General features: G+C 70.8%; 182 protein-coding genes, 8 tRNA genes and 5 pseudogenes (1 of these 195 running past the window's edge). 81 read left to right on the forward strand and 114 right to left on the reverse strand.

Going from position 1 to position 230,686, the window contains the following annotated elements; translation table 11 throughout:
• The 5 genes from MMA15_RS12430 to MMA15_RS12450 form a co-directional block, all read right to left on the reverse strand.
• On the reverse strand, positions 1 to 30 hold the beginning of the coding sequence (locus MMA15_RS12430; RefSeq protein WP_241063164.1) for a D-alanyl-D-alanine carboxypeptidase family protein. It extends 882 nt beyond the left edge of the window; 30 of the gene's 912 nt are visible here — the first part of the coding sequence; it begins with the start codon at positions 28 to 30; its stop codon lies beyond the left edge, outside the window.
• 689 nt (positions 31 to 719) lie between these two features.
• A complete protein-coding gene (locus MMA15_RS12435) occupies positions 720 to 2,309 on the reverse strand; it encodes an APC family permease (protein ID WP_241059379.1) in 1,590 nt (529 codons plus the stop codon).
• The gene (locus MMA15_RS12440) at positions 2,306 to 4,063 is read right to left on the reverse strand and encodes a GMC family oxidoreductase (protein ID WP_241059387.1); all 1,758 of its coding nucleotides are present in this window, start codon (positions 4,061 to 4,063) and stop codon (positions 2,306 to 2,308) included. The genes MMA15_RS12435 and MMA15_RS12440 overlap by 4 nt, the downstream gene beginning before the upstream one ends.
• A gap of 183 nt (positions 4,064 to 4,246) precedes the next feature.
• Positions 4,247 to 5,713: an aldehyde dehydrogenase family protein gene (locus tag MMA15_RS12445; protein ID WP_241059389.1), complete on the reverse strand. Its 1,467-nt coding sequence runs from the start codon at positions 5,711 to 5,713 to the stop codon at positions 4,247 to 4,249.
• Positions 5,714 to 6,143: 430 nt separating this feature from the next.
• Entirely contained in the window at positions 6,144 to 6,902 is a 759-nt protein-coding gene (locus MMA15_RS12450; protein ID WP_241059391.1) for a MerR family transcriptional regulator, read from the reverse strand.
• Positions 6,903 to 7,160: 258 nt separating this feature from the next.
• On the opposite strand from MMA15_RS12450, the gene MMA15_RS12455 reads away from it, so the two are divergent.
• Complete coding sequence (locus tag MMA15_RS12455; protein WP_241059393.1) at positions 7,161 to 8,042, forward strand: FkbM family methyltransferase; 882 nt, start codon at positions 7,161 to 7,163, stop codon at positions 8,040 to 8,042.
• A 321-nt stretch (positions 8,043 to 8,363) separates the two neighbouring features.
• Positions 8,364 to 10,211: a glycosyltransferase family 2 protein gene (locus MMA15_RS12460; protein WP_241059395.1), complete on the forward strand. Its 1,848-nt coding sequence runs from the start codon at positions 8,364 to 8,366 to the stop codon at positions 10,209 to 10,211.
• 296 nt (positions 10,212 to 10,507) lie between these two features.
• Here the strand turns inward: MMA15_RS12460 and MMA15_RS12465 are convergent.
• From MMA15_RS12465 to MMA15_RS12490, 6 genes are all read right to left on the reverse strand, one after another.
• Positions 10,508 to 10,580: transfer RNA gene (locus MMA15_RS12465), tRNA-Lys, on the reverse strand.
• Positions 10,581 to 10,716: 136 nt separating this feature from the next.
• Positions 10,717 to 12,546 carry a DEAD/DEAH box helicase gene (locus MMA15_RS12470; protein ID WP_241059397.1) on the reverse strand — a complete coding sequence of 610 codons (1,830 nt, stop codon included), beginning with the start codon at positions 12,544 to 12,546 and terminating at the stop codon, positions 10,717 to 10,719.
• 221 nt (positions 12,547 to 12,767) lie between these two features.
• Positions 12,768 to 13,280: a hypothetical protein gene (locus MMA15_RS12475; protein WP_241059399.1), complete on the reverse strand. Its 513-nt coding sequence runs from the start codon at positions 13,278 to 13,280 to the stop codon at positions 12,768 to 12,770.
• 235 nt (positions 13,281 to 13,515) lie between these two features.
• Positions 13,516 to 13,890 carry a fluoride efflux transporter CrcB gene (crcB, locus tag MMA15_RS12480; RefSeq protein WP_241059409.1) on the reverse strand — a complete coding sequence of 125 codons (375 nt, stop codon included), beginning with the start codon at positions 13,888 to 13,890 and terminating at the stop codon, positions 13,516 to 13,518.
• Positions 13,887 to 14,375, reverse strand: a complete 489-nt coding sequence (locus MMA15_RS12485; RefSeq protein ID WP_241063165.1) for a fluoride efflux transporter FluC — start codon at positions 14,373 to 14,375, stop codon at positions 13,887 to 13,889. Before MMA15_RS12485 ends, crcB begins: the two co-directional genes overlap by 4 nt.
• A gap of 107 nt (positions 14,376 to 14,482) precedes the next feature.
• Positions 14,483 to 14,845 carry a metallopeptidase family protein gene (locus tag MMA15_RS12490; RefSeq protein ID WP_241059412.1) on the reverse strand — a complete coding sequence of 121 codons (363 nt, stop codon included), beginning with the start codon at positions 14,843 to 14,845 and terminating at the stop codon, positions 14,483 to 14,485.
• Positions 14,846 to 14,957: 112 nt separating this feature from the next.
• Between MMA15_RS12490 and MMA15_RS12495 the strand changes: the two genes are divergently transcribed.
• From MMA15_RS12495 to MMA15_RS12515, 5 genes are all read left to right on the forward strand, one after another.
• Positions 14,958 to 16,778, forward strand: coding sequence for a metallophosphoesterase family protein (locus MMA15_RS12495; protein ID WP_241059414.1), 1,821 nt, complete (start codon positions 14,958 to 14,960; stop codon positions 16,776 to 16,778).
• Positions 16,779 to 16,863: 85 nt separating this feature from the next.
• Positions 16,864 to 16,936 (forward strand) — tRNA-Glu (locus MMA15_RS12500).
• A 39-nt stretch (positions 16,937 to 16,975) separates the two neighbouring features.
• Positions 16,976 to 17,050 (forward strand) — tRNA-Asp (locus tag MMA15_RS12505).
• Positions 17,051 to 17,114: 64 nt separating this feature from the next.
• Positions 17,115 to 17,188: transfer RNA gene (locus MMA15_RS12510), tRNA-Phe, on the forward strand.
• Between the two features lie 680 nt (positions 17,189 to 17,868).
• Positions 17,869 to 19,470, forward strand: coding sequence for an ABC transporter substrate-binding protein (locus MMA15_RS12515; protein ID WP_241059416.1), 1,602 nt, complete (start codon positions 17,869 to 17,871; stop codon positions 19,468 to 19,470).
• A gap of 185 nt (positions 19,471 to 19,655) precedes the next feature.
• Here MMA15_RS12515 and MMA15_RS12520 read toward each other — a convergent pair whose 3' ends face one another.
• Positions 19,656 to 21,185, reverse strand: coding sequence for an FG-GAP and VCBS repeat-containing protein (locus tag MMA15_RS12520; RefSeq protein ID WP_241059418.1), 1,530 nt, complete (start codon positions 21,183 to 21,185; stop codon positions 19,656 to 19,658).
• Between the two features lie 405 nt (positions 21,186 to 21,590).
• Between MMA15_RS12520 and sph the strand changes: the two genes are divergently transcribed.
• A complete protein-coding gene (gene sph, locus MMA15_RS12525) occupies positions 21,591 to 22,583 on the forward strand; it encodes a sphingomyelin phosphodiesterase (RefSeq protein WP_241059420.1) in 993 nt (330 codons plus the stop codon).
• 172 nt (positions 22,584 to 22,755) lie between these two features.
• Here the strand turns inward: sph and MMA15_RS12530 are convergent, their stop codons facing one another.
• Together MMA15_RS12530 and MMA15_RS12535 are read right to left on the reverse strand one after the other, a co-directional pair.
• Positions 22,756 to 22,971 carry a hypothetical protein gene (locus MMA15_RS12530; RefSeq protein ID WP_241059422.1) on the reverse strand — a complete coding sequence of 72 codons (216 nt, stop codon included), beginning with the start codon at positions 22,969 to 22,971 and terminating at the stop codon, positions 22,756 to 22,758.
• Positions 22,972 to 23,098: 127 nt separating this feature from the next.
• Positions 23,099 to 24,298 carry an ABC-2 transporter permease gene (locus MMA15_RS12535; RefSeq protein ID WP_241059429.1) on the reverse strand — a complete coding sequence of 400 codons (1,200 nt, stop codon included), beginning with the start codon at positions 24,296 to 24,298 and terminating at the stop codon, positions 23,099 to 23,101.
• A gap of 104 nt (positions 24,299 to 24,402) precedes the next feature.
• On the opposite strand from MMA15_RS12535, the gene hrpA reads away from it, so the two are divergent.
• The 3 genes from hrpA to MMA15_RS12550 all read left to right on the forward strand — a co-directional run bounded on the left by hrpA (position 24,403) and on the right by MMA15_RS12550 (position 29,456).
• Complete coding sequence (gene hrpA / locus MMA15_RS12540; protein WP_241059431.1) at positions 24,403 to 28,665, forward strand: ATP-dependent RNA helicase HrpA; 4,263 nt, start codon at positions 24,403 to 24,405, stop codon at positions 28,663 to 28,665.
• An 88-nt stretch (positions 28,666 to 28,753) separates the two neighbouring features.
• Positions 28,754 to 28,828, forward strand: a tRNA-Asp gene (locus tag MMA15_RS12545).
• A 319-nt stretch (positions 28,829 to 29,147) separates the two neighbouring features.
• Positions 29,148 to 29,456, forward strand: a complete 309-nt coding sequence (locus tag MMA15_RS12550) for a DUF6274 family protein (protein ID WP_241059440.1) — start codon at positions 29,148 to 29,150, stop codon at positions 29,454 to 29,456.
• Between the two features lie 561 nt (positions 29,457 to 30,017).
• On the opposite strand, the gene bldC is transcribed toward MMA15_RS12550, so the two are convergent.
• Positions 30,018 to 30,224: a developmental transcriptional regulator BldC gene (gene bldC / locus MMA15_RS12555; RefSeq protein WP_027749187.1), complete on the reverse strand. Its 207-nt coding sequence runs from the start codon at positions 30,222 to 30,224 to the stop codon at positions 30,018 to 30,020.
• Between the two features lie 539 nt (positions 30,225 to 30,763).
• Positions 30,764 to 31,639 carry a DUF8083 family protein gene (locus MMA15_RS12560; RefSeq protein ID WP_241059442.1) on the reverse strand — a complete coding sequence of 292 codons (876 nt, stop codon included), beginning with the start codon at positions 31,637 to 31,639 and terminating at the stop codon, positions 30,764 to 30,766.
• 268 nt (positions 31,640 to 31,907) lie between these two features.
• Here MMA15_RS12560 and MMA15_RS12565 point away from each other — a divergent pair, with 268 nt between their 5' ends.
• On the forward strand, positions 31,908 to 33,047 hold the full coding sequence (locus tag MMA15_RS12565; protein WP_241063166.1) for a Leu/Phe/Val dehydrogenase: 1,140 nt from the start codon (positions 31,908 to 31,910) through the stop codon (positions 33,045 to 33,047).
• A gap of 336 nt (positions 33,048 to 33,383) precedes the next feature.
• Positions 33,384 to 33,635, forward strand: a complete 252-nt coding sequence (locus MMA15_RS12570; RefSeq protein ID WP_241059444.1) for a DUF3073 domain-containing protein — start codon at positions 33,384 to 33,386, stop codon at positions 33,633 to 33,635.
• Positions 33,636 to 33,743: 108 nt separating this feature from the next.
• On the opposite strand, the gene purM is transcribed toward MMA15_RS12570, so the two are convergent.
• Positions 33,744 to 34,829: a phosphoribosylformylglycinamidine cyclo-ligase gene (purM, locus tag MMA15_RS12575; RefSeq protein WP_241059446.1), complete on the reverse strand. Its 1,086-nt coding sequence runs from the start codon at positions 34,827 to 34,829 to the stop codon at positions 33,744 to 33,746.
• A 74-nt stretch (positions 34,830 to 34,903) separates the two neighbouring features.
• Positions 34,904 to 36,535 (reverse strand): amidophosphoribosyltransferase, encoded by a 1,632-nt coding sequence (gene purF / locus MMA15_RS12580; RefSeq protein WP_241059448.1) that lies wholly within the window; start codon positions 36,533 to 36,535, stop codon positions 34,904 to 34,906.
• Between the two features lie 162 nt (positions 36,536 to 36,697).
• Here purF and MMA15_RS12585 point away from each other — a divergent pair, with 162 nt between their 5' ends.
• Entirely contained in the window at positions 36,698 to 37,465 is a 768-nt protein-coding gene (locus tag MMA15_RS12585) for a TetR/AcrR family transcriptional regulator (protein WP_241059450.1), read from the forward strand.
• Positions 37,466 to 37,477: 12 nt separating this feature from the next.
• The gene (locus MMA15_RS12590; RefSeq protein WP_277400179.1) at positions 37,478 to 39,481 is read left to right on the forward strand and encodes an FAD-dependent monooxygenase; all 2,004 of its coding nucleotides are present in this window, start codon (positions 37,478 to 37,480) and stop codon (positions 39,479 to 39,481) included.
• Here the strand turns inward: MMA15_RS12590 and MMA15_RS12595 are convergent.
• Both MMA15_RS12595 and MMA15_RS12600 read right to left on the reverse strand, forming a co-directional pair.
• Complete coding sequence (locus tag MMA15_RS12595) at positions 39,453 to 40,268, reverse strand: maleylpyruvate isomerase family mycothiol-dependent enzyme (protein ID WP_241059452.1); 816 nt, start codon at positions 40,266 to 40,268, stop codon at positions 39,453 to 39,455. The two genes, MMA15_RS12590 and MMA15_RS12595, sit on opposite strands and share 29 nt — an antisense overlap.
• Positions 40,269 to 40,343: 75 nt before the next feature.
• Positions 40,344 to 41,384, reverse strand: a complete 1,041-nt coding sequence (locus tag MMA15_RS12600) for a LacI family DNA-binding transcriptional regulator (protein WP_241059454.1) — start codon at positions 41,382 to 41,384, stop codon at positions 40,344 to 40,346.
• A gap of 285 nt (positions 41,385 to 41,669) precedes the next feature.
• Here MMA15_RS12600 and MMA15_RS12605 point away from each other — a divergent pair, with 285 nt between their 5' ends.
• The 4 genes from MMA15_RS12605 to arfA all read left to right on the forward strand — a co-directional run bounded on the left by MMA15_RS12605 (position 41,670) and on the right by arfA (position 46,783).
• A complete protein-coding gene (locus MMA15_RS12605; RefSeq protein ID WP_241059456.1) occupies positions 41,670 to 43,031 on the forward strand; it encodes an ABC transporter substrate-binding protein in 1,362 nt (453 codons plus the stop codon).
• Positions 43,028 to 43,972 (forward strand): carbohydrate ABC transporter permease, encoded by a 945-nt coding sequence (locus MMA15_RS12610; protein WP_241059458.1) that lies wholly within the window; start codon positions 43,028 to 43,030, stop codon positions 43,970 to 43,972. Before MMA15_RS12605 ends, MMA15_RS12610 begins: the two co-directional genes overlap by 4 nt.
• A 5-nt stretch (positions 43,973 to 43,977) precedes the next feature.
• The gene (locus MMA15_RS12615; protein WP_241059460.1) at positions 43,978 to 44,877 is read left to right on the forward strand and encodes a carbohydrate ABC transporter permease; all 900 of its coding nucleotides are present in this window, start codon (positions 43,978 to 43,980) and stop codon (positions 44,875 to 44,877) included.
• Between the two features lie 376 nt (positions 44,878 to 45,253).
• Positions 45,254 to 46,783 (forward strand): arabinosylfuranosidase ArfA, encoded by a 1,530-nt coding sequence (gene arfA, locus MMA15_RS12620; RefSeq protein WP_241059462.1) that lies wholly within the window; start codon positions 45,254 to 45,256, stop codon positions 46,781 to 46,783.
• A gap of 227 nt (positions 46,784 to 47,010) precedes the next feature.
• Here the strand turns inward: arfA and purL are convergent, their stop codons facing one another.
• The 3 genes from purL to purS are packed head-to-tail and all read right to left on the reverse strand — an operon-like array spanning position 47,011 to position 50,332.
• Positions 47,011 to 49,377 carry a phosphoribosylformylglycinamidine synthase subunit PurL gene (gene purL / locus MMA15_RS12625; protein ID WP_241059470.1) on the reverse strand — a complete coding sequence of 789 codons (2,367 nt, stop codon included), beginning with the start codon at positions 49,375 to 49,377 and terminating at the stop codon, positions 47,011 to 47,013.
• Positions 49,374 to 50,060: a phosphoribosylformylglycinamidine synthase subunit PurQ gene (gene purQ, locus MMA15_RS12630; protein WP_241059472.1), complete on the reverse strand. Its 687-nt coding sequence runs from the start codon at positions 50,058 to 50,060 to the stop codon at positions 49,374 to 49,376. The genes purL and purQ overlap by 4 nt, the downstream gene beginning before the upstream one ends.
• Complete coding sequence (gene purS, locus MMA15_RS12635) at positions 50,057 to 50,332, reverse strand: phosphoribosylformylglycinamidine synthase subunit PurS (protein ID WP_241059481.1); 276 nt, start codon at positions 50,330 to 50,332, stop codon at positions 50,057 to 50,059. Before purS ends, purQ begins: the two co-directional genes overlap by 4 nt.
• A 384-nt stretch (positions 50,333 to 50,716) precedes the next feature.
• Between purS and MMA15_RS12640 the strand changes: the two genes are divergently transcribed.
• From MMA15_RS12640 to MMA15_RS12705, 14 genes are all read left to right on the forward strand, one after another.
• A complete protein-coding gene (locus MMA15_RS12640) occupies positions 50,717 to 51,034 on the forward strand; it encodes a histone-like nucleoid-structuring protein Lsr2 (RefSeq protein ID WP_074466846.1) in 318 nt (105 codons plus the stop codon).
• A gap of 140 nt (positions 51,035 to 51,174) precedes the next feature.
• Positions 51,175 to 51,246, forward strand: a tRNA-Gly gene (locus MMA15_RS12645).
• A gap of 79 nt (positions 51,247 to 51,325) precedes the next feature.
• Positions 51,326 to 51,401: transfer RNA gene (locus MMA15_RS12650), tRNA-Gly, on the forward strand.
• Positions 51,402 to 51,769: 368 nt separating this feature from the next.
• A complete protein-coding gene (locus MMA15_RS12655) occupies positions 51,770 to 52,762 on the forward strand; it encodes an ABC transporter ATP-binding protein (RefSeq protein ID WP_241059483.1) in 993 nt (330 codons plus the stop codon).
• A complete protein-coding gene (locus MMA15_RS12660; RefSeq protein WP_241059485.1) occupies positions 52,759 to 53,571 on the forward strand; it encodes an ABC transporter permease in 813 nt (270 codons plus the stop codon). The genes MMA15_RS12655 and MMA15_RS12660 overlap by 4 nt, the downstream gene beginning before the upstream one ends.
• A gap of 24 nt (positions 53,572 to 53,595) precedes the next feature.
• Complete coding sequence (locus MMA15_RS12665) at positions 53,596 to 55,014, forward strand: sensor histidine kinase (protein ID WP_241059491.1); 1,419 nt, start codon at positions 53,596 to 53,598, stop codon at positions 55,012 to 55,014.
• Positions 55,015 to 55,160: 146 nt separating this feature from the next.
• Positions 55,161 to 55,790, forward strand: coding sequence for a response regulator transcription factor (locus tag MMA15_RS12670; RefSeq protein ID WP_241063167.1), 630 nt, complete (start codon positions 55,161 to 55,163; stop codon positions 55,788 to 55,790).
• 639 nt (positions 55,791 to 56,429) lie between these two features.
• Entirely contained in the window at positions 56,430 to 56,603 is a 174-nt protein-coding gene (locus tag MMA15_RS12675; protein WP_169140039.1) for a hypothetical protein, read from the forward strand.
• Between the two features lie 104 nt (positions 56,604 to 56,707).
• On the forward strand, positions 56,708 to 56,887 hold the full coding sequence (locus tag MMA15_RS12680; protein ID WP_241059493.1) for a hypothetical protein: 180 nt from the start codon (positions 56,708 to 56,710) through the stop codon (positions 56,885 to 56,887).
• 300 nt (positions 56,888 to 57,187) lie between these two features.
• Entirely contained in the window at positions 57,188 to 59,122 is a 1,935-nt protein-coding gene (locus tag MMA15_RS12685) for an alpha/beta fold hydrolase (RefSeq protein ID WP_241059495.1), read from the forward strand.
• Positions 59,119 to 59,796, forward strand: a complete 678-nt coding sequence (locus MMA15_RS12690; protein ID WP_241059497.1) for a hypothetical protein — start codon at positions 59,119 to 59,121, stop codon at positions 59,794 to 59,796. The genes MMA15_RS12685 and MMA15_RS12690 overlap by 4 nt, the downstream gene beginning before the upstream one ends.
• A 348-nt stretch (positions 59,797 to 60,144) precedes the next feature.
• On the forward strand, positions 60,145 to 60,903 hold the full coding sequence (locus MMA15_RS12695) for a class I SAM-dependent methyltransferase (RefSeq protein WP_241059499.1): 759 nt from the start codon (positions 60,145 to 60,147) through the stop codon (positions 60,901 to 60,903).
• A 7-nt stretch (positions 60,904 to 60,910) separates the two neighbouring features.
• Complete coding sequence (locus MMA15_RS12700; RefSeq protein ID WP_241059501.1) at positions 60,911 to 63,004, forward strand: ABC transporter ATP-binding protein; 2,094 nt, start codon at positions 60,911 to 60,913, stop codon at positions 63,002 to 63,004.
• Positions 63,001 to 64,467 (forward strand): phytoene desaturase family protein, encoded by a 1,467-nt coding sequence (locus MMA15_RS12705; RefSeq protein WP_241059503.1) that lies wholly within the window; start codon positions 63,001 to 63,003, stop codon positions 64,465 to 64,467. The genes MMA15_RS12700 and MMA15_RS12705 overlap by 4 nt, the downstream gene beginning before the upstream one ends.
• 197 nt (positions 64,468 to 64,664) lie before the next feature.
• Here the strand turns inward: MMA15_RS12705 and MMA15_RS12710 are convergent, their stop codons facing one another.
• The 5 genes from MMA15_RS12710 to purD all read right to left on the reverse strand — a co-directional run bounded on the left by MMA15_RS12710 (position 64,665) and on the right by purD (position 71,956).
• Complete coding sequence (locus tag MMA15_RS12710; protein WP_241059505.1) at positions 64,665 to 65,657, reverse strand: helix-turn-helix domain-containing protein; 993 nt, start codon at positions 65,655 to 65,657, stop codon at positions 64,665 to 64,667.
• 249 nt (positions 65,658 to 65,906) lie between these two features.
• Positions 65,907 to 66,848, reverse strand: coding sequence for a phosphoribosylaminoimidazolesuccinocarboxamide synthase (locus MMA15_RS12715; protein WP_241059507.1), 942 nt, complete (start codon positions 66,846 to 66,848; stop codon positions 65,907 to 65,909).
• A gap of 172 nt (positions 66,849 to 67,020) precedes the next feature.
• On the reverse strand, positions 67,021 to 68,520 hold the full coding sequence (locus MMA15_RS12720) for a N,N-dimethylformamidase beta subunit family domain-containing protein (protein ID WP_241059509.1): 1,500 nt from the start codon (positions 68,518 to 68,520) through the stop codon (positions 67,021 to 67,023).
• A 111-nt stretch (positions 68,521 to 68,631) separates the two neighbouring features.
• Positions 68,632 to 70,308, reverse strand: coding sequence for a hypothetical protein (locus MMA15_RS12725; protein ID WP_241059511.1), 1,677 nt, complete (start codon positions 70,306 to 70,308; stop codon positions 68,632 to 68,634).
• Positions 70,309 to 70,690: 382 nt separating this feature from the next.
• Positions 70,691 to 71,956, reverse strand: a complete 1,266-nt coding sequence (gene purD, locus MMA15_RS12730; RefSeq protein ID WP_241059513.1) for a phosphoribosylamine--glycine ligase — start codon at positions 71,954 to 71,956, stop codon at positions 70,691 to 70,693.
• A gap of 213 nt (positions 71,957 to 72,169) precedes the next feature.
• Between purD and MMA15_RS12735 the strand changes: the two genes are divergently transcribed.
• Positions 72,170 to 72,862 (forward strand): SLATT domain-containing protein, encoded by a 693-nt coding sequence (locus MMA15_RS12735; protein WP_241063168.1) that lies wholly within the window; start codon positions 72,170 to 72,172, stop codon positions 72,860 to 72,862.
• 103 nt (positions 72,863 to 72,965) lie between these two features.
• Here the strand turns inward: MMA15_RS12735 and MMA15_RS12740 are convergent, their stop codons facing one another.
• The 4 genes from MMA15_RS12740 to MMA15_RS12755 all read right to left on the reverse strand — a co-directional run bounded on the left by MMA15_RS12740 (position 72,966) and on the right by MMA15_RS12755 (position 76,502).
• Positions 72,966 to 73,619 carry a putative DNA-mimic protein gene (locus MMA15_RS12740; RefSeq protein ID WP_241059515.1) on the reverse strand — a complete coding sequence of 218 codons (654 nt, stop codon included), beginning with the start codon at positions 73,617 to 73,619 and terminating at the stop codon, positions 72,966 to 72,968.
• Between the two features lie 55 nt (positions 73,620 to 73,674).
• Entirely contained in the window at positions 73,675 to 74,346 is a 672-nt protein-coding gene (locus MMA15_RS12745; RefSeq protein ID WP_241059517.1) for a GntR family transcriptional regulator, read from the reverse strand.
• Positions 74,343 to 75,749, reverse strand: coding sequence for an aspartate aminotransferase family protein (locus tag MMA15_RS12750; protein WP_241059518.1), 1,407 nt, complete (start codon positions 75,747 to 75,749; stop codon positions 74,343 to 74,345). The genes MMA15_RS12745 and MMA15_RS12750 overlap by 4 nt, the downstream gene beginning before the upstream one ends.
• Before the next feature lie 66 nt (positions 75,750 to 75,815).
• Positions 75,816 to 76,502 (reverse strand): DUF4956 domain-containing protein, encoded by a 687-nt coding sequence (locus tag MMA15_RS12755; protein ID WP_241059520.1) that lies wholly within the window; start codon positions 76,500 to 76,502, stop codon positions 75,816 to 75,818.
• Positions 76,503 to 76,766: 264 nt separating this feature from the next.
• Between MMA15_RS12755 and MMA15_RS12760 the strand changes: the two genes are divergently transcribed.
• On the forward strand, positions 76,767 to 78,734 hold the full coding sequence (locus MMA15_RS12760) for a protein kinase domain-containing protein (RefSeq protein ID WP_241059527.1): 1,968 nt from the start codon (positions 76,767 to 76,769) through the stop codon (positions 78,732 to 78,734).
• 223 nt (positions 78,735 to 78,957) lie between these two features.
• The gene (locus tag MMA15_RS12765; RefSeq protein ID WP_241059529.1) at positions 78,958 to 80,835 is read left to right on the forward strand and encodes a serine/threonine-protein kinase; all 1,878 of its coding nucleotides are present in this window, start codon (positions 78,958 to 78,960) and stop codon (positions 80,833 to 80,835) included.
• A 117-nt stretch (positions 80,836 to 80,952) separates the two neighbouring features.
• Here the strand turns inward: MMA15_RS12765 and MMA15_RS12770 are convergent, their stop codons facing one another.
• Both MMA15_RS12770 and MMA15_RS12775 read right to left on the reverse strand, forming a co-directional pair.
• A complete protein-coding gene (locus MMA15_RS12770; protein WP_241059530.1) occupies positions 80,953 to 82,650 on the reverse strand; it encodes an ABC transporter permease in 1,698 nt (565 codons plus the stop codon).
• A complete protein-coding gene (locus tag MMA15_RS12775; protein WP_241059532.1) occupies positions 82,650 to 83,588 on the reverse strand; it encodes an ABC transporter ATP-binding protein in 939 nt (312 codons plus the stop codon). Before MMA15_RS12775 ends, MMA15_RS12770 begins: the two co-directional genes overlap by 1 nt.
• Before the next feature lie 94 nt (positions 83,589 to 83,682).
• On the opposite strand from MMA15_RS12775, the gene MMA15_RS12780 reads away from it, so the two are divergent.
• Positions 83,683 to 84,315: a GbsR/MarR family transcriptional regulator gene (locus MMA15_RS12780; RefSeq protein ID WP_372498231.1), complete on the forward strand. Its 633-nt coding sequence runs from the start codon at positions 83,683 to 83,685 to the stop codon at positions 84,313 to 84,315.
• A gap of 4 nt (positions 84,316 to 84,319) precedes the next feature.
• Here MMA15_RS12780 and MMA15_RS12785 read toward each other — a convergent pair whose 3' ends face one another.
• Positions 84,320 to 85,165: a diacylglycerol kinase gene (locus MMA15_RS12785; protein ID WP_372498232.1), complete on the reverse strand. Its 846-nt coding sequence runs from the start codon at positions 85,163 to 85,165 to the stop codon at positions 84,320 to 84,322.
• A gap of 150 nt (positions 85,166 to 85,315) precedes the next feature.
• Here MMA15_RS12785 and MMA15_RS12790 point away from each other — a divergent pair, with 150 nt between their 5' ends.
• Both MMA15_RS12790 and MMA15_RS12795 read left to right on the forward strand, forming a co-directional pair.
• Positions 85,316 to 86,599: an adenylosuccinate synthase gene (locus MMA15_RS12790; protein WP_241059534.1), complete on the forward strand. Its 1,284-nt coding sequence runs from the start codon at positions 85,316 to 85,318 to the stop codon at positions 86,597 to 86,599.
• An 86-nt stretch (positions 86,600 to 86,685) separates the two neighbouring features.
• On the forward strand, positions 86,686 to 87,177 hold the full coding sequence (locus tag MMA15_RS12795) for a cupin domain-containing protein (protein WP_241059536.1): 492 nt from the start codon (positions 86,686 to 86,688) through the stop codon (positions 87,175 to 87,177).
• 44 nt (positions 87,178 to 87,221) lie between these two features.
• Here the strand turns inward: MMA15_RS12795 and MMA15_RS12800 are convergent, their stop codons facing one another.
• The 11 genes from MMA15_RS12800 to MMA15_RS12850 all read right to left on the reverse strand — a co-directional run bounded on the left by MMA15_RS12800 (position 87,222) and on the right by MMA15_RS12850 (position 98,653).
• A complete protein-coding gene (locus tag MMA15_RS12800) occupies positions 87,222 to 87,947 on the reverse strand; it encodes an alpha/beta hydrolase family protein (protein WP_241059537.1) in 726 nt (241 codons plus the stop codon).
• Between the two features lie 32 nt (positions 87,948 to 87,979).
• The gene (gene kynU, locus MMA15_RS12805; protein WP_241059539.1) at positions 87,980 to 89,278 is read right to left on the reverse strand and encodes a kynureninase; all 1,299 of its coding nucleotides are present in this window, start codon (positions 89,276 to 89,278) and stop codon (positions 87,980 to 87,982) included.
• Positions 89,271 to 90,140, reverse strand: coding sequence for a tryptophan 2,3-dioxygenase family protein (locus tag MMA15_RS12810; RefSeq protein ID WP_241059541.1), 870 nt, complete (start codon positions 90,138 to 90,140; stop codon positions 89,271 to 89,273). The genes kynU and MMA15_RS12810 overlap by 8 nt, the downstream gene beginning before the upstream one ends.
• A 249-nt stretch (positions 90,141 to 90,389) precedes the next feature.
• Positions 90,390 to 90,803 carry a DUF3151 domain-containing protein gene (locus MMA15_RS12815; RefSeq protein WP_241059543.1) on the reverse strand — a complete coding sequence of 138 codons (414 nt, stop codon included), beginning with the start codon at positions 90,801 to 90,803 and terminating at the stop codon, positions 90,390 to 90,392.
• A 217-nt stretch (positions 90,804 to 91,020) separates the two neighbouring features.
• Positions 91,021 to 92,043, reverse strand: coding sequence for a class II fructose-bisphosphate aldolase (fbaA, locus tag MMA15_RS12820; protein WP_241059545.1), 1,023 nt, complete (start codon positions 92,041 to 92,043; stop codon positions 91,021 to 91,023).
• Positions 92,044 to 92,379: 336 nt separating this feature from the next.
• Positions 92,380 to 92,916, reverse strand: a complete 537-nt coding sequence (gene pyrE / locus MMA15_RS12825) for an orotate phosphoribosyltransferase (protein ID WP_241059547.1) — start codon at positions 92,914 to 92,916, stop codon at positions 92,380 to 92,382.
• Between the two features lie 42 nt (positions 92,917 to 92,958).
• The gene (locus MMA15_RS12830) at positions 92,959 to 93,777 is read right to left on the reverse strand and encodes an aldose epimerase family protein (RefSeq protein ID WP_241059549.1); all 819 of its coding nucleotides are present in this window, start codon (positions 93,775 to 93,777) and stop codon (positions 92,959 to 92,961) included.
• Positions 93,778 to 93,997: 220 nt separating this feature from the next.
• Positions 93,998 to 95,113, reverse strand: a complete 1,116-nt coding sequence (locus MMA15_RS12835) for an SRPBCC family protein (RefSeq protein ID WP_241059551.1) — start codon at positions 95,111 to 95,113, stop codon at positions 93,998 to 94,000.
• A 108-nt stretch (positions 95,114 to 95,221) separates the two neighbouring features.
• Positions 95,222 to 96,943 carry a polyamine aminopropyltransferase gene (locus tag MMA15_RS12840; protein ID WP_241059553.1) on the reverse strand — a complete coding sequence of 574 codons (1,722 nt, stop codon included), beginning with the start codon at positions 96,941 to 96,943 and terminating at the stop codon, positions 95,222 to 95,224.
• A 103-nt stretch (positions 96,944 to 97,046) separates the two neighbouring features.
• Complete coding sequence (locus MMA15_RS12845) at positions 97,047 to 97,649, reverse strand: DUF2617 family protein (RefSeq protein WP_241059554.1); 603 nt, start codon at positions 97,647 to 97,649, stop codon at positions 97,047 to 97,049.
• Positions 97,650 to 98,338: 689 nt separating this feature from the next.
• Entirely contained in the window at positions 98,339 to 98,653 is a 315-nt protein-coding gene (locus MMA15_RS12850; protein WP_241059555.1) for a hypothetical protein, read from the reverse strand.
• A 313-nt stretch (positions 98,654 to 98,966) separates the two neighbouring features.
• Here MMA15_RS12850 and MMA15_RS12855 point away from each other — a divergent pair, with 313 nt between their 5' ends.
• From MMA15_RS12855 to MMA15_RS12875, 5 genes are all read left to right on the forward strand, one after another.
• Positions 98,967 to 99,479: a CHRD domain-containing protein gene (locus tag MMA15_RS12855; RefSeq protein WP_241059556.1), complete on the forward strand. Its 513-nt coding sequence runs from the start codon at positions 98,967 to 98,969 to the stop codon at positions 99,477 to 99,479.
• 105 nt (positions 99,480 to 99,584) lie between these two features.
• A complete protein-coding gene (locus MMA15_RS12860; RefSeq protein WP_372498233.1) occupies positions 99,585 to 100,829 on the forward strand; it encodes a pyridoxal phosphate-dependent aminotransferase in 1,245 nt (414 codons plus the stop codon).
• Between the two features lie 179 nt (positions 100,830 to 101,008).
• Entirely contained in the window at positions 101,009 to 103,507 is a 2,499-nt protein-coding gene (locus MMA15_RS12865; RefSeq protein WP_241059559.1) for a SpoIIE family protein phosphatase, read from the forward strand.
• Between the two features lie 173 nt (positions 103,508 to 103,680).
• Positions 103,681 to 109,275, forward strand: a complete 5,595-nt coding sequence (locus MMA15_RS12870; protein ID WP_241059561.1) for a non-ribosomal peptide synthetase — start codon at positions 103,681 to 103,683, stop codon at positions 109,273 to 109,275.
• On the forward strand, positions 109,272 to 113,264 hold the full coding sequence (locus MMA15_RS12875) for a type I polyketide synthase (RefSeq protein WP_241059562.1): 3,993 nt from the start codon (positions 109,272 to 109,274) through the stop codon (positions 113,262 to 113,264). Before MMA15_RS12870 ends, MMA15_RS12875 begins: the two co-directional genes overlap by 4 nt.
• Positions 113,265 to 113,403: 139 nt before the next feature.
• On the opposite strand, the gene MMA15_RS12880 is transcribed toward MMA15_RS12875, so the two are convergent.
• Positions 113,404 to 113,940 carry a type III secretion system chaperone family protein gene (locus tag MMA15_RS12880; RefSeq protein ID WP_241059564.1) on the reverse strand — a complete coding sequence of 179 codons (537 nt, stop codon included), beginning with the start codon at positions 113,938 to 113,940 and terminating at the stop codon, positions 113,404 to 113,406.
• A 196-nt stretch (positions 113,941 to 114,136) separates the two neighbouring features.
• Positions 114,137 to 116,797 carry an ATP-dependent chaperone ClpB gene (clpB, locus tag MMA15_RS12885; RefSeq protein ID WP_241059571.1) on the reverse strand — a complete coding sequence of 887 codons (2,661 nt, stop codon included), beginning with the start codon at positions 116,795 to 116,797 and terminating at the stop codon, positions 114,137 to 114,139.
• Positions 116,798 to 116,944: 147 nt separating this feature from the next.
• Here clpB and MMA15_RS12890 point away from each other — a divergent pair, with 147 nt between their 5' ends.
• A complete protein-coding gene (locus tag MMA15_RS12890; RefSeq protein ID WP_241059573.1) occupies positions 116,945 to 117,346 on the forward strand; it encodes a pyridoxamine 5'-phosphate oxidase family protein in 402 nt (133 codons plus the stop codon).
• Positions 117,347 to 117,462: 116 nt separating this feature from the next.
• Here the strand turns inward: MMA15_RS12890 and MMA15_RS12895 are convergent, their stop codons facing one another.
• From MMA15_RS12895 to dnaK, 5 genes are all read right to left on the reverse strand, one after another.
• Complete coding sequence (locus MMA15_RS12895; RefSeq protein ID WP_241059574.1) at positions 117,463 to 118,317, reverse strand: trypsin-like serine peptidase; 855 nt, start codon at positions 118,315 to 118,317, stop codon at positions 117,463 to 117,465.
• Positions 118,318 to 118,604: 287 nt separating this feature from the next.
• Positions 118,605 to 119,063 (reverse strand): heat shock protein transcriptional repressor HspR, encoded by a 459-nt coding sequence (locus tag MMA15_RS12900; RefSeq protein WP_241059575.1) that lies wholly within the window; start codon positions 119,061 to 119,063, stop codon positions 118,605 to 118,607.
• 1 nt (position 119,064) lies between these two features.
• On the reverse strand, positions 119,065 to 120,261 hold the full coding sequence (dnaJ, locus tag MMA15_RS12905; RefSeq protein WP_241059576.1) for a molecular chaperone DnaJ: 1,197 nt from the start codon (positions 120,259 to 120,261) through the stop codon (positions 119,065 to 119,067).
• Between the two features lie 147 nt (positions 120,262 to 120,408).
• Complete coding sequence (gene grpE / locus MMA15_RS12910) at positions 120,409 to 121,155, reverse strand: nucleotide exchange factor GrpE (RefSeq protein WP_241059578.1); 747 nt, start codon at positions 121,153 to 121,155, stop codon at positions 120,409 to 120,411.
• Positions 121,152 to 123,026: a molecular chaperone DnaK gene (gene dnaK / locus MMA15_RS12915; protein ID WP_241059583.1), complete on the reverse strand. Its 1,875-nt coding sequence runs from the start codon at positions 123,024 to 123,026 to the stop codon at positions 121,152 to 121,154. The genes grpE and dnaK overlap by 4 nt, the downstream gene beginning before the upstream one ends.
• A gap of 316 nt (positions 123,027 to 123,342) precedes the next feature.
• On the opposite strand from dnaK, the gene MMA15_RS12920 reads away from it, so the two are divergent.
• From MMA15_RS12920 to MMA15_RS12935, 4 genes are all read left to right on the forward strand, one after another.
• Positions 123,343 to 125,643, forward strand: coding sequence for a (Fe-S)-binding protein (locus MMA15_RS12920; RefSeq protein ID WP_241059585.1), 2,301 nt, complete (start codon positions 123,343 to 123,345; stop codon positions 125,641 to 125,643).
• A 569-nt stretch (positions 125,644 to 126,212) separates the two neighbouring features.
• Positions 126,213 to 126,620 carry an ATP-binding protein gene (locus tag MMA15_RS12925; protein WP_241059587.1) on the forward strand — a complete coding sequence of 136 codons (408 nt, stop codon included), beginning with the start codon at positions 126,213 to 126,215 and terminating at the stop codon, positions 126,618 to 126,620.
• Positions 126,621 to 126,990: 370 nt separating this feature from the next.
• On the forward strand, positions 126,991 to 128,490 hold the full coding sequence (locus MMA15_RS28220; RefSeq protein ID WP_241059589.1) for an FG-GAP-like repeat-containing protein: 1,500 nt from the start codon (positions 126,991 to 126,993) through the stop codon (positions 128,488 to 128,490).
• Positions 128,491 to 128,808: 318 nt separating this feature from the next.
• Complete coding sequence (locus MMA15_RS12935) at positions 128,809 to 129,813, forward strand: Yip1 family protein (RefSeq protein WP_241059604.1); 1,005 nt, start codon at positions 128,809 to 128,811, stop codon at positions 129,811 to 129,813.
• Between the two features lie 385 nt (positions 129,814 to 130,198).
• Here the strand turns inward: MMA15_RS12935 and MMA15_RS12940 are convergent, their stop codons facing one another.
• A complete protein-coding gene (locus MMA15_RS12940; RefSeq protein ID WP_241059606.1) occupies positions 130,199 to 130,429 on the reverse strand; it encodes a hypothetical protein in 231 nt (76 codons plus the stop codon).
• Between the two features lie 513 nt (positions 130,430 to 130,942).
• Here MMA15_RS12940 and MMA15_RS12945 point away from each other — a divergent pair.
• Together MMA15_RS12945 and MMA15_RS12950 are read left to right on the forward strand one after the other, a co-directional pair.
• Positions 130,943 to 131,488: a GNAT family N-acetyltransferase gene (locus MMA15_RS12945; RefSeq protein WP_241059608.1), complete on the forward strand. Its 546-nt coding sequence runs from the start codon at positions 130,943 to 130,945 to the stop codon at positions 131,486 to 131,488.
• A gap of 215 nt (positions 131,489 to 131,703) precedes the next feature.
• Entirely contained in the window at positions 131,704 to 132,336 is a 633-nt protein-coding gene (locus tag MMA15_RS12950) for a DUF5994 family protein (RefSeq protein WP_241059610.1), read from the forward strand.
• Between the two features lie 100 nt (positions 132,337 to 132,436).
• Here MMA15_RS12950 and MMA15_RS12955 read toward each other — a convergent pair whose 3' ends face one another.
• Both MMA15_RS12955 and dcd read right to left on the reverse strand, forming a co-directional pair.
• Positions 132,437 to 132,937 carry a phosphoribosyltransferase gene (locus MMA15_RS12955; RefSeq protein ID WP_241059611.1) on the reverse strand — a complete coding sequence of 167 codons (501 nt, stop codon included), beginning with the start codon at positions 132,935 to 132,937 and terminating at the stop codon, positions 132,437 to 132,439.
• Between the two features lie 116 nt (positions 132,938 to 133,053).
• The gene (gene dcd / locus MMA15_RS12960; RefSeq protein ID WP_241059612.1) at positions 133,054 to 133,629 is read right to left on the reverse strand and encodes a dCTP deaminase; all 576 of its coding nucleotides are present in this window, start codon (positions 133,627 to 133,629) and stop codon (positions 133,054 to 133,056) included.
• Positions 133,630 to 134,275: 646 nt separating this feature from the next.
• Here dcd and MMA15_RS12965 point away from each other — a divergent pair.
• From MMA15_RS12965 to MMA15_RS12985, 5 genes and pseudogenes are all read left to right on the forward strand, one after another.
• Positions 134,276 to 134,349: transfer RNA gene (locus MMA15_RS12965), tRNA-Gly, on the forward strand.
• A gap of 74 nt (positions 134,350 to 134,423) precedes the next feature.
• A complete protein-coding gene (locus MMA15_RS27895; protein WP_277400199.1) occupies positions 134,424 to 134,831 on the forward strand; it encodes a helix-turn-helix domain-containing protein in 408 nt (135 codons plus the stop codon).
• A gap of 45 nt (positions 134,832 to 134,876) precedes the next feature.
• Positions 134,877 to 135,170 (forward strand): annotated as a pseudogene (locus MMA15_RS12975) (VOC family protein); the annotation flags it as partial.
• 54 nt (positions 135,171 to 135,224) lie between these two features.
• The gene (locus tag MMA15_RS12980) at positions 135,225 to 135,545 is read left to right on the forward strand and encodes a hypothetical protein (protein WP_241059617.1); all 321 of its coding nucleotides are present in this window, start codon (positions 135,225 to 135,227) and stop codon (positions 135,543 to 135,545) included.
• 110 nt (positions 135,546 to 135,655) lie between these two features.
• The gene (locus MMA15_RS12985) at positions 135,656 to 136,156 is read left to right on the forward strand and encodes a hypothetical protein (RefSeq protein ID WP_241059619.1); all 501 of its coding nucleotides are present in this window, start codon (positions 135,656 to 135,658) and stop codon (positions 136,154 to 136,156) included.
• Positions 136,157 to 136,298: 142 nt separating this feature from the next.
• On the opposite strand, the pseudogene MMA15_RS12990 reads toward MMA15_RS12985, so the two are convergent.
• The 4 genes and pseudogenes from MMA15_RS12990 to MMA15_RS13005 all read right to left on the reverse strand — a co-directional run.
• Positions 136,299 to 136,439, reverse strand: a pseudogene (locus MMA15_RS12990) (IS630 family transposase); the annotation flags it as partial.
• Between the two features lie 798 nt (positions 136,440 to 137,237).
• Positions 137,238 to 138,026, reverse strand: a complete 789-nt coding sequence (locus tag MMA15_RS12995) for a class I SAM-dependent methyltransferase (protein WP_241059622.1) — start codon at positions 138,024 to 138,026, stop codon at positions 137,238 to 137,240.
• Positions 138,027 to 138,167: 141 nt separating this feature from the next.
• The gene (locus tag MMA15_RS13000) at positions 138,168 to 138,587 is read right to left on the reverse strand and encodes a GntR family transcriptional regulator (RefSeq protein WP_241059624.1); all 420 of its coding nucleotides are present in this window, start codon (positions 138,585 to 138,587) and stop codon (positions 138,168 to 138,170) included.
• Positions 138,588 to 138,591: 4 nt separating this feature from the next.
• Entirely contained in the window at positions 138,592 to 139,404 is an 813-nt protein-coding gene (locus MMA15_RS13005; RefSeq protein WP_241059626.1) for a hypothetical protein, read from the reverse strand.
• Positions 139,405 to 139,796: 392 nt separating this feature from the next.
• On the opposite strand from MMA15_RS13005, the gene MMA15_RS13010 reads away from it, so the two are divergent.
• Positions 139,797 to 140,216, forward strand: coding sequence for a hypothetical protein (locus MMA15_RS13010; RefSeq protein WP_241059628.1), 420 nt, complete (start codon positions 139,797 to 139,799; stop codon positions 140,214 to 140,216).
• Between the two features lie 62 nt (positions 140,217 to 140,278).
• Here the strand turns inward: MMA15_RS13010 and MMA15_RS13015 are convergent, their stop codons facing one another.
• Positions 140,279 to 141,874: a sodium:solute symporter family transporter gene (locus MMA15_RS13015; protein WP_241059629.1), complete on the reverse strand. Its 1,596-nt coding sequence runs from the start codon at positions 141,872 to 141,874 to the stop codon at positions 140,279 to 140,281.
• A gap of 462 nt (positions 141,875 to 142,336) precedes the next feature.
• A complete protein-coding gene (locus MMA15_RS13020; RefSeq protein WP_241059631.1) occupies positions 142,337 to 142,912 on the reverse strand; it encodes a M23 family metallopeptidase in 576 nt (191 codons plus the stop codon).
• Positions 142,913 to 143,541: 629 nt separating this feature from the next.
• On the opposite strand from MMA15_RS13020, the gene MMA15_RS13025 reads away from it, so the two are divergent.
• Positions 143,542 to 143,796, forward strand: coding sequence for a hypothetical protein (locus tag MMA15_RS13025; RefSeq protein ID WP_241059633.1), 255 nt, complete (start codon positions 143,542 to 143,544; stop codon positions 143,794 to 143,796).
• Between the two features lie 42 nt (positions 143,797 to 143,838).
• Here the strand turns inward: MMA15_RS13025 and MMA15_RS13030 are convergent, their stop codons facing one another.
• From MMA15_RS13030 to MMA15_RS13050, 5 genes are all read right to left on the reverse strand, one after another.
• Positions 143,839 to 144,306, reverse strand: a complete 468-nt coding sequence (locus MMA15_RS13030) for a hypothetical protein (RefSeq protein WP_241059635.1) — start codon at positions 144,304 to 144,306, stop codon at positions 143,839 to 143,841.
• A 15-nt stretch (positions 144,307 to 144,321) separates the two neighbouring features.
• Complete coding sequence (locus tag MMA15_RS13035) at positions 144,322 to 145,026, reverse strand: hypothetical protein (protein ID WP_241059637.1); 705 nt, start codon at positions 145,024 to 145,026, stop codon at positions 144,322 to 144,324.
• Between the two features lie 57 nt (positions 145,027 to 145,083).
• Positions 145,084 to 145,392: a hypothetical protein gene (locus MMA15_RS13040; RefSeq protein ID WP_241059639.1), complete on the reverse strand. Its 309-nt coding sequence runs from the start codon at positions 145,390 to 145,392 to the stop codon at positions 145,084 to 145,086.
• Between the two features lie 26 nt (positions 145,393 to 145,418).
• Complete coding sequence (locus tag MMA15_RS13045) at positions 145,419 to 146,189, reverse strand: YbaB/EbfC family nucleoid-associated protein (protein ID WP_241059640.1); 771 nt, start codon at positions 146,187 to 146,189, stop codon at positions 145,419 to 145,421.
• A gap of 320 nt (positions 146,190 to 146,509) precedes the next feature.
• Positions 146,510 to 147,979 (reverse strand): FG-GAP and VCBS repeat-containing protein, encoded by a 1,470-nt coding sequence (locus tag MMA15_RS13050; protein ID WP_241059642.1) that lies wholly within the window; start codon positions 147,977 to 147,979, stop codon positions 146,510 to 146,512.
• A gap of 607 nt (positions 147,980 to 148,586) precedes the next feature.
• On the opposite strand from MMA15_RS13050, the gene MMA15_RS13055 reads away from it, so the two are divergent.
• The 3 genes from MMA15_RS13055 to MMA15_RS13065 all read left to right on the forward strand — a co-directional run bounded on the left by MMA15_RS13055 (position 148,587) and on the right by MMA15_RS13065 (position 152,048).
• Complete coding sequence (locus tag MMA15_RS13055) at positions 148,587 to 150,113, forward strand: MDR family MFS transporter (protein WP_241059644.1); 1,527 nt, start codon at positions 148,587 to 148,589, stop codon at positions 150,111 to 150,113.
• Between the two features lie 241 nt (positions 150,114 to 150,354).
• Complete coding sequence (locus MMA15_RS13060) at positions 150,355 to 151,407, forward strand: right-handed parallel beta-helix repeat-containing protein (RefSeq protein ID WP_241059646.1); 1,053 nt, start codon at positions 150,355 to 150,357, stop codon at positions 151,405 to 151,407.
• A 431-nt stretch (positions 151,408 to 151,838) separates the two neighbouring features.
• Positions 151,839 to 152,048 carry a hypothetical protein gene (locus tag MMA15_RS13065; protein WP_241059648.1) on the forward strand — a complete coding sequence of 70 codons (210 nt, stop codon included), beginning with the start codon at positions 151,839 to 151,841 and terminating at the stop codon, positions 152,046 to 152,048.
• Between the two features lie 362 nt (positions 152,049 to 152,410).
• Here MMA15_RS13065 and MMA15_RS13070 read toward each other — a convergent pair whose 3' ends face one another.
• The 7 genes from MMA15_RS13070 to MMA15_RS13100 all read right to left on the reverse strand — a co-directional run bounded on the left by MMA15_RS13070 (position 152,411) and on the right by MMA15_RS13100 (position 158,842).
• Positions 152,411 to 153,676 (reverse strand): cytochrome P450, encoded by a 1,266-nt coding sequence (locus MMA15_RS13070; RefSeq protein WP_241059649.1) that lies wholly within the window; start codon positions 153,674 to 153,676, stop codon positions 152,411 to 152,413.
• The gene (locus tag MMA15_RS13075; RefSeq protein WP_241059651.1) at positions 153,676 to 154,428 is read right to left on the reverse strand and encodes an alpha/beta fold hydrolase; all 753 of its coding nucleotides are present in this window, start codon (positions 154,426 to 154,428) and stop codon (positions 153,676 to 153,678) included. The genes MMA15_RS13070 and MMA15_RS13075 overlap by 1 nt, the downstream gene beginning before the upstream one ends.
• A gap of 229 nt (positions 154,429 to 154,657) precedes the next feature.
• Entirely contained in the window at positions 154,658 to 154,993 is a 336-nt protein-coding gene (locus tag MMA15_RS13080) for a hypothetical protein (protein ID WP_241059652.1), read from the reverse strand.
• A 174-nt stretch (positions 154,994 to 155,167) separates the two neighbouring features.
• Positions 155,168 to 155,659, reverse strand: coding sequence for an MSMEG_6728 family protein (locus MMA15_RS13085; protein ID WP_241059653.1), 492 nt, complete (start codon positions 155,657 to 155,659; stop codon positions 155,168 to 155,170).
• Between the two features lie 381 nt (positions 155,660 to 156,040).
• A complete protein-coding gene (locus tag MMA15_RS13090; RefSeq protein ID WP_241059655.1) occupies positions 156,041 to 157,273 on the reverse strand; it encodes a PP2C family protein-serine/threonine phosphatase in 1,233 nt (410 codons plus the stop codon).
• Positions 157,274 to 157,608: 335 nt separating this feature from the next.
• The gene (locus MMA15_RS13095; RefSeq protein ID WP_241059657.1) at positions 157,609 to 158,334 is read right to left on the reverse strand and encodes a class I SAM-dependent methyltransferase; all 726 of its coding nucleotides are present in this window, start codon (positions 158,332 to 158,334) and stop codon (positions 157,609 to 157,611) included.
• Positions 158,335 to 158,434: 100 nt separating this feature from the next.
• Entirely contained in the window at positions 158,435 to 158,842 is a 408-nt protein-coding gene (locus MMA15_RS13100; RefSeq protein WP_241059659.1) for a VOC family protein, read from the reverse strand.
• A 222-nt stretch (positions 158,843 to 159,064) separates the two neighbouring features.
• On the opposite strand from MMA15_RS13100, the gene MMA15_RS13105 reads away from it, so the two are divergent.
• Positions 159,065 to 159,628 (forward strand): snapalysin family zinc-dependent metalloprotease, encoded by a 564-nt coding sequence (locus MMA15_RS13105; RefSeq protein WP_372498234.1) that lies wholly within the window; start codon positions 159,065 to 159,067, stop codon positions 159,626 to 159,628.
• A 112-nt stretch (positions 159,629 to 159,740) separates the two neighbouring features.
• Here MMA15_RS13105 and MMA15_RS13110 read toward each other — a convergent pair whose 3' ends face one another.
• Positions 159,741 to 160,223, reverse strand: a complete 483-nt coding sequence (locus tag MMA15_RS13110; RefSeq protein WP_372498235.1) for a nucleoside deaminase — start codon at positions 160,221 to 160,223, stop codon at positions 159,741 to 159,743.
• Between the two features lie 92 nt (positions 160,224 to 160,315).
• Entirely contained in the window at positions 160,316 to 161,629 is a 1,314-nt protein-coding gene (locus MMA15_RS13115) for an ABC transporter substrate-binding protein (RefSeq protein WP_241059663.1), read from the reverse strand.
• Positions 161,630 to 161,984: 355 nt separating this feature from the next.
• Here MMA15_RS13115 and MMA15_RS13120 point away from each other — a divergent pair, with 355 nt between their 5' ends.
• Positions 161,985 to 162,881 (forward strand): hypothetical protein, encoded by an 897-nt coding sequence (locus MMA15_RS13120; RefSeq protein ID WP_241059665.1) that lies wholly within the window; start codon positions 161,985 to 161,987, stop codon positions 162,879 to 162,881.
• Positions 162,878 to 163,687 carry a hypothetical protein gene (locus MMA15_RS13125; protein WP_241059667.1) on the forward strand — a complete coding sequence of 270 codons (810 nt, stop codon included), beginning with the start codon at positions 162,878 to 162,880 and terminating at the stop codon, positions 163,685 to 163,687. Before MMA15_RS13120 ends, MMA15_RS13125 begins: the two co-directional genes overlap by 4 nt.
• 222 nt (positions 163,688 to 163,909) lie before the next feature.
• On the opposite strand, the gene MMA15_RS13130 is transcribed toward MMA15_RS13125, so the two are convergent.
• Together MMA15_RS13130 and MMA15_RS13135 are read right to left on the reverse strand one after the other, a co-directional pair.
• The gene (locus tag MMA15_RS13130; protein WP_241059669.1) at positions 163,910 to 164,878 is read right to left on the reverse strand and encodes an AraC family transcriptional regulator; all 969 of its coding nucleotides are present in this window, start codon (positions 164,876 to 164,878) and stop codon (positions 163,910 to 163,912) included.
• Positions 164,879 to 165,020: 142 nt separating this feature from the next.
• Positions 165,021 to 166,664, reverse strand: coding sequence for a VanZ family protein (locus MMA15_RS13135; RefSeq protein WP_241059671.1), 1,644 nt, complete (start codon positions 166,662 to 166,664; stop codon positions 165,021 to 165,023).
• A gap of 186 nt (positions 166,665 to 166,850) precedes the next feature.
• Here MMA15_RS13135 and MMA15_RS13140 point away from each other — a divergent pair, with 186 nt between their 5' ends.
• From MMA15_RS13140 to MMA15_RS13150, 3 genes are all read left to right on the forward strand, one after another.
• Complete coding sequence (locus MMA15_RS13140) at positions 166,851 to 167,354, forward strand: hypothetical protein (RefSeq protein ID WP_241059673.1); 504 nt, start codon at positions 166,851 to 166,853, stop codon at positions 167,352 to 167,354.
• Positions 167,355 to 167,618: 264 nt separating this feature from the next.
• Positions 167,619 to 169,526 carry a TIGR03767 family metallophosphoesterase gene (locus MMA15_RS13145; protein ID WP_241059675.1) on the forward strand — a complete coding sequence of 636 codons (1,908 nt, stop codon included), beginning with the start codon at positions 167,619 to 167,621 and terminating at the stop codon, positions 169,524 to 169,526.
• Positions 169,527 to 169,556: 30 nt separating this feature from the next.
• Positions 169,557 to 172,430 carry a LuxR C-terminal-related transcriptional regulator gene (locus tag MMA15_RS13150; protein WP_241059677.1) on the forward strand — a complete coding sequence of 958 codons (2,874 nt, stop codon included), beginning with the start codon at positions 169,557 to 169,559 and terminating at the stop codon, positions 172,428 to 172,430.
• A 74-nt stretch (positions 172,431 to 172,504) separates the two neighbouring features.
• Here the strand turns inward: MMA15_RS13150 and MMA15_RS13155 are convergent, their stop codons facing one another.
• The 4 genes from MMA15_RS13155 to MMA15_RS13170 all read right to left on the reverse strand — a co-directional run bounded on the left by MMA15_RS13155 (position 172,505) and on the right by MMA15_RS13170 (position 179,391).
• A complete protein-coding gene (locus MMA15_RS13155; protein ID WP_241059679.1) occupies positions 172,505 to 175,210 on the reverse strand; it encodes a SpoIIE family protein phosphatase in 2,706 nt (901 codons plus the stop codon).
• 539 nt (positions 175,211 to 175,749) lie between these two features.
• Complete coding sequence (locus MMA15_RS13160; protein ID WP_241059681.1) at positions 175,750 to 177,090, reverse strand: MFS transporter; 1,341 nt, start codon at positions 177,088 to 177,090, stop codon at positions 175,750 to 175,752.
• 263 nt (positions 177,091 to 177,353) lie between these two features.
• On the reverse strand, positions 177,354 to 178,439 hold the full coding sequence (locus MMA15_RS13165) for an NAD/NADP-dependent octopine/nopaline dehydrogenase family protein (RefSeq protein ID WP_241059683.1): 1,086 nt from the start codon (positions 178,437 to 178,439) through the stop codon (positions 177,354 to 177,356).
• Positions 178,440 to 178,551: 112 nt separating this feature from the next.
• Entirely contained in the window at positions 178,552 to 179,391 is an 840-nt protein-coding gene (locus MMA15_RS13170) for a FadR/GntR family transcriptional regulator (protein WP_241059684.1), read from the reverse strand.
• A gap of 270 nt (positions 179,392 to 179,661) precedes the next feature.
• Here MMA15_RS13170 and MMA15_RS13175 point away from each other — a divergent pair, with 270 nt between their 5' ends.
• From MMA15_RS13175 to MMA15_RS13190, 4 genes are all read left to right on the forward strand, one after another.
• Positions 179,662 to 181,185: an MFS transporter gene (locus tag MMA15_RS13175; protein WP_241059686.1), complete on the forward strand. Its 1,524-nt coding sequence runs from the start codon at positions 179,662 to 179,664 to the stop codon at positions 181,183 to 181,185.
• Positions 181,182 to 182,198, forward strand: a complete 1,017-nt coding sequence (locus MMA15_RS13180; RefSeq protein ID WP_241059688.1) for a dihydrodipicolinate synthase family protein — start codon at positions 181,182 to 181,184, stop codon at positions 182,196 to 182,198. Before MMA15_RS13175 ends, MMA15_RS13180 begins: the two co-directional genes overlap by 4 nt.
• Before the next feature lie 157 nt (positions 182,199 to 182,355).
• Positions 182,356 to 183,321, forward strand: a complete 966-nt coding sequence (locus MMA15_RS13185; protein ID WP_241059690.1) for a hypothetical protein — start codon at positions 182,356 to 182,358, stop codon at positions 183,319 to 183,321.
• Positions 183,315 to 184,553 carry an alkaline phosphatase family protein gene (locus MMA15_RS13190; RefSeq protein ID WP_241059692.1) on the forward strand — a complete coding sequence of 413 codons (1,239 nt, stop codon included), beginning with the start codon at positions 183,315 to 183,317 and terminating at the stop codon, positions 184,551 to 184,553. The genes MMA15_RS13185 and MMA15_RS13190 overlap by 7 nt, the downstream gene beginning before the upstream one ends.
• A gap of 224 nt (positions 184,554 to 184,777) precedes the next feature.
• On the opposite strand, the gene MMA15_RS13195 is transcribed toward MMA15_RS13190, so the two are convergent.
• The 5 genes from MMA15_RS13195 to MMA15_RS13215 all read right to left on the reverse strand — a co-directional run bounded on the left by MMA15_RS13195 (position 184,778) and on the right by MMA15_RS13215 (position 191,383).
• A complete protein-coding gene (locus MMA15_RS13195; RefSeq protein ID WP_241059693.1) occupies positions 184,778 to 186,985 on the reverse strand; it encodes a DUF1996 domain-containing protein in 2,208 nt (735 codons plus the stop codon).
• Positions 186,986 to 187,795: 810 nt separating this feature from the next.
• Positions 187,796 to 188,770, reverse strand: a complete 975-nt coding sequence (locus MMA15_RS13200) for a DUF3048 domain-containing protein (protein ID WP_241059695.1) — start codon at positions 188,768 to 188,770, stop codon at positions 187,796 to 187,798.
• A gap of 178 nt (positions 188,771 to 188,948) precedes the next feature.
• Entirely contained in the window at positions 188,949 to 189,782 is an 834-nt protein-coding gene (locus MMA15_RS13205; protein WP_241059697.1) for an SDR family NAD(P)-dependent oxidoreductase, read from the reverse strand.
• A gap of 73 nt (positions 189,783 to 189,855) precedes the next feature.
• The gene (locus MMA15_RS13210) at positions 189,856 to 190,338 is read right to left on the reverse strand and encodes a VOC family protein (RefSeq protein WP_241059699.1); all 483 of its coding nucleotides are present in this window, start codon (positions 190,336 to 190,338) and stop codon (positions 189,856 to 189,858) included.
• A 241-nt stretch (positions 190,339 to 190,579) separates the two neighbouring features.
• Positions 190,580 to 191,383: a carbon-nitrogen hydrolase family protein gene (locus MMA15_RS13215; protein WP_241059701.1), complete on the reverse strand. Its 804-nt coding sequence runs from the start codon at positions 191,381 to 191,383 to the stop codon at positions 190,580 to 190,582.
• Positions 191,384 to 191,893: 510 nt separating this feature from the next.
• On the opposite strand from MMA15_RS13215, the gene MMA15_RS13220 reads away from it, so the two are divergent.
• The 3 genes from MMA15_RS13220 (at position 191,894) to MMA15_RS13230 (ending at position 194,810) form a co-directional block, all read left to right on the forward strand.
• Positions 191,894 to 193,216, forward strand: a complete 1,323-nt coding sequence (locus MMA15_RS13220) for an MFS transporter (protein ID WP_241059703.1) — start codon at positions 191,894 to 191,896, stop codon at positions 193,214 to 193,216.
• Between the two features lie 136 nt (positions 193,217 to 193,352).
• Positions 193,353 to 194,189: a putative hydro-lyase gene (locus MMA15_RS13225; RefSeq protein ID WP_241059705.1), complete on the forward strand. Its 837-nt coding sequence runs from the start codon at positions 193,353 to 193,355 to the stop codon at positions 194,187 to 194,189.
• A gap of 162 nt (positions 194,190 to 194,351) precedes the next feature.
• Positions 194,352 to 194,810, forward strand: coding sequence for a nuclear transport factor 2 family protein (locus MMA15_RS13230; protein WP_241059707.1), 459 nt, complete (start codon positions 194,352 to 194,354; stop codon positions 194,808 to 194,810).
• Positions 194,811 to 194,919: 109 nt separating this feature from the next.
• Here the strand turns inward: MMA15_RS13230 and MMA15_RS13235 are convergent, their stop codons facing one another.
• The 4 genes and pseudogenes from MMA15_RS13235 to MMA15_RS13250 all read right to left on the reverse strand — a co-directional run bounded on the left by MMA15_RS13235 (position 194,920) and on the right by MMA15_RS13250 (position 199,713).
• Positions 194,920 to 195,993 (reverse strand): DUF3048 domain-containing protein, encoded by a 1,074-nt coding sequence (locus MMA15_RS13235; protein ID WP_241059709.1) that lies wholly within the window; start codon positions 195,991 to 195,993, stop codon positions 194,920 to 194,922.
• A 166-nt stretch (positions 195,994 to 196,159) separates the two neighbouring features.
• Positions 196,160 to 196,966, reverse strand: coding sequence for a class I SAM-dependent methyltransferase (locus MMA15_RS13240; protein WP_241059711.1), 807 nt, complete (start codon positions 196,964 to 196,966; stop codon positions 196,160 to 196,162).
• A 412-nt stretch (positions 196,967 to 197,378) separates the two neighbouring features.
• Positions 197,379 to 198,047, reverse strand: a pseudogene (locus MMA15_RS13245) (response regulator transcription factor); the annotation flags it as partial.
• Positions 198,040 to 199,713 carry a sensor histidine kinase gene (locus MMA15_RS13250; protein ID WP_241059713.1) on the reverse strand — a complete coding sequence of 558 codons (1,674 nt, stop codon included), beginning with the start codon at positions 199,711 to 199,713 and terminating at the stop codon, positions 198,040 to 198,042. The gene MMA15_RS13250 and the pseudogene MMA15_RS13245, both read right to left, overlap by 8 nt.
• Positions 199,714 to 200,038: 325 nt before the next feature.
• Here MMA15_RS13250 and MMA15_RS13255 point away from each other — a divergent pair, with 325 nt between their 5' ends.
• Positions 200,039 to 200,983 carry a D-2-hydroxyacid dehydrogenase family protein gene (locus tag MMA15_RS13255; RefSeq protein WP_241059715.1) on the forward strand — a complete coding sequence of 315 codons (945 nt, stop codon included), beginning with the start codon at positions 200,039 to 200,041 and terminating at the stop codon, positions 200,981 to 200,983.
• Positions 200,984 to 201,043: 60 nt separating this feature from the next.
• Complete coding sequence (locus MMA15_RS13260; RefSeq protein WP_241059717.1) at positions 201,044 to 202,039, forward strand: quinone oxidoreductase family protein; 996 nt, start codon at positions 201,044 to 201,046, stop codon at positions 202,037 to 202,039.
• 145 nt (positions 202,040 to 202,184) lie between these two features.
• Here MMA15_RS13260 and MMA15_RS13265 read toward each other — a convergent pair whose 3' ends face one another.
• From MMA15_RS13265 to MMA15_RS13285, 5 genes are all read right to left on the reverse strand, one after another.
• Positions 202,185 to 202,886 (reverse strand): dienelactone hydrolase family protein, encoded by a 702-nt coding sequence (locus MMA15_RS13265; protein ID WP_241059719.1) that lies wholly within the window; start codon positions 202,884 to 202,886, stop codon positions 202,185 to 202,187.
• Positions 202,887 to 203,139: 253 nt separating this feature from the next.
• A complete protein-coding gene (locus MMA15_RS13270) occupies positions 203,140 to 203,460 on the reverse strand; it encodes a DMT family transporter (protein WP_241059721.1) in 321 nt (106 codons plus the stop codon).
• Between the two features lie 207 nt (positions 203,461 to 203,667).
• Positions 203,668 to 205,755: a PhoX family protein gene (locus tag MMA15_RS13275; protein WP_241059722.1), complete on the reverse strand. Its 2,088-nt coding sequence runs from the start codon at positions 205,753 to 205,755 to the stop codon at positions 203,668 to 203,670.
• Positions 205,756 to 205,972: 217 nt separating this feature from the next.
• Positions 205,973 to 206,374, reverse strand: a complete 402-nt coding sequence (locus MMA15_RS13280) for a hypothetical protein (protein WP_241059723.1) — start codon at positions 206,372 to 206,374, stop codon at positions 205,973 to 205,975.
• A gap of 118 nt (positions 206,375 to 206,492) precedes the next feature.
• Positions 206,493 to 207,188, reverse strand: a complete 696-nt coding sequence (locus MMA15_RS13285) for a class I SAM-dependent methyltransferase (protein WP_241059725.1) — start codon at positions 207,186 to 207,188, stop codon at positions 206,493 to 206,495.
• A gap of 349 nt (positions 207,189 to 207,537) precedes the next feature.
• On the opposite strand from MMA15_RS13285, the gene MMA15_RS13290 reads away from it, so the two are divergent.
• Positions 207,538 to 207,975: a VOC family protein gene (locus tag MMA15_RS13290; protein ID WP_241059726.1), complete on the forward strand. Its 438-nt coding sequence runs from the start codon at positions 207,538 to 207,540 to the stop codon at positions 207,973 to 207,975.
• Between the two features lie 334 nt (positions 207,976 to 208,309).
• On the opposite strand, the gene MMA15_RS13295 is transcribed toward MMA15_RS13290, so the two are convergent.
• The 3 genes from MMA15_RS13295 to MMA15_RS13305 form a co-directional block, all read right to left on the reverse strand.
• Positions 208,310 to 208,537, reverse strand: a complete 228-nt coding sequence (locus MMA15_RS13295) for a type A2 lantipeptide (protein ID WP_241059728.1) — start codon at positions 208,535 to 208,537, stop codon at positions 208,310 to 208,312.
• Positions 208,538 to 208,945: 408 nt separating this feature from the next.
• Positions 208,946 to 209,188: a type A2 lantipeptide gene (locus MMA15_RS13300; RefSeq protein WP_241059730.1), complete on the reverse strand. Its 243-nt coding sequence runs from the start codon at positions 209,186 to 209,188 to the stop codon at positions 208,946 to 208,948.
• Positions 209,189 to 209,738: 550 nt separating this feature from the next.
• Positions 209,739 to 210,686, reverse strand: coding sequence for an endonuclease/exonuclease/phosphatase family protein (locus MMA15_RS13305; protein ID WP_241059732.1), 948 nt, complete (start codon positions 210,684 to 210,686; stop codon positions 209,739 to 209,741).
• Positions 210,687 to 211,050: 364 nt separating this feature from the next.
• Here MMA15_RS13305 and metG point away from each other — a divergent pair, with 364 nt between their 5' ends.
• Positions 211,051 to 212,661: a methionine--tRNA ligase gene (gene metG, locus MMA15_RS13310; protein WP_241059734.1), complete on the forward strand. Its 1,611-nt coding sequence runs from the start codon at positions 211,051 to 211,053 to the stop codon at positions 212,659 to 212,661.
• A 239-nt stretch (positions 212,662 to 212,900) separates the two neighbouring features.
• On the opposite strand, the gene MMA15_RS13315 is transcribed toward metG, so the two are convergent.
• The 5 genes from MMA15_RS13315 to paaA are packed head-to-tail and all read right to left on the reverse strand — an operon-like array spanning position 212,901 to position 216,720.
• Positions 212,901 to 214,016: a 2Fe-2S iron-sulfur cluster-binding protein gene (locus MMA15_RS13315; RefSeq protein ID WP_241059736.1), complete on the reverse strand. Its 1,116-nt coding sequence runs from the start codon at positions 214,014 to 214,016 to the stop codon at positions 212,901 to 212,903.
• Positions 214,017 to 214,023: 7 nt separating this feature from the next.
• Complete coding sequence (gene paaD, locus MMA15_RS13320) at positions 214,024 to 214,587, reverse strand: 1,2-phenylacetyl-CoA epoxidase subunit PaaD (RefSeq protein ID WP_241059738.1); 564 nt, start codon at positions 214,585 to 214,587, stop codon at positions 214,024 to 214,026.
• A complete protein-coding gene (gene paaC, locus MMA15_RS13325; protein WP_241063172.1) occupies positions 214,581 to 215,375 on the reverse strand; it encodes a 1,2-phenylacetyl-CoA epoxidase subunit PaaC in 795 nt (264 codons plus the stop codon). The genes paaD and paaC overlap by 7 nt, the downstream gene beginning before the upstream one ends.
• A gap of 44 nt (positions 215,376 to 215,419) precedes the next feature.
• On the reverse strand, positions 215,420 to 215,704 hold the full coding sequence (gene paaB, locus MMA15_RS13330; protein WP_241059740.1) for a 1,2-phenylacetyl-CoA epoxidase subunit PaaB: 285 nt from the start codon (positions 215,702 to 215,704) through the stop codon (positions 215,420 to 215,422).
• Positions 215,704 to 216,720 (reverse strand): 1,2-phenylacetyl-CoA epoxidase subunit PaaA, encoded by a 1,017-nt coding sequence (paaA, locus tag MMA15_RS13335; RefSeq protein ID WP_241059742.1) that lies wholly within the window; start codon positions 216,718 to 216,720, stop codon positions 215,704 to 215,706. Before paaA ends, paaB begins: the two co-directional genes overlap by 1 nt.
• Positions 216,721 to 216,882: 162 nt before the next feature.
• Here paaA and MMA15_RS13340 point away from each other — a divergent pair, with 162 nt between their 5' ends.
• The 3 genes and pseudogenes from MMA15_RS13340 to MMA15_RS13350 all read left to right on the forward strand — a co-directional run bounded on the left by MMA15_RS13340 (position 216,883) and on the right by MMA15_RS13350 (position 219,970).
• Entirely contained in the window at positions 216,883 to 217,680 is a 798-nt protein-coding gene (locus MMA15_RS13340) for a DUF5819 family protein (protein ID WP_372498236.1), read from the forward strand.
• A pseudogene (locus tag MMA15_RS13345) lies at positions 217,677 to 219,054 on the forward strand (HTTM domain-containing protein). The gene MMA15_RS13340 and the pseudogene MMA15_RS13345 overlap by 4 nt, the downstream one beginning before the upstream one ends.
• A gap of 124 nt (positions 219,055 to 219,178) precedes the next feature.
• Positions 219,179 to 219,970 (forward strand): TrmH family RNA methyltransferase, encoded by a 792-nt coding sequence (locus MMA15_RS13350; protein WP_241059744.1) that lies wholly within the window; start codon positions 219,179 to 219,181, stop codon positions 219,968 to 219,970.
• A 124-nt stretch (positions 219,971 to 220,094) separates the two neighbouring features.
• On the opposite strand, the gene MMA15_RS13355 is transcribed toward MMA15_RS13350, so the two are convergent.
• The 10 genes and pseudogenes from MMA15_RS13355 to pdhA all read right to left on the reverse strand — a co-directional run bounded on the left by MMA15_RS13355 (position 220,095) and on the right by pdhA (position 230,509).
• Entirely contained in the window at positions 220,095 to 220,664 is a 570-nt protein-coding gene (locus tag MMA15_RS13355) for a bacterial proteasome activator family protein (RefSeq protein WP_241059746.1), read from the reverse strand.
• A 133-nt stretch (positions 220,665 to 220,797) separates the two neighbouring features.
• Positions 220,798 to 221,541 carry a hypothetical protein gene (locus MMA15_RS13360; protein WP_241059747.1) on the reverse strand — a complete coding sequence of 248 codons (744 nt, stop codon included), beginning with the start codon at positions 221,539 to 221,541 and terminating at the stop codon, positions 220,798 to 220,800.
• Between the two features lie 101 nt (positions 221,542 to 221,642).
• Positions 221,643 to 222,620: an NAD(P)H-quinone oxidoreductase gene (locus MMA15_RS13365; protein ID WP_241063174.1), complete on the reverse strand. Its 978-nt coding sequence runs from the start codon at positions 222,618 to 222,620 to the stop codon at positions 221,643 to 221,645.
• A 50-nt stretch (positions 222,621 to 222,670) separates the two neighbouring features.
• Positions 222,671 to 222,862, reverse strand: coding sequence for a hypothetical protein (locus tag MMA15_RS13370; RefSeq protein WP_241059749.1), 192 nt, complete (start codon positions 222,860 to 222,862; stop codon positions 222,671 to 222,673).
• Between the two features lie 332 nt (positions 222,863 to 223,194).
• Positions 223,195 to 224,213 (reverse strand): annotated as a pseudogene (locus MMA15_RS13375) (potassium channel family protein); the annotation flags it as partial.
• The gene (locus MMA15_RS13380) at positions 224,210 to 225,727 is read right to left on the reverse strand and encodes a molybdopterin molybdotransferase MoeA (RefSeq protein ID WP_241059751.1); all 1,518 of its coding nucleotides are present in this window, start codon (positions 225,725 to 225,727) and stop codon (positions 224,210 to 224,212) included. The gene MMA15_RS13380 and the pseudogene MMA15_RS13375, both read right to left, overlap by 4 nt.
• Positions 225,724 to 226,803: a DUF6457 domain-containing protein gene (locus tag MMA15_RS13385; protein WP_241059753.1), complete on the reverse strand. Its 1,080-nt coding sequence runs from the start codon at positions 226,801 to 226,803 to the stop codon at positions 225,724 to 225,726. The genes MMA15_RS13380 and MMA15_RS13385 overlap by 4 nt, the downstream gene beginning before the upstream one ends.
• Before the next feature lie 3 nt (positions 226,804 to 226,806).
• Positions 226,807 to 228,243, reverse strand: a complete 1,437-nt coding sequence (locus MMA15_RS13390; protein ID WP_241059755.1) for a dihydrolipoamide acetyltransferase family protein — start codon at positions 228,241 to 228,243, stop codon at positions 226,807 to 226,809.
• Complete coding sequence (locus tag MMA15_RS13395; protein WP_372498237.1) at positions 228,243 to 229,325, reverse strand: alpha-ketoacid dehydrogenase subunit beta; 1,083 nt, start codon at positions 229,323 to 229,325, stop codon at positions 228,243 to 228,245. Before MMA15_RS13395 ends, MMA15_RS13390 begins: the two co-directional genes overlap by 1 nt.
• Positions 229,322 to 230,509, reverse strand: coding sequence for a pyruvate dehydrogenase (acetyl-transferring) E1 component subunit alpha (gene pdhA, locus MMA15_RS13400; protein WP_241059757.1), 1,188 nt, complete (start codon positions 230,507 to 230,509; stop codon positions 229,322 to 229,324). Before pdhA ends, MMA15_RS13395 begins: the two co-directional genes overlap by 4 nt.
• Positions 230,510 to 230,686 lie beyond the last annotated feature (177 nt).

Raw genomic sequence — 230,686 nt, forward strand, 5'->3', positions numbered from 1 at the left:
TACTCGGCGCGCCCTCTTGGATACACGAATCAACTCGAAGCTCCATCGTCCGCGGGGCTGCCCGGCCTTCCACTGGAGTGCGGAGGGCCACCCCGGAAAAAGTCTGTTGTTCCAAGGACATCGCTGCGCCCCGTTCGGTTGCAGAGGACCGTCCCGTACGTCGGTGTTCACATGTTCACGCCGTCGCCCGCCGGCGTCCGCTGCCGCTCCCCCGGCCGGCGCCCGATGAGGGGAGCCCATGTGGAGGGGCGGAGAGAGCAGACGGACAGCGTGAACAGCACGGAAAACACGAACAGTCGGGCCGTCCCCGCGCTCCCGACTACAGCAGCGCTCCGGACGGGCCCACCCCTCACGGGGCGGAACGATCCTCGCGGGCGGCAGCACCCGGGGCATGGGACGCCGCCTCGCCCGCGAACTCACGGCGGACGGAGCCACGTTGCTGCCGCACGGACGGGACCGTACACGAAAGGGGCATGCCGCCGCAGATTTGCGCGACCGGCACACATATGCTCCGCGAACGCGGCCGGAAAGGCGGCGTCGCCCCGCACGCCCGGGGCCCAAGTCGCTTGCTCCGCCCGGCAGTTCGGCCCGGCAGTTCGGCCCGGCAGTTCGGCCCGGCGGCTCGGCCCGGCGGCTCGGCCCAGAAGTTCGGCTCCCGGCCCGGGGTCGTGCCGTGGGGCTGCGCCCGGTGGTTGCGCCCCGGCCGTTCAGCCGTCCGTTCAGACCCTGGAGCGCTGAGGGATCGCGTCGCCCGACGGTGCGTCGCCCCGTCCGTAGTGGCGCGTGGCGAACATGTACAGCAGTCCCGTGCCGACCACCACGGCGCCGCACAGCAGCACGATCCAGTTGTCGTACCAGGGCTGGTCGGGGTTGCGTGCCCAGGAGATGTTGATGATCGCGAAGATCCCGTAGGCGAGCGCCGCCGCGTTGACCAGCAGCCCCCAGCGGCCCAGCCGGAACTCGCCCGTCGGCCGCCAGCCCTTCAACCGTGCGCGCAGCGCCGCGAGTACGACCATCTGGAACGAGCCGTAGATGCCGAGGATGGCGAACGAGACGATCTTCGTGAGGGCGTCCTCCGAGATCAGCGAGCCGAAGGCGATCACAGCGGGGATGACGGCGGCCACCAGCAGCGCGTTGTGCGGCACGGCGCGCGCATAAGAGAACGAACGCAGCAGCCGGTGCCCGGCGACCATCTTGTCCCGGGCGTACGAGTAGATGAGGCGGCCCGCGGCGGCCTGGAGGCTGATCGTGCAGGACAGGAACGAGATCAGCACGACGCCCATTACCGTGCGGGCGCCGAACTCGCCCAGCGCGTCGAAGAGGACGCGCACCACGGGATCGGTGTCCTTGCCGTCGATCACCGCCCGGTAGTCCGCCACGGCGAGCAGCAGCGTCAGGCAGGTGAACGTGGCGGCGGCGCCGCCGACGTAGACGGTGCGGCGCATCGCCTTGGGAATGACGATGCCGGGATGCTCGACCTCCTCCGCGAGGTCGCCGCACGCCTCGAAGCCGTAGTACTGGTAGAAGCCGATGATGGCCGCGGCGAGGAAGACGGGGACGTACGAACCGCCGCCCCCCGTACCGAAGTTGTCGAAGACGACGCCGAGGCCGTGGAAGCGGTGCGTCGTCAGCAGCCAGATCCCTACGACGACGGCCCCGACCAGCTCCGCGGTGAAGCCGATCACCGCCGCCTTCGAAAGCGCCTTGGTGCCCGCGTAGTTGACGAGCGCCGCGACGACGATGAGCCCGACGGTGCACAACACGGTGGTGTGCACGGACGGTTCGAAGCCGAAGAGGATGGCGATGTACGGGCCCGCTCCGTAGGCGACGGCGGTGATGGTGACCAGCAGCGCCCACATGTAGACCCATCCGGTCATCCACGCCCACCGCATGCCCCACAGGCGGCGCGACCACGGGTATACGCCGCCCGCGATGGGGAATTGGGCGACGACCTCGCCGAAGACGAGCGCCACCAGGAACTGGCCCGCGCCCGCGAGCACGAACGCCCAGATCATCGGGGGCCCGCCGGTGGCCAGCGCGGTGGCGAAGAGGGTGTAGGTGCTCACGACGGGGGAGAGGTAGGTGAAGCCGAGGGCGAAGTTCGCCCACGGGCCCATCTCCTTGCGGAACTCGGAGCCGTGCCCGGCGTGTTCGCCACCGGGGCCGCCGCCTGCGCGGCCACCGCCCCCGCTGCCTCGGTCTCCGCTGCCTCGGTCTCCGCTTCCGCCGCGACCGCCGCCGCGGCCTGCGTATCCCGCGCCGCCTCCCACGTCTCCGCCCGGCGCGGCGGGGCTCCCGGCGTCCGTCATCGCTGCTCCTCTCCCGGCATGAGGCCAGGCGTGTGTCGTCCCGGCGTGTGTCCCGGCACGTCGGATTCGTAGCCGCGTGGCGGCGCCGGGCCCGTACGGCCTCTGATCAGATCCGCCGCGCGCTCGGCCACGAGCAGCACGGTGACCATGGGGTTGACGGTCGGCATGCTCGGAAACACGGATGCGTCGACCACGCGCACGCCCTCTTCGCCGCGCACTCGCAACAGCGGGTCGAGCACGGCCCCTTCGTCGTCTTCGCCGCCCATACGGCAGGTGCCCGCCGGGTGGTAGACGGTGTGCGCCGCACGCCGCCCGTACTCGGAGAGCTGCTCGTCGGTGACCGCGTCCGGGCCGGGGGCCGTCTCACGAAGCAGCCACTCCCGCAGCGGACCGGTGGCGGCGACCTCGCGGGCGATGCGCAGACCGTCGACGATGGTGCGCTCGTCGTAGCCCTCGGGGTCGCTGAAGTAGCGGAAGTCCAGGGCGGGTCGGTCCGCCGGGTCGGCGCTGTGCAGCCAGATGCGGCCCCGCGAACGGGACTTGGGCACATTGGGCGTCATGCACACCCCGTACTGGGGCGAAGGCAGCCCGAGACGTTCGGTGTTGACGGTGAACGGCACCTGGTAGAAGTGGAACATCAGGTCGGGCCCCGGTTCCCGGGCGTCCCGCCGGAGGAAGAGACCCGCGTCGGAGTCCATGGCCGAGTTCGGCGGTAGCGGGCACGGGGTCTCCCAGACGATCACCGACTCCGGGTGGTCGAGCAGGTTCTCCCCCACGCCCGGCAGATCGTTGAGCACTTCGACGCCCGCCCGGCGCAGTGCGTCCGCGGGGCCGATGCCGGAGAGCATCAGCAGCCGCGGCGTGTCCACCGCCCCCGCGCACAGCAGCAGTTCGCGCTCGGCGCGCACGGTGCCCTCGGCCCCGTCGGCGTAGCGCACCCGGACCCTGGTGAGGCGGCCCGCACCGTCCCGCAGCAGGCGATACGCCCAACTCTCCAGCTTTAGCGTCAGGTTGGGCCGGTCCATGACGGGGTGGACATATGCGACGGACGCCGACGAGCGGGTCCCGGAGGCCGGATGGTAGGCGAGGGAGAAGAAGCCGGCGCCCTCGGTGAAGGGCCGCTCGTTGAAGTCGTCGACGACGGGCACGTCGAGGGCGTTGACCGCGGCGTTGACGAAGTCGTGCGCTACGGGGTTGCGGTCCTGCTCGGCTACGGGACGGATGGTGTTCAGCAGCCGCCGCCGGTACGGAAGCAACGTGCCGGCGTCCCAGCCTTCGGCGCCCAGGCGCACCCACTCGTCCAGGTCGTGGGGGAACGGCAGAAAGCTGATCAGGGTGTTGTGCGAGGAGCAGCCGCCCAGTACGCGCGCCCTGCTGTGCACGATGTGCGAGTTGCCGCGGGGCTGTTCGACGATGGGATAGGCGTAGTCGTAGCCGGTGTCGAGGAGATTCGCCCAGTTCCGCAGCTTGAGCACGTCCTCGTCGCCGACGTCGCTGGGCCCGCCCTCGATGACGCAGACGCGGCACGCGGGGTCCTCGCTCAGCCGGGCGGCCAGTACGCAGCCGGCGGTGCCTCCGCCCACGACGACGTAGTCGTACGCCTCTTCCCGGACGCCGCCGGAACCGTCACCTGAGGCCCCGACTCCCCCGGCCCGGTGGCCGGTTGCCCCATGACCGCTTCCGTTCCCGTGGCTGACCCCGTGACCGCTTCCGGTCCCGTGGCCGCTTCTGCCGTTTCCGCTCGTGTCAGTCATGACCGCCGTCCACTCCGCGCTCCCGTCTCGCCGCCGTCCCGCGCTCCGCCGGCACCCGCGTGACCCGCCGTACTCGACCCCTCGGCCTTCGAACCGCCGGTCCTCACGGCCCGGGTACGCACACTCGGTCCTCGCGCCCTCGGCCGTTGCGCCCTCGGTTCTCGCGCCCCGGCCCCCGGGCACTCAGCCCTTGAACCAACCCGACGGCGTCGGCGAGAGGTTGTGGTAGATGTGCTTCGCCTCCTGGTACTCCCGCAGCCCGGTGGGTCCGAGTTCGCGTCCGACGCCCGACCTGCCGAAGCCGCCCCACTCGGCCTGCGGTACGTACGGATGGAAGTCGTTGATCCACACCGTGCCGTGGCGGAGCCGGTTCGCCACCCGCTGGGCGCGGCCGGCGTCGTTGGTCCATACGCCGCCGGCGAGCCCGTAACGGGTGTCGTTGGCCAACTCCATCGCCTCCTCCTCGGTGTAGAAGCGCTCCACCGTCACCACGGGCCCGAAGATCTCCTCCTGCACGATCCGCATGGTCGGCTTGCAGTCCGCGTACACGGTGGGCAACAGGAAGAAGCCGCGGGCGAGTTCGGGATCGTCGGGGCGCCGTCCGCCGGTGACGAGCCGTGCCCCGTCCATGCGTGCGATCTCCAGATAGCCCTCGACCTTCGCCCGGTGCTCGGCGGAGCTGAGGGGACCGGCCTCGGTGAGCGGTTCGAGGCCGTCGCCGAGGCGGATCGCCTCCGCCCTGGAGGCGAGTTCGGTCACGAAGCGGTCGTGCACGCCGTACTGGACGATGAGCCGCGAACCGGCGGAGCAGACCTGGCCGGAGTGGAGGAAGGCCGCGTCCAGTGCGTATTCGAGCGCGGCGTCGAAGTCGGCGTCGTCGAAGACGATGTTGGGGTTCTTGCCGCCCAGTTCGAGGGCGATGTTCTTCACGCCCGACGCGGCGCTCTCCATGATCTTCCGCCCGGTGGCCAGTCCCCCGGTGAAGGAGACGAGATCGACCTCGGGGTGCGAGGACATCGCGGCGCCGACGGTGGCGCCCGCGCCGAGCACCAGATTGGCCACTCCGGGCGGGGTGCCCGCCTCCTCCAGCAGCCTGATCAGGGCGATCGTCGTCAGCGGCGTCGTCTCGCTCGGCTTGAGTACGAAGGTGTTTCCCGCGGCGAGCGCCGGGGCGACCTTCCAGCTCGCCTGTAGCAGCGGGTAGTTCCACGGTGCGATCAGCGCGCAGACGCCGACGGGCTGGTACACGACCCTGCTCAGCACGTCGGGGCCGACGTCCACGACGCGGCCCGCATCCTTCCCGACGAGTTCCGAGAAGTAGCGGAAGGCGCCCGCGATGTCCTCGATGTCGAGACGCGACTCGGCGAGGGTCTTGCCGGTGTCGAGAGTCTCCATGCGGGCGAGCTGCTCCAGGTCGCGCAGCAGCAACTCGTGTACGCGGTAGAGGACGTCGGCACGGCGGCGGCTCGGCGCCCAGGCCCAGTCGGCGCGTTCGAAGGCCCGCTTGGCGGCACGTACCGCCAGATCCACGTCGGTCTCGTCCCCGTCGTCGACCGTCGTGACGACCGAGGCGTCGAACGGGTTGATCACGTCCCGCCGTCCGCCGGAGACGGCCCCGGTCCACTCACCGTCGATGTACAGCTCGGCCATTCGCGAAGCCCTCCGCTCGCCCCTGGTGTTCGCCGTCCCCCCGGTCGCCGGCATGACGGCTCCAACATCGTGCGGGGCGGGGCGGCGTCCTACGGGGCACACCGGACGGGGGTACTTGGGGCGGGGATGTTGACCCACGTGGTCTAAGAGCGGGGCGTGGGCCGGGGGCGGGCCGTAAGGGCGTGGATCGAGAACGGGTGAGCGGCTTACGGGAGTTGACCGAAGTCGCGCCGGAGAGCCGGACCGGAGTCGAGCGCGTCCGGCCGCGGGCGACGGCGAACGGAGCCGTGTGCGGAGGGTGCGCTGGGCACACGGCAACGGGTGCGCACCTGCCGGGCGGGGCCCCACCCGGCAGGTGCGTGAACGAAGGGTGCGTGAACGACAGTCGCGCGACCGGTGGGTGCGGCCGACGCGCTCGTCCTTGCGGCCTTCAGGACTTCCGCACGGCGTTCGCGAGGATCGCGTCCCGCAGATACTCGGCCATCCCCGTCTTGATCGCCTCGTAGTACGCGGTGAAGCGCTCGTCGGCGACGTACATCTCGCCGAGTCCCGTGTGGATCTCGTAAGGACACTCGTAGAAGTTGCGGCAGATCTGCTGCCGGTGCTCCTCCGCGAGGTCCATCGCCGCTTCGGACTCGGGGCCTTCGCCGCTGTCCATCACCGCCACGAAGGCCCGCGTCCACTCCTCGCCCTCCTCCTTGATCCGCAGCCAGTCCTCCTTGGTGTAGGAGGAGGTTCTGCGCTGCGACTCGCGGTAGGCGTCCGTGTCGCCCCAGCGGCGCTCGGTCTCCTCCGCGTACTGGTCGGGGTCGAAGTCCCCGAAGACCTCGAACTTCTCCTCGGGCGTGAGATCGATGCCCATCTTCCTTGCCTCCATCGCCTGTTCGACGGCGGCGGCCATCTTCTGCAACTTCGCGATCCGTGAACTCAGCAGCTCGTGCTGCCGCCGCAGATGCTCCCGCGGGTCCGCGTCGGGATCGTCGAGCAGGGCCGTCACCTCTTCGAGCGAAAAGCCGAGCTCCCTGTAGAACAGGATCTGCTGAAGCCGGTCCAGGTCCACGTCGCTGTAGCGGCGGTGACCCGCGTGGCTCCGCTCGCCGGGCACCAGCAGGCCGATCTCGTCGTAGTGATGCAGCGTGCGTACGGTGACGCCCGCGAACGCGGCGACCTGTCCCACGGAGTAGCTCATCTCCGCTCCTCTCTCGTACGCACTTCACGATGAGCCCTCACGTGACGTGAGGTGCAAGGGGCATTCTCCGCGGGCGGCGGGACGGCTCGGGGGACGGCGACGCGGTGCGCGCCGAGGGGCTCCGCAGCGACGGGGAGACCTGCCGCGACGTCGGGAGACGCCGGAAATGTTCTCCCCTAGCCGGAGTTCCCAGGCAGTGCAAGCAAACCGGACAGCCGAGTTTGACAGTGGCCGAATGCCGGCGGTTAGCCTCGCAAGATGACAACAGTGTTCAGAAAGGCGCTCGGCGCCCTGCCCCGGTTGGGTGTCCAGGTGCTCGACCTCGGACCGGGTGCCGCCGTTGTCTCACGGCGCGGCGGCTACACCGCCACGAAGATGAGCGGGGATTCGTGGATGGTGGGCGGCAAGAGGCCACGCACCCGTACGACCGCCGACGGCTGGGGCCTGCACAAGGCGGCGGCAGGCGATCTGTGCGCGCGCCACGTCGCCGATCTCCTCGCCAACTACGAAGTGAACTGCGTGTTCGACGTCGGCGCGAACAAGGGCCAGTACGGCCGACAGCTCCGCGAACTCGGCTACCGCGGCAGGATCGTCTCCTTCGAGCCCGTGCCGGACGCCCTGGCCCGGCTGCGCAAGTCCGCCGAGCGGGACCCGGAGTGGCGGGTCTACCCCTTCGCGCTGGGGCGGAGCGAGTCGTTCGAGGACATGCACCTCGGCTGGAAGACCATGAACTCCCTTCTCCAGCCCAGCGCTTACGGCCAGCGGCGCTACAAGCGGTTCACCGACACCCGTAAGGAACAGGTGCGGATACGGCGCCTGGACGAGGTGATGGACGAGGCCCTGGAGGGCATCGCCGAGCCGCGCCCCTATCTGAAGATGGACACGCAGGGCTTCGACATGGAGGTCTTCGCCGGCGCAGGCCGTCGTACGGCCGACTTCGTCGGGATGCAGTCGGAGGTGGCCGTGCTCCAGCTCTACGAGGGGAGCCCCCGCATGAACGAGGCCATAGCCGCCTACGAGGACGCGGGCTTCGCCATCACCGGCATGTATCCGGTCACGCGCGAGAAGACCACGGGGCGGGTCGTCGAGTTCGACTGCGTGATGGCACGGGCGGCGGCGGCCCCGTCGCGTCAGGGCTGAGCACTCGGCCCGGGGCACGGCGGCAGGGAAACGTCCGGCAACGGAGCGCTGCCCGGCGGGAGTTGAACGGCACGGTCCGGGGGCGCATGCCTGCCCGGGTTCTCGACTACCGCCGTGCAGCGGCTGATTGAGGCCCCGCCCGCTCAAGGCCCCGCCCGCTCAACTCCTCGGCCGCGGCTGCCCGTTACCGATCCGCGGCTACCGAGGGCGACCGACCGACCACGGAACGGGGTTCCAAAAGACGGATATGTCCCGTTCACCTTGGCTTTACAGCACGCGGGTAGACAGACAAACAAGACGTAATCCTCTCGAAAGGTTGCAGTGCGTACCACGTCGCCCACAGTCAGCCAGCCGCCGGTCAAGGTGAGCGTCGTCGTCCCGACTCACAACACAGGCAAGACAGTTCTCACCGGACTGCGTTCCTTCCTCACGCAGACCATGCCCCGCTCCGACTTCGAGGTCGTCTACGTCGACGACGGCTCCAGCGACGACACGGTCGCGATCCTGGAGGACGAACTCGCCCGCCGCGGCGCCGAGTCGACGGTCCGGATCATTCGCATCGCCAACTCCGGATGGCCGGGCAGGCCCCGCAACGTCGGCATGGACGCCGCCCGTGGCGAGTTCGTCCACTTCGTCGACGACGACGACTGGCTCGCCCCCGAGGCCCTTGAACGTACGTACGCACGCGCCCGGGAGACCGGCGCCGACATCGTCATAGGACGCATGGCCGGACATGGACGCCGTGCCCCGAGGGCCCTCTTCGAGAAGCCGCTCACGGCGGCCGACCTGCGCACCGACAACGCGCTGCTGACGTCGATGACCGTACACAAGCTCTTCCGCCGCTCCTTCCTCCAGGACCACGGGCTGCGCTTCGCCGAGGGACCGGTGCGGCTGGAGGACCACATGTTCACGCTGCGGGCCTATCTGCTCACCGACCGCGTCGCGACCGTGCACGACTACACCTGCTACCACTGGGTGCGGCACAGCGGCGACGCGCACAACAACATCAGCTACGGGACGATCGATCCCGGGCCCTATATCGACAGCGTCCGCAAGGTACTGGCGATCCTCGACGCACCGGACACCCGCGTCGGCTCCCCCAGCCGCCGCCACCGTCTGGGCGCCAACTGGTACGGCAAGAAGGCCCTCGCGCGCCTCAGCGGAGAGCGCTACCTCGCACAGTCCGAGGAGCGGAGGACCCAGTGGTTCGAGGCGGTCGGAGCGCTCGCCGCCGAACTGCCCCCGGAGGCCGACGCGGCGCTGCCCACGCGGCTGCGGATCGTCGCGGCCCTCGCCCGCCACCACGACCGCGCGCCGCTCGACGAGTACGCGAAGTTCGAGGCCGGAGTGGATCACCGGCCGCATGTCCGCACCGCCAAGTGGGACGACGGGCGGCTCACCGTCGACTGCGTCACCCGGCTCGTACGCAAGAGGGGAAAGGGCACCGGCTCCGCACCGCTGGTCTTCTCACGCGTCCGGGACCGCTATCGGCTGCGGCTCGCTCCCTACGCACCGGCCGTCGCCGCCGTGCCACAGGCCGTCGAGGCGGCCGACTTCACCGGCGCGATCCGGCGCAGCAACGTCCGCGTCCTGCTGCGCCACCGCGAAGGAGGGACGGTGCTGAGCGTGCCCCTCGACCACCGCGTGACAGAGGAGCCGCTCGGCGCCGGTACGAATGCGACCACCGCGCCGAAAGCGCCCACCGGGGAGGCCGACGCGGCAAAGACGACCGGGGCGGCAGGGGCGGCAGGGAGCGTTCCCGGGCTCTTCCGCTTGCGGCTGGGCCTGCCGTGGTGGCCCGCGGGATGGGGCCGCGCCGCCCGCGCCGCACGTACGGCCCGTACCTCACGATCGGCGTCCCGAGTGCCGGGCGCCCGCCCCGACATGGACGAGTGCGCCCTGCGCTTCGAGACGGAGTTCACCATCGACCCCGCCTCGGCCGACAACGGCCGCCCCCTCGCCCCGGGCACCTGGGACCTCCAGCTCCAACTGGGCTGCGGTGGCTGGCGCACGGCCCGCACCCTGCGCGGCTACTCCATCGACGTACCGGACCCCGAGATAGCGCGGTCCGGCAGGACCGCGGACCACCAGGCGACCGCCGGCAGCACGTCCCGGCACCCGGACCCGAAGCGCCGAAAGCGCCCCGCCCTCCAGCCGTCGGCCCGCTGACGGCGCCCGGCACGGCCCGCGACGGGGTTTCATGTGCCGACTCCGCGCTCCCTGACCGACGTCGCGAACTCCCGCCTGAGTTCCGGCACTTCGACCGCACATCGACCGCACTCCGACCGCACTTCGCCTCGCCGACGGTCCTCGTCCGACGACAATTCGAGCCTGTCCGCCGAAATACATCAACGCGCTCGCCGCCGGCCACATCGGACCGCTGAGCCGCCGCACGACAGGCGCCGTGCCGGCCGCCAGACGCCGAAAAACCCAGGCCGGCGAAAAGCTGACCTGGGCTTCGGAGGTAGGCCGTGAGGGACTCGAACCCTCAACCAATGGATTAAAAGTCCACTGCTCTGCCAATTGAGCTAACGGCCCGCCCCCGCAGCATAGCCCGGCGGGTCGCCGGGCTTCGAAGGCATTGGCCTTCGTGCTGGGGAGGTGTCAGCGGATTGTCAGCAGCGTGCGGATCACGGCCCCGGACGCGGGCGCGGGTCCCCGTGCGGACCCGGCGTCAGCCGTTGCGCTTCCAACGCGGCTTGTCCGTACGGCGGTCGAACGACCGGCCGCCGCCACGGTGATCGTCGCGGCGTCCGTATGGGCGGCGGTCGTCGTGCGTGCGGGCGTCCCGGCCGTATGAGGACGAGGGGCGGCGGTCGTCCCGGCGGAAGCCGCCACGGTCGCTGTCGCGGCGCTCGCGGTTGTACGACGGACGGCCCTCGCGGCGGTCGCCACGCGGGCGGTCGCGGTCCCGGCCGTATGCGGTACGGCCGCCGTCACGCCGGTCGCGGTCGCCGCCGCGGTCGTCGCGCTTGCCCTCGCGGCGCTGATCGCGCGGCTCACGCTGCTCGCGCGCCTCACGGTCGCGCTGCTCACGCTCCTCGCGGCGCTGTTCCCGGCGCAGTTCGCGCTGGACCTCCGCCTCGACCTCGGCGGTCAGGGCAGCGGACGCCTCGGCGACGGCGGCCTCCGGGTCGTCGCCGCGCTCCCGCGCCGCACGTGCCGTCAACCGCTCGGCCTCCTCGCGGAGTTCGGCCGCGCGGCGCTGTGCGCGCTCAAGCTGCCTGCTGAGCTTGGCGGCCTCGCGCTCGGCCTGCTTGGCGGCGTTGGCGGTCGCCTCGGCCTGCACCTCGGTCAGCGAACGCGCACCGGTGATCCGGGTCACTTCCTCGTCGAAGACGTCGCCCCTCCCGATGATGTGCCGCGAGGCGTCGACGCCCGCGTCCTCCATCAGCCGGAAGATCTGCCGCCGCTGGTGCGGCAGCGCCAGCGAGACGACCGTGCCGGACATACCGGCCCGCGCGGTGCGCCCGGAGCGGTGCAGATAGTCCTTGTGGTCGCCGGCGGGGTCGACGTTCAGCACGAGGTCGATGTTGTCGACGTGGATGCCGCGTGCCGCGACGTCCGTGGCGACCAGCACATTGACCTTGCCGTCCTTGAAGTCCGCCATCGTGCGGGTGCGTGCGCCCTGCGTCATGCCCCCGTGCAGCGCCTCCGCGCCGACGCCGCCCTCACGCAACTGCTCGGCGACGCGGTCGGCTCCGAGCTGCGTACGTACGAAGATGATCGTGCGGCCCTTGCGGGAGGCGATCGCGCTGGTGACAGGGGCCTTATCGCGCGGCTTCACCACCAGCACGTGGTGGCTCATCGTCGTGACCGCGCCCTGTGCGGCGTCGACCTCGTGCACGACCGGCGTGACGAGGTAGCGGCGTACGAGGGTGTCGATCTCCTTCTCCATCGTCGCGGAGAAGAGCATCCGCTGGCCGCCCTCGGGCAGTTGGTCCATCAGCTCGGTGACCTCGGGCATGAAGCCCAGGTCGGACATCTGGTCGGCCTCGTCGAGCACCGCGGTCTCCACGTCCTCCAGGGAGCAGGAGCCGCGCCCGATCAGGTCGCGCAGACGCCCGGGGGTGGCCACGAGGATGTCGACGCCGCGCTCCAGCGCGGTGATCTGGTTCTGCATGGACGTACCACCGCAGACGACCTTCAGCTTCAGGCCGAGTACGTCGCCGTACGGCTGGAGCGCGTCGGAGACCTGCATGGCCAGCTCACGCGTGGGCGTGAGGATGACGCCACGGGGACGCTTGCGCTCGGTGCGCGCGCCCGCGAGGCCCGTGAGCAGCGGAAGCCCGAACGAGAGCGTCTTGCCGGAGCCCGTACGGCCGCGCCCGAGGATGTCCTTGCCCTTCAGCGCGTCCGGGATGGTCGCGGCCTGGATGGGGAAGGGGATGGTGACGCCGTTCTGCGCGAGCTTGCGCACCACGGGCTCGGGAAGCCCGAGATCGGCGAACGTGACGGTGTCCTCGTCTTCAGGCAGGACAGCGTCGATTGAGGCAACAGACATGCGAAGTGCGAACCTTCCGGAGTTCAGCAGCACGCGCCCAGACTCCGTGAATTCGCAAAAGACCGCCTCTATGCGGTCAGCCACGGCTGAGAGAAACGCGCCACGCGGCGCGCTCTGCAAGGGCGCCGGGCAAATGGGATCAAACGATCAACCAGCATACGCACCCTGTGCTGCGCCGCGCAAATGAGATCACGAGACGTATCGGGGCCCCCTGCGCGGGGCTATCGCCTGGTGGGCGGCACGGGCATCGCCGTCGAGGTGCCGGACGCGCTGGGAGTGGGCTTCGGCACACTCGGCACGGGCGGTACGGATACGGAGGGTACCGGTGGACGGGGCCGCGGCGGGCGGTGAGGACGCGTGCCGGGAAGAGTGCCCTTGCCGTCGGGAAGCGCGGGAGTGCGAACCCCCGAACCGTCACGGCCGGAGCCCTGATCGGAGCCGCCGCGTCCCGAACTGCCGTGCCCCGTACGGGAGTCGGGGCCCTGCCCTCGGGTGCGGTCCGCCGTGCGGCCGTGCTTCTCGCGCGTCCCGGCCTGCCCTCGGCCGTGTCCGCCGTGCCGGTGCCCGTGTTCGCCGTGCCGCCGGACGCTGCTGCCGAGACCGCCTTCCGGCACCTCGGCGCCCGTTCCCGTGTAGGACGCGCCTCCGCCACGGGCGCGGCCGTCGTCGCCCGCGTCGTGGCCCCGTACCTTCATGCATCCGGGGAGCACCGCGAGCACCAGTGCGCCCGCCATCGCGCGGGCCGCCGCGCGTGCGACCGTACGGGCGGCGGGTGCCCCGACTCCCTTACGTACGGGCCGAGTCGGGCCGGAACGGTCCGCGGGGCCGGGTGGTTCCTCAGTGGCCGGTGAGCCCGGCGAGCCGGGGGAACGGGACGGACACACGTAGGACCTCCAGGGCGCGGAATCCTGCCGATCGGGCAAGGCCCCCTGCTCAACTGCCGCCCCACGGCGCAGGTCACGCGCCCCGTCAGCCCAACACGCCCCGCGCGAGGGCGAGTCCGGCGAAGGCCGCGCCCAGCCCGATCACCAACGACGCGGCGACGTTCGCCAACGCCAGTACCCCGCACCCGCGTTCGGCCAGCCGGAGCGTCTCGTAGGAGAACGTCGAATAAGTCGTCAGCGCCCCGCACAGCCCCGTACCCAGAAGCGACATCACCATCGGGCCTGCCGCTCCGGAATCCGCCGCGCCCGTCAGCACGCCCAGCATCAGGCAGCCCACGGCGTTGACCGTGAACGTCCCCCAGGGGAACAGCGATTCATGACGGGACTGCACCGCACGGTCCGTCAGATAGCGCAGCGGCGCACCGATCATGCCGCCCACCGCGATCAGCACCCACGTCACAGGCGGACCACCACCGCACGCGTGGCCGCCGCTCCCGCCCACACCGCCGCGAGCGCGCCCAGCAGCGTGGCCAGGACATACGCGGCGCCCGTGAGGGCCGCGCCGTCGCCCGCCCTCAGCAGCCGGGCCGCGTCGGCCGCGTATGTGGAGAAGGTCGTGAAGCCGCCCAGTACGCCGACGCCGAGGAACGGACGCAGCAGCGCGGGCGCACGCGCGTCCCGGCCGCCCTCGCCGATGAGCACCATCAGCACCCCGATCAGGGCGCAGCCCGAGACGTTGACGGCGAAGATCCCCCAGGGGAAGCCCGCCGCCCCACGGCCGGGAAGCCACAGCTCCAGCGCATGACGTGCGACGGCCCCCAGCGCGCCCCCGGCGGCGACGGCGCCGACCACCACCAAGCCGTGCCGCCCGGCGGTCTCCGCCCGCTGCCCCGGTACATGGAGATCGACGTCGGGGTCGACTGCCTCCTCGCCGGTCGAAGGCACGCCGTGGCCGGGCGGAACGCCGTGGCCGGGCGCCCCCGGGCCTCCCGACCGCTCCGTACGGCCCGGCCACCGGCCGCCCTCGCCGCGGCCCCAGCTCAAGCCCGCCCTCACGCGTACCCCAGCTCGTGCAGCCGGTCGTCGTCGATGCCGAAGTGGTGGGCGATCTCGTGCACCACGGTCACCTCGACCTCCGTGACGACGCCCTCACGGCCGCCGTCCTCCCCGTCCACCATGCGCAGCGTCGGACCCCGGTAGATCGTGATGCGGTCCGGGAGCACGCCCGCGTACCACTCGCCCCGCTCCGTCAGCGGCGTCCCCTCGTAGAGGCCGAGCAGCTCCGGGTCGTCGGCGGGCGGCTCGTCCTCGACGAAGACCGCGACGTTGTCCATCAGCCGCGTCAGCTCCGGCGGAATACGGTCGAGCGCCTCGGCCACCAGCTCCTCGAAGTCCTCGCGCGTCATCTCCAGCACCCGGCCATTGTCGGCCAACGGCCGCGGCCCGCGCACAGCCGGTCCCCAGCGTGACCCGCTCACTCCGTGCGGTCCCGCATACGTACCCGCCCGTACGGGCATAGGGGGCCCCATGGCCCGCGACGCCAGGAAGCCACGTAAACCGCTCGCACTACCGCATCGGGTACGCAAGACCGCGCACAATCTGCTCCGCCGCTTCCGTACGGCCGGGGGGACCGGCACCTCCCGGGCCTGGGAGCCGGAGGGAGCGCTCACGCCCGCGCCCCGCCCCTATGTACGCGCGCTCGCCCTCGCCGCCACCACGCTCGTAGGCGCCTGGCTGGGCCTGCTGGTCGTGGGCGGAATCGACGCCCCCGTGGGCCCGGTGGACACCAAGATGGCGCTGCGTCCCTCCCTCATCGGCGGCACCCGGGTAAACGTCTCGCCGCTCGGCGCCCTCGAACTGCGAAGCCACGCCGCGCCCCTGCGCCTCGACGTGGACGTCGACCAGCTCGACCAGCAGCGCGCCTCCGCTCTCGTCGACCATCCGGAACGGCTCGAAGGGCTCGAGGACGAGATCACCTCCGACGTCCAGGCCGGCACCGGCGATCTCGCGCTGCGCTCCGCCGTCGCCGTGGTCGTGGGCGCCGGCGCGCTCGGCCTGGCCGTCTACCGCCGCCCGCGCCGCGCGCTGACGGCGAGCGGTCTCGCGCTGGCGCTGCTGGCGGCCTCGGGTGCGACGGCGTACGCGACGTGGAACCCGAAGTCCGTACTCGAACCGAAGTTCTCCGGGCTGCTGGCCGGCGCGCCCTCCGTCGTGGGCAACGCACGCAGCATCGTCACCGACTTCGACATCTACCAGCGGGAGTTGGCCCGTCTCGTCACCAACGTCACCAAGCTCTACGAGGCGACGTCCACCCTGCCCGCGTACCAGCCGGACCCCTCCACGATCCGTGTGCTCCACGTCTCGGACATCCACCTCAACCCCGCCGCCTGGCAGATCGTCAAGTCGCTCGTCGAGCAGTACGACATCGACGCGATCATCGACACCGGCGACACGATGGACCACGGCACCGCCGCCGAGAACGGCTTCCTCGACCCCGTGACCGACCTGGGCGCCCCGTACGTATGGGTGCGCGGCAACCACGACTCCGACGAGACGCAGAAGGCGTTCGAGAAGATGAGCGAGAAGAAGGGCAGCGACGTACACGTACTCGACGACGGTGTGCCGCTGAACGTCGCGGGGCTGCGGCTCGCCGGGTGGGGCGACCCCCAGTTCACGCCGGACCGCTCCGTGAAGCCCGAGGGGGACCCGCGCGAACGCAAGGACGGGCGGCGGCTGGCCCTCGCCCTGCGCGCCCAGAAGGCGGCGCACACGCCGGTCGACATCGCCGTGGCCCACAACCCGGTACTGGTCAAGGAGACCGACGGCCTCGCACCGCTCGCCCTCGCCGGGCACACACATCAGCGCAGCGTCGAGACGCTGCCGCGGAAGACCCGGCTGATGGTCCAGGGGTCGACGGGCGGCGGCGGGCTGCGGGCGGTGGAGAAGGAGGAGCCGCAGAAGGTCGCCGCGTCCGTCCTCTACCTGGACCGGGACAAGGGGCGGCTCCAGGCGTGGGACGAGATCACGCTGGGCGGGCTGGGACTGACGACGGCGGAGGTCACCCGCCACCTCGCGGGAGACGAACGGGGCTCGTCCCCCTCCCGGTCCCCCTCCCCGCCGGCATCGGGGTCCCCGTCGGGCTCGCTGCCGGAATCGGGCTCTCCGTCGCCGTCGGGGTCCAGAACGGCCGGTGCGGGGCCTGCGGACACGGGCCGGTTCGGCCGGTTCGGTGCGGGAGCTTCGGTTACGGACTCGGCGCGGTCGCCGGTGCCGGGCACGGGCCCGGTCTTCGGGGGCTCCCCCGTGGCGGCGCCCGCTGCGGACCCCCGCCCGGCGAACGCCCCGTAACCGTTTTGGCGAACGCTCCGGTATCCCATATGCTTCTCACGTCCCCGACGCGCTGACGTTAGCGAAGCGCCCAGGTGGGCCATCAGCCCTCATCGTCTAGTGGCCCAGGACGCCGCCCTTTCAAGGCGGTAGCACGGGTTCGAATCCCGTTGGGGGCACGCACCACGCTGTGCGAGACTTGTGCTCGCACGATGCTTGGTCCTGTGGAGCAGTTTGGAGTGCTCGCCACCCTGTCAAGGTGGAGGCCGCGGGTTCAAATCCCGTCAGGACCGCTTCCCTCGGGTTGCTTCACCTCCTGAGGGGCACCCTGATCGGGGGCCTCGCCCCCGGATCTCCGGCTGGGTAGCTCAGTTGGTACGAGCGTCCGCCTGAAAAGCGGAAGGTCGCCGGTTCGACCCCGGCCCCAGCCACAGTCTTCGAGCAGTGTGAAAGCCCCCGTCGAGATCTCGGCGGGGGCTTCTTCATGCACGGAGCCTGATTGCACTGTGCACGTCGGCGCCGTATGGCACCGTGAGCGCAGCGGAATCATTCATTCCGAAGGCTCCGCTCGTCGATCCGCCTCCCGCACTTTCTCGGCGATCCCGGTGAATAACACTGAATCCCGGTGAATCTCTGATTTGTACGTCGACGCGTTTCGGACACTTTTCGAGATCCGCTCCGGAGCCGGCCCGCGACCCGCTCCGGGTCTGCAAAGTCCGGAAAACGCTGCAACGATGCGGAAATCGCAAACGAAACCTGTCCGAGGGAGCGTAGCGGCCATGGGCCCCGCGCGCTCGTCGAGAGGTCAACTCACCCTCACAGCAGGGGAGTTGGGCAGTGAGGTTTGTCACGTGGCCAGGCATCGACAACCTCCTCGCCCATGTGCTTGAAGTCGAGGCGGGCGGTGATCCGCGAACCAATGTGCCCACATTGGTTCGTTGACGTGCGGTACGTTCCCGCGTCCGTATTGCGGATCCGATGATCTTTACCTGGCCCGGGGGTGGCCATTACGCGCCTCCCTGCCTCAGATTGTCATTGCAGAAGTAACAACGTCTCTCCGCGCCATTCCCTTGTGCGACAACCTCTGCCCGGATGAAGGAGGGCGCCGACCATGAACCGCCGGACTCTTACGCCACCCGCTCTGGCGGGTCTGCTCGCCTCCGCACTCGTCGCGTGCAGTGGGGGAGTTGACGGGGCAGCAGGCGACGGGGAGGCCATCGTCGTGGGCACCACGGCGAAAATCGCGGTCACCAAGGACACCCCCGCGCCCTTCGACCCCGCCGCGTCCTACGACGAGAGCTCCTGGAACATCATGCGCAACACGTTCCAGACGCTGCTGCGGCCTCCACGCTCGGGTACCGACCCGGTGCCGGACGCCGCCGAGAAGTGCGGCTTCACCGACAACCGGAACGATACGTACAGCTGCACCCTGCGCCACGGGCTGACCTTCTCCAACGGGAACGAACTCGACGCCGAGGACGTGGAGTTCTCCACCGAGCGACTGCTCCGCCTCAACGTCCAGGGAGGCCCGGCCTCGCTGCTCAGCGACGTCGAGCGGGTCGACGCCGAGCGCGGCGACCGCGTCGTCTTCCACTTGAAGAAGCCGGACGCCACCTTCCCGTACAAGCTCGCCACCCCGGCGGCGTCCATCGTCGACAGCCAGACGTATCCCGCCGACCGTGTCGTGAAGAGCGCCAAGGTGACGGGCTCGGGGCCGTACATGCTCGGCGACTACGACAGCAAGGGGAACGAGCTGGTCCTCAGCAGGAACCCGGACTACCGCGGCGGCCTCAAGCCGAAGAACGAAGACATCGAACTGCGCTTCTTCAAGACCTCGCACGATCTCCAGAAGGCGCTCGACTCCGGCGAGGTCGACGTGATGAACAGCGGCATCACGTCCCGGTTCATCGAACGGCTGGAGGCGGACCGGGAAGACGGCATCGAACTCGTCGAACAGCCCGGACAGAGCGTCCGTTACCTCGTCTTCGACATGAAGGACAAGACGGTCGGAAGGCGCGCGGTGCGGCAGGCGTTCGCCCAGGTCGTCGACCGCCAGGAGCTGGTCAGCGACGTCTACTCGCGTACCGCCGAACCGCTTTACTCACTCGTGCCCGGCGGCCTGGTGGGGCACAAGAACTCCTTCTTCAACGAGTACGGCGAACCCGACGTCAAGGCCGCGAAGCGCACCCTGCGCGAGGCCCGTGTGAAGACCCCGGTGAAGATCACCCTGCACTACCCCAAGGCCGGCAAGGGCAGTTCGGGCCCCAAGGAGTTCGCGAAGCTCAAGGCGCAGCTCAACGACTCCAAGCTCTTCGACGCGACCGTCAAGACCGAGCCCCTCAGCTCCTACAGCACCGCTTCGCTCAAGGGGAAGTACCAGGTCTACGGCTTCGGCTGGCTCCCCGACTTCCCGGACGCGGAGAGCTTCCTGGCGCCCTTCCTGGAGAAGAACAACGTCCTCAACACCCCTTACAGCAACAAGGAGATACGTGAGGAGCTGATACCGGAGACCCGGCGCGAGCCCAGCCGTGCGGACGCGACGACGAGTTTCGCCCGCGCGCAGGACATCGTCGCCGGAGACGTCCCGGTGCTGCCGCTGTGGCAGGGCAAGCAGTACATCGCGGCACGCGACGACATCACGGGCGTCGAGTGGGCGCTCAACTCCTCGTCGCTGCTACAGCTTTGGGAGCTGGACCGCGGCGTGAGCAGTTGACGCGGTCCCCGTCCCGGACGCGGGGATTCCTTGTCCGGGACGGGTTCCGTGTGGCAGACGGCTGCCATGTCCGGGACGGGGCGCTCCTCCAGGGTTCCCGGGGCCCTCGCCCCGGGAGTGCCCTTACGGCAGCCGCCGTTCGGCGCCGCCCCAGTCGGCCGTCGCCTCAGTACAGGCCGTAGCCGTCAGTACGGGGCGTAGAGCGAGAAGCCGTTCTCGTTGGCGAAGGTCGTGCCGAAGCCGGAGCCTCCCGCCGGGATGCCCAGGTCCCCCGGGTTGAACGCGATCGAGCCGGTTGCCGTGAGGCCGCCGGACGCGCCACGGAGCGACCAGACGGCGCCCGTGCCGTTCTCCTCCGGTGCGGAGACGGCGAGTTCGGCCCTGGCGTCCTTCGTGACGTCGAGCAGCCTTACCGCACCGCCGAAGCGGTCGCCGGACTCCGCGACGCCCGGTATCCCGTCGGTGTCCTGGTGGAACGCGCGGGCCCCCGTGCCGCTGAGTCCGCCGGAACGGCCCTTGAGCAGCACCACAGCACCGGCCGCCTTCTTGGTGCCTATCGCCTCGAAGGGCACCCCGGCCGCGAGGTCCGCGTAACCGTCGCCGTCCACGTCGCCCGCGTCGAGCCGGGCGCCGAACTGGTCGCCCTTCTCGCTGGTGCCGGGCACGCCCGCGCTGTTCTGCGTGATCGTCGTGGTGCGGGTGGCGCTGGGGCCGCTCGCGGTGCCGTAGTAGATCTTCACGGTGCCCGGGTCGTACGGCAGGTCCTCCGTGATGCCGCCCGGAACCGTACGGGTCGCGAGGTCGCCCTTGCCGTCCTTGTCGAAGTCGCCGACGACGGCGGCGTCCGCGGAGCTGAGCTGCTTGGCGTCGGTCGAGAGACCGGAGGGGGTGCCCTGCCAGAATCTGCCGCCCTCGGAGTGGTTCTCGTAGACGTAGAAGGTGGCCAGGTCGTCGATGCCGTCGCCCGTCATGTCGCCGGGGGCGACGATGTACATGTCGTTGTCCGTGGTGAACATGTCGATGCGCTGCTCACCGGCAGGTTCGGCGTCCCGCGTGAAGGGCCCGCGGAGGACCGAGCGCGTCTCCCAGTCGTCGCCGTGGCGCATGAAGAGGTCGGCGTGGCCGTCGCCGTCGAAGTCGCCCCCCGCGAGATTGACGCCGACCTCCCAGCCGCTGGAACCGGACGGTGCCTCGATCGTCGAGGCGTCCTGGCCGCTGACTCCGCTCGTACGGCCCCAGAGGACGGTCACCGTGCCGTAGCTGCCGGTGGCGGCGACCTGTTCGGCCGAGGAACGCACCGCGAGGTCGGTGAGGCCGTCGCCGTCGAGGTCGCGGGCGACGAGCTTGGCGCCGAAGCGGTCGTCGGCCTCGGCCACGCCGGGGACGCCCGGGGTGTTCTGCGTGATGTAAGTGGCGGCGTGCCGGTCGAGGCCGGAGGCCGAGCCGTAGCTGACGACGACATAGCCCGCCCTTGCCTGACCGGCGACCGAGGCGCCGGGCGAGGCCGTGGCCACGTCCTGATAGCCGTCACCGTCGAAGTCCTCCCGTACGGAGGCCGACTTCGGTGCGGACGCCGACTTCGCCGCGGAGTGCGACTTCGGCGCGGAGCCCTGCTCGGGCGAGTCAGTCCCCGCGGCACCGGCGGCCGATGCCGAACCGCCGACGAGGACGACCGCCAGGCCGACCGCGACGGCCCATGGCTTGCGTACGCGCATTTCCCCTCCAAATCCCCCCAGGTGCGCCCAGCGGCGCGGATACGCAAGTGAGACGCACGGGGCGCATGAAAAGTTGCGCAAGAACCTTTTCCGCTTGAGCCGAGCAACCGGGCACGAATCCGCCGAAGCGCCCGTACGACTCAACCAGGCCGATTATGACCCGAGTCGGCTCCCGGCCGCCCTGAGTCGCCCCGCGCGAGCGGACTTTGGCGTGCCGGGACGGTTCCGGGAAACAAGCCTGCTTGCTTGGATAGGCGTGTACGGATCCCTCACCCCCCACGGGAGACGAACATGCCACCCTCACCCTCGCCTTCGGCCGCATCCTCGCCGTCGCACTCGTCCTCGCCCTCGGAGGAACCGGCCGGCGCGGCGCCCTCCCGGCCCTCTGCGTCCCGAAGACTCCGCGTGCCGCGAAGTCTCCGCCGCTTCAAGGGACTTGCCGCCGCCTCGCTGCTCGCGGCGTCCGCACTCGTGGCGACAGGCTCCTCCGCCACCGCGTCCCCCGGCGACGCGGGCGCGGCCGCCGACGCCCCGGCACTGAAGGTGCTCAGCTACAACACCTTCCTGTTCAACAAGCTCATCTATCCCAACTGGGGCCAGGACCACAGGGGCGACGCCATCCCCGACGCGGACTTCTTCCAGGGCAACGACGTGGTCGTGCTCCAGGAGGCGTTCGAGAACTCCGTCTCCGACAAGCTCCAGGAGAAGGCCGAGGGCCAGTACCCGCACCAGACGCCCGTGCTGGGCAGAAGCAAGGACGGCTGGGACGCGACGGGCGGCTCGTGGTCGGACATCGCGCCCGAGGACGGCGGCGTGACGATCCTCAGCAAGTGGCCCATCGTCCACAAGGAACAGTTCGTGTACGACCACGGCTGCGGCGCGGACTATCTGTCGAACAAGGGCTTCGTCTACGCGGTGCTCGATGTGAACGGTACGAAGGTGCACGTCGTAGGCACCCATGTGCAGGCGGGCGACTCGGCGTGCGGTGACGGCGAAGCGCGGAAGACACGTGCCGAGCAGTTCCGCGCGATCGACTCCTTCCTCGACGAGAAGAAGATCCCGGCTGACGAGGAGGTCATGGTCGCGGGCGACTTCAACACCGACTCTCGCGGCGACGAGTACAAGGAGATGCTCGCCAACGCGGACCTGGCCTCCGCCGATGCCCGTACGGGACACCCGTACTCCTCGGATCACCAGGAGAACTCGATCGCTCACGGCCGCAACCCCGACGGCGGCCGGTCCGACCTGGACTACGTGCTGCACCGCAACGGGCATGTGCGGCCCGCCGCCTGGCAGAACGAGGTGATCAAGGAGGAGTGCGCGCCCTGGGAGACCTCCGAGGGCACCTTCACGAACCTCTCCGACCACTATCCGGTGATCGCCGGGCCCACGTCGTAGACCGAAAGCACGGCGGGAACCCCCGGCCGGGGCCGGGGGTTCCGCTCTGTTCCAGTGCTGCGACCGGCTGCCGAAGTGCTGAGACCGGCCGTTCGACTGCTGCGGCTTCCAGGGGCGTTGTGCCTCCGCCGGGTCCGTGCCGGTGCTCAGCACCGGCGGTCCGCGGCGGCGGTCAGTAGGGGCTGGGGCACAAGGCCCCGATCGGCATGTGCTTCCAGCCGAGCAGGTCCTCCCCCGGCGAAACGTCGTCCTGATCAGGGAATTGCCGCTCATCCGCAGCCTGCTGCCGCTGCACACTCAGCGTGACCACCGCGACTCCGGCGCTCACAACGGCGGCCACGGCGCTCACGACGGCGCTGACTGCATTGACCAGTTCAAATGCCTGCATCGTTCTCGCCCTCCCTTCGGCCGCAGCGAAATGTTCGGTGACACAGTGTCATCGTTTCGGGTCCCGGCGCCAGGCGATTTTGCGACGGCCCGGCCCGCCTCAGCGCACATTTCCGGCCACATCCGCCTCATGGCTCCCCGGCCACGGTGCCCATGAGGCCGCCGCGCCTGCGGGCGTCGAGAGTGAAGAAGACCGCGCCCCCCGCCAACGCCCAGGCGGCAAGCACCAGATAGGGCATCGCGTGCTGATTGCCCGGGAAGTAGACGGCGGTGTGCTGCGCGTTCACGGATGCGCCCGGCGGCAGCCACCGCCCCACCGCGCCCAGCACGGACGGCAGCAGCGGCCAGGAGACCGCACCGCCCGAGGACGGATTGCCCAGCAGCACCATCAGGAACCAGGTCGGGATCATCGCCCAGCGCCCGATCAGGGAGTTGAACATCAGGAAGACCATGCCGGAGGTGACCATGGTCAGCGCGAGGATCGACCATGAGTGCACGAACGGCAGTGGCACGGCGTCGAGGACCCAGCTCACCATCACCGCGATCACGAAGCCTCCGAGCAGCGCGTAGGCGGCGATGAACGAGACGCGTGCCACGGGGGAGAGTCCGGGCACGTTGACGCTGAGCTGGATCGCGCCGATGAAGCCGATGATGTCCGCCGCCAGCGTCATGTAGAAGATCGTCAGTCCGCGCGGATCGCCCTTGCCCAGCGGCTTGAGATCCCTGACGGTCACATCCACACCCGTCTCGCGTCCCACTTTCGGGGCCGACCTCTGAAGCACCTCGGCCACCGACGCTCCGGCCGCGCTGGAGACGCCCAGCTCGACCTGCCCCGGGCCGTCCGGCCGTAGCACCGCGAACACCTTCTGCTCCTCGACGGCCTGCCTGGCCTGGGCGAACGTACGGTAGCGACGGATCTGGAGAGAGGAGCCCAGCGCCTTCTCCAGGCCGGCGGTGAAGACGCCGACGCGTCGTACGTCCTCGTCGTCGCCCTGCACGGCCGCGGGTACGGCACGCGGCGTGGGATCGGCCATGGCGTAGGTGTACGAGCCGGCGAAGAGACCTGCCGCCGCAGCGACGATGAGCGCCAGCACGGTCGCGGGGAAGAACGGGGTGTGCGTGAAGGTCCGCCACCGGTGGCGCAGTCCACGGCCGGGGTCGTCCACACATCGCGCGCCGTGGGGCTCCGGTTCCGGCTCTCCCTTCTCCCCTTGCCCGCACCGTGCGTCTTGCTCTTGCCGTGCGTCTTGCTCTTTCCGTTCGTCCCGCCCGCCCTGCCGTTGGGGTCCGTCCCGCCCGTCCGCCCCCGGCTCCCGCTGCTCGCTCATGCGCGCCACCCTACGAGCGCTATGTCCGCATTTGTTCGCATTCCTCAGCGTCCCGGCTAATCCGTTGGCATCTCGATTCGCCGAAGTGCGATCCTGGAGCCCGTATGCCGACCTCCAAGTCCCCTTCCCCGTCCTTCGACGCACTGCGCGAGCGCCTGCCCGAGCTGATGCTGCGCGACCGGCAGCGCCTCGGCCGCCGCCTCGACGGGGCACGCAAGATCCGTAAGCCCGAGGCGCGTGCCGCCGTCCTCGACGAGATCTCGGCCGCCATGGACGAGTCCGAACTGAGGGTCGCCGCACGCCGGGAGTCGCTGCCGTCGATCACATATCCCGAGCAGCTCCCGGTCAGCGGCAAGAAGGACGAGATCCTGGCGGCGATACGGGACCACCAGGTCGTGATCGTCGCGGGCGAGACCGGCTCGGGCAAGACGACGCAGATCCCCAAGATCTGCATGGAGCTGGGCCGCGGCATCCACGGCGTCATCGGCCACACCCAGCCCCGCCGCCTCGCGGCCCGTACGGTCGCGGCACGCGTCGCGGAGGAGCTGAACTGCCCGCTCGGGGAAGCCGTCGGCTGGAAGGTCCGCTTCACCGATCAGGTCGGCGCGAACACCCTCCTCAAGCTGATGACGGACGGCATCCTGCTCGCCGAGATCCAGCAGGACCGCGAGCTGCGCCAGTACGACACGATCATCATCGACGAGGCGCACGAACGAAGCCTCAACATCGACTTCCTGCTCGGCTACCTGGCCCAACTGCTGCCCAGACGCCCGGAGTTGAAGGTCGTCATCACCTCGGCGACGATCGACCCCGAGCGCTTCTCACGCCACTTCGGCGACGCGCCGATCGTCGAGGTCAGCGGCCGTACGTACCCGGTGGAGGTGCGCTACCGGCCGCTGCTCGACGACGACTCCGAGGCGGAACCCTCGCAGGGAAGTTCCTCCCAGGGCTCCGGCGACGCCAAGAGCAGGGGCGACGGCACTGACCGCGACCAGGTCACGGCGATCTGCGACGCGGTCGACGAACTCCAGGCGGAGGGTCCGGGCGACATCCTCGTGTTCCTCTCCGGCGAGCGCGAGATCCGCGACACCGCGGACGCCCTGGAGAAGCGCCTCGTACGAGCCGGGGCGCGCGCCGCCGCGGCAACGGAGATCCTCCCCCTCTACGCCCGTCTCTCCCACGCCGAGCAGCACCGCGTCTTCCAGAGCCACTCCAACCGCCGGGTCGTGCTGGCCACGAACGTCGCGGAGACGTCGCTCACCGTGCCCGGCATCAAGTACGTGGTGGACCCGGGGACCGCCCGCATCTCCCGCTACAGCCACCGCACCAAGGTCCAGCGGCTGCCCATCGAGCCCGTGAGCCAGGCCAGCGCCAACCAGCGCAAGGGCCGCTGCGGCCGTACGTCCGACGGCGTCTGCATCCGGCTCTACTCCGAGGAGGACTTCCTCTCCCGGCCGGAGTTCACGGACGCCGAGATCCTGCGTACCAATCTCGCGTCCGTCATCCTCCAGATGACCGCGGCGGGGCTCGGCGACATCGAGAGGTTCCCCTTCATCGACCCGCCGGACCGCCGCAGCATCAAGGCGGGCGTCCAACTGCTGGAAGAGCTGCACGCGTTGGAGGCCTCCCCTGCCCGCAAGGGGAAGGGCGGCGGCCGCGGTGACGAGGTCAGGACCGAAGCAAGGACCGAAGCGAGGACCGACGCGAGGACGGACGGCAAGGCGGACGGCAGGGCCCGCCTCACCCCGACCGGCCGCAGACTCGCACAGCTCCCCGTCGACCCCCGGCTGGCCCGCATGGTGCTGGAGGCCGGACGGAACGGCTGTGTACACGAGGTCATGGTGATCGTCGCGGCGCTGTCCATCCAGGACCCCCGCGAACGCCCGTCCGACAAGCAGCAGCAGGCCGACCAGCACCACGCGCGCTTCCGTGAGGAGGGGAGCGACTTCCTCGCCTTCCTCAATCTGTGGCGCTACGTGCGGGAGCGGCAGAAGGAGCTGTCCTCGTCGGCCTTCCGCCGCATGTGCAAGGCCGAGTTCCTCAACTACCTGCGTATACGCGAGTGGCAGGACATCTACTCGCAGCTTCGCCAGGTCGCCAGGTCGATGGACATCCTGCCGTCGTCGGCCTCGTCGTCCTCGTCGTCGTCCTCGCGACCGTCCGACGACGAGGACGCCGTCCCGGCGGACGCCGTGCACCAGTCGCTGCTCGCCGGTCTCCTCTCCCACGTAGGGCTCAAGGACACCGAGAAGAACGAGTATCTGGGCGCGCGCAGCGCCAAGTTCGCGGTCTTCCCCGGCTCTTCGCTGTTCAGGAAGCAGCCGCGCTGGCTGATGTCCGCCGAGCTGGTGGAGACCTCACGGCTGTGGGCCCGCGTCAACGCGAGGATCGAGCCGGAGTGGATCGAACCCCTCGCGGAACACCTGGTCAAGCGCACCTACAGCGAACCGCACTGGGAGCAGAAGCAGGCCGCCGTGATGGCCTACGAGCGTGTGACCCTCTACGGCGTGCCGCTCGTCGCACAGCGCAAGGTCCACTACGGGCGCGTCGACCCGGAGACGTCGCGCGACCTGTTCATCCGGCACGCGCTGGTCGAGGGCGACTGGCGCACCCAGCACCGCTTCTTCCACGACAACCGGAGACTCCTCGACGAGGTCGAGGAGTTGGAACACCGCGCCCGGCGCCGAGACATCCTCGTCGACGACGAGACGCTCTACGACTTCTACGACGAGCGCGTGCCCCCTCACGTGGTCTCCGGCGCCCACTTCGACTCCTGGTGGAAGAAGCAGCGCCGCGAGGACCCGGATCTGCTCAACTTCGAGAAATCGATGCTCATCAACGAGCAGGCGGAGGAGATCAGCCGCAGCGACTACCCGGACGTGTGGCAGCAGGGCGAGCTGACGCTGCGCGTGACCTACCAGTTCGAGCCGGGAACCGACGCGGACGGCGTGACGGTGCACGTACCGCTCCAGGTCCTCAACCAGGTCTCCCCCGGCGAGGGTTTCGACTGGCAGATCCCCGGGCTGCGCCACGCCCTGGTCACCGAGCTGATCCGCTCCCTGCCCAAGGCCGTACGCCGCCACTATGTGCCGGCCCCGGACTTCGCGGCACGCTTCCTGCGCGTAGCGGAGCCGGGCGGGGAGCCGCTGACCTCCGCGCTCGCCCGTGAGCTGCGGCGCATGGTCGGAGTGCCCTTCGAGGCGGGCGACTTCGACGTGGCGAAGGTGCCCGACCACCTCAAGATCACCTTCCGCGTCACGGACGAACGCAGGCGCACGGTCGCCGAGTCCAAGGATCTGGAGGAGTTGCAGCACCGGCTGCGGGACAAGACGCAGGCCGCCATCGCCCGCGCCTTCGAGTCGTCCTCGCGCGGACGGCGGGGCGACAAGTCACGGGCGGGGGAGGGCAGTCGGAAGCCGGGGGACGGGTCCGGCGCCACCGGCGACGGGGCCTCCGCCGGGACGGCCGGCGCCGAAGACGCGCCCACGGCTCCCGGCTCCCGTACGGGCCTCACCTCGTGGACGGTCGGCGCCCTCCCCCGCGTCTTCGAGACCAGACGCGGCGGCCAGCCCGTGAGGGCGTATCCGGCGCTCGTCGACGACGGCGACTCGGTGTCCGTTCGACTCTTCGATACGGAGGCCGAGCAGCAGCAGGCGATGTGGCGCGGCACCCGGCGGCTGATTCTGCTCAACATCCCCTCCGATCCGGCCAAGTTCGCCGCCTCGAAGCTCTCCAATCCGCAGAAGCTCGCCCTGTCCCGCTCACCGCACGGCAGCGTCCAGGCGCTCTTCGAGGACTGCGTCACGGCCGCCGTCGACCGCCTCGTGGCGGCACACGGTGGCCCGGCGTGGGACGAGGAGCCGTTCCGCAAGCTGCTGGACGCCGTACGTACCGATCTGATCGACCTCACGCTGAGGACCGTGAGGCAGGTGCAGGAGGTGCTCGCCGCCTGGCACTCCTGCGAGCAGCGGCTCAACGGCGTCACCAGCCCGGCGCTCGCGGAGTCCGCGGAGGACGTGCGACGGCAGCTCGCGGGGCTCGTATGCCCGGGCTTCGTCACGCTCCACGGCACGGCACGCCTGCCCGACCTGCTGCGCTATCTCGTGGCGGCCGACCGCCGTCTGACGCAGATGCCGAACAACGTGGAGCGGGACCGTACGCGGATGGCCAAGGTCAAGGAGATGGAGGACGAATACCTGTGGCTGCTGGAGCAGTTCCCCCGGGGCAGGCCGGTGCCACAGGCCGCCCTGGACGTCCGCTGGATGATCGAGGAACTGCGGGTCAGCTACTTCGCCCACGCCCTCGGCACGGCCCATCCGGTCTCGGACAAACGGATCATGAAGGCGGTGGACGCGGCGGCGCCGTGACGGAAGCGTCGCGGAAGGTGAGTTCGCGCCGCTCGCGGCGGCTGCTGTAGAGTCTCGTTCCGCGCCCGCAAGCCGGGCGTCGTCGCAAGGTCCTGTGGAGCAGTTTGGAGTGCTCGCCACCCTGTCAAGGTGGAGGCCGCGGGTTCAAATCCCGTCAGGACCGCAGTAGTTCGGACATTCACAGTCACATGAGACAAGTGAGCGGCCCGTCCCCGTGTTTCGGGGTCGGGCCGCAACGCTTTGGGGCCCGGCGGCGCTGTCCTAGGAGGAGGGACTTGGAGCCGCCTGTACGTCGCGTGCGGGGGGCAGTTGCCCGGCCCGGAGTGAACGCCCGTCAGGACGCCTCACAGCGCCGCACAGCGGCTCTCAGCGTCCTCGCCGGGGCTTCGCGCGCCGTGCTGTGTGCGTCGTGCGCCCCGTACGGGGCTTCTTGACGCTCCGCTGTCCCACCTGTACTTCTCGTAAAGGGAGGTGGGGCATCAATGGGGACAACTCCGCGCGGCCCTCGGCGGCATGAGACGCGTGCACTGCTGCGAGCACACCTCGCGGCTGCCACTCGCTATCGGCATGTGACGCGTAACTGCCCTGTATGCCACCGGCTGTTGAGGCTGGCGACGGAGCACGTCCCGGAAGAGGCCCAGGAGCCTCCGCACGGCGAGGCGAACGAAGGGACGGCGATGGAGGCGGTTCGTGGAGCGTCCGGGGCGCCTGCCGCGGAGCGGCGGGGAGCACCGGACGCCGAGCCGGGCGAACGCCCGGCGAAGCCACGGCGGGTCTCCGCTTCAAAGTAGTCAACGCCCGTTCCGGATAAGGGCGTTCGGTGAGGAGGGGTGAAGCCGGGGACGCGCATCCGGCATTGCCTGCCCCAATACCCCAGAGCAGGGCATCTCCACAAGCGTGAGGAGATGTGACGGGAGTCACCCCCCTTGCTACGAGTGTGGGGGAAGTTACGCCCTTCTCATCGCACGCCAATTTAATATGTGCAATTGCACTACGTTCCATGGCCCTCTGCGGCAGTCCACGCGAGGCGTAGGCCGACTCCCCAACTCCCCGTCCACAGACGGGAGTCGGGGCCGATTCGCCCCTTCCTCGGGGCCCTCCCGGCCCTTCCGAGACCGCCCGCCGATACCGCTTGCGGCCCCTCGGACCTGCCCGTCCGGGCACGTCCCTTCCGGACACGGCCAGTCCGGACACAGCAGTTCGCGCACAAAAAGATCGCGCCGGACCCGGCGGAGTCCAGCGCGATCAACGACCAAGCGCCGTTGGGGACAGCGACCTGACGTCTGTTGCCTCGGGCGTCCATCCGGGATGAGGGCCCCGAATGCGCCCTGATATGCAGTTATTTCGCCTGATCAAACCTCACTGCGCTGCTGCGGGATGCCCGCAAGCAGTGCGCGCACCTCCGCTTCGCGGTAGCGGCGATGACCACCGAGCGTGCGAATCGACGTGAGCTTGCCCGCCTTTGCCCAGCGTGTGACCGTCTTCGGGTCCACGCGGAACATCGTGGCAACCTCAGCCGGGGTCAACAGGGGCTCGGCATCTGGGGTGCGAGCGGTCATGAGCGGCCTCCTCGGAGGAACCGAACCATACGGTTCTTTCCTTGAATTCTGCACCTTGGCCCGCGTTGCCCGATATGGACGTACGCGAGCCGAGTCGGTTATAGGACGAACGGCTTGTCCTCGGCACTACAACTACACCATCTGTCCAGCCACGTCGGCCAAACCGATGGAATTGCCCTCTGAGGTGGTGAACCTCGACGGAAGCCGATGGACCGCCCCATAGCGGACAGTCACCCCACCGTGACGATCAGTCACAGTGCGACCAAGCAGCACCAGCCCCACCAAGGTGGGCAATACCGATCTTTCCGACCATAGTTGGATGGATGGAGCCCCCGTCGAACTCCTTGTCCTATTTTGACACGAGGGACAGCTCTGAGAGCAAGGCCCCGGAAAGTGCTGTCCGTCACGCTTGAGGCTTTGGCCCCTTTCGGGACCTTGGTCCTGGAGGTCCGTGACGTACACAACCCCGTTGGCCCCCGTCCGCGTTCAGTTCACGAACACAACCATGAACGTGAACCCCACGGAGCGAACCCGCGTAGTCAGTTGGCGAACTGTAGTTCTCTCACAGCCCGCCAGCGGTCCGTGAGCCGCTCGTAGGCGACGCCGGCCCGCTCCCCGTCCCCTGCGCGCAGTGCCGCGATGCCCTCCGCCACATCCGCGGCGGAATCGTCGTCGGCAAGCTGCTCCTCAGGGATCGCGTGTGCCAGACCGCCGTAGTCCAGTTCGACGAGGGACCGCGGATGGAATTCCTCCAGCCATCTGCCCACGTCGACCAGGCCGTCGACGAGCGGCCCCTCCTCCAACTCCTCGCGGATCACCTTCAGACCGCGGGCGAGACGACGTCGCGCCTGGACCATCGGTGTGCGATAGCGGAGGACGAACTGCTGAACGCTCTCCTCACCCGTTCCTGGCTTCGCAAACTCTTTCTCTTCCGAAGAAAAAAGAACGAACCATCGCACGGGTACGTGCCACAGCGCGGTACGGATCCACGGGCGGGCATCGGGATTGCGCGTCAACCAGCGCTCATAGTCCGCCGCGGCCTGGCGCCGGACGACCGGAGGCACCGCGGCGTCCAGCACCGTCTGCGGCATCGCGACCTCCTGCTCGCCCGCCGCCTGCGACAGCGCCGCAAGCGCCTGCCAGCCCCGCAACCGCGTACGCCAGGGGCAGACGCACACCACACCGTCGACCTCCGCCACGAAGGCGTCCGCGCTCTCACGCTCGGGGACGGCGACCGGCGGCACAGGCAGCAGATCGGCCAGCGAACGCCTCAACTCGTCCTGGGCGGTGGGCACTCGGTCCCGCTTGGCGTACCGCACCCAGTGCGCGCGCTCCGGTTCCGGGAACGCGGCCAGTGGCTCGTACACCCGCAGATACGCCGCGTACGGGACGATGACCGACGCCTGCTGAGCCACGCGTTTCCTCCAGAGTTCGCGACGGGGACTCCCGGCGGGAGCCCGGACCGCGCCCTGACGGGCGGGCCCCGAAGGACAGTTGACTACCACCGATCGTGGCACCGCAACGATCCGGCCGCGCGCAGGTCGTACCCTGCTGTCGACCGGCCCTCCCCGCCGTACGCGCCACAAGCACGGACGGCGACGAAGAGGGCGTACAACCGCGACACCAGGAGTCACCACCGTGGCTGACGTACGTCCCTCCCCACAGCCCGCCGAGGCGCCCACCATCAGCGCCGACGGAGCGAGTGGCACAGGGATCCTGAGGACTCTCTTCCGGTCCGAGCAGGGCGGGCACGAGCAAGTCGTGCTGTGCCAGGACCGCGCCAGCGGCCTGAAAGCAGTGATCGCCCTCCACTCCACCGCCCTCGGCCCCGGCCTGGGCGGCACCAGGTTCCACCCCTACGCGGGGGAGGAACAGCCCGAGGAGGCGGCGGTGCTCGACGCGCTCAACCTCGCTCGCGGCATGTCGTACAAGAACGCGATGGCCGGGCTGGCCCACGGCGGCGGCAAGGCCGTGATCATCGGAGACCCCGAGAAGATCAAGACCGAGGAGCTGCTCCTCGCCTACGGCCGCTTCGTGGCGTCGCTCGGCGGCCGTTACGTCACCGCCTGCGACGTCGGCACCTATGTGCAGGACATGGACGTCGTCGCGCGCACCTGCCCATGGACGACCGGGCGCTCCCCCGAGCAGGGCGGCGCCGGCGACTCCTCGGTGCTGACCGCGTTCGGCGTCTTCCAGGGAATGCGCGCCAGCGCACAGCACCTGTGGGGCGAGCCCTCGCTCCGCGGCCGTACGGTCGGCATCGCCGGAGTCGGCAAGGTCGGCCACCACCTGGTCGCTCATCTCCTCGAGGACGGCGCCCGCGTGGTGATCACGGACGTGCGGCCGGAGGCCGTCGAGCGCGTACGCGCCGCCCACCCGGAGGTCGAGGCCGTCGCCGACACCGCCGCGCTGGTCCGCTTCGAGGGCCTGGACGTCTACTCGCCCTGCGCCCTCGGCGGCGCCCTGGACGACGCGACCGTGCCGGTACTGACCGCGAAGGCCGTGTGCGGTGCCGCCAACAACCAACTCGCCCACCCGGGAGTCGAGAAGGACCTCGCGGGCCGCGGAATCCTCTACGCCCCCGACTACGTGGTGAACGCCGGCGGCGTGATCCAGGTCGCCGACGAACTGCTGGGCTTCGACTTCGCACGTGCCAAGGCGAAGGCCGCGAAGATCTTCGACACCACGCTGTCGATCTTCGACCGTGCCGCCACGGACGGCGTGCCCCCGGCCGCCGCCGCGGACCGCATCGCCGAGACCCGGATGGCAGCGGGCGCCGGCGGCGCAGACGGAGAGGGCGGAGCGAGCCCCGAGGGACGGTGACGGCCGTCCCAAGTCGCCCCCCGGTCCCAACGGGGCCTCGGGGACGGCCGGTTCGGACCGCCCGCCCGGCTGATCGGCCGTGCCTGCCCTCTTCCCCCCGACCCCTCGGCGGGTCGACACTCGGACGCAAGGTAAAATCAGAGCTGACCAGCGAAGAGAGGGCCACCGGACGCGTCGGCCGGCGGCCGTGTCGTGCGGGCGGCGTACCGTAGGGCGTCGGAAGCAGGTACCGTTGAAGCCCTACGGGACGGTCTCTCCTTCGAGGGTCCGCTCTGAATTGTGAACGCGTGTCAAGACTCTGGGGCCGTCGAGCCCCGTCGTTGAGGGGGTCGAGCCATGGGGCGCGGCCGGGCCAAGGCCAAGCAGACGAAGGTCGCCCGCCAGCTGAAGTACAACAGCGGTGGGACGGACCTGACGCGCCTGGCTGAGGAGCTGGGCGCATCGACGTCGAGCGAGCCGCCGAACGGCGACCGCTTCGAGGACGATGAGCGTGACGACGACCCGTACGCACAGTACGCGGACGTGTACAACGACGAGGAGGACGAGGACGAGTCCTCCGGCTCTTCAGCGCAACGGCGCCGGAGCTGACGTCCACAGATCCCTGCCCGGTCCGGCCCAAGCCGGACCGGGTTCTGTGCTGTTCCAGGGCCTGCGGAATCTGCGGCGCGTGAGGCGGTCACCGCGTACGTCCTCGGGTCAGCGCGCATAGTCGCCGGTGAGCGTCACGGCGTCGCCCCCTGCCGGGCGCTCGGTGATCTCCCCCGCGATCCAGGCGTCGACGCCTCGGTCGGCGAGGGTGTGCAGCGCGGTGTCGGCCGATTCCTGAGGCACTACGGCGACCATGCCGACGCCCATGTTCAGCGCGCTCTCCAGTTCGTCGCGTGCGACGTCGCCGGCCCTTCCGACCAGGTCGAAGACCACGCCGGGCGTCCAGGTGCCGCGGTCGACGTATGCGTGCAGCTCGTCGGGCACCACGCGGGCGAGGTTGCCGGCGAGTCCGCCTCCGGTGATGTGCGAGAAGGCGTGGACCTCGGTCGTACGGGCGAGGGCGAGGCAGTCCAGCGAGTAGATCCTGGTGGGCTCCAGCAGTTCCTCGCCGAGGGTGCGGCCGAACTCGGGCACCTCCCGTTCCAGGGCCCAGCCCGCGCGCTCGAAGAGGACGTGCCTGACCAGCGAGTACCCGTTCGAGTGAAGTCCGGAGGACGCCATCGCGATCACCGCGTCCCCCTTACGGATACGATCCGCGCCCAGCACGGCGTCGGCCTCGACCACGCCCGTACCGGCTCCGGCGACGTCGTACTCGTCGGGGCCCAGGAGGCCCGGGTGCTCGGCGGTCTCGCCGCCTACGAGCGCGCAGCCCGCGAGCACGCAGCCCTCGGCGATGCCCTTGACGATCTGGGCGACGCGTTCCGGGACGACCTTGCCGACGCAGACGTAGTCGGTCATGAAGAGCGGCTCGGCGCCGCAGACCACCAGGTCGTCGACGACCATCGCCACGAGGTCGTGGCCGATGCTGTCGTGCTGGTCCATACGCTGGGCCACGGCGACCTTGGTGCCTACGCCGTCGGTGGCGGAGGCCAGCAGCGGGCGGTCGTAGCGCTTGAGCACGGAGGCGTCGAAGAGGCCGGCGAAGCCGCCGAGCGTGCCGACCGACTCCGGGCGCTGTGCCTTCTTCACCCACTCCTTCATGAGCTGTACGGCGCGGTCGCCGGCCTCGATGTCCACGCCGGCGGCGGCGTAGGTGGCGCCGGTGCCGGAAGGTTCAGCAGGCTCGACAGGCATGGGGTCGGCTCTCTCGGTCGTGGGGGCAGGCGGACGGCGGTGCTGACGGGGCAAGGGTGGCGGGGTCGGGGACGCTACGGGCGTCGCAGTGCGTCGTTGCCGCCGACGCCGGCGGTGAGGGTGCCGACGCCGTCGACGTCCGGCACGGAGGGCTGCCCTTCAGAGCGCCGGGCGGCGCCGGTTTCGGCGGTGCCCGTCTCGGTGTCACCGGTGTCGCCGGTGCCCGTCGCGGTCGGTTCTCGCAGATGCTTGCCCAGCAGTTCGGGGTCGGGCAGCGGCATCGGGTACTCCCCGTCGAAGCAGGCGCGGCAGAGCTGCGACTTGGGGATCGTCGTCGCGTCGGTCATCCCGTCGAGTGAGATGTACGCCAGGGAGTCCGCGCCCAGGGACTTGCCGATCTCCTCGACGGTGAGGCCGTTGGCGATCAGCTCGGCGCGGGTGGCGAAGTCGATCCCGAAGAAGCAGGGCCACTTGATGGGCGGCGAGGAGATCCGCACATGGACCTCGGCCGCTCCGGCCTCGCGGAGCATCCGTACGAGTGCGCGCTGGGTGTTGCCGCGGACGATCGAGTCGTCGACGACGACGAGGCGCTTGCCGCTGATGACCTCCTTCAGCGGGTTGAGCTTGAGACGGATGCCGAGCTGGCGGATGGTCTGGCTGGGCTGGATGAACGTACGGCCGACGTAGCTGTTCTTGACCAGGCCGCTGCCGTACGGGATGCCGCTGGCCTCGGCGTAGCCGATCGCCGCGGGGGTGCCGGACTCGGGCGTCGCGATGACGAGGTCGGCGTCGGCGGGCGCCTCGGCGGCGAGCTTGCGGCCCATCTCGACGCGGGAGAGATAAACGTTCCGTCCCGCGATGTCGGTGTCGGGGCGGGCGAGATAGACGTACTCGAAGACGCAGCCCTTGGGCTTCGCATCGGCGAAGCGGGTGGAGCGGAGTCCGTCCTCGTCGACGGCGATCATCTCGCCGGGCTCGACCTCGCGGATGAAGACCGCGCCGACGATGTCGAGCGCCGAGGTCTCGCTGGCGACGACCCAGCCGCGCTCGAGGCGTCCGAGTACGAGGGGGCGTACGCCCTGGGCGTCGCGGGCCGCGTAGAGGGTGTGCTCGTCCATGAAGACGAACGAGAACGCGCCCTTGACCTGCGGCAGGACGATGGGCGCCGCCTCCTCGACGGTGAGCGGCTTGCCGTCCTCGTCGGTCTGGCCCGCGAGGAGGGCGGTGACGAGGTCGGTGTCGTTGGTGGCGGCGACGGTGGGGGCGCGGCCCGCGCTCTCGGTGGACTTCGCGGCCACCAAGTCGGCGAGTTCGGCGGTGTTGACCAGATTGCCGTTGTGGCCGAGCGCGATCGAGCCGTGGCCGGTGGCGCGGAAGGTCGGCTGGGCGTTCTCCCATACGGAGGCGCCCGTCGTCGAGTAGCGGGCGTGGCCCACGGCGATGTGGCCGCGGAGGGAGCCGAGCGAGGTCTCGTCGAAGACCTGCGAGACGAGGCCCATGTCCTTGAAGACGAGGATCTGTGAGCCGTTGCTCACTGCGATGCCCGCGGACTCCTGGCCGCGGTGCTGAAGCGCGTACAGACCGAAGTACGTGAGCTTCGCGACCTCTTCCCCGGGGGCCCAGACGCCGAAGACGCCGCAAGCGTCCTGTGGGCCCTTCTCTGCGGGGAGCAGGTCGTGGCTGAGTCGTCCGTCACCACGTGGCACGCGACCGAGTCTAGGACAGGCGGCGCGTTGCTCCGAATCGGGGACATGCTCAGCCAATCCGGGTGACTCCTCCACTACCAGGGGTCACGGCGCCGACTGGCCCTGGCTTTTTGCCTGTTACGCATATTTGCGTGGCGCGCAAGAATTGCTAGGGTCCGTTGGGTGGACGAGAGCAGGGGGCAGGACGAGGCCGGGCGCGGCGCGAACCCGGAGGACGCGGGGCGCCGGGGCGGGCTGCGCGAGCGCAAGAAGCGGGAGACCCGTACGGCGCTGAGCTGGGCGGCCCTGCGTCTCGCCGTCGAGCGGGGGCTGGCGAACGTACGTGTCGAGGACATCGCGGCGGAGGCCGGAGTCTCCCCACGTACGTTCAACAACTACTTCTCGAGCAAGGCCGAGGCGATCGCCGCCCGGCATGTGGAGCGCGCACACCGGATCGCGGAGGAGCTGCGTGCCCGGCCCGAGTCGGAGCCGCTGTGGGACGCCGTGGTGAACGCGGCGCTTGCCCGCTTCGCGTTCGACGGGCAGGGCGAGGCGGACCAGGTGCCGGACGAGCGCTGGACGGCCGGAGTACGGCTGATGCTCGGCGAACCGGCGCTACAGGGCGAGTTCTTCAAGGCGAACGCGGTGGCCGAGGCCGAGCTGGCGGCGGCCGTCGCCGAACGCACCGGCACCGATGCCCGAAGGGACCTGTATCCGCGGCTGGTGGCGGCGGCCGTCGGCGGCGCCATCGCGGTGGTGATGGAGCGGCACCTCGGCAGCGACGGCGAGGGCCCGGCCGTCCCCTTCCCGGCGCTGCTGCGGGACGCGCTGGGGCAGCTCGCCGAGGGACTGCCCGAGCCGGGGCGCGGCGGGGCCGGGCGTTCCGAGAAGGTGCGCGGCGGCGGACGGCGGCAGGGGCGGGGCTCTCGGCGCCCGCGGGACGATCGGTAGAAGGGGGCGGACATGGGTTCCGGAGCGTACGGAGAGTCCGGGGAGTGGGACGTCGTAGTGGCCGGGGCGGGGCCCAACGGGCTGATGCTGGCGTGCGAGTCGAGTCTCGCGGGCGTACGGCCGCTGGTGCTGGAGCGGCTGACGGAGCGCACCCGGGAGAACCGGGCCAACGGTCTGGTCGGGCAGGTGACGCTGATGCTCGACCGGCGCGGGCTGCACGGGCGCCTCAGCGGCGGCGACGAACCGCCGCGGGCGAGCCCGAGGTTCGTCTTCGGAGCGATGCCGCTGGAGCTGAGCAGGCTGGAGCCCGGTCAGAACCGGCTGTACGGGCTGGGGGTGCCGCAGCTACGGCTGGAGCAGGTGCTGGAGGAGCGGGCGCTCGAACTCGGCGTGGAGATACGGCGCGGACACGAGCTGACGGGGCTCCGCCAGGACGAGGACGGCGTGACGGCCGACGTCTCGGGGCCCGGCGGTGCGTACCGGCTCCGCTGCCGCCACCTCGTGGGAGCGGACGGCGGGCGGAGCGTGACGCGGAAACTGGCCGGGATCGGCTTCCCCGGAGTGACCGACGACGAGATGGTCCACCGGACGGCACATGTGACGGTGCCGGCGGCGATGACCGACCCGGCGACGGGTGGACTGGACGTGCCCGGGCACGGTCTCGTACCGCCGTTCATGCATCACCGCACGGACGGCGGGCTGTTCACGTATGCGCCGTTCCCGGGACGACCGGCGATGGTGCACACGACCGAGTGGGGCGGGGGCACGGACGGGGACGGCCCCGGGGAGGGGAACCGCGGTTCCGGCGGCTCAGAGCGCTTCGGCGGCTCCGGTCGCTCCGGCCGTTCCGGTCGCTCCGGCCGTACGGGCGAAGCCGAGGCCGGCGCGGAACGGCCGCTGACGCTGGACGAGATGCAGGCGAGCGTGCGTCGCGTGCTCGGCGCCGAGGTGCCGCTGGGGCCGCCCGAGGGAGACGGGCCGCATCTGCTCCGGCGGCTGTACGGGGGCAACACGAGGCTCGCCGACCGCTTCCGCGCGGGCCGGGTGCTGCTGGTCGGCGACGCGGCGCACGTGCACTCGGCGCTCGGCGGCCCCGGGCTCAACCTCGGGCTCCAGGACGCCGTGAATCTGGGATGGAAGCTCGCCGCCGAGGTGCGCGGCTGGGCGCCGCCGGGACTGCTCGACAGCTACGAGGAGGAGCGCCGCCCCGTGGCGGAGCGCGTGGTGATGCACACGCGGGCGCAGTCGGCGCTGATCGCTCCGGGCGGTGAAGTCACCGCGCTGCGCGAGCTGTTCATGGAGCTGCTGGAGGAACCGGCGAACATCCGGCACATCGCGGACATGATGGCGGGCGCCGACGTCCGCTACGAGATGAGCCGCCCGGAGCCCGAGACGTCCGGTGGCGGCGGGCACGGCGCCGCGACCCCCAAGGGAAGCGGGCACAGCGCCGCGAACGGCGGCCCGTCCCCGCATCCCCTCACCGGCACCTGGGCGCCCGACCTGCTTCTCGACACCGGAGAGGGACGGCCCGTACGCCTGGCGGAACTCACCCGGGACGCACGCCCGTTGCTGCTGGACCTGACCGCGGACGGGTCGTACGCCGGTGAGGCACGGCCGTGGAGCGACCGCGTCGACGCCGTCGCCGCCCGGCGCTGGGAGCGCCCGGAGGACGCGTCGAGCACGGTGGAACGGGAAGTCAGGACGGGCACGACAGGGACCGCAGGCACGACAGGCTCAACCGGCTCAACCGGCTTCACAGGCACGGGCACGGAGGGCGGCGCCGGGGCCCCGCCCCCGGTGGCGCTGCTGCTGCGCCCCGACTGCTATCTCGCCTGGGTGTCGTCCTCAGCCCGTCCGGATCACGGCGAGCGCGAGGCGCTTCGCGCGGCGCTCGCCCGCTGGTTCGGCCGCCCGGCCGCCGACGCGGCAGCGACCCGGACCGGGGCCGGGACAGCGGGCCGGACAGGGACAGGGACAGGGACCGGGCTCAGCCCATCAGGGGCAACAGGCCGCTGATGTCGGCCCGTTCGCCGCCGGCGGAGACCGCGGCCGCGCTGCGGGCCTGCTCCCAGCCGATCCGCCCGGTGGCGAGCCTGATCCAGGTGAGGGGGTCGGTCTCGACGACGTTGGGCGGCGTGCCCCTCGTGTGACGCGGCCCCTCGACGCACTGCACGACGGCGAACGGCGGCACTCTCACCTCGACCGAAGCCCCCGGCGCCCGTACCGCCAGCGTGTCCGTGAGCACCCGTACCGTCGCTGCGAGCGCCTGGCGGTCGAAGGTGACGGGGCTGCCGGTGGCGCGGGCCAGATCGTCGCTGTGGACGACGAGTTCGACGAGCCGCGTCACGGTGAAGTCGAGCATCCGCATCGCACCCGCACCGTGCGGGATGAGCAGATCGCCGCGTACCGCCGACTCCAGCACGGGTTCGAGCTGCGCCACGGCCTCGTCGATGCGGGCGGCGCCGGAGGCCGCGCCGTCGGCCTCCTCGCGGGTCTCACGGTCGAGTTCGGCGGCGCCCCGGGCGGTGGATGCCGCCCACGCCGGAAGGTCCACCTCCGGGGCGGGCGCCTTCGACTCCGGCCCGGCGAGGTAACGGGGCACCGCGTCGATCTGCAACGCGATGTGCACGAGGAGCCGGTGGACGTCCCAGCCGGGGAGCCCGGAGGGGCGCGCGCACTGCTCCTCGGTCAGTTGATGCGCGGCGGTGGCGACGGCCTCGACCTGCCCGATCAGGGCCTGGCGGACGCGGGCCGGATCGTAGCTGCGCCTCTGTGGGGCTTTGGTGCGTTTGGCGGGCGGCATGGTCAAGAGGTTAGAGCCTGGAGGGGCCCTGGGTGTCCCGTGGTACGGACCGCCTGCGCTCGAAGGGTTCCGCGCTCACGTGCCCCCGGTCCGGTTCCCCGCGTCACGCGCCGTGCTCTCCCGCGCGACCAGGCGGTACGGCGCGTACAGCGTCGTGTGCGGGGCCTCCGGGTCGCCGGCGATGCGGGTGAGGAGGGAGTCCACCGCGAGCTTGGCGAGCTGCCGCTTGTCGGGGGCGATGGTGCTGAGGGAGGGGACCGCGAAGCGGGTGTCCTCGATGTCGTCGAAGCCGATCACCGCGACGTCGCCGGGGACGGTACGGCCCGCGTCGTACACCCCTCGCACGGCGCCGGAGGCGAGCAGGTCGGAGAAGCAGAAGACGGCGTCCGGCGGTTCGGGCAGCGCGAGGAGCTCGCGCATCGCGTGCATGCCGTGGGTGCGGGTGAACGCCGGTACGAGGGGCGTGAGTTCGGGCACATGCGGGAGCCCGGCGGCCTCCAGGGCCCTGAGGTAGCCGCGGGCGCGCTGGTGGGAGGTGGTGAAGAGCGGGTCGGACTGGAAGCCGATCGCTGCGACGCGGCGGCGGCCGGAGGCGAGCAGGTGGGCGGTGGCCTCCTCGGCGGCGAGAACGTTGTCAATCAGTACGTGGTCGGCCGGCACCTCGAAGTCGCGCTCGCCCAGCAGCACCAGCGGGACGCGGCGTTCGCGGTGGGCGAGGGTGGCCTGGTCGAGGCGGATCGGGGAGAGCAGCACGCCGTCGATGAGCGGGTCGGACAGGCCGCAGGCGACGCGGAGTTCGGCCGCCGGGTCGCCGCCGGTGTCCTCGATGAGGACCGATACGTCGTGCTCGCGGGCGGCCTCGATGACGGCGGTGGCCAGCTCGGCGAAGTACGGCGCGACGAGTTCCGGCACTGCGAGGGCGATGACGCCGCTGCGTCCGGTGCGCAGATGGCGGGCGGAGGCGTTGGGCCGGTAGTCGAGTTCGTCGATGGCGTCGAGCACGCGCCTGCGGGTGGGCTCCGCGACGCGGACGTTGCCACGTACAACGTTGGAGACGGTTTTGATCGAGACGCCGCCGGCACGCTCCGCGACGTCCTTGAGCCTCGTCCCGGCCATGCGTTCCCCTTGTCCCTTTTGTCCCCTGATCCCCTCGGACAAAGATCCGTCCGACGTGTTGACGCCAGATTACGCCCTGAGTACAACGTTGGAACAGCGATCCGGGACCCCTGCGGACAGGCCGCCGGCCGGCCTCGCTGTGTCGCCGCTGCCTTCGGCGGGCCCGAACGGGTTCGACAGGCTCGACGGTTCGACGGGTTCGACGGGTTCGGCCCTCTCGAAGTCGCCGACGGGCTCGGGAAGTTCCCGCAGTTCGGCAGTCCCGGCGACTCGAACGGTTTCGGCATGGATCGCGGACAGGCGTATGGACGGGGCGTGGTACGGGTGCAGAACAGGCGGAGATTCCTAGGCGCCGTGGGCTCCATCGCGGCGGCCGGGGGGCTCAGCGGATGCGGCAACACGGTCGGGCAGGCGTTCACCGGGGCCGCGGGCCCCTCGTCGCTGCTGAACTTCTGGCACCCCTTCACGGGTGGCGACGGCGCGCAGCTCGTGAAGATGCAGAGCGCCTACCGCAAGCGGCACCGTGCCACCGACCTGAAGTCGACCACGATGGTGTGGGGCGCCCCGTACTACACCAAGCTCACGCTGGCGACCCTCGGGCACCGGCCGCCCCAGGTGGCCATCACACACATGTCGCGGCTGCCGACCCTCGCCGCCTCCGGGCTGCTGCACGCGGTGTCCGACTCCGAGGCCGACGCGCACGGGCTGACCGAGGACCGATTCCAGAAGGCCGCGCTCGACCGTGCCCGTCACGACGGCAGGCTCTACGCGCTGCCGCTGGACACCCACCCCTTCGTGCTCTACTACCACAAGGACGTGGCCAAGAAGGCCGGGCTGCTGGAGGACGGAAAGCTCACCGACCTCGACGGTCCCGACAAGTTCCTCGACGCGATGCGCGCCGCGAAGGAAGCCACCGGCGTGTGGGGCGGCTCCATCGCCACCGTGAAGGACCCGGCGATGTGCTGGCGGCTGTGGTGGTCCCTCTACCGTCAGCTCGGCGCCGACCTCGTCACCGACGGCGGCCGCAGGGTGATCATGGACATGGGCGCGGCCGAGGAGGCCCTGGCCTACATCCGGCGCATGACCGCGGAGAAGCTCATACCGGCGAACGCGAACCCCAACGGCGGCGCGATCACGCTGCTGACCACGGGCAAGGCCGGGTTCCTCATGGACGGCGAGTGGCAGTTGCTCGCGGTGCAGGGAGCGCTGAAGGACAAGTTCGACATACGCACCTTCCCGCGGATCTTCGACGACGGGCCCTATGCGTGCGCCGCCGACTCGCACGCCTTCGTACTGCCGACCGCGCCCTCCCCTGAGGCTCAACGCACGGACAGGGCACTGGACTTCGTACGGTCCATGCTCGACGCCAGCTACGACTGGACCAAGGGCGGCCACATTCCCGCGTGGCAGCCCACGGCGGACTCCGGGGAGTACAAGCGCCTGGAACCGCAGGCGCACTACGCGGACGCCGCCGACGGCGCCGCCTACGACCCCGCGGCCTGGTACTCGGGCGCCGACAGCAACCTCCACCGGCGCTTCGGCGAAGTCGTGGCGACCGTTTTCCGCGGCGAGATCTCCCCCGGCCGCGCGGCCTCGCGCATGCACTCCGCCGTGACCGACCTCGCGAAGACGGAGGCGCCGGTATGAGCGCGACCACGACCACGACGGCCCCGGCGGCCAGGCCCGCGGCCGAGCCCGCGCCGAGGCACACGACCGGCTCCGGGCGCTGGACCGCCTCCGGGATGCTGCTCCCCTTCGGCGCCTTCTACGTCGTCTTCCTGCTGGGCCCGCTCGTCTACACCGGCATCGCGGGCTTCTTCAACGGCAGCCTCGTCAAGGGCGGTCTGGGCAGCTGGGTCGGCCTGGAGAACTACCGGCAGGCCCTCGGCTCCGCCGACTTCTGGTCCAGCCTGGGCCACACCATCTGGTTCACGGTGCTGACGACCGTGCCGCTGATACTCATCGCCCTCGCGCTCGCCCTGATGACGGACCGGGTCTCACGAGGCAAGTGGTTCTTCCGGCTGGCCTTCTTCGCGCCGTTCATGCTGCCCTCGTCGGTGATCTCGCTGCTGTTCATGTGGATCTACGCGGACGAGATCGGGCTGGCGGGAAGCGTGGCCAAGCTGCTGGGCGTCGACGCGCCCCCGTCGTGGCTCGGCGACCCGAACTGGGCGATGATCTCCATCGCCGCGGCGACCGTCTGGTGGACGGTCGGCTTCAACTTCGTCATCTACCTCGCCGCGCTCCAGGAGATACCCCGCGAGGTGCACGAGGCCGCCGCCATCGACGGCGCCGGGCCCTGGCAGCGGCTGCGTCTCGTCGTCGTACCCATGCTGGGCAGGGCGACGACGCTGGTCGCGGTGCTCCAACTCGTCGCGTCCCTCAAGGTCTTCGACCAGATCTACATGATGACCAACGGCGGTCCCGACGACGTCACACGCCCGTCGCTGCTGTACGTGTACCAGACCGGCTTCACCGACGGCCGCGCCGGATACGCCTCGACGGTCGCGCTGCTGCTCTTCGTCATCATCCTGCTGATCTCACTCGTCTGGTTCGCCCTGATCCGGCGCACCGAGAAGGAGGCCTGAGCACGATGGCCACCCTCACGCGGGCGCCGGCCCGCACCGCGGCGGCATCCGCCCGCACCGGCAACCGCTACGGCGTCCGCTACGCCGGTTCGGAGCGGCTCTTCAACAGGGTCACCCTCGGCGTACTGCTCGCGCTGGCGCTGCTGTGGCTGGCGCCGCTGGCCTGGGCGCTGGCGACCTCCATACGTACGCCCGCCGAACTGGCCACGGACCCCACGGCGTGGATCTCCGACAACCCGACGCTCGCCAACTACCGCGAGGTGCTCGGGGCAGGGCGCATCCCGTACTGGTACGTCAACAGCTTCATCACCTCCGCGCTGACGACGCTGCTGACCGTGTGCACCGCCTCGCTCGCGGCCTTCGCGCTCTCGCGACTGAGGTTCCGCTACCGGCGGCCGGTCTTCCTGCTGATCCTCGCGGGCGTCATGATCCCGCCGCAGCTCCTGATGATCCCGCACTTCCAGACGTTGCAGATCACGGGGATGCTCAACACCTACTGGGCGGTGATCCTGCCGCAGGTGCCCAACGTGGTGGCCGTCTTCGTCTTCAAGCAGTTCTTCGACGGCATCCCCGTCGAACTCACCGACGCGGCACGGGCGGACGGCGCGAGCTGGCTGCGCATCTACTGGCAGATCGTGATGCCGCTGTCCCGGCCCGCCATCTCCGCCGTGACGATCTTCGTCTTCGTCTGGTCCTGGAACAACTTCCTCTGGCCGCTGCTGGCGGTCACCGATCCGCAGATGATGACGCTGCCGGTGGGCCTGACCTCCGTGCAGGACGCCTTCGGGCTGCCGCAGGCCCAGTTGATGGCCTCGGCGGTGCTGGGCGCGCTGCCGCTGCTCACCGTCTTCCTCTTCTTCCAGCGCCGGATCGTCGAGGGCATCGCCGGCACGGGTCTGAAGTGACGGCGGCGCACCGCCCGTTCACGACCGGGCCCGCGCAGGGACCGGCCGTCGACGGGCGCCAGGAGGAGCCCGCGCACGGGTACGCCGACGACCACACGGACCGTCACGCGGATCGTCACGCGGGCCGCTGTGAGAACCCGTACGAGAGCCGTCACGCGGGCCCGCGCCCGCATCCCCGACCGCGCGAGCACGCGGGCCGCTTCACGGGCCCGCACGCGGACCGGCACACCGAGGAGCACGCGGACCACCGCACACGCCCGCACACCGACGAGCACGCGGATCGTCACGCGGGCCCGCACACGGATCACGACACGGACCCGCGCACGGATCAGCACGTGCCGAGCACCGGACGAGCACCGAGAGAGGCACCCACCGTATGACCGACCAGCCCGCCGGCACCGCCCGTATCACCATCGACCCCGGATTCGCGCTCGGCACCGTCGACCCCCGCCTGTACGGGACGTTCGTCGAGCACATGGGCCGCTGCGTCTACACGGGCATCTACGAACCGGGCCACGAGAGCGCCGACGAGTACGGCTTCCGCGGCGACGTCTCCCGGCTCGTGCGCGAACTCGGCACGGGCCTCGTCCGCTACCCGGGCGGCAACTTCGTCTCCGGCTACCACTGGGAGGACGGCGTCGGCCCGGCCGCCGACCGCCCCCGCCGCCTCGACCTCGCCTGGCGCAGCATCGAGACGAACCAGGTCGGCACCGACGAGTTCCTCGGCTGGGCCCGCCGCCAGGGAGTCGAGCCGATGATGGCCGTCAACCTCGGCACCCGCGGCATCGACGCCGCCCGCGCCCTCGTCGAGTACTGCAACATCCCGGGCGGCACCGCCTGGTCGGACATGCGCGTCAAGAACGGCACCCGCGACCCCCACGCCGTACGGCTGTGGTGCCTGGGCAACGAGATGGACGGCCCCTGGCAGACCGGGCACACCACCGCGACCGAGTACGGACGGCTCGCGGCCGAGGCGGGCAAGGCCATGCACCAGGTCGACCCGTCCATCGAGCTTGTGGCGTGCGGGAGTTCGAACGCGGACATGCCGACGTTCGGCGAGTGGGAGCGGCAGGTCCTGCACGAGACCTACGACGAGGTCGACTACCTCTCCCTGCACGCCTACTACGAGGAGACCGGCGGCGACCGCGCCAGCTTCCTCGCCAGCGGCGCCCAGATGGACGGCTACATCTCGGACATCGTCTCCACCGCCGACCATGTGCGTGCGGTGCGCCGCTCGCACAAGCGGATCAGGCTCTCCTTCGACGAGTGGAACGTCTGGTACCAGTCCCGCTTCCCCGGCGAGCGCGCACTGCCGCTGGAGGAGACGCCCCGGCTGATCGAGGACACCTACAGCGTCACCGACGCGGCAGTGGTCGGCTCCCTGCTGATCACGCTGCTGCGTCACGCTGACCGGGTCGCCGTGGCCTGCCTCGCACAGCTCGTCAACGTCATCGGCCCGATCCGCAGCGAGCCGGGCGGCCCGAGCTGGCGGCAGACCACGTTCCATCCCTTCGCGCTCACGGCCCGCCACGCACACGGCACGGTTCTCCGTACGGAGGTGTCGGGCCCGCTGATCGAGACGGAGAAGCACGGGCCGGTGCCCGCGCTCGACACCGTCAGCACCTTGAACGAGGAGACCGGTGAACTCACGGTCCTGGCCGTCAACCGCGACCAGACCGGTCCGCTCGGGCTGCGTGCGGCGCTCCGCGGTCTGGGGAAGCCGTACCGGGTCGTCGAGCATCTGGTCATAGCCGACGAGGACCCGGACGCGGCCAACACCCAGGCGGAACCGGAGAGGGTCGTACCGCGCCCCGTCGCCGGGACGTCCGTCAGCGCCGAGGACGAACTGGAAGCGGTGCTGCCGCCGGTGTCCTGGAGCGTGATCCGGCTGGCGCCGGAAGCCTGACCCCCCACGGGAGGCCGAAGGCCCCAGGGCGTCAGCCGCGGCCGACTCGCGCTCGCGGCCCACGAACTGCGGCCTTCGGCCTGCACGTCCCCCACAGACCGGCGCGGGCCGGGTCCCGGCCCCGGCCCGCGCCTCCGTTCCTCCGCCTGCGCGCGTCCGCGACGGGCGGCTTCCGCCTCGCGCCTCCCGGCGGTCGCGTCACCCCCGGCGGTCGCGTACTCCAGCCGTCAGGCCGCCGTATCGCCGAACAGCGCCGGGAGCACACCCTCGTGCGCCTCGCGCAGCTCGCTCAGCGGGACGCTGAACTGCCCCTGGACCTCGATCTCTTCGCCGTCCACGACACCGATGCGCGCCGCCGGCAGACCCCGGGCCGAGCACATGTCGTTGAAGCGGACCTCCTCGCTGCGCGGGACCGCGACCAGCGCACGCCCCTGCGACTCGGAGAAGAGGAAGACGAACGGCGACAGCCCGTCCGGCACGACCACCCGCGCACCGTTGCCGCCCTTGAGGCAGGACTCCGCGAGCGCCTGGATCAGCCCGCCGTCGCTCAGATCGTGAGCGGCGTCGATCATCCCGTCGCGGGAGGCCGCGATCAGGATGTCCGCGAGCAGACGCTCACGCTCCAGGTCGACCGCCGGAGGCAGCCCGCCGAGATGGCCGTGCGCGACCTGCGACCACGCCGAGCCGCCCAGCTCCTCCCGGGTGTCGCCCAGCAGATAGAGCAGTTGGCCCTCCTGCGCGAAGGCGATCGGTGTGCGGCGGGCCACGTCGTCGATGACGCCGAGCACGCCCACGACCGGCGTGGGATGGATCGCCGCGTCGCCGGTCTGGTTGTAGAGGGAGACGTTGCCGCCGGTCACCGGCGTGCCCAGTTCGCGGCAGGCGTCGGCCAGGCCCCGGCACGCCTCGGCGAACTGCCACATCGCCGAAGGGTCCTCCGGCGAGCCGAAGTTGAGGCAGTCGGTGACCGCCAGCGGACGCGCGCCGGTCGCCGCGACATTGCGGTACGACTCGGCCAGCGCGAGCTGTGCGCCCGTGTACGGGTCGAGCTTGGCGTAGCGGCCGTTGCCGTCCGTGGCGACCGCGACGCCGAGGCCCGTCCCGTCGTCGACGCGGATCATGCCGCCGTCCTCGGGCTGCGCCAGCACGGTGTTGCCGAGTACGTAGCGGTCGTACTGGTCGGTGATCCAGGACTTCGCCGCCTGGTTGGGCGAGGAGAGCATCTCCAGCACGGCCGCGCGCAGCTCGTCGCCCGTGCCCGGACGCGGCAGCGCCGCCGCGTCGTCGGCCTGCAACTCGTCCTGCCAGGGCGGCCGTTCATAGGGACGGTGGTAGACCGGGCCCTCGTGCGCCACCGTGCGCGGCGGTACGTCGACGATCTGCTCGCCGTGCCAGTAGATCTCCAGCCGGTCGCCCTCGGTCACCTCGCCGATGACCGTGGCGATGACGTCCCACTTCTCGCAGATCTCCAGGAAGCGGCCGACCTTGTCCGGCTCGACGACTGCGCACATCCGCTCCTGCGACTCGCTCATCAGGATCTCCTCGGGGGAGAGCGACGAGTCGCGCAGCGGCACGGTGTCCAGCTCGACGCGCATGCCGCCGCTGCCGGCGCTGGCCAGCTCGGACGTGGCACACGACAGCCCGGCACCGCCCAGGTCCTGGATGCCCGCGACCAGCCTCTCCCGGAAGATCTCCAGGGTGCACTCGATGAGCAGCTTCTCCTGGAAGGGGTCGCCGACCTGGACCGCGGGCCGCTTGGCCGGGCCCTTCTCGGGGTCGGTCTCCTCGAACGTCTCGGAGGCCAGCACCGATACGCCGCCGATGCCGTCGCCGCCGGTACGGGCCCCGTAGAGGACGACCTTGTTGCCGGCGCCCGACGCCTGGGCGAGATGGATGTCCTCGTGCTTCATCACGCCCACGCACAGGGCGTTGACCAGCGGATTCCCCTGGTAGCAGTCGTCGAAGACCGCCTCGCCGCCGATGTTGGGCAGCCCGAGGCAGTTGCCGTAGCCGCCGATGCCGGCGACGACGCCGGGCAGCACCCGCCTGGTGTCGGGATGCTCCGCGGCACCGAAGCGCAGCGGGTCCATCACCGCCACGGGCCGGGCGCCCATGGCGAGGATGTCGCGGACGATGCCGCCGACGCCGGTGGCCGCGCCCTGGTAGGGCTCGACGTAGCTGGGGTGGTTGTGCGACTCGACCTTGAAGGTGACGGCGTAGTCCTGGCCGATGTCGACCACGCCCGCGTTCTCGCCGATGCCGACGAGCAGCGCGTCGCTCTGAGGGGCCTTCTCCCCGAACTGCTTCAGATGCACCTTGCTGCTCTTGTACGAGCAGTGCTCCGACCACATCACGGAGTACATGGCCAGTTCGGCGCCCGTGGGGCGGCGGCCGAGGATCTCGCGGATGCGCTCGTACTCGTCCTGCTTGAGGCCGAGTTCGGCCCACGGCTGCTCGTCGCCGGGGGTGCGCGCCGCGTGCTCGACGGTGTCGAGCGCGGTGCGGCCCGTGGGTGCCGTGTCCGCCGTGGCGGCCTCACCGGCGTTACCGGCCTTGCCGGCAGCGGCGGGGTCCGTCTGCGGCGTGATTGTCATGCGGTGACCAGCCTCTTGAGTACGGAGGTGAAGAAGCCGAGCCCGTCGGTCGTCGGACCGGTGAGGGTCTCGACGGCGTGCTCGGGGTGCGGCATGAGGCCGACCACGTTCCCGGCCTCGTTGGAGATGCCCGCGATGTCGCGCCGGGAGCCGTTGGGATTGCCGCCGACGTAGCGGAAGACGACGCGGCCCTCGGCCTCCAGCGCGTCGAGGGTGCGCTCGTCGGCGACGTAGCCTCCCTCGCCGTTCTTCAGCGGAACGGTGATCTCCTGGCCCGTCTCGTAGTCGCCCGTCCAGGCCGTGCCGTCGGTCTCCACCCGCAGCCGCTGGTCGCGGCAGACGAAGTGCAGATGGTCGTTGCGGGTCAGCGCCCCGGGCAGCAGATGGGACTCGCACAGCACCTGGAAGCCGTTGCAGATCCCGAGCACGGGCATGCCCGCACGCGCCTGCTCCAGCAGCGGCTCCATGACGGGCGAGAAGCGTGCGATGGCACCGCAGCGCAGATAGTCGCCGTAGGAGAAGCCGCCCGGCAGCACGACGGCGTCGACCTGGCGCAGATCCTTCTCGCGGTGCCACAGCTCTACGGGCTCGCCGCCGGCGAGGCCGACGGCACGGCGTGCGTCGCGCTCGTCGAGCGACCCGGGAAAGGTGACGACGCCGATGCGTCCGAGACCGCCGGTCACGCGGCGGCCCCCTCTTCGCGCCGGGCGGGCTCCTCGACGCGCACGGTGTAGTTCTCGATCACGGTGTTCGCGAGGAACGTGCCCGCCAGTTCGTGAATACGGGCCAGCGCCTCTTCGGTGACAGGATCGGCCACCTCCAGTTCGAAGCGCTTGCCCTGGCGTACGCCCTCGATGCCCTCGAACCCGAGACGTGGCAGTGCGCGCTGCACCGCCTGTCCCTGCGGATCGAGGATCTCCGGCTTCAGCATGACGTCGACTACGACGCGAGCCACAGGTACTCCCGGTGATGGTGATGATGCTGAGCGATAGTGCGTGCTGCCAGCGAAGCAACGCGTTCGCCACCCTACCGGGCGCTGGAATCTACGCGCGTTGATATGCGGCCTCCCAACTCGCCGCATGCGCTTTCCTCCGGGCACCGGCGGCAAGTCACCGGCCCGGAGCTCTGGGAAAAATGCCGTGAAAAAAGTATGGTCCCGATTGCGGTCTGACACGCGAGCCGAAATACTCTCGCTTCACTCTGCAAAGCCATCGGCTGTACAAAAGAAAAAGCCCCAACCCCAATCCCGTGGATCACCCGTGTCTCCTCATGGTCTTCCCATGTCAGCGCGGAGAATCGAGTGATCCAATTCGTGATCCTGATGGAAGGTCCGATATCCGTGGCACAACGTGTAGTGGTCACCCTCTCCGACGACCTCGACGGCGGAGAAGCATCGGAAACGGTCTCCTTCGGGCTCGACGGGAAGTCGTACGAGGTCGACCTCAACATCGAGAACGCCAAGAAGCTGCGCGAGGACCTCGCCCGCTTCGTCGAGGCCGGGCGCAAGCGTGCGAAGTCGGGCAAGGCGTACCACCGCACCTCGGTAGCCCCCGACCCCCGCGCCGTGCGCGCCTGGGCCGAGTCCAACGGCTTCGAGGTGCCCGCCCGCGGACGCATCCCGAAGAAGGTCTACGACGCCTTCAACGCCTCCCGTTGACCCCGGCGCCCGGCCCTCGCGGCACGCCTGCGGCCCGCAGGACGCATCCGTACTGCGGGCCGGGCGGCCCGACTTGCCAGGCACCCCGGTTGATCCGCTAGAGTCGGGCCCGTCGCCGCAAGGGAAACCTCGCGGAACGCGCGGGTGTAGCTCAGTAGTAGAGCGCCCCCTTTCCAAGGGGGAGGCGCAGTGTGCGATTCCTGTCACCCGCTCTCGTCCTCGCCGGACCGGCATCGGAAACGATCAGGTACAGTGGGGGCGCGCCATTCGGTGAGAGCCGGATGGAAGCAGGCGGACGTAGCTCAGTTGGTAGAGCGCAACCTTGCCAAGGTTGAGGTCGCGAGTTCGAGCCTCGTCGTCCGCTCCAGAGATTCACAGCGCAAGAGATAAGAGAGCCCCGGTCGCGGACCGGGGCTTCTCCTTTTCCATGCGGAACTGCCCCGGGCGAGGGAACCACCGCGGAAGAGAACCCTTGCGGACGGAACCGGAGCGCGGATACGCGGATACGCGGCGCCTCGGGACCCGAGGCGGCCGGAAACGCGGCGCCGTCGGGAGCCGCCCCGCCGCGCCCTCGCCGGATCTCGCCCCCGGATCTCGCCCTCCCCGGCATATTCCAACCGCCACCCCCGCGGGCCCCTCGTGTGCAAGCCTCCTTGCCTGCGTATGAGGTTCGTCATACGCACTCGTGACAGCGCGCACCGGGCAACCGCCGGGCCACACGGAAGACTGAGGGACATGGATGCGATCGAGGTCGACGGACTCAAACGGCGATACGCGAAGGGCTTCGAAGCCGTGCGAGGCGTCTCGTTCTCCGTACGGGAGGGCGAGATCTTCGCGCTGCTGGGCACCAACGGAGCGGGCAAGACCTCCACTGTCGAACTGCTGGAGGGCCTGGCGCGCCCCAGCGGCGGCAAGGTGAAGGTGCTCGGATTCGACCCGTATTCGGAACGCACCGCCGTGCGGCCCCGCACTGGCGTGATGCTTCAGGAGGGCGGCTTTCCCTCGGAGTTGACGGTCACCGAGACGATTCGGATGTGGGCGGGCTGCACCAGCGACGCGCGTCCCATCCGTGAGGTGCTGGCCCAGGTCGGGCTCTCCGACCGGCGTGCGAACGTACGCGTGAAGCAGCTCTCCGGCGGTGAACGGCGGCGACTGGACCTGGCGATGGCGCTCGTCGGGCACCCCGAGGTGCTCTTCCTGGACGAGCCGACCACCGGCATGGACCCCGAAGGGCGGCGCGACACCTGGGAGTTGGTGCGTGAGCTGCGCAGGGCGGGCACGACCGTGCTGCTGACCACGCACTATCTGGAGGAGGCCGAGGAGCTGGCCGACCGGCTGGCCATCATGCGCTCGGGGCGCATCGTCACCGCCGGCACTCCCGAACAGGTCGTCGCGGAGCGCCCGTCGAGCATCCGCTTCACGCTGCCGGCCGGTCTCGCGCCGCATCACCTTCCGCCGACGCTGCCGCCGGCCGCCGTCAACGAGGGCGGTCGCGTGGAGATCCGTACGCCGCGGCTCCAGGACGCGCTCACCGATCTGCTGCTGTGGGCACGCCAGTCCGGGGTCGAGCTGCCGGGGCTGCACGCCCGTACGGCCACGCTCGAGGAGGTCTTCCTGGAGATAGCGCAACGGCCGGAGGAGGAGACGGGCGAAGGCCAGGGGCCGGGCGGCGCCGCACCGAGCCAGGACGGCCCGGCCGGCGGCGAGATGGAGGTGGAGCGGGTATGAGCACCACGGACGCGGCCACGGTCAAGGCACCGGGCAGGGTGGACACTTCGGCGATGGGGCGGCGCCTGCGTGCCCTGGGACGAGCCGAGTTGACGCTGCTGATGCGCAACAAGGCGATGCTCTTCGTCGCACTCGCCACTCCCGTACTGCTCACGATCCTGATGCGGCAGACGATCAGCGGCATGAACCTCAAGGGCACCGGCCTCTCGATGGGGACGGTGCTGATCCCGGGCTCGATCGGGTACGTGCTGGTCTTCGCCGTCTACGCCAATCTGACCGGCATCTACGTCACCCGGCGCGAGGAGCTGGTGCTGAAGCGGCTGCGCACCGGTGAGGCGAGCGACGGCGAGATCCTGACGGGCAGCGCGCTGCCGTCGCTGGTGCTGGCGCTCGGGCAGTGCGCGCTGCTGCTGGCCGGCGGTGCGGCCGTGCTCGACCTCGCCCCGCCGGAGCGGCCCGAACTCGTCGTCGCGGGCGTGCTGCTGGGACTGGTGCTGATGGTGCTGCTGGCCGCGGTGTCGGCCGCCTTCACACGGACCACGGAGGCGTCGCAGATCACCACGTTCCCGTTCATGGCGATCTCTTTCGTGGGGTCCGGTGTCGTGGTCCCGCTGGATGTGATGCCGGACGCGCTCGCCAACGTGTGTTCCCTGCTGCCGGTGTCGCCGACCATGGAGCTGGTACGCAACGGCTGGGTGGGCACCCTGAGCGGCGCGGACACCGTCAAGGCACTCGTCGTGCTGGTGGTGTGGATCGTCCTCGGCACGCTCGCCGTACGGCGCTGGTTCCCCTGGGAGCCGCGGCGGTAGACGGAGGACGAGGAGCATGGGCACGTGATCGGCTGGTGGGTGTCCCCGAAGTACCGCCGCTGGCGGGAGCGCAGCAGCCACGAGCAGGTCGAGGCGTCGACGCGCTGGATGCTCGTGGCCTACGCCTGGGTCATCCTCATCGGCTTCGTCGCACAGCTCGTGCCCAACTCGGGCCCGGAGCCTCTGCCTTCGGCCCTCGCCTGGACCGTGCTCGGCATGGGCCTGGTGCAGTGCATGCTCTGTACCGGCGTGCTGCACCAGGCCCTCGACAGTTATCTGGGGACGCGCACCGTCGGGCGCACACAGCTCGTCCTGCCCGCGTCGCTCGTCGGGGCGATGACCGCGCTGACCGTGGCGCTCGTCGCGCTGGACGCGGTCGAGGGCGCGCTGACCGTGGGGCTGGCGCTGTACGGGACGCTGGCGCCGTTCGCGGTGACTTTCGGCGTGGCGGTGCCGCGCCGTACGGCGGCGCTGGCGCTGTGCGGCTATATCGCCGCGGCACCGGCCGCACTGGCGGCGGCGGGGATGGAGTGGTCGCGGGTGCTGGCGGCGGCGATCGTGTCGGGGCTCGGCGGGCTCATCTCGGTGTTCACCGGGCGCTCCTCGGCCTGGTACATCGCCGTGATCAGGGAGCTTCAGGAGGCCAGGGGCGTACAGGCGAGGCTGGCGGTCGCCGAGGAGCGGCTGCGCTTCAGCCGCGATCTGCACGACGTGATGGGACGCAATCTCTCCGCGATCGCGCTCAAGAGCGAACTGGCGGCGCAGCTCGCCCAGCGCGGGACGTCCGCTGAGGCGTCCGTGGAGCAGATGACGCAGGTGCAGCGCATCGCCCGTGAGTCGCAGTCGGAGGTGCGTGCGGTGGTGCGCGGCTACCGCGAGGTGGATCTGCCGACCGAACTCGCGGGCGCCCGCGGGATTCTGCGCGCCGCCGGGGTGGACTGCCGTACGGACAACGGCGGTTCGCGTCTTCCGGCACCCGTGCAGGCCGCGCTGGGCTGGGTCGTACGGGAGGGCGCGACGAATGTGCTGCGGCACGCGGACGCCACGTGGTGCACAGTATGGGTGGGCACGGACTCCTCGGGCGGCAGTGCGCTGCTGGTCATGGAGAACGACGGTGTACGTGCCGGTCCGGGCGGCGGGCGCAGCGGCTCCGGGCTCGCGGGGCTGCGGGAGCGACTCGACGGGGTCGGGGGCACGCTGCGGGCCGAACGGGTCGGCGAGAGCGGTACGTTCCGGCTGAGGGCGGAGGTCCCGCTGGCGACGGCGCACGGCGCCGGAGGCGAGGCCGCGCCCGGCACCGACGGCGGCACTGGCACGGACGGCGGCGCCGGTACGGACGGCGGCGCGGGCAGCGGCAGCGGCAGCCGCAGCCGCAGTGGCACCCAGGCCGGTGACTCCGCGGAGCCCACCGGTGGTACGGACGGGAAGGACACGGCGGAGTGAGCAGCGCGAACAGCGAGCCGGAGCGGGAAGGCGAGCGGGATTGCGTGCCCGGCTCCGGGCACGGCGGCGAAGCCGCATCCGGTGCCGCGGCCCACTCCGGGTCCGGGGCCGAGTCCGGTGCCAAGTCCAGCGCCGGGCCCGAGTCCGTGCCCGGCGGCCGGCCGCCCGGCACCATCCGCGTTCTGCTCGCCGACGACGAGCATCTGATCCGGGGCGCGCTGGCCGCGCTTCTCGCGCTGGAGGAGGACCTGACGATCGTCGCCGAGGCGGCGTCCGGGCCTGAGGCGCTGGCGATGGCCCGCGCGAACGAACCCGACGTGGCCGTACTGGACTTGCAGATGCCGGGCGCGGACGGCGTGCAGGTCGCCACGGACCTGCGTGACGAACTGCCCTCGTGCCGGACCATGATCGTGACCAGCCACGCCCGTCCGGGCCATCTCAAGCGCGCTCTCGCGGCAGGCGTCAGGGGCTTCGTCCCGAAGACCGCCTCCGCGCAGCAGCTCGCGGAGATCATCCGCAGCGTGCACGAGGGAACCCGTTACGTGGACCCGGAGTTGGCGGCCGACGCGATCAGCACTGGCGACTCCCCGCTGACGGCCCGCGAGGCCGAGCTGCTCGCCCTGGCGGCGAACGGCTCCCCCGTGGCGGAGATCGCCGAGCGCGTCTCGCTCACGCCCGGCACCGTACGCAACTACCTCTCGGCGGCGACCGCGAAGCTCGGTGCGGAGAACAGACACGCGGCGGCACGCATGGCGCGCGAGCGCGGCTGGCTCTGAGGCGCCGCCGGACGCTCGCGGGGCTGGCGGGGCGGACGGCACTCGGCGGCCGGGCACGGATGCTCAACCGGCCGCGGACTCACGTCGGTTGGCGCCGTCGTGACATCCAGCACGCGACGGGCCCCGGGCGCGCAGTGGTCGGCGGGTACCGCCCGCCTGCTCCGACAGCCGCTCACACGGGGCGAATTCGGACGATCCAGTTTCTCGGGTCGAAGCCGGGGAAAGCATTGCGATGCGGATATCTCTCCCTATCCCTTGCGTACCCCCGTGCCAATTCTCAAAGATTGAGGTTTACTTGAGCATGGCCGCCGGGAACCTGGAAAACAGGCACTGACCGGTAACGAATAGGTCCAGGCCATTATCAGCCGTGGCATAAAGCTGTCGCATTGCGCTGCAACAAACTGTCACGGATTCCTCTTCTGCCGCGCATCCCGTGCTGGCATCTTCATCCCTGCGGAAGCGAACCTGGGCATTCACGGGGAGGCAAGCGTGCGCTGGACCCGCTTCGCTGAAGTTTACGGTGACGACCGAAAGCTCAACCGACGGGGGACCCGCGCCCGGTGACCACCCTGAGCTTCCTGGCTTCGACCACTTTCGCGAGGAACAGCCAGTCATGTCTCACAAGCTCGGAGGAATCCCATGCTGGAAGAGAAGCTGAACCTGAAGATTCAGGACCAGCTCCACGAGGAGCACGCCGGCGAGATCGCCGAGGAAGCGGCTCCGGTCCTCGCCACCCCCGCTCTCGCGGGTGCCTTCGTCGGCGGTGCGGCCGTCGTGACCGGCGCGTACGCCGCCGGCAAGGCTGTCGGCTGACCACCGGCACGACACGCGGCCGGTCAACTCGGTCCGGCCGTCGACCATTCGCCCTCCACGGGACAGCGGCGTTCCGTAGGGCTCAGAACAGAAGGAGTGCGCACATGATCGATGTGACCTCGCACATCAACGAGTCGGCGGAGATCTCCGCCGTGGAGATCAACGACGCCGAGGGTGTCATCTTCACCGACTACACCCCGGTGATGGGCACCCCCGGCGCCTTCCTCGGCGGCGTCGCCATCGCCTCGGCGACGGTTGCCGCCTTCGAGCAGGGCAACAGCTGATCCAGCCACTGAGCCACTGATCACGCGGCCTCGTGGTACCCCCTTCTACGCGGCCGTATGAGACGGGGCTCCGCCCGGTCGGCCGGTCCTGACACCGGCCGACCGGGTAACACCATCATCGATGAAGGTTTCTTTCAAGTCGGCCCAGACCAACTGCCGGTTATTTGCTCACTATTCCCCGATTCTCCGCAGTTGTCTTCGCGGCCGACGCGACCTCGACTTTCGCACCACGCCCTCCCGTCATTCACCGCGACTCAGACCGCCACCCCCCACTCCGGGACCGGTACCGAGGAGACCGACGTGAAATCGCTTGCCAAAAAGCTGACCTCGACATTTCTCGGGCCGGTCCCGATCTCCCGTAGCCGTGCGCTTGCAATTTCCGAGCGGCTGACGGCGATGACTTCGCTCACATCGAGTCTCGAATACATCACCCACCAGCGGCAGATACGCCGCGGAGGGCTCAACGACTGGACGATCGCGCGGAAGATGCACGCCTCGTCGACGCGTCCCACCAGGCGCTTTCTGGACGCCGTAGGAAATCAACGGACCACGCAGGCACTGCACATCGCGCGAATCGCGGCGAGCGCCGCGCTGCTCGCCCCCGGCAACTCCCGCTGGCGGGGCGCCGCCAACGTCTTTCTCGGCGTGAGCAACGCCGCCCTCTATCCGCGCCACCGCTACGGAACGGACGGCTCCGACCAGGTCTCCTCGTTCGTCCAGACGGCCGCCGGACTGGCCCGGCTCTCCACCCAACCCGCCGTCCAGGACGCGCTGTTGTGGTACGTGGCCCTACAGGCGAACCTGTCCTATCTGGTCTCCGGCTGGGTGAAGCTGCTGGGGCAGCCCTGGCGTGACGGCTCCGCGCTCAACGGCATCATGCGCACCCGTACCTACGGGCACGAGGGCCTGTGGAAGTTGACCAACCGCTACCCGGTGCCCTCCCGTTATCTCGCGCACGGCGTGCTCGCCCTGGAGTGCCTGTTCCCAGTGGCGTACGCCAAAGGCGGTGCGCTGGCACGGCCGTTCATGGCGAGCGCCGCGGCCTTCCATCTGGCCAACGGCTACTTCATGGGCCTCGGCCGCTTCGTCACCGCCTTCGAGGCGATGCACCCGATGGTCGCCTACACCAGCGCGCCCAAGGACCACCCGGCGGTCGCGGGCCGCGACGACCGCATGCTGAAGGCCACCGCCTCCATGGCCGCCATCGGTGTGACCATTGCGGGTTTCCTCGCGGCGATGCGGAGGATGCGCGCCACCGACCCCTGGCCGCACGGCAAGGTGCTCACCAGCCGCCACGGCAACGAACTCCACTACAACGAGCGGATCTCCGACGACGAGAGGTCACCGGTGCTGGTGTTCGGTACCGGGATGATCTCCACGACGGAGCACTTCGGCTGGGTCACCGACAAGCTCGTCGAGGAGAGCGACTACGGGATCATCACCTACAGCCGCGCCGGGTACGGGCCGAGCAAGCGCCGCAGCACAGGGCCGTACACCCTCCAGGAGTCGGTCGACGATCTGGTCGACCTGGTACGGGGGTCGGTGGCCGAGGGCCGCGACGTCTACCTCGCGGGGCACTCGCTCGGCGGTGAGATCGCACGCCGTGCGGCCGTCGAACTCGGCGGCCGCGTAAAGGGCGTGATCTACCTCGACAGTTCCCACCCGGACGAGCTGACCCGCTCCAAGCAGCAGCAGGAGGCCGCGGACCGGCTGAAGGACGGGCTGAACATGTTCACGCGCAGCCTGCGGGCCGGGCTCGGTGCCACGCTCGTACGTCCCAAGTGGGTGCACGACCTGCCCGCGGAGGTACGCAGCCGGGCGTTCGCTCAGTACGCGGACAGCAAGCTGTGGCAGACCGGCATGCGCGAATGGGACGCCACGGAGGCCGACTTCCGCCGCTTCGAGGGGGACCTGCCGGCGATCGAGGCGCACGCGCTGGTGCTGTCGGCGCAGCGGACCGTCGACCGCGACCCCGAACAGCTCCTGATGCACAACGAGTTGGGCGCCGCACACCGCGGCGGGGGACGCGTCGTACACAACTCGGTGATCGAGGGCGCCGACCACGACACGATGCTCACGGACGCCCGCCTCGGCGGCGACGTGGGACGCCGGATTCTGGACTTCCTCCGCGAGGCGGAGGCCGCACAGGACGGCCGGGCCGGGAGCAGCCAGGCCGGGGGCGCCCGGAACAAGGGCGGTCAGTCCAAGGGGAACCAGTCCAAGGAGGCACGATGACCACCACCCAGAGCGGAGCCCGTTCGGCTCTCTCCCGCGCCTTCACGGGACCGGGCGGCCTCACCCGGGCCGCCGGGGCGGCACTGCTGCTCGGCACGCTCTCGGCGCAGCATCCGAACCCGCTGTTCAACAGGGCGCAGAAGATGGACATCTTCTCGGCGCTCTTCCCCAACTGGCGCTTCTTCGCGCCCACTCCGGCGCAGCACGACTACCACATCCTCTACCGGACGCTGAACCACGAAGGCGAGACGTCCAGTTGGCGGATGGTCGAGGTGATCGTGGGCCGCAAGCTGACGCAGATCTTCTGGTTCCCCGGACGCAGGCCCGAGAAGGCCGTCTTCGACATCGTCACCGAACTGACCACCCAGCTCGACAAGGGCTTCGGCGGGATGAAGAAGCTGCCCTCCTACCGAATGCTGGTCCGCTTCCTGCGCCAGCGCATCCGCGAGGACGGCGCGGCGGAGGGCGTGAAGGGCTTCCAGTTCACGCTCGTACGGGCCACCGGCTACGAGGAGACCGATCCCGAGGTCGTCTTCGTCTCCCCGTACACCCCGATGACGGCACCGGACGAGTCGCAGGGCGACGGCGAGGGCGCCCTCGGCTCGGGGCGGCCGTCCTACGAATCCCACATACGCGACGACTCACGCGGGGAGGTTCCCGCACAACCGGCCTGACCAGCCCCGGCCGGTCGCCCGGCCCGACCAGCCAGAGGCCCGACCAGCCCGAGGCCCGACCGGCCCGAACCGCAGCACACGCACAGATGTCCGCCCCCGTACCCGAGGGGGCGGGTGAACCGACTGATTCCCGGAAGGGGTCGATGCACATGTCCACCGGCTCGATCGTCATCTCCGTCATCGCCATCGTCATCGTCGCGGCCATCGCGCTGAACGTCTCCAAGAACAGCAAGAAGAAGTAAGCCGCACCGCCCGGCAGGCACTTCGGCACTCACGCAGTCAGGAAGCCGGCGGGCGCAAACGAAGCACAGCGGAAGGCCCGCACAACGAGACCGAGAGGGGGCCCTGATGAGCTCTGTGGACGACATAGGCTACGGGCGGCAGTTCGGAGACTTCTACGACCGGATCTTTCCGAGCGGCGCCTACACCGAGCCGACCGTGGCCAAGCTCGCCTCCCTGCATCCCAGCCCCGGTGAACGCGCACTCGAACTCGGCGTGGGCACCGGCCGGGTGGCGATACCCCTGGCCCAACGGGCCTTTCCCGTAAGGGGAGTCGACTCCTCGCCCGAGATGCTGGAACAGCTACGCACCAAGGCGAAGGAGGCGGACGCCGACGTCGAGGCGGTACACGGCGACATCCGCAAGTACACCGACGACGCGCGGTACGGACTCGTCTACTGCGTCTGCGCGACGTTCTCGATGATCCTCGACGCCGACGACCAGCGGGCCGTCATGCAGCACGCCGCGGACCGGCTCGCCCCCGGCGGCACCCTCGTCGTCGAGACGTCCAACCCCGGCGGGCTGCGCGCCCTCCACGAGGGGCAGCAGCGCACCTCGTACTTCATCCCCTATCCGGAGCCCAACACCGGGCTGCTGACGTACTCCACGGTCTTCGAGGAGAAGAGCCTGTGGCACGCGTCGCACATCTGGTTCGAGGACGGCAAGTCCTCCGTCGGCTCCGAACTGGCCCGGCTCACCACGCCGGAGGAGGTGGACGAGTACGCGGCAGCCGCCGGCCTGAAGCCGGTCGACCGCTGGGCGGACTGGGAGGAGACGCCCTGGGCGGAGGACTCCCCCATGTTCGTCAGCACCTACACGGCGAGGTGACCCAGGCATGAGCAGCACCCTGGAGGCGAAGGACACGCAGGGCGCCCCGGACCCACCGGACGCGCCGGGCACGGGCGCCGGTCCGGACGCGGGCCCCGACGCCGGCGCCGGTACGGGGACCGCGAGCGGCTCCCGTACCCTCCGCGCCGACGAACCGCTCGAGGCGCATCTGGGCCCCGCCCACGCACGCAGGCGGCGCGGCGGCAGCGGCCCGGCCGCCGTGTGGTACCTGGCGCGGCGCCACCGGGGTCTGCTCGCCGCGGGCATCGTGATCGGCCTGATCGGCGTGACGGCGCAGCTCGCGCAGCCGTACGCGATCGGCGAGCTGATCAAACAGGCGGGCGCGAACAAGCCGCTGACGGTGGCGATCCTCGTCCTCGTGGGGCTGTTCTGCGTCGACGGCGCCTTCTCCGCGCTCCAGTCGTATCTGATCGGGCGTGCGGGCGAGAACGTCGTCTACGACGTGCGGCTGCTGCTCACCAAGCGGCTGCTGCGCGTCGACCTCGCCGCGTACAGCAAGCAGCAGCAGGGCGACGTGCTGACTCGTACCGTCGCCGACACCTCGCTCGCGAAGATCGCACTGTCGCAGAGCCTCGCGCAGCTCGTGATCAACGGGTTCACGGTGGTGGGCGGCGTCGTCGTGATGTTCCTGATCGACGTGTGGATGATGCTCATCACGCTGGCCTGCCTCGGCATCGCCAGCGGCGTCTCGCTGGTGCTGGCGCGCAGCGTGCGCCGGGCCGCCGTCGTCAACCGCGAGGACACCAGCGCCTACGGCTCCGACGTGCAGCGCGCGCTCTCGGCGCTGCCGACGGTCAAGGCGTCCCGCGCGGAGGACCGCGAGACCCACCGCATCGGGCTGCTGGCCTGGCGGGCACGGAACTCGGGGGTGCGGGTCAACGGCCTCAACGCGCTGTTCATGCCGGCCATGAACGTCGGTACGCAGGCGGCGCTCGCCGTCGTCGTCGGCGTCGGCATGACCCGTGTGACCCGGGGGACGATGTCGATGGCGGACCTCACCGCCTTCGTGATGTATCTCTTCTACATGGTCTCCCCGCTGGTGCTGTTCTTCCTGGCCATCGGCCAGTTCCAGCAGGGGCGTGCCGCGATCCGCAGGGTCGACGAACTCACCACCCTCCCGCAGGAGGGCGGCGTGCTCGACAGGATGCGGCACCGCCCGAAGCCGCCCGTCAAGTCGTCGCTGGCGGCCGATGAGGACGCCGTCGAGTTCCGCTCCGTGCACTTCACCTACGGGGGCAAGGACGGCGCCGGCGGCGGAGAGGGCGAGGAAGGGGAGCAGGCCGCCGGGCCCGCCGAGACCCTCACCGACGTCACCTTCTCCGTGGCGTCCCGGGGAATGACCGCGGTGGTCGGCCCGTCCGGCGCCGGAAAGACCACGCTCTTCCAGCTCATCGAGCGCTTCCACGCTCTGGACGCCGGAAGCATCACCGTCGGCGGCAAGGACATCGAGACGATGCCGCTGGCGACGCTGCGCGGACTCGTCGGCTACGTACAGCAGGACACGGCGGCGATGCGCGGCACCGTGCGCGAGAACGTCGTCTACGCACAGCCCGACGCCCGCGAGGAGGACATCCGCGAGGTCATCGAGCTGGCAGGTCTCACCAAGGTCGTCGAGGAGCTGCCCGATGGGCTCGACACCGAACTGGGCGACCAGGGAAGCGGCCTGTCCGGCGGCCAGCGGCAGCGGCTGTGCATCGCACGCGCACTGCTTCAGAAGCCCGCGGTGCTGCTGCTCGACGAGGCGACCTCCCATCTGGACTCCGACTCCGAGCGCGAGTTCCGCGAGACGCTGCGCAAGGTCTCCGCTCGCTGCGCCGTCATCGCGATCGCGCACCGCATCTCGACCGTCGTCGACGCCGACATGATCGTGGTGATGAACGACGGCCGTGTGCAGGCCATCGGCAAGCACGACGAGCTGATGAAGCGGGACCCGCTCTACTACCGCCTCGCCAACTCCCAGCTCCAGGCGGCCACTTCGACCGCGTCCTGGCCCATGGACCCGTCCGGCGCCTCCGGTGCGCCCGGTTCGGCGGGTCCCGCTCCCCTGATGAACGGCGCCCCCGTGGGCGGCCCGCGGTGACCTCCACCGTCGACGCGGCGGTCGTCGGCAGCGGGCCCAACGGCCTCGCGGCGGCGGTGACTCTGGCACGCGCGGGCCTGCGGGTCGAGATGCACGAGGCCGCGGACGTCGTCGGCGGCGGTCTGCGCTGCCAGTCCTACTTCGACGGCGACATCAGGCACGACGTGTGCTCGGCGGTCCATCCGATGGCCGCCGCGTCGCCGTTCTTCCGTGAGTTCGACCTGACGGCGCGAGGGGTCGAACTCCTCGCTCCGGAAGTCGGTTACGCACATCCCCTCGACGACGGGCGGGCCGGTCTCGCCTTCCCCGACCTGGACGCCACCTGCGACCACCTCGGCGAGGACGGCCCGCGCTGGCGGCAGCTCATGGAGCCGCTGCTCCAGCACAGCACCGGACTCGTCGACTTCTTCATGGGCGGCCAGCGCTCACTGCCGGACGATCTCACCGCACCACTGCTGCTGGCGGCACGACTGCTGCCCCGGCGGCTGCTCCGCGGCTTCCGCGGCGACGTCGCCCCGGCACTGCTGACGGGAGTCGCCGCACACGCCGTGGGCAGGCTGCCGACCCTCGCCTCCGACGCCGTCGCGCTGCTGCTGGGGCATCTCGCACACGGCGCGGGCTGGCCGCTGCCACGCGGCGGCAGCGAACGCATCGCACATGTCATGGCCGACGACCTGCGGGCGCACGGCGGCACCATCCACACCGGTTCGCGCATCACTTCACTCGGCGAGCTGCGCCACGCTCGTGCCGTGCTGCTCGACACCGGGCCCGGCCAGTTGCTCGACCTCGCCGGGGACCGTCTTCCGTCGCTCTACGCACGGCAGTTGAGGCGTTTCCGCTACGGACCGGGCGCCGCGAAGGCCGACTTCCTCGTCTCCGAACCGATCCCGTGGACCAACCCGGAGGTGGGCCGCGCCGGCACCGTCCATCTCGGCGGCAGCCACACCGCGATCGCCCGGCAGGAGGGGCTGACGGTACGGGGCACACCCACCGGCGAGCCGTTCGTACTGCTCGTCGACCCCGCGGTCACCGACCCCGGACGTGCGCGCGACGGCAGGCGTCCCGTGTGGGCGTACGCACACGTGCCGAACGGCGATCCCCGCGATCCGGTCGCCCTCGTACGGTCACGCATCGAGAAGTACGCGCCCGGCTTCGGGGACACCGTGCTCGCCGCACGCGGCGTACCGGCCCGCGACTTGGACACGTACAACCCGAACTACGTGGGCGGCGACATCGGCGCGGGGGCGATGACTCTGTACCAGTCGCTGATGCGGCCCGTCGCACGCTTCGACCCCTGGCGCACGCCGCTGCCCGACGTCTTCCTGTGCTCGGCTTCGACACCGCCGGGGCCCGGTGTGCACGGCATGTGCGGTCATCTGGCGGCGCTCTCGGCGCTGCGCCACCGCTTCGGCATCCGCCGGGCGCCGTCGCTGGAGCCGGTCGCCTCCGCGGCGGCACGCTGAGGGCGGGCGGGCCCCGGGGATCGCGGGGCAGGTCTCATCCGTGCGGCTGAACGGCCGTGCCCGTCCCCGTGGTTGAGCACCGCGGGCCGCACCGTGCCGGACCGCCCCCGTCTGCTGCCGCCGTGGGCTCGGCCCGTTGATCCGGCTCCAGATCCCGGCTCGGACCGCAGCCAGATCCCCAGCTCGTGACCCCGCTCTCAGATCCAGCCGCGCTCCCTGGCGAGCAGCGCCGCCTGCGGCCGGTTGCCGGCGCCGAGGAGCTGCATCAGGTCCGCGATATAGCGACGGTAGGTACGTACGGAGACGCCCAGGTCGCGGGCGCCCGCCTCGTCCTTGCCGCCGGAGCACATGGCACGCAGCACCATCCGCTCCAGTTCGGAGGGCGCGTTCTCCTCGGTCCGCCACTCGCCGAGCAGCGTGCCCAGGTCCTCCGACTCGGCCCAGATCGACTCGAACAGCGCGAGGATGTTGGAGACCAGCCCGCTCTCCTGCGCGAACAGCGCGCCACGCGCGGTGTCTTCGGGGTCCACGGGCACCACAGCGGTACGGCGGTCGTACATCTGGATCTTCGCCGTCGTATGGGTCACGAGCCTCACACGCGCCCCGTGCGACTCCAGTTCGCGCAGATACGCCACCGTGGGCGCATGGTCGAGGGCCTTGCGGACCAGGACCGTACGGACCGAGAGTCCTCTGCGCAGACAGCGCAGCACACGCGGGCGTGCCTGGTCGATCTCGTCCTGCCGCAGCGCGACGCCGGGTTCGACGACGGCGACCTCCTCACGGGCGAAGAAGGCCAAGTCGTCTATGCGGTCGCGGATCTTCGGCGGGTCGGTGACCTGCTCGATGCCGACGACGGCCGGTTCGCGCTCCTCGCCGCGCTCCGCGCGCAGCGACGCCACCAACGGCTGGAGCTGGGTGACCCGTTGCAGCTTCTCATGCAGTTCGTGCAGCCGCAGATCGAGGAGCCTGGCCACGGCGACGTCCGGATCGGCCGCCGCGAGCCCGTCCGCCTGTCTGCGGAGCAGGCCGAGTTCACGCAGTCTGCGAAGCTCTCTCCGTGCCGCGTTCGGGGGCAGCCGGAGCTGGTCGATGAGGCCGTCGAGACCTATACCGGGCTCTCTCAGACAAAGCCGGTAGATATGTTCCTGCTCCTCGGTGAGACCGAGATACGACATCTCGTTCGTACCCAAGGTCCGTTTCCCCCTGTTCGGTCGTCCGCCAGGACCCGTGCAAGTGGGCGGTCGTCAAAGCTTGGGAACCCACATGCCTGAACAGGCTTCCGAGCATAGAAAAAACGAAGGCGTCCAACACCCCTGATTGAAAGACCATTTCGAAAGGGCCCTTCATATGGTGCGGGTCTGCCCCTCTATGCACCTTCACGGAACGCGGAATCGACTCCGGGGAAATTTCCGTGTGTTCAGCATCCGGATGGTGCCGGATCACTCCCAGTCGAGCCCCGTGAGCATGCCGTACACCTCGGCGTACTTCTCGCGGGTCTGCCGTACGACGTGATCGGGCAGCGCGGGCGGCGGCTTCTCGCCGCTCCTGTCCCAGCCGGACTCCGGACCGGAGAGCCAGTCCCTCACGAACTGCTTGTCGAACGACGGCTGGGACCTGCCCGGCTCCCACCCGTCCGCGGGCCAGAAGCGCGACGAGTCCGGCGTGAGTACCTCGTCGCCGAGCACCAGGCCCACGTCCGACTCGGCGTGCACCCCGATTCCGTCGCCGCCCTCGCCCGTCCTGTGCCCGAACTCGAACTTGGTGTCAGCGAGGATGATGCCCCGGTCGAGCGCCACGTCACGGGCGCGCTGATAGACGGCGAGCGTCAACTGGCGTAGCTGCGCGGCGGTTTCGGCCCCCACCTCGCGGGCGACCTCCTCGTAGCTGACGTTCTCGTCGTGGTCGCCGACGGCGGCCTTCGTCGCGGGCGTGAAGATCGGGCCGGGCAACTCCGAACCGTCCGTCAGCCCTTCGGGCAGCGCCAGCCCGCAGACCGTACGGCTCCGCTCGTACTCCTCCAGGCCCGAACCCGTCAGATAACCGCGGGCGACGCACTCCACCGGGATCATGCGCAGCGAACGGCACACCATGGTGCGCCCCTCCCAGTCCGCCGGTGCGCCCTCGGGCACGTCGGTGCCGATGACGTGGTTGGGCACGAGGTCGGCGAGCTGCTCGAACCACCACAGGGAGAGCTGGGTGAGGATACGGCCCTTGTCGGGGATCTCGGTCGGCAGCACCCAGTCGTACGCGGAGATGCGGTCGCTGGCGACCATGACCAGGTCGCCCGCCTCGTTGCGGTACAGATCGCGCACCTTGCCGGTGTGCAGATGCAGCAGGCCCGGAACCTGCACGGGGTCGGGCTTCTCCACGAATCCGGACACTGGTCCTCCGCGGTCGGGGTGGTCTCCCCCGGGACGCGCGAAGCGCGGGCAGCCGGGAGAGGTGTGTGCGCTTCAGCTCCCGATTGTCCCGTACGAGGGCATCGCACACCTCCCGGGGGCGGGCCGGGCGGCGGCCACGGCGGTCAGAGCCCTTGCCGTCGGCGGCCTCGCGTCAGCAGCCCTTGCAGACACGGTCGAGGAGGTTCGCGGTGGCGCGCTGCACCCGGGGGTCCACATGGCCGGGACGGTCGAGGGCGGGCGACCAGGCGAAGGTGCCGGAGCAGAAGACGAGCGCACCGGACGGCGCACGGTAGAGGGACGTCTCCTGATGGCGGCGCACCCCGCGTATGTCCTCGTACGGGGAGTGGGCGAGCAGCACACGCTCCGTGTGGTCCGGCAGATTCGTACGCGGGTAGTAGCAGTCGGCCTCGCCGGCGACCAGACCGGGCAGCGCGTCGCCCTCGCCGACACCGGTGGACTCCCACAGCCAGTGGTCGCTGTTGCGCACCACCAGCGGGTACGGCTCCGGCACCTGACCCGCGTACTGGATGCCCAGCACCCGCTGCTCCGGCTCGCCCTGGGTGCGCCACTGGGCGGGCCGCCCGGGGCCGCGGCGCTTACGGCACGTCAGCAGGCGGTCGGGGGCGCCGCCGGGCAGCGGGTCCAACTGGACCTGCCAGTACATGGTGTCGGCGGAGAGGAAGACCAGCGAGGTGCCCTTGTCGCGTGCCCGCTCCACCGCGCGGCGCATGGGCACCGTCCAGTACTCGTCGTGCCCGGGGAAGACGACGCCTCGGCAGCGGGACGGGTCGACCCGTCCCGCGTGCAGATCGCGGGCGTCGGCGTAGGCGATGTCGTAGCCCTGGCGCTCGGCCCAGCGGATGAAGTCGTAGGCGTGGCCCACGTGGAGGGGCAGACCGGCACCGGCGTAGGGACGGTCGAAGGAGACGGTGACGGCGGCGTCCGCCTCGCCCAGCAGCCGCCCGTCCTCGTCCCACGAGTGGTAGAAGCTGGCGCCGGTGCGGCCGTCCTCCGGGAAGAGGTTGTACGCCTGCCACGTGATGTCCGGCAGTACGAGGAGGAGGTCGGCGGGGGTGCGGTCGCGGACCGTGAACGGGATGTGCGAGCGGTGACGACCGTCGGCGGTGGTCAGTACGGCGACATAGGCGCCGGTGGCCCAGTGTTCGGGGATCTGCAATCGCCACGACAGCCACCAGTGGTGGCAGGAGACGGTCTTGTCGGCGGCGAGCGGCGCCGGCTGTCTGATGCCCGACAGCCGCGGACTGGTGGTGATCTTCCGCGCTCCGTCGCCGTCGTAGTGGCCGATGCGGTAGATGTCGACGCCGAAGGACTGGGGCGGATCGACTGTGATGCGGAAGTCGATGGACTCTCCGGGCGCCGTGCCCCCGTCGCTTCCGGCGAAGCCCTTGATCTGGCAGTGCAGATCGTCGGCCGTACGAGGGCGGCCCACGCCGGGGTGGCGCCGGACGCGCTCGCCGCACAGCACGTCCTCCAGCCCTGTGTGGTCCACGTACCAGGGGATCATGCGCCCGTTGTCGAAGTGCTGCTCGCCGAAGCGGAGCCAGGGGAGCGGCCCCTGCCCGCACGGGTCGGTCAGCGCGTGCGCCAGCGCTCCCGACTCCCAGCGCCGGATGTCCTCTTCCTTCCCCACCTGTGACCCGACCCCCACTCTCGTCGACGCCCCCCGAAGGAGCCACCCCATCACATTACGCGAGCAGCGCGTCACCCCCCGCAGCAGATGTGAGGAAGACGAAAGGAGGGATCAGACGAGACGGACAGGTTTGTCCGGCCTGACTCCCACGGCCGCCATCCAGTCACGCAGCGGCCGGGAATCGCCCTCCTCGACGAGGCCCAGCACGTGGCCCGTCAGGTCCGCCCTGCTCACCCCGTCCACCAGCAGCGCGGGGCCGTCGAGCCAGTCCAGGCCGGGGGCCGCTCCCGCGGTGTCCACGGCCGCGCAGCAGATCACCGCCGTGATGTGCTCCGTCATCAACTCCCGCCCGGTGCGCGGCGCTTGGAGGGGAAGTCCCATGGGTGTCACGGCGGACCCGCCGGGCCCGTCGCCCACGCCCGGTATGAGCGGGCCCACGAGCGCCTCCTCGCGCGACTCACGAGCGCTCTCGCGTGCGACCGCGGCCCCTATGCGGGCGGCCAGCTCCTCCGTGCGGTCCGCTCCGCCTTCGGCCAGCCACTCCAAGATCCGTACCGGGGTCGCCGCGGCCTCGGCAGGGCCGCCGGGACGGTCCAGCGCATCGAGATGCGTGAAGAGACGGGCCGCGCGGGCCCGCCAGATGCGGTCCACGACCTCCTCCGGATACGCCTGCCAGTCGACCGGCGCCCAGTCCGGGCCCGCCTCGGCCGGGCCGCCGTGGAAGAGGCGGGCGGCCAGCAGCGAGACCGCCTCGTCGACGGCGCCGGGCTCGTCCAGCAGATCGCACGCGGGACGCTCCCCCAGCCGCGAGGTGAACCCCTCGGCGAGCCTGTCCCGGTGGGACAGCTCCGTGAGCGCGGAGACGACGCCGGCGTCGAGGCGGGCGGGCCACCGCCCGATGCGCCACGCGGGCAGGGCGACTCTCGTCAGCAGCCTGTCCCAGCCCGCGTAGGCGAGGCCGACCTGCTCCTGCGCCGCCGTACGCAGCGCGTGGTCCACACCCTGTGCACGGGAGGCCGCCGCCGCGGCGACGCCCCGCTCCATCTCGGCCGCGTGCTGCGCGCAGGCGCGGAGCATCAGCCGTGCGCAGAAGCCCGCGAAGCGCAGCAGCGCCCGGTGGACCGCGCCACGGGCCCGCGCCGCCGTTCCTGCGAGGGCCGTCGCCTTGCCTGAACCGGCAAGTGCCGTATGTGAACCGGGATGTGGCTCGCCCGCCCGGGCTTGTGCCTCGCCCTCACGCCGGGCCTGCGCCTTGTCGGCGACCGCGACCGCCGCGTCCAAACCCCTCACGAACCGGCGGGCCGCCGCTATGTCCGGATGTGCCGAGGGACCGGTGCCCGCGACGACGGGGGCCAGCAGGGCACGCAGCTCCGCCACCCTCATCCACCACAGGAACGGCGAGCCGATCACCAGCACCGGAGGGACCCGCTCCCGCGTGCGGTGCGAGCGGTCCTCCAGCCAACTGTCGCAGTCGGGGGTGAGCGCCACCGCCGAGGGCACGGGGACCTCCAGCCGCTCGGCCAGGTCCCGCACCAGCTCGTAGAGGTCCGCGGCGGCGCTCTCCTCCACGGGCACCGTCGGGGAGACGGCGGGCCGCGACCGGGCGATGACCGCGGCGACACCGGCCGCCGTCGCCAGCGCCAGCACCGCAGCGCAGCAGAGCGCGACCCGCACACCGGCCCAGCCGGGGCCGCCGACGCGGCCCGTCGTCTCCGCCGCGAAGACGATCACCGCACCCGCGGCGGGCAGCAGTGCGAGAGCGAGCGCCGCGCCGCGGATGCGGAGCACGGAGAGAGCGTGTGAACGCGCGGAGCGCGTCCCTGCCTGGCGGCCCACCACGAACTGCTCACCCCCATCCCTACGGGCCCGCACACCCGGGCTCAGTGGTCCCCACTGTGGCACCGCGCACCGACACCGCAATGTGCGCGGGGCCACTCGGGACACAGCCGGGCATACGGTCGGAACGTCCCATTCGACTTGCGCGGAACCCTAGTTGGGGCCCTGACAGCCGTCAGCCGCTCCGCTGTCCGGTCACTCGATGGAATGGCTTTGGGGAAAGCTCTTGCGTCCGTGGGGGGTGCGAAAGGTGTCCGCCTTGCTCCCTTTCGCCCCTCTTCATGGGGAGTCGGGCGGTCGCTTCACGCCGGTTCAGGCCGTGGCCGCCGCCCGTTCAGGCCGTGGAAGCCGCCGCTTCCGCCGCGATGTCGCCGCGGTGATGCGAACCGTCCAGCCGGATACGCCGCACCGCCTCGTAGGCACGTTCACGCGCCCCCGCCAGCCCCTCGCCCGTCGCCGTGACGGACAGGACGCGACCGCCCGCGCTGACCACCCGGCCCTCCGTGTCGCGCTTGGTGCCGGCGTGCAGCACATACGCCTCGGGCCCGTCCAGCCGTGCCACCTCGTCCAGGCCCTCGATCACATCGCCCGTACGGGGCGCCGCCGGGTAGTCCCGCGCCGCTACGACGACGGTGACTGCCGCCTCGTCGCTCCAGCGCGGCGGCGGTACGTCCGCGAGCCGCCCCGTGGCCGCCCCGTACAGCAGCCCGGCGAGCGGCGTACGCAGCCGTGCCAGTACGGCCTGGGTCTCCGGGTCGCCGAAACGGGCGTTGAACTCGATGACGCGCACGCCCCGCGACGTGATCGCGAGTCCCGCGTAGAGCAGCCCGGAGAACGGCGTGCCACGGCGCCGCAGTTCGTCGACGGTGGGACGCAGCACCGTCTGCTCGATCTCCTCGACCAGGCCGTGCCGGGCCCAGGGAAGCGGCGAATAGGCGCCCATGCCGCCGGTGTTGGGGCCCTCGTCGCCGTCGTAGGCGCGCTTGAAGTCCTGCGCGGGCTGGAGCGGCACGACGGTCTCGCCGTCGGTCACCGCGAAGAGCGACACCTCCGGGCCGTCCAGGAACTCCTCGATGACGACCCGCCCGCAGGCACGCCCGTGGGCGCGTGCCGCCTCGATGTCGTCCGTCACCACGACGCCCTTGCCCGCTGCCAGTCCGTCGTCCTTGACGACGTACGGCGGGCCGAAGGCGTTCAGGGCCTCGTCGATCTCCTCCGGCGTGGTGCACACATGGCTGAGTGCGGTCGGCACCCCGGCCGAGGCCATCACGTCCTTGGCGAACGCCTTCGACCCCTCCAGCCGCGCCGCCTCGGCGGACGGCCCGAACACGGCGACGCCCCGCGCCCGCAGCGCGTCCGCGACACCCGCGACCAGCGGCGCCTCCGGCCCGATGACGACGAGATCGGCGTCGATCTGCGGTGTCTCCGCCAGCGCGGAGACGGCGGCGCCGTCGGTCGGGTCGACGGCGTGCAGCGTGGCGACCTCGGCGATCCCGGCGTTGCCGGGCGCACAGTGCAGCCCCGTGACCTCGGGGTCGAGCGATAGGGAGCGGCACAGGGCGTGTTCGCGGGCGCCGCCGCCGATGACCAGAATCCTCACGGGAGCAGCCTAGACGTCGCCCTCGGCGCCCTTCACACGGCACTCTTTCGAGTGAGTCCGGAATCGCTCCTATACCTGAACAGTGCACAATTCCGTGGGAGTTCAGCCGCAAAGTGGTGTTGCGTCCCCACTTACGGCGGTAGGAAGGGCCCTTCGAATCGGTCGTGGGCCGTCGTGCGTTCGTTGTGGGGTGTGGCTGTGAGCAAGCCGGAGATGCGGCCGGGGGCTGGACGGGCCTTCCCGCTCGGTGACTGGGGCGAGCCGGGGGACCGCCTCGACGAGCTCTACGTATGGGTCGAGCAGCGCGCTCTGTTCATCGCCGACTGGTATCTCGCCGACCGCACCCGCAAGCGGCTCGGTGCACGTGTACTGCGCACCGGCGCCTCCCTGGGTGCGACGGCGGCGGCGCTGCTGCCGCTGCTCGCCCTCACGGGCACGCTGCCCAGGGGCGTCGCCCTCTGGGGTTATGTGGCGCTGCTGGCGGCCGTGATGTGCGTGTTCGCCGACCGCTGTTTCGGGCTGACCACGGGCTGGATCAGGGACGTCGCCACCGCGCAGGCCATCCAGCGGAGGCTGGAGGCCCTTCAGTACGACTGGGCGTCGGAGTCGGTGCGCGAGATGCTCGGGCCGAAGGAGGGCGGCGCCAACGAGGCGGCCGAGCGCGGGCTGACGCTGCTGCGCCGCTTCACCGAGGACGTCTCCGAGGTCGTACGGGCCGAGACCGCGGACTGGATGCTGGAGTTCAGGCCGGGCTTCACACCGCCCGCCTCGCAGCAGGACACGGGACAGCCGGCTCGTCCCGCGGAGGTCTGCGTCGCAGCGCAGAACGTGCACCGCTTCCCGAAGTCTCCGGGGCTACGCCCGAGCATGCCCCGCCAGCGGCCGCCGGAGGAGCCGTCCAACTGAGCCGTGCACGGTGAACGCGCGGCGGTGGAGCGGCAGTTCAGGGGCCCCTCCCCGGGCAGGAGCGCATGATCGTAGGCCACCGGCACCGGGCTCCGTATCGCGCCTAGCTGAAGACGATCATCGACCCCTGCGCCAGGCTCCGTGTCGCCGCCGCGTGCAGCCCCAGCCAGACGTGGCGCTCCTGTGCGAACGGGCCCTCCCCGTACGCGACGGGCGTCTCAGCGGGCTCCTCCAGCTCCGTGGGCCGCGACGGGGACTGCGGCGCCGGCGGCGGTGCCGCCGGGTCCAGGCCCAAGTACGGTGCTACGGCCTCAAGTTCGCGCAGCAGCCCGTGGCTAGAGCCCAACGGGCCCCCGCCGTCGATGAGTTCGTCCGTAGCGAGCGGCACGGGGAAGTCGAGGGGCACATACGCGCCCGCGTGGTCGTAGTGCCACACCAGATGCGACTGCTGCACCGTCGACTCGAACATCTCAAGCAACTGCTCGTAGTCGCCGCCCAGTTCGTCGACGGGCGTCACCTCCAGCCCGCAGAGCTGGAGGATGTGCGCGCGGCGCAGGAAGTGCAGTGCCTCGTAGTCGAATCCGGCGACGGGCGCGACCTCCCCCGACAGGCCCGGCATGTAGTTGTAGACGGGCACCGGAGGCAGTCCTGCCTCCGTCAGTGCCTTGTCGTACGAAGCGATCTCCTCGGCGAAGGGGTTGTCGGGGCTGTGGCACAGCACATCGACGAGGGGAACCAACCAGAGATCACACGCCAAGAGTCGCTCCATCCGCAGCCGGGGATGTCAGCGTAATGCCGCGCCCGGGGCGTGTTCACCAAGGCGGCGACTTCTCCGCGATCGCCAGCGCGTGCCGGTGGTATTCACCGGCGATCCGGTGCGCGGTCTCGGCGTCCTCGCGCTCCACGGCGTCCACGAGTTCCCGGTGCCCGGCCCACAGCCGCTTCGACACCTCCGGCTCCTTGCGCAGGCAGGGCACGCTGTAGACCCAGCACTGCACACGCAGCCGGTCGAGGAAGTCGCAGATGTAGCGGTTGCCTATGACGTCGCCCAACTCCCGCCAGTAGCGCAGGTCGTAGCCGATCAGCACATCGAGGTCGCCAGCGCGTGCGGCACGGACCGCGGCCTCCGCCCGGCGCCGCACGGACGCGAGGACCGCCTCGTCGAGCGTGAGCACCGGGACGGGGCCGTCGTCGGTGAAGTAGCCGTGGAAGAGGCCGTCGAGCACGACCATCCGCGCCTTCACCATCGAGCGGTAGTCGTCGACGGTGAACTCGTGCACGCGGAAGCCCCGGTGCTGCTCCACGTCCAGCAGCCCCTGCGCCGCCAGGTCGACGAGCGCCTCGCGCACGGGCGTCGCCGACACTCCGTACTGCTCCGCGATCTCCTTGACCGTGAAGTGGCTCCCGGCCGGCAGGCGCCCGGCCAGGATCTCGTCACGCAGCGCGGAGGCGATCTGCGACCGCAGAGTGCTTCGCTTGATCATCGACCGGCGGTCGTGTGCGCGTCCGCGGCCGAGAGCGCCTCGTCGAGGATCTCCAGGCCCTCCTTGGCCTCCGCCTCGCTGATGGTGCACGGGGGCACGACATGGGTGCGGTTCATGTTGACGAACGGCCACAGGCCGCCGCGCTTGCAGGCCGCCGCGAAGTCGGCCATCGGCTTGTTGTCGGCACCGCTCGCGTTGTACGGGACCAGCGGCTCACGCGTCTCCTTGTCCCGTACGAGGTCCAGCGCCCAGAAGACGCCCAGGCCCCGCACCTCGCCGACGCAGGGGTGGCGTTCGGCGATCTCCCGCAGCGCAGGGCCGATGACGTCCTCGCCGATCCGCGCCGCGTGCTCGACGATGCCCTCCTCCGCCATGGCGTTGATGGTCGCTACGGCCGAGCCGCACGCCAGCGGATGCCCGGAGTACGTCAGCCCGCCCGGGTAGGGACGCTTGTCGAAGGTGGCGGCGATCTCGGCGGAGATGGCCACGCCGCCCAGCGGCACATAGCCGGAGTTGACGCCCTTGGCGAAGGTGATCAGGTCGGGGGTGACGCCGAAGTGGTCGGCCGCGAACCACGCTCCCGTACGCCCGAACCCCGCCATCACCTCGTCGAGTACGAAGACGATGCCGTGCCGGTCGCAGATCTCGCGGACGCCCGCGAGGTAGCCGGGCGGCGGTACGAGGACGCCCGCCGTGCCGGGCACGGTCTCCAGGATCACCGCGGCGACGGTGCCGGGGCCCTCGAAGGCGATGGTCTCCTCCAGGTGCGCCAGGGCACGTTCGGACTCCTGCTGCTGCGTCTCGGCGTAGAAGTGCGAGCGGTACAGATGCGGACCGAAGAAGTGCACGGCGCCCGCGGCGCCGGTGTCGTTGGCCCAGCGGCGCGGTTCGCCCGTGATGTGGATCGCGGCGGCGGTGTGGCCGTGGTACGAGCGGTACGTGCTCAGCACCTTGGGGCGGCCGGTGTGCAGCTTCGCCATGCGCACGGCGTTCTCGACGGCCTCCGCGCCGCCGTTGGTCCAGAAGACCTTGTCCAGGTCGCCGGGGGTGCGCTCCGCGACGAGCCGCGCAGCCTCCGCCCTCACGTCGACGGCGAATCCGGGCGCCATCGTGCACATGCGGGCCGCCTGCTCCTGGATGGCGGCGACGACCTTGGGGTGCTGGTGGCCGATGTTGGTGTTGACGAGCTGGGAGGAGAAGTCGAGGTAGCGGTTGCCGTCGTAGTCCCAGAAGTACGAGCCCTCGCCGCCGGCGACCGGCAGCGGTTCGATCAGCCCCTGCGCCGACCACGAGTGGAAGACGTGTGCGCGGTCCGCCGCCCGTACGGCCTGGCCGGCGGCCGGGTCGGGCACGGAGGCGGCGGGGCCCGCGGCAGGGGTGGTGTTCGTACTCGTGCTGGTCACGTGCTGGCTCCTCTGCTCGGGGAAGGCGCCGGTGGTACTGCCCACGGCCGTGGAACGGCCCACAGCCTAGGGCCTGTCCGAAAAGAGCGTCGTCCTCCCGTCGGCAGCCGGGGTGCGGGCGGGCCTGACGTTCCGCTTGAGCCTCGGCGGCCGAACGATCCTGAGGATCTTCCGCGCACGGCTCACTCCGCCTGTGCGTGCCTGCCGATAGCGGACGTCGACGACGGTGAGATGGCGGCCGTAGTCCACCTCCTGGATCTTCCACGAAAGCGGCTCCCCGAGGTGTTCCTTTACGAAGGAGTCGATGGCGGCCGGGTCGGTGACCGCCGCGTCGAGCGTGACGAGCGCACGCTGGGTGCGCGCGAGGAGCCGCGGGTGGCCGGCCGCGTAGACCACGGCGAGCGGCAGGGCGCACAGGATCGCGGTGAGGCCCAGACTCACGTTCGGCAGGCCCGAGATGAGGCCGAGCACGAGCGTCGTGAAGTAGTAGGCGACCTCTTCTGTCTGCATGGACTCCGACCTCAGCCCTACGATCGACAACACGCCGATCAGGCCGAACGCGAGCGCGATACCTCCCTTGTCGCCGCTGCGGCCGAGGGCGGCGGCGAGCGCGAACAGCGAGACGTTCAGCGCGAGATACCCGGGGATCAGATCCCTGCGCCGGTGCCGCGGATAGTAGACGGCGAAAGTCAGCACACATACCGCGGCGATGTCCAGGGCGAAATGGGCGAGTATCCGGCTGATCAATTCCATATCGGGAAAATAAGGGAACCGGTGAATCAGGGAACCACTACGGCCATCACCCCACCGATAAGGGCGAATTGAGAGCTTGTCATCTCAATTGCGGCCACCCGTACGGGAACTGAGCGGCAGAGACCGGACGAGAACGGAAACCGACCGCCGTGCCCGCCACGTGTTATCGGATCGGGTCCGGGCTCCGCCCGAAGCCCGCCGCCCGCCGACTTATTCTCATGGCAGTCTCATGGCAGGCGGATACCCGGGGGGAAGAGGTAGCAGATGAAGCGGCTCGGCGCCGAAGACCCGCGCTGGATCGGTGACTTCCGGCTGCTGGGCAGGCTGGGCGAGGGGGGCATGGGCCGGGTGTATCTGGCCCGTTCCAAGCGGGGACGCACGGTCGCGGTCAAGGCGGTGCAGAACGAACTCGCACGCCAGCCGGACTTCCGCCGCCGATTCGCCCAGGAGATCACCGCCGCGCGCAAGGTCGGCGGCGAGTGGACCGCGCCCGTGCTGGACGCCGACACCGAGGCCGAGACGCCGTGGGTCGCCACGGGCTACATCGCGGGGCCGTCGCTCGCCGAGGTCGTGGACGAGCAGTTCGGGCCGCTGCCCGTGGAGTCCGTCATGGCTCTGGCCTCCGGGCTGGTGCGGGCGCTGCACGACATCCACCGGGCGGGGCTGGTCCACCGCGACCTCAAGCCGTCCAACGTGCTCATCACGATCGACGGTCCGCGCGTCATCGACTTCGGCATCGCCCGCGCCCTGGACTCGGCGGTGCAGTCCGCCGGGGGGCTGACGCGTACGGGCGCGCTCGTCGGCTCCCCCGGTTTCATGTCGCCCGAGCAGGTACGGGGGTTGCAGACGACGCCCGCGAGCGACATCTTCTGCCTGGGCGCGGTGCTGGCGTACGCGGCGACGGGGCGGATGCCGTTCGGCACCGCGGACAGCGGAGTGCACGCGCTGCTGTTCCGCATCGCGGAGGAGGAGCCCGAACTCTCAGGGCTGGACGGCCCGTTGCTCGACATGGTCGCGTCGTGCCTGGCCAAGCCGCCCGCGGAACGGCCCACCCTGGAGGCGCTGCTGGAGCGTACGGAGGGCGGGCTGAAGGGCACCTGGCTGCCGGGCGAGGTGCTCGCGCAGCTCGGGCGCCACGCGGTGCGACTCCTCGACAGCGAGGACCCGGAGACCGTGGAGCAGCCCGGTCACGCGGCGGCGCCTACCGGCACGGCACCGACCGGCATGGCTACGACCGGCACTGCACCGACCGGCATGGCACCGACCGGCACTGCACCGAGCAGCGCTCCCTCTACGCCGCCCCCGGAACCGGCCGCTCCGTCGACTCCACCGCACGGGCCCGGGGCACCGTCGGCGCCGTCCACCCCACCGCCGTCCGGCGGTTACGGTCCGCCCGCGAGCAGCCCGTACTCGACGCCGCCCGGACAGCAGCAGCCGCCATGGCAGCCCGGGTTCCCGGGGCAGGCGCCGGGGCCGGCGCCCGGCCCCGCGCCGATGCCCCACCAGCCGAACCAGCCCAGCCGGCCGAACCAGGCCGCGCCGCCCAACAAGCCCGCCCTGGCCGCCCGTTCGGCGCGCAAGCTGTCGCAGTCCATCACCGTGCTGCTGAGCCTCCACATGCTCGTCGCCGTGATCGCCGTGATCGTGGAGATCGCCGTGATCAACACGCTCAGCGACGCGGAGGGGCGGTACCTCTACGCCTTCGATCTCGAACGCATCAACGGCTACGGGGGACTTCAGGGCGCCACCATCGCCGTCGAGGTGATCGGCTTCCTGCTGAGCGTCACCCTGATCGTGCTGTGGCTGACGTGGTTCTGGCGTATGAGGGCCAACGCCGAGACCTTCGCGCCCGGCCAGGTCCGCTACACCACGGCGATGTCCGTGTGGTGCTGGTTCATCCCCGTGTGCAACCTGTTCATGCCGAAGCAGATCATCAACGACGTCTGGCCCGCGAGCGATCCGTCCGCCCAGTGGTACGGATACGGGCCGCGCCCGCAGACGGGGCGGGGCGTCGTCACCGCGTGGTGGACGATGTGGCTGATCTACTTCGTCTTCTTCACCGGCAACTGGGAGAGCTGGTACGAGCAGGAAAGCCTCGACTCCGCCCAGCAGACGGCCTCCTTCGCCCTGTTCGGCGACGTGTTCGGCATTCCGGCCGCGATCCTCGCGATGGTCGTGGTCTCCCGGCTCACCGCCATGCAGGACGGCCGCCTCTCGGGACGTACCGCCTGACGGCTGCCCGCCCGGAACGCCTGTCTCGAAGACGCATCGCCCTGCGGCCGTTCCCGGGGACGTAACGGCCGAAAACCGCCTGAGAACCGCCCTGTTGTGAAACGACGGGCGCCGGGCGGCGGCGAATCAAACGGGAACGCGTTGGCAGCCCGACTGTGACCTTCGCGACGGAGAGTGAGAGGGTTCCGGCGCACCAAGACCAAGAACGACGTGGGGGGACGACATGGCAGATCTGGCTGCGGACGATCCGCAGACCATCGGCCGCTACCGGCTGCTCAGCAGGCTCGGCTCCGGCGGCATGGGCCGTGTCTATCTGGCCCGTTCCGAGGGCGGACGTACGGTCGCCGTGAAGCTGATCAAGGCCGAGCTGGCGGCCGAGGCGGAGTTCCGCTCCCGCTTCCGGCTGGAGGTGGAGGCCGCCCGCCGTGTGGGGGAGCGCTGGACGGCGCCGGTGCTGGACGCCGACACCGAGGCCGAGAACCCCTGGGTCGCCACCGGCTACATCGCGGGCCCCTCCCTGGAACAGGTGGTCTCCAGCCGTACGCAGGCCGGGGACGGCCCCCTCCCCGAGAACACCATCCGCACGCTCGCCTACGGACTCTCCAGCGCGCTGCTCGACATCCACGGCGCCGGTGTGGTCCACCGCGATCTGAAGCCGTCGAACGTCCTGGTCACCATCGACGGGCCGCGCGTCATCGACTTCGGCATCGCCCGTGCGCTGGACGCCCTTCCCGACTCGACGGTGACCGGCACCGGGGTCGTCGTGGGCTCCCCCAGCTATATGTCGCCCGAGCAGATAAGGGCACAGCAGGTCACTCCGGCCAGCGACGTCTTCTGCATGGGCTCGGTGCTCGCATACGCGGCCACCGGCCGTACGCCCTTCGGAAGCGAGGGCGGCGGTATTCACGCGGTGATGTTCAACATCGCCTCCGCCGAGCCCGATCTGGAGGGGGTCGAGGAGCCCCTGCGCGGGCTGATCGCCTCGTGCCTCGCGAAGGACCCGGCCGAGCGCCCGGCGCCCGAGGACGTCATCGCGGGCGTGCAGCCCATCTCGACCGGTACGGCCTCGGCGCCGTGGCTGCCGGCGGCCCTCATCGCCGAACTGGGCCGCCACGCCGTCCAGTTGCTCGACACCGACACCCCGCCCTCGGGCTCCGGGGCGCCGGACGTTCCCGGCGGCGAGGACGCCACCGAAGCGCGTACGCCCGCCGCGCCCGCTCAACAGGCCGCCCCCGCACACCAGTCGGGCGCCGCGGCACCGGAGGCCGGGCCGTCCGTAGCAGGTGCCGCTCCCGCTCCCGTGCGCCGCCCGCGCAGGCGGCTGGCCATCGGCGCGCTCGCCGCAGTCGTCGTGGCGGGCGTCGCCTTCGTGGCGTCCGGCGCCGAACTTCCGCTGCTGGACTCGGAGAAGAGCGGCAACAAGACCGAGTCCTCCGACATCCCCGAGAGCTACGTGGGCACTTGGAGCGGCAGGGTCGAACGGGACGGCGAACCCACGGGCCAGTACCGCCGGTTCGTCGTCTCACACGGCAAGGTCGGCGAGGTCGTGGCCAACAGCATCAGCCTCGGCGAGAACTACGAGTGCAAGAGCGACGGCAAGCTCGTAGCGGCGGGCGACTCGCTGGAACTGGACACCAAGGTCGTCAAGAGCGTGCCCGAGGATAAGTGTTCGGCGCTGGGCTCCCACAAGCTCACCGCGGGGCCCGGCGGTTCGACGCTGGAGTGGGAGGCCGCGGGCCGTACCGCCACGCTCCACCGGGTCGCCGAACCGGAGAGGCTGCCGAAGGAGTATCTCGGCGAGTGGCAGCGGCCGTTGCCCGCGGGCGGCACCCAGCGGCTGACCGTGGAGCAGGTACGGACGGGCTCGATGTCCGTCGGCATGGTCTCGGAGGCCACCGACGAGCACTGCGAGGCGAAGGCCGATCTGTTCTCCGTCGGCGGGGGCGGTGAGGCCGTACGCATCGGACCGCCCACCGTCGACAAGACCGCCTCGACCGGTACGTGCGCCACCGGCGACTCATCCTCCCTGAGCGTGGAGGACGGCCGCCTGGTGCGCACGTTTCCGAACGGCGGGAAATTCTCGTACACGCGCCTGAACTGAAGGGCCACGCGCCCCGACTGAAGGGCCCGGACCGACAGTCCGGAATCAGCGGGCCCCGCACCGGCTCCCGGCCGTCGCGAACTGCCCGGCGCCCGGGGCCGTTTGGGCCCCGGGCGGCTACTTCGTCTCCAGGTCCCTGCGCCTGAACCCGGCCAGCCCCACCGCGATCAGCACGGCAGCGACCGCCGTGAGCACGGCCAGCGGCATCCAGTCCAGGTCCTTGGCGGGAAGCTGCGGCACGTGCCCGAACGGGGAGAGGTCGTTCATCCAGTCCGGGAACTGGAGGATCTGCCCCAGGTATCCGACGAGGAACGCATACGCGGGTACGGCCCACGCCGCCGCCGTGAACCGCGGCAGCCACCCGAAGAGCACCGCCACGACGCCCGCCGTGACCCACAGGGCCGGTGCGTACGCCAGTGCCGCACCGGCGAGCGACAGCACCAGCCCGCCGTCGCCCGTGGACGCGGCGCCCGCGATGCCGAAGCCCAGCCCGGCCAGCAGCAGCGTGAACGTGCCGCCCGCGAGCGTCACCGACAGGTGGCTCCAGACCCACCGCGTACGGGACAGGCCGGTGGCCAGCAGCGGTTCGGCCCGCCCCGCGCTCTCCTCGGAACGGGAGCGCAGCGCCGCCATCACCACGTAGACGGCGGCGATCACCGCGTTGACGATCATGACGATGGAGGCGAAGGACTCCACGAACGACGAGCCGCCGGTCTTCGCCAGCGCCTCGTCCATGACGTGGACGTCCTTCAGCATGTCGTCGACGTCGCCGAGGAGCGACCCGTACATCGTCCCGAGCAGGAAGAGGGCTGTGCCGAAGCCCGCGACGGTGCCGCGGTGCAGGCGAAGCGCGAAGCCGAAGGGGCGCGTCAGCGCGGCCGACGCCGTGCGCCGCCCGGGGCGCGGATTGCGCAGGCCCTCTCCCACGTCGCGCCGCACGCTGAGCACATAACCCGCGCCGCACGCCACGAGCGCGGTCGCCGCCATCGGCAGCAGCGGCCACCACAGGTCGTCGACGAAGGGGTAGCTGCGCTGCGCCCAGCCGATCGGCGACAGCCAGGAGAGCGTACCGTCGCCGACGTCGCCCGCGGCACGCAGTACGTAGGCGAGCCCGAGCACGCCAAGAGCCATCCCGGAGGCGCCCCTCGTGTGCCCGGTGATCTGCACGGTGATGGCCGCGACCCCGGCGAAGACGGCGCCGAGCCCGGCGAACGCCGCCCCGTACAGCAGCGACCCCTCCCAGTTCACGCCCTCGATCCCGGAGCTGCCCAGGCCGAGCGCGAGCAGCCCGCCGAGCAGCAGCGAGGCGCCGACGGTCACGGTGAGCGCGGCGGTCAGCGCGGCATGGCGCCCCACGACGGTCGAACGCAGCAGCTCCGCACGCCCGCTCTCCTCCTCCGCCCTCGTGTGGCGTACGACGGTCAGCACGCTCATCAGCGCGGCGAGCACCCCGTAGAAGCCGATCACCTGGTGGCTGAGCATCGCGCCGAGGTTGTAGCCGCCTTCGAGGTAGTGGCGGGGCCCGGTCATGGCGAGCGCGGCCGGGCTGCCCATGGTCTTCGCGACGGAGGCCCGGTCGGCCGCGTCCGGGTAGAGCCCTTCGAGCTTGCCGACGGTGGAGAGCCCGACGAGCGCGAGCGCGGCGATCCACGCGGGGATGCGTACGCGGTCGCGGCGCAGCGCGAACCGGATCAGTACGCCGGTGCCGGCCAGCGAACCGCGGGGGCCGTGCGGACGAGTCCCCTCAGCGGACGGACCTGCCGGGGCCGTGCCGGCCGGGGCGCCCGCGGTGGCCTGGCCTGCCTGGGCGGCCATCACGCGGCTCCCACGGACCCGTTGACGCCGTGGCCGTTGGCCGCCAGCTCGTCACCGTAGTGCCGCAGCATCAGCTCCTCCAGCGTGGGCGGATGGCTGGTGAGGCTGCGGATGCCGAGCGTGCTGAGGTGGCGGACGGCACCGTCGAGGTGGGCACCGTCCACGGCGAAGTGCACGCGGCCGGCGTCGGTACGTACGTTGTGCACTCCCGGCAGCGCGTCGAGCCCGGCGACGGGGCGCTCGGTCTCCGCCTCGATCGTCGTACGCGTCAGATGGCGCATGTCGCTGAGCGTCCCGGACTGCACGATCTTGCCGAGGCGGATGATGCTCACGCGGTCGGCCAGCTTCTCGACCTGGGCGAGGATGTGGCTGGAGAGCAGCACGGTCTTGCCCGCGGCCTTCGCCTGGAAGATGACGTCCTGGAAGACGACCTCCATCAACGGGTCGAGTCCCGCGGTGGGTTCGTCGAGCAGCAGCAGCTCGGCGTCGGAGGCGAGGGCGGCGATGATGGCGACCTTCTGCCGGTTGCCCTTGGAGTAGGTCCGGCCCTTCTTCGTCGGGTCGAGGTCGAAGCGCTCGATCAGCTCGTCGCGGCGCGCGGTGTCGAGGCCGCCCCGCAGACGCGCGAGCAGGTCGATCGCCTCTCCGCCGGTGAGCGCGGGCCACAGCTCCACGTCGCCCGGTACGTAGGCGAGCCTGCGGTGCAGGGAGACGGCGTCCTCCCACGGGTCGTGGCCGAGGAGCCGTGCGTTGCCGGCGTCGGCGCGCAGCAGCCCGAGCAGTACGCGGATGGTGGTCGACTTGCCGGCCCCGTTGGGTCCGAGGAAGCCGTGCACCTCGCCGGTGCGGACTTCGAGATCGAGGCCGTCGAGTGCGCGGAGCCAGCCGAAGGTCTTCACGAGACCGGATACCGAGATCGCGGTGGCGGATGTGTCCATGGACAGGACGGTACGCTCGCTTCACAAATTTGTGAAGTTAAGGAAGCGTTAGGATCTGCGGTACGACGCTGAGCAGGGAGGAGGGCCCGGACCGGTGACGCCCACGAAGAGACCAGAGCCCGAGCCGCCGCGCGAGGCCCCGCCCGAGCCCTCCGTCGAGGACGGCTTCGAGCCCGAGGGCTACGACACGGCCGCGTCCACATTCGTCGAGCGCTTCGCCGCCGACATGACCGAGGCAGGCATGCAGCGCATGGCCTCCCGCGTCTTCGCCTGCCTGCTCGCCTCCCGCGACGGCTCGCTCAGCTCGGCGCAGCTCGCCGAACGCCTCCGCATCTCCCCGGCGGCGGTCTCCGGCGCCGTCCGCTATCTCTCCCAGGTCCACATGGTCAGCCGCGAACGCGAGCCGGGCTCGCGCCGCGAGCTGTACCGCGTACACGAGAACGTCTGGTACGAGGCGCTGCTCGACCGCGACCAGCTGCTGACCCGCTGGACCACCACGCTGCGGGCGGGCGAGAAGGCCCTGGGGCCGGACACCCCGGCGGGCCGCAGGGTGCGCGACACCTACGACTTCCTGGAGTTCATGCAGGGGGAGTTGGAGGGAATGCTCGACCGCTGGTACGCACACCGCACCAAGAGGGACGAAGGCACGGGCGGTGCGGACGACGCGGGCGGCACGGGCGGTGCGGACGACCGGCAGGGCCCCGCGCGGTCGGGCGGCGAGCGCTGAGACCTCAGGCGGGAAGCGTGAGGCTCCACGCCCCCGCCAGCGCGGTCCACGTACGTACCCGCACAGGCCCGCCCACCAGGGCGTCCGCACGGTAGCGGAAGTCCGGGCCCGACACCGTCACCGCCTTCGCACGGGCCCGCACCAGACCGGCACGGTCCCGCCCCTCGGGCCGCACGGTCACCTGGGCCAGGCTCGGCACACCCCCGCTCGGCAGATGAGAGGAGCCGGGCGAACTCACCGACACCTCCCGCACCGGCCGGTCCAGATCGGCCAGCAGCTCGCCGTCCGCCTCGACCCGGAGCCGCTGAGCGGCGGCCCTCGGCCGGCACGCACGCGACAGCGCCGCCTTCGCCCTCAACGCACCGCCGCGGCCCGCGTCTTCGGGCCCGCTCGGCTGCCCCGGGATGCGGATGCCGCCCAGCACCACGCCGCCGCTGTCGTCTATGAGCAGGCCGAGCCGCTGCCGTACACCGTCGAGCACGGTACGGGCCGCGGAGACCGCGTCCGCGGGAACGCCCAGTCCGCAGGTGACCGCGGTGGTCTCCGCCGCGCCCACCGGGACCACCGACAGCACCGCCTCCTCCAACTCCCGCTCTCTGTGCAGCAGTCGGACGGCTCTCAGCAGCGCCCTGTCGTCGCCCACCACCACCGGGCGGCGGCTGCCGCGGCGTGCCAGGGCGCGCTCGGTCTCCTCCGGCCCGTCCGGCAGGCACAGCTTCACGCCCGGTGCGCCCGCGCACAGCACGTCACGCGCGATGCGCACGGATTCCCCGTCCCACAGCTTGGCAGCGGGGTCGATGACCATGAGCAGCGAGGGCTGCGAGGTCCCCGCGGGGTCTGGAGCCGACACCTTGTTCCTCTCTCAGGTAACCTCTCGGTGCAAGAGCCCCTGTCGCTGTTGCGCCAGGGGCTTCCTCTATCTGGGGCACCGGTCCGCGGCTCTTGCGACGGCACTCGCCACGCACGTGGGACATGCCCCGCCCGGAAGGGGTGTACGCCTGTGCCCGCACTCGTGCTGCTCGGTGCTCAGTGGGGTGACGAGGGCAAAGGGAAGGCCACCGACCTCCTCGGCGGATCGGTGGACTACGTGGTGCGTTACCAGGGCGGCAACAACGCCGGCCACACGGTCGTCGTCGGCGACCAGAAGTACGCGCTGCACCTGCTGCCTTCGGGCATCCTCTCCCCGGGCTGCGTCCCCGTGATCGGCAACGGCGTCGTCGTCGACCCGTCGGTCCTGCTCTCCGAGCTGAGCGGGCTGAACGAGCGCGGCGTCGACACCTCCCGCCTCCTGCTCAGCGGCAACGCACACCTGATCACGCCGTACCACACCGAGGTCGACAAGGTGACGGAACGGTTCCTCGGCAAGCGGAAGATCGGCACCACGGGGCGCGGCATCGGGCCCGCCTACGCCGACAAGATCAACCGGGTGGGCATCCGCGTCCAGGACCTCTTCGACGAGTCGATCCTGACGCAGAAGGTCGAGGCCGCCCTCGACTTCAAGAACCAGGTCCTAGCCAAGCTCTACAACCGCCGCGCCGTGCGCACCGAGCAGATCGTCGAGGAACTGCTCGGCTACGCCGACGAGTTGCGCGGCTACGTCGCCGACACCACCCTGATCCTCAACAACGCCGTCGACGAGGGCAAGGTGGTCCTCTTCGAGGGCGGCCAGGGCACGCTGCTCGACGTCGACCACGGCACCTATCCCTTCGTGACCTCCTCCAACCCCACGGCGGGCGGCGCCTGCACGGGCGCGGGCGTCGGCCCCACGAAGATCAGCCGCGTCATCGGCATCCTCAAGGCGTACACGACCCGCGTGGGCGCCGGGCCCTTCCCCACCGAACTCCTCGACGCCGACGGCGAGTCGCTGCGCGAGATCGGCGGCGAACGCGGCGTCACCACGGGCCGCGACCGCCGCTGCGGCTGGTTCGACGCGGTCATCGCCCGCTACGCGACCCGCGTCAACGGACTGACCGACTTCTTCCTCACCAAGCTCGACGTACTGACCGGCTGGGAGCGCATCCCCGTCTGCGTCGGCTATGAGATCGAGGGCCGCCGCACCGACGAACTCCCCTTCAGCCAGAGCGACTTCCACCACGCCAAGCCGGTGTACGAGTTCCTGCCGGGCTGGTCGGAGGACATCACCAAGGCGAAGTCCTTCAGCGACCTCCCGAAGAACGCACAGGGCTATGTGAAGGCACTGGAGGAGATGTCCGGGGCTCCGATCTCCGCGATCGGGGTCGGACCCGGCCGTGACGAGACGATCCAGATCAACCCCTTCTTGTAAGGGCGGAGTTGGGGTACTGGTGGGGGCTGCCCCGCCAGTACCCGCCCCGTCACCTCCGCCCCCGACGAAACGAGGAACGCCGGCCGATGCCTGATCAGCCCCAGCCCTCCCCGTCCCACTCTCCCGCCGCCTCAACGTCCCCGTCCCCGTCTCCGCTGATCGAAGCGCTCGGGCTGCAACCGCACCCGGAGGGCGGCTGGTTCCGCGAGACGTGGCGCAGCGATGTCGTGGTGCGCCCCGACGGGTACGACGGTGAGAGGGCGAGCGCCACCGCGATCTACTTCCTCCTCGGTCCGGGGGACGAGTCGCGCTGGCACGTCGTACGGTCCGCCGAGATCTGGCTGTGGCACTCCGGATCGCCGCTCCTCCTCCACCTCGGCGGCGACGGCGAGCGGCCGAGCGCCGAGCCGCGGACGCTGACCCTCGGCCCGGATGTCGCAACCGGCCATCTGCCGCAGGCAGTTGTGCCGCCCGGGGCCTGGCAGAGCGCCCGTCCCCGGGACCGCGACGGGGAGACCCTGGTCAGCTGCGTCGTCTCGCCCGGCTTCGACTTCGCCGACTTCCGCATGCTGCCGTGAGGCGCTGATTCACGGTCGGTGACTCACCGCTGAGCGCGCTCCGCTCACGACAGCGCGTCGGCGAGCACGCCGAACGCGGGCGTGCCCGGCGTGAACGGCGCAAAGTGACCCGCGCCGGTCAGCACGTGCAGCCGCGCGCCCCAGTCGTTCGCGTAACGCCGTGACAGCTCCAGCGGTACGTCCACGTCGGCCGTGCCGTGCAGGATCTCCACCGGCACACGGGGCGGCAGCCGCATGGGATCCGCGTCGGGCAGCAGCTTCGGCACCGCGTCGTCACCGCCCAGGAATTCGCTCACGGCGCCGTTGCTGAGCTGCAGTTGGTGCGCCCTCGCCAGGTCGGCGACCGGGGCGACCGCCACGACGCGATCAGCCGCGCGCTCCCTCTGCGAGGCCGCCCACAGCGCGAGGTGCCCGCCCGCGGAGTGCCCGAGCAGGACGTTCGGCGTTCCCAGGTGATCGAGCGCGGCGCCGATGTCGCGGGGCGTCTCCGGCCACCCGCCGCCACCGCCCACGCGACGGTATTCGACGAGCTCCACGGCCATGCCCCGCGCCGCCAGCGCGGCGGCGAACGCCGAGAGGTGCGTGCGGTCGTACGCCTCGCGCCAGTAGCCGCCGTGCAGCACCGTGACGCGCGGCCCGAAGCCGTCCGTGCCGTAGAAGTCGACGACCTGGGAGGGGTGTCGGCCGTAGGCGACAGTGCGTTCCGGCGGGACCGGCTCCAGACCCAGCAGTGCTTCCTCTTCTCCGGCTCCCGCTGCTGCGTCACCCACGCGAACTCCTCCCCCGCGGCCGGTGGCTCACCTCATGCTTCGCGCCGGCTTGCGAGCACCACGTCCGCGAGAGCACGCGCCGCGCGATCGGCGTCGGCGAACGACGTGTAGAGCGGCGTGAACCCGAAGCGCAGCACGCCGGGTCTGCGGAAGTCGCCGACGACGCCGCGTGCGTGCAGCGCCGACATCACGCTCTCCGCCTTCCCTTCCAGCTCGCCCTGGCACAGCAACGAGACCTGGCTGCCTCGCCGTCGGTGTTCCTCCGGGGTGAGCGAGGTGAGCATGCCCGGCGGGACGTGCGTACGCACACGTGCGAGGAAGAAGTCCGTCAGGGCGAGGCTCTTGGCGCGAACCGCCGCCAAGTCGACGCCCTCCCAGACCTTCAGGGCCTCCTCCAGCGCGAGCATCGACAGGATGTCCGGCGTGCCGACCCGGCCCCGTGCCGCACCGTCGCGCGGCACGTAGTCGTCCGCCATGGCGAACGGGTCCGCGTGCGAGGTCCAGCCGGGCAGCGGGCTGTCGAACCGGCCCTGCGCCTCTCGCCGTACGTAGAGGAACGCGGGCGAGCCGGGGCCGCCGTTGAGGTACTTGTACGTACAGCCGACGGCGAAGTCCGCGGCGGACGCGTCGAGTTCGACGGGCAGCGCACCCGCGCTGTGGCAGACGTCCCATACGGCGCGGCCTCCCGCACGGTGCACGGCTGCCGTGACCGCCGCCAGGTCGTGCAGCTCGCCGGTGCGGTAGTCGACGTGGTTGACGAGCACGGCGGCGGTCGAAGGGCCCGCCGAGGCCGCCATCTCCGAGACGGGCACGGCCCGTACCGTGGCGCCGGTCAACCGGGCGGCGGATCGGGCGACATAGCCGTCGGTGGGGAAGGTGGCGGCGTCCACGAGGATCTCGTCGCGCTCCTCGCCGTGCTCCTCGCGGGCGAGGCGCACCGCGCCCACCACGGCCTTGAAGACGTTGACGCTGGTGGAGTCCCCGACGACGATCTGCCCTTCGGCCGCTCCCACGAGAGGTGCGATGCGGTCGCCGATCCGCTCGGGCGCGCTCCACCAGCCCGACTCGCTCCAGGAGCGGATACGCAGCCGCCCCCACTCGCGCTCCACGACCTCGGCGAGGCGGGCGGGCACCGAACGGGGCAGCGCGCCGAGGGAGTTGCCGTCGAGATATACGACGCCCTCGACGCCGCCGCTCCCGTCGCCGTCACCGTCGTCGGCCGGTACGTCCGGCCCGTCGAGCACGAAGTCCTTGCGTCGGTGGGCGAGTTCGTCGGCCGCGTCCAACTCGGCGGCGCTCGGGCCGTCCTGCGGCTCCCACGCGTCAGACATGGCTGCGCGCCGTCCACAGCTCGGGGAAGACGTTCTTCGCGGCACGCTTCTCCAGCCAGGCCACACCGGCCGAGCCGCCCGTGCCGACCTTGGCGCCCATCGCCCGCCTGGTGGCGACGAGATGGTCGTTGCGCCAGCGCCACACCAGCTCCGCGACCTCAGTCAGCGCCTCGCCGAGCCGTACGACGTCGTCCTCGCCGGACTCCGCGCCGGCGCCGCCGCTCTCCTGCCGTGCGTACGCCGCGACCCACACGGCCTCGACCCCGGGGTGCGGCCGGTACGGCTCCGAGACGTCCCTCGTCAGCACCTCCCGCGGCACGTCCTCGCCGCGCCGGGCCAGGTAGCGCAACACCTCGTCGTACAGGCCCGGTTCGTGCAGCGCCTTCTCCAACTCGTCGTGCACACGCGGCGCTCCGCGGTGCGGCACGAGCATCGACGCCGACTTCTCCCCCAGCAGGAACTCCATCCGCCGGTACATCGCGGACTGGAAGCCCGAACCCTCCCCCAGCGCCGACCGGTACGCGTTGAACTGCGCCGGCGTCAGATGCGCGAGCGGCTCCCAGGACGCGTTCAGCGACCGCAGTTCGTAGGTGGAGCGCTTCAACGCGGCCAGGGCGCCTTGGAGTTCGTCCTTGCGCAGCGACTTCGCGGCGGTCTCCCACTCGTGCACGACGACCGTGAACCACAGCTCCATCACCTGCGTGGTGACGAGGAACGCCATCTCGCCGGGGTCCTCGGACAGCGGATGCTGAAGATGCGTGAGGACGTCGGCCTGCACATAGTCCTCGTACGGAGTGGTGCCTTCGAAGTCCAGATCGGGTGCCTGCGTACCGGCCGCGGGGTCTTCGACGTCGTGCGACATCGCTTCTCCTCAACGTGGTGTCCGGGTAGCGGTCCGCTCCTGTTCATCTGGGCAGTGGAGCCCCGGTCCCCTCAGGCCCGGCTCCGGTTCTCCGGTCGTGCGGGCCTGGCACTCATCATCGGGGAGGCGGCCCGCCGGGACAAGAGCACCTGGTCAGGGCCCAGGTCATATGCCCGGCGGGCCGTCGGCGACCGGCGGTGCGCGCTTCCCGCACACCGCCGGCGGCCCTCTCCGCATTCCCTACGAACCCTACGAAAGGGTCGCCGCGGCCGTGGGCGAACTCTCCTTGAGGAACGTCGAGCAGCGCTCGTACTCCTCGTGCTCCCCGATGGCCTGCGCTGCCCGCGCCAGCGCGTGCAGCGAGCGCAGGAAGCCGCGGTTCGGCTCATGTTCGAACGGCACGGGCCCATGGCCCTTCCAGCCGTTGCGGCGCAGCGCGTCGAGGCCGCGGTGGTAGCCGGTGCGCGCGTACGCGTAGGACTCGACGACCCTCCCCGCCTCGAAGGCGTCGTCCGCGAGCAGCGCCCACGCCAGCGACGACGCCGGATGCTTGGCGGCCACCTCGACGGGCGCGGTCCCGGAGGCGAGCAGCTCGCGCGGGCCGGGGTCGTCGGGCAGGTGGGTCGGGGGCGGGCCCCCGAGCAGGTTCTCGTGGATGCTCATGGTCTCCAGTCTGCCTTGTCGTCACGGGACACAGTCGTGGCTGTGCGAACCCGGCGGCCGGGCCCCCTTCACCCCGCGGACACCGGGAGGGCGCGTCGCACGCATCGGGAGCGCACCCCGCACACACCGGAAGGGCCGGCCGTGGAATCACGGCCGGCCCTCCGACGGCTCGGCTCACGACTGCACGGCGGGAACCTCATCCCCGCCTCTGCCGCCGCTACTTCAGCCGGGTGCCGGTCGAGCGCAGGTTCGCGCACGCCTGCTGCACGCGCTCGGCCATGCTCTTCTCGGCCGCCTTGCCCCAGCTACGCGGGTCGTAGACCTTCTTGTTGCCGACCTCGCCGTCGACCTTCAGCACACCGTCGTAGTTACGGAACATGTGGTCCGCGACGGGACGGGAGAAGGCGTACTGGGTGTCGGTGTCCAGGTTCATCTTCACGACGCCGTTCTCCAGCGCCGTGGCGATCTCGGTGTCCGTGGAGCCGGAGCCGCCGTGGAAGACGAAGTCGAACGGGTTCTGCTTGCCGGACTTCGCGGCCACGCCCTCCTGGAGGTCCTTCAGCAGCTCGGGGCGGAGGACGACGTTGCCCGGCTTGTAGACGCCGTGCACATTGCCGAACGAGGCGGCCAGCAGGTAGCGGCCCTTCTCGCCCAGGCCCAGGGCCTCGGCGGTGCGCAGCGCGTCGTCGACGGTCGTGTACAGCTCGTCGTTGATCTCGTGGCTGATGCCGTCCTCCTCGCCGCCGGTCGGGGTGATCTCGACCTCGAGGATGATCTTCGCGGCGGCGGCCTGGGCCAGCAGCTCCTCGCCGATCTCCAGGTTGTCCTTCAGCGTCTCGGCGGAGCCGTCCCACATGTGCGACTGGAAGAGCGGGTTCTGGCCCGCGTCCACGCGCTCCTTGGAGACGGCCAGCAGCGGACGCACGTAACCGTCGAGCTTGTCCTTCGGGCAGTGGTCGGTGTGCAGGGCGATGTTGACCGGGTACTTCTTCGCGACGATGTGCGCGAACTCGGCCAGCGCCACGGCACCGCTCACCATGTCCTTGCTGTACTGCCCGCCGAGGAACTCGGCGCCGCCCGTGGAGATCTGGACGATGCCGTCGCTCTCGGCCTCCGCGAAGCCGCGCAGCGCGGCGTGCAGGGTCTGCGTCGAGGTGACGTTGATGGCGGGGTAGGCGAACTTGCCCGCCTTCGCCCGGTCGAACATCTCGTTGTAGACCTCGGGGGTCGCGATGGGCATCTGTCCGCTCCTTGGGTTCCTCGGGGTGCGTTTCGGCTCTGCTGCGGCGTCTGGATTCTCACGGCGCCCGGACCGGATCGACGGAGGGGCCGGGCCCGGACCGGATCGACGGGAATCGACGGAATCAACGGAACGACGTCATCGTCGCCTCCCATCCTCCCAGACGGACGGCAGTGCGTGAGCCGCGCCTCATCCGTGGCCCGCCGGGTCCCCGGACGGCGCCCGTACCGGTTCCGCAGGCCTGTTCCGCAGACAGGTTCGCAGCCCGGCTCCCCAGTCCGGCTCCACGGGCCGGTTCCGTCGGGCCCGTCGCGTCAGATCGCGTCGGCCCGTCGGTCAGGCCAGACCGAGGTCCGCCAGGTCGTACGCGTGCAGATACGGCAGGCCCGCCTGCTCGACGGCACCCGCCGCACCGCGCTCGACGATGGTCGCCACCGCCACGACCTCCGCGCCCGCCTCACGGGCGGCCTCGACGGCGGTGAGCGGGGAGTTGCCGGTGGTCGAGGTGTCCTCGACGATCAGCACCCGCCGCCCGGCGATGTCCGGACCCTCGATGCGGCGCTGAAGACCATGCGCCTTGCCCGCCTTGCGTACGACGAACGCGTCCAGCCTCCGGCCCCTGGCCGCCGCCGCATGCAGCATCGCCGAGGCCACGGGGTCGGCGCCGAGCGTCAGCCCGCCGACGGCGTCGAAGTCGAGCCCCTCGGTGAGGTCCAACATGACCTGCCCGGCGAGCGGCGCGGCCTCCCCGTCGAGGGTGATGCGGCGCAGGTCGATGTAGAAGTCGGCCTCCTGGCCGGAGGAGAGGGTGACCCTGCCGTGCACGACGGCCTTTTCCTTGATCTGCCGCAGCAGCGCGTCTCCAGTGCTCATGTGCGGGAGCCTATGCGGCCGGCCTCCCGGGCCTGCGGGCCCCTATGAGAGCGTCCGCCAGCTCCAGGTGGTGGCGGCCTCCAGCGGCTGGATCGCGGTGACCAGGTGCGGATGGGAGTTGAGGCCGTTGGGCGGGCCCGTCTGCGGCTCCACGCACACGGCCTCCGGCTGCTCGTCGTAGACCACGACCCACTCGGCACGGCTCGTGACCTTCAGCTCCAGCCTGCCCGGCCAGGTCAGTGTCACGTCGACGCCGTCGGGCATGCCGAAGCAGTCGTCCCACGGGCCTGGCTTCGGCGGCACGCGCTTGCCGGTTGGCAGATGGTCGACTCCGCGCTCCTCCTGCCACTCCGGTTCGAAGTCGATACGTACGCCGTCGCCCCGCCCGTACGGATCGCGCAGGAACCACGGGTGCCAGCCCGCCTGCGCGGGGAAGCTCGCATCGGTCGCCTCGACCCCGAGGGTGAGCGTGAGGCTCTCGCCCCCCTCGTCGAGTTCGACGATCTGCGTCACCCGGCCCTCCCACGGCCACGGGTCGCTCAGTTCGCAGATGAAGGCCGCCGAGCGTCCGTCCTGCCGCAGGGTGCGCCAGGCGGCGTCGCGCACAGTGCCGTGGATCGCGTGCGGGCCGCTGTCCAGGGGGAGTTGGTACAGCTCGCCGCCGCTGCGGAAGCGTCCCTGATCGGTGCGCCCGCACCAGGGCACCATGACGAACGCGCCGTATCTGTTGCCCTGCCTGAGGAGTTCCGTACCGCTGACCTTCAGCGAGGCGATACGGCAGCCCCGGTGCGGTTCGACCGTCAGCTCGGCGTCTCCGGCGCGGAGCGTGACGTCGGCCTCAGTGGTGGCGGTGTCAGTCATGACGCGACCCTAAACCTCGGCACTTCCCGGCAGAGTGCGACCCGGCCGTGGGGCATACGGCGCCGCGACGGCGGTACGGGCGCGGCCGAGGCGCTACGAGTGCGGCTCGGAAGCGGTACGGAGGTGGTACGGACGCAGTACGGATGCGGCCCGGACGCGGACGCGGTACGCACGCGGGCCGGGCCGGGGGGCGATGGTGCCTCGTGCGTGTGCCGCCCCGTCAGCGGCGACGGCGCAGCGCGCGCCCGATGACGACGGCCCCGGCGACGACGGCCGCCGCGGCGGGCGCGACCCAGCGCAGCGCGGCCGAGTTGGCGATGGGCTCGGGCAGCGGCACGGGCGCGTAGCGTCCGCGGGGCGGTGCGTGGTCGACCTCCTCGGCGCTGCGCCCGATCATCGTGCGGCGCGCGTGCGCCGCCTCGGCCTCGGCGGCGGCCTCCACGTCGGCTTCGTCGAGCGGCTCGTCGTCGTGCATCGGGTCGAGGGAGGACGGGGGCACCTCGGTGCCGAAGATGCCGCCGCGCTCCGGGGGTTGCTGCCCTGACTTCTCCTCCCCGGTGGCCTGGTCGTCCTCCTGGGCCTCGCCGGAGGACTGGTCGTCCGGGGTGTCCGGGGTCTGCTTGTCGCGGGCCTGCTTCTCGCGGCTTCCCGCGCCTTCCGCGTCCTCCGAGCCGGACTGCTCGGCGCTCTTGTCGGGACCCGGGATACCGGGGATGACGCGGTCGTTGTCGCCGGGTTCGCCGATGCCGCCCGTCGGCCCGGCGGCAGGCTCGTCGGTGGCCGCCTCCGCCGCGGGGGCGCCCGGAGCGTCCAGCTCACGGGGCGGGTCCTGCTCGATGCTCTCGCCGAGCGCCTTGCCGAACCGTTCCAGCAGCCGATGTCCTGCCGCCGTCGCGGTCTTCCGCTCGACGTCCGCGATGCGTCCGTCGGCCCTGACCGTGCCGGTGCAGACGAGGCGAGTGCCCTCGCCCTCCTTAGACCGCCTCGGTACGACGGTGAGGTCCAGCTTCACGGAGCCGGTGCCCCGCGCCTCCGTGCCGCGGCCCTTGACGGTGAAGTCCTCGCCACGGGGCGTGACGGTCAGGCTGCCCCGGTAGGTGATCGTGGAGCCGCCGACCCGGACGCGCAGACGTCCCTCGGCTGTGCTCCCGTCACTCCGGCCGCTCGTGCCGCGTGTGCGGCCCGTACCGCCCGTACCGCCCGTGCCGCTCGTGCTCTCCGCGCCTTCCGCTCCGTCGAGTTGCAGACCGGGTACGCAGCGCGCGACGCGTCCTGGCTCGGCGAGTGCCGCCCGTACCGACGCGACGGAAGACGGAACGTTCACCTCGTGCTCCATAGGGCGGAGCCTACCCATCGCACCCCGTACATGTGACCGGTCGGCGCTCTTCCGCCGCGCACCGTACCCGGCTGGGCGGGCACCGCTCCCATCGCGGGTGCGGGGCCGCTAGTAGCGGGGGTGAGTGAGCGTGGACGGCGGAAGGCCCGTCATGCGGTCGCGTTCGGCGCGCAGTCCGGCGACGCGCAGCTGATGCCGGGTCAGGCCGCCCAGCGCCTGGCCTACGCCCTGGTGGATGCCGGAGGCGTCCTGCGCGCCCGGGGCCTCGGCGGCTCCCGGGACGTCCGCGCTGCCGGTCCCGCTCAGCGAGGTCAGCTCCTGGCCGCCGCCCTGACCGCCACGCTGTCCGCCGCCCGGGGAACCTCCCTGGGAGCCGGTCAGGCTCGGCCCGCCGGTCCCGCCGCGCGAGGCGAGCACGAACCCCCAGTCGCGGGGGCTGCGCACCACATACGGCGAGGTGTCCAGCCCGGCGCGTCGCAGCGTCGCCTCGACCGTCCAGTACGTACGGGGGCGCGCGGCGGCGGGACCCGCGTGCACGGCGAAGCGGCCGTCCCTCGCCAGCACCCGGTCCACCAGCCCGTAGAACTCCTGCGAGTAGAGCTTGGCGAATTCCTGCGCGGCGGGGTCGGGAAGGTCGGAGACGACGACGTCGTAGGGCGCGGCGCCGGTCTCGCGCGTGCGCCGGCGCAGCCAGTCGAAGGCGTCGCCGCCGGTCTCGACCCGTACCCGCGGGTCCCGGTACGCATCCCTGTTGAGCCTCCTCAGTCCCGGGTCCGTACGGGCCAACTCCACGGCGGCGGCGTCGTGTTCGAGGACAGTGACCTCACGTACCCCGGTGTGGGCGAGGACTTCGCGCAGTGCCTGGCCGTCCGCGCCGCCGAGGATCAGCACCCGGTCGTGCGGGCCGCCGCTCATGGCGGGCCCCGTGAGCGAGGCGGGATAGCGGTCCCCGTCGGCCGAGCAGGCCCGCAGCCGCCCGTCGAGGAAGAACCGCAGCGGCTGACCGCCCCGCAGATACGCCCGGGGGTCGGGGTCGCCCGTGAGTACGGCCTCCTGCGCGCCGCTGCGGACGGCGACCCTCACCTCGTGTCCGTACACCGCGTGCCGGGCCGCCCGTTCGAAGGACGGCACGAAGACGCTGCCGACGGCCAGCAGCAGCACCACGACGCCGTTCACCGTGAACAGCACCCAGCGTGTGCGGGTGGTCATGTCGCCGCGGAAGAGCCAGAGGACGACGACTCCGCCCGCGGTGGCGTTCACGACGCCCGTCAGCAGGGCGCCTGTCAACTGCCCGAAGAACGGCAGCAGCAGGAAGGGGAAGGTCAGTCCGCCGACGAGCGCGCCCACGTAGTCCGCGGCGAAGAGGTCGGCGACCGCTCCGCCCGCGTCCTGGTGGCGGATGCGCTGGATGAGGGTCATCAGCAGCGGCATCTCGGCGCCGATCAGCGCCCCGATGACGAGCGAGAAGCCGATGAGCGCGATGCGCGCGCCGCCCAGCCAGGCGAAGCCGGCGTACAGCGCGATGGCCGAACCGCCGCCCACGAGCGCCAACATGGCCTCCACGGCGGCGAATCCGGTCGCGGCCCGGCAGCGCAGCCGCTTGGCGAGCAGCGAGCCGATGCCCATCGCGAAGACCATCACCGACAGCACAACGGACGCCTGGGTCACCGAGTCGCCCGTCAAGTACGAGGCGAGCGCGACGAGTTCGAGTTCGTAGACGAGGCCGCACGCGGCGCACACGAAGACCGAGGCGAGGACGAGCCCGCGCCCTACCCCGGCGGGCACCGGCAGCCGCGCCTCCTGGGGCTGGACGAGGGGGCGGTCGATCATGCCGCGAACGCTACGTGAGGCTTTTTGGCATCTCCGTCACCCACACGCATTGCACGGGAGCAAAACACGCGCAGGGATGCGGCGGGGAGCACGGCACCTCGTATCAGGGCTGCCCGCGGCCGACTGCCGTGCGTGGAGGGCCTGTTGGCCCTGCCGCGGCGAGCGCGGCGGGGGCCGCAGCGGTCGCGGGTGCGGAAGGCGCCCCGGCCCGTGACACTCGGGTGCGGGTGGAGACCAGCCGCCCCTCCTGCGGATACGAGTGCCAGGTACGCCAGCGGACGTGCCCCGCGTGCCGCTGTACGAGCAGCGCGGTGAACGCGTGCGGGGCGCCCGGGAAGGTACCGGCGAGACCGCCGGGATGGTCGGAGACGAGTTCGGTCAACTCCTGCGCCCGGCTTGCGAATGCGCAGGGCGAGAGCTTCTCGACGCGGGCGGCGAAGTCGTACTCCCAGCCGCCGGCGCGTCTGGAGACGCCGAGCGGCAGGGGCGTACTGCTGGCGGGCATGCAGGCGACGGTCTCGGAGCAGACGAGCCCGTCCTCTTCGAGCAGCACCTGATGCGAGGCGCCGAGCAGTCTCAACTCAGCTATGGAGCCGTCGAGTTCGAGTGTCCGCCAGGCCAGGGCGGGCAGCCGTTCCAGACCGAGCGCCCAGGCGAGGTCGCCCGCGCGGGTGTCGGTGTACGGGGTGGAGAGAGTGGTGAGCATGGGTCGGCTCCGCAAGCGGCACGGTGGAGGGGTGGGCCGGGCGCTCCCGTCGACGAGTCGACCGATGACCGGCGCTCAGTGGAGAGTGGGTGGGGGGTGACCACTGAGCGGTGGTCGGGTCCGTGTGTTCGTGCGAGGCCGACTCGTACCCACGCCAAGTCCGGTGATACATGGTCACCGAATCATGAAATGTATGCTGCCACAGCTCTATTGCCCAACTTCTCCGGGTTTCCATCCGCGCGGGGGCCGGGCAGTTCACATGTTCAACTCCCGGATGCGCGGCGGAACTTGGGGTTCCTCCGTCCTGCGTCGGAGCTCGGGCTCGTACACGGCTTCCCCTCGCGGCCGAGTCTGCCGACTCGCCCGGCTTGTCGGCCCGTTGACGCACGGACGCACGGGAGGGCGCACAGGCGCGGGCACGGGCGCGGGCACGGGCGGAGCCCCGCACCGTGGCGCGGGGCTCCGAGTCCCTTGTCGTCCATGAAGGTCCGGCCGCATGCCGTACATGGGTCGCCCCCCGGGAGCCGCGTCGGCCGCACATCGCACGCGAGTACAACTCCCATGGGACCGGGGGTACTTGACACGCGAGACGTGCCGCCCTACGGGGCCGCCTGGTAACGGGCGCGACCAGCACCGCCATGCGCTGCGGCAGCCGAGCCGCCGGTGCCCCGGCGGGTGCCGTGGGGCCGTCAGGCGCCGCCGCCACCGCCGCAGCCACCCCCACCGCCGCCGCCTCCGCAGGACGAACCGCCGCCGCAGGAGGAGCCGCCGCCGCACGAGTGGCCGTGACCGCCCCCGTGATGACCGCCGGAGTCACCGGCCCACCAGGCGCCGCCGCCCGCGGTGCCGCCGCCCGAGTAGCCGCCGCGCCTCGGCTTGCGGCCGCTGCCTGAGCCCTTCGACGCGGCGGCGACGATCACGCCGACGACCACCACGAAGACTATGACGACGAAGATCACGCCTAGGCCGACCATGTGCTTCCCCCATTTCTGCGCGGTGCGCATGCACCGCATCCGTTCTCGCCGCGGCCGCGCGTCCCTCCGGAAGCCAAGGCCGGCAGCACCCGGCACCGTGCCGGTGTGAGGCGCTTCTGCCCGAAGGTCCGGAACGTAAAAGCGAGTTGAGCAAGACGAGAGCTTCGGCCGCCGACGGGCGCCGTGTACGCCGCCGGACTGCGCCGAATGCCCGGTACGGATGCGGATGCCCACCGCCCGGAATAGCGTCACCACCGAGCAGTCATCACGGAACGTGTCCGAATACACGCTCTCCGTACTCGGAGGCGAACAGACGAAGCCGGAATCAAGGAGGAGCATCCGCATGCGCGTAACCACCGCTGCCGCCGCGGCCGTACTCGGTGCCGCGGCCCTGCTGGGCTCGGCCGGTACCGCCACCGCCGCCACCGCCCACACCGCCACCACGGCCACCGCCGACCCCGCCGGCGGCCACGGGTCTCATCTCGTGCGGCTCGACGGCCGCCAGGAGGTCCCCGGACCCGGCGACCCCGACGGCTCCGGCCGCCTCAACTACCGCATCCACCATGGCAAGTTCTGCTACAAGCTGAGCGTCCGCGACATCGCTCCGCCCAACGCCGCCCACATCCACTTCGGCCCCAGAGGCGAGGCAGGCCCGATCGCCGTCACGCTCAGGACGCCTCCCGAGAACGGCTCGGTCCGCGGCTGCATCCGCGCCCAGCAGACCCAGACCCCGCAGAACGCCGCCCGGGTCCTCACCCGCTGGGAGCTGCAAGGCATCAAGCAGAACCCGTTCTTCTTCTACGTCAACGTCCACACCCCCGAGTTCCCGGCCGGAGCCGTACGCGGCCAGCTCTGACATCCCTCCCCGAGCACGCCCCCGGCGCCGCGGAAAGACGCGTTGCGGGGGGCGTGCGGGCCGGGCCGTGCGCGGGAGTTGAGGAACACGTGCGCTTCCCGGAGGATGACGGCCATGACTGCTGATCAGCGTGCTCCGGGACGACCGCTGCTCAATCGGCGCCTCGCGGAGTTCGGCACCACGATCTTCGCGGAGATGTCTGCGCTCGCCGTGCGCACCGGCGCCATCAACCTCGGCCAGGGCTTTCCCGACACCGACGGCCCCGAGCAGGTCCGCGAAGCGGCCGTACGAGCGCTGCGTGACGGCCGCGGCAATCAGTACCCGCCGGGGCCCGGCATCCCCGAGCTCCGTACCGCCGTAGCGGAGCACCAGCGGCGCTGGTACGGGCAGTGGGGCCTCGACCCCGACCCGGACACCGAGGTGCTGGTCACCGCGGGAGCGACCGAGGCCATCACCGCGGCGCTGCTGGCGCTGGTGGAGCCCGGCGACGAGGTCATAGCCCTGGAGCCGTACTACGACTCCTATGCGGCGGCCATCGCCATGGCGGGCGGCACCCGCGTCCCGGTCACCCTCCGCCCGGACTCCGGGGAGGACACGGAAGAGCACGGCACCCAGAGCGGTGGCCGCTTCCGGCTCGATCTCGACGAGCTGCGCGACGCGGTGACCGACCGCACCCGGCTGATCCTGCTGAACACCCCGCACAACCCCACCGGCACCGTGCTCAGCCGCGACGAACTCGCCACGATCGCCGGACTCTGCGTGGAACGCGGCCTGCTGGCGGTGACCGACGAGGTCTACGAACACCTCGTCTACGAGGGCGAGCACATCCCCATCGCGACGTTCCCCGGCATGCGGGAGCGCACGGTCACGATCAGCTCGGCAGGCAAGACCTTCTCCTTCACGGGCTGGAAGGTCGGCTGGGTGACGTCCACGCCGGAGCTGGTCGGCGCGGTGCGCTCCGCGAAGCAGTACCTCACCTACGTCTCGGCCGGTCCCTTCCAGTACGCGGTCGCGGAGGCCCTGGCCCTGCCGGACGACTACTACACCTCGCTGCGCGACGATCTGCGCGCACAGCGCGATCTTCTGTCCCAGGGGCTCTCGGACGCCGGCTTCGGCGTCTTCCGCGCGCCCGGCACGTACTTCGTGACGACCGACATCCGTCCGCTCGGCGAGCGCTCGGGCATCGACTTCTGCCTGGCGCTGCCCGAGCGCTGCGGTGTCGTGGCCGTACCGACGCAGGTCTTCTACGATCACGAGGCGGCCGGTGCGCCCTTCGTGCGCTTCGCCTTCTGCAAGCGGCAGGAGGTGCTGGCGGACGCGGTGAGACGGCTGAAGGACGTGCCCAGATGAGGGCCCTGCCCGACTGAGGGCGTCATTCGCCGTCCCGGCGCGGCTCGTCGCCGGCAACAGGAGCGATTCTCAAGCGGGGCGGCTGTCGGACCGGGCGTCACCGGGCCGCCGAGCAGGAGCAAGCCTCCGCTCATACACTACAAAAACGGGCAATTCGTCCAACACAGTCATGGAAGAACATGCCTTCAGCCTCCTTCACGCTGGACCACGCGGCACACATCACTTCGTGGAGCCCCGCTGCCGCCGCATGGTTCGGACGCTCCGCAGCCGCTGTGCTGGGCCGGCACTGCCGGTCGCTCTTCGCGGGCACGGCGCTGCGCGCACTGGCCGAGGCATCGAGCAGCGCCGCGGCCGGAAGGGACTACAGCCGGGTCGTACCGGTGACCTCCCGCGACGGCGAACCCCACGAGGTGCTGCTGACCTGCTCCCCGCTGACCGAGCCCGGCGGCGGGTCCACGGGACTGCTGTGCGAGGTGAGCGACACCGCCCGTGACGCGGAGGAGCGCGGCGAGGCTACGTCCCGCCGAAACGGCACGGCGCCCTCCGGCGCCGGCGGCTCTTCCGCGGAGGCCGCCCCGGTGGGCCTGGTCTCCCCTCCGGACGATGTGCAGACGGCGTTCATGGACGCCTTCGTACGCAAGTCACCCCACGGCATGGGCGTCCTCGACGCCGAGCTGCGCTACGTACTGGTCAACGACGCCCTCGCCGACTTCAACGGAATCCCGGCCCGCGAGCACATCGGGCGAACGGTCAGCGAGGTCGTACGCCCCGCGGACCGCGGCGAGTACGAGAAGCATCTGCGCAGGGTGCTGGAGACCGGCGACCCGCTGCACAACGTGCTGATATCCGGCCGTACCGAGGGCCACCGCGACCGTGACCGGGTCTGGTCGGTGACCTTCTTCCGGCTGACGTACGCCGACGGCCGCGTACTGGGCCTGGGCGGTCTGATCGTCGACGTCACACAGCGGCAGACCGCGCTGCTGGAGGCGTCCGCCGTACGGCAGCGGCTCGACCTGGTCAACAAGGCGGGCAGCAAGGTGGGCACGACGCTGTCCATGGCGGAAACCGCGCGGGAGCTGACGCAGTTCGTCGTGCCGGACTTCGCCGACGTCGCGACGGTGGAGATGCGCGGCGACTTCCTCGACGGCGCACGCTTCCCCGACCCGCAGCGGGACGTCTCCACGGTCCGGGTCGCCGGACGCAGCGGGCTCGGGCGCCACCCGAGCGAGCGGCCGGGCGACGTGCTCCCCACCGAGGCCGACGGCGAGTATGTGCACCCCGTGGGGTCGCCCGCACACGAGAGCCTGTGCTCGGGCCGCTCCTGGCACAACCAGAAACTGGCCGGTGCCGCGCTCGCCGAGATGACCACCACGCAGGACGAACCGGGAGTCGAGGAGCACGGCCTGGGCTCGGTGGTCATGGTGCCGCTGCTGGCACGCGGGCGGTGCCTGGGGGTTGTGACCTTCGGACGCTCCCCGGACCGCGAACCGCTCGACGACGAGGACCGGCTGGTCGCGGAGGAACTCACCGCGCGTACGGCCCTCAACCTCGACAACGCCCGCTTGTACGACGAAGAGCGGCGGATCGCGCTCGCGCTTCAGCGCAACATGCTCCCGAGCGGCAAGGACCTCCCCCGGCGGCCTGGCCTGGAGGTCGGCTACCACTACTGGTCCACCAGCCGCTCGGCCAACGTCGGCGGCGACTGGTTCGACGTCATACCTCTCTCCGGGCATCGCGTGGCGCTCGTCGTAGGCGACATGATGGGCCACGACATACACGCGGCGGCCGGCATGGGCCAGCTCCGCACCGCCATGCACACCCTGGCCAGGCTCGATCTGGAGCCTGTCGACCTGCTCAAACGGCTGGACAACATCGTGGAGTTCAGCCCCGCGATGCAGCACGCCACCTGCGTGTACGCCGTGTACAACACCGTGACCCGTGAGTGCAGCGTCGCGAACGCCGGCCATCCCGCGCCGATGCTGCGCCAGGCCGACAGCACGACCGCGATGATCGAGGTCGACTCGGGGATTCCGCTGGGCGTCGGCATCGGGAGCCCCGAGTTCGCCGTCACCGACCTGGTGCTCCCGGAGGGCGGCACGCTCGTGCTCTACACCGACGGCCTCATCGAGCGCCGCGGCAAGGACATCGACGACGGCATCGAGTCTCTGCGCGTGGCGCTCTCCGATCCGGGCCCGTCGATCCTCTCCGTGCAGCAGTGGTGCGACAGCGTGGTCGGGGAGCTGACGGACTGGACCGACGGCGACGACCTCGCCGTCCTCATGGCGCGGGCCAAGCCGATGCCCGAGCACCGAAGCGCCCGCTGGTCCGTGGCCTCCGAGCCCGGTGCGGCCTCACGCGCACGGGCGCTCGTAGGACGGACACTGCACGACTGGGGACTGGACGAGCTGGTCGATACGGCACAGCTTCTGACGAACGAGCTGGTCACGAACGCCTACCGGCACGCACGGGGAGAGATCGGGCTCCAGCTGGCCAAGGGCGGGACGCTCGTGGTGGAGGTCTCGGACCAGGACGAGCGCCTGCCGCACCGCGCCGAGACGACGCCGGAATGCCAGTGGGGGCGTGGCCTGACGCTCGTCGACGGCCTCGCACAGAAGTGGGGAGCGCGCTCGATCACCTCGGGCAAGGTGGTCTGGTTCGAGCTGCCACTCACGGGCTGACGTGCGGTTTTGCCGAGGGCGCCCAGGAGTTGGGCGGATCCTCCAAGCATTGGCCGCATATGCTGGTGGTAGATGAATGGGTAGAACCTCGCGCCACGAACGGGAACGTCCGATCTGGGACTGGGGGACCGCGTGGCAAGCGTGCACTTACGCCGATCCAGCGAGCAGCCGCCATGAGACAGCAGGCAGTGGTCCCCGGAGACCAGCCGGGCAGCCAGACGGACATTCACACCGAGCCGGACACCCTGCTGAGCCGCTTCGACGACGCGGCCCGGCATGATCCCTCCGCCGTAGCCGTACGGTCCGGGACGTCGGCGATGACCTACGGGACGCTCGCCGACGCCTCGCGTGCGCTCGCCCGGCGGCTTGAGCCTCTGGTGGCGGACCGGCCGGGGCCCGTGGCGGTACTGCTCGAACCCGGGCCGGGACAGGTGTGCGCCGCGCTGGCCGCGATGCGCTGCGGAAAGCCGTATCTGCCGGTGGATCTCTCCTATCCGCGGCAGCGCATCGACAGCATCCTCGCGGACGCGGCACCGGCTGCCGTGATCGGCCACGAGGTGGCGGACCCGGGTGGGTCCGGGGCCGTCGACGTCGGCAGTGAGCCCGGACACGATTCGCGGATCACCGCCGGGCAGTGGGGCGACTCGGCGCGGGTGACCGCGGACGACGCCTACGTGATCTACACCTCCGGGTCGACCGGCAGCCCCAAGGGCATCGTGGTCCAGCACCGGGGCATCCTGAACCTCCTCGACGAGTGCGTGGCCCGCCGTGAACTCGCCCCGGGCAGCCGCTACAGCACATGCGCGAGCCCCGGGTTCGACGCGGCCGTACTGGAGGCGTGGACTTCGCTGACCACCGGCGGCGAACTCGTAGTGACGCCCGACAGCCGACGCTGGCACCCCGCCGAGTTCGCACGCTGGCTCGCGGACGAGCGCATCGCGCACTCCTACGTACCGGCGGCGTTCCTGCCCGCGGTGGCGCAGGGGCTGCGGGACGGGCTCGACCTGCGGTCGCTGCGGCGGATCATCGTCGCCGTCGAGCCGATACCCCGCGGCCTGCTCGGCGAGATCAAGCGGGCCCTGCCGGACCTCACCCTCATCAACGGCTACGGGCCGACCGAGGCGTCGGTGTGCGTATCGATGTACGAGGTCACCGAGGACGACGAGGGTCCGGAGCGCACGCCCATCGGCACGGCGATACGCGGCACGGAACTGGTGGTGGAGCCGCTGGAGGGCAACGCGCAGGCAGAGAGCGGGAGTTCGGAGGTCGTCGAGCCCGGGACGGACGAGCCTGGGACAGACGAGCCTCGGACGGATGGGTCCGGGGCCGACGGGTCCCGCACAGACGAGTCCCGCACAGACGGGTCCGGGGCAGACGGGTCCAGGGCAGACGGGTCGGTGCGCGGGGAGCTGCACATCGGCGGGGTGGGAGTAGGCCGCTACATACATCCCGAGACCACACAGCGCCCCGCCTTCTACACACGCACGACGCCGGACGGCGGCAGCACGCCGTTCTACCGGACCGGGGACGTCGTACGCATGGACAGCGACGGCATGCTGACCTTCCTGGGACGCGTCGACCACATGATCAAGATCCGGGGGCACCGGGTCGAACCGGGCGACGTGGAGCACGCGTTGCTCGACGAACCGGCGCTCGCGCAGGCCGTGGTGCTCAAGCGGCCCGCGGAGGGCCCCGGCGGCGGCGACGCCCCGGGAGCCGGCACCGGCCCCGCCTCCGGCGCAGGCCTCGCTTCCGGCACAGGCACCGGCGCAGGCACCGGCTCCGGCATCCCCGAGCAACTCGTCGCCTACGTGGTCCCCGAGGCGGACGCCTCGCCCGATCTGGCGCGCATACGAAGGCGGCTGCGCGAGCGGCTGCCCTGGTACGCCGTCCCGCATCAGATCGTGGTGCGCGACGCGCTGCCCCTGACGACGCACGGGAAGATCGACAGGACGGCCCTCGCCGCGGACACCCACGTTCCGGCGCTGGCGGCGACGCCCAGCGAGCATCCGCAGCGCGACGACGTCGAACCCGAACTGCTGAGCCTGTGGAACGAGGTGCTGGGCGAGGCTTACGGGCGGCCCGACCCCCGGCTGTCGTTCCTCGCCAACGGCGGCGACTCCCTCGCCGCTGGCCGGATGGCCGCCGCACTCACCGAGCGCCTGGGCAGGCCGGTGCCGGTGCTCGACATCCTGCTCGCCGACGACCTCGCCGACCTTCAGGAAGTGGTCAGCCGTACCCTCGCGGAGACGTCACCGCCCGGAGTGCCGACCGGGGCGCCGACGGCCTACGGCACCGCGGCCCCCCGGCTGCGGGCCCCCGGCCCCGGGGAGCCGGTCCCCGCCACATACGGACAGCGAGGCCTGTGGTTCCACGACTCGCTGCATCCCGGCAGCACCGTCTACAACGAGCCGCTCGTGCTCCGTCTGCGCGGCCCCCTGGACCGCGATGCGCTCGCCTCCGCGATCAGCGCCGTCGTGGAGCGGCACGAGGCGCTGCGTACGTCACTGGAGATGCACGACGGCGAACTGCGGCAGGTCGTACGGCCGCCCGAACCGGTGGAGTTGGCCGTCGAGGATCTGCGTACCGCGGAGCGGGACCGTGCCGGGGCGGTGCGGCGGTCCGTGCGGGACGCCGTGCACACGCCCTTCGACCTCTCCCGTGGCCCGCATCTGCGCGCGCGTCTGCTGCACTGCGGCGACGACGAGCATGTGCTGGTGCTGACCTTGCACCACAGCGCGTTCGACGGTGCTTCCGCGGACGTGCTCTTCGGCGAACTGTCCGCGCTGTACACGGAGTTCACCACCGGTGAGCCGTCGGGGCTGGGCCCGCCCGAGGGGCAGTACGCCGAATTCGCGCTGTGGCAGCACGAGATGGCCGCCGGAGGGCATTTCGACGAGGACGTCGAGTACTGGCGGCGGCAGCTCGAAGGGCTGCCCGAGGCCATGGATCTGCCCACGGACTTCCCACGGCCGGAGACCCCTTCGGGAGACGGCGCTCTGGCACGCGCCCGGCTCTCCCCCGAACTGGTCGGGCGCATCGACGAGTTGGCGCACACCACGGGCGCGACCCGCTACACCGCGCTGCTCGCGGCCCTCCACATACTGCTCTCGCGGTACTGCGGCACCGAGGACGTCGCGGTGGGCGCGCCCTTCTCAGGGCGCGACCTTCCCCGTACCGCACGCTCCGTCGGCTACTACCTCAACATGCTGCCGCTGCGGGCCGGTCTGAGCGGTGGAACGGACTCCCCTGACGCTGCCGCCGAAGGCGAGGGCCCCGACTTCCGGCAGCTTCTCGCCCGCACCCGCCAGACCGTCACCGGCGCCTACGCCCACCAACAGGCCCCGTACGGGCTGCTGTTGGAGAAACTGCCCGGCAAGTCCTCTGCCGAGAACCCCTATCTGCAGGTGTGTCTGGTGCCGGAGGACGTCTACCGGCACGAGATGACCTTCGCGGGCGTGGAGTCGGAGTTCGAGTACCACGACACGGGCATCGCGAAGTTCGACCTGACCGTCAACGTCATCCCCGACCCCGGCGGCGGTCTGCGGCTGACCGCGGAGTACAGCACCGACCTGTTCCGCGCGGCGACCGTGGAGCGGCTGCTCGGCCACTTCCGTACGCTCCTGGAGTCGGCGACGGCCGATCCCGGGCTGCCCGTACGGCGGCTGCCGATGCTGAGTGCCGCCGAACGGGCCCAGATACTCGGCACGTTCGCGGGCGGGCCGCCCTCCGCCTCACCGCACGGCACTGCCGGTGCCGGTACGGCCGTGCACGAACTGGTCGGCCACTGGGCGGAGTCCACGCCCGAGGCCGTGGCGCTGGTGTCCGGCGACGAGGAGCCGGAGCGGCTGACCTATCGCGAACTGGTGGGCCGCGCGGACCAGTTGGCCCACTATCTCGCCGAACGCGGCGCCGAGCCCGGCACCCGGGTCGGCGTGCGGCTGCCGCACGGCGTCGACGCGGTGGTCGCCTTCCTCGCCGTGCTCAAGACCGGCGCGGCCTACGTACCGCTCGACCCTTCCTACCCCGCGCAGCGGCTCGCCTACATGGCCGAGGACGCGGACCTCGTCGCCGAACTCACCGCCGAACTGCTGGAGGAGGACCGGGCGGCGATCGAAGGCGGGCCCCGCCGTGCGCCCATGGTCGCCGTACGCGGCGACGACATCGCATACGTCGTCTACACCTCGGGCTCCACCGGGCGCCCCAAGGGTGTGCAGGTCCCGCACAGCGCCGTCGTGGACCTCGCGCTCGGCGCGCCCCGCTGGGCAGGACTCGACAGCGGCACGCGGCTGCTGCTCGTGGCGTCGCTCTCCTTCGACCTCGTCACGTTCGACATGTGGGGAACGCTCGGCAACGGCGGACGGCTCGTCCTGCCCCCGACGGGCCCCTCGACGCCGGACGCGCTCGCCGCGCACATGGCACGGCACGCCGTCACACACGCCGACATGCCGACGGCGCTCTTCCACCGCCAGGCCGAGGCGGCGCCGTCCTCGCTGGCGGGGATCGGCACCGTGGTGGTGGGCGGCGAGGTGCTCAATCCCGCGCTGGCCGCCGCCGCGCTCGAAGCGGCGCCCGGCATGCGGCTGATCAACGCCTACGGGCCGACCGAGGCCACCACCTACGCCACGTACCACGTCATGAACGGCCCGGGAGACGTGAGCGAGCCGGTGCCGATCGGACGTCCCACGCCCAACACCCGCGTGCGGATACTCGACGAGCAGGGGCAGTTGGTGCCGGTGGGGCTCGTCGGCGAACTGCATCTGGGCGGCCCCGGGCTCGCCGTCGGCTATCTCGGGAACCCGGGGGCGACGGCGGAGCGCTTCGTCGAGGACCCGTACGGGCCGCCCGGTGAACGGCTCTACGCCACGGGAGACCTCGTGCGCTGGCAGCCCGACGGCACCGTCGACTACGTGGGCCGTGGCGACGAGCAGATCAAGCTGTACGGCTTCCGGGTCGAACCGGGCGAGATCGAGGCCGCGCTGCGAACGCATCCGGACGTCACGCACGCGGTGGTCACCAGGCGCGAGGACCGTCCCGGAAGTCCTTATCTGGCGGCCTACTTCACGACCGCGCAGGGGCGGGAGGTCTCGTCGAGGGAGCTGACGGAGCTGGCCGCCGGGCGCCTGCCCTCGTACATGGTGCCGCGTGTGCTGACGGCGATGGAGCGCTTCCCGGTCACTGCGGGCGGCAAGATCGACCGCGCGGCGCTTCCGGTGCCGTCGGCGGCGGGCGGTGCGCCCGGCCGTGCGCAGGACGGCGGTGCGTCTGACGGCGGCGAGCGTCAGGGCGAGCTCTGGGACGAACAGCGGGGCGAGCGTAGCCGCGGGCCCCACAGCGGGAACGGCGCGCCCGCCGCGCCCGGCACCGCAGCCCCCGGCGCGACTCCCGGCGCGACGGCTTCCGGTGCGGCGACCTCCGGCGCGACGACTCCCGCCACCGCCCCCGAGGCCCCCGTTCCGGAAGGCTCCCTGCCCGAGGACTCCGTGCCCGGTCTCGCCTACGTACAGGAGGAGATCGCCAGGATCTGGCGCGACGTCGTCACGGTCGACGAACTCGGCCCGGACGACCGGCTGTTCGACATCGGCGGTGCTTCGCTGCACGTCACGCTGATCCATCAGCGGGTCGCCGAGCGGTTCGGGCTGTCGCGGCTGCGCATGATCGATCTGTTCGGCCATCCCACGGTGCGCGAGTACGCCGCCCATGTCCACAGGCTGTGCACACAGGAGGCGGCGCCGCGTACGGAGGCGAAGGCGGGTGGCCCGAAGTGACCGGCAGGACCGCGATCGTGGGCATGGCGGGCCGCTTCCCGGGCGCCCCCGACGTCGACGCGCTGTGGTCGATGCTGGCGTCCGGCACCGAGGCCGTGCGCCGCTTCTCCGACGGCGAACTCCGTGCCGCAGGCGTGCCCGAGAGCCGGATCGGCGACCCGGATCATCTGCCCTTCGGGGCGGATCTGCCGGGCATCGAGGACTTCGACGCGGAGTTCTTCGGTATCACTCCCGCCGAGGCACGGCTCATCGACCCTCAGCACCGGATCTTCCTGGAGTGCGTTTGGGCCGCGCTGGAGGACGCGGGCGCTCCGCCGAGCGTCCACGGCGGCCGCACCGGCGTGTTCGCCAGCGCGAGCCTCAGCTCGTATCTGCTGCACAACGTGCTGCGCTCCGCCGACCACCGCGACGCGGCGTTCACCTATCCCGTACTGCTCGGCAACGACAAGGACTTCCTCGCCACCCGCGTCTCCTACGCGCTGAATCTGCGGGGCCCCAGCGTCGCCGTGCAGTCTGCCTGCTCCAGCTCGCTGGTGGCCGTCGACCAGGCGTGCGCGGCGCTGCGATCGGGGCGCTGCGACGTGGCGGTCGCGGGCGGGGTCAGCGTGTTCACGCCGCAGACGGTGGGCTACCGCTACCAGGCGGGCGGCACGTTCTCCCGCGACGGGCACTGCCGTCCCTTCGACGCGGCGGCTTCCGGCATGGTGCGCGGCAGCGGCTGCGGGGTCGTCGTGCTCAAGCGGCTGGACGACGCGCTCGCCGACCGTGACCACGTCTACGCCGTCGTCGCGGGCACCGCGGTCAACAACGACGGTTCGGCGAAGGCGGGTTACAGCGCTCCGGGCGCCGCAGGCCAGGACGAGGTCGTCCGGATGTGCCTGGAGAGCAGCGGGGTCCCGGCCTCGCTGGTGGGCTATGTGGAGGCGCACGGCACGGGCACCTATCTCGGCGACCCCATCGAGGTCGCGGCGCTACAGCAGGCGTACGAAAGCAGCGGCGACCCGCCCGGAGAGTGCGCCCTCGGCAGCATCAAGGCGAACATCGGCCACCTCGACGCGGCGGCGGGCGTCGCCGGGCTCATCAAGACCGCGCTGGTGCTGCACCACCAGACCGTTCCGCCGCAGGCCAACTTCAGCGATCCCAACCCCGAACTGCGGCTGGCGGAGACGCCGTTCGTCGTGCACACCCGACCGGTGAAGCCCTCGCGGCCCATCGAGGCAGCGGCCGTCACGTCGCTGGGCATCGGCGGTACGAACGCGCACTGCGTGCTGGAGCGGACGCCTGCGACTCCCCGCTCGGGCGGCGACGCCTCGGGCCGGAGCGGCTCTGGCGGCGGCGGGGAGTACGTGCTGCTGCTGTCCGCGCCCGACACGGAGCGTCTGCGCGACGCCGCGGGCGACCTGCTCGACCATCTGGAGCGCAATCCCCGAACCCGGCTCGACGACCTCGCCTTCACCCTGGCCCACGGCCGCAGCCCACTGGCACACCGCACCGCGGTCACCGCGGCCGACGTGGGCCAGGCGATCGCCGGGCTACGCGACGTGCGCGAGGGACGCTTCGAGGAGCTGGGCGCGTACGGGGAGCGCGGGGCGTACGGCGACGCGTACTTGGACACCGGGCGGATCGGCGACGTACGGGAGGCACGTAAGACACGGCTGCCGGGTACGCGGCTGCGGCGCGTACGGCACTGGATCGAGCCGGAGCCGGAGCAGGCGACTGAGCCGGACGGGGCGGCTCGGCGAGAGCAGGCGCCGCAGCGGGACCGGGCCGGGGCCGGGCCCTCCGGTGTGGAACCCACCGGGACCGAGCCGGCCGAGGACGCCGTCGGCATCGCGACCCGCCTCTTCCGCGACCATCTCGGCATCGACTCCGCGGGCCCGGACGACGACTACTACACGCTCGGCGGCGACTCGCTGCAAGCCATCTCCCTCGTCGAGGCCCTAAGGGAGCGGCTGGGCGGGGAGTTGACCCCTGAGCGGTTCACCGGCCTGGGAACGCCACGGCAGGTCGCGCACTGGCTGACGGCCCCGCACCCCGACGGCGGCGAGGCCGTCGAGCCCCCCGCCGAGGCCGGCGGCGAAGCCGCGAGCGAGGGCTCACCGGGCGACACCCTGACCCTGATCAAGGAAGGCCGCCCCGACCGGACCTCCGCCGACAGGCCCGTCTTCCTGATCCACCCCTCGGGCGGCTCCGTCTCCTTCGCCCACGCCCTCGCCGCGCACAGCCGCGACCCGAGCCCCCTGTACGGCATCGCCTACCCGGTCGCCCTCTCCGCCTCGCTGACGACCGTCCCGCGCATGGCACGCCACTACGTCCGTCTCATCCGGAGGGCGCAGGCACACGGCCCGTACCGGATCGGCGGCTACTCGCTCGGCGGTGCCGTCGCGCTGGAGGCCGCCCGGCTGCTCACCGGTGAGGGCGAACGCGTCGAACGGGTGCTGATGTGGGACACCCTGCCCCCGCGTCCGGGCGAACGCGCCCGCAGCGAGCAGGAGTTCCTCGATCTCTATCCCCCGCTGCTGCGGCTGATGTTCAAGCTTCCGCCGCCGTCCGCCGAGCCCGCGCCCCGTCCCCGTACGGCCGACGAGGCCATCGAGTCCGTGCGCCCGCCGGGCTGGCCGGACGCGGTCGTACGGGAGCTGCGCACCATGTACGAGGTGTGGCGCGTCTGCGACCGTGCCCTCGCCGAGTACCGGCCCGAGCCCTACGACGGCCCCGTCCACCTCTTCGTCGCCGAACAGCCCCTGCCGGACGGGCCGTTGACGGCGCTCACCGACGCAGGTCCCGGCGGCACCGCGACGGCCGAGGGCTGGCTGGGCGTGCTCACCGGAGAGCTGCGCTCGACGACCCTGCCGGGACACCACTTCGACATGTTCGACGCGGCCCGGCTGCCGGTCCTGGCGGACGCGTACGACCGTGCGCTGAGGCCGTCGGCCGCCCGCACCAGCGAAAGCGGGAGCGCCGGTGCGGCAACGGCCGTGCCTGCCACGCCCGTCGAGCCCCCTGACCCTGCGCCTGCCGCCCGCGCAGAGCCCGCCGTACGCCGGGGCGGGACCGGGGGCGGGGACGACGGTGGCGTGGAGCGCCGCCGTGTGGCGCTGCTCTTCCCGGGCCAGGGAAGCCAGTTCGAGGGCATGGGACGCGAACTCCTCGCCCGCTACCCGGAGTCGGCCGAGGAGGCGGACGAAGTCCTCGGCTACCGGGTCGAGGACGTATGCGCCGGTGATCCACGGCGCCCGCTGAGCGACACCGCGTACACGCAGCCCGCGCTCTACGTCGTATGTGCGCTGGCGCTGCGCCGCTGGCGGGAGGAGCAGGCGGAGGCAGGCGCGGCCGGTGCCCTCCCCGTGGTGGCGCTGGGCCACAGCCTTGGCGAGTACAACGCGCTGGAGGCCGCCGGGGTCTTCTCGTTCGCCGAGGGGCTGCGGCTCGTCGCCGAACGCGGCGCGGCCATGGCGAAGATCGGCGGCGGCGGAATGATCGCCGTGAGCGGCCTCACGGACGAGGAGCTGCGGTCGCTGCTCGACGCTCAGGGCGAACCGACGCGACTGGACCTCGCCGCCGTCAACGCCCCACGCATGCACACCCTCGCGGGCCCGGACGGCGCCCTGGAGGCCATGTCCGCCATACTGCTGCGGAACGGGGCTCGCTCGGTACGGCGGCTCGACGTCGGCGGGCCGTTCCACTCACGGTGGATGAGCCCCGCCGCCCGTGAATTCCGCGCCGTGCTGGACGCTTCACGGGCCGAGTGGGCTGCGCCCGCGTTCCCCGTAGTCGCCAACACCACGGCGCGGCCGCACTCCACGGAACGCGTGCGCGAGGAACTCGTCGCGCAGATCGACCACCCGGTCCTGTGGAGCCGTTCGATCGAGCACGTCATCGCGGACCACGCCGACCCGGAGTTCCACGAGATCGGCGGCAGGCGCGTCCTCACACCGATGGTCACGCGGATACGGAACGCCCTGAAGGGCGCGGCACGGCAGGGCTGACCCGGTTCTGCCCGGCACTGGCTCAAGCCGGACTCGGCTCAACGCACGCGGAATCAGGGCCCGGTGACCAGGGCCAGGACACAGCGGCAGGGCGCCTTCCGAGAGGCGCCCTGCCGCCCGCGTCCCGCGTGCCCGCACGTCACGCGGAGTCGTCGTCGGGACCTTCCTCGCCCGACTCCGCGTCCTTCTCCAGACCGAACTGCTCCACGAGCCACTTGTCGAACTCGATCGACGCCCGCACCCAGCTCACCACGCTGGAGACGAAGTGCTCCAGTGAGACGCCCGTGCCGATCAGCAGTTGGGCCTCGCCGATCAGCCGGACCGTGCCGTCGTCGTGCGTGTGGCTGTAGACCTTCGGCCACAGCGTCCGCCGGTTCCAGTCGTCGATGGACTCCAGCAGCTTGGGCTTGTCCTCGATCGGGTGGGGCCGGTCGTAGAACGTACGGACCGAGAAGACCTGCTGCTCCTCCTCGCCCCGGAACATGAAGTACGTGCGGAAGTCCTCCCACGGCGCCGCGAGGTCACCCTCTTCGTCGACGACGTACTTCAGCTCCATCTGGTCCAGAAGCTGCTTGACCAGCTCCTGGTCGGGGATGACAGGGCCGGTCGGGCCGGATTCCTGCGGGTCGGGCTCCTGGCCCCCGAAGTTCGGGATCGAGGACGGGTCGATGCTCACCTGTGTTTCCCTTCATACGGATTCCGCCATCCTCCCCCATGCCGGGCCGGTCCTGGCAAGCGACGCGGAGGCCGGGTGACCCCGGCCCGCGTCGTCGCCGGTCAGAGCCCCGCGAGGCACGACGGCGGAGCCTCCCCGGACCGCGCCTGGCCTTCCTCACCCCGCCGGTCCTCCGTCATTCCTCCGCCGGCCACCGTCAGTCCTTCGTGAGCCGCGCCGCTGCCTCCGGGCCGCCGCTCCCGGGCTCCGCCCGCTCGGCGCTGCCGACCATCAGCCCGTTCCAGCCGTCGACGTGGTCGACGCGCACCGTGTCACCGTCGCGTACCTCGCCGGAGAGGATCTCGCGGGCGAGCTGGTCGCCGATCGCCGTCTGAACCAGGCGGCGCAGCGGACGTGCCCCGTACGCCGGGTCGTTGCCCTCGCGCGCCAGCCAGGCCAGCGCCCCCGGGGTGACCTCCAGCTCCAGCCGGCGGTCGGCGAGGCGCCGCCGCAGCCCGTCGATCTGGAGGCGGGCGATGCGGCCGAGTTCGTCCTCGCTGAGGGCGGAGAAGACCACGACGTCGTCCAGGCGGTTGAGGAACTCGGGCCTGAAGGACGAGCGGACGGTGGCGAGCACCTTCTCCCGCTTCTCCTCCTCCTTCTCCAGGGGGTCCATCAGGTACTGGCTGCCCAGGTTGGAGGTGAGGACGAGGATGGTGTTGCGGAAGTCGACCGTCCGGCCCTGGCCGTCCGTGAGGCGCCCGTCGTCGAGGACCTGGAGCAGGATGTCGAAGACGTCGTGGTGCGCCTTCTCCACCTCGTCCAGCAGTACGACGGAGTACGGGCGCCGCCGCACGGCCTCGGTGAGCTGACCGCCCTCCTCGTAGCCGACGTAGCCGGGAGGTGCGCCCACCAGACGCGCCACGGAGTGCTTCTCCCCGTACTCGCTCATGTCGATACGGACCATGGCCCGCTCGTCGTCGAAGAGGAAGTCCGCGAGCGCCTTGGCCAGTTCGGTCTTCCCGACGCCCGTGGGACCGAGGAAGAGGAACGAACCGGTGGGGCGGTCGGGGTCGGCGACACCGGCGCGGGTGCGGCGCACGGCGTCGGAGACGGCACGCACCGCCTCGGTCTGGCCGATCAGCCGCCTGCCCAGCTCATCCTCCATGCGCAGCAGCTTCTGGGTCTCGCCCTCCAGGAGCCGCCCGGCGGGGATGCCCGTCCAGGACGCCACGACGTCGGCGATGTCGTCCTGGCCGACCTCCTCCTTGACCATCGTCTCCCGCTCCTGCTGGGAAGCGGCTGCCTCCTCCTCGGCGGCCGACGCCTCGGCCAGTTCGCGCTCGACGCCGGGGATCTCCCCGTACAGAAGCTGCGAGGCGGTCTCGAAGTCGCCCTCGCGCTGGGCCCGTTCGGCCTGGCCGCGCAGGTCGTCGAGGCGTTCCTTCAGCTCACCCACGCGGTTGAGGCCCTGCTTCTCCTTCTCCCAGCGTGCGGTCAGTCCGCGCAACTCCTCCTCGCGGTCGGCGAGTTCACGGCGCAGCCGCTCCAGGCGCTCCACCGATCCGGGGTCGGTCTCGTTGCCGAGCGCCATCTCCTCCATCTTCAACCGGTCGACGGCGCGCTGGAGTTCGTCGATCTCCACGGGCGAGGAGTCGATCTCCATGCGCAGCCGGGACGCCGCCTCGTCCACGAGGTCGATGGCCTTGTCCGGCAGGAAGCGCGAGGTGATGTAGCGGTCGGAGAGCGCCGCCGCCGCAACTAGCGCGCTGTCGGCGATCTGCACCTTGTGGTGCGCCTCGTAGCGTCCCTTGAGGCCGCGCAGGATCGCGATGGAGTCCTCGACGGTCGGCTCGGCCACCAGCACCTGCTGGAAGCGGCGCTCCAGGGCGGCGTCCTTCTCGATGCGCTCCCGGTACTCGTCGAGGGTCGTGGCGCCGACCATGCGCAGCTCGCCGCGGGCCAGCATCGGCTTGAGCATGTTGCCCGCGTCCATGGCGGAGTCGCCGCCCGCGCCCGCGCCCACGACCGTGTGCAGCTCGTCGATGAACGTGATGATCTGGCCGTCGCTCTCCTTGATCTCCGACAGCACCGTCTTGAGCCGTTCCTCGAACTCGCCCCGGTACTTCGCCCCCGCCACCATCGCCCCGAGATCCAGGGCCACGAGCCGCTTGTCGCGCAGCGACTCGGGCACGTCGCCCTTCACCACGCGCTGCGCCAGACCCTCCACGACCGCGGTCTTGCCCACGCCGGGCTCGCCGATGAGCACCGGGTTGTTCTTCGTACGACGGGAGAGGACCTGCACGACACGGCGGATCTCCTGGTCACGGCCGATGACCGGGTCGAGCTTGCCCTCGCGGGCGGCGGCGGTGAGGTCCGTGCCGAACTTCTCCAGCGCCTTGTACGTGCCCTCGGGGTCGGGGTTGGTGACTCGGCGGCTGCCGCGGGCGGCCTGGAACGCCTCCAGCAGCTTCTCGTCGGTGGCGCCCTGCTCCTTGAGCAGGTCGCCCATGGCACCGCCCTTGGCGGCGATGCCGATGAGCAGATGCTCGGTGGAGACATAGGCGTCGCCGAGTTCCTTCGCGCGCTGGGTGGCGTCGGCGATGACGGCCAGCAGCGGACGGTCGGGCTGCGGCTTGCTCACCGTGGAGCCCTGGACGGTGGGCAGCGCGGCGAGCTGGCGCTCGGCTCCGCTGCGCAGAGCGGCCTGATCGGCCTCCACGGCGGCGATCAGGTCGGAGATGTTCTCGTTCTCCTCGCCCTGGAGCAGAGCGAGGAGCAGGTGGGCAGGCGTGATGTCGGGGTGCCCGTCCGTCACCGCGCGGTCGTTGGCCGCGCTGATCGCTTCCCGGCTCTTGTTCGTCAGCTCTGCGTCCACTGGCGTGCGTGCCTCCTTCGTATGCGGCTGTGTGCTGGGACCGCACCGGTCGTGCTGTGCCGGCGCTCCGGCCTCGGTACTGCTAAGTTCAGCATCCAGCAAGTTGAGTCTATTCCGCTCAACTATTCGCGGGCTAGATTCGTTCCCATGACAACCATGGAAACGACCGCGCTCACCGCGTTCTGGCAACAGGAGCGCCACTACGCGACCCTGACCACGCTGCGGCCCGACGGCACACCGCACGTGGTGCCCGTGAGCGTGACGTACGAACCCGGCGCGGAGACGGCGCGGGTGGTCACCCGCCGTACCAGCAGAAAGGTGCGGAACATCGCGGCGGCAGGCGAGGACGGCATGCGCGTGGCGCTCTGCCAGGTCGACCGCGGACGGTGGTCGACGCTGGAGGGCCGCGCCCGTATCCGCACGGACGCGGCGGCGGTCTCCGACGCCGAACGCCGCTACGAGGAACGCTACGGGCGGCGGCCGGAGCCCAATCCCGAGCGCGTACTGATCGAGATCAGCGTCGACCGGAAGCTCGGCAGCGTGGAGTGAGGACGTCAGGCCCCGGGAGGCGCAGGGACAGGCGCGGCCAGTCGGCCCGTCGGGGCGGCGGCCCGCGCCGCCCGTCGACTCCCGTGCGCCGCGCGGGACTTCTCCTTCGCGCGGGACTACCCCTTCGCCCGGGGCCCCTTCTCCGCGCCGAACTTCTTCAGCAGCCCCTTCGCCGACTCCGGGTACGGCCGCCCCAGCAGCTCGTCGTCGGAACCGACCGAGGTCACGGCCACCAGCGTCCCCGCACCCCGCTTCTTGTCGAAGTCCCGCAGCCACGGACCGCCGCTCACGCCCTGCGTCAGACGGCACGGCCGCAGCGACAGCGCCCCCACGTTGGCGGCCGGGATCTCTCCCTGCTGATACTGACGTGCGTCCCCCGCGCAGTAGTTGAGCGTCTCACCGTCGTACGGCGACGAGGCGGGATAGCCCAGCGTCGCCGTGTGCCCCTCGCCGACGGGCTCGGTACTCAGCTTGTTCGCCCCGTACACGTCCTGGATGGTGCGACCGCCCCGCTTCTCCATCCGCAGGAACGCCCAGTCGTAGGCGAGCACCGACTCAAGGCTCTTCTCCGTGTTCCAGCCGGGCGCCGTCTTCCACGCCGTCACCTTCCAGCCGTGCGCGAGCACGGACTTGGGGCCGTCGCCCTTGCCGCGCTTGCTGCGCTTCCCACCCTCGTAGGCGGGCTGGAAGTACATGGCCTCCGGCTTGTGCGGCCGCTCCGGGCTGGCGATGCAGTGCGCCGCGGTGGCGACGACGCTCCCGCTCGGCGAGTCGACCACGGCCGCCGAGCAGGACTCGGCCTGGCGGTTCGGCAGCTTGGCGACGAGCTTCCCGACGGTCCTGACCGTTCCCTGCGGCCAGCGGTCACCCTTCGAGGCCGGCGGATAGGGCACGGGCGCGCTCGCACCCATGAGTGCCAACGCGGTGGTGCAGGTCATGAGAGCGGCGAGGGCCGCACGAGTCGACGTCATGCACCCACGCTCTGCTCCCGCCGCCCCCGCGGCCAACCGCACACACCTGATCGGGTCAACGCCCGCGATTCCCGGCCCGGCGCCGTGCGACCCGGTGCACAGTACGCCCAACGTCCTGAACCCGAAGGGGACGCCGCCGCCCTCAACGGGCCTGGGCAGCGAACGGCCCCTCCACGTCTGCCGCATGGAGGGGCCTGTCTTACGCGAACTTGTCTTACGCGATACGCGGCTACCCGACTACGCGAAGAGCCAGGCAGCAAACGGGGACCGGCCCGGGAGGCCCGGCGTCAGTCCCGCCGCTGCTTCTTCGGCCGCCACACCACCAGCGCACCCGACTGCGGATGGACGTCCTCGTAAGGGACGAGATCGCGGCGATAGGAGGCGTGGACCTGGGCCTCGCGCTGCTGCATGGCCGCCGCCGCGCCCTCGACCGCCTGCTGGAGCTCCACGACGCGGGCCTTCAGCGCCGCGACCTGGTTCTCCAGTTCGATGATGCGCTTGATGCCCGCGAGGTTGATCCCCTCGTCCTGGCTCAACTCCTGTACCTGGCGGAGAAGTTCGATGTCACGCGCCGAGTAGCGACGGCCGCGCCCGGCCGCGCGGTCGGGGGAGACCAGGCCGAGACGGTCGTACTGGCGCAACGTCTGCGGATGCAGACCTGAGAGCTGAGCAGCGACCGAGATGACGTACACCGGCGAGTCGTCGGTCAGCTGGTAAGGATTGCGTCGTCCGCCTCGGCCGTTCACCTCAGTCTCCCTTCGCGGCCTTGAACAGAGCCGCCCGCGGATCCTCCGCGGCGGTCGCGTCGCGGTAGGTCTCCAGGATGCCCTTCGCCTTCTCGCTCAAATCCTTGGGAACCGATACGTCGATGGTGACCAGCAGATCGCCACGTGTCCCGTCCTTGCGCACGGCGCCCTTGCCGCGGGCCCGCATCGTACGGCCGCTCGGCGTGCCCGGAGGCAGCTTCAGCGTGACGGGCGGCCCGCCGAGGGTGGGCACCTTGATCTCGCCGCCGAGCGCCGCCTCCGGATAGGTCACGGGCACGGTGACCGTCAGGTTGTCCCCGCGGCGGCCGAAGACGGGATGCGCGTCGACGTGGACGACCACGTACAGATCGCCGTTCGGGCCGCCGCGCTCGCCCGGTGCGCCCTTGCCGCGCAGCCTGATGCGCTGCCCGTCGCTGACGCCCGCGGGAATCCGGACCTGCATGGTGCGCGAACTCGTCGCCCTGCCCGACCCCTTGCACGTGTCGCAGGGGTCCTGGGCGATGAGCCCGCGGCCCTTGCAGTCGACGCAGGGATCGGTGAGGGAGAAGCCGCCTCCACCGCCGCGCGAGACCTGGCCCGTGCCGACACACGTCGGGCAGACGCGCGGCGAGCCGTTCTTGTCGCCCGTGCCCGCGCACGCCTTGCACGCCGCCGAAGAGGACATCCGCAGCGGGACCGTGGCACCGTCCACCGCCTCGGTGAAGCTGAGCGTCACCTCCGACTCGATGTCCTGTCCGCGCCGCGGCTGTGTACGCGTACCGGCGCCGCCGCGGTTGAACAGCCCGCCGAACACGTCGCCGAGACCGCCGCCGAAGCCGCCCGCACCTCCGGGGCCGCCGGTGCCTCCGGGCTGACCGCCTCCGAAGAGGTCGCTCAGATCGAAGTTGAAGCCGCCCGGCCCTCCCGGGCCACCGGGACCGCCGGTCCTGATGCCGCCGTTGCCGAACAGGGCGCGGGCCTCGTCGTACTCCTTGCGGCGCTTGGCGTCACCGAGCACGTCGTACGCCTCGGAGGCGTCCTTGAAGCGCTCCTCGGCCTTGGCGTCGCCCCTGTTGGCGTCGGGGTGGTTCTCCCTGGCGAGCTTGCGGTAGGCCTTCTTGATCTCGGCCTCGGTGGCGTCCTTCGGGACGCCGAGGACCTTGTAGTAGTCCTTCTCGATGAAGTCCTTCGTACTCATCCGCGGCGTCCCTCCTCCCCGGTGCCGTGTGCATGTGTTCTGCCGTCACCGGCGTGACCGGAGATCCCGGTCAGGCCGGCGTGCTCAGTCGGATCGGCGCGGCCGGTCCGGACGGCGTGAACTCTCCGGCCGTCCCGGCCACCCTGGTCAGCCCTGGTCGGGGCCACCGCTCTCCTCTTCGTCGGCGGACTCCTCGCCTGCCGCGCCCTGCGCCCCCGGCTGCGGCTCGGCGACTCCGACCCGAGCGGGCCGGATCGTCCGTTCGCCGATTCGGTACCCGGGCTGGAGGATCTGCACGCACGTCGTCTCCGTGACGTCGGGCGAGTACGAGTGCATGAGCGCCTCGTGCACCGTCGGGTCGAAGGGCTCGCCCTCCTTGCCGAACTGCATCAGGCCCATCTTCGCCGCGACCATCTCCAGCGACTCGGCCACCGACTTGAAGCCGCCGACCAGTTCGCCGTGGTCACGGGCGCGCCCGATGTCGTCGAGCACCGGCAGCAGCTCGGTGAGCAGATTCGCTACGGCGACTTCCTTCACGGCCGCACGGTCACGCTCGACCCTTCGGCGGTAGTTCTGGAACTCCGCCTGGAGCCGCTGGAGATCCTGCGTCCGCTCGTGCAGCGCCGTACGCGTCTGGTCGAGCTGAGCGGTGAGGGCCGCCTCCTGTGCGTTCTGGCCCGCGCTCTGACCGCCCTGGGTGTCACCGGCGAAGGCGGCGTCCTGCGCGGACAGGCTCTCCTGCTCGTTCTCGGATACGTCCCCGGCCGGGTCCGCCGGACCCCCCGCCTCCTCGGCGGGGACGGGTCCGGCGGCCTGCGCCGCAGCGTCATCGGGCTGTACGGCGTCGGCGGGGACGTCGGGCTTCTGATCGAAGCCCGGAGTCTCCTCCGTCACGCTGCACCATCCTTAGGCTTCTGCTCGTCGTCCACGATCTCGGCGTCGACGACGTCCTCGTCACCGTCGGCCTTGGACTGACCGGCACCCGCGGCGCCCTCGGCCCCGGCCTGCGCGCCGCCCTCGCCCTGTGCCGCCTGTGCGTCGGCGTACATGGCCTGGCCGAGCTTCTGGCTGGTCGCCGCGACCTTCTCGCTGGCCTCGCGGATCGCCGCGGTGTCCTCGCCCTTCAGCTTCTCCTTCAGGTCCTCGACGGCGGTCTCGACCTCGGTCTTGATCTCGCCGGGGACCTTCTCCTCGTTGTCCTTGAGGAACTTCTCGGTCGTGTAGACGAGCTGCTCCGCCTGGTTGCGGGTCTCGGCGGACTCGCGGCGCTTGGCGTCCTCGTCGGCGTACTGCTCGGCGTCGCGCATCATGCGCTCGATGTCTTCCTTCGGGAGCGCCGAGCCGCCGGTGACGGTCATCCGCTGCTCCTTGCCGGTGCCGAGGTCCTTGGCGGAGACGTGCATGATGCCGTTCGCGTCGATGTCGAAGGTGACCTCGATCTGCGGCACGTTGCGCGGCGCCGGGGGCAGGCCCGTCAGCTCGAACATGCCGAGCTTCTTGTTGTACGCGGCGATCTCGCGCTCGCCCTGGAAGACCTGGATCTGCACCGAGGGCTGGTTGTCCTCGGCCGTGGTGAAGGTCTCCGAACGCTTCGTGGGAATCGTGGTGTTGCGCTCGATGAGCTTGGTCATGATGCCGCCCTTGGTCTCGATGCCGAGGGACAGCGGGGTGACGTCGAGCAGCAGGACGTCCTTGACCTCGCCCTTGAGCACGCCGGCCTGGAGGCTGGCGCCGATGGCGACGACCTCGTCCGGGTTGACGCCCTTGTTGGCGTCCTTGCCCGCCGTCAGGTCCTTGACCAGGTCCGCCACCGCGGGCATACGCGTCGAGCCGCCGACGAGCACCACGTGGTCGATCTCGGAGAGCTGGATGCCAGCGTCCTTGATCACGTTGTGGAACGGGGTCTTGCAGCGCTCCAGCAGGTCCTCGGTGAGCTGCTGGAACTGGCTGCGCGTCAGCTTCTCGTCCAGGTGCAGCGGACCCTCGGCGGAGGCCGTGATGTAGGGCAGGTTGATCGTGGTCTCGGTGGAGCTGGACAGCTCGATCTTCGCCTTCTCAGCGGCCTCGCGGAGGCGCTGGAGAGCCATCTTGTCCTTGGACAGGTCGACGCCGTGCCCGGACTGGAACTGCTTGACCAGGTAGTCGACGATGCGCTGGTCCCAGTCGTCACCACCGAGGTGGTTGTCGCCGTTGGTGGCCTTCACCTCGACGACGCCGTCGCCGATCTCCAGCAGCGAGACGTCGAAGGTGCCGCCGCCGAGGTCGAAGACCAGGATCGTCTGGTCCTCCTTCTCCAGCCCGTAGGCGAGTGCGGCGGCCGTCGGCTCGTTGACGATGCGCAGCACGTTCAGGCCGGCGATCTCGCCGGCCTCCTTCGTGGCCTGACGCTCGGCGTCGTTGAAGTAGGCGGGGACGGTCACGACGGCGTCCTCGACCTTCTCGCCGAGGTATGCCTCCGCATCGCGCTTCAGCTTCTGCAGGATGAAGGCGCTCATCTGCTGCGGGTTGAAGTCCTTGCCGTCCAGGTTGATCTTCCAGTCGGTGCCCATGTGGCGCTTGACCGACCGGACCGTCCTGTCGACGTTGGTCACGGCCTGCCGCTTGGCCACCTCGCCGACGAGGACCTCGCCGTTCTTCGCGAAGGCCACAACGGACGGCGTGGTCCTGGCGCCCTCGGCGTTGGTGATGACGGTGGACTCACCGCCTTCGAGAACACTGACGACGGAGTTCGTCGTGCCCAGGTCGATGCCGACCGCACGTGCCATTTCGGTTTCCTCCAGCTGATGTCTTGAGTGAAGCTGACTCAAGAGTGCCCGGCCGATCCCATAACGTCAAACGACCTGAGCGGACTCCACTCAACTCTTATGCACTCTTTATGCGCACCCGCCTCCGACCAGCAACGGAGCAGACGTACGGGAAGGCCGGGGCGGCGCCGCGTCTCCGCCGGGCGCCCCGCGACGCAGATCACCGCGCGCCCGGGTACCAGCACCCCCCGGCGAGTGGGTAGTCTCGTACGGATCCGAAAAGTTACCGCTTAGTAAGCCGATCAGGTCTCGGCCGAAGGCCGCCCGAGGAGCCCTCATGCAACTCGCCGCGATCGTCGTTTCGTTGGTGCTGGCCGCGGTCGGCATCGCGCTGTTCGCGCGCGCCATCGCGCAGATCTACCGCTTCGTCAGGCTGGGGCAGCCGGTGCCCGCCGGAACGCGCTCCGACGACCCGGGCGCCCGCACGCTCACCGTGGCGCGCGAGTTCTTCGGGCACACCAGGATGAACCGGTGGGGCGTCATCGGCTTCGCGCACTGGTTCGTCGCCGTGGGCTTCTTCGCACTCGTACTGACGCTGGTGCATGCGCTCGGGCAGCTCTTCAAGGCGGACTGGACGCTGCCGCTGATCGGGACGTGGGCGCCTTACGAGGTGTTCACGGAGTTCCTGGGGCTGATGACCACGCTGGGCATCGCGACGCTCATCGTGATCCGGCTGCTGAGCCTGCCGTCGCGTGCGGGACGCAAGTCTCGGTTCGCCGGGTCCAAGGCGGGTCAGGCGTACTTCGTCGAGTACGTCATCCTCACCATCGGCGTGGCCATCCTGGTGCTGCGGGGGCTGGAGGGCGCGCTGCACGGCGTGGACGGCTACGAGGCCGCCTACTTCGTGTCGTACCCGCTGGTCGCGGCCTTCGACGGGCTGAGCGTGAGCGCGCTTCAGAACCTGGTGTACCTCGTCGCCCTGATCAAGATCGGCACCTCGTTCGTGTGGATGATCGTGGTCGGGCTCAACACCAACATGGGCGTTGCCTGGCACCGCTTCCTCGCCTTCCCCAACATCTGGTTCAAGAGGAACGCCGACGGCGGCACCGCGCTGGGCGAGCTGAAGCCGATGGTCTCCGGCGGCAAGGAGATCGACTTCGAGACGGCCCTCGACGACGACAACGAGGAAGAGGTCCGCTTCGGCGCCTCGCAGGTCGAGGACTTCTCCTGGAAGGGCATCCTCGACTTCTCCACCTGCACCGAGTGCGGCCGCTGCCAGTCGCAGTGCCCGGCCTGGAACACCGGCAAGCCGCTGTCGCCGAAGCTGCTGGTCATGTCGCTGCGCGACCACGCGCACGCCAAGGCCCCGTACCTCCTCGCAGGCGGCGGCAAGACCATGGAGGGCGAGGAGAAGGCCACCGAGGAGCAGCTCAAGGACGTACCCAAGGCGGCGCTGGAGGAAGCGGAGCGGCCGCTGATCGGCACCGCCGAAGAGGGCGGCGTGATCGACCCGGACGTGCTGTGGTCGTGCACGACCTGCGGCGCGTGCGTCGAGCAGTGCCCCGTCGACATCGAGCACATCGACCACATCGTCGACATGCGCCGCTACCAGGTGATGATCGAGAGCGCCTTCCCGAGCGAGGCCGGGACGATGCTGAAGAACCTGGAGAAGAAGGGCAACCCCTGGGGCCTGGCCAAGAAGCAGCGGCTGGAGTGGACGAAGGAACTCGCCCAGGAGACGGGCTTCGAGGTGCCCGTCGTCGGCAAGACCGTCGAGGACCTCACCGAGGTCGACTACCTCTACTGGGTCGGCTGCGCGGGCGCCCTGGAGGACCGGGCGAAGAAGACCACCAAGGCCTTCGCGGAGCTGCTGCACATCGCGGGCGTCAACTTCGCGATCATGGGCGGCGACGAGAAGTGCACCGGCGACTCCCCCCGGCGCCTGGGCAACGAGTTCCTCTTCCAGCAGCTCGGCGAGGAGAACGTCGCCACGCTGAACGCCGCCTTCGGCGAGGACGACGACGATGAGAGCACCAAGCTCCCCGCCTCGAAGAAGAAGATCGTCGCGACGTGCCCGCACTGCTTCAACACCCTCGCCAACGAATATCCGCAGCTCGGCGGCCACTACGAGGTCATCCACCACACGCAGTTGCTCCAGCACCTCGTCGACGAGGGCAAGTTGGTGCCGGTGACCCCGGTCGAGGGCCTGATCACCTACCACGACCCGTGCTACCTGGGCCGCCACAACAAGGTCTACACACCGCCGCGCGAGATCATCGGCAAGGTGCCCGGGCTCCGCAACGAGGAGATGCACCGCCACAAGGAGCGCGGCTTCTGCTGCGGCGCGGGCGGCGCCCGTATGTGGATGGAAGAGCGCATCGGCAAGCGCATCAACAACGAGCGCGTCGACGAGGCCCTGTCGCTCGACCCCGACATCGTCTCCACGGCCTGCCCGTTCTGCCTCGTCATGCTGACGGACTCCGTCAACGGCAAGAAGAACGAGGAGAAGGCCAAGGAGGACCTGCGCGTCGTGGACGTCGCCCAGCTCCTCCTCGACTCCGTACGTACGCCGCGGGACGACGGCCCGTCGGACGAGCCGGAGACGGAGGCGAGCCCGGAGCCGGAGCCCGCGAAGTAGCCGCGGCGGTGCCCGGAACGTACGGGCACAAGTGAACGGGCGGGGTCCGCTGTCCTCTGTGGACGGCGGGCCCCGCCCGTGCTGCTGCTCGATTTACGGTTGACCGTCTGGCCGGTTGCCGACGTATTGCGCCCCGATTACGCACGTATGGCGCCCGTTTGCGGCAACCTCCGTTCGGAATCGGTCACTTAGCGTTCTTCACACGTCAATCCCCTTCGGGGGATACCCAACCGGCACCCGGCGCCTTAGCCTCGCTGACCAGCGGCAGCAGAAGCGCGCGAACAGAGAGGGAGGCGAACACGCTTGCTGGACGGCGGCGGCATGGTGGCGGAGACCCGTCCGGTGTCCCCGGCCACTCCCGTCTCCCCGCCCGCGGCGAGAAGTGACGCGCCGCCCGGCCCCGGCACCCGCCCAGGCCGTACGACGGTCAGGGAAGCCAGGCGCTTAGGCCGCTGCGAACACCGCAGATCGCCGAACGACGTGCGGGGCAACAGCGACCGGGCCCGCACGCCGCGCAGGCAGGGGGAAGACCCGGTCCTTACGCCGACCACCGTCGAGGAGATGGGCGCATGCTGACCAACGAGCGCCTGTGCCGGCTGCATTTCACCTCGCGCGATCTCCCGCGCATCCGTATCGAGGTCGAGGAGTGCGCGGCCTCTGCCGGGCTCGCCGAACCGCGCAGAGGTGAATTCGTGGTGGCCGTCGACGCCGTGGCGACGAACGCCGTAGAACACGCGGGAGGCACCGGCCGGTTGGTGATGCGTCACCTCGCGGGCGAACTGGAGTGCCGCGTCGAGGACTCCGGCCCCGGCTTCTCGGAGGACGTCATTCCGGAGCTGGCCCCCGGGGTCGCGGGAGCAACCGCGGGACGCGGTCTGTGGCTCGCCCGGCTGGTCACCGACAGGCTGAGCGTCGAACCCGCCGGACCGGAGTCCGGGGCAGTGGTGACCCTCGCGGTCAGGCTCCCGGGCGGCTGACTCTTCACCCTCTTCACCGGGACCGACCGACCGCCGGAACCGCTCGCCGGAACCGCTCGCCGGGCGGCGATCGGGCGCGGACGGACGGCAGTCGGGCTGCGCCCGGGCTGGCGCTGAGCGCCCGCGGGTCTCAACTGAGCGGCTCTGTACGGGAGTTGCCGCGTGCGGGGCGCTGCGAAGGGGATGCCGCCACCTCACCGAAATTGGTACGTACCAAATACCCGGACATCGGAACCGCCCATCTCCCAGGGATGTCTTCCACTCCCAGTCCAGGGTCCTGACCCTCGCCCCTTGAGCCGCGCCCCGACCAGGCACCGGCTCGCCCCCACAAGGGGCAGGACCTCCTTGGTCGCATCTCTAGGGAGGATTCGTGCGCAAGCGCACACTCACCACGGGCACCGCCCTCGCGGTCGCCCTCGGCACCGCCGTGGCCGGTGCCCTCGCTCTCGACGCCGGCGCCGCCGAGCCGTCGCACACGGGCGCCGCCGCTCACAAGCCGGACCGTGTGGCGGACGGGAAGCGGAAGGTGAAGGAGGACTTCAACGGCGACGGCTTCCAGGACCTCGCGGTCGGCGCCCCCGAGAACGCGGAGTCCACCGGCTACATCACCGTCGTCTACGGCTCCGAGAAGGGCCTCGACCCGTCCACCCGTACCGTCGTCGACCAGAACACCCCCGGCGTCCCCGGCGACGCCACGGACGGCGACCTCTTCGGCGGCGCTCTGGCCGCCGCCGACCTCGACGGCGACGGCCTCACCGACCTCGCGGTCGCCGCGGAGGGCGACGAACGGCAGTCACCGGCCGGGTCCGGCAGCGTGACCCTGCTCTGGGGCGCGAAGGACGGGCTGAGCGGCAAGGACGCGACCCTCCTCGACCCGGGCACGAAGGAGACCTACGGCCTCGGCAGGAATCTGACCGCGGGGGACTTCGACGGCGACGGCAAGCAGGACCTGGCCATGCAGCGCGACGACTACGGCGTGCTGAGCGGCCCGTTCACCCGTGACGGCAAGTTCGCGGACGAGCAGCGGCTGAAGCTGACCGCCGACGGCGCGGACGTCATGGCACTGGTCCCGGGCGACATCACCGGCGACGGTGCCGACGACCTCGTCGTGATGCGGGCCTTCGAAGAGGCGTCGCGCGAGGCGCTGTTCTTCAAGGGAGGCGAGGACGGCCTGAAGCCCGGTTCCGGGCTGAAGGGGCAGGAGGGCGCCACCGGCACGATCGGCGACTTCGACGGCGACGGCTACGGCGACCTCGCCTACCGCGACGTACCGGAGGGCATCATCGAGAACCTGCCCTTCGACTCCGGCACCGTGCGGATCGTCTACGGCAGCAAGAGCGGCCCGAGCAAGCGGAACGCGACCTTCACACAGGCCACTTCGGGGGTGCCGGGCGCGAACGAGAAGAACGACCAGTTCGGCGGCACCCTCTCGGCCGGAGACGTCGACGGGGACGGTTACGACGACCTCGCGGCCGGAGTCCCGTTCGAGGCGATCGGCAGCAAGAAGGAAGCCGGTTCGTTCGTGGTGCTCGACGGCAGCGCCAAGGGCCTCACCGGCAAGGGCGCACAGGCGATGAGCCAGGACTTCGAGGGCGTACCGGGAGACGCCGCGGCAGGCGAACTCCTCGGCGCGGCAGTCCGGTTGAACGACCACGACAAGGACGGCAAGGCCGAGCTGTCCGTCGCAGCCCCGGGCGAGGGCAAGGGGAACGGTGCCGTGTGGTCCTTCCCCGGCGGCGCGGACGGCGTCGAGACCGACGGCGCACGCACCTTCGCGCCCGGCGACGTAGGAGCACCGGCGAAGGGCGCCCGCTTCGGCAAGACCTTCGGCAATGCGGCGGGAGCGCCGCTGTGGGGGGTCGACGACTGAGGCTGCGGCGGGCGCAGGCAAGGGCACCGTGCCGCGGACGGGGCCGAGGCGCGGTGCGGGGTGCCGAGTGCCGGGGCGGGTGACGGTACCGGTGCCGGTGCCGCGTGGACGGTGCCGAGTGCCGGTGCCGGTCTCGGTGCCGCGTTGACGGTGGCCGTAAGGGCCGGGGGCCGTATGGCCGGGGCCGGTGCCCGGCGGTGGCGCCGTCGCCGGTGCCCTAGGGGCGAGCCCTACGGGTTGTACCGGATCGGCCACAAAGCCCGGTCCAATCCCCCGGGCCCGGCCTCGGCGCCTCGCGGACAAGGTACGTTCGAAGGCGTGGCTGGTTTCAGGATCGGACGCGGCCGGGGCTCCCGGGGCGCGCAGCAGCAAGGGCAGTACGGCGGACCGCAGGGCTCGGGTCGAGGCGCACCCGGCTCCGGCCCGGGGGGTCCCGGGCCGGGACCCGGAGCGTACGGGCAGCGCCCGCCGCAGCAGTGGCCCCACGGCGGCCGTGGCGAACCCGAGTACTTCGGAGACCAGCACGGCGCTCACCCGCAGCAAGGGCGAGGCGGAGGGCCGCAGTTCGGCCCCGGCCCCTACGCTGCCGGTCCCGGTCAGGGCGCCCAGGCACGAGGCGGCGGCCCGGCCGGAGACCCGTATGCGAACTCGGCCGGCCACACCCGCTCCTTCACCGTGCCCGACCCGTACGGCCCCGCCGGCGGCCACGGCCCGGACGACGGCTACGGCCCCGGCGGCACCTACGGCGACTACGACTACTCCCGCCCGGCCCCTCCCCCCGGCCCGCGCCTGCACTGGAAGGAACTGCTGAGCGGCGTCCTGCTGCGCCCCAGCGCGACCTTCTGGCAGATGCGCGACCACAGCGTGTGGGCCCCGGCGATCATCGTCACCTTCCTCTACGGGCTGCTCGCCATATTCGGCCTCGACCAGGCGCGCGAGGAGGTCATCCACGCGACGCTCTCCAGCGCCATCCCGTACGTGCTGAGCACGGGCATCGCCGTCGTACTCGTCGGCCTGATCCTGGGTGCCGTGACGCACACCCTGGCCCGCCAGTTCGGCGGCGACGGTGCGTGGGCCCCGACGGTCGGCCTCTCCATGCTGATCATGTCGCTGACGGACGCACCGCGCCTGCTCGTCGCCCTCTTCCTCGGCGGTACGGCTCCGATCGTGCAGGTACTGGGCTGGGTGACATGGGTCGCGGCAGGCGCCCTCTTCACGATGATGGTCAGCCGATCCCACGACATCCGCTGGCCCCGGGCGCTGGGCGCCTCCGCGGTTCAACTCGTGGCACTGCTGGTGCTGATCAAGCTGGGGACGTTGTAGGAAAGCCAGGAAAACCAGGAAAACGGGGTGCGGTGCTTCCCGCCGAGAGCGGCGCTCTCTGAGCGGCCGAGAGCGGTGCTCACGTTGCGGTGACCGGGGGCCGGGGCGGCGGAGCAGTGCTTCGCCCCGAGAGCGGCGCTCTCCGAACGGCTGAGGGCGGTGCTCCGAACGTAGAGCGGTGCTCAACTGCCCGGCGCAGAGCGGTGCTTCACAAGGAGAGCGCCGAACACATCACGGAGCAGTGCTCACGCACCACCACCACCACCACCCAGACACGGTCAGGACGCGCCCCCGGAGCACCCGCCACGTCACGGAGCAGCGCTACGCAACGAGAGCACCGCTCACGGAAGGGCCCCGGCCCGCCTGAGCACCGCACAGCCCCCGCCTAAGCATCGCCTTCGCGGCGTGGCGGTCCGCCGCCCGCGTCCGGCTTTCCCTCACGGTTCCCGGCGGAATCGCTTTCGCTCCTGGATTCCGGCGGGTCCCCCGGATGGAACCGCTCGTAGTCGGCGGTGGCGACGTCCTGCCGCTGATGCGTGTTGATCAGATGCAGCAGCAGCGCCGCCAGCGCGATCAGCACGAGGATGACGCCGACGGTCACGAGGATGTCCAGCATGGTCCCTCCTCCCTCCGGCACGTGGGCCCACTCCGTACGGATGCGGCACGCTCATCCGCCGTACCGCGCTGTACGCAGTGAGGGCGCACGAGAGGCGAGTGCCCGTTTCCCGCGGGAAACACAGGCTGCGCCCTCGAACAGCACCCCCGCGTCCCGTCGAGCCCCGAAGCGATCCGCCCCGCCCCGCACAGCCCCTGCCGAACTCCCCGCCGGAAGCGGCCACTTCAGAGGCGCGACGAGTCAGCCGAAGCCGGCCGGAGCGAGTCCGAATCTCCGGAAACAAAGTATTCTCAGTATTTCCAGCTCCTCCCTGTCGGAGCCCGGTCACTGCCGGTCAAGGCCGTACACGGTCGATCGCCGCAGATCGCTACGAGTCGCGTCCGTTCGCGACTGGTCGCCACGGCATCGCACCCACCGGCACGCGCAAGGCCCGTAACCGGTCTCGCGCGGCCCGGAGGCAGGGCCGGACGGGCCCGACGGAGGAGCGGACGGGGCAGGGAGGGGGCGGAGGAGATGGCAGAGGTGTTCCTGCGGCGGCTCAGCCGATGGCAGGCGGACCGGGAGCGGGAGGCCGTCGCGGACCTGTACGTCGAGGCGTACCGGGGCACGGCGGGCGAGGAGTTCCACGACCGCGCGGAGTATCTGCGCCGCCTCGGCGAACACGTCGAGCGCACCGGCTTCGAGCTGGTGACCGCGAGCGCCGCCGGGGTACTGGCCGGCGCCGTCTACGGCTACCGCGCGGAGCGTACCGACGAGTGGTGGTCCGGGCTCCACGGTGAGCTGCCGCCGGCGATGGCCGAACTCACCGCCGCCGGACGGGCGTTCGTGATGACCGAACTGATGGTGCTGCCGTCCTTCCGGCGACGTGGAATCGCGACCCGCCTCCAGGATCATCTGCTGACCCCCTCTGGCATCGCCCTCGCCGTCACGCTGATCGACCAGGACGACATGCCCGCCCGCGCCGCGCTCACCTCGTGGGGCTGGGAGAGCCTCGGCAAGATCACACCATTCCCCGACCGTCCGCCGCTGGAGGCCTGGACCCGGCGTCTTCCCAGGTAGAGGGGCTGCCGAGCAGGCTCCGTAGGCCGCGGTGCACCGGGAGTACGCTGGGAAAAAATGGGGCGAATCACCCATCCAGGGCGTCCCCAACGCAGCAGGGCATCCCGGCATCCCGGGGTCATGGCACCAGGGCACCAGGGCACCAAGGCGGCGACGGTTCCACCGTCGGCCGGCTGTCGTTCCCACAGCTCCCGGGCGACAGAGGGGCGGACACCATGAGGGCTGAATACGGCAATCCGGAACTGACACCCCGCACATCCGGCACGCCCCGCGCACCCACGGCGCCCCCGTCCTCGGCGCCTGCCCCTGCCCCCGCCCCCGCGGTGCACATCGCGGGCAGCACGGACACTGAACCCAACATGCCGGTCGTGGACCTCTCCGCGCTGAGCGCCCTCCATCTCCCCGTGGAACCGGGCCTGTTGGCGCTGCGCCTGAAGTCCGAACCCTCCGGCCAGGGCCTCTTCGACGGTGCCTGGTGGCCCCACTCGCGCAACGTCCACGCGGAACTGCCGGGGCTGGTGAGCGTACTGAGCGAGCACCTGGGCCCGATCGACCACATCGGCCTGGACGCGGACGCATGGGACGGCCTGGGCGAGCCCCTCTACGTGGAGGGCAGGTACATACAGATCGACTGGTTCCCGCTGGGGGAGGACACGATCCTCGTCAGCCGCGGCGAACTGGGCAGCTTCTCACTGCTCGCCGTGCCGCCCGACGCCGGAGTCGACGAGGCGCATGCCGCCATGACCATGGCCACCCATATCGGCAACACGGAGACCGGCCAGCAGATCCTCGTGGCCACTGGCATCGCCGCACCCGCCTGGCACGAGACCCCCGCTGACGCCGGTTGACGCGCCTCGCACGCCCGTTGACCGCATGCACGCATGCCGACGCCGGTTGCCGCAGGCTGTCGCCCGCTGACACCGAGGCGCACCGACCGCCTCGCGCCCCTCAGGCGTCGAGGACCTGCCCGTCCCGCCGTACGACCGGCGGCTCCACGCTCCAGGGGAAGTTGATCCACTGGTCCGTACGCCGCCACACGTACTCGCACTTCACCTCTGACTGCGACTTCTCGTAGATGACCGCGCTCCGCACCTCGGCGACGTGCTCCGCGCAGAAGTCCTGCACCAGCTTCAACGTCCGCCCCGTGTCCGCGACATCATCGGCGATGAGCACCTTCTTCTCGCTCAGATCGACGACATTGGGCACGGGCGGCAGCATCACGGGCATGTCCAGCGTCTGGCCGACGCCGGTGTAGAACTCGACGTTCATCACATGGAGGTTCTTCACGTCCAGGGCGTAGCCGAGGCCGCCCGCGACGAAGAGGCCGCCGCGTGCGATGGACAGGATGATGTCCGGGTCGTATCCGTCGTCCGCGACGGCCTGCGCCAACTCCCGTACCGCCTGCCCGAAAAGCGGATACGTCAGGTTCTCGCGCTCTTCACCGCTCACGCCGGCGACTCCCTCTCGTTCGGACCGGACAGATCCTCTTCTGCATCTGCTGCATCTGCTGCATCTGCTGCATCTGCTGCATCGGATTGCATCTGATCAGGCCGGATCTGCTCGGATCAGACCTGTGTCCGGTGGAAGTTCAGATACGAACGCGAGGGCGTCGGCCCCCGCTGCCCCTGATAACGCGAACCGTGCAGCGCCGACCCGTACGGATGCTCAGCGGGCGACGTCAGCCGGAACATGCACAACTGCCCGATCTTCATGCCGGGCCACAACTTCATCGGCAGCGTAGCGACGTTGGAAAGCTCCAGCGTCACATGGCCGGAGAAGCCGGGATCGATGAAGCCCGCGGTCGAATGCGTCAGCAGCCCCAGCCGCCCCAGCGAACTCTTCCCCTCCAGGCGGGAGGCGAGGTCGTCCGGCAGCGTCACCACTTCATACGTCGACGCGAGCACGAACTCGCCGGGGTGAAGGATGAAGGGCTCGTCGCCCTGCGCTTCGATCAGCCGCGTCAGATCGGGCTGTTCGACGGCGGGGTCGATGTGCGGGTACCGGTGGTTCTCGAACACCCGGAAATAGCGGTCCAGTCGGACATCGATGCTGGAGGGCTGCACCATCGCGGGATCGAACGGATCGATCCGCACCCGGCCGTTGTCGATCTCCGCCCGGATGTCCTTGTCAGAGAGAAGCACGGCCAGAGACTACGCGTACGGCAAAGGGCCGGCCCAATCGCACCGGCCCCGCGCCAACGCGCCTGCCGAACTGCCCACGCCTGTCCGCTTCTTCGTACGGAACCTCGCCCGGGTCTCCGTCTGGGGCTTCGTCCGGGCGGCTCACCCTCGTGCGGGATCACCGTGCCGGATCACCGCCCTCACCTACCGCGTCACCGTTCGTACTTGGCGGGGCGCGGCACCGCCGGAGTGTCGGCCCCCGGCTCCCGCCCCCGCCCGCGAACCTGCCCGGGCACCGGGACCGGCACCGCCTGCCGCAGACGCGCACACCTCGGACACCTCAACAACCGGCCAGGCCCGATGCGCCCGCTCCGCAAGTTCTGCATCGGGAACGTCGAGGTACTGAACACATGCCCCTCGGCACACTGAACGACGGTGGCCCCCATCGCTCTCCTCTCCCCAAGTACGTGGTCGACGAAAGCCACATTAAGGGATCAAACCGACAACCCACCGCCCGACTCCCCACCACCCACGCTACGCCCCAACTCCCTTGCCCCGAGGGCCCCTACCCCGTCCCGGAGCAGCAAAAAGACCCCTCGGCCTATGCGGCGGGGGTCGGCGATGAGGTAGAGTATCGGCGTCGAAGCCGACGATCGGACGGCTCCTCGCGGGTGTAGTTTAATGGTAGAACATGAGCTTCCCAAGCTCAGAGCGCGGGTTCGATTCCCGTCACCCGCTCCAGCACAAAGCCCCAGGCCAGAGGCCGCCAGGCCAGAGGCCCGGGGCTTCTTTGTTGTGCGGGGACGGTATCGCCGATGAGCTGCCTTGCAGAGCTCTTCCGGACAGATGTCTGTCAGTCCATTCCGTGCTGCACATCTGCGCAGTACGGCAACGTTGCCCTCAGCATCCGGTACACCAACTCCGGTAGACCCCGACACTTGCCCGCCTGCCATCGCGTGCCCCACGCCGTTCCCGTAGCGCGGGTAAACCCCGGTCAACAGCAGGTCGTTGAGAGCCGCGCCAGCCTGGCGCGTCTGCGGCGGTTCGAGCGGGCTGCCCACGTGACTGTGGACGGCAGGCTGCCGCTGGCGGAAGTGGCGTTGCGCACCGGCTACAGCGATCAGGCCCACTTCAACCGGGAGTTCCGGCGGAGTGCGGGCACTGCTCCTAGGGAGCATCTGCGGCCGCGCCGCTCGGAGTCCTCCGACGGCACACTGCCCTGAACGGGACGGCCCAGGAGCGGACAAACGTCCAATACGGGCCAGCCGCACGTTCGTACGCTGACGAGGTCAGCAACTGCGCATGGTGGACGAGTTCGTGATGCTCAGTCGAACGCGGGCGTCATGGACTACATCGACGATGTGGACGCGCACTTCGAGCAGGCCAGGTCGGCTGGGGTGACGATCTGGTATGAGCCGCAGGAGATGCCCTACGGGCAGCGGGGATACGGCGTCCGGGACCCGGAAGCGGATTCTGGTGCTTCAGGGCGCTTCACCAGCACGTGCACGATCCCGCACGTGATGAGTGAGCCCGCTCCGGCCCCGGACCAGACAGCCATCTGATCCTTACAAGACCCGAGACCTGTCTCTGCCAGGGAGGGCAGTAGCCTGCGCGCCATGACTGATCGCAAACCCCTCGAGGGCGCCCCGTCCACGCCCCCTGCGCCCCGCAGCGCGGGGCGGATACTGGGCGCCGTCGTCCTGGTCTGCCTCGCGGCAGGTCTCTTCTACATCGGAGTCGACGCCCTCGCCAGCCCCGGCCGGGTGGTGGCCGAGTCCTCAGGCACCGGGCGCAGCCCGGACTCCGAGTCCGAGGCCAAGATCGGAGGACTGCTGATGTGCCTCTTCGGGGTCTCGGTCCTCTGCGGGGCGATCGCACTGTTGCAGAAGCCAGGGAAAGGCAAGCCGTCCGTCGGCGCAACGCCGCCACGTCCATGAGCGAAACGCGCGTACGCGGGAATGGGCTCCCCTCGGCATGGCGAGGAGCGAGCACGCCTGGAGGAAGAAGCGGTGGGCGATGATCGCCCGTTCTCGGAGGAGGTAGATGTATGACGCGGCAGAACAAGCCGTGGACGGTCCAGTGGCACATCGTTGCGGACGGCACGGTGATCCGACAGCGTTCAAAAGGGGATCAACCCCACGAGCAGCTGTTCGGGACGCACGCCACGAACCAGAAGCTGGAACTCGCCGACCTGGAGGCGCTCGACTATCGCATCGCTCGGAACCAGCGCTTCTTCAACGTGCTTGCCGCTGTTCTGGTGGGTGTCGGCGTGATCGACGTGGTGGCGCTAGCGGCCGGCATGGTCCTCGCCTGGGTCGGCGTCGACGCAGGTGGCGCGCTCGTGATGCCGGCGCTGTTGCTGCTTGTCGGGCTGCTGATCGCCATCGGCGCAGCTCAAGGGCTCATGCTCAGGCGCTTCAATCGGGCCTGGACCGATGCCGGCTTCGCATCGTCAAATCAGGTGACGATGGCAGCTTCCGAGGCGCGTTCGCTGATCGCAGCGCCCGGAGCGGTCTCGGGACGCCCGGTCAGAGTCAAAAACGCTTGATCACTCCCCTCGACGTGACGGACTCGGCTTCCGCGACGGGTTCGGCTCTCGTCAAAGGACGAGACGGAGTCAGGCACCCGTCACGGTGAGTGGTCTCTTTGGTGTCCGGCCACCGGCAGGCGCTATCACTGACCTCTGCGCGTCAAGGGGATGTTGGTTCGTCGAGGGCCGGGCCGGTGCCCACCAAGAAACCGTCGAGGATGCCGGACCGGTACTGAAGGCGCTTGAGCCGGTCGCGTATGAGTGCTTCGAGATAGTCGAAGGCGACGATGACCTTGGTCGCACCAAGACTGGTCGGTTTCACGTTGAACACCGCGGCGACAGCCTCGTGTTCGCCGCACGACTGCCGCACCACATGCGCACCAGAACAGGCCAAACCACGGTCATCAGAGGGCCGTTGGAAGAGCCGTTCGACGACTGGACAAGTCCCCTCTGCGCAGGTCAGGCGCCAACTGGCCCGATCTGCACGGTGATCCCCAAGCTCAGAGCGCGGGTTCGATTCCCGTCACCCGCTCCACGACGAAGGCCCAGGTCAAAGACCCGGGCCTTGTTTGTTGGCTGGGCCTCTCTAAAGGTCTTGCACCAGATCGGCAGCCGGAAGGCACGTCGAGACCGCCAACGAAGCCCGTCAACGCCGCACCGGACACGGTCAGGTCCTCGACTGCCATGAGGAACCGCGCTGATGAGACATGGGGCGCCTCATGCCAGCTGGTTGGGCTCCAGAGAGAAGAAGCACACGTTCGCGACGCTCCTCATCCTGCTGGACAGCATTTGCAGGTGGTCTTCACGGACCTTGAGGAACACCTCATGCCGGGTCATGCCAGGCGGCGGTACGTACGTGCCCGAGTACGACACGACCTGTGTGTGGGCAGCGAAACTGATGATGTAGCAGTACTCCCTGGGCGACTGGTGTTGCACCGTGCTTGGTCCTCTCGTGACCGTCCTCAGCACGCCGTTCGGCGGCACGCTCCTCGTACCCAGGACGGCGGCCCGGGCCTTGCGGTTTCGTGCGGCGGACCCTGGCGAGTCCTGAGTCAGGGGCCAGTGAAGCGTTCCCACGGGACGGCGCGGATCTTGAGTATCAGGCCGGCTTGCGACCCCATGCGGTGATCATCGGGGCGAGCATGAGGTCCAGTTCCCCGTGCGCGAGGTTCGCGAGATGCGTCTCGATCTCCTCGGGCGTGGCCAGTTCCGCGGCCAGGAGTTGGTCGCGGACGTGCTGGACCGTGGACGCCTCCAGGATCGTGCACGCGCGTGACGCGATGGGGAAGTAGGCCTCGGCGCCTACGTCCGTCAGGTCTGACTCACGCAGTAGCCGGGGCAGCGTGCGACCGTATGCGAGGTCCGCGCCGCGCTCGGCCATCAGCGTTCGGATCCGGGATCGCAGCCGGTTCGCCAGCGCTTCGTCGGGGCCGCGTTCGTCCGGGCACGCGAGTGGTTGCAGGGCTGGGTCGCCGTCCTCGATCACCAGCCATCCGCCCGGCCGGAGCGCATCGACCATGACTCGCATCGCGGCCGCGCGATCCTTCAGGTGGACCAGGACCAGGCGGGCGTGGACCAGGTCGAACGTCTCCGCCGGCGGTGGGTCGCGGATCACGTCGTGCCGCCGTACCTCGAGGGCGCCGCCGGCCGCGGGCTCCGCCCACGACACGTCGATGTCTGTGGCCAGCACCCGGCCGCCGGCCCCCACGCGCTCCGCCAGGCCGCGCGGCACCGAGACGCCGCCTGCGCCGACCTCCCAGCACCGCCACCCTTCACCCAGCCCCAGGTCGTCGAGGTGACGAAAGGTCCACGGGTCGAACAACTCGGCGAGCGCCGCGAACCGTTCGCCGGCTTCCGGGCGACGGTTGTCGAGCAGATAGCGGTTCACCGCATCAGTATGGCCGGTCAACGTCGTGCAGATACCGGGCCGTTGACGAACGTCACGGTCGGGAGGCTCGCAGGTCTCACCCACAACTCCCTCATGGAGCCGAGGCGACCTCTGCTCTTCACGGGCCACAGGCGTGCCGGTCTAAGCGTCGCGTCCGCCGTCCGGCAGGTGCGAAGTGGCCAGGCGTGACGGGGGCGTTGCCGCGGTGCCGTTCGTCAGCGCTGCTTGGACGATGCGGATGGCCTCGTCGGTGTCGATGCCGACGCCGGCGATGACCTCGGCGTACTCGGCGGCGGCGCGGCGTGCCCGTTCGCGTCCCTGCTCGCCGGATGCGGAGACGAACGAGCCTGCCGGTCCACGGGTCTCGATGAGCCCCGCTTCCTCCAACTGCCGGTAGGCGCGGCCGACGGTGTTGACGGCCAGGTTGAGGTCCGCGGCCAGGCGGCGGATGGTCGGCAGCTTGGTGCCCACGGCCAGTGTGTTGTCCTGGATCTGACGGGCGAGTTGGGCGCGTAGCTGCTCGAACGGTGGGACGGGCGAGGCCGAGTCGATGACGATCATCGGTTCACCGGGGTGCGAGTGGCGTGCCGCGCCGCCGTGCCGCCAGTCCGGTCCACACGGTGATCAGGGCGAGCGAGACGGCGCTCAGGGCGACGAAGAGACACCAGGCGAAGACCCACCAGCCAGGCACGGTGTCGAGCACCGAGGCGACAGGCAGGCACCACACCAAGCTCGGCGTAGTGACCTCGCGGGCGTCCTCGACGCGCATGACGACGTCGGTGGTCAGCGAAGCCTCGTCCTCGGCCACGACCGGGTGCGTCAGAACGTGGCGCAGCTGGACGACCGTCACGACCGCGGCCCCGCACAGCCCGATGAGCAGGACGAGTGCCGCATACCGCGCGGTGGAGTCCAGCACGGTCAGGGCACCGATCGCCAGCAGCATCGCCCCCGCGAACGTGGCGACCGCGAACGCGGCACGCGCCCGGCCGAGCACGGTGCGCCAGCCGGGCCGGACCGGGTGGGCCGCCCGTCGCGGCAACGTCGCGCCGACCCGCCGGTCTACCTGCCGCACCCGCCGGTCCAGCAGCGACTGGGCCAGCACCAACCCCGCCACCACCGCCGTCAAGACCAGCAGCGACCAGTGCCGGTACGACCCGGAGCCGTCGGCCGCGGGGCCGTGAGGCCGGGCGAAGGTGTAGACAAGGGCGACCGCGATGATGAACGCGGCCAGCAGGACAGCAGCGGCCAGACGGGCACGTTGCCGGACCGCCAGACGCGTGGCCAGCAACGGTGTCGGCTGGACGTCGGTCAGGCCGTGCACGGCCAACCACTCGCCGGCGCCCTTCAATTCCGCCGGACTCACCGACTGGTCAGTCATCCGCCAGCCCTCCTTCGTCATGAGGCTCCATGCGCTCCATGTCTTAAGCCTTGTCTCAAGATGGTGCGTCAAGCGTTGGGACAAGTCAACGGCGGAGCGGCGCATCGGTCTTGCATCGGCTGCGTGCCGTTCGCGTACCGCTGCCGTGCGTCGACGGTGTGTAGTCAAGGTCGGCTCCTGCGGATGCCGCTGATCACGAGCACACCGCTCGCTGGCAAGTGCCGGGTTCGGATGGTTCGGGGTCGCGGGCAGCGTCGCCGGTGGGCAGGGCGCTTCTGCGGCCGCAGGGCGTCGTTGCAGTCGTCTGGCAGCGGCTCACGGCTGCCGATAATCTCCCTGCCATGTCATCTCAGGGGCGTGGGGCCGCAGTTGTCGTCTGCATCGTGTTGGCGATGCTCGGCATATCAACGGCGCTGATCTTGTCGGCGGTGGCGCTGGACGCGAGTTCTCAGGTATCCAGCAAGCCGATGGACGAATTCAAGAACGAGGAGCACCTGTTCGAGGAATCCAGGTGCGACCCCGACAGCGAATCTCCGCCCGACCAGCCCTTCTTGTCCTGTCTGACCGAGCACGAGGCGAACATGCAGGAGGACGCGGCGAATTGGGCGGCCGAGATCGAAGGGCGTCAGGCGGACATCGAAACGAAGGGCAACTTGGCCGTCATCTTCGGCCTGGCCGGGGTGACATTCGCGGTCTGCGCCGTCGCGTCCAGCAGGAGCAGCCGAACCATGCCGCAGACCACCGGCTCGTCTGCCGTGCCTCCTGCCCCAGGCGGCGCCCCCATGCCTGTCCAACCACCCTCGCAGTCATAGCCTCGGCCACCAAGACGACCGCCGCATGCTTGCGTGAGCACTCGACCGACCCGCCTGGAGGCTCAGTGGCGAAGCGTGGCAGTGGCCGGGTGGCCGTACTCGTTGCCGCTCGCTGCGTCCTTGTCGGGCTGTGAACGCCGGCTGAGAGCGCGGCAGATCAGGAATCCGGTCGGCACGCTCAGAATGCTCGGCGAGGTCAGCGGCCACATGCTCCAGTCGGCGTGCGGGAAGAGCGCGTGGGCGGCGCCCGAGGTCAATGGCGAGAAGAAGATCAGGACCAGGTTGATCGCGGTGGTCGACAGGACGCAGTACTTGATCGCCGCGGCCGTCATCGTCCGCTTGCCCAGGCTGAACACGAGCAGCGGCAGCAGCGTCGATACCGTCTCCGTGTAGGTGAGGACCAGCCAGAACTGCGGGCTCACGTCGATCGTCAGCGCCGCGATCAGGATGCTGAAGACGCCCAGGCCCACCATGGCCAGCCGGGCCCGAACTGCTCCTCTGTCGCGGCGGGCGTCCGGTTCCACCTCGACGTCGCCGCCGCGGCCCAGGTCGTGCACGATCGACGCGGCTCCGGACAGCAGCAGTACGGAGGCGGAGGCGAGGATGGTGAGGAAGACGGAGCACATGATGAAGAACATGAGCTTGCCCACGTCGCCTGACTCGCTGCCGTCCAAAGCCATGGCGAGCAGTGCCAGGTTCACGCCGCCGAACGGCCCCTCCTGGGCCAGCTCCTCGCGCCCGATCAGAGCGGCGATGCCGAATCCGAGGAACATGGCGGTGCCGACGAGGAAGCCCAGAGCGGCCGCCCCCACGCCCGCCGCCCTCCGGGCACTGCGGGCATCGGGTGATCCGGCCAGGCGTACGGCGATGTGCGGCAGGAAGGCCGCGCCGACCAGCACGCAGCCGGCGTAGCTGAGGAGATCCAGGTGCCCGGCGATTCCCCCTCCGAAGAGGCCGCCGGTGCCGAGATATTCGCCGGTGCCCCCCTGCTGCCGCTCGGCGGTCTCCAACAGGGTGCCGATGTCACCGTGGAAGCGAAGCAGCACCATCGCCGCCATCACCGGGGCGATCACCAGGAAGGAAGCGGCCGTGCCGATCTGGTGCATGGTCGCGCCGCGGGCGGCGCCGATCGTGGCACAGGCGAGAATCAATCCGCCGGCGAGTACGACGACCAGCCGACGGCTGAACGGATCGCTCAGCCCGATCAGTTGGGCGGCATGGCCGAGCGGCTGAAGCTGCCCGATGAGCAGGGGCACCACGGCCACCAGGCACGCGATCCCCACCCAGCGCTTGGCGGACCCGTGTGGCAGGTGGCGGGTAACCATCGCGCCGAAGGTCCGACCTCTGGCCGCGGGCAGTCTGCCCGCAAGCCAGCTCCGCATCAGCACGGGAGACGCGGCCGCGCACAACAAGAGGATGACTCCGTCGAGCCCGCTGAAGGCGACGGTGCCCAGCAGATAGAGCACGGCGGCGGTGGGCATGACTTCGCTGGCGACGGCCAGGCCGGTCGGCACGGCGCCGAGTTGCTTGCCCTCGCGGAAGAAGCCGTCGCCGATGCGCAGATCCGGGCTGACCCACATGGCCAGGAACAGGCAGGCGGCGATGAACAACATGAACAGGCACACGACGAGGAAACGTGGTTCGAGGAAGTCATTCATGGGCCGAACAACCTGCTCGGTGTGGGGAGGTCATCCTGGTCGCTCCGGTGATGGAACGGGGCCCGCGAGGCCCGCGCTCTCGGGGATTCGGCATGGCTCGTCGAGGTTACCGGAGGTCATCTGATGTCTCGTGAGTTTGGTTTTCCGTTACACCGTCCTCACGTGGGGTTATGGGCAGGGCCGAGGGAAACCGGGGCTGCGTTGTGAGCATCTGACGGACGAGATGGCGAACTGGCAGGCAAATGTGGAGTCCACGGTCATACGTGCGCATCAACGTCCTGCCGGTGCGCCGAGGCCCCGCTTCGGCCGGTGGTCGGCGAGGCGACTCTCGCGGTCCGCGAAGTCCTCTTCCCCTCGACGTGGAGGGAGCGCGGACGGCCCGACGGCCGCGCGACCGGTGACCTCAGGGTCTCCGGTACGCAGCGAGCCGAGGGGCCGCCCGATCGCCGGCCGGCGTCCGTGTCAGCAGGAGTTGTTGCTCTTGACGTTCCGCCAGGTCTTGTTGCTTCCGGCGTACTCGACTCCGTTGAACGAAGCCTTGACCCGCTCCGAGTCGGATGTGCCCCAGGAGGCCTTCCCGTCGCCGTTGGCGTCGACGCCGTGCTCGAAGTGGAGGTGGGGGTGGCCGTTGGAGGTCGGGCCTGTCTTTCCGACGGCGCCGATCCCCTGGCCCTGAGCGACGGTGTCGCCCTCCTTGACGGACCGCGACTTCATGTGGAGGTACGTGGTGAAGTGGCCGCCGCCGTGGTTGATCTGAACCACGTTGCCGGCGTTGTCGTGCCAGAAGGACATGTTGACCGTGCCGGCCTCCGGCGCGACGATCTGCGCGCCCTCGGTCCCGTGCTGGTCCGGCTCCTTGACCATGTCCAGCGCGGGGTTGTGGGCCCAGGTGTCGAGTCGCCAGGAGTCCCCGCACTTGAAGGGAAGCTGGAAGTTCGTCGCCCGCGGCTCCTCCTCCGCGGCGGACGCCGCGACCGGTGTCACCGCTGCCCCCGCCACCAGGATCATGCCCAGCATGATGCCGGTTTTCTTCTTCATGGTCTCTCCGAATCTGAGTTTGTCGTGATCACTGCATTCCCCGCGGCGGCACAGTAGCGCGAGCAGTTCACCCGCGGTGGCACGTTCAGTTGTCCGACAAATGGCGAGACGAATTGCTGCCTCTGCTCGCGGAATAACGCCAGCGAGAGCCCTCGCGCTCTCCCCGCCGTCGGCGCGGTGGCGGCATGCACCCGTTGAACAGGCGCCTCAGCGGACCGACTTGAGCTTCGCGTCCACCAAATCCGCCTGGTCACACGCCTCCAGCCGGCACCGGGGGGCCGCGTCGTTGCTGCGCACCTCGCCGCGCGACGCCGTCCGTGGAGCGTCGAAGTACGCGCGTACCTCGTCGGGAAAGCGAAGAATGTAGAGGACCGCGCCGCTGTGGAAGACGCAGGAAAAGCAAGGACGTTGACGCGGCAGGACAATTGAAAAAGGGGATGCCCCCTGGCTCTCACGATGGGCGAGTCGGTCGAATACAGCGATCTCGATGCTTTTTCGGCGGTCTCTACGATTGGAACGCCGAGCGCAAACCGTCCGGGCAACGGACTTCGCCAAGTGGGCCCGCGGGGCTTTTCGTTGTGCCGGATGTTGCGGCCCTGTCCGGCCGTGCAGGACCTAGGCTCCTCCCCATGACTGATGGGGATATGCGCTACGGACGCTGTGGGGCGTGCGGCGGCGGCGAGGTGTACCGGGGCGAGTACGTGGCGCAGGCCGGGCTCCGCAAGCCGGGCGGAGGCAAGTTCCGGGCGAAGCAGCCGGTGTTCGACGCCTACGTCTGCGCGGCCTGCGGGAATACCCAACTGCACGTGCAGCTCGACGCGAAGATGGCGTCGCACATCCGGCACGAACTCGAGTGGATACCGCCGCAGAAGAGACTGGGCTAACTCCCCGAGCGGGGGGATCAGCGGATCAGTGGTCCCGGCGAGTCACCGGGACGTGTCGATCCCGGCCCAGTCGGACTCGGCACGCCGGCGACTCCGCTGGGCCGACCGGAACGACCGCCGGCAGACGAACGTCACGACGAGCAGCGGGAAGTTGATCGCCAGCAACGGAAGCGCCCACAGGCCCGCGTGCCGGATCAGAAGGGCCGCACACGCGGCCACGAGCACCGCGCACACGAGTGCCAGGACGAGGAAGGCCGCACCCGCGAGTCCCGGCCGACGCCTCGCCGTCCGGCCCGAGAAGGCGAGGGAAGCCCCGCAGAAGGACAGCACCATCAGGAGCGGCGAGGAGTACGTCACCACCCTGAGCGCCTCGGTCGTCGAGCCGGCCGTCGGACCCGTCGTCAACGCCAGGGCGGTGAGCCCCGCGTGCAGCAGTGTCCAGGCGAGCCCGGCGACCCCGAGGACCACCATGCCTCGCCTGACGGTGGCCTCGGGGACGCTGGTTTTCATCTGCGCACCGTCCGATCAGCCGAGGGCGAAGCTGGGCCACTTGTCGCTGTAGTTGTTCATGTTGCGCAGCGCCGAGGCGGAGTCGCTGGCGGCGAAGTTCAGCGCCACCGTGGCGCCCCCGGCAGCGAGCAGGAAGCCGACCACCGCGGAGATCTGCGCCAGCAGTCCCGCCGGGATGCCGATGATGGTGCCCTCCGCGCCGATCCCGGCGACGAACGCCAGGGCGGCCACGACCAACGCGCTCACGATCGCGATCCAGAAGATCCAGATCCCGGTCTTCATGGTGTTGAGGGCGGACGAGACACCGGACGCATAGATACGCCCGACCGCGTTGAGCGCGTCCTTCTGGCCGCCGATCTTGGACTTGTAGGCGCTGGCCGCGCTTCCCGTCCAGTTGTCGTCCACCATCAGGTCGTCCGAATCCACCTCACCCGCCCGTTTATGGGCGGGGCCGCCGAGATCGTTGTTCCATCTCTCCCCGGTGTCCTTGAGGAGGAACGGGTCGCCGACGTAGGCGAGTTTGTCGGTGAACCAGTCCCAGAACTCCGACATCTTGTCGCAGAACTTGCCCCAGAGGTCCTCGACCTTCGAGATGACCCAGTGCAGGAACGGAGGTACATGGGACAGCAGTCCGTTGATCTTGGACTTGATCTGGTTGACCAGGTCACGGATGTGGTCGAGCTTGTCGACGATCTTCTGGATGAGTTCGTTGATGTCCATCGTGCTGTCTCCGTCTCCCGTGAAAGTGCTGGTCGGTGGGCCTCTGGCTGGTAGGGCTCAGTGCCATTCCCACGACGACTTGAGGCGCTGTATCGCCGCCTCGTCGCTGCCTTGGTATGTGTTGTGCACCTTGCGGAGCGCGTCCGCGGCTCCGGAGGTCTCGCGCTCGCCGTCGCGGAGGTAGTCCTCCATGAACGAGCGCACCTCCTCGTACTGCTTGTGGACGTCGCCCCCCATGAAGGAGAAGTCCTGGGCGCGCAGGGTCATGTCCGCGCAGTCGGCCCGGGCTCTCTGCAACATCGCGGCCGTGTCGTCCCAGCGCTTGGCATCCTTGGTCAACGCCTCCATGGACGCTTTGAAAGTCATCGGTGGCTCCTGATTCGTCTGCGGTCTCAGCGGGCGGGGCCCGGGTGCGGGGAGTCGTCGAGCCCGAGGTACGTGGCCAGGTCGGAAGGGTTCTCGGCGAGAGCCGCGAGTGTGGTGAGCCGCGCGAACGGCGGGCTCTCCTCGGTCCTCTCGGCGAGCCGGCGGCGGGCCTGCTCCAGTGCCTCCACGGCCTCGCGGCCGATGTTGAAGGCGTGGGCGCGTCCGAGCCAGCGCAGGTCGAAGTCCAGTCCGACCGGGTCGCCCGATCCTGAGACGGTGGCGGTGACGTGCCCCGAGCCGCTCCGGCCGGTGACCTCGGTCGAAGAAATCGCGTCCGCCTCGGAACTGGCCTCCTGCATTGCGCCGTCGAGCTCTTCGAGCATGTCCATCAGCCGGTTCAGGGTCCGCGTATCGTCGATCGTCGCCCCGGCCTGCTCGAAGCGTTCAAAAAGCTGACCGGCCACGGTGTCGGACATCCCGGGCCGGGGCCTGGGCCGCGGCGGGTCCGCCTCGGCACGCTCGAGGGCCTCCCCCCATGCCTCCAGGCGCTGCGTCACGGCCTGTTGGTATGCGCTGAGCACGGCGGAGCCCAGCTCGGTGTCCCGGAGGGACCGCTGCCAGTCGGGGTCGACCCGGATACCGGCGAGCTTTCCTTCCGTATCCAGGTCGACCGTCACCGAGCGGGTGTCGTCGAAGCCCTGGCTGGGACCGGCGTTCTTCATCTGCTCAAAAACTTGCGCGTCCACATCGGCACGGTCCCGGATGTCGTCGATATGGTCGCGGGCGTCGTCAGGCATGGGCCCTCCCCGTTGTTGTCGCCGGCAGATCTGGGGTGGGAGTGGCCAGCCAGCGGGCCACGAGTCACCCCGGACGCGGCAACCACACGCCGACGCCGCGAATGCCCTGGTCAGCCCGACCAGAACCGCAGTGGCGCGCCCCCTGAGTCAGGGTGCCTCCCTAGCCGCCGAGGCTATGCGAAACACACCAGACCTTGCGCACTCCTACACCCCAACTACACGCCGATCCTGTCAGGTTGGGAACGGCTCAATGGCCAACTTGCCCAACCTGAGTGCAGCCGGGGGCGAGCACGACGTCCGAGGGCGTGCCCAGCGGCTGCTCAGCGGGTGCTCAGCGGCTTTCCGTACTTCTGGGCCGTGGACGGGTACGGGAGGCCGAGCGTGCGAGGGGAGAAGGCCGCCGAGCCCCTGGCCGAGCCGCCGGGGAGGTACCACACGGCGCCCAGGGACGCGTTCTCGCCGGGGGACCCGGCCGTCACGTCCGGTATGCCGTCGGCGTTGAAGTCACCCGAGGCGACCGCCGCGCCGAAGGTGTCGCCCGCCTCGGCGACGCCGGGGACGCCCGACGTGTCCTGGTTCCAGGCGACGGACGTGGCAGCGCCCGCGGCGTCGAGCAGCCCCTTGGCGCCGCCGTGGAGCAGCCAGGCGGCGCCCGCCCCCGTCCTGCTTCCGATGGCCTCACCTAGAGCGCCCGCGATCAGGTCGTCGCGGCCGTCGCGGTCGACGTCGGCGGCGGCGAGGGCGGCGCCGAAGCGGTCGCCGTCCTCGGCAACGCCCGGGACGCCCGCCGTGTCCTGGTTGAGGGTCTGGGCGCGGCTGCCGAACGGGCCGCCCGCGGGGCTTCCGTAGTGGATGTGGACGCCGCCGCCCTTGGCGAGTTCTTCGGGGCCGCACGGGTCGTCGATGTTCTCGTCGGCGATCTCACGGCATTCGCCGAGCGCCAGGTCGTCGTGGCCGTCGCCGTCGAAGTCGCCGGCGGCCAAGGCCGTGACACCGGCGTTGTCCGTGTTCCAGAAGTTGGCCATCGCGGACCGGTCGGCGTCCCACTTCCACAGGCGCACGTGGGACTGCGTGTTGGGGTCGCTCTCGGTCCAGTACGCCACGGCCAGGTCCGCCGTGCCGTCGCTGTCGAAGTCGCCGGTGGCCAGGACGGGGGCGCGGCCGCCCATGGGGGCGGCGACGACGGTGGTGACCATGCTGTCCTCGCCCTGGATGACGCGGGCGACGACCTTGTCCTTGCCGCCGATCACGATCGCCTTGTTGCCGCCGCCGGTCAGGTCGGCCGCCGCGACCGATCTGCCGTACGCGGCCGACGGCGACGGCCCGGTGAGCACCGTCGACCCCGGTCCCGGCCCGCCCTTCGAGCCGCCTACGGCGGTGACCATGCCCGCGTCCGTACCGCGGTCGGTGACGTCCTCGCCCGGGACACCGGCGAGGAGTTCCGCGATGCCGTCGCCGTTGAGGTCCACCAGGGCCACGGACGCGCCGAAGCGGTCGCCCGCCTCCGGGGTGCCGGGCAGCTCGGGAGTGGCCTGGGTGATGCGGATGCTCCCGTGGGCTCCGGCGCCCTTCGGGCCGCCCCAGACGACGTTCACGTACCCGGCCTTGGCCTGACCGCCGACGGTCCCGTCCGGGACGCCGACGGCGACGTCCGCGTAGCCGTCGCCGTTGAAGTCGCTCGCGACGGTACGGGGTGCGGCAGCGGTGGCCCCGGACGGGACCACGAACCCGGCGGCGGCCACGGCGGCGGCCGCGACGGCGCACATCAGCATGCGGCGGTTGTGTGGCACGGGGACCCCCACTCGGTCGACGGCGTGGGGGGGGTATCTGGTGTGACCGTCGAAGGGCGGAGCTGGTTGTACGGGATTCACATTCACAGGCGGTTGGCGCCGAGTTCACGCTGGGCGGGATCGGCCGCCGGGCGAGACGCTGAGCGTCGGGGACGCCGGAGACCGTGACGCGGTCATCGCCCGGCTGGCCCCGCGCTGGAACTCCGGTGTCGTCGAAGGGCATGCCGACCGGCAACTCACGGACTCAGAGCGCGGGTTCGACTCCCTTCACCCGCTCCGGTACACGGCCCCCAGGCCAACTGCCCCGGGTTCCTTGGTCGTACGGACCTACCGCACGGCCCGTCCCGACGCCCCAGTAGGTCTCGTGCCGGTCTCGCGCTCCCGGCCCGTACGTCGGCGGACGGCGGCGTAGGCGGACGGCCGCGTCGGCGGCCGTGCGTCGAGCGGGCGAGAAATCAGGCGAGATCCGCGCCACATTGCGGAACACTCGGGACCACCGATGAGTTCTGCCAGGCGTGCCGGTCTTCAGCGGTGCCCACACCCACGTCCGTGCCGACAGCCGGCGGCTGCCAGGCGACCGTGACCTGAACCCCGATGAGGTGCTGCGATGACCGCTGCGATCCAGGAACGACCTGCCGTGAGAGCGGGCCGTACACCGACGGTGGTGCGGTTGCTGGTGCTGGCCACGTTCGTGGTGATACTCAACGAGACCATCATGATCAACGCGATTCCGCGGTTGATGGTGTCGTTCCGTATCACCGAGCAGTCTGCGCAGTGGGTGACCACCGCGTTCATGCTCTCCATGGCCGCTGTGATTCCGATCACCGGCTGGTTCCTCCAGCGGGTCACCACCCGCCAGGCCTACGCGATAGCCATGGGCGTGTTCCTCGCGGGCACCGCCCTGTCGGCCGCCGCGCCGTCCTTCGAGGTGCTGCTGCTGGGGCGGATCGTGCAGGCCGCGGGCACAGCCGTGATGATGCCGCTGCTGATGACGTCTTTGATGATCGTGGTGCCCGAGCATGACCGGGGCCGGGTGATGGGCAACGTCACCCTGGCGATCTCGGTGGCGCCCGCGCTCGGGCCCGCCGTGTCAGGGCTGATTCTCCAAGTCGGCTCCTGGCGGCTGCTGTTCCTGGCCGTTCTGCCCATCGCGGCTCTGGTGACCCTGTACGGGCTGCGCAAGGTGGACAACATCAGCGAGCCGCAGGTGAGTTCGATCGACTGGCTCAGCGTGGGTGTGGCGGCGCTCGGCTTCGGCGGCCTGGTGTACGGACTGAGCCTGTTCGGCGACAGCGACGGCCGTGTCGGGCTCGGCGTCGGCATCGTCGTCGCAGGGATCGCGACGATCACGGTCTTCGTGCTCCGACAGCTCAAGCTGCAACGCACCGGTGCGCCGCTGATGGACATGCGCATCCTCGGGCACCGCACGTACACCCTGTCCTTGATCCTGATGTCCATCGGCTTCCTGGCGATGCTCGGTTCGATGATCCTGCTGCCGCTGTACTTGCAGAACTTGCGCGGGCTCAGCCCGCTGGAGACCGGCCTGCTGGTCATGCCGGGCGGTCTGGCCATGGGCCTTCTGGGGCCGACGGTCGGGAAGATCTTCGACCGGTTCGGCAGTCGCCCGCTGGTGATGCCCGGCTCGATCGCCACGTTCCTCGCCCTCGGCGGGCTCACTCAGGTGTCGATGACGATGCCGTACTGGCAGGTGCTGGGACTGCACGCACTGCTGATGGTCAGCCTGGCGGTGACGTTCACCCCGGTCTTCACGCTCGGCCTGGGCGGGCTTCCCGCGCATCTGTACTCACACGGAAGCTCGATGCTCGGGACGTTGCAGCAGGTGGCGGCGGCGTTCGGCACCGCGCTTGTGGTGACCGTGATGTCCGCGCGCACCAGCCACTTGGTCGCCGAGGGCGTCGCCGCCGTGCCCGCGCAGGTGAGCGGGATGAAGCTGGCGTTCGCCGTCGCGACCGCCCTCTCCGTTGTGACGATCGTCGTCGCGGCGAAGCTGCCGCACCGCGTCGCGGACGCCGGTACGCAGGACCACGGCAGCTCCGGCACGGTCCCACCGGCCGAGGGGGCCGCGGTGGGGCAGCCCAGTGCGAAGGTCGCCGACGGCGAAGAGGGTGCCTGACATGCGGACCTGAGAATCCGTGTCAGCGGGCGGCGGATCTCGGGCAGCGGCCGTCGGGATGTGCGGGGCAGCCCTTCGTCGGTCATCGCCTCGGGCAGGGGCCGTTCGGCGGTACGCCAGGTGAGGCGTCTGCGTCTGCGGCTACGAGTAAGAGGTCACTTCATCACCAGCTTGATCGGTCCCGGCCGACGCATGGCCGGTGATGTGCCGTCTTACTCTCCAGACCCGAGGAGTCGCAGCGATGAAGACCCTTACGCGGCCCGGCGCCGTAAGCGTCGTGGTAGGCGTCGGACTGTCCTTCGCCGTCGTGCCGGCCGGGCCTGCCGGCGCTGCCGGGGAGACTCACGTGCGGTGCAACGACGTCGCCGGCCTGATCGCCGCGATCAACCGCGCCAACTCCGGCGGCGGTCGTATCACCCTCGCCCCCCACTGCACCTACACCCTCACCACACGGGACAACGCGGACGACGGACTCCCGGAGATCACCGGGAACGTGACCATCACCGGCCGCGACACCACCGTTCGGCGCGCTCCGAACGCGGCACAGGACTTCCGCATCCTGCACGTAGCGCCCGAGGGCAGACTCACTGTGAACTCGCTTACGATCAGCGGCGGCAGGCTCCCCGACTTCGCCGGCGGGGGAATCTGGAACAGCGGCACGCTGAAACTGAATCGCACGGCCGTCGAGGCCAACCGCGCTGAGACGAGCGGCGGCATCCACAACGTCGGCGGGCAGCTCGAACTCGCCGGCAGCACGGTCGAGCGCAACACCGCCACCCTCAACGGCGGCGGGATCCACAACGGGCGCAATCAACTCCTCGACCGTCCCGGCAGGTTGACCATGAAAGGCGGGTCTCTGCTGAAGAACCGGGCGCTCAACGACGCCGGCGGCGGTCTGGAGAACCTCAGAAGTACGGCGCATCTGGCCTCGGTCACGGTCAAGGGCAACACCGCTCCGCGCGGCGGCGGCATCAACCAGTTCGCCGGCACCTTGCGCCTGAAGTCGACCACTCTCAGCGGCAACATCGCCGTGACGGGCGGTGGCCTCAGAAACTCCTTCAGCACCGCCTCGCTCGTACGGAGCTCGGTCACGCGCAACACCGCCATCACGGCCGGCGGCGGAATCTTCAACGAGAACTCCAGCTCGGTCACGCTCGACGCCGGCAGGGTCGTCCGCAACAGCCCGGACAACTGCTCACCCGAAGGCAGCGTCCCCGGCTGCACCAACCCCACCGGCACCGGCACGCCGCAGAATTCGGCCTCGCCTTCCAAGGGCGGCAAGGGCCGCAAGTAGCGCCTGGTGGCACACGGCTGCCTTGGCTGCCTCTGCCGCTCGGAGTTGAGGCCTACGGGGCAGCCAACGCGGGTGTCCGGCGGACGAGTCGGTCGGCGAGAGACGGGGGCGGGCACGGCGCGCATGGGCCCTGCTCCCGCTCTTCGGCGACTCCCGCCGCCTGGCGGCGAGTTCGGCCAGGTCAGCCCAGCGTTGCGATACGCCCGCGAGGGACGTGCCTCCGCGAGAACGCCGTCGATCAAACCGAGCCCGCGAGACACCGTTGTTCCGCTTCGGGATCTCGCGTGCACAGTGCGTGAAGAGAGGGGTATTCGGCTCACCGTGCCGCACGCGAGTCGGCAGCCTGTCGCATGGCGTGAGCGATTCATGGTTCCCGCCGCAGTGCGTCCTGCGCTGCGACCTACCACTAGTGAAGAAGGACCCTCATCATCATGAGCGACACCTCCCGAATTGAGACCCGCGAGATTGCCGACGCCGAACTCGACGCCGTCTCGGGTGGCCTCTCCGTCGGTGGCTCCGTCGAGGGCCTGAAGGCCACGTTCGAGCCGGGCCCCAACGGGGTGCCCGTACTGACCGACGGTTCCGTGGAGTCCGTCAGCGTCACCGTCTCGGACATCCCCCTGGGCCCGAACGCCGGCTGAGACATCTCTCCGGCACGGTGACCAGCCACCGGGCCGTGGCACAACCCCCGGGCAGCGTGGGGTAGTTCCCGGCTCTGGAAAAGCGTCGGCCTTCAGGACCCGTTCGTGGTCGGGAGGCCGGCGTCGTCGTTTCGAGGCGTCGTCGTATTCGAGGCGCTGTCCCGTACGGGGTGACGCCGTACGGGGCGACGCTGTACGGGGTGACGCCGTATCACCGGCACCTCCTCGGTCGACCGCTCACGCCGCCCGCTCGCGTTTCGCCTCGCCGGTTCATCGTGCTCGCGAGCCCCTACGACGGCTGTCCCGGCCGGGCCCGGAAGTCGCAGGTGCCTCCTTCCCCTTTCCGTTCAGCCGTGCCCCGTTCAGCCCTGCCGCGCCGCCCAGCGCACCGGCAGATGCGTAATGCCGTTGATGAAGTTGGAGACCAGGCGGACCGGCGGTCCGGCGAGTTCCAGTTCCGGCAGGCGGGTGAGCAACTGCTCGAAGAACAGCCGCATTTGGAGGCGTCCGAAGTGCGCGCCGAGGCACATGTGGGGGCCCTGGCCGAAGGCGAGGTGGTCGTTGGGCCTGCGGGTGATGTCGAAGCGGTACGGGTCGGGGAAGGCACGCTCGTCGAAGTGGGCGGAGGCGTGGTAGACGACGACCTTGTCGCCCTCTTCGATCCGCTGCCCGGCGAGTTCGGTGTCCCGGGTGGCGGTGCGGCGGAAGCTGAGCACCGGCGGATGCCAGCGCAGCATCTCCTCCACGGCGCTGGGCAGAAGGCCCGGGTCCGCGCGCAACCGCCGGTAGGCGTCGGGGTGTTCCAGGAGGGCCAGGACGCCACCGGGGAGGGCGCTGCGCACGGTGTCGTTGCCCGCGATCACGACGAGGAAGAAGAACATCGCCAACTCGTCGCCGGTCAGGGGGCGTCCGTCGTCGAGGGTTGCGGTGGCCAGCGCGGTCATCAGGTCGTCGGCGGGGTGGCTGCGCTTGTGCCGGGCGAGTTCGTGTGCGTAGTCGAACATGTCGCGCAGCATCGCGGGGGAGCGCGGGTTGACGGGGCGTCCGTCGGCGTCGCGTACGACCTCGGCGTGTTCGGGGTCCTGGTAGCCGATGACGCGATTGGTCCACTTCAGCAGCAGGCCCCGGTCGGCGGCGGGGACGCCGAGCAGTTCGGCGAGGTTGGCGAGGGGGAAATCGTCGGTGACCTCGGCGGGAAGGTCGCAACTGCCCTGCCCGGCAACGGAGTCCAGCAGGGCGGTGGCACGTGCGGTGATCTGTTCGGTGAAGCGTTCCAGGCGCCGCCTGGTGAACACGGCGGCGGCCAGGCGGCGGATCCGGCTGTGCTCGGGCGGGTCCATGTTGAGGATCATGCGCCTGATGAAGTCGAGGTCGCCGGGGGCGGGGTCGCGGATCTGAGTGGCGCCGAGCCAGGACGAGTACACCGTGGGGTCGCGCAGCACGTGGCGGACGTCCTGGTAGCGGGTGACGGCCCAATAGCCGGGCCCCGCAGGCCAGTCGAGCACTTCGCGCTCGTGCTGCCAGCAGACGGGGGCCTCGTCGCGGAGCCGGCGGAAGCCGTCGTGCGGGATGCCGCGTGCGAACACGCGGGGATCGAACACGTCTGGTGTGCCCGTGGGGGCGGCCATCAGTGCCTTCCGAGGAAGCGCTCGACGCTGGTGGCGAGGGTCACCGGGGACTCGTCCATCGCGTAGTGCCCGGCGTCGGGGAAGGTCTGAAGTTCCAGGTTGGGGTACCAGGCCCCGAACGTGGCCCGCATGGTCTCGGGGCCCAGCGCCGGGTCGTGCTGCCCGGCGATGACCTGTATCGGCACGTCGGCGCCCTGGATCTCGGTGTGGAAGTCGGTGCGCGCCCAGGCAGGCAGATAGGCGGCGAACGCGTCGCGGTCGGAGTGCTCCATGGAGTGCCGCACCATGGCGTCCAGCCAGGTGCCGGTGAGCCGGTTCCCGGTGGTGAAGTCGATGATGGCGCGGCGGCTGCCGGGGCTGTCGGCGGCGCTGGAGAACAACTGCCAGCTCTGCTCGTCGAACGGTACGCCGCCTGCGGGCACCGGCGACACCCCGACCAGTGCCCGTATCCGCTGGGGCGCGTCGGCGTACACGCGTTGCATCACGGACCCGCCCATGGAGTGCCCGAGCAACGAGAAGCGCTCCGCGCCGAGTTGATCGGCTGCCGTCAGTACGTCGGCTGCCGCCTCGGCGATCGAGTACTGCCCCGTCTCGCCGCGACGCTCCCCGTAGCCGCGGTAGTCCAGGAACACATAGCCGAACCGCTCCCGGTCGAGGTGCGGCAGCAGGGCCTGCCACGACCGCGACGAGCCGAACCAGCCGTGCAGAACCAGCACGGTGTGCGCTCCTGTGCCGACACGCTGAAAGTCCATGTCCCGTCCTCCGCAGCCGAGTTGGTGAGCTCGGCGAGCTTAGGACCGGGGGCACCGGCCGGGGAACACGGCATCGTTCGCGCAGCGGCCAGGAATGCCGGTGGCACGGGGTACCAGTGGAACTCGGTGCCCGGGCCTGCCGTTCTCGTAGCGCCGGGCGAAACGGAGCGGCCCTCCGGCGGACGGGCGTCCTGCCGGAGGGCCGAGAACATCACGGGTCTGCTTGCTGCTACACGTTCCCCGACCAGATGAACCTGGGCGAGTCCTCGATGTCACCGGTGATCTCGTACCAGATGCTGCCCGAGGAGTTGGTGCACCGGTAATAGGCCCGGACCCTCTCGCCCTTGGCGATGTGGCCGACGACCTTCGAGCCGGCGCTCATGCCCACATGGACCGCGGTGCGACGATCGGTCACCCCGTAGCGCCCCCACTCCTCGCACTTGAACGGGCCCTTCGTGGCCACTTCGCCGGACCGCCCCGCCGAGTCGGCTACGGCCACGCCTCCACCGGCGAGTGCAGTGCCGAAGGCAACGAGCGCGGCAACGCATGCGATTTGACGCCGCATGGTTCTCCTTCCCCCTGTATAGCGACGCCCCGGGGCTTTCGGCCCCAAGTGGGCGTCAGATCGGTCGAGTTCATTGTCGCTCACCTTGCGGCTCCCTCTCACCTGGAAATCGGCCCGCGACGGGCGGGACCGCTGAGACGCCTTCGCTTCGGACGCCTGCGCCGTATGTCTCCGTCACTCGTCGGCGAGCGTTCCGCCGGGGCGGTCCGAGACCGGCCACACATAGGGCAGGTCCTCCGGGACGCCGGGGAAGAGCGGTGCGTAGACGGCGGGGTCCTTGCGGAGCAGTGCCGAGCGGTGGCTGCGGTGGAAGGCCTCGTCGCCGAGCCAAGGGGGCAGTTCGCCGTCGGCCGCCAGCCGGGGCTGGTCGCGTACGGGCGGGGGCGGGCCGCTGCGGAGTGCGGCGAGGTCGGCGGTCAATGTGGCGGCGACGGTGTCCCCATGGCCCAGTGCCTGCCATGCGCGGCAGATCTCCAGGCCGTAGCGGACCAGCGCCTCCTCGTAGCCCGCCCACATGCGTACGGCCGGATGCCGGCGCCAGCCGTAGCCCGGGACGGTCAGGCCACGCAGCACCTGGAGTGCCTCGACTCGCTGCTTGCCGAGGCGGCGGGGGTCGAGGGCGAGGGCCGACGCGTCGAAGTCCGGGTAGGGAAGGAAGGTCTGCATGCTGTCGTCTGTCGTCCCTGGGGCGTTGGAGGAGGCGCCAAGCGGGGCGGGCGCAAGTGGCCGTGGCAGACGGGCCGTTGGCCGTGCCCCGGGCACGTGGGGTCCATCTTCCGTACGACGGCGTGTCCATGGAACGCGACGTGCCGCAGGCCCCGTGCCCGTCCGAGTGCGTCCGTCAGGGCGGCGGCTCCGGAACGGCGGAGCGGACCTCGGCCCGGCGGCGGGGGCGTGGCCCGGGGCGGGGGCGTCACCGCGGTGGCGGGAGCGCGGGGCCGGGGGCACGGGCAGGGAGCGCGGGCCAGGGCACGTACGACGGGTTCTCCGACGCGAGGGTTCAGCGCGACCCCCGGCGGTCAGGAGGCCGGCTGCTCATGGCGGAGTTCACGAGCCCTGATCGTCCGGCGGCCTGTGTCCCTCCGCCCGGGGTCTGTGCTGCACGGCCATCAGCGCCATGTCGTCCGCCGTGGCACCGCTCGTGTGCGCCTGTACGTCCTCGAGTACCGCGTCGAGCATCGCCTCGGGGTCGTCGAAGGAGCGGCCCGTCAGCGCGGCGTCCGGCTCGAAGAACGCGCCGTCGCCGTCCCGGGCCTCCGAGAGGCCGTCCGTGTAGAGCAGAAGCTGGCTCCCGTAAGGGAAGGGGACCTCCTCGATGAGGTCCGGCTTCCGGCCCAGGTCCGGCTGCCCCAGGGGCAGGGCCGCCACGGCGGGGTCGAGGAAGCGGCACTCGCCGTCGGCGAGCAGCAGCGGCGACGGGTGGCCGCGATTGACGATGCGCAGGCGCTCCGGGCTCTCCGCCGGGATCTCGGCGATCGCGGCCGTGGTGAAGTCCTCGCCGAAGTCGGGGTCGCGCCGCCGGGGGCCCTCCCGGAGCAGGGCCCGCTCCAGGCGATCGGCGACCGCCTCCAGGGTCGGCTCCTGATCGGCCGCCTCCCGGAAGGCCCCGATCAGCAGCACCACCGTCTGCACCGCGCCCATGCCCTTGCCGCGTACGTCTCCGATCAGCAGACGTACGCCGTAACGCGTCTCCTGCACGGCGTACAGGTCCCCGCCGATACGTGCGCCGATCTGCGCGGCCCGGTAGCGCGCCGCGACCTGGACGCCGTCGAGCAGTGCGGGAGGCACCGGCAGCACCGCGAACTGGGCGGCCTCCGCGATGGTACGGGCGGAGGAGAGAGCGGCACCGCTGCGTCGCAGGTGGCGGTTGATGGCGATCGCGAGAGCGGACACGACGGCGGTGGAGGCGGTCTCGGAGATGTCCATGAGGCCGTTGGACATCTCGTCGAGCACGCGCATGAGTGCGACGGCCGCGACGGAGACCATGCCGACCAGTGCCGTGCCGCCCATCGTGAAGAAGGGCGCGGCGGCGAGCGGGGCCGCGCAGAAGAAGGCGGAGCCTGTCAGCGTGGGAGCGGTCACCAGGTCGAGGACGACGCCGAGGGCGATCAGCAGCAGAGGCAGGACGCCGGCGACGCGGCGCAGCTCCATCGAGCCGAAGGCGTGGGCGCCGCGCATCACCGGGCCGTCGCGCCCGTCCGGCCCGTCACGCCCGTCGGACCCGGCGCGCCCGTCCGGCCCGTCGCGTCCATCCGTGTGCCGCTCTCTCGATCGCAGCATCAGCTCCTCCACCTCCCAAGGTGGCCAATGCCCCCGGGGGCGGCCAGCCGGGGCGTCCACTCACCAGGGGTGAACGGCCGCTTCGCGAGAGTGACCGTAATCCACAGCCGCCTCCGCGCGCACGGGGTCGTACGGGGCAGAAAGGCGCGCGGCTTCGGTCGCGGTACGGCGTTGCCGGCGGTCGTCGTGAACGATGGGACGTCACCGCGACGATCGGATGCGCTGCGCCTTCGGTGGTGGTCACCGGTTCGGCCCCAGGCTCAGGTGGGGTGCCCGGACTTCTCCAAGAGACCGGCGGGCCAAGTCGGTCGCTCCCGGCGGCGGCCGTAGTCGGGTCACTGCCGCCTGCGGGCCAGTACCAGGCGGCAGCGGGGGCTGCCGTCCGGGAGGCGGCCGAGGGAGTCCAGGGCGAGGGTGGTGATCTCGAAGCCCGCGGCGGTCAGGTCGCGACGCACCTCGGGCAGGGCGAACTGCCGGTAGTACATGACGAATCGGGGGCGCCAGACCGCGTTGCGCACCCGCATCGCGGTGTCGAATCCCCACAGCACCCAGTACGGAAGCGAGCCGACGCGGGGTGGCGCCGCGACGGGGAAGGCGAACAGGCCGCCGGGGCGCAGGGCCGCGTGGACCTGTGCGAAGAGCGTGGGCCGTTCATGCGGCAGGAAGTGGCCGAACGCCCCGAAGCTGACTGCCAGATCGAACGCGTCGCGGAACGGCAGCGCACGGGCGTCGGCACGCACCCACCGCGCCTCGGGCACGGCACGGCGGGCCGGCGCGAGCATGCCCTCGCTGAAGTCGGCCCCGGTGAGGGGGCCGGTGCACACGCGCCGCAGCACGCGTTCGACACCGGCCCCCGTGCCGCAGCAGAGGTCGAGCCCCGGCCCGAACGGCCCCAGCGGGCGCAGCGCTTGGGCGGTGGCGTCCAGCACTTCGTCCGGTGTACGGAACGGGCTGCCGTCGAACTTCGGCGCGAGCAGGTCGTAACCGCGCTGCGTGGACGACAGCGCCTGACGGGCGAGCTCGGCGAGGCCCGGTCCTTCCGGGGAGATGAACAGCGTCACGCCCTCACGCTAGCCCGGGGGCACGTGGACGGGCTCCGCCGGTCCGCCGGGATCTTTCGAATCCGGCACCTCTCGAATCCGGAAACGTTCGAGAGGCGCTTCAGGACCCGGTGATGTCGACCATCCACGGGATGCCGAAGCGGTCCGTGCACATGCCGAAGACGTCGCCCCACATCTGCTTCTCCAACGGGACCGAGACCGTGCCGTCCTTGGACAACTTGCTCCAGTAGCCGCGCAGTTCGGAGTCATCGTCGCCGCTGAGGCTCACCGCGAAGTTGGTGCCGGCGGAGTGTTCCATTCCCGGCGGGGTGTCGGCGGCCATCAGGGTGAAGCCGCTCGACGTCTCCAGCATCGCGTGCATGATCTTGTCGGCGTGCTCGGCGCCGGGCTGGCCGAACTCTCCGAAGGTGTTCACCGCCAGGGTGCCGCCGAAGACCTCCTTGTAGAACTCCATCGCCTGCCGGGCGTCGCCGTCGAAGCTGAGATACGGGTTGAGACGCGATGTCATGCCAAGCCTCCATGGCTCGAAACGATTCGAACAGTCGGATTCCGCACACTAGTCGGGGGCACTGACAGCGGCATCTCGGCCTCGGGGAGCCCGACGGCGGGATCTCCGGCCGAGTTCCGGCGGAGATTTCCGGAGAAGGGGCGCTCACGGAGGAGTCGGCCGGGGCTGAGAGGGCATCAACCCGCCGACACTTGAAGCTCTGTCCCCCACCAGGAGGCTGATGTGTTGGTCCGTAACGCCATACGGGCGGCCCTCGTCGGGACGTCGTTGACGCTCGCCCTGCTGGGCGGTCAGGCAGTGGCCGCCCCCACGGAATCCCCCCACGACACTGCCGCACCCGAGGTCCTCACCTATGACGCCGGCGGTTCCGCCGAGTTCGCCGACGCGGTGGACAGCGGCGTGAACGTATGGAACGAGAGCGTCAAGGCCGTACGGCTCGAACCGGTGAAGGACGGTGAGCAGGCCAACGTACGCATCGTCGCCGACGACGGATGGCCGCGCGCCGAGACCACCAGCCTCGGCAACGGCACCGTCTACATGGGCCGCGAGGCCGTGCAGGAGGGCCACGACACCATCCGCATCGCCTCCCACGAGCTGGGGCACATCCTCGGTCTGCCCGACGTCAAGCCGGGTCCGTGCTCCAGCCTGATGTCCGGCGCCAGTGCCGGAACGTCGTGTACGAACGCCAAGCCGGACGCCTCGGAGAAGGCGGAGGTCGAGGAGAACTTCGCCCAGGGGTCCGCGGCCACGGAGAAGTTCGAGCGGACCCTGGTCTTCCAGGACTGAGGCCGGTCGCCGCTGAACCTGCCGGGACCGACCGCCCGGCGGCCTCCCCGGCCCCGGCGGTCCTCCCGGCAGGCTCGCGTCACATCACGTCACGTACGCCACGTGCCCGCGTTCACGCCTCGCCGTGGAAGCGGCCGTGCAACTCCCGTACCTGTTCCGCGAATTCGGGGAACGGGCCCTCGACCACGGCACCGGGGACGACCTCCCGGATCGGAAGGGTGCGCACGGGAGGTGCGGGGACGCCCAACTCCGTAAGCCAGCCTGCCAGTTGCTCGGACGAACTCGCGTAGACGATGCGGCCCAGGCCGACCCAGCCGTGGGCGGCGGCGCACATCGGGCAGTGCTCGCCGGAGGTGTAGACGGTGGCGCGCGCCCGTGCCTCCGGGGTCATGTTCTCCGCGGCCCAGCGGGCGAGTTGGAACTCCGGATGGCGGGTGCGGTCGCCGAAGGCCACGCGGTTGCGGTCCTCGCCGAGGACCGTCCCGTCGGCCGCGACGAGGACGGAGCCGAAGGGCTCGTCGCCCGCCTCCAGGGCCTCGGCCGCCAGTTCCACACAGCGGCGCAGATGCCGCCGGTCTACGTCGTCCATGGTCATGGAGGCAGTCTGCTCGCGGCACCCGGCGCATGGACAGCGGATTTCCGCGGCGGCTGCCGAACCCCCGGCGCCCAGACCCCCGTTCGGGATTCTCAGGACTCCGAGGCTCCGTTCTCCAAGGTCTTCTGGACGTCGACGAAGCCGTCGTGCACCGGCGTCAAACGGCCGTTCCTGACCCGCTGGTACGTCACCGTCGTATTGACTATGCGCGGGAAGTCGCGCGCCGCCAGCATGTTGTCGTAGTTCCAGTTCAGCTTGGGCGTGAGGCCGCCGGTGCCGACCGGTTCGCCCTGGTCGAGGGCGCGGCGTACGGACTTGGCGGTGACGGACTCGTCCTCGTCCATGGACTTCAGCACCTGGCGCAGCACCGTGTAGGCGATCCAGGTCGTCTGTACGCCCGGGTCCGAGCCGTCGACGCGGTTGTCGCCGAAGGCGTGCTCCTCGATGACGCGCTTCATGGGTTTCCAGCGGGCGTCGCCGTCGGCGGGGTACCAGCCCGTCGCGAACGCGCCCTCCAGGGGGCTGCGCGGTCCGCCGGACTGGTCTACGAGGGACTGCTGCACGCTGCCCAGCACCGACGCGGTCCGTACGTACGGGCTGTCCTTCCTGAGCTGCCTGAACGAGTCGAAGAAGGTGTCGGTGCGTCCGCCGAGCACGGCCGTGACGCATGGCCCTCGCGCGGCGGCGCTGCGCAGCGCCGTGCCCGCGCGGGCGGCGGCGTAGGTCTTGGCGTCGGCCAGGGCCTTGTGTGCCTGACGTGAGTAGGCGGAGGCGTCCTCCGGGGCGCGCACGTCCGTGACGGGGCCCGAACCGCCCGCCGCCAGACCGGCGTTGATGAGCCTCGGAAGCTGGTCCCCGACGGTGGTGTCGGGACGCACCAGCGAGACGTGGGAGCAGGAACCCGCCGCGAGCTGGCGGCCGTTGCCCGCGACGAGTGCGGGGAGCCCGCCGTTGACGGGGTAGGAGTACGGACTGGTGAACTCCTGGTCGGCGACGCCGTAGCCGCCGATGTAGGGGATGCCGGCGCTCTCCAGGGCGGGCATGAACGAGCGGCCGTGCTGGCTGTAGGAGCCGACGACCGCGACGACGCCTTCCCTCTTGGCGCGTCCCGCGCAACGGGCCGCGCGCACCGTGTCGTTGTGGTCGTTGCAGGTGAGCACCCGGATCCGGTGGCCGTTGACGCCGCCTTCGGAGTTGACCCAGCGTGCGTACGCCTGTGCCATCGCGGGCATGCCCGGCATGTTGGTGGCCTCGGTGCCCTGCGGTGCCCACGTCATCACCGTGACCGTGTCCTTGTCGGCCCCGGCCGTGCCGGGTATCGCCCCGCAGCCCGCCAGCAGCGCGGTGCAGGCGGCGACGGAGACGACATCGGCAAGGCGTGCGGTACGACGGCGACTTGCGGTCATGCCGTGGAGGCTGCCGTCTGCCAACCAACGGGAGGGCCCCAGTACGTCAACTCTCGGTGACACGAGCGTGAACACCCGCGGCGATGGGCCACGGCGTCGACGGCCGGACCGTCGCGTCGACGGCCGCACCGTTGCGTCGACGGCCGCCGGACCGCACGGCCGCCCCCCATGCGGGCTGCCTGACCCTGCGGGCCGCCGCCGGGCGTGCTGGACTGGTCTTGTGAAGCGCAAGCGCACTCCGGCGCCGGTCCGTCGCGCCGGTAGATCCCGCAAGGCGGGCGCCGGGGACGTACGAGGCCGGCGGCGCGACGCACGTGCCGCCGACGCCGAGCTGGAGCGCCGAAGGGTCCGGCTCATGATCGAGATCACCGCGAGGGCAGGACCGTACCGCAAGGGCCTGCTGACGGCGGTCCGCCGCCTCGGACCGGGCGAAGCGCTGATCCTCTCGGACCTGGAACGCAACGGGCTACAGGTGCCGCAGCTCCACGACGTGCTGTGCGGCGGCCATGTGCTCGTCGACGACCCGCAGTTGTACGAGGACTGGCGGTCCGCGAAAGGCAGCCGCCCGCGGCTGTCCAGTCACCACCGGGACATCGACAAGACGCGCTATCCGGACATCGGGATGCGGGGCCAGGTCGTGCGGGAGAAGCTGCACGGCCGAACGGCGCAGGGCACCTGGGTGCAGTTGGAGAAGACACCGGCGGCCTTCGGGGAGCGGAAGCTGCCCGGCCCGAACGACCTGCGCCATCTCATGGACTACGTCGTCTACCGGGTCACCCGCAGCAACGTGGGCCCTTGGGGCCTGTCGCGGATGACCGAGCGGCGCCCGATGTATCTCTCTCCCGCGCTGGCGGTGCCGACGTCCCTGACGCCTCCGGTCGCGCGGTCGCTGACGCGGGCGTTGCGCCGTATCGAGGAGGACGACGATCTCACCGCCGTCTCACGGGACTTGGCGTCCCGCTTCCCTCCCCCGGACCGAACGGATCTGGCGGGTGAACTGGGGTGCGCGCTCTCCGGCCGGGCCGGGCGTGGGCTGTTCGGCGACTCCGACGTCTGGGTCGCGCAGACGGCGTCGAGCGTCGCCGCCGCGGTCCTACGGGAGACTCCCCGGCCGCCGGCGGCGGTCAGGACATGGCTGGACGAGGGACGGCCGGAGGGGCGACGGGCAGGCAGGCAGCCGCAGGGCGGGCGGTCTCAAGGAGTTCACGGGGGACGGCCGGGAAGGCAGCGGCCGGAGGGAGAGGCGGCATGAGCGACGCCGGGCGCGAAGAGCCATCGGACCCGCACGGATCACCTGACGGAGCACGGCAGGCCCCGCGGGAGAGCGGCGAAGGGCCGGGCGAAGCGTCCGTTCCGGAGGGGCTCGTCCCGGCCGTGCTGAACCTGGTGGACACGGGACCGGTGCTGCTGGGTGCGTACACCGTGGCCGAACTCACCGCCGTGGACGCGATCGTGGACTTCCTGGAGGCACGGCCGGACGACGACGTGCTGGCGGAGGCCGTACGTTCGCTGGCCGCACGCCAACTGCTTCTGGCCGGGTCCTCGGGTGAACAGGTCCAGGTGCGGGGGGACTTGGGCATCGTGGTGGCGTTCCAGCGGAGGGCCCGCAAGGTGCTCGACGCCCGGACGACCGGCACGGAGCCCGGGGAGCCCTGGCGCATCCTGCTGCTGCCGCAGCCCGAGGAGATCTGCCTGATGGTGCGGATCGACGCGCTCGGCGTACACCAGATCGGCCTGCACAAGATCGACGAGGCGCTGCGGACGCTCACCGACTGGCTGCCACGGGGCCGTAAGGCGGAGCAGGCCCCGGAGGACGTCGACGCCGAAGCGGTGCTCGCAGAGGCGGAACGTTCCGCGCTGATCACCGTCACCCACTACACCGCGCAGGGTTCGGCGGAGGTCGCCGACGCCAGCACCGATCTGGTGCTCGCTCGCACCGACGGACGGCTGCACATCCTCGCCAGAGACCCCGGCGACCGGGACAGGCTGGTGCCGAGCCGGGCGGCGGGCCGTGGGGACGACGTGGACGACAGGCTCACGGAACTGCTGCGGGCGTAGCGGGCAGGAGCGTTGAACGGCGCGGGCGGCGGGCACGCTGAGCGCACGGATCTCGGGCACGCGGGCGTCGGGCTCACGGGCACCGGGCTCACGGGCACCGGGCGCACGGGCACCGGGCTCGTAAGCCGAGGACACGGGCCGAGACCCCGGCCCATGCACGCGAGCCGGACACGTGAGCCGGGGGTGTCTCCGCACCCGACGGTCGGGAACCCGCTGTCCGTGTCAGGTGCGGAGGGTGTGGCCGGGCAGTTGCCCGTACGTCTGCTGGTACACGGTGGTGAAGCGGCTCGGGTTGGGGAAACCCCAGCGGGTGGCGACCGAGTCGACGGCCACGCCCGTCTTGGGGTCGGCGGCCTGGAGGTCACGGCGGGCGCGTTCCAGGCGGACGCGGTGGAGGTAGCCGAGCGGGCTCGTGCCGTACTCCCGGACGAAGCCGTGCTGGAGGGCACGCGGTGACACCGACACCGCGGCGGCGATGTCGATGAGCGAGAGCGGACGGTCCGCCCGGGCCTCGATGAAGGCGACCGCCCGGCGCAGCACGGCAGCGGAGACCCGGCCGGGGCCCGGCTGGTAGTCGGCCTCCATGGTGGTGTTCGGGAACGTCTTCACCGCGGCCGTCGCGAGCAGGTTCAGCGTCTGCGCATAGACCAGCGGCTCGCCGAGCGGAGTGTCCGGAGACTCCAGCCGGCTGGCGACGAAGCCGACCGTGGAGCGCCAGAACCGGTCCATCGCCGGGGAGACCGGCGTGGTCCCTACGAAGCGCAGATCGCCGTCTGCTCCGTACTCGACGGCGGCGTCCTGGGCGGCCTTCATGGGAATCGATATGACTTCCTTGCTGAGCCGGTCCCAGCTGATGGTCAGGGGAACGTGCATGGGGCTCACTGCCGTGTCGCCGATACGCAGCCGGGTCTCGGAGTCGCCTGCCGTGAACGTCAGCGTGCCGCCCCTGACGAAGGTGAACATCAGGTAGTCGAGCGGGGCGCACTCGATGCTCATCCTCGAATGCACGAGGTGGTCGAGGCTCATGTCCCCGGCGGTCGTACGCCTGCCCCCGAAGGTGAACTCCTCGGACTGGGCGTAGCGCGGCTGAAAGGAACCGAACATCTCGGCGCTCAGGGCCTCCCCCGTGCCCGGATCCGATGTGGTGAACTCCGAGTGTTCGACTGGCAGCCGCTCCATCTCCACCGTCATGGTCGCCTCCGAACTCAGCGGTGGCCGGGATCTCGTACAAGGTTCTTCTTTCGACCGTACTCCTCGGCCGCCGAAGCACGAGACCGTCGGCGTGAGCAGCTCAGAACCCTCTGACCTGCGACTTCGTGAACGTGGGCCGCGCTCAGACGGGCTCCTTGACGGGCCCTTTCCGGAACTGTTCCGGGGGCTGCTTCACGGGCTCCGCCGTGGCCGCCGCGGTCGCGGTGTCACGCGGCGTGCGCCGCCAGGGGCGAGGGCCGCCCGGCGGGGTCGGCGGCACGGAGAGCGTGAAGGACGACCGGGGACGGGCGTGACGGGGGCGGTGGACCCTCACGCTCCGGTGGGGGTGCCGCGCCTCCCGGACCTGCCGGACCAGCCGACGAAGTTCGTCGAGCTGCCGGACGAACGAGCGGATGCCGTACGCGCCGGACCGGGGAGCCCGCACGCCCATACCGGTCCCGCCCGTCCCAGCGGTCACGCCGCTCCACGTGAACTGCCGCCGTACATCGCCCACTTGGGCTCCCCCGGCAGCCCGCTCCCTCCATACGACGCCATCGGGCTGCACCGGACGGTCCCCGGACACCGCCGCCCCCGCCGTCGGCGGCAGCGCCGCGTTCCGTACGCCCGAGAGCCGCTCGTGGAGCCCGAGCCCAGGGCCCCCGGGGCGGCGGAGCAACGTAAGGGGAAGCAGGACACTGAGGCCGGCGGCCGCGGCCGCCGCGGCGATCTCCCGTGAGTACGCCTCCGCCCGTGCCGCCGCGTCCGCGAGGTCTCCCGGCCAGGCCGACGGCGACAGCGCGAGGGGCGAGGGATGTTCGGCGAGCGTCAGGGCGGCGAGCAGCAGCAGTGAGAACAGCGGCAGCAGTACGCCGCCGAGCAGTGCCGCCCGCAGCGTCAGCCGCCAGACGACTCCAGGCCCGGCGTGGTCCGTCACGAGCCGCAGCCGCAGCAGCCGCTTGCCGGGCGTCGCACCGCCCGTCGCGTAGGGCAGCACCACGAACCAGACGGCGCACACCGCGAGCGGCACCGCGAGGAGCGTCCCGGAATCGTCCGCGCCGCCGCCGTAGGCGACCACGAGCAGACAGAACGGTGTGGTCAGCGAGACGCCGATCAGATCGACGAGCAGCGCGGTCAGCCGCCTGCCGAGGGGCACGGGCACGCGGGAGAGCGCCTTGCCGTCGAGCGCGTCGAGGGCGGGCAGCAGCCTTGCGACCGGGCCGGTCAGTGCCCAGCCGAGTACGGCGCCGGAGGTGTTGATCGCCAGGTCGTCGACGTCGAAGAGGCGGTACGGGCAGTCGTAGAGGCCCCACACGCCCGTCCACTGCGTCAGTTCGAAGGTGAGGGAGAGGGCGAATCCGGCGCAGGCGGTGCCGCGCAGGCCGCGCCGGAAGTGATAGCGGAGGAAGACGCCGAGGGGGAGGAGCAGCAGGAGGTTGAAGGCGGCTCCGGCGACTGCCGGGTTGTGGATCAGCAGCGGACCCAGGCCGGTCCGGTGGTGTGCCTCCTTCCAGATGTCGCCGAAGGTGTTGCCGGGCATGAGCTGCGGCGCGGCCATCTGCGCGTAGCGGGCGCACACGTCCACCGCCTCGCCCGGCAGCGGCACGACGGTCATGCAGGCGGCGGTGAGCAGGTAGTGGACGAAGGCGAAGAGGGAGAGGAAGCGGCCCGAGGTCATCACACCGTGGCGCCGGTAGAGGGCGACGGCCGTGGGGAGCAGCAGTAAGAGCGCGAGCAGCGGGAAGAGCGCCGCGGCCGTCTTGATCGGCAGCAGATAGGTGTACGTCATGGGGTCTCCCGGCGTGGTGACGGGTGCGGCGGGGGCGCGCAGGCCCTGATGCCGATACGCGCCGGGCACAGGGGCGGAGCCTTCACGGCAAGCACTATACACACGATGTATACCTTGCATGTATAGCTTCCGATGGTGCTCCAACGGGCTTGACTTGAACCGAAGTTGAAGTCGAAGACTCACCACATGGAGAACACCGCGACCACCGCGACCGAGACCACCGCTGAGACCGCTGAGACCACCGAGACCGCCGAGACCGCCGAGACCGCCGAGACGGCCGAGACGGCTGCCGAAGAATCCGCCGGCTCGGGACCCGTGCTGCTGCACAACACCATGAGGATCACCGAGGGCCATCTGGACGGCTTCCGTGCGGCCGTCCGGCGCGCGGTCGAATTCGTGGAGGAGCACGGGCCGCAGCTCATGGTGCGCGTATTCATCGAGGAGGCCCGACTGCGGGCGCACAGCTTCCAGTTGTACGGCGACTCCGACGCGATCCGCACCCACTGGAGGCTGTCCGACCCCTATATCGCCGAGGTCATGGAGCACTGCTCCGTCGAACGGCTCGATGTGTACGGGAATCCGGACGCGGAAGTGCGGGCGGCTCTGGAGACGGGCACGCCGGGGCCGTTCCCGGTGAGCATCACCCCGCTGTTCACGGGCTTCGTACGCCTCGACGGCACCGGGGGATAACGCCTCGGAGGCCGCCTCGGGAAGCCTCGGCGCGTGCGGCGTTCCACGGTGAAGCGGAGCCCGCGCCCGAAGACCGAGTAGTGACTACTCATGCGTACGCACCGGTTCCGTCCAAGAATCCTCAACGGTCGTACGGATGCCGCACGGCAGGCCGTACGCGCGTTCGCCCTCGCTCCGACCAGCGAGGCGCTGCTTCTTCCATGACCGCGTGCCCGGTGCCCCACCACCGCGGCGGCCGCGGTTCGAGCGAGGAATGGGGACCAGGTGCCGGTTTCACGTCGCAGGATGCTGACCTTCGCCGCCGCGGGCGTCGCCGCGGCAGCCATCGACGCGGGCGGCAAGGGCCGCGCCGCGCTCGCCGCGTCGAGGCTGTTCTCGTCGGGTGCCCCACACCCCGCGAACGGCGCAGGCACGACGCTGGAACGAACGGTGCTGCCAGGACCGCCCGACGGGAAGGGGTTCCGGAAGCTGGTCGAGGGCGAGGGCGAGGGGCATCTGCTCCGGAGCGACATCACGTCCGTGCGCGCGGAGAAGCCCCGACCCCTCGCCGCCTTCGGGCACTTGAGCGATCTGCACATCATCGACGACCAGTCGCCGAGCCGCGTGGAGTTCCTCGACCGCTACAACGACAAGCCGGACTCGGGCTGGCCGTTCTCGGCGGGCTACCGGGCGCACGAGTTCCTGTCGCTGCATCTCGTCGACGCGATGTGCCGTTCGCTCAAGCAGCTCGGTTCGGGTCCGGCGACGGGACTGCCTCTGGCCTTCACGGTGGTCACGGGCGACGCCGTCGACAACGCGCAGCTCAACGAGACGCGTTGGTACATCGACCTCCTCGACGGCGGCAAGTCCGTACAGGCGGACTCGGGTTCGCCGGAGAAGGACGAGAGCTTCGCGAACGGCGCCTTCGGGCGCGACGAGCACTACTGGCGCCCCGAGGACCCGCAGGACCCCGCGAACCGCTACGGCAGCCGCGGATTCCCGCAGATCCAGGGCCTGCTGGGCGCGGCACGCAAGCCCTTCACCGCGGACGGGCTCGGCATGCCCTGGTACGCCGTCTACGGCAACCACGACGTGATGGCGCAGGGGAACCTGCCCATCGACACCGACCTGCCCTTCGTCCACTCGCTGAAGCACCACACCGTCAACGGCTCCAAGTGGACCGAGGGCCCCGAACTCCCCGACGACATGGACGACTTGGACCTCCTCGACGTCATCAAGGCCGTATTCGACGGCATCGAGTCGCAGGACGTCACGGCCGATCCCGCACGGCGGCTGCTCAGCCCCGCGGAGTTCATCGAGGAGCATCAGCGCACCCAAGGGCTCCCCGCGGGCCATGGATTCACCGCCGGCAGCGACAAGGCGTACTACGTGATACCCGCGGGAGACGACGACCCCGTCCGGTACATCACCCTCGACTCGACCAACCCCGGCGGCCTCGACAACATCACTCGCAACGCCGACGGCGGCATCGACGAGGAGCAGTTCGGCTGGCTGGAGGAGCGGCTGAAGGAGTCCAGCGGCACGTACTTCGACGAGTCGGGCGAGGCCGTGACACAGCAGGGGGTGCGGGACCGGCTCATCGTCGTCTTCTGCCACCACCCGCTGCACACCATGGACAACACCGAGAACGACCACCGCTCCGGCGAGGACGTCGAGGCGCTGCTGCTGCGTTTCCCCAACGTCGTCCTGATGGCCAACGGCCACACCCACCGCAATGAGATCAGGCCGCACGCACGGCCCGAGGGCCATCCGAAGCCGGGCGGATTCTGGGAGGTCTCGGCCGCCGCGCACATCGACTGGCCCGTGCAGAGCCGGGTCATCGAGATCGGCGCGGGACGCGACGGCGAGGGCAGGGACGCCCTGTCGATCTTCACGACCGTGCTCGACATCGACGCGCCCCTCAGCAACGGCGGCGATCTGGACAGCCCCAAGGCCCTGGCGTCCCTGGCGAGGGAGCTGGCCGTCAACGACATCCAGGTCGACGAGAGCCACCGCGGCACCGAGAAGGACCGCAACGCGGAGCTGCTGCTGCCCGCGCCGTTCCCCGTCGCCGGGCTGAGGGCGCCGCGCGGCAAGCACCGTGCCGGCGCGGCACTCCGCGGGCAGGGACGCCCGGCGGCTGCGCGGACGCTCGCGCGCACACCTGCGCGGATGCCTGCGCAGACCCGCTGACAGGCGCGTTCTCGTGCGTACAGTTACGGCATGGACCACTCGCGTGTGCCGGAGCCGGGGGCCGGCTGGCCTCTGCACGGGCGGGACGAGGAACTCGCCCGTCTCACACGTGCTTTGACCGAGGAACGCTGCAAGGGGCTGGTCGTCTTCGGGCAGGCCGGTGTCGGCAAGTCCCGGCTGGCGGAGGAGATCCTGGCCGTCGCGGAGCGCTCCGGGTTCCGCACCGGGCGTGCCGTGGCGAGCACCGCCGCCGGGACTGTGCCGCTCGGTGCGATCGCCCATCTGCTGCCGACGGGGGTGGACCTCTCCGATCCGGTGAGGGGCTTCGCGGCGGTCGCCGACGCCTTGCGGGGCGTAAGCGGGGACGGTTCCCGGGGCGGTTCCGACGAGCGCCGGAGCGGTTCCGGAAGCGCAGCCCGGGGCGGCCCCGGAAGCAGCGGGCCCCGGAGCAGGCCGCGTCCCGGGCGCGACCGCCGTGCGCCGACCGCCGTGTTCGTCGACGACATCCATCTGCTCGACGCGACGTCCGCGATGCTGCTGCGCCAGCTCATGGACGCCGGTGTGATCACGCTCATCGCGACCATCCGCACCGGCGAGGAGCCCAACGAAGCGGTGGAGGCGCTGACTTCGGGCGAGGCGATCCACCACGCCGAACTCGGAGTGTTCGATCTGCGCCGTACGGAGGGCCTGCTGGAGAAGGTGCTCGGCGGGCCCGTCGGCAGCACCACCGTCCGCGACCTCCACGAGGTCTCCGGCGGCAACGTCCTCTTCCTGCGCGAACTCGTGCGCGGCGCACTGGAGAACGGCGCCCTCACCAGCGACGGCGAGGTCTGGGAGGCACGCACCGAGACATGGGAGGAGGGCACCGGCGCCGCCCCGGCGACGCGCACGGGAACGCACACCGCCGCTCAGCGCACGGCGCCCTGGACGACGCTGCGGCTGTCCGAACTCATCCGCGTCAAAGTGGACGCCGTGGCCGGACCCGGCCGTGACGCGCTCGAACTCCTCGCCTGCTGCGGGGCGCTCCCGCTCGCCGCCCTGGAGACCGCCGCCCCTCAGCATGTGCTGACGGACCTGGAACGCGACGGCCTCATCCGCTTCGGCACCGACGGGCGGCGCACCCGCGTCTCACTCGCCCACCCTCTCTACGAGGAGGTGCTGCGCAACGCGGTGCCGGCACTGCGGCACAGGGCGATCCAGCTCGAACAGGCCGCGAGAATCGAGGAGTTCGGTGCCCGCAGACGCGGAGACGCGCTGCGCATCGCGACCTGGCGGCTCGACGCGACCGGCAAGGCCGACCCTGCGCTGCTGCTGCGCGCCGCACACCTCGCCCACTACGCCCACGACCACCCCCGTACGCTCACGTTCCTCAACGCGCTGCCCGAGTCCCACCACGACGCCGGCACCAGGCTCGTACAGGGCGAGGCGTACTTCCTCACGGGAAGCTGGGACCTGGCCGACGCCGTCCTCGCGCAGGCGGGCGAGACGGCACGCGACGAGGCGGAACGAATAGCGATCACCGTCACCAGGACGACGAACCTCCTGGTGAGCAACGCGCCCCTCGACGAGATACTCGAGGTCAACGAGGCCGCGCGCACCGCCGCCTCCTTCGAGCCCGTACGCGAACTCCTCCTCGTCAACGAGGGGTTCATCAGGCTCGCCAGCGGACAGCCCGTCGCCGGCCTGAAGCTGCTGGAACTGCTGGAACCCGAGGCCTACCAGGCCCTCGACAGACGCATGTGGCTGTGCGCTGCGGCCGTGCGCACCCTCGCCCTCGTACTCGTGGGACGCGTCGGCGACGCCGTCGAATGGGCCGAACGCGCCCACGCCGCCCATGTGCTGACCGATGAAGAGTCACGCCCCGCGCACCCCGCCGTGCAGCAGGGAACGATGGTGCTCGCACTGGCCGAGGGCGGGCGGCTGGCGGAGGCCGCGGCGCTCGGTGAGAGCGTGAGCAGCGAACTCGCCCGCCACAGCCCGCTGTTGCGGATCTTCCCGGCGCTACTGAACGCCCGTACCCAGTGGCTCGCGGGGCATCCCGCCACGGCCCGCCGGATGTACGCCGAACTCGCCGCGCTCGCCCGCCGCGAGCGCCAGGCCAAGCTGCTGCGCATCGCACTCAGCGGGCTGGCCGCCTGTGCGGCGGTGCTCGGCGACCCCGAAGCGGCAGGCAACGCCCTCACCGAGCTGGACTCCATGGCCGGGGGTTCGCCCGGCTATCTCTCCGTCGGTGAGGAACGCCTCGGCGAGGCTTGGCTGTCGGCCTCCGGCGGCCACCGCAGCAAGGCACGGAAGGTGCTGTTGGAGGCGGCGGAAGCGGCGCGTTCCACCGGGCACATCACCTCGGAGGGGCTGCTGCTGACCGATGTGGCACGACTCGGCGGCGCCGCGGACGTCGCCGCGCGGCTGGCGGAGATCGCGCAGCGGTGCGACGGGGCGCTGGCGTCGGTGCGTGCCCGGCTGGCCGCCGCGCTGGCCGCCGGGGAGCCGGAGCAACTCATGGAGGCGAGCGAGGAGTTGGAGGCCCTGGGCGCTCATCTTCCGGCCGCCGAGGCCGCCGCGGCAGCCGCACGTGTGTGGCTCCGTCGCGGTGAGCGCCGCCGTGCGACGGCGGCGTCCGTACGTTCCGGGACGGTCGCGGAGACGCACTGCGAGGGCGCGCGTACGCCGCTGCTGGAGACGGTGGGCGCCGCCGCTTCGCTGACCGACAGGGAGCGGGAGATCGCGGATCTGGCCGCCGCGGGCGAGCAGAGCAAGGAGATAGCGGCGGAGCTGGCGCTGTCGGTGCGTACCGTCGACAACCACCTCCAGAAGGCGTACGCGAAACTCGGCATCGCCACCCGCCGTGAACTCGCCGCCCGGCTGGGGCACTTGGGGCAGGCTGGCCCGGGGCGGACGGCGTGAGGGGCTGGCTTTTTCGGGTGCCCGCATGCGACCGTCCGGGGTGACGTGCCTGCTTGTGCGGGGCGGCGCCGGTGTCAGAGCACGCCGGAGGCCAGGGACTGTTCCGTCCAGATGACCTTGCCGTCCTTCGTGTAGCGGGTGCCCCAGCGGTCGGCGAACTGGGCGACGAGGAAGAGCCCCCGCCCGCCCTCGTCCGTCGCGGCGGCATGCCGCAGATGCGGTGAGGTGCTGCTGCGGTCGGAGACCTCGCAGATGAGGGCGCGGTCGTGCAGCAGCCGCACCCTGATGGGCCCGGTGGCGTGGCGGATGGCGTTGGTGATCAGCTCGCTGAGGATCAGCTCCGTGACGAAGTCCTGCTCCTCCAGGCCCCATCGGGCGAGCTGCGCGGTGACCTCGGCACGTACTCCGGCGACCGCCGAGGGGTCCGAGTCGACCTCCCACTCGGCGACCTGGCCGCTTCCCAGCCCCCGGGTACGGGCCACGAGCAGCGCGATGTCGTCGCCCTGCCGGTCCGGCATCAACGCGTCGAGCACGGCGTCGCAGCTCTCCTCCGGCGACTGGCCCGCGTGCGCCACGGCTTCGCGCAGCAACTCCAGCCCGGTGTCTATGTCCTTGTCGCGCCGCTCGACGAGACCGTCGGTGTAGAGGACGAGGCGGCTGCCCTCCTCCAGCTTCAACTCGACCGACTCGAAGGGCAGTCCGCCGATGCCCAGCGGCAACCCCGAGGGTATTTCGGGGAATTCGACCGTGCCGTCGGGACGTGCCAGCGCGGGCGTCGGATGGCCCGCCCTGGCCATCACACAGGTACGGGAGGCCGGGTCGTAGACGGCGTAGAGGCAGGTGGCGCCGGTGATGGCGGTCTCGTCACCGGCCTCGATGGCGTCCTGGTCGACACGTGCGGCCAACTCGTCGAGGTGGCCGAGGAGTTCGTCGGGCGGCAGATCGAGGGCGGAGAAGTTGTGCACGGCGGTGCGCAGCCGCCCCATGGTGGCCGCGGCATGCAGCCCATGGCCCACGACGTCTCCGACCGCGAGGGCCACACGGGCGCCGGGCAGCGGAATGACGTCGAACCAGTCGCCGCCGACCCCCGCCTGCGCCGGAAGATAGCGCGAGGCGACCTCGACGGCGCTCTGCTCGGGCAGGGCACGCGGCAGCAGGCTGCGCTGAAGGGCGACGGCCATGCCGTGTTCACGGGTGAAGCGGCGCGCGTTGTCGATGGAGACGGCGGCGCGGGCGGCCAGTTCGGACGCCAAGGACAGATCGTCGTCCTCGAACGGCTCCGGCTTCTCCGAACGCCAGAAGTTGACCACCCCGAGCAGTACGCCACGGGCACGCAGCGGAGCGGCTATCAGCGAGTGAATGCCGAACTCCAGTACGCGGTCCGTGCGTTCGGGGTCCTGTGCGCGCCATCCCGGCGACTCGCTCAGCCGGGGTTCCAGCACGGCCCGGCCGCTTTCGAAGCTGCGGGCCTGCGGCGACCGCGACGCGAAGGCTATGGACCTGCCCAGCGGATAGAGGGGCTGGTCGTCACGCACGCCGTGCACGGCGGTACGCCGCATCACCGGCTCCGAGCCGTTCGGACTCGGCTCGTCGCCGCGCAGCACCGGCTCCGCCAGATCGACGGTGACGAAGTCGGCGAACCGTGGCACGGGCACCTGCGCCAACTCCTCGGCCGTACGCGTCACATCGAGCGTCGTACCGATGCCGCCGCCCGCCTCGTACAGCAACTCCAGCCGCTTACGGGCCGATTCGACCCTCGTGGAGAGAAGACGCAGCTCGGTGGTGTCGCGGAGGGTGGCGACCCAGCCCGGTGGCCCGCCGTTTCGGTCGGTGGAACGGTTGTTCACGGCCAGCAGCCGGTCCCCGGAGCGCAGCACCTCGTCGGTGGCGACACGTCCCGGATGCAGCAGGCCGCGCATCGGGGCTTCCAGGCCGAGTTCGGTGACATGTCTGCCCTGGGCGTCGGGCGGCAGGTCCAGCAGCCGCGAGGCCTCGTCGTTGGCGAGCAGCAGCCGCCCCTCGCCGCTGACGATGAGCACGCCCTCGTGTACGGAATGCAGCACCGCGTCGTGGTGCTCGTACATGCGCGTCATCTCCAGCGTGCCCAGACCGTGGGTCTGGCGCCGCAGACGGCGGCTGACCAGGGCGGTCCCGCCGGTGGCGAGAGCGAGCGCCACGGCCGCTGCCCCCAGCAGCAGCGGAAGCTGCCGGTCGACCACCCGGCCGACCTTGTCGACCTTTATTCCGGCGGAGACCAGGCCCACGATCCTGCCGTCGGAGTTCCTCACGGGGACGACGACCTGGACGATCTCGCCGATCGTTCCCTCGACGGTCTCCCTGTGCACCTGCCCGCGCAGCGCGGGCCCGATGGTGCCGACGAACTTCTTCCCGATACGGTCCCGCGCCGGATGCGTATAGCGGACGCCCTTGGTGTTCATGACGACGACGAAGTCGACACCGGTCCGCTTACGGGCAGCCTCTGCCGGGCCCTGTAGCCGCGCCGTCGGATCGGGCGAACGGAGCCCGCTGAGCGTGCCCGGCGAATTCGCGAGGGTCTCGGCGACGGCGAGCGAACGGTCGCCCGCGGCGTCCGTGCTGTCGCGCCGCACCTGAAGCACGAGGGCCGCGACCGCCGCCACCACGAGGAGCAGGACCACCGCGACCTGGAGGACGAAGACCTGACCGGCGACGCTGCCCTCGCCGAGCCTTGGCCGCCGCAGGCGCCTGTCGGGGAGCAGCGGGGCAGCCAGAGCCCGAAGACGTGTCAGCGGTCCTGCCATTGCCCCTGTTTACACTGCCGCTCCTCGTCAGTCGACAGCCCGTCGGCTTGTCCGTGCATATGACGGGGCGAGGTGCGGGCGCCATTTCCTCGTTTTGCGGGATCTTGCCGACGGGCGCGGGGGCACGGGGTGTTGGGGGGTGAGCCGGGGGGCCGGGGCCCGGGGGCGGCGGCCCGGGGCCCGGGGCGGGGCGGCGGCCCGGAGCGGGGACGGCGCCGGAGCCGGAGCCGCGGGCGGGCGGGCGGCTGACCAATGACGCATGGCGGACGACAGATATCAGGTAACGGGTGACAGATGACAGGTAACGGGTGACAGATGACGGATGACAGAAATCGTCTTCTGTCATCCGTCATCCGTTAGTCGTCATCCGTTAGTCGTCACCCGTCAACCGTCAGTCCCTTAACCGTCAGGCGCCAGCCGTCAGTTGCCAGCCGTCACCCGCCAGCCGTCAGTTGCAGCATCGGCCCGTCCCCCGGTCCTGCCTCGACCAGACTCCGCGGACCTCAACTGCGAGTCTCAACTGCGGGCCTCAACCGGTCTCAGTCTGCCTTCGCCGACTCCGCTCCCGGCTTGGAGAGGCTGGTGCCGGGCTCGGTCCTGCCCTGGGGCATGAGCAGCAGCGCGCCCATGGCGAGTACGCAGCAGCCGATGATGTACCAGCTGATGCCGGTGCTGGAGTCCGTACTCTCCAGGATCGCCGCGGCGATGAGCGGCGCGGGCCCTCCGGCGATCACCGAGGCGAGCTGGTAGCCGAGCCCGGCGCCGCTGTAGCGGACGTTCGCGCCGAAGCTCTCGGCGATCAGCGCGGCCTGCGGCCCGTACTGGATGTCGTGGAAGAACAGCGACAGCACGATCGCGGCCAGCACCAGCCCGTAGGAGCCCGAGTCGAGCATCGCGAAGTACGGGAAGGCGAAGATCCCGACGCAGGCGATGCCGATTCCGTATGTCAGCCGCCTTCCGATGAGGTCGGAGACATGGCCCCACAGCGGAACGCTGATCAGGCCGACGGCGGCCGCGATGAGGGTGTCGTTGAGCAACTCCTCCTTCTCCAGGCCGACTTTCTCGGTGCCGTACGTCAGGACGAAGGTGATGAAGAGGTAGAACGGCGCCTGTTCCGAGAGGCGGACGAAGGCCGAGGTGAGGACCTCGCGGGGCTGTTCGCGCAGCACGCTCAGCACGGGCAGGCGCACCACCTCCCGCTCCAGCTTCACCTCCTGGAAGGCGGGGCTCTCCAGCACGCGCAGCCGTACGTACATGCCGATGCCGATGAGCACGATGCTGGCCAGGAACGGGACGCGCCAGCCCCAGCTCTCGAAGCCGTCCCCGGACACGGAACTCATCAGCTTGACCATGCCGGTCGAGGCGAGCAGGCCGAGCGGGACGCCCAGTTGAGGCCAGCTCGCCATCAGCCCGCGCCGTCGCTTGGAGCCCCACTCCATGGACAGCAGTACGGACCCGCCCCACTCGCCGCCGACGCCGATGCCCTGAATGACGCGCAGCAGCACCAGGAGCAGCGGGGCGGCGAAGCCGATCGAGGCGTAGCCGGGCAGCAGCCCGATGAGGAAGGTGCTGACGCCCATCAGCACGAGCGTCATCACCAGGGTCGACTTACGACCGACGCGGTCGCCGAAGTGGCCGAAAATCGCGGCGCCTATGGGACGGGCGGCGAAGCCGACGAACTGGGTGCCGAAGGACGCGAGCACCCCGACATACGCGGAGCTGCCGGGGAAGAAGAGATGCGGGAAGACGAGGGCGGCGGCGGTGCCGTAGAGGAAGAAGTCGTACCACTCGATGGCTGTGCCGACCGTGCTGGCGACGACCGCCCGGCGGCGCTGGCTGCGTACCGTCTCCGGCTCTTCCACGGGGGTGGACGTGGTCATGGCGGACTCCTCGGGGTGGACTGGCCAGTGATCCACTGAACGAAAGCTGACCGTGAGGTTCGAGCCATCGGGGCGAGCTGTCAAGGGAGTGCGCGAGGCGGACCACGGGACGGGACGCGGGGAGGATCAGGGGACCGGATGCGGGCCCGCGCACCGCCCGGCCCGGCAAGGCCCGCCGACCCGGCCCGCCGTTCCGCTTTCGGCACGGCTCCGCACGGCTCGGCACGTATCGGCACGTCAACTCGCGCCAGGCCAGGCGTGGTTCAGCGCTTCAGCTCTGCCCGTATCCCGTCGTAGCTCAGCCCGTCCCAGCCGAGGCGGGCGAGGGTGCGCCCGGTGCTGCGGTAGTCCTCGCCGCTCAGCGCGGAGAAGAGGCTGACCAGCGCATCGGTCATCGGGGTCGGTACGGCGGCCCGCTCGGCGAGCTGGGTGAGGGGGACCAGCGTGGAGGACACGTCCTCCTTGAGGAAGCGGTGGTCGAGGGAGCGCGGTGCGGTGATGTCCCGGTAGACGTGGACGCTGCGCATCGCCTCCAGCAGCGTTCCGCCACCACAGCCGTAGTAGCGGTCGAGGAGTTCCGCCATGGGCGGGACCGGGGCGTCGTACGCCTCGCCCACGAGCTGGAACTCCTTCTCCACCCGCTCCAGCAGGACCACGGTCCGCTCGGAGAGTCCCTCGCGGTAGAAGAGCAGCTCCTCGGCGCGGTCGATGCGGCTGATGTTGGCGAGGGCGATGGTGGCGTGTGCCACGGCACCGAAGTCCGTGAGTCCGCGCTGCACTTGGCTGCCGGCGCGTTCCAACCCGGGGAAGAGGCGGCGCAGCCGCTCGCCGTGGCGGTCGGCCGTCCCGCCGTCGGCGCCCGTGAAGAGGTTCCACTTCTTCCGTCCGTGTACGACCACGCCGCGGTCGTCCCAGGCGCGTGCCGCGAACAGGGCGTCGGTCTCGACGACATCGACCCCGTGCGTACCGTGCCCGGCGAGCGCATGGCCGAACTCCGCGCTGCCGCACAGCTTTCCGGAGAAGAGGACCACCACATGGCCCGGTTGCAGATGGGGTGCGAGCGCTGCCGCCACGGCGCGGTAGGCGGTGGTGACGGCGGCGACGAAGAGCACCCGGCAGCGCCCGGCCAACTCCCGTAAGTCACTGCTCACTTCGACCAGCGGGAAGCGCCCCTGAAGCAGGCCGCGGGCCCGTATCGCACGCGTGCGGCCGATCGTGCGTATCCGCCCGGGGTCGCGGGTGTGCAGCCGTACCGCTTCGCCGCGGGACGCCAAGTGCGCCGCCAGCGCGAGACCTTCGCTCCCGGCGCCCAGGACTCCGACCTCGCCGGAGCGGCGTTCAGGAGTCACGCCCGCGCTACCTCCCCGATCCGTACGACTGCTCCCGGCGCAGCGTGCACAGCACAGCCCGCACAGCGTAGATCGCGAGGCCCGTACGCACGGAAGCGGGCCCGCGCCGGGCTCAGTCCGCCGTCGCGCCGCCCTGCGGGGCACGGTGGCCCATGCGCTCGCGGATCGGCGCGTAGTGCCGCACGATCGCCTTGCGCAGCAGCGCGCTGTCCCCGGCCCCGATCGCGTCGAGCACGGCGACGTGTGCGTCGGCTGTCTGTGCGAGGTCGGTGGTGCCGGGAAGGGCGCCGAGCGCGATCGCGTGCACGTCCCAGAAGGCGCCGGTGAGCTGAACTGCGAGCGCGTTGCCGGTCGTACGCATCAGCAGCAGGTGGAACTCCCGGTCCTCCGCCAGGAACTCCTCGCCGCGTGCGGCCTTCTCATGCATGGTGCGGGTCAACTGCCGCATGGACTCCAGCATTTCGGGCGTCGTGTTCTCCACGACGACCTCGGCGAGGCTGGTCTCGATCAGCTCGCGCACATCGATGAGGTCGGCCATGACGTCCTGGTCGTCCTGGGCGTTGAGCAGCCCCCGGAAGGCGAGCGACTCGACCATGGCCGTGAGGCTGAGCCGTCCCACGTAGGTGCCGTAGCCGTGCCGCACCTCGACGATGTCGAGCGCGGAGAGCGTCTTCATCGCCTCGCGGATACGGGATCTGCTCACGGCGAGCTGTTCGCTCAACTCGTTCTCGGTGGGCATGGGGTCGCCGGGGGCGAGCCGTCCCAGCAGGATGTACTCCTTGATCCGGTCCACCACGGACAGCTCCGGGGAGCGGGGATCGCGCGGACCTCGCGGGCCGTTGAGCCCGCGCGGCGCTCCTTGGGGTCCCTTGCGGGGCGGCTCTTGCGACCCGTTGTGCGGTCCGTTGGGCGCGCCGTGGCCGTGTTCCGCAGGCAGCTTCTTCGCCGGCATCCGAGGTCGGCCCTTCCCGGGTGAGGAGCGACCTTGGCGTCGCCCCGGAGCGTATGCGTCCGACATCGGACATCCTACGTCTGCGCGGAGAAGGTCTTGTCACGGCGGCGGGCCGCCCTTAGCGTCAGGACATCAGACATCCGACGTCTGATGAGGCCGGAGGACGCGGGCCGAGGACGACGGGCCCGGGACAGCGGGCCGAGGACAACGGCTGAGGCAACGCCCTGAGTCCAACGGCCCGTAACGGCGGACGAGGACGAAGGGCGGGCCATGACAGACGAGAAGGACGAGCGCGCACAGCGGCGGCCCGCCTGGTACCGGGAGATCTCCGGCCCCCAGTGGCGGGCCTTCGTCGCGGCCTGGCTCGGCTATCTGCTCGACGGCTTCGACTTCGTGATCATCACGCTCGTACTCACCGAGGTGAGCGACGAGTTCGATCTCTCCGCGGTGACGGGAGCCGCCCTGGTCTCGGCGGCGTTCATCTCCAGGTGGTTCGGCGGCCTCGCCCTCGGGGCGCTCGGCGACCGCTTCGGACGCAGGAGCGCGATGGTCGTCAGCATCGTGCTGTTCTCCGCCGGTTCGGCGCTGTGCGCGGTCGCGCCCGCGTACTGGGTGCTCTTCGCGGCGCGGCTGCTGATCGGGCTCGGCATGGCGGGCGAGTACGGATCGAGTTCCACGTACGTCATCGAGTCCTGGCCCGAGCATCTGCGCAACAAGGCGTCGGGCTTTCTGATCAGCGGCTTCTCCATCGGGGCGGCGCTGTGTGCACAGGCGTACCGGCTGGTCGTGCCGGAGTGGGGCTGGCGTGCGCTGTTCGCCGTGGGGCTCTTGCCGATCCTGGTGGCGCTGTGGCTGCGGCGGGCGCTGCCGGAGTCCGGGGACTGGCAGCGGGCGCGTGACGCACGCCGGGCGGGCGCGGAGGGTCCGCCCGACATGTTCCGCACCCTCTACCGGAACGGGCGGGCGCGGCTCACAGCGGTCAATGTGGTGCTGACGCTCGTCGCGTTCGGGGCCCTGCTGCTGGTCTTCGCGGGCGTCGTCCACGGCGCGTTGCCCGTTACGGGCCTGGCGGCGGCGGTCACCGTGGTCTTCGTCTGCTTCATGGCCCAGTTCTCGGGACGCCGCTGGCCCACGGGGGTCACGCTGATGATCACCGTCTTCACGGCGTTCCTCTACTCATGGCCGATCCAGGCCCTGCTGCCGACGTATCTGAAGACGGACCTTGGGCTCGACGCCGGGCACGTCGCCGACCTGCTGTTCTTCTCCGGGTTCGGTGCGGCGGCGGGTTGTGTGCTGGGCGGCTTCCTCGGTGACCGCTTCGGCACGCGGAGGGCGTACTGGACGAGCCTCGTCGTCTCTCAGCTCCTCGTCTTCCCCGTCTTCCTCGTCGGGGGCGGTTCGCTGGTGCTGCTCGGGGCGCTGCTCTTCCTCCAGCAGGTCTTCGGGCAGGGCATCTCGGGGCTGCTGCCCAAGTGGATCGGCGGCTACTTCGCGGTCGAACAGCGCGCGGCGGGGCTCGGGTTCGCGTACAACGTAGGCGCGCTGGGCGGTGCGGTGGCGCCCGTACTGGGTGCGAGCCTGGCGCAGACGATGCCGCTGGGCACGTCGCTGGCCGTGCTGTCGTTCGGGCTGACGGCGGTCGTGATCGTACTGGTGGCGGTCAATGCGCCCATGCGCGCGCAGCGGCTCCTCGCGCCCGCGCACGTATGGGACACGGACGCGCTCGATGTGATCCCACGAGTCCCAGCCCCTGCCGCACCGAAGGACGCGGGCAGGGAAGGGATGTCCGCATGAGCCATACGAGCCGCATGAGCGGTACGAAGCACACGGGCCCGACGGACTGTACGAAGCCGGCGGTGCGACCGGACCCGACGGCGGCCGCGGATGCGCGTGCCCGGATCACGGGGGTGGTGCCGCCCGTCGTCACTCCGCTCACGGAGGACCGCGAGTTCGACGCCGCCTCGTTCGCGCGACTGGTCGGAAGGCTTCTCGCGGCAGGCGTCGACGGGCTGTTCGTACTCGGCTCGACCGGCGAAGCGGCGTTCTGCACGGACGAGTTGCGCACCCGCGTCGTCCGGGAGGCCGTCGCACTCGCGGCGGGTCGCGTACCCGTGCTGGCGGGCGTCATCGACACCCAGACCGGCCGTGTGCTGCGCCATCTTCAAGCGGCACAGGAGGCGGGCGCGGACGCGGTGGTCGCGACAGCGCCGTTCTACGCCGTCACACACGAGCCGCAGGTCAGACGGCACTTCGAGATCCTCGGCGCGCGGGCGGACGTGCCGGTCTACGCGTACGACATCCCCCTGTGCGTACACGCCAAGCTCGATGCGGACATGCTCGTCGAGCTGGGGCTGGGCGGAGCGCTCGCCGGGGTGAAGGACTCCTCGGGCGACGACGTGGCCTTCCGGCGACTGGCGCTGCGCAACCGCGCCGAGGGCTCGCCGCTCACCCTCTTCACGGGTCACGAGGTCGTCGTCGACGGTGCGTTTCTCTCGGGCGCGGACGGTGTCGTACCGGGACTGGCGAACGTCGACCCGGAGGGCTACGTACGCATGCACGCGGCCTTCCGCCGGGGCGACTGGACGAGCGTGCGCAGCGAACAGGACCGTCTCGCCGCCCTGATGGAGATCACCCGCGCCGCGACGTCCGTCACGGGGTGGGGCAAGGGAGTCGGCGGCTTCAAGACCGCGCTGATGCTTCAGGGGATCTTGTCGTCCAACCAGCTTCCGGAGCCCTTCGAGGCGCTCGGCGGTGACGAGGTCGAGGCGGTGAAGGCGGTCCTCGGTACGGCCGGTCTGCTGCCGTAGGCAGCGTGACCAGTGCCTGTACGGGAGCCGTCGCTTCTTTATGGAGCTGGCAAAACCCGGCTACCGGGGCACGCCGGGCGGTTTACGCTTCCGGCGCGGCCGACCCGTGATCACCGGTCCGCCGTGACACCACGCTCAGCACGGAAGGACCCTCGGGTTGTCGCTCTTCACACGTTCGCTTCGTCAGCAGCGGACCAACGAAAACGAACATACGGAGAAGGACGCGACCCCTGAGGACGCGCGGCCCCCGGAGGGGGCGGCGGAGGACGGCGAGGGCGGGGAGGTCACGCGGGCGCCGGATTCTGAGAAGGCCACGGAGCCGGAGGAGGTCACGGGCTCGGAAGAGGCCACGGACTCCGACGAGGTCACGGGCTCCGACGAGGCCACGGACTCGGAGGACGGGGACGCGAGCCCCAGCGCCGACGCCTCCGAAACCGCCGACATCTCCGGTACCGCCGACCCGGAGACCGACACCGACGCCGACCCCGCCACCGACTCTCCCTCCGGCACGGCCCGTTCGGTCCCCGGCCCCCGTACGGACGCCGACGGCCAGAGCGACGACGGCAACGGCGGCGACGGTAACGACAGCGGCAACGAAGGCAGCGGCGGCGGCAGTGGCAGCGAGAGCGGCGGGAGCGGTAAGCCCACCGGCGGCTGGCGCGAGCGCTACCCCGCCGCCGCCCGTGCCGCCTCCATCACGACGACCGTCCTCGCGGCGGCCCTCGTACTCACCGCCCTCGTCCTCCCCAACGCCCTCACCCGCCTCACCGCCAACGCGTTCCTGCGAATACCGGTCGAGGGGATATTCGGCGCCGTGGCGCTCGTCGTGCTGCCGCCGCGCCCCAGGCGCTGGGCGGCCCTCGCGGCAGGCACCGGTCTCGGCCTGCTCACGATCCTGAAGTTCATCGACATGGGCTTCTACTCGGTGCTCGCCCGCCCCTTCGACCTCGTCCTCGACTGGATCCTCTTCGACGACGCCCAGTCGTTCCTCAAGGACACCCTGGGCCCGGCCGGCGCCGTACTGGCACTGATCGGGATCGTCCTCCTCGCCATCGCCCTCGTCGTCTTCATGGCGCTGTCGGTCCGGCGGCTGAGCGGCTCCTGGCCCGCAACAGCGTGCTGACGACCCGTACGGCCCTCGCGCTCGGGACGGTCTGGATCGTGTGCGCCGTCTTCGGCCTCCAGACCGGCGCGGACCACGTCGACATCGCCTCCCGCAACAACGTCCTCCTCCTCCAGAACCGGGTGAAGGCCGTCAAGGCAGGCATGGAGGACTCGAAGGAGTTCGCCAAGCTGGCACGCGTCGACCGCTTCGACGACACCCCCGCCGAGAAGCTGATGCCGGACCTGCGCGGCAAGAACGTCATCTTCACGTTCATCGAGAGCTACGGCCGCAGCGCGATCGAGGACCCCGAGATCGCTCCCGGCGTCAACTCCGTGCTCAAGAAGCGGACCGAGGCCCTCGACAAGGCCGGCTTCTCCTCCCGCAGCGGCTGGCTCACCTCGCCGATCTCCGGCGCCGGAAGCTGGATGGGCCACTCCACTCTCATGTCCGGGCTGTGGATCGCGAACCAGCAGCGCTACCGCAGCGTCACCTCCAGCGACCGCATGACCCTCGTAAGGGCCTTCCGCAAGACGGGCGACTACCGCATGGTCGGCATCATGCCGGGCGTACGGCGGTCCTGGCCCGAGGGGAAGTTCTACGGGATGGACCACGTCTACGACTCCCGCGAACTCGGCTACAAGGGCCCGTACTTCAGTTGGTCGCCCGTGCCGGACCAGTTCAGCCTCAAGGCGTTCGAGCGGCTGGAGCACAGCAAGGCGGACCACAAGCCGCTGATGGCGACGATCATCCTGGCCTCCAGCCACAACCCCTGGTCGCCGCTGCCGGTGATGCTTCCGTGGAACAAGATGGGCGACGGGTCGGTCTACCAGGGCATCCACGACAGGGGCGCCAGGCCCACCGAGGTCTGGAAGGACCCGCACCGGGTGCGCGAGCAGTACGGGAAGGCCATCGAGTACTCGGTGGAGAGCCTCACCGAGTACATGGAGAAGTACGCCGACGACGACACCGTGATCGTCTTCCTCGGCGACCACCAGCCCGTGCCGACCGTCACCGGCGGCCGCAACGCCAGCAAGGACGTGCCGATCTCGATCGTCGCCCGCGACGACAAGGTGCTGGACAAGGTCTCAGACTGGGGCTGGGACAAGGGACTCAAGCCGAGCCACAAGGCGCCGGTCTGGCGGATGGACAAGTTCCGCGACCGTTTCATGACGGCGTACGGATCGGAGCCCGAGACCGGGGCGGGGACCAAGTCGACGTCCGGGTCCTCGGGCGACTCGGGGAAGAAGTAAGTCCGCACGGGCGGGGGTCGCGTACCGAGGCACGGTGCGTAGCTCTATCCCCGGCAGTTGACGAGCCGTCCGGCAGCCCACCGGCCTTGACGTGCGGCCCCGTTTCCTGCAAGTGCGACGGTTCCTCGCGCGCACGACAGTTCCCTGCAAACGCCAGGTCCCGCACCCGCTCACTGTGAGCGAGTACGGGACCTGGGCGTTCAAAGCCGACAGACCACGGCAGGTCAGTATCGGCCGGCGCTCCTGCGGCGCAGCCACCACACCTGGGCGCCACCGGCAGCCACGACCACGGCGGCGATCCCGAGGATCAGCGCGATCGGGGTGTCGGAGCCGGTACCGGGGAGGTCGCCGTCCCGGTCATTGGCGAGCTGGGTCGACTCGTCCTGTGCCGAGTACGACTCGTCCTCGTCCCGGTTCACGGCCTCAGGGGTGGGATCGTCGGAGTCCGACTCCCCGCCCACTGCCGAGGTCGAGTCATCCCGCTTCGCCGAGGAGGCGGAGCCGTCCGACTTCGAATCAGGCGCCGAAGCCGACTCGTCCCGCTTCCCGTCGGAGGAGGCGGAGCCGTCCGACTTCGAGTCCGGTGCCGAGGCCGACTTGTCCCGGTCCGCCGAGGAGCCGGAGCCGTCCGACTTCGAATCAGGCGCCGAAGCCGGCTCATCCCGCTTCTCGTCCGACGAGGCGGAGTCGTCCGACTTCGAGTCCGACTTCGAGTCCGAATCGTCCGGCTTCGAGTCCGACGGGGTGGAGTCGTCGGGCTTCGACGGCGCGGGCTTCGAGTCCTTCCCGTCGTCGCTGCCAGAGCCCTTCCCGTCGTCGCTGCCAGAGCCCTTCCCGTCGTCGCTGCTGCCCGAGTCGCTGGACTTGCCGGGGCAGTCCTTGTTCTCGTTGATGCAGTCCACGGCCTCCTTCATCAGCTTGTTGGGCATCACGTTGATGAAGTCGCTGTGGTCCGTGATCGGCTTGTGAAGCTGCTCCGGGAAGGAGTCCACCGCGAACGGCGTGTCAGCGTTCAGCAGGTTCTGCTGCGGAATGTCGTACTTGATCGTCTGCTGAAGCTGCGGGACGTTCTGGAAGCCCTCGGGGCAGTTGCCCTCGTCGTCCGAGAACTTCATGTGGTCCCGGTGGTTGCCGCTGTCCGTGTTCTGGCCGTCCCAGCAGTTCTGGAACTTGAACGTACGGATCGTGGCGCTGCCCTCGGGGCAGATCGGGTACTTGTCCTTGAGCTGACGGTCCTCGAAGCCCTCGCAGCTCCACGACGCGTTGGCGTTCTCGTCGCCGTTGGTGAAGGACTTCGCGTCACCGGTGATGATGCGCAGGAAGCGCGGCATCTCGATGACCCGGTCGGCACCGCCGGAGGTGAACTTCAGCTCGGGGTCGGGCTGGAGGATGCTGCCGACGTTGAGGTCGTTGGCACCGCCGTCGCCAGGCTGGGCCTCGGCACCCTGGCCGCCGCCCACCTTGTCTCCCTCGTCCTCACCCTGACCCTGACCTTGGTCCTGGCCCTGGTCCTGGCCTTCAGCCGGAGGCTGCTCCTCGGCGGGAGGCTGCTCCTGGCCCTGGTCCTGACCCTGGTCCTCGGCCGGAGGCTGCTCCTGGCCCTGGTCCTCAGCCGGGGGCTGCTCCTGACCCTGATCCTGCCCCTGGTCCTCAGCGGGAGGCTGCTCCTGGCCCTGGTCCTGGCCCTGGTCCTGCTCCTCGGCCGGGGGCTGCTCCTGACCCTGGTCCTGGCCCTGGTCCTGACCGGCGTCGTCACCGGTCCGCTGGCCCTGCGGCTCCTTCGGGATGTCGCCTTCCTGCACGGCGCCCCGCTGGTCCTCGTTCCCGTCCAGTGAACGGATCACGGGCCAGTAGTGCGTCGACTGGTCGCCCTTGGCGCACGTGGTGCGGGCGGCGGCGAGAGACTCGTCGCTGGACTGGGAGTTGGTGTCCTCGTTGCCCACGTAGTCGTGCACGTGGTGGGCGCCGTTGAGAACGCCGGCAGCGGCGATCACGTTGTCCGAGTTGAAGTGCTCGTTCTCGTTGTTGCCGCACTTCGTCTCGAACGTGCCGCCCGGGTCGTCCTCCTTCGAGGCGTTGGGCTGGACGTCTTCGATCTTGACGAAGTCCGAGGCGACCGGGCCCTGGACCTGCTGGCCGTCGTCGCCTCCGCCCTCCTGGCCTTCCTGGGTGGCCTGGTCCTGCATCATCCGGCACTGGGCCATGGACTCCATGTCACCGGGGGCCTGGCCGCCGGCCTTCTGGATGTCCTGACCCATGCTCTGGATGGTCTCGGAGCGCTGCTGCTTCAACTGGCCGAGGGCCTCCGCGGAGCTTTCCTCCTGGGAGTTCCACTTGCCGTAAGCCTGCGCGACCTGCTGGTCCAGAGTGGCGAGCTTCTGAGCCACGGGCTCCTTGGCGCTCTTGGGTACCTGGCCCAGCGCAAGACTCACATCAGGACAGTCGATCGTGCTCGCGGCAAGGGCGGGGCCTTCGTTCCCCGCGAAAGCACTCACACCTATCGCCGCTGCGCCACCACCCCCAACCACCAGCGCTGCGACGATCGCTATCGTTCTGTTCGCCGTGCGCGAGCGTCTGTGGCCTTTTCTTTCCATATCGACTTCACTCCACTCATTTCGCGTCATTCAGCGCCCCGATTTTCACGGGCCCCGTCTCCTCCAGGGCTGTGAGATGATCGAGAAAATGGCGTTGGCCCCGGGTCGTCGCGAACGACAACACCATTGAATTGCGGGTCTGATCGCGTACAAGGCCTAGACTTATGCGGCCCTTAAAGACGGCCATGAGCCTAGCGCAGCCGGTCCTCGAAGATGGCGCTCTAGTGCTGATGGGACAACTTTGTGGTTGCCGTGTACGTCCTCGCGCGGGGCCGCCCTACGTTCTTCCGAGTGCGCCACCGAGAGGATCGGAATGGGCCGCAGCAGTTTTGCGGCGAATTGTTGCGAGATTCCCGCGGGGCCAGGTCGTGATCTTCCCGCGGTAAGGTCGAGTGGATCATGACGATAGTCACGACATGAACTCGGCGGGGAGCGCTCCGAGAATTGCGCTTGCATCGATGGGTCCGTGGCCGAATAGATCGAATTTCACCGACATATGCCATATCACCGAGAACGTGCCCACCGGTCTCACCGGCCGCCGCGAACCCCGCGACGACCCTGGTCCGGGTGGGCGCCCGTACGACGAGGACGGTGGGCAACGAGGCCACCGGCCACGGCAGTCGAGCCCGCGCGCCGCCCTCCCCTGGGTCAGTCCACCGGGGCGAGCACCACCCACACCTGACCCCGGGCGAACGCCAGCCGCTTACCGCCCGCGTCCGTGAACGTCGTGCCGCCCGTCGCCGACTGCCGCTCCCAGCGGGCCTCGTACTCCTTGCCCCCGCGAAGCACGAGCGCGCTGCCCGAGCCCACCGACTCGGTGAGCGGCGTGATGCTGCCGGAGCTGTCGCCCAGTTCGGAGTCGCTGATCTTCACATGCTGGATGACGACCGTCGCCGCCTCCAGGCGCCCGTCGTCGGTCGTACGGGCGGGCGAGCCGTCCATCGAGACCAGCCAAGTCCCCTTCTCCGCCGACCAGTCGAAGGAGTAGCGGGCCGCCTGGAAGCGGACGCTGCGGCCCGCCGTCCTGCGCCCGCCGCGCTCCGGCGCGGGGCCGAAGCGGAAGCCGATGTCGCGCGGCGCCCCCACGTCGGCGGCGGCGTCCGAGGCCAGGGCCGCCTCGGGCCGCAGATAGAGGTTGTGCGGAGCGGGCCGGTCGGACTTGCGGACGTACGCCTCACGTGCGCGTCCCGGCGGCAGCGCGGCCAGCGGCGCGGACTCCACCTTGGAACGCAGCTTGGACTGGACGCCGGAGTAGGCGAGTGCCGGGTGGTCGTACTGGCGCAGCAGTTCCAGGTCGGACTCGCGTGCGCTGCGCACAGGCCCGACGAGCTTGGGCAGCCGGGAGGCGAACACGGCCATGATCCGGGTGAGTCCGGCCTCGACCTGTTCGACGTAGACGATGTCGGCCTTCTCCAGGCCGGTGTGCGGACGGGCCGCCTCGACATTGTCGATCTTCACCGCGAGGACCTTGTCCCCGGCGCCCTTCCGGCCGGTGAACGGGGACCGCTCGCCGTCACCGCCACCGCCGCCGCCTCCGTCGCCGTCCCCCGACTCGCAGGCGGCCGCCAGCAGCGACAGTCCCGCGGTCAGCAGCACCGTACGGCGCGTTCCTGTCCACTCCATGGCGACGGCCTCCCTCTCCGAGCGCTCACGATCTCCGCGCGCTCACCGATGAGCGTTCCCCGCGAACGGGCGGGCACGGCATGCGGCGGCAGGGAAATGTCCGAATGGCACCGATGGGGGCGTTCGCCGTCACGAGCCGCCGAGCCGGTGCCCCGGGCGGCTCCCGGCCCACGTGGGATCAACTGCCGTACCGGGCACCGCCGTTGACCTGCACGATCTGGCCGGTCACATGACCTGCTCCGGGCGAGGCGAGCCAGTGGACGGTCTCCGCCACGTCCTCCGGCGTACCCGCGCGGCCCGTGACGGTCTGCGCGGCGAGCATCCTGCGCCGCTCCTCGGTCATGCCTACGCCGAAGAAGTCGGTGGCCTCGACATAGCCGGGCGCGACCGCGTTCACCGTCGCGCCGTGCGGGCCCAGCCGTCCCGCGAGGTCGAAGGCGTAGGGGTGGAGTGCGGCCTTCGCGGCGGCGTACGAGTCCGTGCCGGAGCCTCTGAAGGCCGCGATGGAGCTGATCAGGACCACCCGGCGGCCCGGCCGGCGCAGCAGCCCCGCGAGCGCTTCGACGAGGAGTACGGCGGTGAGCACGTTCGACTCGAAGTTCGACCGCCAACTGCGTGCGATGTCCTCAAGTCCGGCGGACGCGTCGGCTGCGGAGGCGTCGGCGTCGGCTGCGGAGGCGTCGCCCTCGGGAGCGTCGGCCGTATCGGCGGGCGCGGACGCGTACTTGACATTTCCGCCCGCGTTGGCGACCAGCACGTCCAGGCGCCCGTACAGCCTGTCGGTCTCCTCGCGCACGCGCAGGGCGTCCCCCGGGACGGTGAGATCGGCCGCGAGGGTACGGATCTCCCCGCGCACGGCTTCGTCCGCCGCGAGGGCTTCCGCGGTACGCCGCAGCACCGCCACCCGGCGTCCGACCAGCAGCACGCGGTCGCCGCCGGCGGCGAAGCGGCGGGCGGCGGCACGGCCGATGCCCGTACCGCCGCCGCTGACGATCACGACCCTGTCGCCCATGCCGTCCCTTCCGTGGTCCTCGCGGTGCCGCAAGGGTGTCCGCACCGGCGGCCCGGTGCGGACACCCCGTCGCTCACACGCCCGCGTGCGCCTTGCGCAGCGCCTCGATGTCCAGCTTCTTCATGGTGTACATCGCCTCGGTGGTCCGCTTCGCCTTCTCCGGGTCGGGGTCGGTGACCAGCTCGACGGCCCCGGCGGGGATGATCTGCCAGGACACGCCGTACTTGTCCTTCAGCCAGCCGCAGGGGCCTTCCTCGCCGCCGTCCTCGACGAAGCGGTTCCAGTAGTGGTCGACCTCCTCCTGGTCGTCGCAGTGGATCTGGAAGGAGATCGCCTCGGAGAACTTGAACTGCGGGCCGCCGTTGAGCCCCATGAACTTCTGCCCGTTGATCTCGAACTCGACGGCCATCACCGATCCGGGCGTCCCCGGCCCGGCATCGTTGTAGCGGCCGACCCTTCCGAGCTTGGAATTCTTGAACAGGGAGATGTAGTACTCCGCCGCCTCCTCTGCCTGCCCGTCGAACCACAGACAGGTGGTGAAGCCGTCGCCCGTCATCGCTGCCTCCCGCGCTTGAGTGTCCGTCCCCCTACGGACCCGCCGCACGCGCGGAACTCATCGCGTACGGGCGAGAAGACGGGAGATGCGCGGAAAGGGGAGATACGCGGAGACGGGAGATGTGAGGAGACGGGAGACGACCACGCTCCGTGCCCCGGCTCCGCGCCCGGGAGGACGGGGGCCGACCGAACGCAGACGGGCCGCGGCGGGCCCGACGGTCGCGACCGGCCCGGTCCGCCCGTCAGAGCCTGCGGTTGTCCAGCACGGCCACCGCCTTGCGGACCTCGGCCACCGAGTCCGCGTCCACGTCGGCGACGATCAACTCCGGTGTCTCGCCGGCCTCTTCATGGACCCGGCCGTCCGGGCCCACCAGCATGCTGTGCCCGATGCCCGTCGGCGCCTTCGTGGGGCGGCCGATGTCAGCGTCCGGACCGGGCGGCGCCTGGCCCACGGCGGCCACCCACACCGTGGCGTCCAGTGCGCGTGCCCTGGTCAGCAGCCGCCAGTGGTCGAGCTTCGACGGCCCGGCGCCCCATGAGGCAGGCAGTACGGACAGTGCGGCGCCCTCGTCCGCGTGCGCACGGAACAGCTCGGGGAAGCGGACGTCGTAGCAGGTCGCGAGGCCCACACGGACACCCGCGACATCGATCGTGACGACCTTCGCGCCCGGTGCGACCGTCTTCGACTCGGAGAAGCCGAACGCGTCGTAGAGGTGGATCTTGTCGTACGCGGTGTCCACCTCGGGGCCCGTCGCCAGCAGGGTGTTGGCGACCCGGCCGTCCGGGGACGGTGTGAACATCCCCGCGACCACCGTGAGTCCGTGCCGCCGGGCCGTCTCGCGCACTCCGTCCGCCCACGGGCCGTACAGCGGCTGGGCCAGGGGAGCGAGCGGTACGCCGAAGCGTGCCATCGCCGCCTCCGGGAAGACGGCGAGCTGTGCGCCCTCACCCGCTGCACGCGCGGCGAGTTCGCCGACGGTGCGCAGATTCTCCTCGGGGTCGTGGGAGGCGGTGAACTGGCACAGCGCCGTGCGGAGCGTGGTCACTGCCTGGCTCCTTTCCGCGGGCCGGGCCGGGGCGGGCGGTGAACTCGCCCGGCCGCGCTGCGAGTTCACCGGCACTTCGGTGCTTACGGCAAGGTGCGGGGCCGTCGCCCTTCGCCGCCCTCACGCGGGCCGGACCGTACCGGCCGTACACCCGCCACCGTAGACACCGCGGTCGGCACGAAGCACCCCGCGAGCACGCACTCGCGCCCTCGCGGGCGGCGGCCGACGGCCTCAGGCGCCGGGCACGCCAAGGGTGTTCCCGCTGCCGCCGTCCCAACTCCCTCACGTATACACCGCAACGAACCCCTTGAAGGATCGTTCAACGATCCTCTACGTTGTCCCGGACATCGAGCCCCCGGCACCGCCCGCACGGGCCGCGCCAGGCCCGATCCCGACACCGAGCCCGACCCGATACGGCCCCGCATCCAGGCCCAGATCCCCGTCCAGTCCAGGTCCCGCCCCCGTCCCGTCCTCATCCCAGGCGGCGCCCTCTCCTTCTGCGAGGTGCACATGCACAGCGACCCGAAACCGAGTGCTTCCGAGGGCTCCGGCACCGAGGACGCCACCGCTCACGGCGGCGGGGACCCGGCCGGTGAGCCGCCCGTCGGCCCCTTCGCCTGGTTCCGCGAACTCGGCGCCTCCGGACGGCGGGCCTTCGCGGGCGCGTTCGGCGGCTACGCGCTGGACTCCTACGACTTCTTCACCCTGCCGCTCGGCATGGTCGCCATCGGCGCCTACTTCAGCCTCGACCCCGGCGAGACGGGGCTGCTCACCACCGTCACCCTCGTCGTCTCCGCCCTCGGCGGCGCGCTGGCGGGCGTGCTGGCAGACCGCATCGGACGCGTCAGGACACTGGTCCTCACCGTCCTGACATACGCGGTCTTCACCCTGCTGTGCGGTTTCGCCCCCGACTACGAGTTCCTGCTGCTCTTCCGCGCCCTACAGGGCCTCGGCTTCGGCGGCGAGTGGGCGGTCGGCGCGATCCTCGTGGCCGAGTACGCGTCGGCCAAGCACCGGGGGCGCACCCTCGGGGTCATCCAGAGTTCGTGGGCCGTGGGCTGGGCGCTGGCCGTCGTCGTCTACACCGCCGTCTTCGAGCTGTTCGACGAATCGGTCGCCTGGCGCGTGCTGTTCTGGACCGGCGCCCTGCCGGCCCTGCTCGTCCTCTACGTACGACGCAACGTAGCCGACGCCCCGCAGGCCGCCGAACAGCGAAGGAACAGCAGCGAGAAGGGCTCCTTCAGCGCGATCTTCGCGCCGAAGCTGCGGCGTACGACGATCTTCGGGGTGCTGCTGTCCACAGGCGTGCAGGGCGGCTACTACACGCTCGCGACCTGGGTGCCCAGCTATCTCAAGACCGACCGCGGCCTGACGGTCGTCGGCACGGGCGGCTTCCTGACGTTCCTGATCTCCGGCGCCTTCATCGGCTATCTCACCGGCGGCTATCTCACCGACAAGCTCGGGCGGAAGCGCAACGTCGCGGTCTTCGCAGTGCTCTCCGCCGCGTCCGTGGTCGCGTACACCAACGTGCCGATCGGCTCCAACACGCTCGTGCTGCTACTCGGCTTCCCGCTGGGCTTCTGCATGTCGGCCATCTTCAGCGGATTCGGCTCCTTCCTCAGCGAGCTGTATCCGACGGCCGTACGCGGCACCGGGCAGGGCTTCGTCTACAACACGGGGCGTGCGGTGGGTGCGTTCTTCCCCACACTGGTCGGCTTCCTCGCCGAAAGCTGGGGCGTGAGCGGTGCGTTGATCTTCGGGGCGGCCGGTTACGGGCTCGCGCTGGTCGCGCTGCTGGGGCTGCCGGAGACGCGGGGGCGGGCGCTGGTCTGAGCCCCGCCCGGCATGCCCCGTGCTCCATGAACGGCGGCTCACCATGACCGGTGGCTCACACCCAGCGGTCACAACCGGCGGCTCACACCCAGCGGTTCGCCATCAGCGGCTCGCGACCGACGGAAGGACCTACGCCATGTCCCGTACCGCACACGGCACTTCGGCCGCGCGGCCCGGTGCCTCCGGCCCCTCGGCCGCACGCATCTCCCCCGCCGCGGAGGTACGTGCCGCGGCCCGCGACGGCGACGCCCGCCCCACGACGGGCCTCGCCCCCGGATACACACAGGCCAACCTGGTCTCCGTACCGCGCGACTGGGCCTACGACGTGCTGCTGTTCTGCCAGCGCAACCCGAAGCCGTGCCCCGTACTCGACGTGACCGACGCCGGCGACACCTCGACGGTCCTCGCACCGGACGCGGACCTGCGCACGGACGTTCCCGCCTACCGCGTGTGGGAGCACGGCGAACTGGCCGACGAGACCGCGGAGGTCACCGGGCGCTGGCGCGACGACCTGGTGACCTTCCTCATCGGTTGCAGCTTCACCTTCGAGTGGGCGCTCGCCGACGCCGGGGTGCCGCTGCGCCACATCGAGCAGGGGCGCAACGTCGCCATGTATGCGACCGACCGGCCCTGCCGCCCCGCGGGCGCCGTGCACGGGCCGACGGTCGTCTCGATGCGGCCCGTGCCGAAAGAGCTGGTGGAGACCGCGGCGCAGGTCACGGCCCGTATGCCTGCCGTCCATGGAGGACCGGTGCACAGCGGCGACCCGTCGCTGCTCGGCATCGCGGATCTCGGCAGCCCCGACTTCGGCGACCGTACGGACCTGCTCCCAGGCGACGTGCCCGTCTTCTGGGCCTGTGGTGTGACACCGCAGGCGGCCGTCATGGCCTCACGCCCGCCCTTCGCGATCACGCACGCGCCGGGACGGATGTTCGTCACGGACGTACGGGACGAGGAATACCTGATCGTGTGAGCCGCCACAGGCGCGGCACCCGCAACGCCGAGGCTCAAGGGCCTGGACGGCACGGCGGCCGTCGTGCCGTTCTGTGTACGCACAACAGCCGGTGTACGAGTACGGGCAGGCCCGCAGCACCGCGCAGAGCACACAGCACCACGTCGAGGGAGGCATCAACTCATGAGCACTCGTCCGCCGTTGCCGCCGTTCACCAAGGAGACCGCCCGGCAGAAGGTCCAGGCCGCCGAGGACGCCTGGAACACCCGCGATCCGCACAAGGTGTCGCTCGCCTACACCGAGGACTCGGTGTGGCGTAACCGCGACGTCTTCGTCACCGGTCGCGCCGAGATCGTCGACCTGCTGACCAGGAAGTGGCAGCGCGAGCTGGAGTACGCGCTGCGCAAGGACCTCTGGGCCTTCGAGGGCAACCGCATCGCGGTGCGCTTCCAGTACGAGTGCCACGACACCGACGGCCAGTGGTGGCGCTCGTACGGCAACGAGCTGTGGGAGTTCGACGCCCGCGGCCTGATGTCACGCCGCGAGGCCAGCATCAACGACGTGCCCATCCCCGAGAGCGACCGGCGCATCTTCGGCCCGCGCCCGGAGTCTCAGCACGGGGCCGGCATCCCGCTGCGCTGACGCCGGGCATGTCCCGGCGCGCGGGCCGCGACGCCAGCAGCAGACGCAGCCGCAGCCGCAGAAGGAATGCCGACCCCGCCGTCAGACCTCGGCCGTCACGCCTCAGCCGTCAGGCCTCCTCGTAGACGAGCCACACGTTGCCGCGGTCGAACGGCATCCGTTCGCCGTTCGGCAGCGTGAAGGTCGTGCCCGACTCCGCGGTCGGCCGCTCCCACGTCGTCTCGTACGCCTTGCCGTCGCGCAGCACCGTCGCCTTGCCGCTGCCGACGGTCTTCTCATACGGCGTACCGGCGTCGTCCGGCGGCATCTCGACCTTCTGCACGACGACCGTCTTGCCGCCCAGCCGCGCACCGCCCGTGCTCGTGGCGGGCGCCCCGTCGAAGGACGTCAGCCAGCGGTCCTCCTTCTCGGACCACTCGAAGCCGGTCTCGGCCGAGCCGTAGTCGACGGAGCGCTCCGCCGTGGGCTCGCCGCCCTCCGGGGCGTCGTCCGAGAAGCGGAAGCCGATGTCGGCGCTCTTGCTGGCCTCGGGCGCGGTGTCGAGGAGCTGGTCGGGGTGTACGTAGAGGTTGTGCGGCGCCTCGTTGTCGCCGCCGCGGAAGTAGGGCTCGGGGTACTTGTCGTGCGAGCGCGCGTGGAGCGTGGACTTCTCTATCAGGTCCTCGACGCCCTTGCGCGCACCCGAGTAGGAGAGCGCGGGCCGGTCGAACATCCGCAACTGCTCGACGTTGTACGCGCGGGCGCTGCGCACGGGGCCCAGCGATTCGGGGAGCTTGCCGGAGTAGATCCCCAGCAGCCTGCTCAGCCCGCCCTCGACCTTCTCCACGACGGTGATGTCGGCGTCCTCCAAGGCGGTGTGGGGCCGCGCGTCCTTATGGTTGTCGATCTTCACCGCGAGCACCGGCGCGGGCTCGGCGGGCAGTCCCGTGAACGGCGAAGTGGCCTCACTGGACTGGGAGTTCCCCGCCGCATTGCCCGGCCCCGGCGACTTCGCGGAGCCCGGTGCCTCCTGTGCGGACGAGATGCTCGCCGTGCCTCCGGCGGCCAGCGCCATCACGGCCAGCGTGGCCAGCAGGCGCGTGGCCTTACGGGGGTGCCACCCGGGCCGCGAGGCCCAGGGCGAGCGTATGCCTCTCGTTCTGCCGTCTCCGGAGGCCTCGGAGGACGGCGAGCCGGTGCTCATGCCCTGCCCCTGCATGTGAACTGCCTTCCGTCGTGGGGGATTCGTACAACAGTCACCCCATCCCCGCCACGCGGTGCCGGTCAATAGCACATCTGTCACGTCCCGGGGCGGGCCGCCTACGCCCCGGGACGGGAGTTCGGGGGCCTGAAGTCCCGGCCCCGTGGCGTCAGTTCTCCGCGGGCACCGCGGACTCCGCGAGCGAGACGCGGATCTTGGACTGGCCGTGCGGCAGCTTCTCCCAGTCGTCCATGAAGCGGGCGCTGAGGCCGTGCTTCTCCGCGAGGGCGGTGAGCGTTCCCGTGCGGTAGTAGAAGTCCTCTCGCAGCACCTGGTGTTCGGCTCCTTCCGTACGGTCGAAGGTGAAGTCGAAGAAGCCGCGCGGCGCCAGGATGCGGCCCACGTTGGCGAGGCATTCGTCGATGACCTCGATCGGCGAGTGGGAGAAGACGCTGTGCGCGTGCACGACGTCGAAGTGACCGCTCGGCAGGAAGTCCAGCTTCAGATCGTGGGTGATCGTCAAGTGCGGGAGCTTGTCCTGGAGTTCGTAGCGGGTGAGGGTCTTCTTCGCGGAGATGAGGATGTCGGGGGAGATGTCGATGCCGTAGTAGTTGCCGCTGTCGAGGTACTGGATGAACCTCCAGCCCGCACGCAGATTGCCGCAGCCGATGTCCAGCATGCGGTGCTCCGGCTGTAGTCCGTGCTCCTTGAGGAAGTCGAACTGCATCTGCCCCAGCGCCAGCCACCGGTCGTGGCTGCGGCTTCCGACCGCCGCCTCGGGGTTGCTCGCGGTGTCGGACGCCATCACCGCGCGGTAGTAGTCGACGTGGTTCGGGTGCTTGAGGCGCAGCCAGCGGTCGCGTGCGGCACGCCGTACGTACGGGGCGACTCGCGCCGGATTCCGCAGCGCGTAGGAGACCTTGTGCGACAGCCGCGAACGGTCGGCGGCGAGCGAGAGCGGGGTCTTCTTGGGCATGGCGATGTACTCCTCGGTTGTTCCTGTGTCGTTCGTCCCGACGGCGCGTCGACACATGCCGAAACGAATGACCCGCCATGTCGGACACGTTCCGGGACGTGCCCTCGCGGAGGCGTCGACAGCGACCGCGGCGGGGTGTCACGGATGACGGCACGGCGGTGCCGTACGGGTACGGGATTCAGTGATGCGGGCCGGGCGCCGGCGTGGGAACTGCCGTACGGGCGCCCGGGGTTCAGGCGCCGCGCGGGCGTCTGTCCGTGCGCGGGGCGCCCTCGGGGGGAGTGGTGCCGGTCCCGAAGTCGCTCTCGCCGTCCGGGAGTGCGGCGGGGGCGGCGCGATCGGCAGGATCGCTGCCGGGTTCGCTGCCGGGTTCGCCGCCGGTGCCGGTGTTCGCGGTGGTGTGCTGCGCCGCGACGACTCCGCTCTCGTATGCGAAGACCACGGCCTGTGTGCGGTCGCGCAGCGAGAGCTTTTCGAGAATGCGGCTGACGTGGGTCTTCACGGTCGACTCGGCCACGAATATGTGCTCGCCGATCTCGGCGTTCGACAGTCCCTGTGCCACGAGCGACAGCACCTCCGTCTCCCTCCCGGTGAGTTCGGCGACGCGTTCCCTCAACGGGGCGCGCAGCCCCGTGCGTCGAGCGGGCATCCTGCTGAACTCGGCGATCAGCCTGCGGGTGACCGTGGGTGCGAGCAGTGCGCCTCCGCCCGCCACGACCGTCACGCCCTCCGCCAGCCGGCGTGCCGGGGCGTCCTTGAGCAGGAAGCCGCTCGCTCCCGCGCGCAGCGCCTCGTAGACGTACTCGTCCAGGTCGTAGGTCGTGAGTATCAGCACCTTCGTCGCGGGGAAGCGGCCGACGATCTCGCGGGTCGCCTCAAGGCCGTTCATCACGGGCATCCGCACATCGAGAAGCACGACGTCGGGGCGCAGCGCCGCCGTCCTCTCCACCGCGTCGCGGCCGTCGACGGCCTCCCCGACGACCTCGATCCCCGGGCGGCTGCCGAGCAGTACGGAGAAGCCCTCTCGCACCATCTCCTGGTCGTCGGCGATCAGTACGCGGATGGCGGGTTCGTCAGCCATCACGATCCTCCGAACTGCTCGCCCGGGGGCCAAGGACGGCGGTGGTCGCCTCCGCTGCGGAGCCCGTCGCTGATTCCTCCGGCAGGAAGCCCGTCACCTCGAACCCGCCTTCCTCGGTCGGGCCTGCGTGCAACTGCCCGCCCAGCATGGCGGCACGTTCCCGCATCCCCGTAAGCCCGTGGCCCGCTCCGGGGGAGGTCCCCGCGGTGCGCGATGGCGGGCCGTTGACGATTCGGAAGCCCAACCCCGCCTGCTCATAGACGAGTTCCACCCGTACGGCGGCCCTCGGCGCATGCCGCAGCGCGTTGCTCAGCGCCTCCTGGACGATGCGGTACGCCGACAGCTCGACGCCCAGCGGCAGTCGGCGCACCTCGCCGGTCACGGTCTTCCGCACGGGCGAACCGACGGCACGTACGCCCGTGACCAGCGCGTCCAGATCGGCGAGCGTCGGCTGCGGAGCGAGCGTCGGCTGCACGGCCCCGATGGGCGAATCGGTGGCCTCGGCGGCCGAGTCCGAGGCTCCGGCGGGCGGCCGAGGGGCATCGAGGCCCGACCGCGTGCCCGCGCCGAACGAAGCGGCAGACGCCGGGGGTTCAGCCCGTACCACTCCGAGCACCCGGCGCAGCTCGGCGAGCGCGGCGACGGCGTTGTCCCGTACGGCGGCGAACGCCTTCTCCAGCTCGGGCGGCGGCGATTCGACCCGGTACGGCGCTGCCTCCGCCTGAATCGCCACGACCGACATGTGGTGCGCGACGACGTCGTGCAACTCCCTTGCGATGACGGCCCGTTCCTCCAGCAGCATGCGACGGGAGCGTTCCGCCTCGGTCGCGGCGGCGTGCGCGGCGGCCTCCGCGCGTGCCTCACGCAGGCCCGTGACGACCAGCGCGGTCAGCGGCATCGGGGCCGTGAGCAGCGCCATCGCCCAAGTGCCCACGGCCAGCGGCCCGTTGCCCACGGCCGCGAGCAGACCCATGCAGCACCACAGGCAGACCGCCGCCCGCAGTCTCAGCCGTACGGCGACGATCAGCGCCACGGCGGTGAGCGCCGCGAAGCCCGCCATCGCCCACGGCCTGCCCTGCGAGTCGTAGAACAGCAGGTTCGGCCACTCCGCGACGTCGGCGAACGGGAACGGCCCCGCCATGCCGCCCGGCCGGAAGACGCTGAGCCCCACGGCGCCCACCAGCAGCCAACCCGCCGCCACGGGCCATGAGATCGCCAGCAGCAGCGATCCCGCGACGAAGCAGCCGCCCGCCAGCTTGTCGGCGTCGCCCACGTCCGACTGGTACTGGAGCGCCACCAGCACCAGGATCAGCGCCGGAACCGCCGCGTGCGGGACCAGCCGCAGCGCACGGTCCACCGCGGGCGGAAGGGCGTCGCGGGCCCGCGCCGGAAGCGGCAGCCGGGCCAGGGGCGCCAGAGGCCGCGGGGTGAGCGCGTCCCGTACGAGGTCGCCGAGGAGTCCGGCGAGGAGGTCGCGCACGCGCCCGGGGACGACGACGGAAGCGAACCCGCGCCCGGACCTCCGCACGGCTCCGGAGACGGTCCCGAACACGGCCCCGGGCACGGTACGCACCGGGCTTCGGGCCGCCCCCGGCTGCCGCACGGAGGCGCGGCGCGGCCGGTCCGGCTGGTCCGGTGCGGCTCCGCGGGTTCGCTGAAGGGACATGGCAGCGACGATATGAGGGCGGGTGCCCTGCGGCATCGGCCGCAGGTCGCATCGGTACGCGTCCCCCTCAGGGACTACGCGGGAGCGGGATAAGGACTTAAGGTCCACCTCGGGGGACCGGTCGTACGGAACCCCTGATTCGGATCGCGGAATCCCCACCACGAACGCCGGAGCGTGGAGCCACGCCACCCGGACATCACCGCGCTGTCCGTAACCCCCGGCTCCGCGGAACCACCGGGCCACCGGAGCACGGAGCCGTCAGGCCGTGGCCTGCGGCCCTAGGTCCGCCGTCCGCGGTCCCGTACGCAAGACGAAAGGAACCACCGTGCGCGTCGCCGTCCTCGACGACTACCAGCAGGCCGCCCACCACTTCGCCGACTGGCAGAGCCTCGACGCCGAAGTCACCTTCCTCCACGAGCACATCGACAACACCGACGCCCTCGCCGAGGCCCTTCGCGGCCACGACGTCGTCGTCGCGATGCGCGAGCGCACGCCCTTCACCGCCGAGCGCTTCGAACGCCTCCCCGACCTGCGCCTCCTGGTGACCACCGGCATGGCCAACGCCGCCATCGACGTCGCCGCCGCCGAGCGCCACGGGGTGACCGTGTGCGGCACCCAGAGCCCCGCGACCGCCACCCCCGAACTCACCTGGGGCCTGATCCTCTCCCTGCTGCGGCACATCCCCGCCGAGTCCACGGGCGTGCGCGAGGGCCAGTGGCAGCACTCGATAGGGGGCGACCTGTACGGCAGGACCCTGGGAATCGTCGGCCTCGGGCGCCTCGGCTCGCGGGTAGCCACCGTGGGCCGTGCCTTCGGGATGCGCGTACTGGCGTGGAGCAGCAACCTCGAACCGTCCACGGCACGCGAGCGCGGGGCCGAACCGGTCAACAAGCAGACGCTGTTCGCCGAGTCCGACGTCGTCACCGTCCACTACAAGCTCAGCGAGCGCAGCACCGGGCTGATCGGCTGCGAGGAGCTGTCGTGGATGAAGCCCACCGCGTACCTCGTCAACACCTCGCGCGGGCCGCTGATCGACACCGACGCGCTCGTCGACGCACTCGTCGAGGGCCGTATCGCGGGCGCGGGCCTGGACGTCTACGACGTCGAGCCGCTGCCCGCCGACCACCCGCTGCGCACGGCGCCGCGCACGGTCCTCACGCCGCACATCGGCTACGTGACCGAGGAGACCTACCGGATCTTCTACGGGGAGGCCGTCGAGGACATCGCCGCCTGGGCCGAGGGGAACCCGGTGCGCACGCTCGCCCCCTGAGCACCGGGCGGACGCCGGAGCCCGTCCGGCGCGCGTCCCCCGCCGGGCGGTGTGACCCTGGTGTCTACGGACACCCGTGCGTCCACGGACACCGAGCGAAGGGACGGCGGCATGGCGAAGCGAGTGGTGGCGGAGTCCTACGGGGGCCCGGAAGCGCTGTCGCTGATCGACTCCGACGTGCCCGCGCCGGGCCAAGGGGAGGTCACGCTGCGTGCCTTGGCCATCGGCGTGAACCCCCTGGACTACAAGCTCTACAGCGGCGGCATGGGCAAGGACCCCGCCGCGCTCCCCATGCCCGTGGGGCTGGAACTGTCCGGGACGGTGACCGCCGTGGGGCGCGGCTCCGAGGGCCCGGCCGGTCCCCTCTCCGTGGGCGACGAGGTGATGGCCTACCCGGCGCCGGGCGCCTATGCGACGGATCTGACCGTCCCGGCGTCGAGCGTCGTACCGAAGCCGCCTGAGCTGTCATGGGAGGCGGCGGCCGGGCTGCTCCTCACCGGGGCCACGGCCGTGCACGCGCTCACCGTCGTAGACCCCTCGGAGGGCGAGACGCTGCTGATCCACGGCGCCTCGGGCGGCGTCGGCCTGCTCGCCGTGCAGATCGCGGCGGCCTCGGGCGCGAGGGTCGTGGGCACGGCGAGCGAGCGTCATCTGGAGCTGGTCGAGCGCTACGGCGCGACCGCGCTGCCGTACGGGGACGGGCTGCTGAAGCGCGTACGGGAGGCGGCGCCGGACGGCGTGGACGCCGTCGTCGACACCTCCGGCACACGTGAGGCGATCGACGCCTCCCTCGAACTCGTGCCGGACAGGGAGCGCATCGTCTCCATCCTCGCCTTCGACCGCGGCGACACCGGCATCAAGCTGATCGGCGGCGCCCCCAACGCGGACCCGGGCACCCAGATCAGGGCCGGCGCCTGGCGGCGGCTCATCAGGCTGGTGCGCCAGGGCGAGTTGGAGGTACCGGTCTCACGTTCGTACTCCCTGGCCGAGGCCGCCGAGGCCCACCGCTTCCTCGCGGAGGGCCACCCGGGCGGCAAGGTCGTACTGCTTCCCTGACGGGGGCACAGGGGCCGCGTCGGCATAAGGGCCTGGCTTCGGCCTCCGGGTCCGGCGCGGCGCCCGGTTGTCCGCGCGGGTACGGGCACCGAGCGGTACGGGCACGAAGCCGTACCGGCACGGAGCGGTAAGTCCGTGAGTCCGCTCAGTCCGGTAGCCGCTCACGCAGGAACGCGAGGGTGCGCTCCCACGCCAGCCGCGTCGAGTCGGGGTCGTAGGTCCCCAGGTGGTTCTCCTCGTTGGCGAAGGCATGACCGGCCGGATAGCGCTCGATGGTCACCTTCGCGCCGGACTCCGCACGGATGCGGGCGGCGATCTCCTCGGCGCGGGCGGGCGTGGCGTTCTCGTCCAATTCGCCGTAGTGGCCGAGGACATCGGCCCGCACGCCGGAGAAGTCCACTTCGTCGTCGCTCGCCACTCCGTAGTACGGCACGGCCGCGGCGATCCTCTCCCCCGCCTCGGCGGCGAGCGCGAGTACGAAGCCACCGCCCATGCAGAAGCCGACGGCGCCCACGGCGTCGCCCCGTACCGCCTCGTGTGCGAGCAAGTAGTCGACGGCGCCCACGAGTTCACGTACGGCCGTGTTCATCGGCAGCTCCGAGGCGAGCCGTGCCGCGTCGTCGCTGTCGTGCGTGGTGCGACCGCCGTAGAGGTCGGGCGCGAGCGCCACGAACCCGGCGGCGGCGAACTGGTCCGCCACGTCCGCGATCTGGTCGGTGAGTCCCCACCACTCCTGGATGACGACGACTCCCGGGCCGGTGCCGCCCTCGGGCAGGGCGAGATAGCCGTAGATCTCCACGCCGTCGGCGTCGAAGCGCAGGTTCTGGCGCAAGGGTGGTGCGGACAACGGTGGGCCGCCTTTCTGCTCGGTGTGCGCTGGCCGGTGCGGTCTCACAAGGACACGAACGCGTACAGGGACAGGGAGAGGGACAGGGACACGAACGCGTGCGCGGACACATACTCATGCGAGCTTTACGGAAGCCCGCCGGGTCGGTGTGTGCCCTGCGAGACGGCCGATAACCCGCCGAAGCGGAAGATCACGCACGGATGGCGCGGTATGGCCACGCCCGCCCCTGGACTCCACCCCCGGAGCGCACCGGTCAGTGCAGCACCCGAAGCCCCACGGCCCCCGTGACGATCAGCAGCAGACACACCACGCGTGCCACGGTGACGGCGTCCCCCAGCGCCGCCATCCCGTAGACCGCCGTGCCGAGGGCCCCGATCCCGACCCATACGCCGTACGCGGTGCCCAGCGGGATGTGGCCCACCGCGTAAGAGAGCCCGGCCATGCTCGCCGCCAGCGCTCCGACGAAGAGCAGCGACGGCCACAGCCTGTGGAAATTGCCGGACGCCTCCAGCGCACCGGCCCAAACGGTCTCCAGTACGCCCGAGACGACGAGAACCACCCAGGCGAGCCCCATTCGACGCGCTCCACTCCGCTCCACCCGCACCGCCGTGCGGCCGACCACCGATGACATCCGGCAGTCGACCACACGCGGGCGGGAGCGGCGGCGCAGGAACACCCGCGCCGGGCGGCCTCCGTCTCGGGCGCCCCGCGTCGGACGGCCGCGTCGGGCGGCACGGCCCGGTACGGCCGCGTCAGGACGGCCCGGTTCCGAACGGCCGCGTCAGACGCCGATGTCGCCGCCGTCCTTGCGCCAGACGCTGACGACCGCGGGCCGCACATAGGAGCCCGGCCCGTCGGGCCACTGCGACGCGGGCTCCTCCACGCTCGCGCCGTCGATCTCGCCGGGATGCTGTACGGAGACCAGCACCCGGCGGTCCTGGATCAGCGGACCGCAGGTCTCCGCCCCGTTCGGCACCGTCAGGAACTGCCGCACCTCGCCGCGCCGGCTTCCTGCCGTGGTGGCCACGCCGAACAGGCCGTCGTGGAAACCGAGTTGGCCGTCGTCCGTGGCGAGCCACAGATTGCCGTAATCGTCGAAGGCCACATTGTCGGGGCACGAGATGGGGCTGACCTGGTCCTTGGGGAAGCCCCCGAAGTATGTGCCCGGGTCCTCCGGGTCGCCGCACACCAGGAACAGCCGCCACGTGAAGCGCCGCGCCGCCGGGTCGTCGCCATGCTCGGCGAACTCCAGCACATGGCCGTGCTTGTTGTTCTTGCGCGGGTTGGCCTCGTCGGGCCGGGCCTTGCCCGCCGCGCCACGGTCGGTGTTGTTGGTCAGAGCGGCGTAGACGCGTCCGGTGCGCGGGCTCGGCTCGACGTCCTCGGGGCGGTCCATCTTGGTGGCGCCCGCCTTGTCGCCCGCGATGCGGGTGAAGACGTAGACCTCGTCCGCGGTCATGCCCTCCACATGCGACTCGTCGCCCGTCGCGAGCGGAATCCACTCGCCGCGTCCGTCGAACTCGTGGTCTCCGGCGGGAAGTTCGCCCGAACCGTCGATCTCCCCCTCCGGGCTGTCGCCGGTCAGCTTCGCGACGTAAAGCGTCCCGTGGTCGAGCAGGCTCATGTTGTGTTCGTGGTCGGCCCGGCTGCCGCCGCGCCGCATCCGCTTCGACGACACGAACTTGTAGAGGTACTCGAAGCGTTCGTCGTCGCCCATGTAGACGACGGGGCGGCCGTCGCCCGTCAGCCTCGGCTGCGCGGCCTCGTGCTTGAAGCGGCCCAGCGCGGTGCGCTTACGGGGCGCCGACTCCGGGTCGTACGGGTCGAGTTCGACGACCCAGCCGAAGCGGTGCGGCTCATAGGGCTCCTTCACGACGTCGAAACGGTCGTCGAAGCGCTCCCATTTGCGTTCGGTCTCCGTGCCCTTGAGGGCGTAGCGCTCCAGCCGCTTGCGGTGCTCGTCGTCCTTCACCTTCGCGGTGTTGGCGAAGTACTGGTCGATGTTCTCCTCGCCGTGCAGCGTCGTGCCCCAAGGAGTGGTGCCGCCCGAGCAGTTGTTGAGGGTGCCGAGCACCTTGCGGCCCTCGGGGTCCTCGGACGTACGGAGCCACTTGCTGCCCGCCGCGGGGCCCGTGACCTCGAATGCCGTGGTGGCGGTGACGCGGCGGTTGAGCCGGTGCCGGGGCACGGCCTTGAGCGCGCCCGTGCCTTTCTCGCCCTCGACGACCACGACGGACAGGCCGTGCGCCGCCCAGCCGATCTCGGCCTGCTCACGGGTCGGGTCGTCCGCGTCGTACCCGGCGAACATCAGGTTCTCGTCGGTGTATTCGTGGTTCGCGACCAGCAACTGCCGCTTGCCGCCGCCTTCCTGGGCTTCCTTCTCGTCCAGCGGAAGGAGCGAGAGGAAGTCGTTGTTGTAGCCGAACTGCCCCTTCTGCGCCTTCGCCGACTGCTTCTTGGGATCGAAGTCCGGCGCACCGCGCAGGATCGGTTCGCCCCACCGGATCACGATGTTCTGCCCGTAGCCCTCGGGCACGGTCACCTTGTCGTCCGTGTTGGGCTCCACGGGCGTGAAGCGCAGCCCCTTCGCGGGCTTGCCCTTCGCCGCGTCCGCGTCGCCCGCCGAGAGCGCGCCCGCGGAACCGGCGCTGCACGCCCCCGTCGCGGTGGCGGCGGCAGCGACCCCCGCGACCGCCCCGGCACGCAGCACGGACCGGCGCGAGAGGACGCGGGCGATGACGTCACCCACGTACTCGTTGCCGCTGGTGTTGGGCGCCTCGTGGAAGCAGGCGTCACCACAGCGGTAACGGCAGGTCATCGCCGACCTGCCGCCCGGGTGCGAACCGAGCACCGTCAGCAGCTTGCGCATGGTCTCCTCCGGATCTCCGTACGTACGGCCGCGCGCCGACGCTATGGGCGCGGCGCCGCGAGAAGACGACACCGGGCTGAACCGGAGGTGAACCTCGGTTCGCCAGGCGGCCCGGCGACGGGTACCCGAGGCACGCGGTCGTACGAGTCAGGGGCCCGGCGGGCAACGGCCGCCCCGCGCTACGGGCGCGGCCACGGCGCCCGGCGGCACACGCGACTCAGCACGGCTTCTCGGCGCACTGAGCCGGGTGGATCCGGTCGATCCGGTGGTCCAGCCACTCCCCGCAGGCCCACGACAGCATCAGCAGCGTCAGCACCACCACCGCGCCCTTCACCACGCGACGCTGCCCCTGTCCGCCACGGGCCCGCAGCACGGCACGTGCGAGGGACCAGGTCAGCAGGGTGAGCAGGGGGAACCCGAAGAGCATGCCGGGCAGTTCGATGTACAGCAGGCTGAAGTCGACCGGGTTCTCGACGCCCAGGTCCAGCCCGGGAGCCGCGCCGTTCAGCCACACCCCGAAACCGGTCGCAGCCGCGAGAGCCGCGATCAGGCACCCGGCCGCCGCTACGGCCGTCCCCTCCCGCTCTTCACGCTCTTCACGCTCTCCACTCGGTTCCATGACGGAACGGACGCCGTTCGCCGCCCCGGCAGTTCCCCGGGTGCGGCCGACGTCACACCCCACGAGTACGCCGCTCGGCACACCGCACCTCAGCGCCGCCGCCGCGGCACACCGCACCTCAGCGCCGCCGCCGCGGCACGGCGGGCTTCGCCGGTGCCTTCGCGCGCACCATCAGCGTGCCGACGTTCTCCGGTTCCGGTGCGGGCAGCACAGACGCCTCGATCTCCGTGAGTCCGCTGCGCTTCAGCAGGTCCCGCCACATCTCCGGCGAGTACGACCAGCGCAGCACCGGGAGCCTGCGTCCGCTGAGGCCGTTGCCGTACATCGCCTGCGGACCGTAGAAGCCCTCGATGGGCTCGGCCTGCGAAAGCGCCAGCACGCCACCGGGGTTGAGTCTGCGGCCGATCAGCGGCACGAGTCTCTCCGGGTCGGTGAACCACACCGCGCCCCAGCGCGAGTAGACCGCGTCATAGGTGGTGGACGTGTCCGCGAGGTACTCGCACGCCTCGGCGTTGACGAAGGACAGCCCGGGTGTGCCCTCCCACCACAGCCGGGCGCGGGCGGTCTGCGCGGGCGACAGGTCCAGTGCCGTCACCTCGACGCCGGTACGTGCGAGCCAGACCGCCTCCCTCCCCTCTGCGGACCCCAACTCCAGCGCGGTACGCGGCCGTCCGAGAAAGTCGGCCCCCGGCCCGTGGCCCGGGTACTGCGTCCACTCGAAGGAGTCGACGACGGGCGCGGGCGGCATCCCGTCCCCGCTGTGCGGCTTGTACGTGTCCCAGTACTCGGGGAGGCTCTTCGACGTGAGAGGCATGCGCTTCCTCGCAGGGTGCGGGGCGAAATGTCACCTGCCCCGTGACCGTAGGCCGACCGCCGCCGCCAGGGGGCGGGACGCGACGGCTTCACCCGAACGTGCTGCGGGGCGCCGGAGGGTGCCGACGGGTGCCGCGACGGGTGCCGGAGCTGCGGAACGCCGTCGCAGCGGCGCCCCGCTGCGAACTGCCCGCCCGGCTGGGCGGGTTCGGTCGCGCCTTCCGCCTGACCCCTCTGTCCCGGGGAGAACCTGAGCGTCGGTCCCGAGGGAGAACATGTGGCTGTGCGGTCCGTCCGCCCGCACCGTCCACCCGTACGAGTACGACCCCGAAGGAAGGCAGCGAGACCCCGTGAGCACATTCGACTCTCCCGTCCCCCGCTTCCATCTCGCCATGCCCGTCGACGACTTGGAAGCCGCGCGGCACTTCTACGGCGAGGTGCTCGGCTTGGAGCAGGGGCGCAGCGCGGAGACGTGGACGGACTGGAATCTGCACGGGCACCAGTTCGTCACGCATCTCGCACCCGGCCGCGCCGATGGCGGCGCGAGCAATCCCGTCGACGGGCACGACGTTCCCGTGCCGCACTTCGGGCTCATCCTGGCGGTGCCCGAGTTCCACAGGCTGGCGGAGCGGCTGCGGGCCGCGGGCACCGAGTTCGTGATCGAGCCGTATGTACGGTTCGAGGGGCAGCCGGGGGAGCAGTGGACGATGTTCCTGCGCGATCCGGCTGGAAACGCGCTGGAGTTCAAGGCGTTCGCCGACGACTCGCAGGTGTTCGCCACCGACTGAGGCGCCACTGCCTGCCGTATGCGTCGGCCACCGGCTCGGAGAGGACGAGAGACACCTTCCGGCATGCTCCGTTCTTGCTCCGGAGTAGCCCATTCCTGAAAGGGAGGCACCTGAAGGTCCTGCGGGAGCGCCGACCGTGGAACAGCTTGCCCAAGCGCTCGACGCCGCTTCCTCCGAGACGCCCTCCGCGCAAGGCGTTCGGGCAGTCGAGCGGTGAGACCGGCAACTGACGTGCCGGGCGCGGCAGTCGGCGCCCCGGTGCACGGCGAAGGCCCCGGCACAGGCGCACGTCGCGCGCCGTACCGGGGCCCGTTGTCGCAGGCGGTCGGCCAGTTCAGCCGACGATGCCGGAGGCGCCCTCCACGGCGGGCATACCGGCGTTGATCGTGCCGTTGAGGCCGCCAAGGCCGGGGACGCCGCTGTTCACGCTGGCGGCGACACCGCCCGGGCCGGGGGTGACGTCGACGCTGGCCAGGCCGCCGGGGAGCGAGGCGCCCACGCCGCCGGAGACGCCGTCGAGTTCGGCGTCGGAGATCTCGGCGGTCTCGATCTGAGGTGCCATGTCACGCATGAGAAGTTCCAATCAACGAGCGGGGGACGTGATGCCGGTGGTGCCTGAACGAGTGTCCGGGAGTACCGGCAGTCGTGGGATCAGACCATCTCTGCGGAGCGCCCTGCCACTTGTCACACCCGTCTCCCTCATCATCCTCACGTGATCTTCTGATTCGTTACCGATCTCTGCGTCAACAGGCCGTCTTCGAAGGTGACTTGGAAGACTTCGCATGGAATTACGGGCACGCCGGACAACACGGCGACGACGGAAACCCGATCCGCGGGGCACGCCGCGCGGAAACACGACCGATGAGATCCGACCGGCGGAACACGACAAGCGGAACGCGGCAGAGCCCCGGCTCGTGTGCAATCGCACTCAGGCGTCGCACACGGGCCGGGGCCCTGGAAGCGAAGGTACTCAGCCGACGAGGCCGGTGACGCTGCTCACGCCGGGGAGGCTGCTGCTCAGGGCGGGGGCCGAGCCGCTGACGCTGCCCGAGACGCCGCCGACGCCGTCGATGCCGCCGGCCACGTTGCCGGCCACGCCGTCCAGGCCGGCGGAGAGGTCGCCGCCCAGGCCGGCGCTCACGCCGCCCGACACGTTGTCGAGGTCGGCGTCCGAGATCTCGGCGGTCTCGATCTGAGGCGTCATGTCACGCATGCGAAGTTCCAATCAACGAGCGGGAAGTTGACCCCCAAGGGACAACATTGGAGGTCGGAAGATCAGAACATCTCGCCGGGCGGCCCTGCCACTCCAGGAAACCTTCTCCTTCTGATCCTCACCTCATCTTTCGATTTGCGAAGTCCGTCAGCGACCGTCACGGAACCGTCCGTCGGTCCCGGTGCCGACCGGTGCGCCCCGCTCTCCGCAAGCACGCGAGGACAACCAAGCGGACCGCGATATTCCGCTGTATGCAGGGGAGTTGGCGTCGGCGAGCGAGACCGCGGTGCCCCCGCCGGGCCCTGTCCCTTACGTCCGCTCCCGCACCCGCGGACCCTTTCGGGCGGCCAGACGGCATGCATCCGCGTGCGACACCGTGAAGATCTCGTGTGCGCGCTCTGCACCCCGGATCCACTCCCGAGACCGCCGCCGGGACCGTGCCGACACCCGCCGTGCCCGCACCGTTCAGCTCAACGCACGTACGGCTCACGGAAGTTCAGCTTCGCTGAGCGCGGCTCAGGGCCTCGCTCGGCACTGCCGTGCCCTCGGCTCAGCCCCGGGCGCCGGACCGGCCGCCGCCGATACGGATCTTCGCCCAGAGCTGCTTATGGTCCGAATGCTCCGAGAAACCGAGGCTGTTGGACTCCACGCGCACCGACGGCGACACGAAGATGTAGTCGATCTTCCCCTTGCTGTGCGTGGGTTCGCCGGAGCGGCAGGGCGCATACCGGGTGCGCGGCAGCTCCGCCGCGCGGCGCTCGGGCTTCATCGCGTCCGTGCACGGGCTCCCCGCCTCCTTGAAGGCGCCGCGCGCTCCATTGCCGTAGTCGCGGTCGTAGAGGCGGTCCAGAACACCGGAGAGCGGAAGGTCGTTGATGTCCCCGCCGAGGAGGACGGTGTATCCGTCGTAGCGGTCGGTGAGCACTCGCTGCACCTTCGCGACCTCGCGCTCGCGGCTCGCCAGATACTTGCCCTCACCGGGCGTCAGATGGGCCGAGCAGACGACGAGTTTGCGGGGTTCGGAGCGCGCACAGACCATTTCGCGGTACTCGTCGCCGTCGGTGGAGCCGAGCTGGTGCACGTCGGTGTCGTTCTCGGAGAAGCCGAGGCCGTCGCGGAAGACGATCGTGTTGCCGAAGTCGGTGGGGTGGTGGCAGCGCGCCGGGGTCCCGCGGTTCCTCTCCAGGTTCCTCACGGGACTGAACAGCACGGTGTAGCCCGGCAGCCGGTCCTCCAGCCGCTCGTCCCAGTCGCGGCAGCTCTCCTGCATCGCGACGAACAGCGGCTTGCGGTCCTTCACGTCCTCGGCGAAGGCGTCGGGGGCCTCGTTGTGCTTCCCGCCGTGCTCGGTCGTACCGCCGGCCATGTTGAACTGCCCGACGACATACGAGCCACGCGCCGACTGCACTGGCCTGGTCCCGGAGTCCGAACCGGCGAGCAGCAGGCCGCCGCCCACGAGGGCTGCAGCCGCCACCAGACCGGAGAGCGGAGCGATCACGCGACGGATGGCGCCTCCATGGTCCCGGTCCCGTTATGCGGTCTGTGGCTTGTGCCTTGTGCCTTGTGACTCGTGCCTTGTGACTTGTGATCGGCGGTGCGCGACCGCGGTGCGTGATCCCGGCACGTGATCCGTGGCGGTGATCGAAGCAGCACCGCGTGCGAGCGGTACGCGGGCAAGCATGCAAAGCCGCGCCAGGGGCGTCAACAGACCGCCCGCGTATCCGGGTGCCGCGGAGCCCCGTACCGGGGCGTACCGGACGGCCCGACGGACCGCGCACCCGCCGCGTGCCCGACCGCGTTCCGCCCGTCACACACCGTTATCGGAAGGAAGGCGGCCCCCTCGGACAGTTAGGATTTCGAGCATGGCGGCCACTGGATCAGAGCAGACGGGATCGAAGGCGTACTACGTCACGACCCCCATTTACTACGTGAACGACGCTCCCCACCTGGGCCACGCCTATACGACCGTCGCAGGCGACGTGCTCACGCGCTGGCACCGTCAGCGCGGCGAGAAGGTGTGGTACCTCACCGGCACGGACGAGCACGGTCAGAAGATCATGCGCACCGCCGAAGCCAACGGCGTCTCCCCTCAGGAGTGGTGCGACAAGCTCGTCGAGGAGGCTTGGAAGCCCCTCTGGGAGCATCTCGACATCCACAACGACGACTTCATCCGTACGACGGAGAAGCGGCACACCGAACGCGTCCGCGAGTTCGTCCAGGACCTCTACGACAAGGGCGAGATCTACCAGGGCGGCTACGAGGGCCCGTACTGCGTGGGCTGCGAGGAGTACAAGACCTACGGCGAACTCCTCGAAGGTGAGGGGGAGTTCGAGGGTCAGAAGCTGTGCCCCATCCACCGCACGCCGGTCGAGATGCTCCAGGAGGAGAACTACTTCTTCAAGCTCTCCGAGTACGGCCCGAAGCTGCTGGAGCACTACGAGCAGCACCCGGAGTTCATCCAGCCCGAGTCCGCGCGGAACGAGATCGTGAACTTCGTGCGGCAGGGCCTGGAGGACCTGTCGATCTCACGCTCGACCTTCGACTGGGGCGTCAAGGTGCCCTGGGACGACAAGCACGTGATCTACGTATGGATCGACGCGCTGCTCAACTACGCCACGGCAGTGGGATACGGCGCCGACCAGGAACGCTTCGAGCGCACCTTCCCCGCCGACGTCCACCTCGTGGGCAAGGACATCCTCCGCTTCCACACGGTGATCTGGCCGGCGATGCTGATGGCCAACGGCCTGCCGCTGCCAGGCAAGATCGTCGCCAACGGCTGGCTGATGGTCGGCGGCGAGAAGATGTCCAAGTCGAACCTGACGGGCATCTCCCCGCAGCAGCTCACCGAGCACTTCGGAGTCGACGCGTACCGCTGGTACTTCATGCGCGCCATCGCCTTCGGCCAGGACGGCTCGTTCTCCTGGGAGGACTTCTCCGCCCGCTACACCAGCGAACTGGCCAACGACTACGGCAACTTGGCGTCCCGCCTCGCCGCGATGGTCGGCAAGTACTTCGGCGGCACGCTCCCGGAGGCGACTGCGGCGGGCGACGCGGAACAGGCCGTCGCGGACGGGCTGGCACAGGCCGTCGCCAAGGCGGACGAACGCATCGGCGACGAACTGGACTTCGCGGGCGGCATCGCGGCCGTCTTCGACTTCGTCAAGCAGGTCAACGGCTATCTGACGGAACAGGAACCCTGGAAGGTCGCCAAGGACAAGTCCGACGAGGCCCAGGTCCGCCTGGCGACGATCCTCTACACGGCGGCTGAGTCACTGCGCGCCTGCGCGGTCCTGCTGAACCCGGTGATGCCGGAGTCGTCGGCCAAGCTGTGGGACTCCCTCGGCGCGGAGCCGCACCTCGGGCCGCTCACCGACCAGCGGGTGTCCGACACGGGCCGCTGGGGCCAGCTCCCTGCGGGCGCCACGGTCACCAAGGGCGGGGCGCTCTTCCCGCGCCTGGAGGAGACGAAGTAGCGACGCGCTACGCCTGTCGCTGAGGCCCGGGACCGGCGCGGTCCCGGGCCTCTCGTGTACCCCGGCCTTTCGTGTACCCGGGCCTCCCGTGTTCGCGGACCCAGGGGCGCCTGGTCCTCCGAACGGTCCCGTCCGGCCCGAGGTCGCCGGAGGCCGGGACACCGGTCTCGCCGACGAACCCCTCGCCGACCGACCTCGCCGACCGACCCCGAACTCCTTCACACCTCGCGGACGGCGCGTCAGCCGTCGAAGTCGACCTCCACCGCCTCCGTCAGCGGATGGGACTGGCAGGCCAGCACATAGCCGGCCTCCAACTCGTCCGCCTCCAGCGCATAGTTGCGGTCCATCCGCACCTCGCCGGAGACCAGCCGGACCCGGCAGGTGCCGCAGACGCCGCCCTTGCAGGCGAACGGGGCGTCCGCGCGGTGGCGCAGGACCGTCTCCAGCACCGACTCGCCGTCGTCCATCGGCCAGCAGCCCGAGCGGCCGTCGAGGTTGGCCGTCACGGAGGCGGAACGCGCACCGCCCGCATCCGCCGCCGGCCCGGACCCGGAAGCCGTGGACCTTGAAGACGCCGTGGACGCCGCGGGGGCCTCCGTCACATGGAAGATCTCCTGATGGATGCGGCCGCGCGGCACTCCGAGGCCGCGCAGCGCCCTCGACGCCCCCTCGACCAGGCCGAGGGGCCCGCACAGATACCAGCCGTCGACGTCCTCGGCCGGCAGCAGCGAAGGCAGCAGGGCGCTCAGCCGCTCCTCGTCGAGACGGCCGCTCGGCAGTCCGCTCTGCTGCTCCTCACGGGAGAGCGCCGTAACGAGCTGAAAGCGGTCGGGATAGCGGTCCTTGAGGTCGGCGACCTCCTCCAGGAACATCGTCGACGCCGTCGACCGGTCGCTGCGTATGAGACAGAAGCGCGCCTGCGGCTCACGGGCGAGCAACGTGGCGGCGATCGAGAGCACCGGCGTGATGCCGCTGCCGCCCACGACGGCTGCGAAGCGGCCGGGCCGTGGTTCGAGCACGAAGCGGCCGGTGGGCGGGAGCACGTCGACGGTGTCGCCGGGCCGCAGCTCCTTCACCGCGTAGCTGGAGAAGTCGCCGCCCTCGACGCCCCTTATCCCGATGCGCAGTTCGGACGGCTCGTCGCATGCGGGCGCACAGAGCGAGTACGTACGCCGGACCTCGGTGCTCGCCGTGAGGGCGTCGGCCCCGGGACGGTGGCGGCGCAAGGCGATGTGCTGGCCAGGGGAGTAGCCGTAGAGGGGACGCAGCTCGGGCGGTACGGCGAAGGTGAGGGCGACGGAGTCGTCGGTGAGCCGGTCCACGGCCGTGACGCGCAGCGGATGGAAGGTGCTCACGGCGCCCTCACACCTCCTTGAAGTGGTCGAACGGCTCCCGGCAGGTCTCGCAGCGGCGCAGCGCCTTGCACGCGGTGGACGAGAAGCGGCTGAGCAGCGTCGTCTCCGTGGAACCGCAGTGAGGGCAGCGGATCGCCAGCGTCAGCGGAACCGGCCCGCTGCCCGCGGCGCCGCCCGCCGCCGCTCCGCCCGGAGCGTTCGCCCCCGGGCGCGGGGGAGCGATGCCGTGTGCGGCGAGCTTGCGGCGGCCCTCGTCGGAGATGTCGTCAGTGCTCCACGGCGGCGCGAGTACGACTCGGACCGTGACCTGGGGGACGCCGTGTTCCGTCAGCACCCGCTCGATGTCGGCGCTCATGGCCTCGACGGCCGGGCAGCCCGTGTAGGTGGGGGTCAGCTCCACCTCTACGGGGCCTTGCGGCGCCGACTCGAACACGCGGCGCAGTACGCCCAGTTCGGCCAGGGTGACGACGGGAAGCTCCGGGTCCGGGACCGAACCCGCCCATTCCTCCAGCTCGCGCCGGCGCCGCTCGGCCGTACGGGCTTCGGCCGCGGCCTCGGTGCGGGTCACCATGACGCCCCCGGGTGGCTGCGGTGCAGGTGCTGCATCTCGGCGAGCATCCGGCCGAAGGGCTCCGTATGCACACCCTGGCGGCCCCCTCCGGCGGACCATCCGCCCTGGGCACGGGAGCCCTGGGAGGTCTGCGAAGCCCCCCACTGCTGCGGCCCTTCGGGCACGGTCAGCGTGGCCCGCTCGAACACCTTGGTGATCCGCTCGGTCCAACTCGCTTCCAGCGCACGCCAGTCGACACCGCCGACCGGTCCCTGCCCCGGGTCCTCCAGGGGCTCGAAGAGTTCGCCCGTGAACCGCCACAGCGAGTCCACCGCACGCTGCGCCCGCTCATGGCTCTCCTCGGTGCCGTCGCCGAGGCGCAGCGTCCAGTGCTCGGCGTGGTCCCGGTGATACTCCGCTTCCTTGACCGCCTTCGCCGCCAACGGCTGCCCCAGCGCCCCCAGTTGGCGGAACAGCAGCTCCTGCCAGGCGGAGAAGTAGAACTGCCGGATCATCGTGTGCGCGAAGTCGCCGTTGGGCTGCTCGGCCAACTGGCAGTTGCGGAACGCCCGTTCCTCCCGGAGGAAGGCCAGCTCGTCCTCGTCGCCGAGTCCGGCGTAGAGCGTACGAGCCTGGCCCAGAAGGTCCAGGGCGATATTGGCCAGTGCCAGCTCCTCCTCCAGGACGGGAGCGTTTCCGGCCCACTCCCCCAGGCGGTGGGAGAGCACGAGGGCGTCGTCCGCGAGGGCCAGCAGGGGATCGCAGAGCACGGCATCGTTCGGGCGCCCGTGCGCCGTGCCGTCGTCCATGCGGGAGGGCCCGCCCGTACCGGGCACGGACTCGTCGGCTCGAGTCACAGGTTCCGCACCCCTTCGGGCACTTCGTAGAACGTCGGGTGCCGATACGGCTTGTCGGCGGACGGGCCGAAGAACGGGTCCTTCTCGTCCGGCGACGACGCGGTGATCTGGTGCGAGGGAACGACCCACACCGAGACGCCCTCGGAGCGCCGCGTATACAGATCGCGTGCGTTGCGCAGGGCCATCTCGGCGTCCGGTGCGTGCAGGCTTCCGGCGTGCGTATGCGACAGGCCGCGCCTGCTGCGTACGAACACCTCCCAAAGGGGCCAGTCGCCGCTCATCACGCGCTCACCGCCGTCTCCGCATGTGCTGGTCCGGCCGCGGCGGGGCCCGCAGCCGAGTGCTTCGCCGCATACGCTGCCGCCGCGTCCCGCACCCAGGCGCCCTCCTCATGGGCACGGCGGCGGCGGCTTATCCGCTCCTCGTTGCAGGGGCCGTTGCCCTTCAGCACCTGGCGGAACTCCTCCCAGTCGATGGTTCCGAAGTCCCAGTGCCCCCGCGCCTCATTCCACCGCAGCTCGGGGTCGGGGAGCGTGAGTCCGAGGGCCTCGGCCTGCGGGACGCAGATGTCCACGAACCGCTGCCGCAGCTCGTCGTTCGAATGGCGCTTGATCTTCCACTCCATGGAGCGGGCGCTGTGCGCGGACTCGTCGTCCGGCGGCCCGAACATCATCAACGAGGGCCACCACCAGCGGTCGACGGCGTCCTGCGCCATCGCGTGCTGTGCCTCGGTGCCGCGGCTGAGCGCCAGCAGCAGCTCGAAGCCCTGCCTCTGGTGGAAAGACTCCTCCTTGCAGATGCGGATCATCGCCCGTGCGTACGGACCGTAGGAACAGCGGCACAGCGGCACCTGGTTGGTGATGGCGGCGCCGTCGACGAGCCAGCCGATCGCGCCGACGTCGGCCCAGGTGAGCGTCGGATAGTTGAAGATCGAGGAGTACTTCTGGCGGCCGGAGTGCAGCTTGTCGAGCAGCTCCTCGCGGCTGGTGCCCAGCGTCTCCGCCGCGCTGTAGAGATAAAGGCCGTGGCCTGCCTCGTCCTGCACCTTCGCCATGAGGATGGCCTTGCGGCGCAGGGAGGGCGCACGGGTGATCCAGTTCGCCTCGGGCTGCATGCCGATGATCTCGGAGTGTGCGTGCTGTGCCATCTGCCGCACGAGAGTCTTGCGGTAGTCGTCCGGCATCCAGTCGCGCGGCTCGATCCGTTCGTCCGCGGCGATCGCGCTGTCGAAGGCCGCGACGGACTCCGCCGGCTCTCCGGCGCCCCGCGCGCCCTCGCCGAGCAGCACCGATGTCATCCCGACCCCCTTGACGGCGGCCGAAGCCGCACTCCCAACCGACCGATCGTTCGGTTCAATGGTGAGCCGAGGGCCCACAGGGTGTCAAGGCTCGAATAATCTCTGAGGTCGTATCGGCTGACTTGCCGGGCGACCGACCGGACGCGGGGAGCAGGGGAGGGCATGGAGCCAGAAGAGCAGCAGGCGCCGCAGGGGGAACCGCGGCCGCAGCCGCCGCACGAGCCGGCGCAGCCGCACTACGAGGCGCCCGGCGGACCGCCACACGGGCGGGCGGAAAGCCCGGGAACTGCGGCGCTCCACCACGGAACGGCAAGGGCCCGCCAGGGGACCGCGTCGCTGTCGCGGGCCGGACGCACGATCGTGGCGCTGTCCGCGATGGCCGTCGTACTGGCCGTCGCCGTCCACCTCTCGATGGTCTTCCTGCACGTGGCGCCCGCGAACACGCTCAGCAAGAAGCACGGCCAGGGGATCGACGACTACGTCTACCCCGAGTTCGAGCAGAACTGGAAGCTCTTCGCGCCCAACCCCCTCCAGCAGAACATCGCCGTACACGCACGGGCCCGCGTCGCCAAGGACGACGGCAGCACGGAGACGACCGGCTGGGTCAACCTCTCGAAGATGGACGGCCAGGACATCGACCACAATCTCGCACCCAGCCACATCCAGCAGAACGAGCTGCGCCGCGGCTGGGAGTTCTACCGGGGAGCGCACGACGACAAGGGCAAGCCGCTCGGACTGCGCGGCGAGCTGTCCGAGACGTACATCAAGCGAATAGTGATGCTGCGCTTCGGCCGTGAACTCAACGGAGGCACGGTCGAGCGCATCCAGGTCCGGTCCGCGACGACACCCGTCCGGCCTCCCTCCTGGAGCGACGAGAAGTCCGACGCCAAGACCGAGTACCAGGTGCAGCCCTGGTGGCAGATCGGCAGCGCCGACCTTCCGGGGGGCTGGGACAAGTGACCGAACCGCAGCACGACAGGGACCTGTCCACGCCACCGCCGGCTCCCGCGCCCTCAGCCGCCTCCGGCGCCCCCGTACCTCCCGCGCCCGACCCCTACGAGGGCTTCCTCGCCCGCGCCTTGGCCCGCGTAACCTCCGAGGCCGTCGCCCCGTACCAGACCGCGGTCGTACGGATCGGCTTCGCACTCACCTGGCTTCTCTTCCTGCTGCGGGAGTTCCCGCACCGCCATGAGCTGTACGGGCCCGACGGGCCGTGGAGCTGGAAGCTCGCGGAACGGCTGATCGACTCCAACCACGCCTTCACCGTGCTGATGTGGTCCGACAGCACAGTCTGGTTCGAGTTCGTCTACGTGCTGGCCGTCGCCGCGAGCGTCGCCGTGATCGTCGGCTGGCGGACGCGTACGGCCTCAGTGATCTACATGGTCGGCGTACTGGGGCTTCAGAACCGCAGCGTCTTCATGGGCGACGGCGGGGACAACGTCATCCATCTCATGGCGATGTACGTGATCCTCACCCGCTGCGCCGAGGTCTGGTCCCTCGACGCCCGCCGCCGGCGCAGGAAGGCGGCAGCGGCGGGGAGTCCGGGCGCGGCGGACGGCCCGCCGTCCGCGGGCAGGGACACCACCGGTGCCGTGCTGTGGGTCCTGTTCGGCGCCATCATGCTCGCGTCGACGGTGGGCGGAGCGCTCAGCATCGGCTGGGGCCTGTTCTTCTGGGCGCTGTGGGCCGCACACGCGGTGTGGTGGATGGCGAACCGCTATATGCCCGGCAGCGAGCTGCGCACCGTCTGCGACATGCTCGCCAACCTCGTGCACAACGCGGCGCTGCTCGTGATCGTCGTCGAGGTCTGCCTGATCTACTCGACCGCCGGCTGGTACAAGATCCAGGGGGTCGAGGTGGCAGGACGGCACCGCCGTCTACTACCCGATGAACCTGGACTACTTCTCCCCCTGGCCCGAACTGAGTTCCTTCCTGGCGGGCAGCGGGCTGCTGATCCTGCTGGCGACCTACGGCACGGTCGCGGTCCAAGTGGCGTTCCCCTTCACGCTGTTCAACCGGCGCGTCAAGAACGTGCTGCTCGCCGCGATGATCGCCGAGCATTGCAGCATCGCGGTGCTGCTCGGGCTGCCGTTCTTCTCGATGGCGATGATCGCGGCCGACGCCGTCTTCCTGCCGACGATCGCGCTGATGTGGGTGGGCGACCGGTTCCAGGGCGGCTGGGAGCGGGTGCTGCACCGGCTGCGGCCCGGCCGCGCGCACGGTACGTACGACCATGGCTCGGGCGGTGACAGAGCGGGTTCGGACGGCGGGGCTTCAGGTTCGGGTTCGCAGGTGCCTCAGCAGCGGAGCGGCGGCGGGGTATCCGTACGCTGACGCCATGATCGGCGGAGAGGACACGGGGACGGCTGCGGCGGACCCGGGCGGCGGCGACCCGGGTGACTGCGACCCGGGCGGCGGCGGCCCCGGCGGCAGCGGCACCGGCGGCAGCGGCGCCGACATGGCGCTGCTGCGTCAGTGGCGCGAACTGGCCGGGAACAACGTGCTCCTGGACGGCTTCCATGCTCTGAAACACGCGCTCCGCTTCGAGGCGTCCGTACCGCTGGCGCTCACGGAGGACCGGGACGCCGTGCTCGCGCTCTCGGGCGAGCTGGCCCCCGATCTGACGGAGAGGCTGGACGCGCTGCTGAGCGAGGTGCCGGCGGGCACGCTGCGCGGGCTGGTCCCGCGTCCGCATCCCACGGGGGTCGCTGCCCTCGCCGTACGCGGCGAAGGCGCGGTCGCCGACATGCGTACGGCGCCCGTGGTCGTACTCGACGAGCCGCGTCATCTGGGCAATGTGGGCGCGGTCGTCAGGCTCGCCGCGGGTGCGGGCGCCGCGGGGGTGCTCACCACCGGCACGGTCGACCCATGGCACCCGAGCGTGGTCAGGGCGAGCGCCGGGCTGCACTTCGCGACGCGGGTGCGGCGGTGCGAGCCGGAGGAGCTTCCGCCGGGCCCGCTCTACGCCCTCGATCCGGAAGGCCGGGACCTCCGTGGTCTCGTACTGCCGGACGACGCGCTGCTGGCGTTCGGCTCCGAGCGGCACGGGCTGTCGGACGCGCTGCGCGAACGCGCCGATCGTCTCGTGGCCCTGCCGATGCGTCCGCAGGTCTCCAGCTACAACCTCGCCACCAGCGTCGCGATGACCCTCTACCACTGGATGGCGGGCCGTGCGCCGGAGCCGGAACCGAGCGGTCAGGGTGGGCCGGAGCCGGTCGCGCCATGGCCGTACGGCCCCGCGCGCCGCTGAGCGTCCGTTGCTCGACTTGCTTACGGGAGCGGCCTCCTGGAGCCGGGCCTCCGGAGGTCTCGTGGCAGCACACGGCCTGCGGAGCCGGGCCCCTTCGGTGCCACGGACCTACAGGAGGCCGGGCCTACAGGTACGGGCCGCCGGAGCGGGCGGAGCGTCCCGGCTCCTCGTCGCCGAGGGTGCCGTCCTCGGGCAGCGTGCCCGGAGGCAGCGCCCTGCGCATCTGCTCAAGCTGTGCGCGCGCCGCCATCTGCTGCGCGAAGAGCGCCGTCTGGATGCCGTGGAAGAGACCTTCGAGCCAGCCCACGAGCTGTGCCTGCGCGATGCGCAGCTCGGCGTCGGTGGGGACCGTGTCGTCGGTGAAGGGCAGCGAGAGCCGCTCCAACTCCTCGATCAGCTCGGGAGCGAGGCCGTCCTCCAGCTCCTTGATCGAGCTGGTGTGGATCTCCTTGAGCCGTACGCGGCTCGCCTCGTCCAGCGGAGCCGACTTCACCTCTTCGAGAAGCTGCTTGATCATGCTGCCGATGCGCATGACCTTCGCGGGCTGCTCGACCATGTCCGTGACGGGAACCTCAGCCTGCTCGTCGCCGTCGCCGGCGGCCTTGGAGTCGGCGCTGCCGAGAGCCATGCCGTCCGGTCCCACCACCAGGACGTGCTGGCTCTCCTTCGGCCGTTCGTTGCTCGGCTGTGTCATGCCTCCATTCTGCACTCACGGTCCGGCCACCCGTCCGCCGAGTCCGGTTCATCGGCGGGAAGCGGAGGGGGCGGGGGGACGCCGGGAGATCGCAGGGGCGGTCCGGGAGCGGCCGGCTCGTGACCGGACCGCGTCAGGTGTGCCTCAACCGCAGGGCGATCAGGGCGAGTCCGAGTCCGATCAGCGTCAGTCCGGCGCCGAAGGGCAGCACAGGGGACACCTGGCCCGTGGCGGCGGTCGTGGGAGCGCCCTCCGAGACGGAATCCCCGCCGGGGGATGCGGGTCCGGGCTGTTCGGTCTCGTAGAGGTCCTGGGTGCCGAAGGCCCCGGACATGTCACCGGATACGTCGCCCGGGCCCGCCTCTGAACCCCCGGCTGAGCCCTCGGCCGTGCCCTCGGCCGTGCCCTCGGCGGCATCCGATCCGGAACCGTCGTCCGCGCCGCCCTTCTCGCTGCCGCCGATCCCGTCGTCCTCACGTGGCCCGTCGCCGTCGTGCGCACCCCGGGCGTCCCGTGCCGCCGGGGCGGAGGGGGACGGCCGTAGCTGCACGGCGGCGCGCACAGCCGCAGGCACGGACGTGTGCACGGTCGTACGCGTGGCGGGGTGCACAGCGGGGTGCACTGCGGGGTGCACTGCGGGGTGCACAGCGGTGTGCGAAGTGCCGTGCGTACGGGGCGACTTCGCGTCCGCTCCGTCCGTAGCGCTGATCACGGCCGTGCCCATCGGCCCGTCGTGGCGTGCGTCGTCGCGTGCCTCGGCACCGGGTGCGGCGCCGGTGAGTACGGCGGCCAGCAACGCGGCCACGCACGGCGTCGCCGCGGTCGCGCGGAGTGTACGGGGGTGGGTGGGAACGAGGGTGTGGCGTCTGTGCCGCACGGCAGAGACCCTCCCGTTGCGGATCGTCCAATAATGCAATCAGCGTTACATGGTTGGACAAAACCGGCATCCGGAAGGGTCTGTTCGGCCGTGGCTGGGCGCTAAGGAGTGAGCAGGATCTTTCCCACGTGTGCGCTCTCCTCCATCGCACGGTGGGCGTCCGCGGCACGGCTCATCGGAACGGTGCTGTCGACGACCGGGCGCACCCTGCCGTCGGAGACCAGCGGCCACACATGTTCCTTCACGGCCGCTACGATCGCCGCCTTCTCCGCCGCCGGACGGGCCCGCAGCGAAGTCGCCGTCACGGCGGCCCGCTTGGCCAGCAGCGCGCCGAGGTTCAACTCGCCCTTGCGGCCGCCCTGTAGGCCGATGATCGCGAGACGGCCGTTGACCGCGAGCGCCTTGATGTTCTGCTCCAGGTACTTGGCGCCGATGATGTCGAGGATGACGTCCGCGCCCTGGCCGTCCGTTCCCGCGCGTACGGCCTCCACGAAGTCCTGCTCGCGGTAGTTGATCAGGATGTCCGCGCCCAGTTCCGCACAGCGGTCCAGCTTCTCCTTGCTGCCCGCGGTGACGGCGACCTTCGCGCCGACAGCCTTCGCGAGCTGGATCGCCATGGTGCCGATGCCGCTTCCGCCGCCGTGGATCAGCAGCGTCTCGCCGGGGCGCAGATGCGCCACCATGAAGACGTTCGACCAGATGGTGCTGGTCACTTCGGGAAGCGAAGCGGCCGTCCGCAGGTCGATGCCCTGTGGTACGGGCAGCAGTTGACCGGTGGGGACGGCGACCTGCTCGGCGTAGCCTCCGCCGCCCAGCAGCGCGCAGACCTCGTCGCCCACGGCCCATGTGTTCACGCCGGGACCGAGCGCCGAGATGCGGCCCGAGCATTCGAGGCCGGGGTAGGGGGAGGCGCCGGGCGGCGGATCGTAGAAGCCCTGCCGTTGGAGGATGTCGGCACGGTTGACGGCGCTCGCCGCGACCTCGACCAGCACCTCGCCCTCGCCTGGTTCGGGGACGGGGACCTCGGCCCAGACGAGGGCCTCGGGCCCGCCTGGTTCGGAGACGGTGACCGCGTGCATCGTGGAGTTGGACGTACCCATGGGGCCGACGCTACTCCGAGGGTCCGCCGCTACGGCACCGCCCCGCGCGGTCGTATCACCGGCTCGCCCGTACGCCGGGCCTCGTGCTGTGTGCCCAACTCACGGGCGTACGGGCCGTTTCGGGCAGCGGACGTACGACGGCGCGGGCGGCGCCCGCTGTGCGGTGCGGCCCAACTGTCCATGCTGGGAGGGCGGATGGCGTGCGGTGCCGCGGTGCTCATGCTGCGACGCTCGGGTGCCGCCGCGCTCGGGTGCTGCGGCGCTGCGCGGCCGCCGGTCAGCGGCCGGGACCGCGTTCGTGGCGCCAGAAGCCCACCGTGCCGGGTCCCCCTCGTCCACCGGGCACGCGCGAGCCGCCCCCTCCGCCGGGTCCGCGGAGCCCGCCACCGCCGTCGAGACCGCCGCCGAGTCCGTCCGGCCCCTCGTCGTCCGTACCGTCCGGGTCGCCGAAGGTGCCGCCGCCCCTCGCGCCCGTGTGCGTGGGGTCGGTGCTGCCCAGGGACCCTCCGCCGGAGTCGTTGCGCGAGTTGTCCGCGCCCGCGAGCGTCGCCGCGGAGCGCTGGATCACCACGACGCGGTCCGTGGACTGGAGCGGATCGGCCTGCGGATCGTCGTATCCCAGCAGCCGGTGCCCCCTTACGACCGTGACGACCAGGTCCTTGCACTCCCGGGGCGGACGCCCCGCCTCCGCCTTGGTGACGGGCCGTTCGGTGAGGCTGAGTCCCGAACCCTGCTGGATGAGGTCCTCCATCACCGAACTCGCGTTGGGGCTGAGGACGGAGAGACCGAGGAGACGTCCTGCGGCGCTCGCGCTGGTGATCACGGCGTCGGCCCCGGACTGGCGCAGCAGCGGTACGTTCTCCTCCTCCCGTACGGCGGCGACGATCTTCAGCCGCGGCGGTTGATCTGCCGTGCGGTGAGCGTGACCAGCACCGCCGTGTCGTCGCGCTGCGTGGAGATCACGATCTGCTTCGCCCTGCGGACCTCGGCGCGGGCGAGCACGTCGCTGCGGGTGGCGTCGCCGACGACGCTCACATAGCCCTCGTCGTTGGCGGCCTTCGCGACGTGGTGGTTCGGGTCGACGACCACGATCCGGTCCCGGCGTACGCCTGTGGACAGCAGGGTCTGCGCTGCCGAGCGGCCCTTCGTGCCGAAGCCGACGACGACGGTGTGGTCACGCAACTGGGACCTCCAGCGGGCGAGGCGCCACTGCTCGCGGGTGCGGTCGGTGAGCGCTTCGAGAGTGGTGCCGATGAGGATGATCAGGAAGAGGATGCGCAGCGGCGTCACGAGCAGGATGTTCGCGATGCGTGCGCTGTCGCTCGCGGGTGCGATGTCGCCGTATCCGGTGGTGGAGAGGGTGACGGTCGTGTAGTAGACGGCGTCGAGGAAGGAGACCGTCTCGTCTGCGTTGTCCCGGTAGCCGTCGCGGTCGAGGTAGACGATCAGCACCGTCGTCACCAGGACGAGCAGCGCCGCGAGAAGACGCCGTCCGACCTGGAGTTGGGGGCTGACCTCGGAACGCGGCAGCAGGATGCGGTAGCGGTCGCTGGTCTGGGACACCGCTCTCACCAGGCGAACCAGGGCAGCGGCAGCACCTGTACGTCGGTGCCCGCGCGGACCCCGCCGGGCGGTACGACGGCCAGGGCCGTGGCGGTGGCCACCCCGCGGAGCATCGCGGGGCCGTTGTAGCGCAGGGTCCGGGCACGCGACCTGGTGTCCGCCTCGGCGGTCGAGAACGCGACGGGCACCAGCCGGGTGTCACGGGGATGCCCCTGGACGTCGTCCGTGAGGAGCGCGAACGCCCCGCGCGCCGTGGGCAGTCCGGCGAGCGTGCGGATCAGCGGCGCCGCGAGGGTCACCAGGCCGGAGAGGGCCGCGAGGGGGTTGCCGGGCAGACCCACCAGATGCGGGCCGCCGCCTTCCGCACCGTGGCGGCGCGGCAGGCGGGCCAGCAGCATGGGGTGGCCCGGCCGTACCCGTACGCCCTCGATGAGGAGACGCGCACCGACCCTGGCCAGCGTGGGACGCAGATGGTCGACGGGCCCGCGGGCCGTGCCGCCCGTGGTGACGAGCAGATCGGCGGTGGTCGTGGCCACGGCCTCGTGCAGTGCTTCCGCGTCGTCGCCGAGGCGCCGGGTGACGATCACGTCGGCGCCCAGCTCCGAGAGCCACGGCGCGAGGGCCGGGCCGAGGGCGTCGCGGATACGCCCGTCACGTGGCACGCCGCGATGCAGCAACTCGTCGCCCAGCACGAGGACTTCGGCACGCGGCCGAGCGGCGACGGTCAGCCGGTCGTAGCCCGCGGCGGCGGCGAGGCCCAGCACGGGCGGCGTGACCTGCGTGCCCGCGGGCAGCAGACGGTCTCCCGAACGGCACTCCTGGCCCCGCGGCCGGATGTCCGTACCGGGCTGTGGGCGGTGGGCCGTACGCAGCCGGGTGCCGTCCGTCTCGCCGTACTCGTAGCGCAGCACCGCGCTCGCGCCCGGGGGGATACGGGCGCCCGTGGCGATGGGCACGGCACGGCCGTCGGGCAGCGGGCCCGGCTCGGACGTGGCGCCCGCGAGGACGCCCGCGGACGCGGGGTCTTCGGGAAGCGTCCAGGGGCCGGGGCCGGAGACGGCCCAGCCGTCCATGGCGGAGGTGTCGAAGGACGGCAGGTCCGTGAGGGCGTCGAGCGGGGCGTCGAGGGTGTGGTTCAGCGCCTCGTCGAGGGGGAGGGCGCGGGAGGGGAGGCGGCCCGCGGCCCGTGCGGCGAAGTCACGGGCGTCGGGCCAGGGGACGTCGTGGGCGTGGGACTGCGACGGTTCCTCACGGGCACCGCGGTGGCCGGCGTCGCGGCTCGTGCGGGGCGACAGCCAGTCAGGTGCGGCGAGTTCGTCGTCGCCGTGCTGTACGGACGGGGCGTCGCGGTGGGCGCCGTCGCCTGTCCCCTCACGGCCGGCGGCGGAGGCGCGGGGCCGCGGGGGCTCGCCGCTCTCCGGGGTCCCGGAGGCGCCGTGGCCGCCGCCGGTGCGGCGCATGGCCGCTGCCGCCGAGCCGTTGGCCAGTGCGACGGCCTCGTCGAGTTCGTCGGCGCCGCTCATCGGCCGTCGCCCTGCTCCTCGCCGGGCTGCTCACCGCCCGTGGTCTCCCGGCCGGTCGCCTCCTCGCTCTCTGCGGCCCAACGTGCCGCCAGCCGGGACGCCTTGGCGGCGGCCTCGGCGACCTGCTCGGGGGAGCCGCCCCGCTGGGCGGCAGCGTAACCGACGAGGAACGTCGTCAGCGGCGCGGCGGGACGCGCGACACCGTGTGCGGCGTCCCGCGCCAGGTCGAGGAGTACGGCCGTGTCGACGTCGAGCTGCTCGATGCCGAGTTCGGCCTTCACTGCGGCCATCCATTCGTCCAGCACGGTGTCATGCTCCCTGATACGGGCCCTCGCGGCGGCGACGTCTTCCCAGGTGTCACAGTCGAGCGCATCGGACGCCGTCGTCCGGCCGCCGACTGCGACGTCGATTCGCTGAAGTCTCAGCTCAGGAAGGATCAGCCGCAAGGGGAGGCTCGTGAGGCTTCCGTATTCGGTACGCAGCAGGGCCAGTTCACGGCGCAGCGAATCGGTGCGGTAGGCGGCGAGAAGCGGCTGGTCACGGCCGTCGTTCACGATCGCGCCGTCGAAGTCTGCGTCGTTGTCGAAGGAGTTGTCGAAGGCGCTGTCGGTGGCGGCGTCGGCGTGGGTCTCGTTCGCGTGGTCGTCGGCGGCCTTGCCGCCGTGCGCGCCGGTGCCCCCCTCCGGGCCCGAGCCCGCCGCGTCCAGCAGCGCCCGTACCGTCTCCGGGCGCAGAAACGGCAGATCCGCGGAGAGGACCAGCACCGCGGGAGCGGTGACGGGGCCCAGGCCCGCGTCTAGCGCGGCGAGCGGCCCCGCGCCCGGCGGGTCCTCACGGACCCAGGCGACCGGGCGCCTCGTGGGCCTTCGCGGACCGACGACGACCGTGGTGGACGCGTCGGCGCACACGGACAGCACGCGGTCCAGCAGGGTGCGGGCGCCGACCGTCAGGGACGGCTTGTCCGTGCCGCCGAGGCGCCTGGCGCCGCCGCCCGCGAGGACGACGGCGTCATAGGTACGGGCGCTGCCGTGGGCGTCCTCGTGGGCGTGCGTATGCGCGTGGGCGTCTGAGGTCACGCCCTAGAGCGTACGGAGCAGCACCGCCGGCTGTTCCACGCAGTCCGCGACATGGCGCAGGAAGCCGCCCGCCGTACCGCCGTCGCACACCCTGTGGTCGAAGGTGAAGGAGAGCTGCACGACCCGGCGCACGCTGAGCTGCCCCTCGTGGACCCAGGGCTTCTCGGCGATGCGGCCGACGCCGAGCATCGCCGCCTCGGGGTGGTTGATGATCGGGGTCGAGCCGTCGACGCCGAAGACGCCGTAGTTGTTGAGCGTGAAGGTGCCGCCGGTCATGTCGGACGGCTTGAGATCGCCGGTGCGGGCCGACTCGGTGAGCCGCGCCAGCTCCTCGCCGAGCCCGGCCGTGTCGAGCGTGTGCGCGTCCCGTACGACCGGGACCACCAGCCCCCTGGGGGTCTGCGCTGCGAACCCGAGATGGACCCCGGAGTGGCGCACCACCTCGCGGGCCTCGGTGTCGACCGTCGCGTTCAGCTCGGGGAAGCGTGCGAGCGCGGCCGTGCAGATACGCGCGAGAAGCGCCAGCAGCGAGATCCTGGCGGCGCCGTTCGCCTCCGCGTGTGCGTTCATCGCCCGCCGGGCGGCGAGGAGTTCGGTGGCGTCGGCGTCCACCCAGCAGGTGGCGTCGGGGATCTCGCGGCGGCTGCGGGAGAGCTTGTCGGCGACGGTGCCGCGGAATCCGGTCAGCGGAATGCGCACCTCGGTCCCGCCCTCGGTCCCGGCGCCCGTGACCGGCGGCGCAGCCGTGCTCCCGGAAGCCGGCCGGTCCTCCGGCGCCAGCCCTGCCTTCTCCGTAAGGGAGCGCGCGGCACGCTCGACGTCGGCACGGAGGATCAGGCCGTCCGGGCCGCTGCCGTCGACCGCCCGCAGATCGAGGTCGTGCTCGCGGGCGATGCGCCGCACCAGCGGGGAGATGACGGCGACCGGCCCCTGCTCCGCCGCCCTGGGAGGCGGAGGCGGAGCAGGGGCCGGGGGGACCGGCGCGCCGAAACCGTCGACGGGGCGGGAGCGTCGACGGCGGCCCGCCGGGGCACCGGTGCCGTACCCGACCAGTACGTTGCCCGAACTCTCGGCGGCGGGACGGGAGTTCGCGGGGGCCGCGACGCGAGTGCCGTCGGCTCCGTCCACGGCTCCCTCCACGGCGCTGCCCGCTTCGTCATGGGACGGGGCAGCGGAGCCCGCGTCCTCCTGCGACGCCCCCACGGCCACCGTCAGCAGCGGCGCGCCGACCGGGATCTCCGCGCCCTCCTCGCCGTAGCGGGCGGTGACGACACCGCCGTACGGGCAGGGCACGTCGACGAGCGCCTTGGCCGTCTCGACCTCGACGACGGGCTGGTCCACCGCCACCACGTCGCCCACGGCCACCATCCACCGCACGACCGTCGCCTCGGTCAGCCCCTCTCCCAGGTCGGGGAGTGTGAACTCCCGTACGGAGGCCATCAGTTCACCCCTCCCCCGGCGTCCTGCGCACGCCATTCGCTCTCCCACTGGAGCCTCGACACGGCGTCCAGTACCCGGTCCACGTCGGGCAGATGGTGCCGCTCCAGCATCGGCGGCGGATACGGGATGTCGAAGCCGGAGACCCTCAGCACAGGGGCCTCCAGATAGTGGAAGCAGCGTTCGCTCACCCTCGCGGCGATCTCCGCGCCCGGCCCGGCGAAGCCCGCCGACTCGTGCACCACGACGGCCCGGCCCGTACGGCGCACCGACGCCACGACCGTCTCCTCGTCGAACGGCACCAGCGAACGCAGATCCACCACCTCCAGCTCCAGGCCCTCGTCGCGCGCCGCCGCCTCCGCGGCGTCCATGCAGACCGGCAGGGACGGGCCGTAGGTGATCAGCGTCGCCGAGGTGCCGGGGCGCCGGACGGCCGCGCGGCCGATCTCCGGCACCTCCTCCGGCTGCTCGGGCGACCAGTCCGCCTTCCCCCAGTACAGCCGCTTCGGCTCCAGGAAGATCACGGGGTCGTCGCTCGCGATCGACCGGCGCAGCAGCCCGTACGCGTCGGCGACGGTCGCCGGGGTGACGACGTGCAGTCCGGGCGTGGCCATGTAGTACGCCTCGGAGGAGTCGCTGTGGTGCTCGACGCCGCCGATGCCGCCGCCGTAGGGCACACGGACCGTGAGCGGCATCGGCAGCGACCCGCGAGTGCGGTTGCGCATACGCGAGATGTGCGAGACGAGCTGCTCGAACCCCGGGTAGGCGAAGGCGTCGAACTGCATCTCCACCACGGGCCGCAGCCCGTACATCGCCATGCCCACGGCGGTGCCGAGGATGCCCGCCTCGGCGAGCGGGGTGTCGGTGCAACGGTCCTCGCCGAACTCCTTCGTCAGGCCGTCCGTCACACGGAAGACCCCGCCGAGGGTCCCCACGTCCTCACCGAAGACGTGGACGGACGGATCGGCGGCGAGGGAGTCGCGCAGCGCGCGGTTGAGGGCCTGCGCCATCGTGGACTGTTTGCGTGCCTGCTCCCGTGGCGGCTGCGCGCCGGATTCAACGGAAGTGCCGGTCGCCGTGCTCATTCGCGGCCCCCTCGCTCGTCGTCCTGCTGACGTCCGCCGTGCCGCTGCCCGGCCGCCGGGGTCCCCTCCGCCTCGGCGGCCTGAAGCTCCGCGCGCAGCAGCCCGGCCTGCTCGTGAAGCTGCGCCGTCCGGTGGGCGAAGACGTGGTCGAAGAGATCCATGGGATCCAACTCCGGCTCCTGGTGCATGCGTTCACGCATGTCGCCCGCCATCCGCTCGGCTGCCTCGGCGGCCTCCCGCACGCCGGCTTCGTCCAGCAGCCCGCGGTCCCGCAGCTCACGCTCCATCAGCCTCAGCGGGTCGTGCTCGCGCCAGGACTCCACCTCGGCGGCCTCCCGGTAGCGGGTGGCGTCGTCGGCGTTGGTGTGGGCGTCCAGCCGGTACGTCACGGCCTCCACCAGAGTCGGGCCGCCGCCTCCGCGGGCGCGCTCCACGGCCTCCGAGAGCACGTGGTGCATCGCCGCCGCGTCGTTGCCGTCGACGAGCCGCCCCGGCATGCCGTACCCCACGGCCTTGTGCGCGAGGGAGGGCGCCGCGGTCTGCTTCGCCAGGGGTACGGAGATCGCGAAGCCGTTGTTCTGCACGAGGAAGACCGCCGGGGCCTGCCAGACGGCGGCGAAGTTGAGCGCCTCGTGGAAGTCGCCCTCGCTCGAGCCGCCGTCGCCCACCATGGCGAGGGCCACGACGTCGTCGCCCTTGAGGCGTGCGGCGTGCGCAAGCCCCACCGCGTGCGGAAGCTGCGTGGCCAGCGGGGTGCTCAGGGGCGCGACTCGGCTCGCACGAGGGTCGTAGCCGCTGTGCCAGTCGCCGCGCAGCAGCGACAGCACCTCCACCGGGTCGAGGCCGCGGGCGACGGCCGCGAGCGTGTCCCGGTAGCTGGGGAAGAGCCAGTCCTGCTCGCGCAGGGCGAGCGCCGCGGCGACCTCGGCGGCCTCCTGGCCGGTGGAGGACGGATAGACGGCGAGGCGGCCCTGCTTGGTCAGCGCCGTCGCCTGCTCGTTGAACCTGCGGCCGCGCACGAGCTGTCCGTACAGCTCGCGCAGCAGCTCGCCGTCCAGCTCCGCGCCCGTACCGAGAAGCCGGAACGGTTCCCCGTCGGGCAGCAGGGGAGCGGGGTCGCGGCGGGGTCGCCAGTCCGGGGGCGGTGCGAGGTGGTAGGCACCGGACTGCTCGAGAACCGTCATGGTGAGCACCTCACTCGTGGGGGCTGCGGGTTGTCGGGACCGCCGGGCCCGGGCAGGGCCGGACCGCCGAGTCGTGTCGTCGTATGTCGCCTGGCGTGGTCGCACGTGAGCCCCAGGGCCTGTCCGGGAGCGAGTTCCCGGACAGGCCCCGATGGGCGTGGAGCTCACTGCTGCGCT

Source organism: Streptomyces marispadix (genome assembly GCF_022524345.1).
GTDB lineage: Bacteria > Actinomycetota > Actinomycetes > Streptomycetales > Streptomycetaceae > Streptomyces > Streptomyces marispadix.

Bases quoted from the DNA above. Each gene is read 5' to 3' on its own strand.
- MMA15_RS12985 (WP_241059619.1), top strand. From the start codon at position 135,656: ATGACGCGGCAGAACAAGCCGTGGACGGTCCAGTGGCACATCGTTGCG.
- metG (WP_241059734.1), top strand. From the start codon at position 211,051: ATGGCGGCCACTGGATCAGAGCAGACGGGATCGAAGGCGTACTACGTC.
- MMA15_RS13030 (WP_241059635.1), bottom strand. From the start codon at position 144,306: ATGAAAACCAGCGTCCCCGAGGCCACCGTCAGGCGAGGCATGGTGGTC.
- MMA15_RS13240 (WP_241059711.1), bottom strand. From the start codon at position 196,966: ATGCCCAAGAAGACCCCGCTCTCGCTCGCCGCCGACCGTTCGCGGCTG.
- paaC (WP_241063172.1), bottom strand. From the start codon at position 215,375: ATGGACGACGGCACGGCGCACGGGCGCCCGAACGATGCCGTGCTCTGC.
- MMA15_RS12920 (WP_241059585.1), top strand. From the start codon at position 123,343: ATGCAACTCGCCGCGATCGTCGTTTCGTTGGTGCTGGCCGCGGTCGGC.
- MMA15_RS12605 (WP_241059456.1), top strand. From the start codon at position 41,670: ATGGATCGCGGACAGGCGTATGGACGGGGCGTGGTACGGGTGCAGAAC.
- MMA15_RS12600 (WP_241059454.1), bottom strand. From the start codon at position 41,384: ATGGCCGGGACGAGGCTCAAGGACGTCGCGGAGCGTGCCGGCGGCGTC.
- MMA15_RS12810 (WP_241059541.1), bottom strand. From the start codon at position 90,140: ATGTCGCACGACGTCGAAGACCCCGCGGCCGGTACGCAGGCACCCGAT.
- MMA15_RS12865 (WP_241059559.1), top strand. From the start codon at position 101,009: ATGCCTTCAGCCTCCTTCACGCTGGACCACGCGGCACACATCACTTCG.
- MMA15_RS13150 (WP_241059677.1), top strand. From the start codon at position 169,557: ATGGACCACTCGCGTGTGCCGGAGCCGGGGGCCGGCTGGCCTCTGCAC.
- arfA (WP_241059462.1), top strand. From the start codon at position 45,254: ATGACCGACCAGCCCGCCGGCACCGCCCGTATCACCATCGACCCCGGA.
- MMA15_RS13075 (WP_241059651.1), bottom strand. From the start codon at position 154,428: ATGGACTTTCAGCGTGTCGGCACAGGAGCGCACACCGTGCTGGTTCTG.
- MMA15_RS12530 (WP_241059422.1), bottom strand. From the start codon at position 22,971: ATGCAGGCATTTGAACTGGTCAATGCAGTCAGCGCCGTCGTGAGCGCC.
- MMA15_RS12860 (WP_372498233.1), top strand. From the start codon at position 99,585: ATGACGGCCATGACTGCTGATCAGCGTGCTCCGGGACGACCGCTGCTC.
- MMA15_RS12700 (WP_241059501.1), top strand. From the start codon at position 60,911: ATGAGCAGCACCCTGGAGGCGAAGGACACGCAGGGCGCCCCGGACCCA.
- MMA15_RS12895 (WP_241059574.1), bottom strand. From the start codon at position 118,317: ATGACGTCGACTCGTGCGGCCCTCGCCGCTCTCATGACCTGCACCACC.
- MMA15_RS13285 (WP_241059725.1), bottom strand. From the start codon at position 207,188: ATGCCTCTCACGTCGAAGAGCCTCCCCGAGTACTGGGACACGTACAAG.
- MMA15_RS13130 (WP_241059669.1), bottom strand. From the start codon at position 164,878: ATGACGGTGGAGATGGAGCGGCTGCCAGTCGAACACTCGGAGTTCACC.
- MMA15_RS12550 (WP_241059440.1), top strand. From the start codon at position 29,148: ATGGGGACAACTCCGCGCGGCCCTCGGCGGCATGAGACGCGTGCACTG.
- MMA15_RS13060 (WP_241059646.1), top strand. From the start codon at position 150,355: ATGAAGACCCTTACGCGGCCCGGCGCCGTAAGCGTCGTGGTAGGCGTC.
- MMA15_RS13395 (WP_372498237.1), bottom strand. From the start codon at position 229,325: ATGAGCACGGCGACCGGCACTTCCGTTGAATCCGGCGCGCAGCCGCCA.
- MMA15_RS13135 (WP_241059671.1), bottom strand. From the start codon at position 166,664: ATGACGTACACCTATCTGCTGCCGATCAAGACGGCCGCGGCGCTCTTC.
- MMA15_RS13370 (WP_241059749.1), bottom strand. From the start codon at position 222,862: ATGAGCACCGCGGCACCGCACGCCATCCGCCCTCCCAGCATGGACAGT.
- MMA15_RS13040 (WP_241059639.1), bottom strand. From the start codon at position 145,392: ATGACTTTCAAAGCGTCCATGGAGGCGTTGACCAAGGATGCCAAGCGC.
- MMA15_RS12835 (WP_241059551.1), bottom strand. From the start codon at position 95,113: ATGGAGCACGAGGTGAACGTTCCGTCTTCCGTCGCGTCGGTACGGGCG.
- MMA15_RS12735 (WP_241063168.1), top strand. From the start codon at position 72,170: ATGCGGCCGGGGGCTGGACGGGCCTTCCCGCTCGGTGACTGGGGCGAG.
- MMA15_RS13220 (WP_241059703.1), top strand. From the start codon at position 191,894: ATGCACAGCGACCCGAAACCGAGTGCTTCCGAGGGCTCCGGCACCGAG.
- MMA15_RS12980 (WP_241059617.1), top strand. From the start codon at position 135,225: ATGACTGATCGCAAACCCCTCGAGGGCGCCCCGTCCACGCCCCCTGCG.
- paaB (WP_241059740.1), bottom strand. From the start codon at position 215,704: ATGAGCGGCGACTGGCCCCTTTGGGAGGTGTTCGTACGCAGCAGGCGC.
- MMA15_RS12765 (WP_241059529.1), top strand. From the start codon at position 78,958: ATGGCAGATCTGGCTGCGGACGATCCGCAGACCATCGGCCGCTACCGG.
- dnaJ (WP_241059576.1), bottom strand. From the start codon at position 120,261: ATGAGTACGAAGGACTTCATCGAGAAGGACTACTACAAGGTCCTCGGC.
- MMA15_RS13035 (WP_241059637.1), bottom strand. From the start codon at position 145,026: ATGGACATCAACGAACTCATCCAGAAGATCGTCGACAAGCTCGACCAC.
- MMA15_RS12845 (WP_241059554.1), bottom strand. From the start codon at position 97,649: ATGCTCACCACTCTCTCCACCCCGTACACCGACACCCGCGCGGGCGAC.
- MMA15_RS13065 (WP_241059648.1), top strand. From the start codon at position 151,839: ATGAGCGACACCTCCCGAATTGAGACCCGCGAGATTGCCGACGCCGAA.
- MMA15_RS13045 (WP_241059640.1), bottom strand. From the start codon at position 146,189: ATGCCTGACGACGCCCGCGACCATATCGACGACATCCGGGACCGTGCC.
- MMA15_RS13250 (WP_241059713.1), bottom strand. From the start codon at position 199,713: ATGTCCCTTCAGCGAACCCGCGGAGCCGCACCGGACCAGCCGGACCGG.
- MMA15_RS12795 (WP_241059536.1), top strand. From the start codon at position 86,686: ATGCCTGATCAGCCCCAGCCCTCCCCGTCCCACTCTCCCGCCGCCTCA.
- MMA15_RS13365 (WP_241063174.1), bottom strand. From the start codon at position 222,620: ATGCACGCGGTCACCGTCTCCGAACCAGGCGGGCCCGAGGCCCTCGTC.
- MMA15_RS12435 (WP_241059379.1), bottom strand. From the start codon at position 2,309: ATGACGGACGCCGGGAGCCCCGCCGCGCCGGGCGGAGACGTGGGAGGC.
- MMA15_RS13140 (WP_241059673.1), top strand. From the start codon at position 166,851: ATGGAGAACACCGCGACCACCGCGACCGAGACCACCGCTGAGACCGCT.
- pdhA (WP_241059757.1), bottom strand. From the start codon at position 230,509: ATGACGGTTCTCGAGCAGTCCGGTGCCTACCACCTCGCACCGCCCCCG.
- MMA15_RS12830 (WP_241059549.1), bottom strand. From the start codon at position 93,777: ATGACTGACACCGCCACCACTGAGGCCGACGTCACGCTCCGCGCCGGA.
- MMA15_RS13350 (WP_241059744.1), top strand. From the start codon at position 219,179: ATGGCGCTGCTGCGTCAGTGGCGCGAACTGGCCGGGAACAACGTGCTC.
- MMA15_RS12570 (WP_241059444.1), top strand. From the start codon at position 33,384: ATGGGGCGCGGCCGGGCCAAGGCCAAGCAGACGAAGGTCGCCCGCCAG.
- MMA15_RS12470 (WP_241059397.1), bottom strand. From the start codon at position 12,546: ATGTCTGTTGCCTCAATCGACGCTGTCCTGCCTGAAGACGAGGACACC.
- MMA15_RS12745 (WP_241059517.1), bottom strand. From the start codon at position 74,346: ATGATCAAGCGAAGCACTCTGCGGTCGCAGATCGCCTCCGCGCTGCGT.
- MMA15_RS12520 (WP_241059418.1), bottom strand. From the start codon at position 21,185: ATGCGCGTACGCAAGCCATGGGCCGTCGCGGTCGGCCTGGCGGTCGTC.
- MMA15_RS12475 (WP_241059399.1), bottom strand. From the start codon at position 13,280: ATGGCGGGCGCACTGGTGCTCGCGGTGCTCCCCGGATGCATGAAGGTA.
- MMA15_RS13205 (WP_241059697.1), bottom strand. From the start codon at position 189,782: ATGGGCGACAGGGTCGTGATCGTCAGCGGCGGCGGTACGGGCATCGGC.
- MMA15_RS12440 (WP_241059387.1), bottom strand. From the start codon at position 4,063: ATGACTGACACGAGCGGAAACGGCAGAAGCGGCCACGGGACCGGAAGC.
- MMA15_RS13170 (WP_241059684.1), bottom strand. From the start codon at position 179,391: ATGCCGGCGAAGAAGCTGCCTGCGGAACACGGCCACGGCGCGCCCAAC.
- MMA15_RS13200 (WP_241059695.1), bottom strand. From the start codon at position 188,770: ATGGAGTGGACAGGAACGCGCCGTACGGTGCTGCTGACCGCGGGACTG.
- MMA15_RS13230 (WP_241059707.1), top strand. From the start codon at position 194,352: ATGAGCACTCGTCCGCCGTTGCCGCCGTTCACCAAGGAGACCGCCCGG.
- MMA15_RS12675 (WP_169140039.1), top strand. From the start codon at position 56,430: ATGCTGGAAGAGAAGCTGAACCTGAAGATTCAGGACCAGCTCCACGAG.
- hrpA (WP_241059431.1), top strand. From the start codon at position 24,403: ATGCCGACCTCCAAGTCCCCTTCCCCGTCCTTCGACGCACTGCGCGAG.
- MMA15_RS12535 (WP_241059429.1), bottom strand. From the start codon at position 24,298: ATGAGCGAGCAGCGGGAGCCGGGGGCGGACGGGCGGGACGGACCCCAA.
- MMA15_RS13225 (WP_241059705.1), top strand. From the start codon at position 193,353: ATGTCCCGTACCGCACACGGCACTTCGGCCGCGCGGCCCGGTGCCTCC.
- MMA15_RS12615 (WP_241059460.1), top strand. From the start codon at position 43,978: ATGGCCACCCTCACGCGGGCGCCGGCCCGCACCGCGGCGGCATCCGCC.
- MMA15_RS13115 (WP_241059663.1), bottom strand. From the start codon at position 161,629: ATGACCGCAAGTCGCCGTCGTACCGCACGCCTTGCCGATGTCGTCTCC.
- MMA15_RS12655 (WP_241059483.1), top strand. From the start codon at position 51,770: ATGGATGCGATCGAGGTCGACGGACTCAAACGGCGATACGCGAAGGGC.
- MMA15_RS12495 (WP_241059414.1), top strand. From the start codon at position 14,958: ATGGCCCGCGACGCCAGGAAGCCACGTAAACCGCTCGCACTACCGCAT.
- MMA15_RS12695 (WP_241059499.1), top strand. From the start codon at position 60,145: ATGAGCTCTGTGGACGACATAGGCTACGGGCGGCAGTTCGGAGACTTC.
- MMA15_RS13235 (WP_241059709.1), bottom strand. From the start codon at position 195,993: ATGAGCACCGGCTCGCCGTCCTCCGAGGCCTCCGGAGACGGCAGAACG.
- paaA (WP_241059742.1), bottom strand. From the start codon at position 216,720: ATGACATCGGTGCTGCTCGGCGAGGGCGCGCGGGGCGCCGGAGAGCCG.
- MMA15_RS12850 (WP_241059555.1), bottom strand. From the start codon at position 98,653: ATGCGCACCGCGCAGAAATGGGGGAAGCACATGGTCGGCCTAGGCGTG.
- MMA15_RS12855 (WP_241059556.1), top strand. From the start codon at position 98,967: ATGCGCGTAACCACCGCTGCCGCCGCGGCCGTACTCGGTGCCGCGGCC.
- purL (WP_241059470.1), bottom strand. From the start codon at position 49,377: ATGACAATCACGCCGCAGACGGACCCCGCCGCTGCCGGCAAGGCCGGT.
- MMA15_RS13280 (WP_241059723.1), bottom strand. From the start codon at position 206,374: ATGGAACCGAGTGGAGAGCGTGAAGAGCGTGAAGAGCGGGAGGGGACG.
- MMA15_RS12815 (WP_241059543.1), bottom strand. From the start codon at position 90,803: ATGAGCATCCACGAGAACCTGCTCGGGGGCCCGCCCCCGACCCACCTG.
- MMA15_RS12610 (WP_241059458.1), top strand. From the start codon at position 43,028: ATGAGCGCGACCACGACCACGACGGCCCCGGCGGCCAGGCCCGCGGCC.
- MMA15_RS13020 (WP_241059631.1), bottom strand. From the start codon at position 142,912: ATGAAGAAGAAAACCGGCATCATGCTGGGCATGATCCTGGTGGCGGGG.
- MMA15_RS12455 (WP_241059393.1), top strand. From the start codon at position 7,161: ATGACAACAGTGTTCAGAAAGGCGCTCGGCGCCCTGCCCCGGTTGGGT.
- MMA15_RS13085 (WP_241059653.1), bottom strand. From the start codon at position 155,659: ATGCAGACCTTCCTTCCCTACCCGGACTTCGACGCGTCGGCCCTCGCC.
- MMA15_RS13025 (WP_241059633.1), top strand. From the start codon at position 143,542: ATGACTGATGGGGATATGCGCTACGGACGCTGTGGGGCGTGCGGCGGC.
- MMA15_RS12940 (WP_241059606.1), bottom strand. From the start codon at position 130,429: ATGCTGGACATCCTCGTGACCGTCGGCGTCATCCTCGTGCTGATCGCG.
- kynU (WP_241059539.1), bottom strand. From the start codon at position 89,278: ATGTCTGACGCGTGGGAGCCGCAGGACGGCCCGAGCGCCGCCGAGTTG.
- MMA15_RS12680 (WP_241059493.1), top strand. From the start codon at position 56,708: ATGATCGATGTGACCTCGCACATCAACGAGTCGGCGGAGATCTCCGCC.
- MMA15_RS13080 (WP_241059652.1), bottom strand. From the start codon at position 154,993: ATGCGGCGTCAAATCGCATGCGTTGCCGCGCTCGTTGCCTTCGGCACT.
- MMA15_RS12840 (WP_241059553.1), bottom strand. From the start codon at position 96,943: ATGATCGACCGCCCCCTCGTCCAGCCCCAGGAGGCGCGGCTGCCGGTG.
- MMA15_RS13110 (WP_372498235.1), bottom strand. From the start codon at position 160,223: ATGACCATGGACGACGTAGACCGGCGGCATCTGCGCCGCTGTGTGGAA.
- paaD (WP_241059738.1), bottom strand. From the start codon at position 214,587: ATGGTGACCCGCACCGAGGCCGCGGCCGAAGCCCGTACGGCCGAGCGG.
- MMA15_RS13295 (WP_241059728.1), bottom strand. From the start codon at position 208,537: ATGGCACCTCAGATCGAGACCGCCGAGATCTCCGACGCCGAACTCGAC.
- MMA15_RS13380 (WP_241059751.1), bottom strand. From the start codon at position 225,727: ATGAGCGGCGCCGACGAACTCGACGAGGCCGTCGCACTGGCCAACGGC.
- MMA15_RS13275 (WP_241059722.1), bottom strand. From the start codon at position 205,755: ATGCGCAAGCTGCTGACGGTGCTCGGTTCGCACCCGGGCGGCAGGTCG.
- MMA15_RS12945 (WP_241059608.1), top strand. From the start codon at position 130,943: ATGGCAGAGGTGTTCCTGCGGCGGCTCAGCCGATGGCAGGCGGACCGG.
- MMA15_RS12950 (WP_241059610.1), top strand. From the start codon at position 131,704: ATGAGGGCTGAATACGGCAATCCGGAACTGACACCCCGCACATCCGGC.
- MMA15_RS12690 (WP_241059497.1), top strand. From the start codon at position 59,119: ATGACCACCACCCAGAGCGGAGCCCGTTCGGCTCTCTCCCGCGCCTTC.
- purM (WP_241059446.1), bottom strand. From the start codon at position 34,829: ATGCCTGTCGAGCCTGCTGAACCTTCCGGCACCGGCGCCACCTACGCC.
- MMA15_RS13180 (WP_241059688.1), top strand. From the start codon at position 181,182: ATGAGCCATACGAGCCGCATGAGCGGTACGAAGCACACGGGCCCGACG.
- MMA15_RS12755 (WP_241059520.1), bottom strand. From the start codon at position 76,502: ATGGAATTGATCAGCCGGATACTCGCCCATTTCGCCCTGGACATCGCC.
- MMA15_RS12515 (WP_241059416.1), top strand. From the start codon at position 17,869: ATGAACCGCCGGACTCTTACGCCACCCGCTCTGGCGGGTCTGCTCGCC.
- MMA15_RS13355 (WP_241059746.1), bottom strand. From the start codon at position 220,664: ATGACACAGCCGAGCAACGAACGGCCGAAGGAGAGCCAGCACGTCCTG.
- bldC (WP_027749187.1), bottom strand. From the start codon at position 30,224: ATGACCGCTCGCACCCCAGATGCCGAGCCCCTGTTGACCCCGGCTGAG.
- MMA15_RS12925 (WP_241059587.1), top strand. From the start codon at position 126,213: ATGCTGACCAACGAGCGCCTGTGCCGGCTGCATTTCACCTCGCGCGAT.
- MMA15_RS12890 (WP_241059573.1), top strand. From the start codon at position 116,945: ATGACAACCATGGAAACGACCGCGCTCACCGCGTTCTGGCAACAGGAG.
- MMA15_RS13100 (WP_241059659.1), bottom strand. From the start codon at position 158,842: ATGACATCGCGTCTCAACCCGTATCTCAGCTTCGACGGCGACGCCCGG.
- MMA15_RS12590 (WP_277400179.1), top strand. From the start codon at position 37,478: ATGGGTTCCGGAGCGTACGGAGAGTCCGGGGAGTGGGACGTCGTAGTG.
- MMA15_RS13090 (WP_241059655.1), bottom strand. From the start codon at position 157,273: ATGCTGCGATCGAGAGAGCGGCACACGGATGGACGCGACGGGCCGGAC.
- MMA15_RS13175 (WP_241059686.1), top strand. From the start codon at position 179,662: ATGACAGACGAGAAGGACGAGCGCGCACAGCGGCGGCCCGCCTGGTAC.
- MMA15_RS13155 (WP_241059679.1), bottom strand. From the start codon at position 175,210: ATGGCAGGACCGCTGACACGTCTTCGGGCTCTGGCTGCCCCGCTGCTC.
- MMA15_RS12445 (WP_241059389.1), bottom strand. From the start codon at position 5,713: ATGGCCGAGCTGTACATCGACGGTGAGTGGACCGGGGCCGTCTCCGGC.
- MMA15_RS13120 (WP_241059665.1), top strand. From the start codon at position 161,985: ATGATCGAGATCACCGCGAGGGCAGGACCGTACCGCAAGGGCCTGCTG.
- dnaK (WP_241059583.1), bottom strand. From the start codon at position 123,026: ATGGCACGTGCGGTCGGCATCGACCTGGGCACGACGAACTCCGTCGTC.
- pyrE (WP_241059547.1), bottom strand. From the start codon at position 92,916: ATGAGCACTGGAGACGCGCTGCTGCGGCAGATCAAGGAAAAGGCCGTC.
- fbaA (WP_241059545.1), bottom strand. From the start codon at position 92,043: ATGCCCATCGCGACCCCCGAGGTCTACAACGAGATGTTCGACCGGGCG.
- MMA15_RS13340 (WP_372498236.1), top strand. From the start codon at position 216,883: ATGGAGCCAGAAGAGCAGCAGGCGCCGCAGGGGGAACCGCGGCCGCAG.
- MMA15_RS12660 (WP_241059485.1), top strand. From the start codon at position 52,759: ATGAGCACCACGGACGCGGCCACGGTCAAGGCACCGGGCAGGGTGGAC.
- MMA15_RS13010 (WP_241059628.1), top strand. From the start codon at position 139,797: ATGCTCGGCATATCAACGGCGCTGATCTTGTCGGCGGTGGCGCTGGAC.
- MMA15_RS12870 (WP_241059561.1), top strand. From the start codon at position 103,681: ATGAGACAGCAGGCAGTGGTCCCCGGAGACCAGCCGGGCAGCCAGACG.
- MMA15_RS13055 (WP_241059644.1), top strand. From the start codon at position 148,587: ATGACCGCTGCGATCCAGGAACGACCTGCCGTGAGAGCGGGCCGTACA.
- MMA15_RS13015 (WP_241059629.1), bottom strand. From the start codon at position 141,874: ATGAATGACTTCCTCGAACCACGTTTCCTCGTCGTGTGCCTGTTCATG.
- MMA15_RS13160 (WP_241059681.1), bottom strand. From the start codon at position 177,090: ATGACCACGTCCACCCCCGTGGAAGAGCCGGAGACGGTACGCAGCCAG.
- MMA15_RS13000 (WP_241059624.1), bottom strand. From the start codon at position 138,587: ATGATCGTCATCGACTCGGCCTCGCCCGTCCCACCGTTCGAGCAGCTA.
- MMA15_RS13390 (WP_241059755.1), bottom strand. From the start codon at position 228,243: ATGGCCTCCGTACGGGAGTTCACACTCCCCGACCTGGGAGAGGGGCTG.
- MMA15_RS12760 (WP_241059527.1), top strand. From the start codon at position 76,767: ATGAAGCGGCTCGGCGCCGAAGACCCGCGCTGGATCGGTGACTTCCGG.
- MMA15_RS13005 (WP_241059626.1), bottom strand. From the start codon at position 139,404: ATGACTGACCAGTCGGTGAGTCCGGCGGAATTGAAGGGCGCCGGCGAG.
- MMA15_RS27895 (WP_277400199.1), top strand. From the start codon at position 134,424: ATGAGCTGCCTTGCAGAGCTCTTCCGGACAGATGTCTGTCAGTCCATT.
- MMA15_RS12775 (WP_241059532.1), bottom strand. From the start codon at position 83,588: ATGGACACATCCGCCACCGCGATCTCGGTATCCGGTCTCGTGAAGACC.
- MMA15_RS13270 (WP_241059721.1), bottom strand. From the start codon at position 203,460: ATGGGGCTCGCCTGGGTGGTTCTCGTCGTCTCGGGCGTACTGGAGACC.
- MMA15_RS13210 (WP_241059699.1), bottom strand. From the start codon at position 190,338: ATGACGGGCGACGGCTTCACCACCTGTCTGTGGTTCGACGGGCAGGCA.
- MMA15_RS12595 (WP_241059452.1), bottom strand. From the start codon at position 40,268: ATGCCGCCCGCCAAACGCACCAAAGCCCCACAGAGGCGCAGCTACGAT.
- MMA15_RS12450 (WP_241059391.1), bottom strand. From the start codon at position 6,902: ATGAGCTACTCCGTGGGACAGGTCGCCGCGTTCGCGGGCGTCACCGTA.
- MMA15_RS13300 (WP_241059730.1), bottom strand. From the start codon at position 209,188: ATGCGTGACATGACGCCTCAGATCGAGACCGCCGAGATCTCGGACGCC.
- MMA15_RS13070 (WP_241059649.1), bottom strand. From the start codon at position 153,676: ATGGCCGCCCCCACGGGCACACCAGACGTGTTCGATCCCCGCGTGTTC.
- MMA15_RS12770 (WP_241059530.1), bottom strand. From the start codon at position 82,650: ATGGCCGCCCAGGCAGGCCAGGCCACCGCGGGCGCCCCGGCCGGCACG.
- MMA15_RS13125 (WP_241059667.1), top strand. From the start codon at position 162,878: ATGAGCGACGCCGGGCGCGAAGAGCCATCGGACCCGCACGGATCACCT.